The organism is Variovorax sp. DXTD-1 (assembly GCF_003984625.1).
Taxonomy (GTDB): Bacteria; Pseudomonadota; Gammaproteobacteria; order Burkholderiales; family Burkholderiaceae_C; genus Variovorax.
In genome coordinates this window covers 1-223,014 of record NZ_RWKH01000004.1, presented here as the reverse complement: position 1 = coordinate 223,014, position 223,014 = coordinate 1, and the positions used below count along the sequence as shown (strand labels likewise).

The window sequence follows — 223,014 nt, the reverse complement described above, 5'->3', positions numbered from 1 at the left end:
CGTGGGCGTGGCGGCCGGCGCGCTCACAGCGCTTCGCTCGGGCCAGATCGACGCCATCAGCAACACCGACCCGGTGATGACCATGCTCGAGCAGAAGGGCGACGTGAAGATCATCAGCGACACGCGCACGCTCAAGGGCACGCAGCAGGTGTTCGGCGGCCCGATGCCCGCGGCCTGCCTCTACGCGCCGATGGACTTCATCCAGAAGAACCCCAACACCTGCCAGGCGCTGGCCAATGCCATTGTGCACGGCCTCAAGTGGCTGCAGACGGCGGGGCCGGGCGACATCATCAAGACAGTGCCCGAAACCTATCTGCTCGGCGACCGTGCGCTGTACCTTGCGTCTTTCGACAAGGTGCGCGAATCGATCGCCACCGATGGCCTCGTGCCGGCCGAAGGGCCGAAGACGGCGCTCGCTGCCATCTCGAGCTTCGACACGGCAGTGAAGGCCGACAAGATCGACCTTGCCAAGACCTACACCAACGATTTTGCCCGGCGCGCGAAGGACAGGTTCAAAGCCTGACCTTCGGACGTCCTCGCGACCCGGCTTCGGCCGGGTTTTTTCTTGCAGCCAGACATGTCCGACTACGCACTCGAACTTCTCTCCATCAGTTGCACCTTTCACTCGAAGGACGATCCGGGCCAGCGCTACACAGCGGTGGCAGACACCACGCTGCGCGTCAGGGCAGGGGAGTTCGTGTCAGTGGTGGGGCCGACGGGGTGCGGCAAGTCGACGTTGCTGAACGTGGGCGCGGGCCTGCTCGAGCCCTCGTCGGGCACGGTGAAGGTGTTTGGCGAGACGCTTGCCGGGGTGAACGCGCGGGCTGGCTACATGTTCCAGACCGAGGCGCTGATGCCGTGGCGCAGCGCGGTTGCCAACGTGATGGTGGGGCTGCAGTACCGGGGCGTTTCGGATGCCGATGCGCGAGAGCAGGCCGAGGCCTGGCTTTCACGCGTGGGGCTTTCGGGTTTCGGCGACCGCTATCCGCATCAACTGTCGGGCGGCATGCGCAAGCGCGTCGCATTGGCGCAAACGCTGGTGCTCGACCCCGACATCATCCTCATGGACGAGCCCTTCAGCGCGCTCGACATCCAGACCCGGCAGCTGATGGAGAACGAAGTGCTTGAACTGTGGAGTGCCAAGAAGAAGGCAGTGCTCTTCATCACGCACGATCTCGACGAGGCCATTGCGATGAGCGACCGCGTGGTGGTGCTGTCGGCCGGGCCGGCCACGCACCCGATTGGCGAATTCGTCATCGACCTTGCCCGCCCGCGCGACGTGGCCGAGGTGCGCACGCAGCCGCGCTTTGTCGAACTGCACACGCAGATCTGGGAAGTGCTGCGCGACGAAGTGCTCAAGGGCTACGCGCAGCAATTGAGGAAGGCCGCATGATGCCGCGCCTGAACGAACGCAATGCGCGCTTCTGGCAGCTGGTGTTGCTCGTGGTCTTGCTGGTGGCCTGGCACGTGGCATCGCGCAACCAGCAGATCGCGTTCTTTCTGGGCGAGCCCATTCAGGTGGCCGGCCGCATCTGGAGCTGGTTTCTGCCGTTCGAAGTGCCGCCGAACCTGCTGTTCCCCGAGGGGCTGAAAGGCAATGCGGACATCTACCGCCACCTGGGCACCACGCTGCTTGAAACAGTGCTGGCCTTCGGTATCGGCACAGTGCTTGGCCTCGCATGCGGGCTCTGGCTGGCGCTGGCGCCCACGGCGAGCCTGATTCTCGATCCCTACATCAAGGCCGCCAATTCGATGCCGCGCGTGATCCTGGCGCCGATCTTCGCGCTGTGGTTCGGCCTGGGCATCTGGAGCAAGGTGGCGCTGGCCGTCACGCTGGTGTTCTTCATCGTGTTCTTCAACGTCTACCAGGGTGTGCGCGAGGTCAGCCCCGTGGTGCTGGCCAACGCCAAGATGCTGGGCGCCAATCAGCGGCAACTGCTGCGCACCGTGTATTTGCCCAGCGCCACCAGCTGGGTGTTCTCTAGCCTGCACACCTCGGTGGGCCTGGCCTTCGTGGGCGCGGTGGTGGGGGAGTACCTGGGCTCGGCGCGCGGCGTGGGCTACCTGATACTGCAGGCCGAAGGCACTTTCGACGTCAACACCGTGTTTGCAGGCATCGTGGTGCTCACTGCTTTTGCGCTGCTGCTCGACGGGCTGGTGGGGCTCATCGAGAAGCGCCTGATGAAGTGGCAGCCGCGCAGCGGCGAGACTGAAAAGCTCTAGCCGGGTTCAGCGCTTCTTCTTTGCGGGCGTGCCGCCGCGCTTTTCGCGCACGACCTGCTGCTTGCCGCTCGACTTCGCCACGTTGTTGCCGCGCGCGGCAGTCGCCTTCACCGCGCTGCCGCCGCGCTTGGCGCTTGCGGTGGCGCGGCCGCGAGCCGGTCCTGCCCCCGATCCGACGCGAGCCGCGGGTGCGGCACGAACCGGCAGGTACACGACCACGCTGTAGCCGCGCTTGAAAGCGTGGTTGGGCTTGACGTCGTTCCACTCGGCCACGTTGGAGGGCGCGAGCTTGTAGCGGCGCGCAATGCTGGCCACGCTGTCGTTGCGCCCGGCCTTGATGGTGGTGCGGCGGTTGACGATCTCGGGCTGGAAGCTCAGGTGCCCGCTGTCCGCGACCACGGCCGTCACGTCTTCTTTCACGCGGGCGCCGCGCGGCACGATGAGCGTGGAGCCGGCCTTGATGAGCATGCGCGGCGGAATGCTGTTGAGCGCACGCAAGTCGGCCTCGCTCATGCCCGAGCGCTGGGCGGCATCGGCCACCGTCATGGTGTTGGGAACCACCCATGCCGTCCAGCTGGCGTACTGGCCTTGCGAGTAGGCGTCGAAGTTGCGCTGGAACACGGCCGCGTTGTCCCAGGGTAGCAGGATCTGCTGCGTTCCGGCCGCAAGCAGCACCGGCTTGTGCGCGGCGGGGTTCAGTGCGCGAAAGTCTTCGAGCCGAACGTCGGCCAGCTTGGCCGCCAGCTCGACGTCGAGGTCGCGCGTGAGCGTCACGGTCTGGAAGTACGGGTGGTTGGCGATCAGCGGCAGTTCGGTGTTGAACGCCTGCGGGTTCGCAACGATGTTCTTCACGGCCTGCAGCTTGGGCACGTAGAGCCGCGTTTCGGCCGGCATGGAAAGATCGCTGTAGGTGGTGGGCAGGCCCAGGCGCTGGTTCTTGGCAATGGCGCGGCTCACGCTGCCTTCACCCCAGTTGTACGCGGCCAGCGCAAGCTGCCAGTCACCGAACATGCGGTAGAGCTTTTGCAGGTAGTCCAGCGCGGCGCGGGTCGATGCCACCACGTCGCGGCGGTCGTCGCGGAAGATGTTCTGCTTCAGGTCGAAGTCGGTGCCGGTGGCCGGCATGAACTGCCACATGCCCGCCGCGCGCGCGCTGGAAATGGCCTGCGGGTTGAATGCGCTTTCGATGTACGGCAGCAGCGCGAGTTCGGTGGGCATGTTGCGCCGCTCGAGTTCCTCGACGATGTGGAACATGTACTTGTTCGAGCGCTCGGTCATGCGCTGGATGTAGTCGGGTCGGCTGGCATACCACTGCTCTCGGTCGCGCACGAGGTCGCTCTCGAGGTTGGGCATCTTGAAGCCGCGGCGGATGCGGTCCCACATGTCGGCGGGCGGTGCCAGCGTGACAACGCTTTGCGAATGCGCTTCGCTGCTGGTGATGGGAGTGAGAGGGCCGCCCGGGTACACAGGCGCCGCGCTGCCGGCCACCTTGGAAGCGGTGCCGCCCGTGGTGGCGGTGGATGGGGCGGAAGTGCCGGACGAAGAGGGGGCCGTGGTGGTGCCCGCGCAGCCCGCGAGCAACAGTGAGCCTGCAAGGCAGGCGGCAGCGATAAATTTCATCGGAAGTCGTTTTTCCATTGGCGCAGTGCGGCAAACACATCGGCTTCGCCCGCATTGGCGGAAAGCTCGGCGTGCTCGCGCACCGCTCTAAGGACAGTGGCTTCGCGGCTGCGAAGAAAGGGGTTGATTCGGCGTTCGGTGGCCAGTTGCGAAGGCAGCGTGGGCTGCCCCTGCGCGCGCAGGCTTTCGCAATGCGCGGTGTACTGAGTCAGATCGGCATTGCCGGGTTCCACCGCTTGGGCAAAACGCAGGTTAGCAAGTGTGTATTCGTGCGCACAACACACGCGGGAGTCGCCGGGCAGCGCTGCAAGCGCATCGAGCGAGGCGAGCATTTGCGCCGGCGTGCCTTCGAACAGGCGGCCGCAGCCGCCCGAGAACAGCGTGTCGCCGCAAAACAGCAGCGGCGCCTGGCCCTGGTGTGCCGGCAAGAAGTAGGCGATGTGGCCGGCCGTGTGGCCCGGCACGTCGATGACCTGGAAGCGCAGCCCGAGCACTTCGGCGCTGTCGCCATGCGAAAGCGGGGTGAAGGGTTCCGGAATGCGCTCGCGCGCGGGGCCGAAGACCGGCGCGCCGGTTGCCGCATGGAGCGCGGCCACGCCGCCGGTGTGATCGGGGTGGTGGTGCGTGACTAGAATCGCGGCGAGCTGCAGCTTGTCGCGCGTCAATGCGTTGAATACCGGTTGAGCGTCGCCCGGGTCCACCACGATCGCGTTGGACCCGTCCTGCAGCATCCAGATGTAGTTGTCAGCGAAGGCGGGCAGCGGAACAAGGGTCATGAGCGGTCAAATTATAGGTTTGCAGGATTGGTTCGCGACCCCCCCCGGCCGCTACCTCCTGGCGTGGGAGCAGGCCCAGTTCGACGAAGCCGTGGCGGATGTCTTCGGCTATCACGCGCTGCAACTGGGCGCAGCCGAGATCGAGGGGCTGCGCGCCAACCGCATGCCGCACCGCTGGCTGGCCTTGAGCGACCCCTTGCAGCAACCCGGCAGGGCCGCGCTGTTCACCGACTTTGCGGCGCTGCCGTTCGCGGCCAACAGCCTGGACCTGGTGGTGCTGCCGCATGCACTGGAGCTGAGCCCCGACCCCCACGCCACCTTGCGTGAAGTGGAGCGGGTGCTGGTGCCCGAAGGCCGCGTGGTGATCTGCGGGCTGAACCCGGCCAGCCTGTGGGGCATGCGGCAGCGCCGCGCGCACCTGTACCGTAAGCTTGGCGTGGGCGAACTCTTCTTGCCCGAGGGCGGCGAGTTCATCGGCTACTGGCGCATTCGCGACTGGCTGCGGCTCTTGAGCTTCGAGGTGGAGTCCGGGCGTTTTGGCGTTTACCGGCCCGCGGTGCGCAGCGAGGCATGGCTGGAGCGCTGCCGCTGGATGGACACGGCCGGCGAGCGCTGGTGGCCCATTTTTGGCGCCGTGTACTTCCTGGTGGCCGTCAAGCGGGTGCGCGGCATGCGCCTGTTGGGGGCCGAATGGCGCCGCGCCGCCGCAGCCCGCGCCACAGCGCCGGTGCCCCTGGCAGGCAAGGTGCACAAGGCTGATCACGCCGAATGATTGAATCAATGATCGATTGAAAGAAGAAGGAAAAGAAAGTTTTGAACGAAGTCGTGATCTACACCGATGGTGCGTGCAAAGGCAACCCGGGCCCCGGTGGCTGGGGCGCATGGCTCAAGTCGGGCGCCACTGAAAAGGAACTGTTCGGCGGCGAACTCAACACCACCAACAACCGCATGGAACTCACGGCCGTGATCGAGGGCCTGGCCGCCCTCAAGCGGCCATGCAAGGTCATTCTCTATCTCGACAGCCAGTACGTGCGCATGGGCATCACCGAGTGGATCCGCGGCTGGAAAGCCAAGGGCTGGCGTACCTCCACCAAGCAGCCGGTAAAGAACGTGGAACTCTGGCAAAAGCTCGACAAGCTGGTGGCGGAGGGCGGCCACGTCATCGAATGGCGCTGGGTCAAGGGCCATTCGGGCGACCCCGGCAACGAGCGCGCCGACATGCTTGCCAACAAGGGCGTGGACAAGGCCCTCGGCCGGATCTAATCCTCGAGCATCATCACGTCGACTTCATCGCCCGCGCCAACGCTGCCCTGATCGTGGTGCAGCACCACGAGCCCGTTGGCCTCGACCATCGAACTCAGCACACCCGAACCCTGGTTGCCCGCAATGCGAACCTCGGGCAATGCGCCGGCCACGGCCGTGACGAAGCCGCGCTGGTATTCGGTGCGGCCGGGCTTCTTGCGGATGGCACCTGCGCTGCGTGCACGCAGCAGCGGCCGAGGCGCGGCGGCAATGTCGTGGCAGCCCATCATGCGCAGCAACGCAGGCCGCACGAACGCAAGAAAAGTGACCATCACGGCCACCGGATTGCCGGGCAGCCCGAACAGCACGGCGGCGCCCGGCTGCGATGAAATGGCCTGGTCGCGCGGAATCAGGCCGACGGCCATCGGCCGTCCGGGGCGCATGGCAACCCGCCAGAACGCCATGTCTCCAAGCTGTTGCATCACCGCGCGCGTGTGGTCGGCGGCACCGACGCTCACGCCACCGCTGGTGATGATGGCATCCGCCTCGCTGGCGGCGCGTTGCAGCGTGGCGGCGAGGGTGGCCGGGTCGTCGCGCACCAGGCCCAGGTCGATGACTTCGCAACCGAGTCGCGTGAGCAGGCCGAACACTGTGTAGCGGTTGCTGTCGTACACAGCGCCTTCGCGCGGCGGTTCGCCCAGGCTCAGGATTTCGTCGCCGGTCGAAAAGTAGGCCACGCGCAGGCGCCGCAGCACGGAAACCGAAGGCAGGCCGAGGCTCGCGATCATGCCCAGGGCTGCGGGCGAGAGGTGCTCGCCACGTTTCAGGGCAGGTTGGCCCTGCATCAGGTCTTCGCCCGCGAAGCGGCGGTTGTCGCCCCGGCGGAGCACCTTGGCAGGAAAGCTCACGCAGTCGCCGTCGACCTTGCAGAACTCCTGCGGGATCACGGTGTCGAGCCCTTCGGGCATGACCGCGCCCGTCATGATCCGGACCGCATCGCCTGCACCCACGGAGCCGCGCCACGCGGCGCCGGCCAGCGCGGTTCCCACCACGCGCAGCTCGATCGATGCATCGATGGGCGCATCGTCGCGCAGGACGGCGCCATCGAAGGCAAAGCCGTCCATCGCGGAGTTGTCGTGCGGCGGCACGCTCACCGGCGAGATGATGTCTTCGGCCAGCACGCGGCCGAGGGCCTCGCGCACGCCGACTTCTTCGCGTTCGGAGACCACGGCCGGGGCGACGAGTTGGGCCAGGAAGGCCTGCACTCCGTCGACGCTCAGCGCCTGGGGGTCATAGCCCGCAAGGGCAGCGGCAATGTCGGCGATGCGGCTCATCGGTTTTCGAGCGCGTGCAGTTCGGCCAGCGTGTTGGCGTTGAAGAAAGCATCGGGCGCATCGCCGGGCCGGTCGAAGGGCACGAGCACGGTCCGGTGCTGCGCGGTCCACGCGTCGATCTTGCGGCCGCCGGACTGGGTGAAGTTCACCAGGCTTTCGAGCAACGCCGTGTGAAGCAGGCAGAACACCGGCTGCGGCCGCAGCACCGGCGCCGCGCCGGGTTCGGGGGCGGCTTCGGGGGCGCTGACCATGGCAATTTCCGCGTTGTCGGCAACCAGCGCCTCGGCCATGCGGCTTGCCAGGTCGAGCGGGAACAGCGGCGTGTCGCAAGGCACGGTCAGGAGGTAAGGCGTTTCGCAGCGCTCAAGGCCGGTCAGAAAGCCCGCGAGCGGACCCGCGTAATCGGCCAGGCTGTCGGGCCACACCGGCACGCCGAAGGACTCATAGGCGGCCAGGTTGCGGTTGGCATTGATCATGACCTCGCCGACCTGCATGCCCAGCCGCAGCACGGCGTGCATTGCGAGCGGCGAGCCGTTGAAGTTCTGCAGGCCCTTGTCGATGCCACCCATGCGCGTGCCGCGGCCGCCGGCCAGCAGCAGGCCGGTGATCTCGCTGGGGGAAATGGGTTCTTGTGTCTGTGGGGTCATCCGCCGATGTAGCTCATTTCGACGCGTCGCGGCGCCTTGTCGTTGGTGTCGTGCTCGGCGCTTTCAGGGCCGCGAAGCGCGCGCAGTTCGGAATAGCGGTCGGCGCGGCCCTGCCAGATGTGGCCGATGGCGGAGGCGATCTCCTCGTCGGTGGCGGTGCCGCGCAGCAGCGGGCGCAAGTCGTGGCCCGCGCTGGCAAAAAGGCAGAGGTAGAGCTTGCCCTCGGTAGACAGGCGCGCGCGGCTGCAGTCGTGGCAGAAGGCCTGGGTCACGCTGCTGATCACGCCGACTTCGCCGCCGCCGTCGGCATAGGCCCAGCGCTGCGCGGTTTCACCGGGCGCGCTGGCCTCGAGAGGCACCAGCGGAAACTCGGCGCCGATGCGCGCGATGACCTCCGCCGAAGGCAGCACCTCGTCCATGCGCCAGCCGTTGGTGGCGCCCACGTCCATGTATTCGATGAAGCGCAGCACGACCTTGCCGCCGTGGTTGTCGCGAAAGTAACGCGCCATCGGCAGGATTTCCTGCTCGTTGGTGCCGCGCTTCACCACCATGTTGACCTTGATCGGGCCTAGCCCGGCGGCCAGCGCCGCCTCGATGCCGGCCAGCACGTCGGCCACCGGAAAATCGACATCGTTCATGTGGCGGAACACCGCGTCGTCGAGGCTGTCGAGGCTTACCGTCACGCGTTGCAGGCCGGCAGCCGCCAGCGCCGCCGCCTTGCGCCGCAGCAGCGAGCCGTTGGTGGTGAGCGTGAGCGCCAGTGGCTCGCCGGCCGGCGTACGGAGTTCGGAAAGCTGCTCGATCAGCCGCTCGATGTTCTTGCGCAGCAGCGGCTCGCCGCCGGTAAGCCTAATCTTGCGTACGCCATGGGCTGCGAAAAGCCGCGCGAGCCGCGTCATTTCCTCGAAGCTCAGCAGGGCGCTGTGCGGCAGGTATTGGTAGTCCTTGTCGAACACGTCTTTCGGCATGCAGTAGCTGCAGCGAAAGTTGCAGCGGTCCGTCACGCTGATGCGCAGGTCGGTCAGCGGCCGGCCGAGGCGGTCGAGCAGGTGGCCCGTGGCGGGCACGGCAATCTCCGGCACCGAAACCGCCGGGCGTGCGCGGCCGATTTCGGAGAGCGGAATGACGGTGGTGCTTTTGCTGTTCATGGGCCAGCGGCCAATTTACTCCATCAGGGATGGGCCGAGCCGGAAAGGGCTACTCGGCAGGGCCGCTAGACGCAGCGCGCGCCGTCCACTTCGATGCACACGCCGCTGATGAACGCCGCCTCGTCGCTTGCGAGGTACAGCGCGGCGTTGGCCACGTCAAGCGCCGTCGAGAAGCGGCCGAGCGGAATGGTGGCGCGGAACTTGGCCTTGCGCTCTTCGGTGAGCGGGCCGCCCGCGAATTCGGCGGCCAGGCCGGTGTCGGGGTTGAACACCGGGTTGAGGCAGTTCACGCGGATGTTGTCGGGGCCGAGCTCGGCGGCCAGCGACTTGCTCGTCGTGATCACGGCGCCCTTGGAGCCGTTGTACCAGGTCAGGCCCGGACGCGGACGCACGCCGGCGGTGGACGCAATGTTGATGAACGAGCCGCCGCCGTTGGCGCGGAATGCCGGCACTGCGTGCACCGTGGCCAGGTAGATGCTCTTCACGTTGACCGCGTAGCACTTGTCGAACTCGTCTTCGCCGACTTCGAGGGCAGGGCGGTTGCGGTGCGTCCAGCCGGCGTTGTTCACCATGGCGTCGAGCTTGCCGTGGCGTTCCACCGCGGCTTCGACCAGGGCCTTGACCTGGGCCGACTGCGTGACGTCCGCCGCGAAGAAAGAGGCCCTGCCGCCGTCGCGCAGGATGGCTTCGACCACCTGCTGGCCGGCTGCCGGGTTGATGTCGTTCACGAGCACCTGGGCGCCCTCGGCCGCGAGCCGCTTGGCGATGCCTTCGCCGATGCCGCCGCCGGCACCGGTCACGATGATGGATTTGTCCTTGACGCGCACGCTGTGTCTCCTCGAAAAAAAGTGCAGCGGGGCAGTGTATCGGGCCGTGCCGCCTGGCGCTCGGGCGCGCTACCTGTCAACCGTGCTTGATGGCGACCGTCTTGAGCGTGGTGAAGCCGTAGAGCGCCTCGAAGCCCTTTTCGCGTCCGTAGCCCGATGACTTGACCCCGCCGAACGGCAGTTCCACGCCGCCACCCGCGCCGTAGTTGTTGATGAACACCTGGCCGCTGCGCACACGCTTGGCCATGCGGAATTGGCGCGAGCCGTCGGCGGTCCACACGCCCGCAACCAGGCCGAACTGCGTCGCGTTGGCGAGCGCCACCGCTTCGTCTTCGTCGGCGAACTGCATCGCAGCGAGCACCGGGCCGAACACTTCTTCCTGTGCGAGGCGGTGGTTCACCGGCACGTCGCGCAGCAGGGTGGGGGCCTGGTAGAAGCCGGTTTCGGGCGCTTCGTCGACCACCACGCCGTGGGCCACCATCGGAATGCCGGCCACCTGGGCGTCGCTCAAAAAGTCCCACACGCGCTGCTGCTGGGTCTGGCGGATCAGGGGGCCGACGTCGAGGTCCATGGCCGCGGGGCCGACGCGCAGGTCCTCGAAGGCATGGCCGAGGCGCTCGAGCAGTGGCTCGTAGATGGCGCGCTGGATCAGCACGCGCGATCCGGCCGAGCAGGTCTGGCCGGCGTTCTGCACGATGGCGTTGATGATCACCGGAATGGCCGCGTCGAGATCGGCGTCGGCAAAGATGATCTGCGGACTCTTGCCGCCGAGTTCGAGCGTCACGGGGCAATGCCGTTCGGCTGCCACCTGTTGGATCAGCGTGCCGATCTTCGGACTGCCGGTAAAGCTGATGTGATCGATGCCTTCGTGCCGCGCCAGCGCGTCGCCCACTTCATGGCCGTAGCCGGTCACGATGTTGAGCGCGCCGGCCGGAAAACCGACTTCGGCCGCAAGCTGCGCCACGCGAATCAGCGAAAGGCAGGCGTCTTCGGCCGGCTTCACCACGCACACGTTGCCGGCCGCCAATGCCCCGCCCACGCTGCGCCCGAAGATCTGCATCGGGTAGTTCCAGGGAATGATGTGGCCCGTGACACCGTGCGGCTCGCGCCAGGTGAACACGCTGTAGCCGTCCTGGTAGGGAATGGTCTCGCCGTGCAGCTTGTCGCAGGCGCCGGCATAGAACTCGAAATAGCGCACCAGCGCCACTGCATCGGCGCGCGCCTGCTTCACCGGCTTGCCGCAATCGCGCTGCTCGAGCAGGGCGAGCTCGTCGACGTGCTCGGCAATCTTCTGCGAGAGCTTGTAGAGCAGGCGGCTGCGGTCGGCCGCGCTCACCTTGTGCCACACGCCCTCGAAGCAATCGCGCGCCGCGCGCACCGCGGAGTCGATGTCGGCGGCGTTGCTGCGCTGGATTTCGTCGAAGGGCTGGCCGTCGGACGGGTCGAGCACTTGCAGGGTGCGGCCGGAGGAAGACGGGACGTCGGCGTTGGCGATGAAGTTGAGTTGCATGGGACGGGATTTTGCGCGAAGCCGAGCAATCCCGCCGGGAGCCCCGGGCTACCTTGGCGCGCCTGGGCGCGGCAGCGCCCGCACCGCATTGAGCATGCGCTCCACGTGCTTGTCCGGATTCAGGTTCTGGTAGTAGTAAGCCACCGTGCCGTTCGGCGCAATCACATAGGAAAGTCGGTTGGCAAAGTCGGGCCGGGTCTGCATCAGGGCGTCGAACCCGTTGATCACCGTCTTCGATTCGTCCGAGGCCACGGGAAAGCGGCTTTGGCACGACTTGACCGAGAACTTCGAGAGCGTGTCGATGTCGTCCGCCGAAACGCCGATGACAGTGGCGCCGAGCGCCGTGAACTGGTCGATGGCTTCGGCGAAAGCATGGGCCTCGATCGAACAGTCGCTGGAGTCGGCCGCGGGAAAGAAGTACAACACCACCGGCCCCTTGGCCAAGGCTTCGGCCAGCGAATAGCGGAAGGTCTTGCCGCCCAGCGCGGCATTGGCGGTGAACTTGGGCACCGGGTCGCCGATGTCCAGGGCCGCCCAGGCGGGGAGTGCCAGCGCGGCTGCAACAGACCCGGCTGCAACCGACATCAGCGCGATGCGTGAGAGGATCGGTCTTGCCATGGTGTAACTCCGAGCAGGTGTGGAGCGAATTCTAGGACGGTGGGCAATTTTTCAATAACAGGGCTGCGAGCATCGATCCATCATGAACGCCTGGACTCAACTTCTGCGCATTTGTCTTGCCGGCGCCATGCTCGCGGCGCTGGCCGCCTGCGGTTCGCTGCCGCCGGCGCGCGAGCGGGCAGCGGTAACTGCGGACGTGGCCGACCCGTCCACCAGGCTCGCGAAGATCGTGGCGGCCTCGACGCCGCCCGGGGAGCATTCGGGCTTTCGGTTGATGCCGCTCGGCGTGTATTCGCTGGACGCGCGCATCCAGCTTGCGCAGCGCGCCCAGCGTTCGCTGGTGGTCCAGTATTACCAGCTCGAAAACGACGCCACCGGCCGGCTGCTGATGCGCTCGCTGCGCGAGGCAGCGGCGCGCGGGGTGCAGGTGCGCTTGCTGGTGGACGATCTCTACACGGCCAGGAGCCAGCAGCTGCTGCTTGCGCTTTCGCAGACGCCCAATGTGGACGTGCGGCTGTTCAACCCGTTCTGCTGCGGGCGCAACGGATTTCTGTCGCGCTTCGCGGCGTCGCCGCATGAGATCGGGCGGCTCAACCACCGCATGCACAACAAGCTCTTCATTGCCGACGGGGTGATGGCCGTGGTGGGCGGGCGCAACATTGCCGACGAGTATTTCGTGCTGAGCGAGGCGCAGAACTTCATCGACATGGACGCGCTGGTGGTGGGCAATGTGCTGCCGCAGCTGGAGTCGATCTTCGATGCCTACTGGAACAGCAAGCAGGTCTGGCCCGTGGCGGACATCGTGCGCGGCGAGGGCGGCCACATACCCACCACCGCGGACTTCGATGCCTGGATCGGCATGGCGGCGCCGCCGCCGAAGATCGTGCTGCCGCCTTCCGACATCCTGGGCTACGGGCCGATTGCCGAGGAGCTCGATGGCGGCCGCATGGGGCTTTTGTGGGGCGAGGCCCGGGCCATTGCCGACCCGCCCACCAAGCCGACCACCATGACGGCGGACGAAGCCATTGCAACCAGCGTGACGATGCAGGTCTGGGCGTTGTTGATGGACGCCAAGATCCAGGTCGACTTGACCTCGCCGTACCTGGTACCCGGCGAGCGCGGCATGGCGGCGTTCGAAGACCTGGCCAAGCGCAACGTCAAGCTCACGCTGCTCACCAATTCGCTGGCCGCCAACGACGAACCGCTGGTGCACACCGGCTACGCGCGCTACCGCGAGCGCTTGCTCAAGGGCGGGGCCGACCTGTACGAACTGAGCCCGCAGCGCACCACCGCGGGCGAGCGCTTCGGCCTGTTCGGCAAATCGCTCGGGCGGCTGCACTCCAAGACGGCCGCCATCGACAAGACGCGCATCTTCATCGGCTCGATGAACCTCGATCCGCGCTCGGCGAGCCAGAACACCGAGATGGGCCTGGTGGTCGACAGCCCGCAGCTGGCGCGCGAGATGCTGCGCGTCATCAACATCAGCAAGCTGCAGAACTCGTACCGCCTGCGCCTTGCCAAGGACACCGGCACGTTGCAGTGGCTCACGAGCGACGGGGAAAAGGAAGTCATCCTGACCTCGGAACCGGAGTCGACCTTCTTCCAGCGGCTGCACAACATGATCATTGCGCCTCTGGTTCCTGAAATGCTGCTGTAGCCTCGGGGGATGGCGCAAACCTTTACAAATTTGTCCGCCCTCCAGGTGATGTGCTGGGGGCTGGCGTTTTTCGGCTCGATCTACTTGGGGTTTGGCGCACTCAATTGGCTGTTGACCCGCCGGGTGTTGCCGGCACTCGGAATCGGGCGGGTGCTCGATCCGCGTCCTCTGCAGCCGGGGCAACTGCGCCGCGAACTGACGCCGTCGAGCGTTTCGGTGCTGGTTTTCGGGCTTGGCATGGTGTTTCCGTGGGGCTTGCTTCAGCTGGGCTGGGCGCGGCTCGACGCGGATGCGGGCTGGCGGCAGATCGCGCTTGAAATCGTGGTGCTGGCGGTCTGGAACGACGTGCACTTCTGGTTCAACCATCGCTTGCTGCACACGCGGTGGCTGCGGCGCTTTCACGGGCCACATCACCGTTCGGTGGTGACCACGCCCTGGGCCACCTACAGCTTTCACCCGATCGAGGCGGTGATGCTCGGCAACGTGATCTTGCTGCCGATGCTGCTGCACGACTTCAGCTTCTGGTCGCTTGCCTCGGTGCCGCTGTTCAGCCTGTTCTTCAACAGCATCGGTCATTCGAATTACGACTTCTTTCCCGGGGTGTCTTACAGCCACTGGTTTGCCGCGAGCCGTCGGCACCATTTGCACCACGCCTGCCACGGCGGCAACTACGGCTTCCAGTTCACTTTCATGGACCGGTTGTTCGGCACGCGCATCGCCGCCGATGCGGCCGAGCCGCAGTTCCAGGCTTTTCAAGACAAGCAGCAACGCCAACAGCAGCATGGCATCGCGGCCTGACGCATTGCGCCGGCCGGCACGCCTGCGCCATTGGCGCGACTGGCAGAGCCTTGCCTACCTGGTGGCGCTTCCGGCGCTGGCGGCATGGCAGTGGGTGCATGGCTTTGCCGTGCTGCTCTATGGGTTGATGCTCTTTCTGACGCTGGGCGTGGGCGTGATCCACCACAACCACGTGCATTTGCGCATGTGGCGAGGGCGGCGCATGAACCGGTTCACCGACTTCTGGATCACGCTGCTGCAGGGGCACCCGACCTTCGTTTTCTGGCCCGCGCATGTGGCCAACCACCATCGCCACCAGCATGGGCCACGGGACGTGGCGCGCACCTACCGCTTCGGCGGCGACACCAACCACTTGCGCGGCTACCTGCTGCATCCGTTCCAGGCGGTGTGGGTGCTGATGCCCGTGTGCCTGGGCTGGCTCGGGCGGCTTCGCAGGCACCGGCCGGGGCCTTGGCGCTATTGCATGGCGCAGTACGCGCTGTGGCTCGGCAGCTGGAGCGCGCTGCTGCTGCTCGACTGGCGCAAGGCGCTGCTGTTCGTCATCGTGCCGCAACTGCATGGCCTGCATTGGCTGCTGGCCACCAACTACCTGCAGCACGCGCATGCGGACGGACGCAGGCCCCTACCCCGTGCGGAAGCGAGTGCGGAGGCGCGGCGCGATACCGCGGGTACCCGGTTCAACTACGCACGCAATTTCGAAGGGTTGGTGAACCCGTTGCTGTTCAACATCGGCCTGCACACCGCACATCACGAGAACCCGCATGCCCACTGGTCCGAACTCACGCAATTGCACCGCACGCGCTACCGCGCGCAGGTCGATCCCGCACTCAATGAGCAAGGACTGGGGCCCTACATGGTTCGCGTGTTCGTGCTGGGAGCGCTGTGGCCGCGTTTTCGCAGCCGCTCGCTGATGCCACCCGTGCCTTTGGTGCCGCCCGAGTCTTCAACCCACTGAACCATGCCTGTTCCATTTCAACGCGTCTACATCGAGAGCGCCGGCTACTACATGCCCGGCGAGCCCATTCCCAACGAGCGCATGGACGCCTACATCGCGCCGCTCAACCGCATGTCGGAGCGCATCAAGCGGCGCATCCTGGCGGAGAACGGCATTCTCACGCGGCACTATGCAATCGACGAGGAGGGCGCGACGCATGAAACCAATGCGCAGCTCGCGGCGGGTGCGATCCGCGATTGCCTGCAGCGCGGCGGGGCCGAGCTTTCGCGCGTGTCGCTGCTGGCCAGCGGATCTTCGGGCGGCGACACGCTCATGCCGGGCTTTGCCAACATGATCCAGGGCGAACTGGCAGCGGCGCCGATGGAGACCTTGTCGGTGCACGGCATCTGCGCCGCGGGCGTGTCGGCCATCCAGTCGGCCGCGCAAGGCATCGAGTTGGGCGCGCACCGCAGCGCGCTTGCGGTGGCCAGCGAAATGCCCTCGCGGCTTTTCAAGCGCCCGCGCTTCGCGGCCCGCGGCTATGAAACCGACTTCGATTCGCACTTTCTGCGCTGGATGCTTTCCGACGGTGCGGGCGCGTTGCTGCTCTCCGACGGCGCGCCCGGGCTGGCCGGCAACCCCGGGCTGCGTTTGCGGCTGAAATGGGTGCACCAGCGCGCGTTCTCGGGTGACTACCCGGTGTGCATGCAACTGGGCCTGACCGAAGACCGTGCACGCGGCCATCTCGATTTCGGCTCCTGGGCCGAGGCGGAAGCGGCCGGTGCCTTGTCGCTGCGGCAGGACATTCGCCTGCTGCCGCACCTGTTCGACATCGGCATTCACGAATACGCGACCCTGGTGCGCGATGGCTGGGTCGATCCGAAGCGGGTCGACCATTTCCTGTGCCATTACTCGTCGGAAAAATTCATTCCTGTGGTTGAAGACCTGATGACGAAGGCCGACCTCGCCATTCCGCGCGACCGGTGGTGGAGCAACCTGGCCTGGCGCGGCAACACCGGCGCGGCGTCGATCCTGATCATGCTGTCGGAGTTCTTGCACACCAAGACGCTGAAGCCCGGTGAGCAGATCTTTTGCTACGTGCCGGAGTCGGGGCGCTTCATGGCCGCCTACATGCTGCTGGAGGTCGAGGCAGCCGACGCGCCCGCACAGGCAGTGGCCGGTCCACGCATGGCCGCTGAAACAGCGCCAGACGATGAGCCCGCGATTGCGCCGCCGCACGATCCGGCCGCCGCGCCCGAAGGCCTTGGCGCACTGCTGACCGAGCTGGCCGGCATCTGGCACGACTACCGCTCGAACGTCTGGCGCACGCCGCTGATCCGCCAGATCCGCGAACGGCGCTTCGCGCTGCCCGACTACCTGAACTGGATGGAGCAGTGGGTTCCGCAGGTGCGCGAAGGCAGCCGCTGGATGCGCGAAGGCGCCGCTTCGCTGACGGGGCCCTACAAGACGCTTGCCGCACTGATCGACGTGCATGCGGGCGAAGAGCAGGACGACTTCGACATTCTCTTCAGCGACTACCGCAAGGCCGGCGGCACCGTGGCCGAGATCGGCGAGTTGCGCCGCAACCCCGGTGGGGAGGCGCTCAACGCCTACCTGCACGGCCTGGCCGCCACGCGCGACCCCATCGGGCTGCTGGGCGCGATCTACATCATCGAAGGCACGGGCCAGCGCATCGTGCCGGCGCTGCTCCCGCTGGTCAAGGCCGGCCTGAAGCTGCCGCCCGATGCGTTCCGCTTTCTCGAGTACCACGGCCACAACGACGAGAACCACCTGAACCGATGGCTCGCCGCGGTCGAGATGGTGATGGCTGTGGAAGCGGACAAGGACAGCCTAGGTACCAAAGGGCAGGGCCGCGCAGCCCGGCAGATCATCGACACGGCGCGCCACACGGCCGCGCTGTACTTGATGCAGTTTCAGCACATCACGGAGCGAATGCCACATGAGCCGAACGCCTGATTTTCTCGAGCAGGGCCACGACGAGCGCGACCCCAGCCCATGGCTCGCCCTCTACCTCGACCAGAGCACGCCGTTGCCCGACGAGGTCAAGGCGGCGTGGCTGGCCGATTCGAGCTCAGGCTCGCGCCAGTACCTGCTGCCGTTTCTGCGGCCGGTGGCGCGGCTCACGATCATCCTGATTCAGGTGGTGAAGGTGTTCGTGCCGCGCAACTGGTCGCACTCGAAGATGCTGCACAACCTGCTGGCCTGGGGGCTCAAGCGCTTCGTTTCACCGGAAGCGAACTGGCTGATCCTGCGGCACTTCCATCTGGGTTCGCAGGTGCTGAGCTTCATCGGCCGCAATTCGCCCGCGCCCGTGGGTACCTCGCCGCTGGAGCCTGCCGACATCGACGCGCTCAGGGAAGAGATGTTCCTGAAGCACGACCTGAATCTGTTCAATTTCGTGATCCGCCTGAACCAGGCGCTGCGCGACAGAGGGTTGGCATTGGGCAAGGCGCCCAATGTCGACTTTTCGATGATCAAGGACCCTGGGTTGCGGCTTTCGGACATGCCGCACGGCAAGCTCAATTTTCTCGACCTGCAAAGCGCCATTGAGCTTTTCACGCCGCTTTATCAATTGATGTTGACGGATAACGACTTTTGGCGCGCCGCCAACTCCCTGCAGCTCGACGAAACCATCGGCATCTACGCCGCGACGGTGCTGGGCGCTCCGGAGCACCTGATTCTGGTCAACAACAAGCACCCGCTGGTGCCGCTTTCCACCTTGCGGGCGGGACATCGGCTGGTCATCCATGGGCTTTCGACCGAAATGCTGCACAGCCTGCTGCGGCGCATGCAGGCCGCGCATGAGGCGCCCCCCGAGCCAACACCCGCACGGGAGGAGGCACTTGCATAAAGCGTATGCTGCCCCCAGATGGACTCCATGAACACGACCCAAAATCCGTCTCCCAAGACCGATCTGGCAGTGACCCACGTGCTGGCTCAACTGCTGGAACGGCTCGAGCACAGCACCGTTCCCGTCGGGGCGGAGCAGTACCGCTCGGTGGTCGAACACCTCGTGCACGAATTCAGCGACGTTGAACCGGGCGCCGATCTGGGCCGCCTGCTCGACGCTTATCCGGCTGCCGCCGAGGTGTACGAAAATATCAACTATCAACACGCCGGCCTGTGCCGCTCGGCGCTGGACGCGGCGCTTGCAGCCGAAGTCCGCGCCAGAGAAGTCATAGCACGGGCGATGCGAAATACCGAACCTAAAAAGGACAAAGCCGATGGCCAAAGCTGAGGTGAAGACTGCCGTCGTGGCCGATGGCTTGCGTTACAAATCGAAAACACCAGGCTCGCCGTTCCGCGCGTCCGCGTCTTTCAGCGGGGCGACCATGTCCTGCTTCATGTGCGGCAAGCATCGCGTACGCTCGCAGCTGCGCACCCGCCAGGTACTCGGCAAGTCGCAAACCGTGTGCGCGCCTTCGTGCAAGGCGCTGGACGAGTCGCTCGAATAATCCGGCGGCGCTCGGCTAGCAGGGCTGAGCGTCTTTTTGGCGACATGCCCGAGCAGCGGCGTTGCAGATTTCCTTCTCTATTTGCGGTATTGGATATACAGTTGGACACAATTGATGCAAGTAATTGCAGTCAATAAAAAGTTCTAATTTGTAATCGACGGCAAATGATTTTGTATAGGTGCCCGGCGTCGGGCAATGTGCGGAAGGACCTGCAATGAATAAATCACGTCATGTCGTCATGCAGGTGGTCAGGCGCTCGTCCGGCAGCGCGACGCACCATGTCGAGTTCTTCATGGACAACATCTTTGCCGAACGCCTTCGGCAGCTGCGTTCGCTGGTGCCGCCGCTCGGCAGCCTGAACAAGCAGCGCGACCTGGTGATCGACAAGGTACGGGTGCGGCTTCCGAATGCCATCTGGCGCACGGGCAGCCATGTCGACAGCGGCGTCGAGGGCTCCTGCATCGTGATTGCAGCCGAAGGCTCGTTCAACTGCGGCGGCAAAGACCGCAACACCCGCGAGAAGCTGGTGACCTACAACTTCTCGATTGCGCGCCTGATCGAGTTGCACGCCGAACGCCCCGACAACGAAACCCTGTATATCCGCGACGGCACTTTTGCCAACGACGAGCCCACCGAGTCGGCCGCGGGCCAGTGGGTTGCGTCATTGAACGAGCTGGAAGCCGTGATGCGCGTTCCGGATGCGCCCTCGGACTTCGACACCTTGCACGACCTGACGATACGGCCCGAGCAGCGGCCGGCTGTCAGCCCTCCCACGCACCGGGCCAGCTTCTACTAAAGAGCCGCGCCGGCCGCTTCGGGTGCCGCGCCCACGGCGGTGTATTGCGTGCGGTTGTTCTCGAGCCAGCGCGCCGAAAGGCTGCTGTCTTGCTGCGCCGGATGAAAGTCGGCGCGGAAGTAGCTGCGCCAGGCGCTCCAATTTCCACGCAGCAAGCCGCCTCGGCTCAGCAGAATGCGCGCGGCGCTTTTCCAGGTCGCCCACTTCCACAGCTGCCCTTCGTGGCGCAGGCTGTCGACCGTCTGGCGCAGCAGGTCGCCCAGGAACATGATGGTCACGCGGCGAAACCAGCGCGTGCGCCACGCGTCCGAACCTTGCGCGGCCTTGTAGATGTCGAAGGCAACGGACTTGTGCTCCAGCTCTTCGGCGCAGTGCCAGAGCCACATCGTCCGCAGCCGAGGTTCGGCGCCGTCGAGCACTTCAGGGTGGGCCAGCAACCATTCGGCAAACATCGCGGTGAAGTGCTCGGTTGCCGCCGTCACGGCCAGCGCATGGCGGGGATCGGCGCCTTCCATCAACTCCATGCGCTTGGCCGCGCGGGTCGTCCAGCGGTCTTTCAGGCCCTGCGCTTCGAGGTGGCCGTTGAAGAGGGTGTGGATGCGGCGGTGCGTGGCCTCCTGCCCAATGAAGCCGCGCACCTCGGCACGGTATTTTTCTTGCGCTTCGGCCGGCAACGTGGCCACGGTGTCGCGCACGGCATGGATGAAGAACTGCTCGCCGAACGGAAAGCTCATCGACAACGCGTTGAAGAAGGCGGTGGAGAATGCATCGCCGCCGCACCAGTTGCGCCCGAACGGCGTTTGCAGGTCGATGAGAAGGCGGCGCACCACAAGCTCGGTCATGAAAGCAATCCTCTGGAGAGTGGGTTGGTACACGTCAGTACCGGTTGTCTGAATAGTGCGCACATCTGTTGGTACCGTCAAGTACCAAGGCGTAGGAAAATGTACCCTCATGAGCATCGCGATTGAAAAACCAGCCCTCGCCGGCCCTTCGGGAGAGCCGGTTCACGAGCATTACTCGCGTTTGCTGGAGGGCATGGCCCGCGCCGTGGCCGCCAAGGGCTACGCGGAGACGACCATTGCGGACATCGTGCGTGAAGCGGCGGTTTCGCGCCGGACCTTCTACGAGCACTTCGCGACCAAATCGGAATGCCTGATTGCCCTGTACGAGGCTGCCAGCAAGCTGGCGCTGCGGGCGGTGAGCGAGGCCTTCGATCCGGCGCACCCCTGGCACGCGCAGGTGGAGCGGGCCATGACCGCCTACTTCGACTATCTTGCACAGGACCCGGTGCTGCTGCGTACGCTGTTCATCGAGATACTCGGACTCGGAATGCCCGGGCTCGCGGCCCGGCGCCGAGTAAACGATGAGATTGCAAGCTTCATCCAGCTGGCCATCAATGGCAGCGGCGGCAACGCGCAGGGCGGCCCCGCGGCGCACCTCACCAGCGAAATGGCCATGACGGTGGTGGGCGGCATCAACGAACTGGTGCTCCAGGCCATCGAGCAGAACCGGGCGGGCGATCTGAGCCAGTTGGTTGCACCGGCCACGCGCCTGGTGCGCGCCGTGGCGGCCGAGAGCTCCAGGTAGCGGCCAGGCAGGGCCAGGTAGCGGCAGACCGGCCGATCAGGCCGGCTTGGCCTGCGCCGGGTCGTAGAAGAACTCTTCCTCGGCAATGCGGTCGCCCGCCCAGCGCTGCCAGGCGAGCTCTTCTATGCGCATCGCCTTGCCGCCCTTGAAGCGGAAGTCGAACACCCATCGGACCACGACGTGGTCGCCGTTCACGAGCACGGGGCGCACGCAGGTCGAAACGACCGACTCGGTTCGATCCAGCACCGCCTGCTCGTGCGCAACCAGCGTGGCGCGGCCACGCCGGGGCTCGGCCTGGTTCTCACGCATGGTCGCGTCTTCGGTGTAGTAGTCTTCGATGGCCTTGGCATGCGCGCCGCTTTCGACGGCGGCAATAAAGGCTTCGAGTGTTTCCGCGGAAGGCATCAGGTTTGGGCTTTCATTTCACTGCGCCTGAAGCAACCGCTGCCGGCGGCGTTGCGGAGGCGGCCGGGGCAGCCGGAGCCGAAGGCGCGGGTGCAGGAGCGGCGGGCGCAGTCGCTGCCACGGGCGCTTCGACCTTGTGCGGCACGGCTGCCGCCGCATCGCCGGCATGGAACTTGACCACCAGCGGCACGATCAGCAGCGCGACGATGTTGATGATCTTGATCAGCGGGTTGACCGCGGGGCCGGCCGTGTCCTTGTAGGGGTCGCCCACGGTGTCGCCGGTGACCGCGGCCTTGTGCGCCTCGGAGCCCTTGCCGCCGTGATGGCCGTCTTCGATGTACTTCTTGGCGTTGTCCCAGGCGCCACCGCCCGTGCACATCGAAATGGCCACGAACAGGCCGGTGACGATGGTGCCCATCAGCAGGCCGCCCAGCGCCTTGGGGCCGAGCAGCAGGCCGACCAGGATCGGCACCACCACCGGCAGCAGCGAGGGAATCATCATTTCCTTGATGGCCGCGCCGGTCAGCATGCTCACGGCCTTGCCGTATTCAGGCTTACCCGTGCCTTCCATGATGCCGGGGATGTCGCGGAACTGCCTGCGCACTTCTTCCACCACCGCGCCCGCAGCACGGCCCACGGCTTCCATGGCCATTGCGCCGAACAGGTAGGGGATCAGCCCGCCGATGAAGAGCCCGACGATCACCATCGGGTCGCTCAAGTTGAAGCTGATGTTGAGCCCGAAGCTCTCCAGCTTGTGGGTGTAGTCCGCAAACAGCACCAGCGAGGCCAAGCCGGCGGAGCCGATGGCGTAGCCCTTGGTCACCGCCTTGGTCGTGTTGCCGACCGCGTCGAGCGGGTCGGTGATGTCGCGCACGCTGGCGGGCATCTCGCTCATCTCGGCAATGCCGCCGGCGTTGTCGGTGATGGGCCCGTAGGCGTCGAGCGCCACCACGATCCCCGCCATGCTGAGCATGGCCGTCGCGGCCACCGCAATGCCGTACAGGCCGGCAAGGGTGTACGAGGCCATGATGGCAATGCAGACGAAGATCACCGGCCAGGCCGTCGACCGCATCGAGACGCCGAGGCCCGCGATGATGTTGGTGCCATGGCCCGTGGTGGAGGCCTGCGCGATGTGCTGCACCGGCTTGTACTGCGTGCCGGTGTAGTACTCGGTAACCCACACCAGCGCCGCGGTGAGCGCAAGGCCCACGAAACAGGCGCCGAACAGCTTGAGTTGGCTGCCGCTCGGGGCGATGGCGTTGTCCGGAATGATCCAGCTGGTGACAAACCAGAACGCGATCAGCGACAGGACGCCCGCCACCGCCAGCCCCTTGTAGAGCGCCGGCATCACGTTGACCATGCCAGGCGAGGCCTTCACGAAGAAGCAGCCGACGATCGACGCGATGATCGACACGCCGCCGAGCGCGAGCGGGTACAGCACCGCGTTGACTGGCGCCGCCGCCACCATGAGCGCGCCCAGCACCATGGTGGCGATGAGCGTGACCGCATAGGTCTCGAACAGGTCGGCCGCCATGCCTGCGCAGTCGCCGACGTTGTCGCCCACGTTGTCCGCAATCACGGCCGGGTTGCGTGGGTCGTCTTCCGGAATGCCGGCTTCGACCTTGCCCACCAGGTCGGCGCCCACGTCGGCGCCCTTGGTGAAGATGCCGCCGCCCAGCCGCGCGAAGATCGAGATCAGCGAGGAGCCGAAGGCGAAGCCGATCAGCGGATTGAGAATGGCCGAGAGGCTGCGGTCCGGCGTGAGGTTGCCGTTGCCCGCCAGGAACCAGTAGAAGACCGAGACGCCCAGGAGCCCCAGCCCCACCACCAGCATGCCCGTGATGGCGCCGCCGCGAAACGCGACGTCCAGCGCCGGGCCGATGCCTTGCGTGGCTGCCTGTGCGGTGCGCACGTTGGCGCGCACGGACACGTTCATGCCGATGAAGCCGCATGCGCCCGAAAGCACCGCGCCCACCACGAAGCCCACGGCCGTGGTCGCGTCCAGGAAGATGCCGATGAGAACGGCCAGCACGACGCCGACCACCGCGATGGTGGTGTACTGCTTGGCGAGGTAGGCCGATGCGCCGGCCTGGATGGCCGCGGCGATTTCCTGCATCCGGGCGTTGCCCGGGTCCTTGGCGAGAATCCAACTTCGGGCCCAGAAACCGTATCCGACGGCCACGAGGCCGCAGACGATGGCGAGTATCAGGGGGGTGTTGCCGATCATGCTTTGCTTCTCCATTCGTTCGTTGTGACTTGTGGAGACGGACAGCATGGGTCCTGCGCGCAACGCGTACGGGGCCCATGTTTTCCGTCGCGTTGCTTCCTCGAAGCTCACTGCACCGGAGTGCGGAGCCGATTGGCCAACAGGTGCAATTTACAGGCAAAAACAGGAACGTGTGCGACCTGCCCGTGACACGGAAAGTAAACTCCGGGTTTTTCCCCATCTCCTCTCATACTTTTCAACTACTCGAAAACGTCATGTCCTTCGACAAAGTCTCCCCCGGCAAGAATATTCCCGACGCCTTCAATGTGGTGATCGAAATCCCGATGAATGCCGACCCGATCAAGTACGAAGTCGACAAGGAATCGGGCGCGATCTTCGTGGACCGCTTCATGACGACCGCGATGTACTACCCGGCCAACTACGGCTACGTGCCCCAGACGCTGTCGGGCGACGGCGACCCGGTCGACGTGCTGGTGATAGCACCGTACCCCCTCTTGCCCGGCGTGGTGGTGCCGTGCCGTCCGCTCGGCATCCTGATGATGGAAGACGAAGCCGGCGTGGACGGCAAGGTGCTGGCGGTACCCACCGACAAGGTGCTGCCGATCTACAGCCACTGGAAGTCGGTGGACGACGTGAACCCGATGCGCCTGAAGGCCATCAGCCATTTCTTCGAGCACTACAAGGACCTGGAAGCCGGCAAGTGGGTCAAGGTGCTGGGCTGGGAAGGCATCGACGCCGCCAAGAAGGAAGTCGTCGACGGCATCGCTGCCTACAAGAAGTAATCGCTTCTGTTCGAGGGGCGGGCACCGTGCAGAGGTGCTTCAGCCCTGCGCCGCCTCGCCGGCCAGCCGCATCCATTCGCGATTGACGGAGCGTGCGTGCGAATTCCAGTGGCGCGCAGCCTGCTGGAGTTCGTTCCATTGGCGCTGCGCGGCAGCGGTATCGCCTTGCTCCGCCAGCCAGGCGATGTAGCGGGCACGGGCTTCGACCGTGTTGTACTGGCTCAGGGCCGATTCGAAGGCCCCGCGGGCCTCTGCATGGCGCCCGTCGGCTGCGAGTGCGCGGGCGGTGAGCACGGCGACTTCGTCCCTCCGGTAGTCGTCGCGTGAGGCGCGCAGGGCCTGGAGCGCCTGCAGCGCTTCGCGGCCCGAAGCCGCGCCGCCTGCGGCCAGCAGCGCGCTGGCCAGGCCAAATTGCAATTCAGGATCGGATGCGAGCGGACCCTTCAGGGCGTCGCGGTAGTGCCCGACTGCGTCTGCAGCCTGGCCCTTGTCGAGCGCAGCCTTGGCAAGGCGCAGCTTGTTCTGGGCGGTGGGGGCGAGGTCGTAGGCCTCGGTGGCTGCGCGGTACTCGCGCTCGGGGTCGATGAAGCCGATGGCCGCGCTCGCCACCTTGCCCGCGGTGCGCTGCATGCGGGAGGCAGGCAGGTACTCGACCACAAAGTACACGACGCTGCCCAGCAGGGGAAAGCTGAACAGAATGATGAGCCAGTACATCTGCTTGCCGTGTCGCATTGCGTGCACGGCGAAGAACAGCGCAATGAGGATGTGCAGCCCCAGTCCGACGAACGGCATCGGTTTCTTTCTGTTGTTGGATTGGGCGCGTTTATAGCAGCCCCGCATGGCGGCAGGCCGGCCGCGCCGCCGTGCTTCAGCCGGCCTTGAACGGGCTGCGTTCGCCCAGGTGGTCCATGTAGTTGCCGATGCCTTCGCCCTCGCGCTCGAGAAAGCGCTCGACCGCATCGGCGAACGCAGGGTGTGCCAGCCAATGGGCGCTGGTGGTCTTGACGGGCATGAGCGCGCGCGCCATCTTGTGCTCGCCCTGTGCGCCGCCCTCGAACCGCCTCACGCCGTGCGCAATGCACCAGGCCAGCGGCTGGTAGTAGCAAGCTTCGAAGTGAAGGCAGTCGACGCGTTCCATGGCGCCCCAATAGCGGCCATAGGCCACCAGCGCGCCGTCGTCATGCGTGGACAGCGCGATCAGGCTCGTGGCAATCGGTTTGCCGCCGCGTTCGGCAACGAACAACAGCCAGGCTTCGGGCATCGTGCCGGCCATGCGCTGGAAGAAATCGCGCGAAAGATACGGCGGATTGCCGTGCTCGCGATAGGTGCGCGCATAGCAGCGGTAGAAAAAATCCCAGTCCGCTGCCGCGATGTCGGCGCCGCGCGACCAGCGAAAGGTCACGCCTGCATCGGCCACCTTGCGGCGTTCCTGTCGAATCTTCTTGCGCTTGTCATGCGAGAGGCTGGCAAGGAAGGATTCGAAGTCCGAGTAGGGCTCGGCACCATCAGGCCCGGCCGGCGCCGCATTGGTCCAGTGAAACTGCACCGTGTTGCGCAGCATGAGGCCCGCTTCTGTGCAGGCGGCAATGTCGGCCGCGGCACCGAACAGCAGATGCAACGACGAAAGTTCTTGCGTCTTGCACCAAGCCACCAATGCCTGCACCAGCAGCGTGCGGGTTTGCGCATCGCGGGCCAGCAGACGTGCGCCGGGCACCGGCGTGAACGGCACCGCCACCACCGCCTTGGGGTAGTAGGCAAGGCCGTGCTGCTCATAGGCGTTGGCCCACGCCCAGTCGAAGACGTATTCGCCATAGGAGTGCGCCTTGATGTAGACCGGGCAGGCCGCCTGCAATTCGTCCTTGCACCAGAGCGTGACGAACTGCGGTGTCCATCCGCTCTCGGGCGAGGCGCTGCCGCTTTCGTGCAGCGCGGCAAGGTACTCGTAGCGCATGAAAGGCGACGGTTCCGCCTGGGCGCCGAGCAGCGCGTTCCATGCTTTCGGGTTCAGGTCCGACAGCGATGCCATCACCCGAATGACATAATCGTTCAAGCCTTTTTCTTCCTTCCGTATGACGCTCAAGCTCGCCATCGCGCAACTCAATTTTGTGGTGGGCGACCTCGCCGGCAATGCGAAAAAAATCGTCGATGCCGCGCATGAAGCCTACACAAAGGGCGCGCGTCTTCTGCTCACGCCCGAACTCTCGATCGCCGGTTATGCGGCAGAGGATCTTTTCCTGCGTCCCGCGTTTACCGAAGCTTGCGATGATGCCGTGAAAGGCGTTGCCGCCGCGCTGGCCGGTCTCAAAGACATGGTCGTGGTGGTGGGGCATCCGACGGGCGGGAGCCTCCGCAGCCGCTCGGTGGCGGTGCAGATGCGCTACAACGCCGCCAGCGTGATCAGAGAAGGGCGCATCCTCGAAACCTACGCCAGGCGCGAGTTGCCCAACTACCAGGTGTTCGACGAACGCCGCTATTTCACGCCGGGGCAGGGCACTTGCGTGTTCGAGGCCGGGGGTGTTTCGGTGGGGCTGCTCATCTGCGAGGACGCCTGGTTCGACGAACCGGCCGAGCTGGCGCGCGGGGCCGGCGCCGAAGTGCTGGCGGTCATCAACGCCTCCCCGTATCACGTCGGCAAGGAAGGCGAGCGCGTCGCGCGAATGGCCGACCGTGCCCGCGCCGTGGGCCTGCCGCTGGTCTACGCGCATCTGGTCGGCGGGCAGGACGAAGTGGTTTTCGACGGAGCGTCGTTCGCCCTGCAGGCCGACGGTGCGCTGGCCGCGCAGGCCGAGAGCTTCAAGGAACGCCTGGTTTACATGCAGCTGGAGCGACCCGCGCAAGGCGCCGAGGGCATCGGCTTCGTGGCCGAGCCCGAAACAATCGCGCCACGGCGCGATGCCGAAGCCCAGTTGTGGGATGCATTGGTACTGGGCGTGCGGGACTACATCGGCAAGAACGGCTTTCCAGGAGCCATCCTGGGGCTCTCGGGCGGTATCGATTCGGCGTTGGTGGTTGCCATTGCGGTCGATGCGCTCGGCAAGGACAAGGTGCGCGCGGTCATGATGCCTTCGCCCTACACGGCGGACATCAGCTGGATCGATGCGCGCGAGATGGCCGCACGCCTGGGCGTGCGCTATGACGAAATCTCGATCAAGCACACCTTCGAATCGTTCAAGGGCGCGCTGGCGGAGGAGTTCAAGGGCCTGCCCGAAGACACGGCCGAAGAAAACATACAGGCCCGCATCCGCGGCACGCTCCTGATGGCGCTGTCGAACAAGTTCGGCTCGATCGTTCTTACCACCGGCAACAAGAGCGAAATGGCCACAGGCTACTGCACGCTGTACGGCGACATGGCGGGCGGCTTCGCGGTCATCAAGGACCTGCTGAAGACCACGGTGTTTGCGCTGGCCCGCTGGCGCAATGCGCATGACCCGTACGGCACTGGCGCCTCGCCGATTCCCGAACGGATCATCACACGGCCGCCCAGCGCCGAACTGCGGCCCGACCAGACCGACCAGACCGACCAGGACAGCCTGCCGCCGTACGACATCCTCGACGGCATCCTGGCACGCTACATGCAGGACGACGAGGGCATCGACGAGATCATTGCAGCGGGCTACGAACGCGCGGTGGTCGAGCGGGTTGCGCGGCTCATCAAGATCAATGAATACAAACGGCGCCAGGCGCCTGTGGGCATCCGGGTCACCCATCGCAGCTTCGGCAAAGATTGGCGTTACCCTATCACCAGCAAATTCAACGAAACCGCCGGAGCGCAAAAACCATGAAGCAGATCACCGCCATCGTCAAACCCTTCAAGCTCGAGGACGTGCGCGAAGCGCTGGCCGAAGTGGGGGTAACCGGCCTCACGGTGACCGAAGTCAAGGGCTTCGGCCGCCAGAAGGGGCACACGGAACTCTATCGTGGTGCGGAATACGTGGTCGACTTCCTGCCGAAGATGAAAGTCGAAGTGGTCGTCAACGAGGGCGACGTGGAGCGCTGCATCGAGGCTATCGTCAACTCGGCCCGCACGGGCAAGATCGGCGACGGAAAGATCTTCGTCACGGAAGTCGAGCGCATCGTGCGCATCCGCACCGGCGAAGAGAACGAAAACGCCGTCTAAACGGCGCGCTCACAGCCTGTGGCTGGGCCTAGAGGTTTTCAGCCAGGCGGTCTCCGCGGGGGTGCAGCGGCACCTGGGCGCGCAGGGCTGCGAGCAGCTCGGTGGGGTTGGTGTCTGTACGGATGAGTTCCATCTGCCATTCGCCCATGAAGCCTTCGCGCACGCTGTGCGCAAGGAAGCCCAGCAGGCCGTCGTAGTAGCCGGCCGTGTTCAGGATGCCGGTCGGCTTGTCGTGGTAGCCGAGCTGGCGCCAAGTCCAGATCTCGAACAGTTCCTCGAAGGTGCCGATGCCGCCCGGAAGCGCGAGGAAGGCATCCGCGCGCTCGCCCATCATGGCCTTGCGCTCATGCATGGTGTCGACCACATGGAGCTCGTCGCAAAGCGTGTTGGCCAGCTCCCGGTCGACCAGCGCCTTGGGAATGATGCCGACCACGCGGCCTCCGGCTTGGCGTGTGGCCTCGGCCACCGTGCCCATCAGGCCGGTGCGCCCGCCGCCGTAGACCAGCTGGCCGCGATGCTGGCCGATCCACTGGCCGACCGTTTCGGCGGCCTTGGAGAATTCGGCCCGCTCGCCGGGGCGGGAGCCGCAATACACACAGATCGAAAATTCAGGATTCATCCCGCCATCATGCCTCTTGCGAGGGGCGCTTTCATGACGCGAAGCGCTGCCACAGCGCCGCCAGCCAGATGCCCCCGCACAGGGTGAGAGACAGCAGAACGGCAGCACTGCCCATGTCCTTGGCGCGCTTGGAAAGGTCGTGCCACTCGGGGCCAATGCGGTCGATGGCGGCTTCGACTGCCGTGTTGAGCAGCTCGACGATCATTACCAGAATGGCGCTCCCGGCGAGCAGGGCCACTTCGACCCAGCTGCGGCCGAGCCAGAAGGCAGCCGGAATCATCGCGATGGCCATGATGGCTTCCTGGCGGAAGGCCGGCTCGCTCCAGCCCGCGCGAAGGCCGTGCAGTGAAATCAGGGTGGCGTGCCATACGCGCTCGAAACCCTTGCGGGCCTTTTGCGGATTGACGGCGGGATCGGGAAGCTTGGGCAGGGCACTCATCGACGGCTCATCGGCTTGGAGGTTATGAGCCGCGTGCCGGCCCAGGCGTCATGCCAGAACTGGCGCTCGGGGTGAAAGCGGGCCAGCACGGCCCACACGGCAATCCAGCCGAACAGCAGGACCAGCGTCTCGACCACCGGAACGCCCAGCAATGGGTGCAATGCCAGCGGCGGCAGCAGCCAGACCCAACTCAGCACGTAGCGCAAGAAGGCCCGCGGCTGGGTGACGGGGCGGCCTTGCTTGTCCACAATTCGGATGTTCCAGGTTTTCATGCCCAGCGTCTGGCCCTTGGACCAGAACCAGACGAAGTAGACGCCGAACACCACGAAGAGATAAGCCAGCATCAGGGGACGGCGCGTGTCGTCCATGGCGTTGCGCATCTGGCTGAGCGCGCTGAAGAGCCAGGCCGACATCATGGCCACGGCAAACAGCAGCATGCCTTCATAGAGCCAGCATGCCATTCGCCTCCACAGGCCTGGCACTATCGAAAGAGGAGCGCTGGTCGAAGAGTCTGCGGCCGAGGAAGAGGAATTCGATTCCGAAACTTCAGAGGAAGGTGAAACCATCGAAATCTTGTTCAGGGGGGCGAGGGCTGCACGGCCGGTCGTCCCGCGGCAGCGGAGGGCGCGGCGGAAGAGGGGGCCGGCACCTGTGCTTCGGCAGGAATGGGAGCGGACGGCGAACCGGAAGCAGAAGAGGGAACCACGGATACGACGCCCGGCACCCGCTCCGGCGGCGACGCCACCGTGACGGCTGCGGGCGCGGCGGCCGGCGCTGCCGCTGCAGTCGCCGACGCGGGTGGCGCCAGCAAGATCCGCGGCGTGTGCTGTCCGGCGGGCGTTACTGCGGGAACCGCAACCAGCTTCTGGGCGGGAACGGGGCGCACCGGAACCGCGGCGCCGCGGGGCTTGACGGGCGCACGCTCGGCAAGACGGCGCTTCTCTTCTTCGCTCAGCGCCTGGTACTGCTCCCATTTGGCCTTGCGCTCGTCGGCGGGCACGCTCTTGACCTCGGCGAAGTTGAGGCGCGCCTGGGCGCGCTGCTGATTGCTCAAGGCGGCCCATTCGATCATTCGGCTGTGCAGGGTTGTTCGGTCATCGGCCGACATGTTCGCGTAGTTGCGTGACAGTGCCAGCCATTTGCGCTTGTGCCCCGTGCTCAAGGTGTGCCAATGCGACGCGAGCGGCTGCAGCGCCTGCTGCTGCTCGGCAGTCAGTTCGCTCCAGTGCGGCTTGGTTGCCGATGCCACTTTCGAGGTGGAAGGGTGGGAAGCCGACGCCGACGTGGACGCCTGCGCTGTGTCGGCGGCCGCCTTGAGCGATTCGGAGTGAGTTTGAGCGCTCGCGAGGTTCAGGCTGCTCACGCCGCCCAGGCCGAAGACCGCCATGGCGAGCGCACCCGCCCAAATGACTGCGCCCGACGTTTGCGGGCGCATCAGGCGGGGCGTGGAAGCGCGGGAAACGGGAAGAGGTCGCATTCGTTCGCTCGGCAGGACTCAGTCGGAAGCGCCGTCCGACTTCAGGAACTGGGCGAACCCGGGATCGGTATAGGCAGCCGGGGGCAGGTCGTCCGTGAGCAGTGCCGAGTCGACATCCGCCAGTTCGCTGGCGCGGTCTTCGTCCTGCATGACGCTGATGGTGATCAGCCCGGCCACGAGTGCGATCAGCGGGACCACCGAGCCGATGCGCGTCCACCAGCTGCCGCCCATCGTGGCCACATTGCCGGACTGGATGACCGTGGATGCCGCACGCAACTGGGGCGCCTGCTTGCGCATTGCAACGGCTTGCGCCCGCGCCACGCGCAGCCGCTCGCCGATGTCGTGCGGCAGCTCCTGGCTGCCGGCGGACAGCCGCGCAGCCACGCGCTGGCCGAATTGATCCTCGGCAGCAAAAGAAGAAGTTGGAACCTTAGTGTTCATAGCGAAATTCCCTTGGCTTTGAGCGCCTTGCTCAAGGCGTGCACGGCCCGCGAACAGTGGGTTTTGACGCTGCCTTCGGAGCAGCCCATTGCAGCGGCCGTCTCCGCCACATCCATTTCTTCCCAGTAACGCATCAGGAAAGCCTCTCGTTGACGACCCGGCAAAGCTGCTATCTGTTCTTCGATTTCGTGAAAGACCTGGGCGCGGCGGGTCGTGTCCTCGGCGCTCTCCGTTTCCCTGGAGTCGGTCGGAGAGACGAAGTTCTCCAGAAGATCGAAATCTCCGTCGTCGCCGGCGGCTTCGAAGTCGCCCAGGTTCGAGAACAGGGCGCGCCGGGTTTTCTGCCGGCGGAACCAGTCGAGCGTGCAGTTCGAAAGAATGCGCTGGAACAGCATGGGCAGCTCTTCCGGCGGCTTGTCTCCGTAGTGCTGTGCCAGCTTCATCATGCTGTCTTGCACGATGTCGAGAGCCGCTTCCTCGTCCCGCACGTGGTAGACCGAGCGCTTGAAAGCGCGCCGTTCGACGCTCTTCAGAAAGTCGGAAAGTTCTTGTTCAGTGGCCAAGCGAGAGGGGGCGCCGTGGGGCGCCGCGTGGGAATGGGGTGTCTGGAAGCGCGTATGTTTCCGCCGCGGATTATGCCTTCCTGCCTTTTCGTCGCGGTTTTCGCGCGAAGACCGGCGCATCGATGTCATAATTCGCATTGCAAGTCAAAAGGCAAACGGGTCACGGTCCGGCGGAACATCAGTCCGCTCATGGCTTTGGCCTCAAGTCCTGGCGCGACCCCACAAGGGTTGGCAAGGGGCACCCAAGGTTTTTCGTTCCCGAAAAAACTCCAAAGGTTGATCATGGAAATCTCGAAGGCGGAACTCGCTTCCGCAGCAGCCGCGTCCTCTGGCGCCGGCACTCAAACGCAAGAGCTCATGGGCGCTGAAGTGCTGGTCAAGGCACTGCAGGCCGAAGGCGTCCAGTACATCTGGGGCTATCCGGGCGGCGCGGTTCTGTACATCTACGACGCGTTCTACAAGCAGGACACCATCCAGCACGTGCTGGTACGCCACGAGCAGGCAGCCGTGCACGCGGCCGACGGCTATGCGCGCGCCACCGGCGAAGTGGGCGTGGCGCTGGTTACCTCCGGCCCGGGGCTGACCAACGCGGTCACCGGCATTGCCACCGCGTACATGGACTCCATCCCGATGGTGATCATCTCGGGCCAGGTACCCACCGCCGCCATCGGCCTGGACGCCTTCCAGGAGTGCGACACCGTCGGCATCACGCGCCCCATCGTGAAGCACAACTTCCTCGTCAAGGACCCGAAAGACCTGGCCCTGACGATGAAAAAGGCCTTCCACATCGCACGCAGCGGCCGTCCGGGCCCGGTGGTGGTGGACGTGCCCAAGGACGTCTCGTTCAAAAAGACCCCTTATTCAGGCTATCCCGACAAGGTCGAGATGCGCTCGTACAACCCGGTGCGCAAAGGCCACGGCGGCCAGATCCGCAAGGCGCTGCAGCTGCTGCTGACCGCCAAGCGCCCGTACATCTATACGGGCGGCGGCGTGCTGCTGGGCAACGCCACCAACGAACTGCGCACGCTGGTCGACATGCTCGGCTATCCGGTCACCCACACGCTGATGGGCCTGGGTGCCTATCCGGCGAGCGATCGCAAGTTCCTGGGCATGCTGGGCATGCACGGCACCATCGAAGCCAACAACGCGATGCAGAACTGCGACGTGCTGTTGGCCGTGGGGGCGCGCTTCGACGACCGCGTGATCGGCAACCCCAAGCACTTCGCGACGAATGAGCGCAAGATCATTCACATCGACATCGACCCGTCGAGCATTTCCAAGCGCGTGAAGGTCGACATTCCGATCGTCGGCGACGTGAAGGACGTGCTCACCGAATTGATCTCGATGATCCGCGAGAGCACCACCAAGCCCGACGCCGGCGCTCTGTCCGACTGGTGGAAGACCATCGAGGCCTGGCGCTCGCGCGACTGCCTCAAGTACGACCGCGACAACAAGGACATCATCAAGCCGCAGTACGTGGTCGAGACCCTCTGGAACATGACCAAGGACGCCGACACGTACATCACGTCGGACGTCGGCCAGCACCAGATGTGGGCCGCGCAGTACTACCGCTTCGACGAGCCGCGCCGCTGGATCAATTCGGGCGGCCTCGGAACCATGGGCGTCGGTATTCCATACGCCATGGGCATCAAGCTCGCAAAGCCCGACTCGGAAGTGTTCACCATCACCGGCGAAGGCTCGGTGCAGATGTGCATCCAGGAACTCTCCACCTGCCTGCAGTACAACACGCCGATCAAGATCTGCTCGCTCAACAACCGCTACCTGGGCATGGTGCGCCAGTGGCAGGAGATCGAATACTCCGGCCGCTACAGCCACAGCTACATGGACGCGCTCCCCAATTTCGTGAAGCTCGCCGAGGCCTACGGCCACGTCGGCATGCTGATCGAGCGTCCACAAGACGTGGAGCCGGCGCTGCGCGAAGCGCGCAAGCTCAAGGACCGTACCGTGTTCATGGATTTCCGCACCGACCCCACCGAGAACGTGTTCCCGATGGTCAAGGCCGGCATGGGCATCACCGAAATGCTGTTGGGTTCCGAAGATCTCTGATCGTCGGCGCATTCGCTTAACTTTTACTGACGACGAATCTATTGCCCGCCAAGCCCGCGCATTACCGTGCACGGGGGAGGGCGGCGAAAAGAGGAGTCGCGCAAACATGAAACACATCATTGCAGTGCTGCTGGAAAACGAGCCGGGTGCTCTTTCCCGCGTGGTGGGCCTTTTCTCGGCCCGCGGCTACAACATCGAATCGCTGACCGTCGCGCCGACCGAAGACGCCAGCCTGTCGCGCATGACCATCGTCACCGCCGGCTCCGACGACGTCATCGAGCAGATCACCAAGCACCTGAACCGCCTGATCGAAGTGGTCAAGGTCGTCGACCTGACCGAAGGCGCCTATACGGAGCGCGAGCTCATGATGGTGAAGGTGCGCGCCGTAGGCAAGGAGCGCGAGGAAATGATGCGCATGGCCGAGATCTTTCGCGGCCGCATCATCGACGTCACGGACAAGAGCTACACCATCGAACTCACCGGCGATCACGGCAAGAACGACGCTTTCTTGGAAGCGATCGACCGTAGCGCTATCCTCGAGACTGTCCGCACCGGTGCCAGCGGCATCGGGCGCGGCGAGCGCATCCTGCGCGTATAGGGGGTGATGATCCCCTCAGTTCCACTGTTCTAAACCAACACACGAGGAGAAGGTAATGCAAGATTTGCTGGGTTTCGAGAAGATGGTGACCCCGATCATCATTCGGATTCTGTACTTCCTCGGACTGCTGGGCGTGCTCGCGGCAACGGTCGTTTCGTTGTTCCAGGGGCGCTTCATCGCAGCCATCGCGATCCTCGTTTTCGGCGCGATCATGGTTCGCGTCTACAGCGAATTGCTGATCCTGCTGTTCCGCATTCACGACAACCTCGTGTCGATCAACCAGCAAATGAAGGACCGGAATCCCTCCGGCCAACTGTGAGTGAAAGCATCCCCGCTTCAGGGGGTGCCCGAGATTAAATAGGAAAGACGCATCATGAAGGTTTACTACGACAAGGACGCCGACCTCAGCCTCATCAAGGGCAAGACGGTCGCAATCATCGGTTACGGGTCGCAAGGTCATGCGCACGCGCAGAACCTGAACGACAGCGGCGTCAAGGTCGTGGTCGGCCTGCGCAAGGGCGGCGCTTCGTGGGACAAGGTCGGCAAGGCCGGCCTGCAGGTCGCCGAAGTGGCCGACGCGGTGAAGGCCGCCGACGTCGTCATGATCCTGCTGCCCGACGAGCAGATTGCCAACGTCTACAAGAACGACGTGGCCCCGCACATCAAGGAAGGCGCTTCGCTCGTTTTCGCGCACGGCTTCAACGTGCACTACGGTTTCGTGCAGCCGCGCGCCGACCTCGACGTGTGGATGGTGGCTCCCAAGGCCCCCGGCCACACCGTTCGCAGCACCTACACGCAGGGCGGCGGCGTGCCCCACCTCGTGGCCGTGCACCAGGACAAGACCGGCAAGGCGCGTGACCTCGCGTTGAGCTACGCCACCGCCAACGGCGGCGGCAAGGCCGGCATCATCGAGACCAACTTCCGCGAAGAAACCGAGACCGACCTGTTCGGCGAGCAAGCGGTTCTGTGCGGCGGTACGGTCGAGCTGATCAAGGCCGGTTTCGAAACGCTGGTGGAAGCCGGCTACGCGCCCGAAATGGCGTACTTCGAATGCCTGCACGAGCTCAAGCTCATCGTCGACCTGATCTATGAAGGCGGCATCGCCAACATGAACTACTCGATCTCCAACAACGCCGAATACGGCGAATACGTCACGGGCCCGCGCATCGTGACCGACGAGACGAAGAAGGTCATGAAGCAAGTGCTGCGCGACATCCAGACCGGCGAATACGCCAAGAGCTTCGTGCTCGAAGCCGCTGCCGGCCAGCCCGCGCTGATCAGCCGCCGCCGCCTGAACGCAGAGCACCAGATCGAAGTCGTCGGTGAAAAGCTGCGCGCGATGATGCCCTGGATCAAGAAGAACAAGCTGGTCGACCAGACCCGCAACTGATCCGCAACCGAAGCGGGCGCTGCGGCGCCCGTTTCCCGAGGGCCACCCGCCGGGGTGGCCTTTTTCATGTGGGGCGCACCATGCCCCTGAACTACACTGCGAACCCATGCGATTCACAGATCAAGATGCTATCGAATGGGTAGCTGCTCACGCAGTGCCCATGAGGGACGGAGGCAAACTCAATGCATGACGACACGGTTCCCGACGAAGTGCCGCCGCGCAAGCGCCGCAAGGGCATCTACATCCTGCCGAACCTGTTCACGCTCGCCGCGTTGTTCGGCGGCTTCTATTCGGTCGTGATGGCAATGAACGGGCGCTTCGATCTTGCGGCGCTCGGCGTATTTGCCGCCATGATTCTCGACAGCCTGGACGGCCGCGTGGCCCGCATGACCAACACGCAAAGCGCGTTCGGCGAGCAGATGGATTCGCTGTCCGACATGGTGTCTTTCGGTGCGGCGCCGGCGCTCATCGCGTACGAGTGGTCGCTCAAGGGCCTGGGCCGCTGGGGCTGGATTGCGGCTTTTGTGTATTGCGCCTGCGCGGCGCTGCGGCTCGCGCGCTTCAACGTCAACACCGGCGTGGTCGACAAGCGCTGGTTCCAGGGGCTTCCGTCGCCGGCCGCGGCCGCGCTGGTGGCCGGGTTTATCTGGCTCATGACCGAATGGGGCAAGCGGGGTGGCGAGGTGTTGTACCTCTCGTGGACGCAGATCACGTGGATCACCTTCGCGTTCACGCTCTATGCCGGCCTTTCGATGGTCACCAATGCGCCGTTCTACAGCTTCAAGGACGTACAGATGAAGAGGAGTGTGCCCTTCGTGGTGATCGTGCTGATCGCGCTCGGCATCGCGGTCATCAACATTCATCCGCCGACGGTGCTGTTCGGCCTGTTCGTGGCCTACGGCCTGAGCGGCTATGTGGTCTACGCGTGGCGCAAGGCCAAGGGACAGCAGGCGAGCGTGATCAGCACCTCGACCGAAGAGCCCGACGAGCGGGGCTTGCATAACTGACCGCGGCTTGTGCTACATTCGAAACCCTCATGACCAAGATTTCGCTGCTGGCCCTACTAGCCCTCCCTCACGGGCGGAGACGGTAGCGCACGCGCAAATCCCTCACCACGGCCCGTTCGCACCAGCAACGGGCCGTTTGTTTTTGGGGTTGCTGGTTGAATTCCAACCATCCAGAGAAATCGACATGCTCAAGCAACCTCAAGCCAAATACCGCGCATTCGCCCCGATCGGCCTCAAGGACCGCACCTGGCCCGATGCCGTGCTGACCAAGGCGCCCATCTGGCTGTCGACGGACCTGCGCGATGGCAACCAGGCGCTGGTGGAGCCGATGGACATTGCGCGCAAGATGCGCATGTTCGAGACGCTCGTGGCCATCGGCTTCAAGGAAATCGAAGTCGGCTTTCCTTCCGCCTCGCAAGTCGAGTTCGACTTCGTGCGCAAGCTGATCGAGGAAGACCGCATTCCCGACGATGTGACGATCCAGGTGCTGACGCAGGCGCGCGACCACCTCATTGCGCGCACCTTCGAGTCGCTGCAAGGCGCGCCGCGTGCCATCGTTCACCTCTACAACGCGGTAGCCCCCGTGATGCGCCGCGTGGTGCTCGGCATGGACGAAGACCAGATCGTCGAGCTGGCCAGCAGCCACGCGCGCATGTTCAACGAATTCGCCGCGAAGCAGCCCGCAACCAAGTGGACCTTTCAGTACTCGCCCGAAATGTTCTCGAGCACCGATGTCGTGTTTTCCAAGCGTGTGGTCGATGCGGTCACCGAAGTCTGGGCGCCCACGCCCGAGCACAAGTGCATCGTCAACCTGCCCACCACAGTGGAGCACTCCACGCCGAACATCTTCGCGGACATGATCGAGTGGATGCACCGCAATCTTGCGCGCCGCGACTCCATCGTGCTGTGCGTGCACCCGCACAACGACCGCGGCACCGGCACCGCAGCCGGCGAGCTGGCGCTGATGGCGGGCGCCGAGCGCATCGAAGGCTGCCTTTTCGGCAACGGCGAGCGCACCGGCAACCTCGACCTCGTGAACGTTGCGCTCAATCTCTACACGCAAGGCGTTTCGCCGGAGCTCGACTTCTCCAACATCGACGAGATCCGCGCGACGGTCGAGCACTGCAATCAGATCCCGGTGCATCCGCGCCACCCGTATGTGGGCGACCTGGTCTACACCTCGTTCTCGGGCTCGCACCAGGACGCAATCAAGAAGGCCTTTGCCGCGCGCAAGGAAGGCGACATCTGGGACATGCCGTACCTGCCCATCGATCCGAAGGACGTGGGCCGCAGCTATGAGGCCGTGATTCGCGTCAACAGCCAGTCGGGAAAGGGCGGCATGGCCTACCTGCTCGAAAGCGAGTACGGCATCGAGATGCCGCGCCGCCTGCAGATGGAGTTCATGCAGACCGTGCAGCGCGTGATGGACGTGGCCGGCAAGGAACTCACCGCGGCAGACCTCTGGCAGCTGTTCGTTCGCGAATACGGCATCGAGGCCGCGCATTCGCTGCAGCACCGCGTGCTCGAGGAAGAAGGCGAGGGCGCCAGTGCTTCGGTGGTGCTGCGCGGCAACCTGCCGTGGGACGGTGAAATCCGCGCCATCGAAGGCCGCGGCAACGGGCCGATCGACGCCTTCACGCAAGCCCTCTGCAAGGCCACTGGCCACACCGTGCGCGTGATGGACTACCACCAGCATGCGATTGGCGCGGGTGCCGATGCCAGGTCGGTGGCGTACCTCGAACTGCGCGTGGACGAGGTCCAGACGCTGTTCGGGGTGGGCATCGATGCGGACGTGATCTCGGCTTCGCTCAAGGCCATTGTTTCGGGCGTGCAGCGCGCGCGCACCCGGGGCGCGCACAGCGCACAATCGGTGGTTGAAGTCGCCTGAAGCTGTCCGCCGCCGTACGCGCAAGGTGCAAACGAACATAAGGAAATCCACGATGACCGACCAACTCATTGTTTTCGACACCACCTTGCGCGACGGCGAGCAATCGCCCGGCGCCTCGATGACGCGCGACGAGAAGATGCGCATCGCCAAGCAGCTCGAGCGGCTCAAGGTCGACGTCATCGAGGCCGGTTTTCCGGCCAGCTCGAACGGTGACTTCGAAGCGGTCAAGGCCATTGCCAACGCCATCAAGGATTCGACGATTTGCGGCCTCTCACGCGCCAACGATCGCGATATTTCGCGTGCGGCCGAAGCGCTCAAGGGCGCGGCGCGCGGGCGCATCCACACCTTCATCGCAACGTCGCCGCTTCACATGGAAAAGAAGCTGCGCATGTCGCCGGACGAAGTGCATGAGCAAGCCAGGCTTGCCGTGCGCTTTGCGCGCAACCTCGTGGGAGACGTGGAGTTCAGCCCCGAAGACGGCTATCGCAGCGACCCCGACTTTCTCTGCCGCGTGCTCGAAACCGTGATCAACGAGGGCGCCACCACCATCAACGTGCCCGACACCGTGGGCTACGCCATTCCCGAGCTCTATGGCAACTTCATCAAGATGCTGCGCGAGCGCGTGCCCAACAGCGACAAGGCCGTGTGGTCGGTGCATTGCCATAACGACCTCGGCATGGCTGTCGCCAACTCGCTGGCGGGCGTGAAGATCGGCGGCGCACGCCAGGTCGAGTGCACCATCAACGGCCTGGGCGAGCGCGCGGGCAACTGCTCGCTCGAAGAAATCGTCATGGCCGTGAAGACCCGCAAGGACTACTTCGGGCTCGAGCTGAATGTCGACACCCGGCACATCGTGGCGGCGAGCCGCATGGTGAGCCAGACCACGGGCTTCGTGGTGCAGCCCAACAAGGCCGTGGTGGGCGCCAATGCCTTTGCGCATGCCTCGGGCATTCACCAGGACGGTGTGCTCAAGGCGCGCGACACCTACGAGATCATGCGCGCCGAAGACGTGGGCTGGACGGCCAACAAGATCGTGCTGGGCAAGCTCAGCGGGCGCAACGCGTTCAAGCAGCGCCTGCAAGACCTGGGCGTGACGATGGGCAGCGAAGCCGACATCAATGCCGCCTTCCTGCGCTTCAAGGAACTGGCCGACCGCAAGTCGGAGATTTTTGACGAGGACATCCTCGCGCTCGTCAGCGCCGAGGAATTGGCGCACGTTGATGAACAGTTCGCTTTTGTGTCGCTTTCCCAGCACAGCGAAACCGGCGAGCGCCCCCAGGCCAAGGTCGTCTTTACCGTTCAGGGCAAGGAAGTCACGGGCAAATCCGACGGCAATGGCCCGGTTGATGCTTCTCTGAAGGCCATCGAATCGCTTGTCAAGAGCGGCGCCGAGATGGTGCTTTACTCGGTTAATGCGATTAGTGGCTCGACAGAAAGCCAAGGAGAAGTTACTGTTCGGTTACAAAATGCAGGGCGGGTAGTGAATGGAGTAGGCGCGGACCCCGACATCGTGGTCGCGTCGGCCAAAGCTTATTTGAGTGCTCTCAATAAGTTGCAGAGCCAAGCTGAGAAAGTGGCGGCACAAGGTTAGTTTTACGAGTGATCCTTGGATTCGAGTGAAGAAAAGGGCGCAAGTAACTGATATTGCGTGCCTTTTTTGATTTCGATACACTGCGGTTCTCATTTTGCCGCTGGAGATTTATTAATGCCCGAAACCCGCCCCCGCCGAGTTTCCAGCCAGCGGTTCTTGCCCGCAGTCAAATTCGTCGCCGTCGCGCTCTGCGCCACGGCGTTTTTGCTGTCCGGTGCACAGGCCGCCAAGAAGGAAAAAACAACTGTCGCCAAGACGTCCACGGCCAAAAAGGCCGCGGGACCCGTGCCAGTGGAAGTCAAGCGTTCGGCCAAGGCGCCGCGCGCTGCCGTCGTCGCCAAGCGCGGCGGCAAGGCCGATCGAAGCGAAAAGGTCGTTCGTGGTGGCCGCAATGTGGTGGCCTCCATTCGCCAAAAGAACGGCAAGACCGTGGTTGCCGTGCAACGCCGCTCGGTCGTTCGTGTCGAAACGCCGGCACGCCAGTCGTTCGGCCAACTGGCCGGCTTGCATGGCACCGAAGACGTGCTCGACCTGAAGTCGAGCGTTGCGCTGGTGATCGATCAAGACACGCATGAAGTGCTGTTCAGCAAGAACGATCATGCGGTGCTGCCGATTGCATCGCTCACCAAGCTGATGACCGGCTTGCTGATCAGCGAAGCCCGTCTCCCGACCGACGAACTGATCACCATTACCCAGGACGACGTCGACACCGAAAAGGGCAGCCGTTCGCGCCTGACGGTGGGCACCACGCTCACGCGCGGCGAGCTCTTGCACCTGGCCCTGATGTCGAGCGAAAACCGTGCAGCGCATGCGCTGGGCCGTACCTATCCGGGCGGTCTTGCAACCTTCGTGAGCATCATGAACGCGAAGGCAAAGATGCTCGGCATGAAGGACACGCGCTACGTGGAGCCCACGGGCCTGTCGAGCCGAAACCAGTCGAGCGCACAGGATCTGGCGCTGCTTGTGAATGCCGCTTATTCCGACGCCACTGTGCGGTCGCTGTCGACCTCGCCTGAATATCAGGTCGAAGTTGGCAACCGCGTGCTGCAGTTCAACACCACCAACCGCCTCGTGAAGAGCCCGGACTGGGAAATCGGCCTGCAGAAGACGGGCTACATCTCCGAAGCGGGCCAGTGCCTCGTGATGCAGGCCAAGGTGGCCGGGCGCAAGCTCATCATGGTGTTCCTGGATTCGGCCGGCAAGTACAGCCGCATTGCCGATGCGGAGCGTGTTCGCCGCTGGGTCGAGGCAGCGCATGCCTCCACCGGCTCGCCGGCAGCCTCGCGCAGCAACGCGGCCTACCAGGTCGCCGGCTGAACGACTCAGGCAGCGGCTGAAGAGCCGTTGCCGCTGGCGCCTGAAGCAGCAGGCGCCGAGGTGGCGTCCTTGTAGCCCAGCGCCCCCGAAATTTCATTGGCCGTGGCCTGCAGCTTGGGCAGCCAGCCCTCGTCCAGCCGGTCCGCCGGCGCGGAGATCGACAGGCCCGCCACCAGCTTGCCCTGGTCGTCGTAGATGCCGGCGGCCATGCATCGCACCCCCAGCTCCAGTTCTTCGTTGTCGCGCGCAATGCCGTATTGGCGCGCCTTCGAGAGCTCGCGCTCCAGCGCTGGCAATTGGGTAATGCTGTTGCGTGTGTGGCCCGCCAGGCCGGTTCGCGTGGCATAGCTGCGCACGCGCTGCGGATCGTCCGCTGCCAGGAACAGCTTGCCGGTCGAGGTCAGGTGCAGGGCGGCCCGGCCGCCGATGGCGCGCACCACCTGCATGCCCGAACGCTCGCTGTATGAGCGCTCGATATAAACGATTTCGTCGCCTTGCCGCATGCTCAAGTTCACCGGCTGCTGCGTGAGCTTGTGCAGCTCGCGCATCGGCCCCAGCGCGGCGTCACGCACGTTGAGCCGGCCCTTGACCAGGTTGCCAAGCTCCAGCAGCCGCATGCCGAGCCTGTAGCTGCCGGCCTCGGGCCGATCGACGAAGCGGCCGACCGCCAGGTCGTTGAGGATTCGGTGGGTGGTGGAGGGGTGCAGCCCGGTCTTCTCGCTGATTTCCTTCAGCGAAATCGCCTCCTCGCGGGAGGCGAGCACGTCAATGAGCGCGAACATGCGCTCGATCACCTGGATGACTGGAACGGCAGGAACGTCGGATTGGTTTTTTCTCATGGCGCGATGCGGTGTGGACCGGGCGCCATTTTACCTTGTGAAATCGTTTGACGCCTGCCAGTGTCCGTCGATCAGCAGTTCATGAGGGCTGAAGCGCGCCTTGTAGTTCATCTTGGCGCTGCCTTCGATCCAGTAGCCAAGGTAGACATGCGGCAGCCCGAGTTTTCGGGCCTGTTCGATCTGCCACAGCACGCTGTAGGTGCCGTAGCCCGCGCTGTCGCCCGGCTCGTAGAAGGTATAGACGGCCGAAATACCGTCGTTCAGCACGTCGAGTATCGACACCATCTTCAGCGCGCCCGCGCTGCCGTCGGGCAGCGTCTCGCGGAACTCGACCAGCCGCGAATTGACCCGGCTCTGAAGCAGGAACTGCGTGTACTGGTCGATGCTGTCGTGGTCCATGCCGCCGCCGGCGTGGCGGCCGTTCTGGTAGCGAAGATAGAGCTGGTAATGCTCGGGCACGAAGCACAGCTTGAGCACTCGGGCGTGCAGGTTCTTGTGCTGCTTTAACGCGCGGCGCTGGCTGCGGGTGGGATGAAAGCTGTTGACCAGCACGCGCAGGGGGATGCAGGCGCGGCAACCGTCGCAGTAGGGCCTGTAGGTGAACATTCCGCTGCGCCGGAAGCCGCTGAGCACCAGGTCTGAGTAGGCGTCGTTGTGAATCAGGTGGCTGGGCGTGGCCACCTGCGACCGGGCCTGGCGGTCGGGCAGATAGCTGCAGGGGTAGGGCGCCGTCGCGTAGAACTGCAGCGTGTGAAGCGGAAGATCCTTGAGGTGCGTCACGTCGATTGAGAAGGTCGCGTGGAAAGGAGTTCTGTCCAGTATACGGGCTCGAAATGCCACTGTGGCCCCTCTTGCAGGCGGGCATTGGCCACATGCGCCACGAACCTGTCGCGGGACATTTCGCGCGCTCCCAGGCTCGCCAGGTGAGCGGTGTTCTGCTGGCAGTCGATCATCTTCACCTGGAACCGGCGGCACAGGCACACCAGCGCCGCCAGCGCGATCTTCGAGGCGTCGGGGCGCCGGGTGAACATCGATTCGCCGAACACCGCGCGCCCGAGCGCCACGCAGTAGAGCCCACCCGCAAGCTCGCCGTCGATCCAGGTTTCCACGCTGTGCGCGTGGCCGGCCCGGTGCAGCGCCAGATAGGCCTTCACCATGTCCGGCACGATCCACGTGCCCGACTGCCCCACGCGCGGCGATTGCGAGCAGGCCTTGATGACCGATGCGAAATCGTGGTCGATGCGCACTTCGCAGCCCGGCGCCTCTGCAAACCGCGCCAGGGTCTTGCGCAGCGACCGGTGGAGCTTGAAGTCGGCCACCTGCAGCACCATGCGCGGGTCCGGGCTCCACCAGAGAATCGGCTGGTCTTCGCTGAACCATGGAAATACGCAGCGGCCGTAGGCCTGCGTCAGGGTGCCGACATCGAGCGCTCCGCCGGCTGCGAGCAGGCCGGGCACGGGATCGGTTTCGCCCCACGCGGATGCGGGGTCGGGCAGTGCGTCTCCGGGTTCGAGCCAGGGCAGTTGTTGCATGCCGTAGGTATACACGGCTTCGTGGCGAGCTTCATCCGGATGGGTGAAAATGGCCACTCTTCAGCGGCTCGCACAAACGATGCGGCCTGCGATACACAGGCTCCCGGTGCAACGGCGCACAGGAATATCACAACAGACCCATAGCGGACCGCCAGGCCGGCATCGCCTTGCGGAGGCCAGCCCAAGAGGACCACGTTGACCACTGACTCCAACCCCACGCGTTTCGGTAGCGGCCATGCGGTTCGCCGCCTCGAAGACGAGAGCCTGCTGGCCGGCGCAGGCCGCTACACCGACGACGTCACGCTGCCCGGACAGGCGCATCTTGTCTTTCTCCGCTCTCCCTATCCGCATGCGCGCATCGTGTCCATCGACACGGTCGCCGCTGCGGCCATGCCCGGCGTGTTGCGCGTGATCACGGGCGCCGAAATGGCTGAGGCGGGTGTGCAGCCCATGCCGGGCGCCGCAGGCTTCAAGCGCGCCGATGGTGGCGACTGCGCCAGCCCGCCGCGCCTTGCCATGGCACACGAGCGCGTGCGCTTCGTTGGCGAGGCGGTGGCGGCGGTGGTGGCCGAAACCGTGCAGCAGGCGCGCGATGCCGCCGAGGCGGTGATGGTCGACTACGACGAACTTCCCATGGTGGTCGATCTTGCGAGCGCCACCGCCGACGGCGCGCCGCAGTTGTGCGCCGAAGCTACCGGCAACATTGCCGCCGAAATGAAGCACGGCAGCAGCGAAGCCGCGACAGCTGCCTTTGCCAAGGCCAGCCATGTGGTCGCGCTCGACGTGGTGAACCAGCGCGTGGTCGCCTTGACCATCGAGCCGCGCTCGGTGCTTGCAGCCTACGACGGCGAATCCGACCGCCTCACCATTCGCATGAGCACGCAAATGCCCTCGGGCGTGCGCGACTCCGTGTGCGGCGCCATCGGCCTCGCGAAGGAGAAGGTGCGCGTGGTGGTGGGCGACGTGGGCGGCGGCTTCGGCATGAAGACCGGCGCTTATCCCGAAGACATCGCCGTCGCGTTTGCCGCGCTGCAGGTCAAGCGCCCCTTGAAGTGGGTGGCCGAGCGCAGCGAAGAATTTCTTTCCAGCGCGCACGGCCGAGACATCGAGGCCCGGGCCGAGCTCGCGCTAGATGCCGACGGAAAAATCCTCGCGCTGCGCATCAAGACGCTGGCCAACGTGGGCGCCTATGCCACCGGCACCGGCGTCGCCATCCAGCTGCTGATCGGCCCCTGGGTGCAAACCAGTGTCTACGACATCCAGACCATCGACTTTCACTTCAAGGCGGTGCTCACCAACACTGCGCCCACCGGTGCCTACCGCGGCGCGGGCCGCCCCGAGGCCATCTTTACCATCGAGCGCCTGATGGACGAGGCTTCGCGCCAGATCGGAATCGACCGCGTCGAACTGCGTCGCCGCAACTTCATCCGCCCCGAGCAGATGCCCTACAGGAACCCGATGGCGCAGACCTACGACACCGGCAAGTTCGAGTCGGTGATGGACCAGGCGCTGACGCTCGCCGACTGGCAGGGCTTTGAAACCCGCGCGGCCGAATCGGCGCGGCAGGGCAAGCACCGCGGGCTGGGCATTGCCACTTTCCTTGAATGGACGGGCGGCAACGTGTTCGAGGAGCGCGTCACGGTTTCGGTTCAGGCCGACGGCGTGATCGAGGTGTTCTCGGCCGTCAATGCCATGGGACAGGGCATTGCCACGTCTCTGGCGCAGCTGGCGGTCGATGCCTTCGGCGTGCCGATCGAGAAGGTGCGCGTCGTGCTTGGCGACACCGACCGCGGCGACGGCTTCGGGAGCGCCGGTTCGCGCTCGCTGTTTACCGGCGGCTCAGCCGTTCGCATTGGCGCCGAGCGCACCATCGACAAGGCGCGCGAGCTCGCGGCGCAGGAGTTCGAAGCCTCCGTCGACGACATCGTCTACAGCCGCGGCGTGTTCAACGTGGCCGGCACCGATCTCGAGCTCGACCTGTTCGCCCTGGCGGGCAAGCAGCCCGACGGCGAAATCTTCGTCGATTCCACCAGCACCGTGGCTGGCCCGACCTGGCCCAACGGCTGCCACATCTGCGAGATCGAAATCGACCCGCCCACCGGCGAGATCAGCGTGGTGGCCTACAGCTCGGTCAACGACGTCGGCCGCGTGATCAACCCGATGATCGTGCGCGGCCAGCTCGAAGGCGGGGCGGTGCAGGGCATCGGCCAGGCGCTGTACGAGCAGGTGGTGTACGACCACGAAACCGGACAGCCCGTGACCGGCAGCCTGATGGACTACGCCGCGCCGCGCGCCGACATCGTGCAGACCATGTTCCACATGGAAATGGACGAGTCGACGCCCTGCATCAACAACCCGCTGGGCGTGAAAGGCGTGGGCGAGCTGGGCACCATCGGCGCCACGCCGGCCATCGTCAACGCCGTGGCAGACGCCTTTGCGCGCAACGGCTTTGCGGCCAGCGCACCGCGCCTGCACATGCCGCTGAGCCCGGCGCGCGTGTGGCAGGCCATGCACACAGTGGATTGAAGAACCATGGCAACGATCTACAAGGAATTCATCGTCGAGGCCGATGCGGTAGGCAGCGCGCCCGCATCGTGAGGACCAGGGCGGCGCTGCGATGAAGCAGACGCTCGAAAAGTAGAGCCTGCTGCGGGCTTAGAAATCTTCGAGCGGCAGGCCCACGTAGTTCTCGGCCAGCGCGGTAGAGGCGGCGTGCGAGTGCACCAGGTAGTCGAGCTCGGCCTCCTGGATCTTCTGGCCGAAGGCGCCGGTCTCCGGAAAACGGTGCATCAGCGAGGTGAACCACCACGAAAAGCGCTCCGCCTTCCACACGCGGCGCAGGCAAAGGTCCGAATAGCGGTCGAGTGCGGAGGGCGTTTTCTCGCCGTAGAAGATCTCGAGCGCGCGCGAGAGATACCCCACGTCGGCCGTCGCAAGGTTGAGCCCCTTGGCGCCGGTGGGCGGCACGATGTGCGCGGCATCGCCGGCCAGGAACAACGAGCCGAAACGCATCGGCTCGGCCACGAAGCTGCGCAGCGGCGCAATGCTCTTTTCCAGCGAAGGCCCGGTCACCAGCCGCTCGCGGGCTTCGGGGTCGAGTCGTCCGCGCAGCTCGTCCCAGAAGGCCTCGTCGCTCCAGTTTTCAACGCGCTCTTCGGTCGGTACCTGCACGTAGTAGCGGCTGCGCGTGGCGCTGCGCATGCTGCATAAGGCAAAGCCGCGTTCGGTGTTGGCATAGATGAGTTCATGAGACACCGGCGGCACATCGGCCAGCACGCCGAGCCAGCCGAATGGATAGATCTTCTCGTAGGTCTGGATTGCCTCCGCGGGCACGCTGGCCCGGCTCACGCCGTGGTAGCCGTCGCAGCCGGCAATGAAGTCGCATTCGATCTCGTGCGTTTGGCCGTCTTTCTCGTAGCGCACGCGGGGGCGCTGCGAATCGAAGTCATGAAGGCTCACGTTGGCCGCGCTGTAGACGGTGGTCAGGCCTTCGGCCGAACGCGCTTCCATCAGGTCGCGCGTCACCTCCGTCTGGCCGTACACCGTGACCTGCTTTCCGCCCGTGAGGCCGTGCATGTCGATTCGGTGGCGCGCCCCCTTGAACAGCAGCTCGATGCCTTCGTGCGGCAGCCCTTCGGCCTTGGCGCGCACATCGACGCCGGCGCGCGCCAGAAGGTCCATGGTGACTTGCTCGAGCACGCCCGCGCGTATGCGCCCCAGCACGTAGCCGCCGCTCTGGCGCTCGACAATGATGTTGTCGATGCCGGCCTTGAAAAGCAGCTGCCCGAGAAGCAGGCCGGCTGGGCCCGCGCCGATGATCGCGACCTGTGTGCGCATGTGGATGTCTCCGATGGGGTTTTCCGGAGCGTAGGGCGTGCGCGGCATGCTGGCGCGGCGCTCTGCGAGGCTCTGTGCGATCATGCGAGCGGCTGCGCGATGATCGCGCAACACTTCTCACTTCGACCAGATGACCATCGCCAAAGCCGACTTCATCGAGGGTATTGCCAAGGGCATGGCCGTGCTCGAAAGCTTCGATACCGAGCGCCAGCGCCTCAACGCCACCCTGGCCGCCGAGCGCGCCGGCCTCACGCGGGCCGCCGCGCGCCGGCACCTGCTCACGCTGGCCCACCTGGGCTACCTGGAGACGGACGGCAGCTATTTCTGGATGGCGCCCAAGGTGTTGCGCTTTTCGGGCAGCTACCTTGCTTCGTCGCGCCTGCCGCGTGCGCTGCAGCCCACGCTCAACCGCCTTGCGGCACAAACCGGCGAATCGTTCTCGGCCGTGGTGCTCGATGGCGAGGAGGTGGTCATCATCGCGCGCAGCGGCAGCTACGGCACGCCGACCCGCGTGCTGGCGTACGGCTTGCACCTCGGCGCCCGCCTGCCGGCGCACGCCACCTCCACCGGGCGGGTGCTGCTCGCAGCCATGGCGCCCGCGCAGCTCACGCAGTGGCTGAAGGGTCGCCACCTCGCACGGCTCACGCCGCACACCACCACCCAGGCCCGCAGCCTGCGCCAGCTGATTTCGCGAACGCGCAAGAACGACTACTGCTTTGCCAGCGAAGAGCATGAGCTCGGCGTGCAGGCGCTCGCGGTGCCGCTGCGCGACATGCAGGGCCATACGGTGGCTGCGCTCAACGTGGTGCTCTCCGGCACGCGCTACCAGGAAGAGACGCTCCAGCGCGAGATGCTCCCGTTGCTCTTCGAGGCCGCGCGCGAGGTCAGGTCGCTGCTGTAGCCTGAACTTTCCGCGCCGCCGCTGCCTCGAACCCCGAAACGGATCACAACAACCATGCGACTGCTGCTTCTGGAAGACGACGTGATGATCGGCGAGGCCGTGCTCGACCTGCTTCGGGCCGAGCAATACGCGGTGGACTGGGTGAAAGACGGCGAGGCGGCCGAGTCCGCATTGCGCACCCAGCAATACGACCTGGTGTTGCTCGACCTGGGCGTGCCCCGCCGCGACGGGCTCGAGGTGCTGCGCAGCCTGCGCGCCCGCAAGCAGCGCATGCCCGTGCTGATTGCCACCGCGCGCGACTCTGTGCAGCAGCGCATCGAAGGGCTCGACGCGGGCGCCGACGACTACGTGCTCAAACCCTACGACCTGGACGAACTGCTGGCACGCATCCGGGCACTGCTGCGCCGCGCGGCCGGGCGTGCCGAGCCGGTGTACGAGCACATGGGCGTGAGCATCAATCCCGCCACGCGCGAGGTCTCGGTCGCAGGCCAGCCGGTGATACTTTCGGCCCGTGAATGGGCGGTGCTCGAACCGCTGATCGCGCGGCCCGGCATGGTGCTGTCGCGCGCCCAGCTCGAAGAAAAGCTCTACAGCTGGAAGGATGAGATCAGCAGCAACGCGGTCGAGGTGTACGTGCACGGCCTGCGCAAGAAGCTGGGCGCCGAACTGATCCGCAACGTGCGCGGCGTGGGCTACATGGTGCCCAAGGCATGATCCGCGCGCTGACGGGGTCGCTGCGCGCGCGCCTGCTGTGGTTTCTGCTTGTGGCCATTGTGCTGGCCGCCGGGGCGCAGGCGGTGGTGGCCTATCGCACGGTGCTGAAGGAGGCCGACGACATCTTCGACTACCACATGCAGCAGATGGCGCTTTCGCTGCGTGCCGGGCTGCCGCCGAGCGCGGCCGTCGGCGGCATCGGCAGCGGCGAGCAGAACTTCGAGTTCGTGGTGCAGGTGTGGACGGCCGACGGCGTGCGTATTTTCGAATCCGCCGAGCAGGCCGCATTGCCGCAACTGGCGGTGCTGGGTTTTGCCGACGTGCGTGCGCGCGGCACCACGTACCGCGTGTTCTCGATGCAGACGAGCGGGCTGGTCATCCAGGTGGCGCAAGACATGGCGGCGCGGCGCAACATGGCCGGCGCGCTGGCCTTGCGCACCATTGCGCCCGTGGCGCTCATGGCGCCGCTGCTCATGCTCATCGTGTGGTGGGTGGTGAGCCTTTCGCTCGCGCCCGTGGCACGCGTGCGCACGCAGGTTGCATCGCGGCAAGCCGACGATCTTTCCGCCGTGAGCGAGGAAGGCCTGCCCGACGAAGTACGCCCATTGGTGCAAGAACTCAACCTGCTGTTCGACCGGGTGCGCCACGCCTTCGATGCGCAAAAGCACTTTGTGGCCGATGCCGCGCATGAGCTTCGTTCGCCGCTTGCCGCACTGAAGCTGCAGGTGCAGGGCCTGCAGCGCGCGCCCGACGACGCCGCGCGCGATCTTGCCGTGAGCCGGCTGGTTGCGGGTATCGACCGCGCCACGCGGCTCGTCGAGCAGATGCTGGCGCTGGCCCGGCACGAGGCCAGCATGGCCGCAGGCGCAAAGCCCGAACCGGTCGACCTTGCCGAAACCGCGCGACTGGCCATTTCGGACACGGTCGCGGCGGCGCAGGCACGGTGTATCGACATCGGCATTTCGCATGCGGACGACGCCGCCGTGGTGAACGGCCAGCCGGAGGCGCTGCGCATGCTGCTGCGCAACCTGGTCGACAACGCCGTGAAGTACACACCCGAAGGCGGGCGCGTCGACGTGGGCATTGCGGTGCAAGGCGGGGGCGTGGAGCTCAGCGTGGACGACAGCGGACCCGGCCTGCCCGAGGAGGAGCGCGGGCGGGTGCTCGACCGCTTCTATCGTTCTGGCGAGCCGCAGGCGCCGGGCAGCGGCCTGGGGCTGGCCATCGTCAAGTCGATTGCCGACCTGCATGGCGCCACGGTAGCGCTCGCGGCCTCGCCGACGCTGGGCGGCTTGCGGGCGGTGGTGCGTTTTCCGGCCAAGGCCTGAGTTCTTCTCCAATTCGAGCCGCGCTTTAAGGCGCGCTTAAGTCAGCGGGCCGACATTCCTTTCATCGTGTTTGCGTGCAGACGCATTGAAAGGAAAGCTAGAAATGAACACCCGCCTGACTTCTCCCTCCGCCCTGGTTCTTGCCCTGGCGACCGCCGGGGTGATCGGCGCCGTTGGTGCCGGCGCCTACACCAGTGCCGTGAGCGCGCCGACCAACGCCACGCCCATCGCCGCAGCCCCCGCAATGGTCACGCTGCCCGACTTCTCCACCATCACCACGCGGGACGGCCCCGCGGTGGTCAACATCAGCGTGACCGGCACGGCAAAAGCCTCCGACACCGAGGCCGCCGCCGAGATGCAGGGCATCGACCCCGACGACCCGATGTTCCAGTTCTTCCGCCGCTTCCAGGGCCAGATGGGCCCGCGCGGCCAGCAGCGCGATGTGCCGGTGCGGTCGCAGGGCTCGGGTTTCATCGTGAGCCCCGACGGCCTCATCATGACCAACGCGCACGTCGTGAAGGGCGCCAAGGAAGTCACCGTCAAGCTGACCGACCGCCGCGAATACCGTGCGAAGGTGCTCGGCGCCGACGCCAAGACCGACATCGCGGTGCTCAAGATCGACGCGAAGAACCTGCCCACGCTCGCCCTGGGCAACACCAAGGACCTGAAGGTCGGTGAATGGGTGCTGGCCATCGGCTCGCCCTTCGGTTTCGAGAGCACCGTCACCGCCGGCGTCGTAAGCGCCAAGGGCCGTTCGCTGCCCGACGACAGCTACGTGCCGTTCATCCAGACCGACGTGGCGGTGAACCCCGGCAACTCGGGTGGGCCGCTGCTCAACACGCGCGGCGAGGTGGTCGGCATCAACTCGCAGATCTACAGCCGCAGCGGCGGCTACCAAGGCGTGTCGTTCGCCATTCCGATCGACGTGGCCGTGCAGGTGAAAGACCAGATCGTTGCCACCGGCAAGGCCACGCATGCGCGCCTGGGCGTGGCGGTGCAAGAGGTGAACCAGGCCTTTGCCGATTCGTTCAAGCTCGACAAGCCCGAGGGCGCGCTGGTCTCCAACATCGAGAAGGGCGGCCCTGGCGACAAGGCCGGCCTGAAGGCGGGCGACGTGATCCGCAAGGTGGACGGCCAGCCCATCGTCTCGTCGGGCGACCTGCCCGCCGTCATCGGGCAGCAGACGCCGGGCAAGAAGGTCACGCTCGAAGTGTGGCGCCAGGGCGAGCGCCAGGAGCTTTCCGCGAAGCTCGGTGATGCGAGCGACAAACCTACGCAGATCGCAAAGGCCGACAGCGCCGCGGGGCAGGGCAAGCTCGGCCTTGCGCTGCGGCCCCTGCAGCCGCAGGAAAAGCGCGAAGCCGCCATCGAGAACGGCCTGCTGGTCGAAGATGTCGCGGGGCCGTCGGCCATTGCGGGGGTGCAGGCGGGCGACGTGCTGCTGGCCATCAACGGCACGCCCGCCAAGAGCCTGGAGCAGGTGCGCGAAGTGGTGGCCAAGGCCGACAAGTCGGTCGCGCTTTTGATCCAGCGCGGTGAAGACAAGATCTTCGTGCCGGTTCGCATCGGCTGAGGTACGCCGCCACGCTTTTGCGCACAACATGAGCTCATCCATCGGCGGCCTTTCGGCCCACATCCTGCCCACGTCGGCCACCATGATCGGCGTGTGCATGACGGTGATGTCGATCGGCCACCTGGGCCCTCGCGACGACCTGCGGCTGGTCATCGACCGCATGCTGGCGATCGACGCGTTGGTCTTCCTGGCCAGCGCGCTGCTGTCGTTCATCTCGATGCGGTCGCGCAAATCGGGGGCTCGCCTGGAAGCCTGGGGCGAGGTGGTCTTCATTGCCGGACTCGCGATGCTGGCGCTGGGCGCCGTGACGCTGGCGTTTGCCTTGCGCTGACGCGGAAGCCGCTGGCGCCGCGCGGCGCGCGCGCTTCAGGACTCTTTGTTGCCCGCGTCTTTTGGGGGCACTTGCGCGTCGAGCTCGTCCTTGATGCCTTTGTCCCCGCGCATGGCCAGGTAGAGCGCGGCCCCCAAGCCGATCACCGCGACCGAGATCAGGGCGAAGAGGCCTCCGCCAAAGGCCCACCACCAGAACAAACCGCTTGCAACAAGAAGCAGCGCAACCAAGAGTAAAGAATTCACGTGCATGGACCGAGCCGATAGTACATTGGCGGTAATGTACGCGGCGTTACTGTTTAGCGGCTGACTCGCACTCTGGGAAATACCCTCTTTTTGCGAAATTTCGCGTGCGCGAAGGCTTTGGCCGGCTTCACTTACGGATTGCGTGGCGGTGCGATGTCATAGGCCTCGCGCAAGTTTTCAAGCTGCTCCTGCGCCACGCGAAAGCACTCCTGAAGCTGCTCCGCCGTCGGCTCCGGATAGCCCGGCGGTGGTTGCAGCGCATTGCCCAGACGTTCCCACGCCGCCTCCCAGGCGAGCTTCGAGAGGGCGCGCGCATCCGAAGACCTCGACATCATCTTCCTCCGGTTTTTTTGATGGGGTCAATGATGCGGGCTTACTCTCAAGATTCAAGAGGGGTGGGGTAGCCCTCCAGGCTTCGGCAACGGCCTCGGGCAGCAGCTGAAACTCAACTTGGCCAACGGCTATGGCCGCGCGCTCGCGCTGCACTGCAAGGTGCAGCAGCGCGAGCGTACAAATCACCGTCGCCATTGCGGCAATCACCCACCAAAGAGCCCTTGTCGCTTGCGAATCGGGGTCGTTTCTCTTGTCACGATCTTCCATCTCAACCTCCTAATCGAGAACGGAAGATCGAGTTGTTTCAAAATCACAGATGTCAGACAAAGCCGCGACTGTTTGTAACGCGGCTACCGAGCAAAGGCTTGCCCTTGAAGCGGGCCCGGCGAGTTACGCCGAGCCCGGTCGTTCAGCTTCCGCCGAAGACCTCGATCTCTACGCGGCGGTTGGGCGCCAGGCAGTCGATGAGCTCCGCGCGCCTGGTTTGCGCGCATTGCACCTTCGGTTCCGATTCGCCCTTGCCTTGCACCTGCACGGTCTGCGCCGGCACGCCGGACTGCGCCAGATAGTTGCGAACGGTGTTGGCACGCGCCAGCGAGAGGGCGTTGTTGTAGGTGCTGCTGCCCAGGCGATCAGTGTGGCCCGTCACCCGGACGGCATCCACCGACTTGACGCTGCTCTTGATCTCGCCAGCCAGGGCCTCCAGCTTGCGTCGGCCCTCGGGCAGCAGGTCGGCCAGCGAGCTGCCGTCGAAGCGGAAGAGGCCATCGGCGCCCAGCGTGACCTTGCGCGGCGCAGCCGGGGCCGCCCCGGCCGGCCGTTCGGCCACCGGGACCGCGCGCGGCGCCAGCACGTCGCCGCAACCGGCGGGCAGCCAATGGAATGTCTGCGCCTTGTAGTCCTTGTCGAAGATCGCCTTGTACTGGCAGGTGGTGACCCCGCCGCCCGGCTTGCGGAAGTGAAAGATGTAGTCCCACTCGCGCGGGCCCGCCATGCCTTCCCTGAAATGCGGGCGGCCGAGCAGGTCGTACAGCTGGTCCTTGGTGACGCCCGGTGCCACCGCGCGCAGGTTGTCCAGGTTGGGGAACGTGCCTTCCTTCAGCCAGGCGTCGTGCTCCACGCTGGGGAAGACCACCTCGGTGGCCTTGCCGTCGTCGGTGATGCCCTTGCTCACGTAAGAGCTGCAGCCCTGCAGAACCAGAATGGCGGCGGCTCCCAGTGCGACGGCCGAGAAGCGATGGATTTGCGTTTTGGTCATGATGATGTTGTTCCTCTTGTTTCGGGCCGTCGGCTTACCAATGGAAGCCCGCGCCGGCCGCCACGCCAACCTTGCCGCGCGAGTTGGCCGAGCCGCTGAACTTGACGACCCAGCGGCCGTTGTCCGAAAGCTTCGACACGCCAAGGGCAAGGGCGGCCTGGCCGTCGAAGCCCGCAACGCCCGCCGACACCATGCTCTTGCCCGGGATGTAGGCCTGCGGCATGTTGGCCATTGCCATCGCACCCGCGGCACCGGCGCTGGCGTCCTTGGCAATGCTGCGGATCTCGCCGCCCAGGGAGTTCACGCGCGCATCGGTGTAGGCGTTGGCGCCCGCAATGCCGGCGTTCAGCTGGTTCACGTTGACCGCGTCGGTGCCGGCCACACCGGGTGCCACGTTGTGCACCGTGACCGGGCCCGTCGCGCCGCTGCCGCCCATGCTCACGCTGTTGTAGTTGATCGAGCCGTCCGGGTTGGTGTCGTACTTGACCGTCGACTGGTCGATCACCGCCACCACGCCTTGCACCCCGCGCAGCTGCGACACATTGACCGCGTCGCTGTCGGCCGTGCCTGCTGCCACGCCGGTGATCTGGCGGAACTGCCCGTTGGCCGCATCGCCCACCGACACCGCCGCCAGTGTGCTGGTCGTTGCGCCGATGGCAATGCGCTGCGCATCGGTCGCCGTGGGCGGCACGAAGCCCGCCACGCCCGCCGCGGTGGAGGCCACGGAACCCGCGCCCAATGCCACGCCGCCGGCTTGCGTCACGCTGCTGCCTGCGCCCAGTGCCACGCCCTGAGCCCCGGCGGCCGACGCGTTGGTGCCCATTGCAATCGAGTCCGCCAGATGCGAAGTCGCACCTTGGCCAATGGCAATGCCACCCGGCGCGCTTTGCTGCACGATGGCGCCGTTGCCGATGCCCACGCCGTTGTTGCCGTTGACCACCGTCTGCGGCCCGACCGCCACCGACTCGGCGCCAATGGCCAGCGAATCCGCCGCCGTGGAGTTGGCGTGGAAGTACAGCGTGGGCGTGACGGCAAACGATTGCAGCGCACCGCTGAGCTGCCGCACCGTGACTGCGTCCTGCGACTGTGTGCCGTCGGCCACGTTGGTGATCTGGCGGTACGTGGTGGCGCTGCCGACCGAGAGCGCGCCGAGCAGCGTGCGGTCGGTGGTGTTGTATTCGATCAGGCTGCTGCCGGCCGGAATGCTGCCGGTCGAGGGCGCCACGAAGCGGTCGGAAACCGAGCCTGAGCCGAGTGCAATGGCCCCGTCGACCGTGGCCGCCGCATCCTTGCCCGACGCAATGGCGTCGGCGCCGGTTGCGCCCAGGTTGTCCTCGTTGCCGCCGCCGGTGGAGTTGACGCTGTAGTACTTGGTCTTGCTGCCGGCCACCGTGGAGTTCAACTGGGTCAGGTTGACAACGTCCGTGGCGGCCGTTCCGGCTGCCACGTTCGTGATCTGCGTGCCGCCGGCGTTGATGCCGGTGGTCGTGACGCTCGGTCCTCCCACGATGGTCAGGCCGTTGTTGTCGATCCTGGTATTGCCTGTGGTCACGGAGGTGAAGGTCGGATTTGCCACCACATCGACCCTGATCTGGTTGCCCGTGCGCGTGACGGTCGTATTGCTGCCGTTGGCGAAGTCTGCCGTTGCGCCTGGCGCAATGTTTTGCGGCGTCGCCTCGCCATTGGCACTCAGGTTCCATCCCTTGCCCGCTGTCGTTGCCGCCGCCTCGATCGCCTGGTTGGTCTGGTACAGCTGGCTGCCGTTGATCGCATCGGTGCTGGATGCAGAGAGCCGGCCCGCGGCCACGTTGGTGATCGTGCGTTCACCGCCCACTGTGCCGACGCTGACCGTGCCCACAGGCGTGATGCCCTGGAAGTTGTAGGTCGTGCCATTGATCACGGTACTGGGCGTGCCGACGGCTGTTGCCGTGGCCGAGCCCGCACCCAGCGCCACGCTGTTGGCCGTGCTGGCCGTGGCGCCCAGGCCCATGGCCACACTGGAGGCACCTGCGGCCGTTGCGCCCTTGCCCGACGCGATGGCGTCGGCGCCGGTTGCGCCCAGGTTGTCCTCGTTGCCGCCGCCGGTGGAGTTGACGCTGTAGTACTTGGTCTTGTTGCCGGCGACCGTGTTGTTCAGCTGGGTCAGGTTGACAGCATCCGTGGCGGCCGTTCCGGCTGCCACGTTCGTGATCTGCGTGCCACCGGCGTTGATGCCGGTGGTCGTTACGCTCGGTCCCCCCACGATGGTCAGGCCGTTGTTGTCGATCCTGGTATTGCCTGTGGTCACGGAGGTGAAGGTCGGATTTGCCACCACATCGACCCTGATCTGGTTGCCCGTGCGCGTGACGGTCGTATTGCTGCCGTTGGCGAAGTCTGCCGTTGCGCCTGGCGCAATGTTTTGCGGCGTCGCCTCGCCATTGGCACTCAGGTTCCATCCCTTGCCCGCTGTCGTTGCCACAGCCTCTACCGCCTGGTTGGTCTGGTACAGCTGGCTGCCGTTGATCGCATCGGTGCTGGTTGCAGAGAGCCGGCCCGCCGCCACGTTGGTGATCGTGCGTTCGCCGCCCACCACGCCCGTGCCGACGCTGACCGTGCTCGTCGGCGTGGTGCCCGCGAAGTTGTAGGTCGTGCCATTGATCACGGTGCTGGGCGTCGCCACCGGAGCGGCAGTCACCGAACCGGAGCCCAGCGCCACGTCGCGCGCATTGTTCGCAACCGCTGTGTCGCCGAACGCCACCGCGCCCGCGGCCAGTGCCTTGCTGGTGCTGCCGATCGCGACGCTCCCTTGGCCGATCACCGTGTTCTGGTAGCCAATGCCGACCGCGCCCTGTGCCGCCGTGCCGGCCACGCTGACCGCCTGGCCGCCGCCGCCCACCATGTTGGTGTTGCCCATTGCCACGGAGCCGTTGCCGGTGGCCGTGTTGTCCATGCCGTTCGCAACCGCGCCGTCGCCGGTCGCGGTGTTCGGATCGCCGATGGCAACCGCGCCGTTGCCGTTGGCAACGTTGCCGGAGCCGATGGAAACCGAGCGGCCGCCGGTGGCGGTGGCGTTGGTGCCGATTGCAACCGCTTCGGCCGAGTTGGCAATCGCGGAAGTACCGATGGCGATTGCGTTGCCCGCGCTCGCATTCGCGTTCAGGCCGATCGACGTCGTCGCGTTGCTCGCGACGCGGATGCCGGCGTTGGTGCCGATGGCGATGTTGTCGTTGCCACTTACCAGGCTGCCTGCCGCAGCGTCCAAAGTGGCATCGTAGGCCACCGAGCCGTCGCCTGTGCCGAAGGCGACGTTGCGCGTTCCAGTGACGCCTGAACCCGCGCCCCGCATCACGCTCGCAGTGCCGCCGCCGATGGCTGTGTTCAGCGCACCGGTAACCAGTGCCCCGGATGCGATACCCAATGCGACTGAACCGGTATTGCCAGCCGTCGAGCCCGCACCGGCACCCTGGCCGACCGCAACCGTACTGGTACCCATCGCGAGCGCTTGCGCCCCGAGCGCAAGCGAACTATTTCCTACCGCTCGAGCGGCATTGCCGACGGCGGTGGCCGCGTCGTCGGTTGCCTCTGCCTGATTGCCTAGCGCGACGGTGCGAAGCCCAAGCGCTTTGCTGCTCCATCCCCCGGCAAATGCAAAGTCGGCCCCGGCCGTGGCGCTGACGCCGACCGCAGTGGAGTTCGCTCCCGAGGCATTGGCGAAGGTGCCCAACGCGCTGGCGCCAGCGGCGGTGGCAGTGGCGGCAGCGCCCAACGCGACCGCATTGATGTTGCTGGCGACCGTGCTGGTACCTACCGCGACTGCAGATGTCGAGGTCGCATTCGCGTTCAGGCCGATCGACGTCGTCCCGCTGACCGTGACGCCGATGCCGGCGTTGGTGCCGATGGCGATATTGTCGTTGCCGCTGACCAGGCTGCCTGCCGAAGCCTTCAAGGTCCCGGCGTAGGTTACCGAGCCGTCGCCCGTGCCGAAGGCGACGTTGCGCGTGCCCGTGACGCCCGAACCCGCGCCCCGGGTCACGCTCTCAACGCCACCGCCAATGGCGGTGTTCTGCGCGCCGGAGACAAGTTGTCCCGCGGCAATACCCACGGCGACCGAACCCGTATTGGCGCTCGTCGAGGCCGCACCGGCCCCTTGGCCGACTGCAACTGTGCCGTCCCCGATCGCCCGGGCGGTCGCGCCGAGAGCCGTGGCTGAGTAGCCGCTGGCCCCGGCTTGGAAGCCAATTGCAGTGGCACGCTCCCCACTGGAGTTCACGTCTGTACCGATGGCAATTGCTGACTCCGCGGACGCTCCGGTTCCAGTGGTGCGCGAACCCAAGTAAATGGAGTTGGTGCCTGAGGCAAGGGCTGCGGCGCCAACAGACACACCATTGAATCCCGAACTGTTGGCACCGCTGCCGACTGCGACCACGCCCTCCGCCGTGCCACGGGCTTGCACGCCCAGGGCAATGCCGAATTTCCCGGTTACTAGCGACTGCACGCCGACGCCGATGGACCCCGAGCCGCTGGAGGTTACGTCTGTGCCGATGGCAATCGCGCTCTCGGCCAATGCACCTGTCGCGGGGCCGGTGCGCGCACCCAGGTAAAGGGCATTGGTCGCAGAGGCAAGGGCTTGGTAACCAAGAGTGGTGGCATTCAGGCCCGTACTGGCGGCATTGAAACCTATAGCCGTGGCTCCGCCGAGAGTCGCTTGCGACTGAAAACCCGCGCACGTCGCACTGCCGCTGTAAAAGTTGTACGGCGCCGCAGAGCAATTCACCTGCGCCTCAGCCCAAGAGCCCCACCCCAATCCGCTCATCGCCAGCAGCGCAGTCAGAACACCCCTGCGTAAACGTCGAGGCGGGAGTGAGGCCAGTGCGCTACCCCCAGCGGAACCTGACACGCAACTTCCACTGTGCTTACCTCGAGCACTGGTGGTCTCCGGCGCCGCAACCCAGGCCCCGAGGGATTCGTTCCAAAGTGATCGATAAGTATTGTTCATGTGCCCCATCCGTGCGTATAGAAGTGTTAATGAGCGGTCGTGGCCGCTCAAATTTGCAAAATCGCGAATAACGTTTTGCAAACAAATCTTAGAAGAGGCAGAGAACGTTACAACTGCTCAATGTCTCATTTTGGAGTCATCTTGTCGGTCGATAAAAAACTTCAATGGCAGCTTATTTGCCGGTAGTAATATGAAGTTACTCTTGGAATTAGTTTTTCGCCTGCGTCATTCGACACTCGCAGATCGGGCGGAGGTTCTAGAAGCGGAATTTCTTGGTGCGCGCGGGGCGGGCAGGTTAGACGCTCTCGGACGGGCTGTCTGCTGCATACAAGCTTTCCAGTGGCCCCGGACCGCAGCTCGACCGAAAGGAAGCTCAGCCGCAAGCCGCGACTGACTGATAGTTAAAAATAAATCGACGCATTGCAACTGCGCAATCGATGTTGTAGCCGCGCCGCCAGTTTTGACAATATTTGTATTTTTGGCGCCTGCCATTCTTCTAAAAACATGCTATAGATGAGTTGTGCGCACACATTGAGGGCAGGCTTGGCTTCGTATCATGTCGGCTGAGGTGCAAAGTTTTGAATTCAACTAGGTTCTGCCGACTGCGCAGCGCCAAATATTCGGCAATTGTTGAATTGGTAAAACGGGCTGCACGAGTGCCTGCATTGAATTTTTTGCCTGTAGTGCCAGAGTGCGTGAGCAGCCGACGCTAGTTCCGTTGCCTCCAAGAAGAGCTTCTTGAGCGGGGTCTAGACTGTATAAAAATACAGTATCATTGCCGGGCTGGTTTCCGGCCCATAAGTCGGCCAAGTCCGACAACCCGGCCGGCCCTCCAAACCTAATTTGCCGTTGCCCCGATCCTTGGTTTTTCCTCTCGGGGCCCTTGACGTGGCGACATCGTCAGGGCTTCCGCCCAGCCTTCGGGCTGGGTTTTTTTTGCTTGAGCACGGGATGAGATCTCCCACCTTTGCAAAGAACCCGACGAGGTCGCGCTTGAGCTTGGCGGCTTTGCCATCGCGGTCGATGCGGCCCCACGAGCCGAGCACCTGCGTCCAGCCCGCGCGCCTGGTTGTCTTCGGGCGCGCAAATGCCTACGGCCGGATCACGATCTGAGGCTGTATGACGACAGTGGGTGGCTCCACTGGCTGGGGCGACGCATAGTAGGGGCCGTCATATTGCCAAGGGCGTGCCGAGTGCTCCTTGCACTGGCGGCAAGGGCCAAGGGGCAGCGCTGGCATTTCATGGTGTGCTCCAATAAATGTGAATACTTCCCATATCCTACCCGCTCCAAGACTGCTGTCTGACAAGGTGGGCAGGGCAAGGCGATACCTTCGAGTCCTCCATGACGGAGCGATGCGGGCAGGTGTCGGCATCGAAGAAAAAAACGCATCCAACGAGGTTCAGCCATGCCGTTGTTCTACTTGCTAAGCCTGCAGACTGCCTTGCTGCCCAAGGTGGTGACGAGACCCGAAGATGTTCAATATGTGAGCGTGTTGAAAGCCACCGGGCTTGTCGAAGCGGACATCGCGCCGGCGTCCGATGCAGGTGGCAAGTACCACATTGCCCGGACAGCCACGGTGACGCGCATCACCGAAGACGGCTTGGCGGAAATCAACAAGATGCTGCATGAACCCCGGCGAATGGCGAGGACGCTGCAGATCGCCAGAAACAAGATGCGGCGTTCTTCGTTGGCTTGAACGCACTGCCTTTTGGCGATGCCAAATAGCCGCCTGAAAATGGAAATGCCCCGCTACCTTTTGGGTAGCGGGGCATCCAGAGGCCTTGCGGCTTGTAGTGGCTCCTCGACCTGGGCTCGAACCAGGGACCTACGGATTAACAGTCCGGCGCTCTACCAACTGAGCTATCGAGGAACAAGCCTCAGATTATAGCGTGGTTTTTTGAGCCTTTCGGGTGCGCGAATACGGCCGCGATAAATTTCTGCAGATTTTTTCGAGCGTCGCTCAGAGCGACACGCTCAAGCCCAGGCGCAGCGTGCGCGGCGCTCCGGGAAAGAGGTAGACATGGCCGAACTGGTAGGGCGATTCTTTCCAGTAGCGGCGATCGAACAGGTTGTCGACGGCGATGCTCCAGCTCGTCTGCACGCCGCGCAGCTTGATGTCGTAGCGCAGCACCGCATCGACACGCGTCCACGAGGGCAACGTGATCGAACCATCGGGCAATACGTTGCGACGGCCTTCGTGCGAAAGCTGTCCCAAGACCTCGAGGCCCGGCACCGACGCGACCCGGTAGGCCGCCTGCGCGCGCAGCACCTGCTTGGGCACATTGGTGGGCCATTGGCCGTTGATAGCTGGCTCAGCGGTGCTGCTGCGGCGCTTGGCATCCATCAGCGTGACGCTGCCGCCGAGACGCCAGGTCCCCGTGTTCCATTGCGCGCCCGCCTCGAGCCCGCGGTGCACCGCGCTGCCGTCGTAGCGGCCATCGCACGGCGTAATGAAGAGCCGGTTGCAGGCATCGAGATTGGTCATCGGCCGCTTGATGTCGAACCATGCGAGTTGCCAGTTGAAGACATCGCTGCCGCCCTTGAGCCCCAGTTCCCACTGGCGTGACGTCAACGCGGGCAACGCCTGGCCTGCGTTGCTGTACTGGTCACCCCTGTTCGGCACGACCTGTGATTCGACGCCTTTGCCCCAGCTTCCATAGGCGAGCAATCCGGGCTGGATGGCGTAGCTGACAGCAACCCACGGCGTGGTCACGCCTTGCTTGTAGCCTGTCGGGCTCGAGCCGTCGTTGCCAATGCTGCTGCGATCGAGCCGCGTATGGCGCGCGCCGAGCCAGGTGGTGAAGCGGTCGTTCCAGCGGATCGCATCCTGCACCGAGAGTTCGGTCGAACGCTCGTCGCGATGGGTCTGCGGTGTGAGCGCGTCGGGGCTCGGCGGCACCACGGCCGTGGCCCAGATGCTGCCGATGCCGGCGTAGTTGTAGGCCTGGTTCTGAAAGCGGTTGCGCACGCGGCTTGCGAGCAACCCGAAGCCCAGCTCGTGCCGCACGCTGCCGGTCATCACGTTGCCCTTGAGGTTCAGGCTGCCGGCGGTCTGCGTGCGCCGCTCGTTCTCGCTGCGAAAGTCGTAGAAGTCGAAAGTGCCGTCGGAGCAGTAGCGGTCGTAGTTGCCCTCGGCGCCGCAGCCGAACGCGTAGGCCAGGCGGTCATCGCTCTTGAGCCGCTGCTGTCCGATCTGCGCGCTCCAGCGCCAGTCGGCATTGCGCGCCTGGCTGAAGCGCACGCTGCCGGTGAGCGCATTGAATTCCGAAGGCTGCGACCACGGCTGGTTGTTCAGGTTGATTTTCGGATCGACCGGTGCGGGCAGCGTGTTGCCCAGCAGGCTGAATCCGTTCTGGCTGGGCTGCGTCTTGTGGCTGCGCTCGATTTCGAATTCGAGCACCGAGTCGCGCGTGATGCGCCAGTCGCCGGCCAGCGAAAACATGTTGCGGTTGCCGTCGAGGTTGTGCGTGAGCGGCTTGAGGTTTTCGTTCACCACGTTGAGCCGGTAACCAAATTTGCGATTTGCACCGAAGCGCCCGCCAAGATCGAGCGCGCCGAGCACGCTGCCGCGGCTGGTGGTTTCCAGGCGCAGCGTGCGCAGGTCTTGTTCGGTTGGCCGCTTGACCCCGTAGTTGATCAGCCCGCCGGGCGCGCTGGTGCCGGCCTGAATGCCGCTGGTGCCGCGCAAGATTTCAACGCGCTCCTTGTTGTCGAGTGGAATCGATGTCTCGGCGCTGATCGGCAAGCCCTCGCGCCGGTAGTTGAAGCGGTTGTCCAGCACAAAGCCGCGCACGGTCAGGTAGTCCCAGTAGCCGGCCGAGTTGTAGGCATCGGTCACCGAGGCGTCGAACTGCGTGAGGTCGGCAAGTCGGCGCGCGCCGCTCGCGCGAAGCTGCGTGCTGTCGATCACCGTGGCCGAAAGCGGCAACTCGCGCAACGGCACGTCGCCGAAGCCGCTCACATCGGCTTGCGGCGCCGCGTTGCTTTCGTTCACCGTGATGGCGGGTAACTCGGCTTGCTGCTGGGCATGCGCGCCGCAGGCGGCCAGAAGGAAGGCGGCGGCCATTGCGCGCGAAACGGGCGACAGCGGCCATGCGGGAAAAAGGAACTGCTTTGTTGTCATCTGGTTCTGTTCATGCGGAGGCTGCACTCATGGCCGCCATCCATTGCGCGGCCGTGGCCTCGGGGTCTTCTGCGGTGACAAGCGCGCGCACCACGGCAACGGAACCGACGCCGGTGGCAAGCACTTCGGGCAGGCGCACTGCATCGATGCCGCCGATGCCCACTTGCGGATAGCCGCGCAACAGGCGCGCATAGGCCGCAAGCCGTGCCACGCCCTGCGGGGCCGTCGCCATCTTCTTGAGGGTGGTTGGGTACACCGCACCCATGGCGATGTAGCTCGGGCTCACCGCATCGGCACGCACCATCTCGGCATAGCCGTGGGTGCTGACGCCGAGACGCAGGCCCGCATCGCGGATCTGCCGCACCTGTGCAGGCGAGAGCGCATCGAGGTCTTCCTGGCCAAGATGCACGCCGTACGCACCCGCGGCGATGGCCGTCTGCCAATGGTCGTTGATGAAAAGCAGCGCGCCGGTGCCGCGCACGGCGTCGACCGCAGCCTGCACTTCGCATTCGATGGTTGCCGCATCGTCCGACTTGAAGCGCAGCTGCACGGTGGGCACGCCCGCTCGCGCCATGCGGCCGACCCATTGCGCGTCTGGCAACACAGCGTAGAGGCCGAGCCGTTCGGGGCAGGGCGCAAACGCGTCGTTGCGCGCCGTGGGGGGGAACGCACGCATGCCGAAGTCGGCAGGCGTCTCGGGCCATTGGCTGGCATCGAATGCGCCGGTTCGCACCGTCTGTGCCCACCACGCTTGCGCGAGGCATTCGGCGTCGATGTCGATGAAGCCGAGCGCCGTGCAGGCCTGCTTCGCGCCGCGGTACACCGGGTCGTCCGAGGAAAAGCTGCCCGCCGAAATGGCCGCGGCCGTGATGGCACCGAAGCGCAGCCCATGGGCCGCGACGATGGCGTGGGCAACAGCCCGATGGTCGTTCAATGCGGTCATGCTGCGTGATGCCAGAAGGGTGTGCCGAGCACCGGCGTGCTCGGTTGCGCGGAGTCTTGCGCGGCCATGGCGCCGGAGCGGTAAGCGGCGCGGCCGGCCTGCACCGCGTCTGCGAAGGCGCCCGCCATCGACACCGGGTCTTGCGCGAGCGCAACCGCCGTGTTGAGCAGCACGCCGTCGTAGCCCCATTCCATGACCTGGCAGGCGTGCGAGGGCAGGCCCAGGCCCGCATCGACCAGCATCGGCACGCTCAGCCGCTCGCGCAGCAACTGCAGAGCGTAGGGGTTCACGGGGCCGCGTCCGGTTCCGATGGGCGCGGCCCACGGCATGACCGCCTGGCAACCCACGTCGACAAGGCGCTGGCACAGCACCAGGTCTTCGGTGCAATAGGGCAGCACCTGGAAGCCGTCGCGAATCAGCTGCGATGCGGCATCGACAAGGTTCAGCGTGTCCGGCTGCAGCGTGTAGTCGTCGCCGATGAGTTCGAGCTTGATCCACGGCGTGTCGAAAAGCTCGCGCGCCATCTGCGCCGTGGCAATCACTTCTTGCACGCTGTGGCAGCCGGCGGTGTTGGGCAGTACCGGCACCGCAAGGCGGCGCAGCAGTTCCCAGAAGCCATTGCCGCTGTCGCTTGCGCCGGGGCTCGCGGACTGGCGCCGCAGGGAGGCGGTCAGCATCGCGGGTTTGGCGCGCTTCACGGCGGCTTCGAGCAGGTCCGGCGAGGGATAGCGCGCGGTCCCCAGCAGCAGGCGGCTGTGGAAGGTCTGGCCATACAGAACCAGCGGATCGCCGTCTGGAATGGAAGAGATTGAAGAGGTGGTCATGGTGTGTGTTGTCTCCGTCGCTATGTCGTTTTTTCACCCGCCGGTCACAGGGCGGATCACTTCGATGCGGTCTTGGGGTTGCAGTGCGCGCGCCGCATAGGCTGAGCGCGGTACGAATTCGCGGTTCACGGCCACCGCAAAAGGCGGCACGGCGTTCAGCGCGGCGAGCGCATCCACCAGCGTGGCGCTTTCGGGTAGCGCAAAAGGCTTGTCGTTGATCAGCACGTCGATCGTCATGTGTCGAAAATCTCCAGGCCAAGGCTTTGCGCGAGCGCGGAGCGGCCATGCATCAGCAGCTCCATGGCGGCGTCGAGCACGGCGGGCGCGATCATGAAACCGTGGCGGTACAGCCCGTTGATCTGCAGCACGCGTGGGTGCGGCTGTCGGATGGCGGGCAGGTTGTCGGGCAGCGTGGGGCGGCACTGCGTTGCAATCTCCAGGATGCGGGCTTCGGCAAAACCGCTGTGCACCGCATAGGCGGCGCTCAGCAGCTCGAGCGTGGAGCGCACGCTGGCAGGCGACATGTCGTCCGATTCGATTTCGGTCGCGCCAATCACGAACACGCCGCCGGGCTTGGGCGCGATATAGAGCGGATAGCGGGGATGCACCAGCCGCGTCGGCCGCTGCAATGCCACCTCCGGTGCATGCACGCGAATGACTTCGCCGCGAACGCCGCGCAGTGCGCTCCATTGAGGCTTGGCGCCGAGGCCGCGGCAATCGATCACTCGCTCGGGCTGGCCGGGCGTGCCTGGAGAAAAATCTTCCGGTGCGCGTGGCGATTGCCAATGCAGTTTCACATCGGGGCTGGCTTGCAACGTAGCGAGCAGTGCGGCAAGCAATGCACGGTTGTCGAGCTGGCCTTCGCCCGGAAGGAACAACCCTTGTGCGAAGCGCTGGCCCAGCGAAGGTTCCAGCGCGGCAATGCCCAAGCCGTCGAGCGTCTGCATCGCGGCGAGTTCGGGCACCTGTGCGCCGGTTCGGGCCAGCACGCGCGCGAGCCGCGTTGCCTCGGCGGCATCCTGCCGATGCCACAGCACCAGCGTGCCTTCGCGCTGGAAGAACACAGGTTGTGCCAGCGGCGCCAGCAGTTCGGGCCAGCGGCTCAACGCGTACTGGCCCATGCGCACGACAGACACCGGGGTCACGGCCGACTCGGCCAGCGGCGCGAGCATTGCGGCCGCCACCCGCGCGGCCGCGCCTTCCGCCTCGGGGCTGCCTGCTTCGAACAGCTCGACCTTGCAACCCGCCCGCGCCAGCGTGACCGCGAGCAGCCGGCCCATCAGCCCCGCGCCGAGGATGGCGGCGGATTGAAATGGAAGGCTCATGGCTTTGCTCCTTCCCCCTCTGGGGGAAGGCCGGGATGGGGGCAGCCAGAGCGCCCGATGCATACGCCGCTTGCCCCCACCCCACCCCTCCCCCGGAAGGGGAGGGAGCAAGGCAGGGCCAGTCGCCGATAATTTTCGATATGACCCACGCACTTTCCGACGCCGCGCCGCAAGCGCCCCTGCGCTATGCGCGCGTGCTCTCGATCGCCGGCTCCGACAGCGGCGGCGGTGCCGGTATCCAGGCTGATCTGAAGACCTTCGCGGCGCTCGGCTGCTACGGCATGACGGCCATCACCGCGCTCACCGCGCAGAACACGCTCGGCGTGTCGGGCATTCACGGCGTGCCGCCGGCTTTTCTCAAGGCGCAGATCCAGGCGGTGGTCGAAGACATCGGCGTCGATGCGGTCAAGCTCGGCATGCTGCATGCGCCCGAGGTGGTCGACGTGGTGGCCTGGGCCATCGATCACTACCGGCTGCCCAACGTGGTGCTCGACCCGGTGATGGTCGCGACCAGCGGCGACCGCCTGATTGCTGCCGAGACGGTGCAGGTGCTGGTGCGCGAGCTGTTCCCGCGCGCCATGGTGATCACGCCCAATCTCGACGAGGCCGCCTTGCTCATCGGCCATGCCATCGACGGCATCGATGCGCTCGACGATGCGGCCGAAGAATTGCTGGCGCTCGGCGCGCAAGTCGTGCTGCTCAAGGGCGGCCACTTGCCCGGCGACGAAGTGGTCGACGTGCTGTTGGGGCGCGGTGGCGTCCGCAAGCGTTTGGCCTCGGCCCGCATCGCGAGCCGCAATCTGCATGGCACCGGCTGCACGCTGTCGTCCGCGATTGCCGCGCACCTGGCGCTGGGCTTGGCGTTGCCCGAGGCCGTGGAGCACGCACGCGCGTTCGTGCTCGGCGCCATGGCCGCGGGTGCGAATGTGCGCATCGGTGCGGGACACGGTCCGCTCAACCACGGCTTTGCGCCAGTACCGACGCACCGCCTGCCGTTGTAGACGTCGGCTTGGGCCGGCTGATCCACGCCAGCAGAAAGGTGGCTGCCAGCGTCGGAAGCGCCGAGCCGAACTGCGGCGCCCATTTGGCACAGGCGTGATAGACCGCGATGCCCGCAATCCAGATCAGCGCCGCGCCCAGGTCGACCCGGCGGTTGCCGGCCGATGAGACGGCCTGGCCTGTACCCAGCCGCCCCAGGATCACGCCGTAGAGCGGCACGAACACCGAGCTCAGCAGCAGCAGGAAGGGTTCGAGCGTGTGCATGGGCAGCACCAGCGCGAGCGCAATGCACAGCGCGGCCAGCAGCAGGCCCCATCGCTTCACGCTCCAGCGCGGCAGCAGGCTGTGCGTCGACACCGAGCCCGAATAGACATCGCCGTATGCGTTGTCGAGTTCGTCGATCAGGATCAGGCCCAGCGCCACCAGCCCGCCCTGTGCGAGCAGCAGTGCGGTGACCAGGCCCGTGCCCGGCTCGGCCACGCTCACCACCATCACGCCGAGGGCATAGCACCAGATGTTGGCGAGCGCGTAGCCCAGCCAGGTGCCGCTGAATGCACTGCCGAGACCACCCGCGCTGCGCTTGCCGTGGCGGGCATAGTCGGCCACCAGCGGCAACCATGACACCGGCATGGCGATCACGAGGTCCAACGCGCCGAACATGCCCATGCCGCCGGCACCCGGCCGCGCCCAGAAGGCGTCCAGCCCCTTGGCCTGGAGCCGCGTCGCGAACTGCCAGGTGAGCCAGAGCAGAGAGAGCACGACCAGCGGCAGGCCGAAGCGGCTCACGAAGCGACGCACCAGCTTGACCATCGAACCTGCGAGCAGCGCCAACAGCACCGCGCCCCAGAGCAGCGTGGTGAGGGCGCCGCCCAGCGGCCCGGTGAGCGTCAAACCGAATGCCTGCTGGCCGATGGCCTGCGTGCCCTCGCGCATGATCACGAGCTCGAAAGTGGTCCAGCCCACCAGCTGCACGATGTTGAGCAGCACCGGCAGCCGCGCGAAGGCGCTGCCGTAGGTGGCGTGCATCAGCCCGGCGCTCGCCAGGCCGGTTTCGCAGCCCAGCCGCGCGGTCCATGCCAGAAGGCCCGCGCCGAGCAGCGAGCCCAGCACGATGGCGATGGTCGCGTCGCGCGTGCCCACCGCCGGCACCAGGTAGGCGCCGATCTGCATTACCAGCAGCCCGACGCCCAGGCTGAACCAGAGCGATGCGTGGTCGTGCCAGCCGAACGCGCGCTGCGACGCGGGCAAGGGCGTCAGCGCCTCGTTGGCGGAAGAAAAGTCGTCGTGTGCCATCCAGTTGCTCCAATGCAAAAGGTTTGGCAGGTGGGCGAGGCTCCGGCGGCGGAGCCATCGCGCGAGACAACGCGACAGGCCGCCGGACCAGCTTCCCTGCGCGAGGATTACCTCAGTCAGGTTCAAAGGGACTCTCTCAGTCAGCCCCGGAACGGATTCCGGTTCGACACCCCTAGCGGTGGTGCTCCGCGCCGTGGCGCAAAGCGGAAACTATTGTACGAGCCTGCGCGCGAAAGCTTCCAAACCATCGACGACGATCTGGATATGGCGCTCGAAGCTGCTGTCCAGCGGCACGGTGCTGCCGTTGTCCCAGCGCACGATGAAGGCCTGGTTGGCCAGCAGCGGCAGGTTGCGCGTGAGCACCGGGTGATCGAGCGGGCGAATGGTGTGGACGCGCTCGCGCAGCTCTTCGGCCCAGGCCTGGGTGTTGTCCGAGGGCAGGGGGGAGAACTCCATCGTCACGAAGCCGAGCATGGCCGCGATCACGCAGTTGTAGGCCTCCAGCAGCGGCTGTCCCTCGAACCCGGCCTCGACCAGGGCCGCGAGCACGCCTTCCACCAGCTCGATGGGCAGGCTGCCGTTCGACACCAGCTGCGCACCCAGCAGCTGCGCCACGTTCGGGTGGCGGCGCACCGCGGCGCGGCAGCGGCGGAACAGCTGCGCGATCCATTCCTGCCAGGCCTGCTTGGCGGGCGGCGGCGTGACATCGGCCATCACCATGGCGGCCACTTCAGCGAGCAGCGCCTCGCGCGTGCTCACATGCCAGTGCACCGTGGCCGGATAGACGCCCAGCCGCGCCGCGATCTCGCGCATGCTGAAAGCGCCAAGGCCAAACTCGTCGATGTGCGCCAGCGCGGCCTCGGCAATGCGCCGCTTCGACAGCGCGCCGCCGCCGGCGGGCCGGCCGGCGGTCTTGGGTTTGGGCTCGGAGGCGGTTTTTTTCATGGATGCTGGCATTGTGCGGCGGTTAAATTGATTGTATAAATAATATTAATTGAGCACTGATCAATTAATCGGAGGCGAGAGCCTGCCATCCCACTTTCGAAGGACCAGCCATGACCGACGCCGCAATCGACCAAGCCCTTGCCGAGGCGCATCGACGCTTCACCGACGGCAACCCCGCGAGCCGGCGACAGTTCGAGGAGCAGGCGCGCTACATGCCCGGCGCCAACAGCCGCTCGGTGCTCTTCTACCCGCCGTTTCCGCTCACCATCGCCAAGGGCGAGGGCGCCGCGCTCTGGGATGCCGACGGTCACCGCTATGCGGACTTCATCGCCGAGTACACGGCCGGCGTCTACGGCCACTCGGCGCCCGAGATCCGCGATGCCGTCATAGAGGCGATGCAGGGCGGCATCAACCTCACGGGTCACAACCTGCTCGAAGGGCGGCTTGCAAAGACCATCTGCGAGCGCTTTCCGCAGATCGAGCAGTTGCGCTTCACCAACTCGGGCACCGAGGCGAACCTGATGGCACTCACGGCCGCACTGCACTTCACGGGAAGGCGAAAGATCGTGGTGTTTTCGGGCAGCTATCACGGTGGCGTGCTCGGTTTCGGTGCCAAGCCCTTGCCGACGACCGTGCCGTTCGACTTCCTGGTGCTGCCCTACAACGACGCGCAGGCAGCGAGCGAGCAGATCGCCAAGCATGGGCCGGAGATCGCCGCCATTCTGGTCGAGCCGATGCAGGGTGCGAGCGGCTGCATTCCGGGGCGCCTCGACTTCCTTCAGGCACTCCGCGATGGCGCGACGAAGGTCGGCGCGCTGCTGATCTTCGACGAGGTCATGACCTCGCGCCTTGCGCCGAACGGCCTCGCTAACAAGCTGGGCATCCGGTCTGATCTCACCACACTTGGCAAGTACATCGGCGGCGGCATGTCGTTCGGCGCTTTCGGCGGGCGTGCGGATGTGATGGCGCAGTTCGACCCGCGCACGGGCTCGCTCTCCCATTCGGGCACCTTCAACAACAACGTGATGACCATGGCGGCCGGGTATGCCGGCCTCACGAAACTCTTCACGCCCGAGGCGGCCGGCGCGCTGGCCGAGCGCGGTGAGGCGATGCGTGCGCGGCTCAATGCGCTGTGCGCGAAGGAGGGCGTGGCCATGCAATTCACCGGCGTGGGCTCGCTGATGAATGCGCATTTCCTCCGAGGGGAAGTGCGGCGTGTGGATGATCTGGCGGCGGTGGATGGACGAGTCCGCCAACTGCTGTTCTTCCACCTGCTGAGCCAGGGCATCTACGCCTCGCCGCGGGGTTTCGTGGTGCTGTCGCTGCCCTTGCCGGACGCGGACATCGACCACTTCGTCGCCGCCATCGGCAGCTTCATCGACGAATACCGGGCTTTGCTGCCTGGCTTTGCTGCCTAGGGGGAAGCAGTGCCAGCCACGCCCAGCAGCTCGTGCAGCCGCGTGCTGGTGGTCGTGTACTGCAGCGGCACGGCCTTGCCGGGGAACACGATGGCGGTGGCACCCCAGGCGGCCAGCGTGGCCTCGTGGAAGCCGCAGACGATGAGCTTCTTCTTGCCCGGATAGGTGTTGACGTCGCCCACCGCGAACACGCCGCGTTCGCGGGTTTCGTACTTCTCGGTGTCGACCGGCACCTGCTTGCGTTCGAGCTCCAGGCCCCAATCGGCAATGGGGCCGAGGCGGGGCGAAATGCCAAGGCAGGCGATCAGTGCGTCGAGCGGTAGATCGACCGTGGTCGCGTCAGGCGTGGTGATCTGGAGTTGCTTGCCGTCGAAGGCAATGGGCTGGCCCACCTTGAACGCCAGCTTGCCTTCGGCGACCAGCGCGCGCATCGAAGCGACGAGGCCTTCGTCGGCCTGGAAGCCGTCGCGCCGGTGCACCAGCGTGACCTGTTTGGCAATACCCGTGAGCGCAATGGCGGTTTCCAGCGCGACGTCGTCGCCGCCGTTCACCACCACCGTCTGTCCGGCAAAGCGGTCCAGCGAATCGGGGTGGTAGAAAAGCGAGCTGCCTTCGAACTGCGCAGTGCCTTCGATGGCAATTCGCTTGGGCACGAAGGCACCGACGCCAGCGGCGATGAACACGGTCTTGGCCAGGAAAGCCTTGCCCGCCGACGTTGTCAGCAGCAAGCGATCATCGGCCTGGCGGGCGAGGGTGGCGACCTGCTCGCCGAAGTGGAACTGCGGCTTGAACGGCGTAACCTGCTGCAGCAGCGATTGCGCAAGATCGCGCCCGCTGGTAGCCGGCGTACCCGGAATGTCGTAGATCGGCTTGTCGCCGTAGAGGGCCACGCACTGGCCGCCCGCGGCGGGCAGCGCATCGACGATGTGGCAGGAAATCTCGAGCAGGCCGAGCTGGAAGGCCTGGAACAGCCCGACCGGACCGGCGCCGATGATGAGCGCGTCGGTTTCGATGGGGGCTCGGCCTTCGGGGTTCAACGGACCAGTTCGCCGACCTTGTCGGTCTTGTCTTTCCACTCTTCGGCGTCGGGCAGGGCCGGCTTGCGCTTGGTGATGCTCTTCCAGCCGTCGGCCAGCGCGAGCTCGGCGTTGAGCTTGATGAAGGCGATCTGGTTGGCCGGGAGGTCTTCCTCGGCGTAGATCGCATTGACCGGGCATTCGGGGATGCAGACCGCGCAATCGATGCACTCGTCCGGGTCGATCACCAGCATGTTGGGACCTTCGCGGAAGCAATCCACGGGGCATACGTCCACGCAGTCGGTGTATTTGCAGCGGATGCAGGCTTCAGAGACGACGTGGGTCATTTGTCTTTTAGCGTCAGTGTGAGGTCGGGAAAACCCCAGATTTTAGGCCTTTGCGGCGGCAGGCTGCACGAGCACGGCAGCAGCGGTCTTGTGGGTGGCTGTATCGACCAGCACCAGCGAGCCCAATGCCCGCGATTGCGTGAAGGGCAGAACGGCCAGCGGCTGCTGCAGCGCAAGCACCACGTCGCCGATCGAATTGGCCTCCAGCTGCGTCGCGGGCTCGGATTCGAGCGTGGTGATGTTCACGCGATCGACGATGCGCGCCACCTTGGCTTTCACCCAGCGATGGCCCTGCAGCGCCCAATACACGCGGCCCGCAACCAGCGGCTCGTCGTCGAGCCAGGCCACGGTGGCGGTGATTTCGCGCACCGGCTCGAAGGCCCCGGGCGCCAGCAGCCAGTCGCCACGCGACACATCCACTTCACGGTCGAGCACGATGCCGGCGCTGTGGCCCGCATGAACCACCTTCGGCTGGCGCGTGTGGCTCAGCACCTGGGCGACGGTGGCGGTCTGGTTGCTCGGCAGCACGGTCACGCGCTGGCCGGGTTCCACATGGCCCGAGGCTACGCGGCCCCAGAACACGCGGCGGCCCTGCGAGGTGTCGGCCGAAGAAGGGAATTTTTCGACCCACTGCACCGGGAAGGCGAAGGGCACGGCCTCGTCCTGCACGGTAACCGGCAGTTCCTCGAGCAGCTCGAGCAGGCTGGGGCCTTCGTAACCCACCCAGTCGGCATGGCGCGTGGCCACGTTCCAGCCCTTGAGGGCCGAGATCGGCACGATGGCGGCCACCTGCACGCCGGCCGCTTCGGCAAAGGCGTTCAGCGCGGTCGAAATGCGTTCGAAGGCCAGGCCGGCATCATCGATGGCGTCGAGCTTGTTGACCGCGAACACGATCGACTGCACGCGCAGCAAGTGGGTCAGCAGCGTGTGGCGGCGGGTTTGCGGCAGCAGCTCGCGCTTGACCACGGTGCCGTCTTCCACCTCGGCGGCCCACGCCAGCTTGGTGGCATCGACCAGCACCACGGCGGCATCGGCGGCCGAGGCGGCGGTGACCATGTTGCGCGTGTACTGCTCATGGCCCGGCGCGTCGCCGATGATGAACTTGCGCTTGGCGGTCGAGAAGTAGCGGTAGGCCACGTCGATCGTGATGCCCTGTTCGCGCTCGGCCGAGAGGCCGTCGGTGAGCAGGGCCAGATCGGTTTCGCCGCCGCGCTGCACGCCCGCCAGCTGGTCTTGCAGCACGGTCTTGCTGTCGACCAGCAGGCGGCCGATGAGCGTGCTCTTGCCGTCGTCGACCGAACCGCAGGTGATGAAGCGCAGGGCGGTGCCGGTGTCGCCGTGGATTTCGGCGGTAGCGGGGTTTGCAGTGGTCGTCGCGCTCATCAGAAGTAACCGTCTTTCTTTCGTTTTTCCATGGATGCTTCGGAGGTCATGTCGTCCATGCGCGTGGCGCCGCGTTCGCTGACTTCGACCGACAGCGTTTCGAGCACCACGTCGCCCGCATCGGCTGCGAGGCTCTCGACCGGGCAGGTGGTCGTGATGTCGCCCACGGTGCGAAAGCGCACGTCGCGCACCCGCACCGTTTCGCCGTCGCGCGGCGGGGTGAGTTCGGTCACCGGCACCAGCAGGCCGCGGCGCTCGACCACTTCGCGCTTGTGCGTGTAGTAGATCGACGGCAAGCCGACGTGCTCGCGCTCGATGTATTGCCACACGTCGAGCTCGGTCCAGTTCGAAATCGGGAACACACGGAAGTGCTCGCCCGGTGCGAGGCGCGTGTTGAACAGCGTCCACAGTTCGGGGCGCTGGTCCTTGGGTTGCCATTGGCCGAAGGAATCGCGGTGCGAAAAGATGCGCTCCTTGGCGCGCGCCTTTTCCTCGTCGCGGCGGGCGCCGCCAATCAGCGCGTCGAAGCGGAATTCTTCAATGGCTTCGAGCAGCGTGACCGACTGGTGCGCATTGCGCGATTCGCCCGGATGCGCCAGGCGCACGGTGCCGCGCGCCATCGAGTCCTCGACGCTGCGCACGATGAGCTCGGCGCCCAGCTCTTTTGCGCGCTGGTCGCGATAGGCCGTGACTTCGGGGAAGTTGTGGCCCGTGTCGATCATCAGCAGCGGGTAAGGAATGCGGCCGACGCCGAAAGCCTTTTCGGCGCATTTCAGCAGCACCAGCGAATCCTTGCCGCCCGAGAACAGCAGGGTGGGGCGTTCGAAGGCGGCCGCGACTTCGCGCAGGATGAAGATGGTTTCTTCTTCCAGCGCGTCGAGGTGCGTGTTGGACAGGTTCGCGGGTGAATGCATGGGCGGCTGCAGCAGGTCGGCTTCGGTACGGGCGTTCATCGGATGGGGTCCTGGAGGCGGAGATCGATCGTTCAGTGCGACAGATGCAAGCCGCACTCGCGGTTGTCTTCGCCCTTGGTCGGGTCCACGTAGTCGAAGTTGTTGGGCAGGCCATGCGCTTCGCAGTACTCGTACAAATCCTTGGACGACCAGTGCAGCAGCGGCGCGACCTTGATCAGGCCATCGGGGTTGACGCTGACCGGGTCCATCTGCGCGCGCACGGCCGTGTCGGTGGCCCGAAGCGCGGTGAACCAGACCTTCGGCGCCGTCTCGCGCAACGCGCGGGCAAAGGGCTCCAGCTTCACCTCCTCGGTGAACGCGGCATGGCGTGGATCGTCGAGCGCCGGCGTCGGGCCCTCCACCGCTTCGCGATGCGCACGCGAGCGGCGCGGCAGGTAGATATGCAAGTCCAGGCCCAGCTGCTTGGTCACCTCGTCGGCAAAGCGGTAGGTGGCCTCGGTGTTGTAGCCGTTGTCCATCCAGACCACCGGAACATCCCGCTTTGCGCGCGTGACCATGTGCAGGATCACGGCTTCGAAAGGGCGGAAATTGGTGGTGACGATCGCGCTCTGGCCCAGGCCGATTGCCCAGTCCACCAGGCCCTCCGCGTTGCGGCCGAGCTCGGCGTTGATGCGTGCGAAGTCGATGTCCGTGGCAATGCTCATGTCGAAGTTTCCTGTGCGGACTCAGTTGCTGGCCGCAAAGTGCGGCGCCGGCTGCACCGCGTCGCCCTGGTAGAAGGCGGCAAAGCGGTCGAACTGGCGCTGCGCGTCGGAGGCGTCCACGCCTTCTTTCAGCACGGCGCTCGAAAAACCGGTGCGTTCCATCTGCACCAGCTGGTCGATCAGCACGTCGCCGGTGGCGCGGATGTCGCCCTTGAAACCCAGGCGGCGGCGCAGCAGAAAGGCCTGGCTGTAGGCGCGGCCGTCGGTGAACTTCGGAAAGTTCAGGTCGATGCGTTCGATGTCTTCCAGGCACACCTCGATGGCGAGCGGATCGGCGTCGTTCGGCAGCTGCAGGACCTTCGGGTCGCCGTCATCGATGTGTTCTTCGGCGGCCAGGATGTTCAGCTTGCGGTTCATGCTGCTTCCTCCACCTTGAACCGCGCACCGTTGGTCGCGGCCTTGAACGGGTCGTGGCCGACGCGGCGCAGGGTGTCGATGAAGGTCTCACCGCCTTCGCGGGTGTCGCGGTAGGTGGTAAGCACGGCCTCGATCACGCCAGGCACTTCGGCCGCCGAGAACGAGGGACCCACGGCCTTGCCGGCCTGCGGCGCACCGCTGAGCGCGGAGCCGTCGGAGCCGCCGAGGCTGACCTGGTACCACTCCTTGCCGTCCTTGTCGACGCCCAGGATGCCGATGTGGCCGCTGTGGTGGTGGCCGCACGAGTTGATGCAGCCGCTGATGTGCAGGTCGATCTCGCCCAGGTCGTCGAGCTCGTCGAGGTCCTGATAACGCTCGGTAATGGCTTCGGCAATGGGAATGGAGCGCGCATTGGCCAGCGCGCAGAAGTCGCCGCCGGGGCAGGCGATCATGTCGGTGAGCAGGTGCACGTTGGCGCTGGCAAAGCCGGCCGCGCGGGCGGCGAGCCACAGCGCATGCAGGTCTTCGGCATGCACCCAGGGCAGCACGATGTTCTGGTCGTGCGTCACGCGGGCTTCGCCGGCCGAGAAGCGGTCGGCCAGCACGGCGAGCGTATCGAGCTGGTCGGCCGAGGCATCGCCGGGCGCCTGCTTCAGGCGCTTGAACGACAAGGTGACGGCGCGCAGCGCGGGGTTCTTGTGCGGGGCCACATTGCGGGCCAGCCAGCGGGCGAACTGAACGTCGTCCGCGGCGTGGGCGCGCAGCTCGGCGTCGGTCTTCTCGGCGCTTTGCAGCACGCGGGTGGCGAGCGTCGGCGGCACGAAGGAGGCGGCCACGCGGTCGTACTCTTCCTGCGTGATGGTGTGCGGCGCGCCGTCGTGCTCGAGGATCTGCTTGTACTCGGCTTCCACGTCGTCGATGTAGCGCTGGCCTTCGGCCTTCACCAGGATCTTGATGCGCGCCTTGTAGATGTTGTCGCGGCGGCCGTAGCGGTTGTAGACACGAATCACCGCTTCGAGGTAATTCATGATCTGCTGCCAGGGCAGGAACTCGCGCAGCACAGTGCCGATGATGGGCGTGCGACCCATGCCACCGCCCACCTGCACGCGAAAGCCGATTTCCCCCGCCTCGTTCTTCACCACGTGCAGACCCACGTCATGCCAGCCTGTGGCGGCGCGGTCTTCGGTGGCGCCGGTAATGGCAATCTTGAACTTGCGCGGCAGGAACGCGAACTCGGGGTGCAGCGTGCTCCACTGGCGCATGATTTCCGCGAACGGGCGCGGGTCGGCAATTTCGTCGACCGCAATGCCGGCGCGCTCGTCGCTCGTGATGTTGCGAATGCAATTGCCGCTGGTCTGAATGCCGTGCATGTCGACCGAAGCCAGCAGGTCCATCACGTCGGCCGACTTGGCCAGCGGAATCCAGTTGTACTGGACGTTCTGCCGCGTCGAGAAGTGGGCGTAGTGCGTGGGCAGCTTCTTGGTGCCGAGCAGGCCCTGGGTTTCCAGCGCCTTCTTGTAGACCTCGGCCTCGGGCTCGTCGTACTCGCGGGCAATGCGGGCCAGCACGCGCAGCTGGCGGCTCGAAAGCTCGCCGTAGGGCACGGCCACGCGCAGCATCGGCGCGTAGCGCTGCACGTACCAGCCGTTTTGCAGGCGCAGGGGGCGGAACTCGTCTTCGTGGAGACGGCCCTTTTGCCAGCGCTCGAGCTGGTCTCTGAATTGGGCTGCCCGTTGATGGACGAACTGGCGATCGAAGTCTGTGTATTGGTACATCGTGAGTCTTGAAGAAGTGCGGTGCCGCACGTCCAACGGGGCGCCCCAGCAAGAAGCCGAGATTCTGAAAGCACGCCTTATGGAAGCAAACTATTTTTTGGTTCGCGCCTTATGCGGATAAGCTTATTCTCCAATGCCCATGCGGGTTTGCGGGCGGTTGAATGCTTATTCCGGATAAGGCCGGGCACCGAAAATGAGGCTCCGGACCGTTGATTCTAGGAAGCGCGCGATACAGCGGTTACGGCGCAAGCGTAAACCGGCGCGGCAGGATGGTTTCCAATCGGCCGATGAATTCGAGACAAAAAATGGCCTGCGCGCCGCGCATCGGGCTTGTCGCCGTCCTGTCCCTGATTTGCTCCGCAAGCGCGTTCGCTGCCGGCGGTGCCGCCCCCCGCGCGCTGTCCGAGGTGGTCGGCGAGGTGGTCGACGAGGTGATCCGGCCGTTGATGGAAGAGCAGAAGATTCCCGGCATGGCCGTAGCCGTTACCGTGCACGGGCAGCGCCATGTCTTCAACTACGGCGTGGCGTCCAAGGAGAGCGGGCAACGCGTGGGTGACCGCACCCTCTTCGAACTGGGCTCGGTCAGCAAGACCTTCACCGCAACGCTCGGCGCCTGGGCGCAGGCGCGCGGCACGCTGATTTTTTCCGAGCCCGCCAGCAAATACTTTCCCGAGCTGGCCGGCAGCCAGTTCGACCGCGTTCACGTGCTCGACCTCGCCACCTACACAGCCGGCGGCCTGCCGCTGCAGTTCCCCGACGGTGTGAACGATGCACGGCAGATGACCGCGTACTACAAGAACTGGCGCTCCACTGCAGAACCCGGCGCGCAGCGCCTCTATTCGAACCCCAGCATCGGCTTGTTCGGCGAGCTGGCCGCTCGCAGCATGCGCGAGCCCTTTGTCAGCCTCATGCAGAAGCGCTTGTTCCCGGCACTCGGCCTCTCGCACACTTACATCAAGGTGCCGACACACGAGATGCCCAACTACGCGTGGGGCTATTCGAAGGCCGACAAGGCGGTGCGCGTCACACCGGGCATGTTCGACGCACAGGCCTATGGCGTGAAGAGCACCGCTGCCGACATGTTGCATTTCGTCGAGGTGAACATCGCGTACGGCTCACGCCCGGTCGGTCCGCTGCACCGCGCGATTGCAGCCACGCACACGGGCTACTACAAGGTCGGCGACATGACGCAGGGGCTGGGCTGGGAAATGTATGCATGGCCCACGCCGCTGGACCACTTGCTGGCCGGTAACTCGGAAGAGATTTCGCTCAAGCCCAATGAGGTGAAGCGCATCGAGCGGCCCGTGCAAATGCGCGACGGGCGCGACGGGCGCGACGAGCGCGACGACGTGCTCGTCAACAAGACCGGCTCGACGAATGGGTTCGGGGCCTACGTGGCCTATGTGCCATCGAAACGCATCGGCATCGTGATGCTTGCGAACCGCAACTACCCCAACGCCGAGCGCGTGAAGGCGGCGCACCGCGTGCTGAGTGCGCTGGCTGCCATGCCCTGAAACGCAGGCTCCTTTCAGCGCAGCATCGACGACATCGCGGAGCAGCAGTTCAGCATTCGCACCGCCGCCTCAACCGTGCCGGCCGTAAAGCGCAGCGTGACGCCATCGACGCGCTCGAAGGTCGGCCATTGGCAGAACAGGTCGGCCATTGCGGGGGATTGCGTGCGCAGCGTGACCGACTGTGTTCCGGCGAACACCAAGGGCTTGCAAGCTGCGCGCGCGGCCAGCCCTTCGGCGACACCCTTGCGAATTGCGGCACGCGCTTGTTCGGGGGACAGCGACACACCGCTCGTGAATCCCGTCGCGCGCTTGGTCTGCACGAACGCGGCATTCGGGAAGAGGGCGCGGTTCTCCTCGATGAACGCATCGTCGCCGCTGCCCATTACCACCGGCACGCCGTATTCACCGGCCAACGCACCGTAGAGTCCGGCCTCGCCGTACTCCACGCCGTTCAGCGCAATGCCCGCGAACGCAAAGCTGTTGATCGTGTGCGCGAGGATGCCGCGGCCCTGCGCGCGCGAGTGATAGCCGATCATGCACAGGGCGTCGACGCCTTCATCCACACCCGCAACCATGCTGAGATACCGCGGCTTGCCCTGGATCACGCGCGCGCGCGCATCGAGCAGGTCGGGCGGCATGTTGCGAAAGCCGCCGTGCGAATCGTTCACCCACACCTCGGTTGCACCTGCGTCGAACGCACCGGCCACGGCCGCGCTGGCCTCGTGCGCCATCAAGAGCCGGGCGCGTTCGAATTCGCCGTTGCCAGCGCGCGTCTGCTCGGGGTGGTAGACGCCGGCCACGCCTTCGATGTCGGTGGAGATCAGGACTTTCATCTTTTGCTTTTGCAGTTCAGAGGGCCGAAGGCGGCAGCAGGGCGTGCAGCGCGGGCCGGTGGTTGCCCTCGCGACCCGTGACCGGCGTGGCGCGCCACAGCGCATGGAGAATGGCTTGCTCGGTGCTGTCGGCCGCCGCTTGAAAGAGACCATCGAGCAGCCCGTCGTGCACCATTGCCACCGCGGGCATGGGCCGCTCGACGCCATCGGGGACGGTGTAGGCGGTGGAGAAGGCCAGCACGATGTCGCCGCTGCCGTGGCCGAAGACCGAGCCTGTGCGTGCGAGGCCCGCGCCGGCGCGCAAGGCCAGGCGCTTGAGCTGGCGCGCATCGAGCGGAGCATCGGTGGCGATCACGATGATGATCGAGCCTTTCTCCGCATCGTTCGCGATGTTCCCGGCGCCGCGCGTGCCCGGCAGTCTGCCGAGCCGCTCGCCGACCGAATGGCCTGCCAGCACGAGTTGAGGTTGCCGCCCGTAGTTGGCCAGCACCAGCGCCCCCACGGTGTGCACACCAGAGTGCGCCGAAACGCACCGCGACGCGCTGCCAACGCCGCCTTTGAGTTGGAAGCTCGACATGCCGCGTCCGGCGCCAACAGATCCCTGCGCGAACTCTTCGCCGGCGCGGTCGTAGGCCCAGAGGTAATCGGCCTCGCTCACCGCCATTCGCTGGATGTCGTTCAGAAACCCGTCGTTGCACTCGAAGACCAGCGGATTGACCGTTGGCAGCGAACGGCCGCACTCGGGATTGGCGGCCACGCAATGGCGGATCTGCGCCGTGGCCACCGTGCCGACCGAGAAGGTGTTGGTCAGCGCAATCGGTGTTTCGAGCACGCCGAGCTCGGCGAGCTGCACCAGCCCCACGCTCTTGCCGAAGCCGTTCAGCACCACGGCCGCGGCCGGCACCTTGTCGCGGAACGGATCGCCGGCGTGCGGACGAATCACCGTCACGCCGGTCTGCACGGCACCGTCGTCCAGCGTCTGGTGGCCGACCGTGACGCCTTCGACATCGGTGATGGCGTTGCGTGCGCCCTGGAGCAAATTGCCGATGTAAGGCAGGGTGGTTGACGACATGAAAGAGGGAATTTATTCGCGGTCGATCTTCGGGTCGAGCGCGTCGCGCAGCGCATCGCCCAGCAGATTGAACGCCAGCACGGTGAAGAAGATGGCCAGGCTCGGGAACAGCGCCACGTGCGGCGAGGTCACCATGTCGGCGCGCGCTTCGCTGAGCATCGCGCCCCATTCGGGCGTCGGCGGCTGCGCGCCCATGCCGAGGAACGAAAGGCTGGCCGCCGTGATGATCGAGGTGCCCACGCGCATCGAGAAATACACGACGATCGACGAAATGGTGCCCGGCAGGATGTGCCGCACGATGATGGTCCAGTCCGATGCGCCGATGCTGCGCTCGGCCTCGATGTAGGTCTGCTGCTTGAGCACCAGCGTGTTGCCGCGCACCAGCCGCGCGAACGCCGGCACGCTGAACACCGACACCGCCACCACCACGTTGGTCATGCTGCTGCCGAGGATGGCGACCACGCCCAGCGCCAGCAGGATGCCGGGGAAGGCAAACAGCACATCGGAGATGCGCATCACGATGCGGTCCCACCAGCCTTCGTAGTAGCCCGCGAGCAGGCCGAAGGCCGTGCCGACGAATCCGCCCACCAGCACCGACAGAAAGCCGGCCATGAGCGAAATGCGCGCACCCATCAGGATGCGGCTGAAGATGTCGCGGCCCAGCGGATCGACGCCGAACCAGTGCGTGGCCGAGGGCCCCGTGTTCAGCATGTCGTAGTCGAAGAAATTCTCCGCGTCGAAGGGCACGATCCACGGCGCGAACACCGCAACGAACACCAGCAGCAGCACGAACACTGCCGCCACGATGCCCACCGGCTGCTTCTTGAAGCGGCGCCAGCATTCGCCCCAGGGCGTGCGGACCTTGCCCGCGGTTTGAACCGCCACCACGGGCGGAACGGTGATTTCGGCAGACACGCCGGAAGCTTGCGTCATGTCGGCTGCCTCACTTGTAGCGGATGGTGGGGTTGATGTAGCCGTACAGCACGTCCACCACCAGGTTGATCAGGATGAATTCGAGCGAGAACAGCAGCACCAGCGTCTGGATGACGGGGTAGTCGCGCATCTGCACCGCGTCGACTAGCAGGCGGCCGAGGCCGGGCCAGTTGAACACCGCCTCGACAAGAATCGAGCCGCCCAGCAGAAAACCGAACTGCAGGCCCATCATGGTCACCACCGGGATGAGCGCATTGCGCAGGCAGTGCTTGATGATGACCGTGCGCTCGCGCACGCCCTTGGCGCGCGCCGTGCGAACAAAGTCTTCCTGGATCACTTCGACGAAGGATGCGCGGGTGAAGCGCGCCATCACGGCGGCCACCGCCGCGCCCAGCGTGATCGAAGGCAGGATGTAGTGCTTCCAGCTGCTGGCGCCCACGGTGGGCAGCCAGCCGAGCTGAACCGAAAAGATCTGCATCAGCAGCATGCCCAATGCAAATGCGGGAAAGGAGATGCCCGATACGGCCAGCGTCATGCCGAGCCGGTCGGGCCATTGGTTGCGGAACACCGCGGAAACGATGCCGATGCCCATGCCGAAAATCACCGCCCACACCATGCTGGTGATGGTGAGCATCACCGTCGGGAAAAAGCGCTCGCCGATCTCCGTCGACACCGGCCGCCGCGTGCGGATCGAGGTGCCGAAGTCGCCTTGCAGCATGTGGGTGAAGAAGCTCACGAACTGCTGCGGCAGCGGCTTGTCCAGGCCCAGCTCCGCGCGCACCATGGCCACGGTCTGCTCGTCGGCTTCCTGGCCGGCGGCAAGGCGCGCCGGATCGCCCGGCAGCATGTGGACGAACAGGAACACCAGCACTGCCACGATGAGCAGCGTCGGGATCAGCCCCAACAGTCGTTTGAGAAAGTAATTCAGCATGGCATACAGGCGATCAGGCCTCGTCGGGGCTTCGGGGGTGGGTCAATTAATCGAGATCGCGTCGATGTTGATGTTGCCGTCAGGCATCACGTGCACGCCCGACAGGCGCTTGGAATGCGCCGACAGGTTCTGCTCGGTCACCAGCGGCACGCGCGGCAGGTCCTTGCGGATTTCTTCCTGCGCGGTCTTGTAGAGCGCGGCCTTTTCCTTGTCGTCCACGGTGATCAGCGCCTTGGCCAGTGCGTTGTCCACCACCTCGCTCTTGTAGAACGACATGTTGTTCAGCTTGGGCGCCCAGGCTTCGGAGGCGAACAGCGGGCGCAGGCCCCAGTCGGCTTCGCCGGTCGACGACGACCAGCCCGTGTAGTACATGCGCACCTTGGCCGTCTTGGCGTCGGGCCATGCATCGACCATCTCGGTGCGCTGGCCCACTTCGAGCGCCTGCACCTGCAGCTTGATGCCCACTTGCGCGAGCTGCTGCTGCACGAACTGGATGGTCTTCTGGCTGGTCGTGTTGTTGTAGGCGCTCCACAGCACCGACTCGAAGCCGTTCGGGTAGCCGGCTTCGGCCAGCAGTTCCTTGGCCTTCTTCACGTCGTAGGGAATGGGTGCCATCTTCTCGGCAAACTTCACGCCCTGCGGCAACACGCCCTGTGCGGGGAAGGCATAGCCGCCGAATGCAACCTTGGCCAGCGCTTCCTTGTTGATGGCATAGCCGATGGCTTCGCGCACCTTCGGGTTGTCATAGGGCTTTTGCAGCATGTTGAAAGCCAGGAAGCGCGTGATGATCGAAGGAATAGCTACCACTTCGAGCTTGTCGCTCTTCTTCAGCAGCTCGGCTTGCTCGTAGGGAATCGGGAATGCGAAATCGGCTTCGCCGGTCTGCAGCATGGCGGCGCGCGTGTTGTTCTCCAGCACGGGCTTCCACTGCACCGTGTCGACCTTGGGATAGCCCTTCTTCCAGTAGCCGTCGAACTTCTTGGCCTTGACCGCTTCGGTCTGCTTCCACTCGACGAATTCGAACGGGCCGGTGCCCACGGGGTGGAAGGCGATGTCCTTGTTGCCCCACTTCTTCAGCGCGGTGGGCGAAATCATCGCGGCCGAGGCATGGGCCAGCGAGTTGATGAAGGGGCCGAAGGGCTCCTTGAGCGTGATGCGCACGGTGGTGGGGTTGAGCGCCTCGACCTTGCTCACGCGGTTGAACTGGTTGTAGCGCAGCAGCTTGTTGTCCTGGTTCAGCACGCGGTCGAGCGTGAATTTGACGGCTTCAGCGTTGAAATCGGTGCCGTCGTGGAACTTGACGCCCTGGCGCAGCTTGATGGTGTAGACCAGGCCGTCCTTCGACACCTCGTAGCCTTCGGCCAGAACGTTCTGGACCTTCAGGTCCTTGTCGAACTGGAACAAGCCTTCATAGAAGGTCTTGGTCACGGCTGTGGTGATGGTCGTGTTGGTGTTGTAGGGGTCGAGCGTTTCGGGCTGGTAGCCGATCGACAGCACCGCGTCTTTCGCGGCCATTGCCGTGCCGGTCATTGTCAGAGCGGCCAGGCCCAGCAGTGCCGATGCCCATCGCAGGGAGGAAGAAGATTGCTTCATGGAAAGAGCTCCAGTCGGTTCGAGAAAAAAAAAGCAGGAGAGGGCCTGCGGGTTGAAAAATCAGAAGGCTCCGCCGATGGCGTGCCGTGCCACGAAGTGGCCGGGCGCAACCTGTACCAGCGGCGGCACGTCGGGCTCGTCGCCCACGGCGCGAATAGGGCTGGGAATCTCGCCTTCGAGCAGCGCGCGCGGCTTGTGGCGGCGCGACGGGTCGGCCACCGGCACCGCGGCCATCAGCTTGCGGGTGTAGGCGTGCTGCGGTGCTTCGAACACGGCGCGGCGCGGGCCGATCTCGACAATCTGCCCGAGGTACATCACGGCCACGCGGTGGCTGATGCGCTCGACCACCGCCATGTCGTGCGAGATGAAGAGAAATGCCACGCCCAGCTCGCGCTGCAGGTCGAGCATGAGGTTGACGATCTGCGCCTGAATGGACACGTCGAGCGCCGACACCGATTCATCGGCCACCACCACCTTGGGGTTAAGCGCCAATGCACGCGCAATCGCGATGCGCTGTCGCTGGCCGCCCGAGAATTCATGCGGATAGCGCTGCGCCACCTCGGGCGGCAGGCCGACCTTCTGCAATAGCCAGTCGACGCGCCGCTGCGCCTCGGCGCCCTTGGCGATGCCGTGAATCAACAGCGGCTCCATGATCGAGAAACCCACCGTGACGCGCGGATCGAGCGAGGCGAACGGGTCCTGAAAGATGAACTGGATATTGCGGCGCAGCGCCTGCAGTTCGCGCGTGGGCAGCTCGCGGATGTTCTGGCCGCCGAACTCGATCGCGCCGCTCTGGCTCTCGACCAGGCGCAGCAGCGAGCGGCCGGTGGTCGACTTGCCGCAGCCCGACTCTCCCACCAGCGCCAGGGTTTCGCCGGGGTAGAGGTCGAAGCTGATCTTCTCGACCGCATGTACGCGGCGCTTCACGCGGCCGAAGAAGCCGCTGCGCACGTCGAAGCGCGTCACGAGGTCGCGCACGCGCAGGATCGGGCCGGCTTCTTCGCGCACCGTGGTTTGCGGTGTGGTGTCGGTGACCGGCACGGCGTCGGGGCTGCCTTCGGTGCGCAGCAGTTCGAATTTGGCGGGCAGGTCGGTGCCTTGCATGGCGCCGAGCTTGGGCACGGCCGACAGCAGCGCCTTCGTGTACGGATGCTGGGGGGAGGCGAAGACCGTGTCGGAACTGCCTGCCTCCACCTTGTCGCCGAGGTACATCACGAGCACGCGGTCGGCAATGTCGGCCACCACGCCCATGTCGTGCGTGATGAAGAGCACGCCCATGCGCATCTCCTTCTGCAGCTCGCGAATGAGCTGGAGGATCTGCGCCTGAATCGTCACGTCGAGGGCAGTGGTGGGCTCGTCGGCAATCAGCAGCTGCGGCTTGCACGAGAGCGCCATCGCGATCATCACGCGCTGGCGCATGCCGCCCGAGAGCTGGTGCGGAAAGCGGTCGAGCACGTTGCGCGCTTCGGGAATGCGCACCAGCTCCAGCATGCGCAAGGCCTCGGCGCGCGCGGCCGCGTTGCTCTTGCCCTGGTGGATGCGAATGGCCTCGGCAATCTGCTCGCCGGCGGTGAACACCGGGTTCAGCGAAGTCATCGGCTCCTGGAAGATCATCGCGATGTCCGCGCCCCGGATGTTGCGCATCTCGGCGTCGCGCGCCTGCGCCAGGTCGAGCACTTCGCCGTTGCGGCGGCGAAACGCCATGCGCCCGCCGAGGATGCGGCCGCCGCCGTGCTCCACCAGCCGCATCAGCGCCAGCGAGGTCACCGACTTGCCCGAGCCTGATTCGCCCACCACCGCGAGCGTTTCACCGTGGTCGACGTGGAAGGAGAGGTTCTTGACGGCATCGACCGTGCGCTCGGAAGTCGAGAAGCGAACAGTGAGGTCGTCGACGGCGAGAACGCGGCCGTCTGGCAGGGCGAGGGCAGGGGAGGACATGGGATGCAAGAAAGAGAGAGTGCGCGTCAGGCGAAGATGGCCGTCACGGGGGCTTCGTCGCCGCGGGCATGGCCGCGGTACATGCCTTCGCTGTTGAAAGCGAGGCTCAGGTTGCCGTGGCGGTCGATGGCGATCAGTCCGCCAGTGCCGCCGATGGCGGGTAGCGACTGGTGCACCACGGCACGGGCGGCGTCTTCGAGCGTGGCGCCGCCGTAGGCCATGCGCGCACAAATGTCGTAGGCGGCCGCAACGCGGATGAACATTTCGCCGCTGCCGGTGCACGAGACGGCGGCGGTGCGGTCGTCCGCATAGGTGCCGGCGCCGATGAGCGGGGTGTCGCCGATGCGGCCGACGCGCTTGTTGGTCATCCCGCCGGTCGAGGTGGCCGCGGCCAGGTGGCCGTGCATGTCGAGCGCCACGGCGCCCACGGTGCCGAACTTCTTGTCTTCGTCGAGCGGCGGCGTCATGGCGGCACCTTCGTGGTCGGTCACCACGCGGCCGGTGTCGCGCACGCGGTAGAGCTGCTGGCGGCGCGCCTCGGTCGAAAAGAAAAAGGGCCCGACCATTTCGAGCCCGCGCTCGCGCGCAAAGGCTTCGGCGCCCGCGCCGGCCAGCAGCACATGGGCGCCGTCTTCGAGCACGGCGCGCGCGGCGCGCACCGGGCGGCGAATGTGGCAGACCCCGGCAATCGCGCCCGCGGCCAGGGTTGCGCCGTCCATCACGGCGGCATCGAGCTCGTGGGTTTCGTCGTGCGTGAAAACCGCACCGTGGCCCGCGTTGAAGAGCGGGCACTCTTCGAGCAGTTCGACCGCGAGGCAGGTGGCGTCGAGCGCGGATGCGCCCTTGAGCAGCGCTGCCTGTGCGGCACGCATGATGTTCTGCAGCGCGTCGTGGTAAGCCTGCGCCTGGGCGGCGCTGGTCGTTGCGGCGCTGATGGTTCCGGCTCCGCCGTGAATGGCGATGACCGGGATGTTGCTGCTGTTCTTCATGAGGAGGATTTCTTCTTTTTCTTTCGGGCGCCGGCCGAGGCGGCACTGGCTGGTTGCGCGGCAAATTCCGCCCGCGCCAGGCCTTGCGCGCCATGCAGCCAGGGGCGCACCGCTTGCAGGATGCGGCTCGCGGACTGCACCGCACGGGGCGCACGCAGCGCCACCGCGCTGGTCAGCGCCTCGATCAATGCCAGCACGCTGGTTTCGCAGTTCGGCCGGTAGCTGGTTTCGGTCTGGCAATAAAGCGCCACGTCAGCCAGCGGCGCCAGCGGCGAGCTCGGCCTGTCGGTCAACGCCAGCACGGCGCAGCCCTGGCCGCGCGCAATCTGCGCCAGCGCCACCGTGTCGGTGAGGTAGCGCGGAAAGGTGAGGCCGATGAACAGGTCCTGCGGCCCCGCATGCATGAGCGTGCGCGCCGCATGCGTCACGCCGCTCACGCTGGAGAGCATTCGCACGTCGTTGCAGCTGCCGTCGAGGCCGTGCTGCAGCAGCCCCGCCAGCCATGCGCTGGCGCCAAAGCCGCCGATGTACACCGACCGCGCCTTCAGGATGCGCTGCACCGCGGCCTCGCAGGCGGCATAGTCCAGCGATTGGCGCGTGGCTTCGATGTTGCGGCGGCTCTCGTCCAGCGCGGTGGCAAACACCTCGGCGACCGTGGTCGGATGCTCGAGGTTCCCGCGCAAGCGCTCCACCGGCGCCACCAGCGATTCGAAGCCGCGCACGAGCTCAGCCCGAAAGGTGGCGTAGCCGTCGAAGTCCAACGCGCGGGCAAAGCGGTTGGCCGTGGCAACCGACACGCCCACCACCGCTGCCAGCTCATCGATCGGCAGCGTGGCGACCTGCAGAGGGTGTTCCAGCACGTAGTCGGCCACTTGGCGGTGCGAACGCGTCAGCCGCGGCAGGGCCTGCGCGATGCGCTGGGCCACGGTGGTGCCGGTGGTGTCTACGTTGGTGCTCATTCGTGGGGCCGTGCACTCCAAAGGAGAGCGTTTGATGAAAATGAGTTTACAAATATAAGACAAAAAAGAAAATTTTCTGTCATTTTTGATCGAATGAGCAAATTTCGGGCCCGTGAGAGGCCGATGCGAGAGGGCGCGAAGATGGCCGGCCGGAGGCTAGGCGACGCCTTTTTCCATGAACACGCTGTATGGATCGTCGGGGTAGGCCCCGAACGGCCCGCGCCTCAAGTAGCCCGCGCTGGCGTAGAAAGCCAGCGCTTCCGGCTGGCTGATGCCGGTCTCGAGCGCGAATCGCGTGCATCCCTTGCCGATTGCCTCGGCTTCGAGAAAGGCCAGCACCCTCGCGGCAACGCCTTGCCCGCGGTTTTCCGGCCGCACGAACATCCGCTTGAGCTCGCCGTAGGCGGGCTCCAGCACCATGGCGCCGCAGCCCACGGCCGCTCCGCGCTCGTCGCGCGCAACCGCAAACAGCACGTGCGCCGCCGACAGCGCGGCAATGTCGATGCCGTAGTGGCACTCGGGCGGATAGAGCGGCTTCTGGTAGGCGTCGAGTGCTTCGATGAGCTGGACGACATCGGGCTGGTCGGGGTGTTCGAGGGCAATGTTCATGTGGAGGCTTCTTTGCAACCGGCGAATCTTATGAGCCCTGCTCGGGGCCTTTCAACCGGGCGTAAGGCTGAGCACCCAGCCCTTGAAGTTCTCGAGCGCCCCTGAAGCCGGCGGGCCTTCGGGGTAGGCGAAGTAATACCCTTGGCTGACCTCCAGGTGCCGGTCGATCGGTACCACGAGTTCGCCAGTTCGCAGTTCGCGCTCGATCAAAAGGCGCGGGGCCAGGCCGACACCCATGCCGGCCGCCGCTGCGGCGGTCACCATGGTGAAGAGCTCGTAGCGCGGGCCACGCGAGGCGTGCAGCGTGTAGTCCCAGCCCTGCTGCGCATACCAGTCGCGCCAGGCGTGCGCGCGGGTGCTCAGGTGCACATGGCGGCAACGCCCGAAGGCCGCTTCGTTCCATGGCCCGTTGGCATCGCGGAACGCCGGGCTGCACACGGGGACCATCTCGCCTTCGGAAAAGATCAGCCCGCCCTGCGTGCTCGGCCAGAACTGGTCGCCGAAATAGATGGCGGCGTCATAGGCGTTTTCCTGGAACGAGAAGGGCTGCGTGCGTACCGAGAGATTGACCGTGATGTTGGGGTGCTGCCGGCTGAAATCGGGCAGCCGCGGAATCAGCCATTGGGTGGCGAAGGTGGGCACCACGGCCACTTCGAGCACAAAACCCATGTCGTGGCCGGCACTGATTTCCAGCGTGTCGCGCCGGATCTGGTCCAGATGCCGGCGAATGCGCGCCGCGTATTCGCGCCCGGTGTCGGTAAGCGTAAGCCGCCGGCGCACGCGCGAAAACAGCGGCACGCCCAGCCGTTGCTCGAGCGTGGCCACCTGCCGCCCGACGGCGCTTTGCGTCAGCGCCAGCTCGGCCGCGGCCCGGGTGAAGCTCCCCAGGCGCGCCGAGGCCTCGAAGGCTTGCAGTGCACCCAGATTGGGAATGTCTTTTCTCATCGTTGCTATTCTGCGGTTCGGTCTCGCGATTTTTCGCGGCGCTTGTAAGAATGGACCTGTCGGCGAGCAGCAAGCAGCAAGAAAGGTATTTCATGCGTCGTGTGGTGATCATCGGCGGCGGGGCCATCGGTTCCGCCATTGCCTATTTTCTGAACCAGGATCCGTCGGAGGAGCCGTTCGACGTGACCGTGGTCGAGCGCGATTTCTCGTACACGCAGGCGTCGTCTGCCTTGTCGGCGAGTTCGATCCGGCAGCAGTTCTCCACCGCCATCAACATCGAGATGTCGCTCTACGGCATCGACTTTTTTCGCAGGCTTGGCCAAACCCTGCGCGTGGGCGACAACGTGCCCGACATCGGCCTGGTCGAGCCCGGATACCTGTACCTGGCCCCTCCGGAGGGCGTCGAGGTGCTGCGGGAGAACCATGCAACGCAGAAGGCGCATCGTGTCGACGTGGTCCTGATGACGCCCGAACAGCTGAAAGCCCGGTTTCCGTGGATTTCGACCGAAGGCATCGCGCTGGCTTCGCTGGGCCTTTCGGGCGAGGGCTGGTACGACGGCTACAGTCTGCTGCAGGCGTTTCGAAAGAAGGCCATTTCACAGGGCGCGCGCTATGTGCAGGCAAAGGCGACCGGGCTGCAGCGCAGCGGCCGCGCGCTCACGGGCGTGGAGCTGGACATCGGGGACCCGATCGAGGCCGACGTGGTGGTCAACGCAGCGGGCGCATGGGCCGCCAAGGTGGCCGGCTGGGCCGGCATCGACTTGCCGGTGCGCGGGCGCCGCCGCATGGTGTTCAGCTTTTCGTGCCCCGAGACCTTGCCGGGCTGCCCGCTGATCATCGACACATCGGGCATCTGGCTGCGCCCTGAAGGCCGCCGTTTCATCTGCGGCTTTGCGCCGCCGCAGGACAGGGACCGCGACGATGCGCCGCTCGAGGTCGACTACCGCGTTTTCGAAGACTTCATCTGGCCGGCGCTGGCCGCGCGCGTGCCGGTGTTCGAGGCCATTCGCATGACGAGCGCGTGGGCCGGCTACTACGAGATGAACGTTTTCGACCACAACGCGATCCTCGGGCTGCACCCGGATTGCGACAACCTCTACTTTGCCAACGGCTTTTCGGGCCATGGGCTGCAGCAATGCCCTGCGGCGGGGCGTGGCGTGGCGGAGCTCATCCGCTACGGCGAATACCGCAGCCTCGACCTGTCGCCGGTGTCGTTCGCGCGCATTCTCGAAAACAGGCCGCTGGTCGAGAAGAACGTGATCTAGCCGGAGGCCGGGCAGAGGCGTACGATCATTCGCAAGCGAGGGCCACAGCATCATGACTGCACAGGCATTGATCGATACCGCACAGGCGCTGGTTGCCGGCGACAAGGGCTTGCTTGCCATGGACGAGAGCAACGCCACCTGCCACAAGCGCTTTGCGAAGCTCAACATTCCCCAGACCGAAGACGCACGCCGCAGCTGGCGCGAGCTGATCGTGACCGCGCCCGGCCTCGGCGCAAGCATCAGCGGCGCGATTCTTTTCGACGAAACCATCCGGCAGCGCACGAGCGGGGGCGCGACCTTTGTCTCGGCACTCGAGGCGGCGGGCATCATTCCGGGCATCAAGGTCGACACGGGCGCGAAGCCTCTGGCGGGCCACCCGGGAGAGACGGTGACCGAGGGCCTGGACGGCCTTCGCGAGCGGCTCGCCGAGTACGCCGGCATGGGGGCACGCTTTGCCAAATGGCGCGGCGTCATCACCCCCGGTGCCGGCTTGCCGAGCCGTGCGTGCATCGAGGTCAATGCCCATGCGCTGGCCCGCTACGCGGCCCTGTGCCAGGAGGCCGGGCTGGTTCCCATCGTCGAACCCGAAGTGCTGATGGACGGGGACCATTTCCTCGCACGCTGCGCGGAAATCACCGAAGAAACGCTGCATGCGGTCTTCGTTCAATTGCGTTTGCAGGGCGTGCTGCTGGAGGGCATGCTCTTGAAGCCCAACATGGTCTTGCCCGGCCAGGCCTGCCCGATCCAGGAGAGCGTGGACGAGGTGGCCGACGCCACAGTGACCTGCCTGCTGCGCACCGTGCCCGCGGCCGTGCCGGGCATCGCGTTCCTTTCGGGCGGCCAGTCGGCAGAGCTTGCTTCGGCACGGTTGAACGCCATGAACGCGCGGTTCGCTTCGCGGCTGCCCTGGGCGCTGGCGTTCTCATACTCGCGCGCCGTTCAGCAGCCGGCGCTGGATGCATGGAAGGGTGACGCCGCCAATGTCGCTGTGGCGCAGAAGGCGCTCGTGCACCGCGCCCGTTGCAATCAGGCCGCGCGTCGCGGCGAATACGACGCCTTGGCGGATGGGCTTGAATCGAGCTGAAGGTACCCCGCCGGCGGGAGCGCCGCCCTGAAACCGACAGCGCAAGCAGCGCAGCCGCTTGCGTGCTGATCAGAGATCGCTCAATTGCCGCTCAGGGCGGGCAGGGCCGCGCCGCCGCCGCACCCGGCCGCGTTGCCTGACTGGTGGGGCTTTCGTCCACCGCGCCGAGTGGGCGAGTGAAGGTGCAGCCGTAGGCCGGGTTTGCCACCGTGGCAGCCGTGACCACATCGTCACCCGCCGGCTTCACGCCGTCGCGCTCCCACTTGATCATGGCGTCGAAGGCTTCGACCTGCTCGGCGATCGTGAAGTCGCAATGGGAGATGCCGCGCACGGCGCGCTGCACCAGCCAGTCGCCGTTGCCCTTGGCCGCAACGCGCTGGCGGTAGATCTGCTGCATGCTGAAGGGCACGTACAGGTCGCCCAGCGTGTGCAGCGATACCACCGGGATCTTGAATTCGCCGTTCGCCTTGGGAATCCAGCGCAGGCCGTCGGTGCGCAGCCGGTTGGCGTCGGGCGCCGCGGTGAGCTTGAGCACCGATGCGTTCAGCGCCGTCGTTCCCGCCACGTCGCCGTCGATGGTGTAGGTGAAGCGGTTGGTGTCGAGCGTGCTCTTGTTCAGGATGCCATTGACGGTGCCGTCGCTGCCGAACACGCCCCAGACCGCAGCGAACGAGCCGCCCTGCGTGAAGCCCAGGTCGAACATCGGCCGCTCGCCGCCCGTGAGGTTCTTCACCACCGAGCCGAACTTCAGGCCGGTGGCCGTGGGGGTGCCCGGAAAGGCCGTGTAGAGCGTGGCCGTGACCTGCGTCCTGATGTCCAGCCAGTTGACGGTCGGGTACTTGGGCAGACCTGCCAGTGCCTGTGCGGCGATCTGTGCGCCTGCAAAGTAGTCGAACAGCTCGGTATCGCCGAGCACGCCGCACATCGGCACTGCGCCGTTGTATTTGACCTTGTGGTTGGCCGTGGCGAAAGCCTCGTCCTCGATGGCCGCCGCGGTGATGTGGCCGCCCATCGAATGGCCCGTGATGTAGATTTTTGAAGGCGCAGCGAGTTCGCGGCCGTTGGCCTTGGCAATGGCGTTGAACTGCAGGGCCAGCGCGTTGGTGTCTTCCACGCCGGCGCGCACGTCATAGAAGTTCTTGCTGTAGCTCGATGCGGCCCAGGCGTAGCCGTTCTGGATGAGGTAGCGGCGGATCGAGGGATTGCTCACCACCAGCAGATTGCCGTCACCGGCATATCCATGCGCGTACATCACGAGCTTGCCGTTCCAGTTGGCGGGCACCTCGACGCGGTACTGCGCGCCGCCGAGCATGCCGGCCCAGCGGCTGGTGGTGGCGTTGTCGACGGTGTCGCTGGCGTCCGAGGCGAGCGCCGCAAAGGTGGTGGCTGAAGCATCTGCGGGCGCAAACGAGTTACGGCTGTCTTGCAGGCGCGTCTCTTCGGGCGGCGGCGGGGGCGGTGGAGGAGGAGGGGGCGGCGCTGGGGCCGGGGCCGGGGCCGGGGCCGGGGCCGGCGGCAGCGGGGTGAACGCAAAGCCGCCCCCGCCGCCACCACCGCCGCAGGATGCGACGGCAAGGCTGGCTGCAAGGGCAAGTAATGTCAGGCGCGCGGAATGCATGGGATGTCTCTCTCCGTTCTTGTGGTATTGGGAAGAAGAAGCCCGGCGCAGCGGTGCATCGCCAGGCCGTAGAGAACGACCGTGCTATTTCGCTGGACCGGCGGCGCAGCGTAGGGGCGTTGCCGGGCGCATCGGCCCGGGCTTTCCCGTAGCTGCTATCTCGTACGCGACACCAGCGCCATGCCAGTGCGTGGAGGCGTCACTCCTTGCGGCGCGTGACCACCACTGTGGCCTCCAACCCGTCGTAGGCTTCGGCGTCGCCATACCAGCTGCCGGAGATCGGCGCCGCCTGCGCCGGGTCGCGCGTGACGCCGACGCGGATCAGCTGGCCACTGCCCATAAGGTTGTTGGTGGGGTCGAACGCCAGCCAGCCGACGCCCGGCAGGTAGGCCTGCAGCCAGGCGTGCGTGGTGCCGGCACCGGTCATCGATTCACCGGGCGACTGGGCCGCGCGGTCGAGCGCGGCGTCGTAGAGGTAGCCCGAGACAAAACGGGTGGCAATGCCCAGCCGCCGGGCGGCCTCCATCATCAGCAGCGCGTAGTCGCGGCAGCTGCCGCTGCCGAGGGCCAGCGTCTGGAGCGGCGTTTGCGTGCCTTCCTCGTCGCGCGCCTTGTATTCGAGGCTCTGGCCGATGTGCGCGTTCATGCGCGTGAGCACTTCGCGCGTGCTGTTGGGCTTGTCGGTATGCAGGAACTGGTGGGCCCAGCGGATCAGCGTGCCGTTGGCGTCATCGTCATGATGCGGACGCAGGTAGTGCTCGAGGTCGAGGCGTTCCTGCACTGAATAGGCAAACGGCAGGAACTCGGCGGCCGGGTCGAGCGCAAGCTGGTCTTGCTGCGCCGGCACGTGCTCGATGGTGAAGGAGCAAACGATGCGCAGCTCGGTGGCCTCGCCCATGGGTTGCACCAGCGCGACCGAGTTGGAGTGCGGGTCCTGGATCAGCCGCGTGAACGACTGCGGGCTCACCTGCAGGTCGGTGGCCAGCACCCGCAGGTCATGGCTGTCGCGGGGCCGGAACATGACGCGGTGCAGCCCGAAGGTCACCGGTTTCTTGTAGCGGTAGACGGTGGTGTGCGTGATGTCGTACTGAATGGCCATGCGGTGCATTCTCACGTGTCGGCGGGGCGAGCGGTGGCTTTCCGTTGGCTTGCCGCGGGCCTATGCCGCAGAATCGGCGCCCGAACGGCCTTCACCACCGCATCGACGCCACATGTACTCCGCCACTTTCATTTTTGCCAAGAAGCAGTTCGACGACGAATTCCACCGTCTCGACCAGACCATCGCGGCGGCCGCAAAGTCGCTGCCCGGCTATCTGGGCGAAGAGACCTGGGAGAACGCGAGCAATGGGCTGGTGTCGAACGTCTACTACTGGGATTCACTTGATGCGCTGCAGGCGCTCATCCAGCATCCCGTGCACCAGCAAGCCAAGGCGGCGCAGGCGAATTGGCTCGACGGCTACAAGGTCGTCATCTCCGAGGTGGTGCGCATCTACGGCGACAGCAAGATCGACCACATGCTGGCGCCAGCCGGCCAGATTGGCGCCTAGGGGCCGACTCTTTGCGTGCCGAGGGCTTTCGCCAGCGTGGCGGGCAGCGGCAGGGGCTCGCCATGCCATTGCGCGGCCAGCAGCTCGGCGCACAGCGCCGCAAAGCTGAGGCCGCGCGAGCCCAGCGCGGTGCAGGCCCAGAGGCCAGCCTCGTCCAGCGGGCCGACTAGCGGGCGGCGGTCGCCCGAGGCGCAACGAACGCCTACCCACGTCTCGGCCTCGCCATGCTCGAAAGCCGGTGCCAGCGATGCCGCGACGCCGGGGTGCAGGCGTTCCAGGCGCTCCCGGTTTGCCTCGGCATCGGTCGCCCGAGGGGCCAGGTTGGTGCTGTCCCGGTCGAAGGTGGCGCCGGCGAGCCAGAGCAGGGCGCCTTCATCTTCGGGCACATGGGCAATCAGATGGCCGTCGCCGTTGAGCGGCGTGGTTGGCAATGCAAGGTCGTCCGCCATGCGGCCCCACGCGACTTGCCCGCGCACCGGCTGCAGCGGAAGGCCCGGTGCGAAGCGGCCCGATTCGTAGCCCGCTGCAACGACCACACGGTCAGCTTCGGCCAGCAACCGATCGGCGGCGTCCCAGAGTTGCCAGCCGATCGCGCTGCGTGACAGGCGTGCGACCGCCGCGTTGCCGCGAAACTCGATGCCCGGCTCACGCAGCCACGCTTCGATCAAACTGGAGGGGCGCACCCAGCCCGCGCGTGCATGCCAGAGCGCGGGCGCGTCGGCCGGCAAGCCGGCACTCGCCAGTTGCGCGGCGCTGGCGGGCGACGACTCGTTCGGGCCGCTGTCGCTCCACCCGGCGGGCACGCGCGTGTCGCCTTCAGGCCGGCGCTCCAGCACGCCGCTGGCGCGCCAGTCGCGGCCTTCTTCCAGCAGGCGCTCCAGTTCCAGCCAGGTGGCACGGATGCCGGCGCGCGTAAGCCGCGAGAGCAGGGCATCGTCGGGCGAAACATGCGGCGCCAGCACGCCGACCGGCAGGCCGGAAGCGCCGGCGGCAGGGCGGTCGGCCGCATCGAGCACCATGACCCGCCACCCGCGCCGCGCGAGGCTGGCGGCAACGGCCGCGCCGGCCAGCCCGGCACCGATGACGGCGCAGCGGCCAGACGTTTCGACATGCTCAGGCATGGGGCCGCGGCGGCGCACCGTCCAGGCAGGCGCGAACACGCCGCCCAGGCAGTCGCGCTTGGGCGGCAGGCCCGGGCGCCTTTCGAGCTGGAAACCGTTCTGCGAAAGCGCATCGCGTACCGCCCGGGCATAGGTCCAGGTGGCAATGCCGGTGCCCTGGCGGGCAAAGCGCGACACAGCCTTGAGCGTGTCGGGCGACCACATGGCAGGGTTCTGCTCGGGGCTGAAACCGTCGAGAAAGATGCTGTCGGCCTCGAAACGCTGCGCGCGCAGCATCGGTTGCACGTCGCCGATGCACAGCGTGAGCAGCATGCGGCCCGCTTCGAAGGCCAGCCGGTGAAAGCCCGGCAGCAGTCCGTGCCACTGCGCAGCCAGCTCCTCGGCCAGCGGCATCAGTTCGGGGTAAGCCCCGGCGGCGCGCAACAGGTCTTCAGGCCCGGCCGGGTGCGCATCGACCGAGACGAAGTGCAGCATGCGCGGCCGGTTCGCGTCCGCGCGCCACGCTTGCCAGGTTGTCAGGAAATTGAGGCCCAGTCCGAATCCGGTTTCGAGAATCAGCCATTTCGGCCGTCCAGACCATGCCTCGGGCAGGCCGCAGCCGCCCAGAAACACGTGGCGAGCCTGCGCCGGCGCCCCGGTTTCGGTGTGATAGATGTCGCCCCAGCGCTCGCTGCGCGGCACCTCATCGGCACGCCAGGCGACGGGCTCGGCGGCCAAGGCGGGCTTAGTTCGAGGGTGGGACGTAGCCCTGGGCGACGTCGGCGCCTTCGCCGAAGAAGTGCTTTTCCATCTGACGGGCAAGGTATTGGCGAGCGCGCAGATCGGCCAGATTCAGCCGGTTTTCATTGACCAGCATCGTCTGCTGCTTGAGCCAGGCGGCCCAGGCTTCCTTGCTGACGTTCTCCCACAGGCGCTTGCCCAGTTCTCCGGGATAGGGCGGAAAGTCGAGCCCTTCGGCTTCTTTGCCGAGCTTGATGCACTGAACCATGCGTGCCATTTTTGATTGCCTCTGGTGGGGAAAGCGGTTGCTTAGTTGATTTTGCTATTTAGAACTGAGAACTCGGTCGTTCCAGTTTCTATATGTCGTATTCAGAATACGCAGCTTCATCGATATGCCTTTTTGAATAAGACACCATGAGCTTTCGCCGCGACTTTATCAAGCTTTCCCTGGGTGCCGGCGTGGCCGGTGCCATGGCCCTGACGGCATTGCCGTCGTTTGCGCAGGGCGCGGGCCCGGTGACGCTGCTCAACGTGTCGTACGACCCGACGCGCGAGCTGTATGTCGACTACAACCGCGCCTTCGCGAAATACTGGAAGGCAAAGACCGGCCAGGACGTGAGCATCAAGCAGTCGCACGGCGGTTCGGGCAAGCAGGCCCGCTCGATCATCGACGGCATCGACGCCGACGTGGCCACGCTAGCACTGGGTGGCGATATCGACGCGCTGGTCAAGCACGGCGGGGTCGTCAAGGAGGGCTGGCAGAAGCGCCTGCCGCAGAACTCGGCGCCCTACACCTCGACCATCGTGTTCCTGGTGAAAAAGGGCAACCCCAAGGGCCTGAAGGACTGGAGCGACCTGGTGAAGCCGGGCGTTCAGGTGATCACGCCCAACCCCAAGACCTCCGGCGGTGCCCGCTGGAACTACCTGGCCGCATGGGAATTCGCCAAGCGCAAGTACGGCAGCGACGCCAAGGCCAAGGAATTCATCGGCAGCCTGTTCAAGAACGTGCCCGTGCTCGACACCGGCGCGCGCGGCTCCACCATCACCTTCGTGCAGCGCGGCGTGGGCGACGTGCTGCTGGCCTGGGAGAACGAAGCCTTCCTGGCGCTGAAGGAATTCGGCGCCGAGAAGTTCGAGATCGTGGTGCCTTCCATTTCCATCCTGGCCGAGCCGACCGTGGCGGTGGTCGACAAGGTGGTCGACAAGAAGGGCACGCGTGCCGTGGCCGAGGAATACCTCAAGTATCTGTATTCGGACGAAGGCCAGGACATTGCGGGCCGCAACTTCTACCGCCCGACCTCGGAGAAGGCGAAGGCCAAGTACGACAAGCAGTTTCCCAAGCTCACGCTGGTCTCCATCGACGAAGCCTTCGGCGGCTGGGCCAAGGCCGACAAGGCGCACTTCGCCGACGGCGGCTCGTTCGACCAGATCTACAAGTAAAACAAAGAAAGCTCCTAGTGTCCGTTCTCCTGATTGCTGGCAGCCCTTCGGCACCGTCGCGTTCAACCGCCTTGCTCGAGGCCGTGGGCGAGCGGCTGGCCGGTCGCAATGCGCAAATCGAGCGGCTCGCCATCCGCGATCTGCCGGCACAGGCGCTGCTGCTGGCCGACTGGGACCACCCGGCCATCGAGCGTGCCATTGCGCAGGTGGCGCATGCGCGGGTGGTCGTGGTGGCAACGCCGGTCTACAAGGCGGCCTACAGCGGTGTGCTCAAGGTTTTTCTCGATCTGCTGGCGCAGAACGCGCTCAAGGGCAAGACGGTGCTGCCGCTGGCCACCGGCGGCAGCCCGCACCACATGCTCGCGCTCGACTATGCGCTGCGGCCCGTGCTGCATGCGCTCTCGGCTCGCCACATCCTGCCGGGCGTCTACGCGACCGATTCGCAGATCACACTGACACCCGAGAACGCCTACCAGGTGCATGCCGACCTGGCCGAGCGGCTCAACGAAGCCGTCGAAGTGCTGGCGACCGAAGGGCTGAAGCTGCCGGTAACCCACGGCTTCGAACCGGTGCCGTTTTCCCGCGTGCGATGTAGCGTCTGACGGGTTCTCCGTCGAACCCGCCTCCAGCCAGCCCCATTTCCGTTCCCGTTTTTTTGTCGCCCGTACGCGGCGAGGGGACAGCTTTGCCCAAAGGAACCCACACGTGAATCCCGTTGCCACCGAAGACTTCGCGCTCGACACGCCGCCTCGCTCCATCTGGCACGCCCTGCGGGACCTTGCCATCAGCACGGTCGTGGTGACCGCCATTGCGCTCATCGTCGGCTTCATCTCGGCCTGAGCGCGGTTTGCTTGCTCCTCCGCATTCGAAAGGACATCTCATGACTTCCATCTCCATTCCGCGCCGCCGCCTGCTGCAGGGTGCCGCCGCCGCGGTGGCGCTGCCTTCGCTCGGCGCACTGGCCCAGGCGCCGGCGCGTCAGTTCCGCATCGGCAAACAGAAGGGGCTGCTCAGCATCCTCAAGGGCCGCGGCACGCTCGAGAAGCGTCTTGCGCCGCTCGGCGTGTCGCTCAAGTGGACCGAGTTCACGGCCGGCCCGGTGCAGCTCGAAGCGCTGAATGTCGGCTCCATCGACTTCGGCGACGTGGGCGAAGCGCCGCCCATCTTTGCCCAGGCTGCGGGCGCGCCGCTGGCCTACGTGGCCGCAACGCTGCCGCGCCCGCAATCGGAAGCGGTGCTGGTGCCCAAGGGCTCGGGCATCAAGACCGTGGCCGAGTTGAAGGGAAAGAAGATTGCGCTCAACAAGGGCTCGAACGTTCACTACTTCATCGTCAAGCTGGCCGAGAAGCACGGCCTTGCGTACAGCGACCTGAACCTCGTCTACCTGCCGCCGGCCGATGCGCGCGCCGCCTTCGAGAAGGGCTCGGTCGATGCATGGGTGATCTGGGACCCGTTTCTTGCCGCCGCCGAAAAGTCGCTCAAGGCCCGCCTCCTGGCCGACGCGACCGGCGTGGTGGGCAACCGCTCGTACTACTTCTCGTCGCTCGACTATGCGGCGAAGAATGCCGACGTGCTGGCGATTGCGATCGAGGAGATCAACAAGGTAGACGCCTGGGGCATCGCCAACAAGAACGATCTTGCCGCCGAGCTGGCGGCCCTCTGGGGGCTGCCGAAACCGGTGGCTGAATTGACGGTGGGGCGCGCGGTCTACGGCACCGGCCCCATCACCAAGGCCATCCTCGCCGAACAGCAAAAGATTGCCGACACCTTCTTCGACCTGAAGCTGATCCCCCGAAAGATCAGCGTGCTCGAGGCCGCTCCGGCGGGAATCGCGTGACGCGGGAAGCCTTGCACCTTCATGCCGCCGGCGTGCTTGCCACGACCACGCGTGCCTGGGGCATTTCGCAGCAGCCGCGGGCCGGCCGTGCCCGTGCTGCGTTGCCGCGCCTGCGCTTCGCGCTGCCCCGCGTGCGCGGCTTTTTCTTTGCCATCTGACGCCGGGCCAACCGACGGAAAGAAGACATGCAGATATTCTGGTTTCTCCCCACCCACGGCGACAGCCGCTATCTCGGCACGACCGAAGGCGCGCGCCAGGTCGACCTGGCCCACCTGCAGCAGATTGCCGGCGCTGCCGACAACCTTGGCTATGAGGGGGTGCTGATTCCCACCGGCCGCTCGTGCGAAGACCCCTGGGTGATTGCATCGAGCCTGATCGGCGCGACGAAGAAGCTCAAGTTCCTGGTCGCGGTGCGGCCCGGCCTGCACCAGCCCAGCCTGGCGGCACGCATGGCCGCGACCTTCGACCGGCTCTCGGGCGGCCGCCTGCTGGTGAACCTGGTCACCGGCGGCGATCAGGCCGAGCTCGAAGGCGATGGCGTCTACCTCGACCATGCGGCCCGCTACGAGCAGTCGGCCGAGTTCATCCGCATCTGGCGCGAGATTCTTGCGCGCAGCCACGATGGCCAGTCTTTCGACTACGAAGGGCAGCACCTGAGCGTGAAGGGTGCGAAGCTGCTGTTTCCGCCGGTTCAGGCGCCTTATCCGCCGGTGTGGTTTGGCGGCTCGTCGGCTGCCGCGCACGAGCTCGCGGCCGAGCAGGTCGATGCCTATCTCACATGGGGCGAGCCGCCCGCGGAGGTGGCTCGCAAGATTGCCGACGTGCGCAACCGCGCCGCGCGCAAGGGCCGCAAGGTCGAGTTCGGCATCCGGCTGCACGTGATCGTGCGCGAGACCGAAGACGCCGCGTGGAAAGCCGCCGAAGAGCTGATCAGCCGTGTCGATGACGAAACCGTGATCCGCGCCCAGGCCGCCTTTGCGCGCATGGACTCCGAAGGCCAGCGCCGCATGGCCGCGCTGCACGCGGGCGGGGCCATGCGCTCGCGTGCCGAACTTGAAATCTCACCCAACCTCTGGGCCGGCGTGGGCCTGGTGCGCGGTGGCGCGGGCACCGCGCTCGTGGGCGACCCGAAGACCGTGGCAGCGCGCATCGAGGAATACGCGGCGCTCGGACTCGACAAGTTCATTCTCTCGGGCTACCCGCATCTCGAAGAAGCCTACCGATTCGCAGAGCTGGTGTTCCCGCTGCTCTCGCGCCGGGCGCAGACGCGGCTCGCGGGTGGCTCGCTGAGCGGGCCCTTCGGCGAAGTCGTCGCCAATCTCGATGCGCCTTCGCGCTTCGCATCCCAAAGCTAAGGACCATCATGACCGAACAAGTGCAGGAACTGCCGGCGCTCGCGCCTTCGCGAGAGAGCGCCCCCGGAGCGCTCAAGGCCTTCGGCACCAACGTTGCGGGCCGGCTGGTGCCGTGGCTCGTGCCGGTGGGGCTCATCGTGTTCTGGCAGATTGCTTCATCGCTGGGCTGGCTCTCCACCCGGGTGCTGCCGGCGCCGGTGGACGTGCTCAAGGCGGCCTGGGGGCTGGCGGTTTCGGGCGAGCTCTGGACGCACGTCAAGGTCAGCGCCGGCCGCGCACTCTCCGGGCTTGCCATTGGGGGCGGAGCGGGGCTGGTGCTGGGCCTCTTGACGGGCTCGGTGAAATTCTTCGAGACGCTGCTCGATTCGACCATTCAGATGGTGCGCAACATCCCCGCGCTGGCGCTCATTCCGCTCGTGATCCTGTGGTTTGGCATCGACGAGTCGGCCAAGCTGTTCCTCATTTCGGTGTCGGTGTTCTTTCCGATCTACCTCAACACCTTTCACGGCATTCGCAACGTCGATCCGCAGCTGATCGAGATGGGCCGCACCTACGGTCTCTCTCGCTGGCAGCTGTACCGCGAGGTCATCTTGCCGGGCGCGCTGTCGTCCATTCTGGTGGGCTTGCGCTTTTCGCTCGGGTTGATGTGGGTGATTCTGATCGTGGCCGAAACCATCTCGGCGCAGGCCGGCATCGGCTACCTCACGATGAACGCCCGCGAGTTCCTGCAGACCGATATCGTGCTGGTGGGCATCCTCTTGTATGCACTGCTCGGCAAGCTGGCCGACCTGTTCGCGCGCGGGCTCGAGCAATGGTGGCTGCGTTGGCACCCCGGCTACCAGAAGAAGCCGAAGTGAGGGCAGGGCAGATGACTACGCACTCCACGATTTCTCGCCGCACGGTGGTTGCCGGGCTGGCCGGCCTGGGCGCACTCGGAGCGGGTGCCGCGCTGGCCCAGGGCACGGCCGCAAGGCCCGTGACGGTGCGGCTCGGCTACCAGAAGTCTTCGACGCTGATTGCCGTGCTCAAGGTGCAGGGCTCACTCGAAAAGCAGCTTGCTCCGCTCAATACCACGCTGAGCTGGCATGAGTTCACCAGCGGCCTGCCGCTGCTCGAGGCGCTGAACCTCGACAACCTGGACATCAGCGCAGACGTCGCCGACACCGTGCCGGTGTTCGCGCAGGCGGCAGGCGCCGAGCTGACCTTCGTCGCGCAAGAGGCGCCTTCGCCCGCGGCGCAGGCCATTCTGGTGCGCGAAGATTCACCGCTCAAATCGGTGGCCGACCTGAAGGGAAAGAAGGTCGGTTTTGCCAAGGCGGCCGGCGCGCACTACCTCCTGATTGCTGCGCTGGAGAAGGCCGGCTTGTCTTTCAGGGACATCGATCCCGCCTACCTGACACCGGCCGACGGACGGGCCGCTTTCGAGCGCGGTGCCATCGACGCCTGGGTGGTGTGGGATCCATTCCTTGCGGCGGCGCAGCGCCAGGCCAAGGTGCGGATTCTGGCCGACGGCACGGGCATTGCCTCGTACCAGCGCTACTACCTTGCAAGCACCAAGTTCGCGAAGGCACGCCCCGATGTGCTGCGCGTGGTGTATGCCGAACTGGAAAAAACCGGCAAGTGGGTCAAGCAGAACCCGAAGGAAGCGGCGGCCCTGTTGTCGCCCGTGTGGGGGCTGGATGCCGCAACGATCGAGCAGGCCAACGCACGCCGCAGCTACGCGGTACGCCCGGTGCTGGCCGAAGCACTCACCGAACAGCAGCGCATCGCCGATGCCTTCTTCGCGGAAAAGCTGTTGCCCAGAAAGATCAACGCGCTCGACGTGGCGCTGTTCCAACCGAGCCTGAAATCATCATGAGTGCCGTTCTGAAAGACATCCAGCAAACAGCCATCGCCGGCGGCGTGCGCCTCGAGGCGCGCGGGCTGCACAAGCGCTACGGCGAACGCGAGGTGCTGCGCAACGCGCAGCTCACCATCGAGCCGGGGCAGTTCATCGCCATCGTGGGGCGCAGCGGTTGCGGCAAGAGCACGCTGCTGCGGCTCATCGCCGGACTCGAGGAGGCCACATCGGGCGGGCTCTATACGGACGGCAAGGCCATCGACGGCTTGCACGACGACACCCGGTTCATGTTTCAGGAGGCGCGCCTCTTGCCCTGGCGCCGCGTGCTCGACAACGTGACGCTGGGCTTGCCGAGCGAGGCGAAGGCGCGCGGCAAGGAAGTGCTCGCGCATGTGGGCCTGGCCGACCGTGAGAACGAATGGCCGGCGCGCCTCTCAGGCGGCCAGCGGCAGCGCGTGTCGCTGGCACGGGCGCTGGTGCATCACCCGCGGCTGCTGCTGCTCGACGAGCCGCTGGGCGCGCTCGACGCGCTGACGCGCATCGAGATGCACCGGCTCATCGAGAACCTCTGGCAGCGCCATCGCTTCACCGCGCTGCTGGTCACGCACGACGTGCAGGAAGCCGTGGCGCTTGCGGACCGGGTGATCCTGATCGAGGACGGCCGCATTGCGCTCGACGAGAACATCGCACTCGCACGGCCGCGCTCGCAGGGCGACCCGGCCTTTGCCGCCATCGAGAAACGCATTCTCGACCGCGTGCTGCAGAAGGCCGGAGAACCAGAGCCCGCGGAAACGGACGCCAGCTGGCTGCAGCCCTCGGCGCACACGCTGCGCTGGGCCATCTGAGTTCAAGAAGCCGTTTTATTCCCGCGAATCCTTCCTTCAATCTGAAAGAGAAATACCATGTCCATTCAAGCCATCAACGTGCGCAACCAGTTCAAGGGCAAGGTCCGCGAGATCATCCGCGGCGACGTCGTTTCCGAAGTCGATGTCGAAACCGCCTGGGGCATCGTCACCTCGGTCATCACCACCCGTTCGGTCGACGAGCTTCAGCTGAAGGTGGGCTCCGACGTGGTCGCGCTCGTGAAGTCCACGGAGGTTTCGATCGCAAAGCTCTGACGGACCCTCGGGCTTGCGACACCCGGCGCCGCCTTGGCGCCGGGCTTTTTTCAGTTGCCGCGTCACCGGGTTTTCAGTTCTTGGCACAAGCGTCGGGGGCTTCTACAGTGTGTCTACACATGTCCCCGGAGAAAGCAACATGGTCAATTTTGAAGTGAGCGACGTCGTTCGCGCACTGCACGACGCGCGCGACGAATGGCGCGACTCGCAGCGCCGTTCGCGCGAGCCCGGTGCGCGCGAATTTCCGTCGCGCGATGCACTTGCGCAGATCGTGGAGTCGCTCAAGGGGGCGCTCTTTCCCATGCGGCTTGGGCCGCCGGAGTTGCGCCACGAGAGCGAGGACTTCTACGTTGGCCACACGCTGAACACCGCCTTGCACGCGCTGCTGGTGCAGGCGCGCCTGGAGCTGAATTTCAACGCCCGCCACGATCCGCGCCCCGCGAGCGAGATCGACCAGATCGCCACCAATGCCGTTCGGCAGTTTGCGAACGCGCTGCCGGGGTTGCGCCGCCTGCTCGACAGCGACGTGCTCGCCGCCTACCAGGGCGACCCGGCGGCGCGCAGCGTGGACGAAGTGCTGCTGTGCTACCCGGGCGTGCTGGCAATGATTCACCACCGGCTCGCGCACCGGCTGTACGAGCTCGACCTGCCGCTCCTGGCGCGCATCGTGGCCGAGCTGGCGCATGCGCAAACGGGCATCGACATTCACCCCGGTGCGCAGATCGACGCGGGTTTTTTCATGGACCACGGCACGGGCGTCGTGATCGGCGAAACGGCTGTCATCGGCAAGCGCGTGCGGCTTTACCAGGCCGTGACGCTGGGCGCCAAGCGATTTCCGACCGATGCCGAGGGCAACCTGCAGAAGGGCCTGCCGCGGCATCCGGTGGTGGAGGACGACGTGGTGATCTATGCCGGCGCCACCATCCTCGGGCGGGTGACGCTGGGGAAGGGCGCCGTGATCGGCGGCAATGTGTGGATTACTGACAACGTGCCCGCCGGCGCGAGCGTGACCCAGGCCAGCCTGCAGAACGCACCGAAGACCGGCGCGCCATAGCAATGGCATGAGGATCCGGCCGCGACCGACCGCGCTATGCTTCGCGGTTGTCAACATTGGTGCTTGCCCCCGCATGTCCTCGCCTCAAGCTACTTCTTCCGCTTCTTCCATGCCGCGGACGGCCGACGAATCCTGCGATGTACTCGTGATCGGCGGCGGACCCGCGGGTTCGACGATTTCGGCGCTGCTCGCGCAACAGGGCCGCAAGGTGGTGCTGCTCGAAAAGGCGCATCACCCGCGCTTTCACATCGGCGAATCGCTGTTGCCGGCCAACGTGGAGCTTTTCGAGAAGCTCGGCGTGCGCGACCAGGTCGAGAAGATCGGCATGCCCAAGTTCGGCATCGAGTTTGTCTCGCCGGACCATGAGCATCGCAGCTACGTGGACTTTGCCGAAGGCTGGGACAAGTCGCTCGATTCCGCCTGGCAGGTGCGCCGCTCGGAGCTCGACGAACTGCTGTTCCGCAATGCCGCCACGCGCGGTGCTGAGACGCTCGAGGGCTGCAAGGTGCGCGACGTGGCGTTCGACGCCGACGGCGCCAGGGTGCAGGCCGAAATGGACGATGGTGCCAAGCGCAGCTGGCGCGCGCGCTTCGTGGTCGATGCCACGGGCCGCGACACGCTGCTGGCCAATAAATTCCGCTGCAAGGAAAAGAACCCCGACCACAACAGCACCGCGCTGTTCGGCCACTTCACCAACGCCGAAAGGCTGGAGGGCAGGAAGGAAGGCAACATCAGCATCTGCTGGTTTCCGCACGGCTGGTTCTGGTTCATTCCGCTGGCCGACGGCACCACCAGCGTGGGCGCGGTCTGCTGGCCGTACTACCTGAAGACGCGCGACAAGCCGTTGAAGGACTTTTTCTACGACACCATCGCGCTGTGCCCGGTGCTGGTGGACCGGCTGAAGAACGCCACGCTGGTGGACGATGCGGTGCACGCCACCGGCAACTTCTCGTACTCGAGCACCCATGCCACGGGCGACCGCTACCTGATGCTGGGCGATGCGTTCACCTTCATCGACCCGATGTTCTCGTCCGGCGTGTACCTGGCCATGCACAGCGCCTTCGATGGCGCCGAACTGGTGGCCACGGCGCTCGACAAACCGGCCGAGCTGGCGCCCGCGCGGAAGGACTTCGAGGCCATGATGCGCAAGGGGCCGCGCGAGTATTCGTGGTTCATCTACCGCGTGACCAATCCGACCATCCGCGACATGTTCATGCACCCGGGCAATCCGTTCCGCGTGAAAGAAGGGCTGATGTCGCTGCTGGCTGGCGACATCTATCGCGGCACGCCGATCTGGCGGGCGCTCGGCATGTTCAAATTTCTCTACTACTTCATCTCGATCACCCACATGCGCCGCACGTGGGAGGGATGGAAGCGGCACCGCTTCAACATCCGCGACATGGGCGCGCTGAAGGGCGAGACGATTCTCAAATCGGAGTAGCGCGGGCTGCAGGGCTCGCAAAGGCAGAGGCCTGCGCCGCCCATGCCGTGCGCGATGCGCGCAGCGTTGCCACCGCATGCGCAACGCCCGTGGCGGGACTCGCGAGCACTTCGATCCCAAGGTCCGCGAGCTCATGCGCAACGGGCGCCATGGAGGCTTGCGCCAGAACCACTGCGTCGGCGGCGACAGCGGCGGTGCGAATGGCCTTGGCCAGCGTCTCGATGTAGCGGGCGGTGTCGCCGGCCTCGAAGTACGGCCAGGCTTCTTCGACCCAGAGCACGCTCGGTTTGACACCGGCGCCGGCCTGCGCCGCGGTTGAAAGAATCAGCGCGGTGGTGGGCTCCAGGGTGCTTTCGAGCGCTGCCGCAATCAGCACGCGCGGACCGGCGCGCACCGCACGCTCGGCCATGGCGCGGTCGATGCGCTGGGCGGTGAAGGCGCCGCCCGTCGCGGTTTTTTCCGCAATGCCTCCGATGGTGGAGCAGGTACATGCAACCACGGCGGCGCCGTCGGATGCAGCCTCGCGCATGGCGTCGTGCACGCGCCCGGCCAACTTCGGGTTGTCGATGCCGGAGGCGCGGGCTTCGTGCAGCAGTTCTTCCCTTACCAGGTGGCGCACCTCCAGCTCGGGCGCAATCTCGCGGGTGAGGCGCTCGAAGGTTGGCACATGAACCTGTGCAGTGTGGAGAAAAGCGATGGCGTCGGTCATCGGGGAACCCTCGTCAGGTGGCTTGGCGGGCGCGCTGCGCCTCGTAGGCTTTCAGGTGAATGTAGGCGATGCGCAGCACCGAAGGAATCGGCGAACGGCCTGCCGGTGCGCGGCCGAGCAGGTCTCCCACGATGTGGTCCGCCTCGACCGGCGCGCCGCGCACGATGTCCTTGTACATCGATGCGGTCATCGGCGAGCCCGGCGCCGTCATGATGGCGCGGCCGCGCTCGATGGCTGCGGGGCGCGGCGCGAAGCCGTTGTGCGCGGCAATGGCGCAGCATTCATCGAAGATCGCAAGCGCCACGTCCTGGCCGCCCGCGCTCGCGATGTCGCCAATGGAAGCTCGCATCAGGCTCGTGAGGCCGGCTGCCGAGGCGATGAAGACCCACTTTTCCCACATGTCCTGCGAGATGGTCTCGCTTGCGGTGGCATCGAACTTCGCGCCGGCGAACTGGGCTGCAATGGCATCGACGCGGGCCGAACGGCCGCCCGCGCGCTCGCCGTAGCTCAGGCCGTGCATGTCGTTGAGATGCAGCACGCGGCCTTCGTCGTCCAGCGTGGCGGAGATCATGCAAAGGCCGCCCAGCACGCGCTCGTCGCCAAAGCGGGCGACCAGGCGCTCGATGTGATTCATGCCGTTGAGCAGGGGAAGAATGACCGTGTTCGGCCCGACCGCCGGTGCGAACGACTCCATGGTCGAGTCGAGGTCGTAGGCCTTGCTGCCGACCACGATCACGTCGAACGGCGCCTTGATGTCTTCAGCCAGCACCTGCGGCGGCGAGGGCAATTGCAGGTTGCCGAACGGGCTCTGGACCACCAGCCCTGTCTTCTCGATTTGCGCCGCGCGCCGGGGGCGCAGCAGAAAGGTCACATCGCGTCCCGCCTCCAGCAAACGGCCGCCAAAATAACCGCCGAGTGCGCCGGCACCCACCATCAAGAATCTCATCGTGCTTTGCTCCTGGGGTCGAAAGGACCGGGACGATGATGCCTTCGATTCAAAGCGCCTGCTTGGGGAGCCGAAAAGGCGGGCGCGATGGAAGAGCTTTTCTGGAAAAGGTCTTGGGCGCTTCGCATAATGATTTTCGCCATCTGGATTCCCTTCACTCATCAAGGAGCTTCATTCATGAGCCAGACCCGAATTGCCGTGATCGTCGGCAGCCTTCGCAAGGATTCGTACAACCACAAGTTGGCCCTTGCGCTGGCGCACCTTGCACCGTCGGACTTCACCTTCGAGCATTTGCGCATCGACGATCTGCCCCTGTACAACCAGGACGACGACGGCAACCCGGCGGCTTCGGTGAAGCGGCTGAAAACCGAGATTGCGGCAGCGCAAGGCTTGTTGTTCGTAACGCCCGAATACAACCGCTCGTTCCCCGGCGTGCTGAAGAACGCGATCGACCATGCGTCGCGGCCGTATGGGCAGAGTGCCTGGGGCGGCAAGCCTGCCGCCGTGGTGGGCATCTCCGTGGGCGCGACCGGCACCGCGCTGGCGCAGCAGCATTTGCGCAACGTGCTGGCTTACCTGGACGTTCCGACGATGGGCTCGCCGGAGATATTCCTGCAGTTCAAGGACGGCCTGTTCGACGACAAGGGCCACATCGGCAACGAGGGAACGAAGAAGTTCCTGCAGGGGTGGATGGACAAGTACGTCGCCTGGATCAAGACCCACTCGGCCGTCTGATGCACCGATCAGTCATCGGGCACGCATGAAAAAAACCGCTCCTGGGAGCGGCTTTTTTTGACGCGAGCGAGGCTCAGGCAGCTTGTGCCACGTCCTTCTGGTTCGCGGCTTCGGCCGTCGCCGTGAGGATGTCGGCGCGCGCAGAAGCCAGCGCGGCGGCCTTGGGTGCGTCACCCATGGCCAGGCCTTCGGCGCGCACGAAGCGCACGTCGGTAACGCCGAAGAAGCCGAAGATCGCCGTCAGGTAGCTCTCTTGATGCTCCAGTGCCCGGCCGCCTTCGGTGGTCGAGTAGACGCCGCCGCGGCTGGACGCCACGATCACGGTCTTGCCGCCGGCCAGGCCCACGGGGCCCTTGTCGGTGTACTTGAAGGTGCGGCCGATCTGGGCGAGGCGGTCGATCCAGGCCTTGAGCTGGGTCGGAATCGAAAAGTTGTACAGCGGCGCGCCGACCACGATCACGTCGGAGGCGAGGAATTGGCTCACGAGCTTTTCGGAGAGTTCGTTTTCGCGCTGCTGGGCTTCGGTCGGCTGGGCCTGCACGCCCGTCTTGATGCCCAGCGCATCGGCGCTGAAATGCGGCGGAGTGTTCACGGCGAGGTCGAGATATTCGACCGTGGTGTCCGGATGCGCGGCTTTCCAAGCGGCCACGATCTCGGCCGTGAGGAGGCGGGAGGTCGAGTTGGTACTCAGGATGCTGGAATCGACGTGGAGCAGTTTCATGGTGAATCGCTTTCGTGTGGTGGTCGACGCTCAAAAGTGGCCGACGATGTGAGAATTCTATTTTTGATGCGATTCTTTGATAAGTGGGTGAAATTTGCCTACATCGTTCTATTTGCAGGACAATGAAGGCATGCAAGACCTGAACGATATGGTTTTTTTCGCTGAAGTGGCGGAGCGGGGCGGCTTTGCCGCGGCAAGCCGCGCGCTCGGCATTCCCAAGTCACGGCTGTCGCGCCGCGTGGCTGATCTCGAGGAGCGGCTGGGTGTGCAGCTCATGCAGCGCAGCACGCGGCGGCTTTCGCTCACGCCGGCGGGCGAGATCTACCTGAGGCATTCGGCGGCCATGCGCGACGCAGCGCAGGCGGCGGCGGAGGCCGTGGCGCAGGTGCAGACGGAGCCGAGCGGCACGGTGCGGCTGAGCTGCCCCATTTCAATCGCGCACAGCGGGTTGGGCCGGTTGCTGCCGCAGTTCATGGAGCGCTACCCCGGCGTGCGCATCGATCTGCGGGTGATGAACAGGCCGGTCGACCTGATCGAGGAGGGCATCGACATCGCCTTGCGCGTGCGTCCGGCCATCGAGGACAGCACCACGCTCGTGGCCAAGGTCTTGGGAACGAGCCGCGCGGTGCTGGTGATGAGGCCGGACTTGCTGAAACGCCAGGGGCCGGTGAAAACGCCCGCCGACCTGGTGCGGCTCCAGACCGCGGCCATGTCGGCCAACGCCGAGGGACGCAGCGAATGGCGGCTCGAAGGCCCGAATGGCGAGATTTATACGCACGTTCATACACCGCGCTATGTGGCGGACGATCTCGCGACGCTGCAACTGGCCGTGCTCGAGGGTGCGGGCGCAACCCTGCTGCCCGGCTACATGTGCCGTGACGACGTGGAAGCGGGCCGGCTGGCGAGAGTGCTGCCCGAGTGGGGGCCTCCGGCCGTCATTGCACACATGGTTTTTCCAGCGCGGCGGGCGCTGGTGCCGGCGGTGCGGCGGTTGATCGACTTCCTGGCCGAGCACCTGCACGGCAGTGAAACCGGCATGTACTAGCGTCCGCCAAATGACCGCGCCGGGCGGTCGTTATGCGAAAAACGCCATAACCAAACAAGTAGATATTCGTTTGGCATTGAAGCAGGCGTTCGCACAATCCCAGGTCCCATCCCATCCAAGGAGCGACCATGGCGACCCTGCGACTCGGCGACACAGCACCCAATTTCACCCAGGATTCCAGCGAAGGCCCCCTCGATTTCTATCAATGGGCCGGCGATTCATGGGTGGTGTTCTTCTCGCACCCGGCCGATTTCACGCCCGTTTGCACCACCGAGCTCGGCAAGACCGCGGCGCTGTCGGGCGAATTTGCCAAGCGCGGCGTGAAGCCCATTGCATTGAGCGTCGACCCGGCCACCAAGCACAAGGAATGGATCGGCGACATCAACGAGACGCAGAACACCACGGTGAACTTTCCGATCGTGGCCGACCACGACCGCAAGGTGGCCGACCTGTACGACCTGATTCACCCCAACGCATCGGCCACGGCCACGGTGCGCAGCGTGTTCATCATCGATCCGAAGAAGGTGATTCGCGCGACCATCACGTACCCGGCCTCCACCGGCCGCAATTTCGACGAAATCTTGCGCGTGATCGATTCGCTGCAGCTCACCGACAGCCACAAGGTGGCCACGCCCGTGAACTGGAAGGACGGCGACGACGTGGTCATCATCCCGAGCATCCAGGACCCGGCCGAACTGGCGGAGCGCTTTCCCAAGGGCTTCAAGGCAGTGAAGCCTTACCTGCGCATCACGCCGCAGCCCAACAGGTAAGCGGGCAGGGCTGCGCCGCCATGCAGACTTCCGTGATCATCGTGCCCGGCTGGCGCGACTCCGGGCCCGGCCATTGGCAGAGCCTGTGGGAGCAGCGCATTCCGGGCGCGGCACGGGTGGTGCAGGACGACTGGGCTTCGCCCAAGCGCGAAGCCTGGGTGGCCACGCTGGCCAGGCTGGTGCTCGAAAGCCCCGGGCCGGTGGTGATTGCCGCCCACAGCCTGGGCTGCATTGCCACGGCGCACCTGCCGGCCGAGGCGGCCGCGCGCATCCGCGGGGCGCTGCTGGTGGCGCCGGCCGACCCCGAGCGCCGGGCTGTGCTGTCTGACTTTGCGCCGGTGCCGTACGCGGCCCTGCCGTACCGCAGCATCGTGGTGGCAAGCAGCAACGATCCGTATTGCCCGATCCGTCTGGCCGGCGCATATTCCCGCGCCTGGGGCAGTGAGTTTGTCCGCATGCAGAATGCGGGGCATATCAACATCGATTCGGGGCATGGAGACTGGCCGCTCGGCCTGGCCTTGCTCCAGTCGTTGACCGACGAGCCCGCCGCCTGGCCGGCGGGCCGTGAATTTTCAGAAAACTTGGCAACCACATGACTTCCAGACTCAAGACCTTCGCCGCCGTGCTCGCGTTGGCGTCCTCCGCATTCGCAGGCAGCAGCGCCTTTGCACAGGGCACCACGCTGCTGAACGCCTCGTACGACGTCGCGCGCGAGTTCTACAAGGACTACAACGCGGCGTTCGTGGCCCACTACAAGAAGGCCACGGGCAAGGACGTGAAGATCGACCAGTCGCATGGCGGCTCCAGTGCGCAGGCGCGCGCCGTGGCCGACGGCCTCGATGCCGATGTGGTGACCATGAACACCTCCACCGACATCGACTTCCTGGCCAACACGGGCGTGGTCGCGAAGGACTGGAACAAGCAGTTCCCCGAAAACGCATCGCCGACCACCTCGACCATGCTGTTCCTGGTGCGCAACGGCAACCCCAAGGGCATCAAGGACTGGGAAGACCTGGTCAAGCCGGGCGTGCAGGTCGTCATCGTCAACCCCAAGACCGGCGGCAACGGGCGCTATGCCTACCTTGCGGCCTGGGGCTACGTGAAGAAGAAGGGCGGTACCGACGCCCAGGCAGCCGAGTTCGTCGGCAAGCTGTTCAAGAACGTGCCGGTGCTGGCACGCGGCGGCCGCGACGCGACCACCGCTTTCCTGCAGCGCAACATCGGCGATGCGCTCATCACCTTCGAATCCGAAGTGGTGTCGATCGACCGCGAGTTCGGCACGGGCAAGGTCGACTCGGTCTACCCGTCGATCAGCATCGTGGCCGAGAACCCGGTGGCGCTGGTCGAGCGCACGACCAAGAAGAAGGGCACCGGCGAGCTCGCCAAGGCGTATCTCGACTGGCTCTATTCCGAAGAGGCGCAGGAAATTGCAGCAAAGCATGCGCTGCGTCCCCGTTCGCAGGCTGTGCTGAAGAAGCACGCCGCCACGTTCAAGCCGCTGCAGTTGTTCACGGTGCAAGAGCTTTTTGGCAGCCTTGGCGATGCACAGAAGGTGCACTTCAACGACGGCGGCCAGTTCGACAAGCTCTACACGCCCGGCGCAAAGTAAATGAGCGGCGCTGTTTCTTCGGCGCTCCCGTCCGCGGGAGCGCCGCTTTCGCATGTGAACCGTGCAGGGGGCTCCAGGCGGGTGCTGCCGGGCTTTCACATCACGCTCGGCTTTTCGATTTTCTATCTCTGCCTGATCGTGCTGATCCCGCTGTCGGCGCTGGTCTTCAAGACCTTCGCGCTGAGTTGGGAGCAGTTCTGGGTGGCCGTGACCGCGCCGCGCGTCATGGCGTCTTACCGGCTCACGTTCGGCGCATCACTGCTCGCGGCCATGGTGAACGCGGTGTTCGGCCTGCTGGTGGCCTGGGTGCTGGTGCGCTACAAGTTTCCGGGCAAGCGCATCGTCGACGCGCTGGTCGACCTGCCGTTTGCCTTGCCCACGGCGGTGGCCGGCATCTCGCTCACGGCGCTGCTCGCGGGCAACGGCTGGATCGGGCAATTGCTCGAGCCGCACGGCATCAAGCTGGCGTTCACGCCGGCGGGCATCGTCATTGCGCTGATCTTCATCGGGCTGCCATTTGTGGTGCGCACCGTGCAGCCGGTGCTCGAAGACGCCGAAAAAGAGCTTGAAGAAGCCGCTACGTCGCTCGGCGCGACGCGCCTGCAGACCTTCACCAAGGTGATCTTCCCGTCGATTGCGCCTGCGTTGCTTACCGGCTTTGCAATGGCTTTTGCGCGCGCCATCGGCGAATACGGCTCGGTGATTTTCATCGCCGGCAACATGCCGATGATTTCGGAAATCACGCCGCTCATCATCATCGGCAAGCTGGAGCAATACGACTTTGCCGGCGCAACCGCGGTCGCACTCGTGATGCTGGTGATTTCGTTCATCCTGCTGCTCGTCATCAACGGCTTGCAAGCCTGGCAGCGCCGCCGCGCAGGAGCGTGAGATGAGCGCCCCTTCCAAAATCATTCGCCGCGCACAGGCCGGCACCACTGAATCGCCCTGGGTGCGCTGGCTGCTGATCGGCCTGGCGCTCGCGTTCATGTTCCTGTTCCTGGTGCTGCCGCTGGCAGCCGTGGCAACGGAGGCCTTGCGCAAGGGCGTGGGCGCCTATGTCGAGGCTTTGAAAGAGCCCGACGCCTGGAGCGCGATTCGCCTCACGCTCATCACGGCCGCCATTTCGGTGCCGCTGAACCTGGTGTTCGGCGTTGCCGCGGCATGGGCCATCGCCAAGTTCGAATTCCGCGGCAAGGCCTTCCTGACCACGCTGGTGGATCTGCCGTTCGCGGTGTCGCCAGTGGTGGCGGGCCTGATCTACGTGCTGGTGTTCGGCGCGCAGGGCTGGTTCGGTCCTTGGCTCGCCGAGCACGACATCAAGATCATCTTCGCCGTGCCCGGCATCGTGCTGGCCACCGTGTTCGTGACCTTCCCGTTCATCGCGCGTGAACTCATTCCGCTGATGCAGGCGCAGGGCACCGACGAAGAGCAGGCCGCCATCGTGCTGGGCGCGACCGGCTGGCAGACCTTCTGGCGTGTGACCTTGCCCAACATCAAGTGGGGCCTGCTGTATGGCGTGATTCTTTGCAACGCTCGCGCCATGGGCGAGTTCGGGGCGGTGTCGGTGGTGTCGGGCCACATCCGCGGGCAGACCAACACCATGCCGCTGCATGTGGAAGTGCTCTACAACGAGTACCAGTCGGTGGCGGCCTTTGCCGTTGCATCGCTGCTGGCCATCCTGGCGCTGGTCACGCTGGTGATCAAGTCGGTCATCGAATGGCGCCACGAACGTGAAATGAAAGCCATTGCCGAGCTGCCGCCGGAACGTCCGCCCGAGCCCACGGCGGCCTGAGAGAGAAAGAACAAGATCATGAGCATCGAAATCCGCAACATCAGCAAGCAGTTCGGCGACTTCCGCGCGTTGAACAACGTCAACCTCGATGTCGAATCGGGCGAACTCGTCGCACTGCTCGGCCCCTCGGGCTGCGGCAAGACCACGCTGCTGCGCATCATTGCGGGGCTGGAAACGGCCGACACCGGCAGCATTCTCTTTTCGGGCGAAGACACCACCGACGTGCATGTGCGCGAGCGGCAGGTGGGCTTCGTGTTTCAGCACTACGCGCTGTTCCGCCACATGACGGTGTTCGAGAACGTGGCCTTCGGCCTGCGCGTGAAGCCGCGCAAGGAGCGCCCGAGCGACGCGCAGATCAAGCAGAAGGTGACCGATCTGCTCAAGCTGGTTCAGCTCGACTGGCTGGCCGACCGCTATCCGTCGCAGCTCTCGGGCGGCCAGCGGCAGCGCATTGCGCTGGCCCGGGCGCTCGCGGTCGAACCCAAGGTGCTGCTGCTCGACGAACCCTTCGGCGCGCTCGACGCCAAGGTGCGCAAGGAGCTGCGCCGCTGGCTGCGCCGGCTGCACGACGAGCTGCACGTCACGTCGATCTTCGTCACGCACGACCAGGAAGAAGCGCTCGAAGTGGCTGACCGCGTGGTGGTCATCAACAAGGGCCGCATCGAGCAGGTCGGTTCGCCGCAAGAGGTGTGGGACCAGCCCGCAAGTCCCTTCGTCTACGGCTTTTTGGGCGACGTGAATCTGTTCCATGGCCGGGCCGACAACGGCGCGGTGCAGCTGGACGGCATGCGCCTGGACTCCCCCGAGCACAGCGGCGCGCGCGACGCCAAGGCCATGGCCTACGTGCGCCCGCATGACCTGACCGTGGAGCGCTACACCGCCGGTGCCACCGGCATCGTGGCCACCTTGTCGCGCGCCATCGTGGTCGGCCCCATCGCACGGCTGGAACTTGAGCCCACCGAAACGAATCCAGATAATCCGGGCTCCGGAACCATCATCGAAGCGCAAATCCCTGCGCAACAGTTCCGTGAACTGGGCTTGAACGAGGGCGACACGGTAGTCGCCACGCCGCGCAAGGCCCGGGTGTTCGTAGAAGAAGATTGGGTTTCCCCTTGATCGATTGGTACTTCGGCGCGCCGCGCCGTGCGTATGGGCTGATTTGCCTGGCCTGTGTTCTCATGCTGGCCTTCGGGCTCTATCTGCAGCACGTGGTGGGCCTGGAGCCGTGCCCGATGTGCATCGTGCAGCGGTATGCCCTGGTTCTGGTGGCGCTCTTCACCGGGCTGGCCGCCGTGTTCCGCAGCCGCGGCCTGCAGGTGACGGGCGGGGTCCTGGCGCTGGTGTCGGCCATTGGTGGCGCCTACACGGCCGCCGCTCAGAGCTGGCTGCAGTGGTACCCGCCCGAGGTTGTATCGTGCGGGCGCGACCTGTACGGAATGATCGAGACCTTCCCGCTCAAGCGGGCGCTGCCGATGATCTTCCGCGGCGGCGGCGATTGCTCGAAGATCGACTGGTCGCTGTTCGGCCTGACGCTGGCGAACTGGTCGTTCGTCGCCTTCTTCATTCTTGCAGTTCTGCTGCTTGTGCTGATTTTCCGCAAGCGCCCAGTGGCGCGCTGAACTGCCGCCTAGAGCGGCAAAGTGTCGAAAGCCGCGTAGGCAGTGGCAAGCCACGACTTCACGCGCTGGCGCTCCAGCAAGCCGAGCGCGTGCGGCCCTTCGCGGTCATTCACCGCCTTCCAGAAGCTGGTGTTCTGCGCATCGATCTTGCGCATGCTGGCCTCGTGCAGGCGCGGCAGCGTGATCACGCGGGCGCCGTTCGCGGTCGCCTTCGAGAGCGACTGCGACGCGAGCAGCATGCCGAAGTCGCTGCCACGGCCGTAGTTCTGCACCACGATGTAGTTGGGCCGGTTGCCGAAGGTGTCGATCAGCGTGCCGAGCAGGTCGGTGGAATCCTTGCCGTCGTCCAGCACGTGCCAGAAGTTGACGGCCACGCCCAGTTCGACGAACACATCGAACAAGTCGGATTCCTTGATCCAGCGCGACAGCGGCGCCAGTGTCTGGGCCGCGAGGTCGACGATGACGCTCTGCTGCGGATTGGTTTCGAAACCGTTCACCACGGTATCGAGCCCCTCGAAGCTGTCGACCACGATGGGCGACGCAAAGCCTTCGTAGAAGCGCGTGAACGAGCTGTGCGAGCGGTCGGTGTCAAAGCCCGTGAAAGGCCGGCTGTGGTCGATGAAGTACTGCGCCAGCACGCGCGCGGTCACCGACTTGCCGACACCGCCTTTTTCGCCGCCGATGAAATTGATGGAGCTCATGAATTGCTGCTGCCTCGAATGGGTTGAGGGGTGAAGGGCTGAATCATTCTAGGGGCGCGTTTTCTTTTCTTTTTCTCATTTGCCGCGCCTGGCCATGCCTTGCAGCAAGGGATGTGCCTGCAAGCGTTGCTGCAGCCGTTTTTTCCACGGTGCGGGCAGCGTCGATGCATCGATCATTGCGGGCCACTGGCTGCGCGCGAGCCGCGCGGTGTCTGCAATGACGCGCCGGACCAGCGGCTCGTGCAGCCCGGTCGAGAAGCAGAAGGCGCGTATGTTGGCGGGTGTGAACAACGCCGTACGTTTGGGCGCGGCACCTCCGCCCGCTGCGGGCAGAAGGGGCAAGGCATGGCCGTCGACACCCTGGAGCGCGGCATACGCGACGATGTCGTAGGCGGGCGCCAGCCGCGGCGCGATGCCGTCGGGGTAGAGCACGCCGAAATTCTTCAGGTGTGCATCGGGGTTGCCGAGCAGGTCGTTCACCGCCAGGCGCCGAACGAGTTCGAGCACGGCCTCTTCGCCCATCGAAGGAAAGGCGCGCATCGCAAGCGCCATGTCGAGGTAGCTGGCGCTGTACTTGTGCATCGGGTCGACGGCGAGCACCTGCGCAAAATCTTCGAAATGGATGCGGCGCGCGCCCTCGCGGTCGAACCGGGTGACGGCAAGAAAATCAGGCTCGTCGGGCAGCGCGTAGCTGTGCTCGGCCGCAATGGCGGAGAGCGGCGCCAATTCGGCATGGCAGACCTCGACACCGGCTGCGCCCGCCATTTGGAGCGAAAGCATTTCGAGCTGCGGCATGTGCGGCCGGCCGGCCATGGGCAACTTCGCGATCACGCGCGTGCTGGCACCGGCACGCGTGCGGGCCACATAGCGGCCGCCCTGGCGGCGCAGGCCGAGCTTGGGCTGCACGCCCGATACCGAAATGCCCTGCGGCATGGGCAGTTCGACCACCGACATCTCGAGCGCGTCCTGGTCTTGGGTGATGAGCCGCTGCAACGTGCCGCGGTCGACTGAAACCGGGCGCGCGCTCACAGCGCCGGGGAGGTCGCCTCCGCAAGCCGCGAGTAGTTCGAAATGGTCGTTTTCTCGGCAGCCGCGCAACTGCGCGATATGGCTGCGCAGAACGCCTTCGGGCAAAAGGTTCTGAAAGAAGCGCGGAAGCTGGCCACCTTGTGCATTGAAGAGAGGGTTCTTCACGTCGCTCCACAGTGCTGCCTGGGTGGCCGGATCGCTTGCCACCATGGAAAGCGACAGCACTTCAGCCGGCGGGGCGGCCACCAGTTCGGGCTCCGCCACAAAGCGGCACAGGTCGGCGTACTGAAAGAGCTTGCCGAAGCGTCGCGAGCCCAGCGAGATTTCGAGGATCTTGACGTTCATGGCGAACGGCGCCGCTTGCTGGTGTACGGCGGCGGGGAGGGCGCTTGCGCGACCGCATGGCCCACGCGGGTGGCAACGGGGCGGTAATCAGGATCGGCGGCCACGCTTTCGCCGAAGCCCTTGGGCGCAAGCTGCAGCTCGAGGCCGATGGCATCGACCAGCGCCAGCAGCGACGAAAGCTGCGGGTTGCCCTTCAGGCTCAGCGCGTTGCGCACCGAGCGCTCGGTCAGGCCGGAGCGCTGTGCAATTTCCGCATTGGAAAGACCGGCGGCATCGCGCCGGGCCGTGAGGGCGGTGATGAGTTCCTGCTTGGTCACGGAAACATATTACCGCAAAGCGCTATTTAGGAAATATGTTTCCTTGAGGCGGCCATTGCCTTATCTGGGTATCAGGGTGTAGAAGGGCATGACGACGCCCATGATCCAGTTCTGCCCGAAGTCGAGCGCGGCGCGCCGGTATTTCTCGTCGGCCTGGGCGGCCAGCAGGTCGAGCCGCGCCACCACCTTCGACAACTCGCGGTCGGCCACGAGGTTGCGGCCGCGCTCGCTGATTTCGGTGGCCAGCAGCAGCGGCTGGCCGTCCGCGCCGGTTTTCGAGGAAATCAGCCACAGCGATATTTCGAAATTGCGCGCGGCGCGGTAGCTGTTCTCGGCGTTGATGCCGTCCAGCATCGTCTGGTCCCAGGTGTCGCCATTGGCTTGCTTGAGCATGGATGCCCAGCCGACGACCAGTGCCGCAACCCGGTCGCCTTGATACCCCTGGGGGCTGGTGTCGAAGGCCAGGCGGATGGCGTCGATGCCGGTGGCGCCGCGCAGCTCGGGCAGGGCGGGGCCCGTCAACACCGCGTCCCAGGCGCGCTGGGTGGCCGCTTCGATGCTTGCCGCCGATTTGCGCCATTCGCGCGGATTGCGCCGGTACAGCGTGGTTTGCACGCGCCGGACCGATTGCAGGTTGTCGCGCAAGGAAAGATTGGCAATGCGGTTGGCGCTCGATTGCAACCATTCCTGGTTGGCATAAGGTTCGGCGCGCTCGGTGGAACGGGTGGCCGCGCAACCGCCAAGGCCCAGCAGTGCAGCTGTGCCGGCCAGCAGGTAGCCGCGGCGCGCGGTGAAGGGTGAAACCAGGGAATCGCTCATGCCCTGACGTTATCATCCACAGCTGGGGCGGCGGCCTGCTTCAAGCGGCGGGCCCGTGCAATTTTCCTTACAAATCAATACCTTGGCGCTATGCCAAGGCAGGCCGACAAGTCGTGCGTCTCAATTCCATCAAGCTTTCAGGCTTCAAGTCGTTCGCCGAACCGACCAACTTCCTGCTGCCAGGCCAGCTGGTCGGCGTGGTCGGGCCCAACGGTTGCGGCAAGTCGAACATCATGGATGCGGTGCGCTGGGTGCTGGGCGAGTCGCGCGCATCGGAGCTGCGTGGCGAGTCGATGCAGGACGTGATCTTCAACGGCACGACCACGCGCAAGCAGGCCAGCCGCTCCAGCGTGGAACTGGTGTTCGACAACGCCGACCATCGCGCCGGCGGCCAGTGGAACCAGTTCGGCGAAATTGCCGTGCGGCGCGTGCTCACGCGCGACGGCACCAGCAGCTACTACATCAACAACCAGCCGGTGCGCCGGCGCGACGTGCAGGACGTGTTCCTGGGCACGGGCCTCGGCCCGCGCGCCTACGCCATCATCGGGCAGGGCACGATCAGCCGGATCATCGAATCCAAGCCCGAAGAACTGCGCCTGTTCCTGGAAGAAGCGGCGGGTGTTTCCAAATACAAGGAACGCCGGCGCGAAACCGAGAACCGTCTGGGCGACACGCGCGAGAACCTCACGCGCGTCGAAGACATTCTTCGCGAACTGAACGCGAATCTCGAAAAGCTGGAGAAGCAGGCCGAGGTGGCCGCGCGCTACAACACGCTGCAGGGCGAAGCCACCAAGAAACAGCACCAGCTGTGGTTCCTGAAGCGCAGCGAAAGCGACGCCGACCAGGCCAAGATCAAGGCCGACTCCGAAAAGGCGATCAACGACCTGGAATCGCGTACCGCCGACCTGCGCCGCATCGAGGCCGAACTCGAAACCGTGCGCCAGGCCCACTACGCGGCCGGCGACCAGGTCAACCAGGCGCAGGGCAAGCTCTACGAAGCCAGCGCCGAAGTCGGCCGCCTCGAAGGCGAGATCCGGTTCGTGGTCGAAGGCCGCCAGCGCGTGGAGCAGCGGCTCGTTCAGCTGCGCGAGCAAATGGGCCAGTGGGGCCGCCGCCGCGAAGAAGCCGAGGCGGAGATCGAAACGCTGGCCGGCCAGGGCGTCGACGCCGAGGAGCAAGCCGTCATGCTGGCCGCGCAGCTCGAAGAGCACGACGCTCGCATGCCCGAGCTGGAGGAAGCGCAGCAGCGCGCGCAGGACGAAGCCAATGCGCAGCGCGGCGCCGTGGTGCAGATTCAGCAGCAGATCCAGGTGCTGGCCGCCGATCAGCGCAACATCGAGGACCAGAGCCGGCAGCTCACGCAGCGCGGCGAACGCCTGCGTGCCGACCAGAACGCGCTGGCCGCGCCAGACGAAGCCCGCCTGCAGACTATGCAGGAGGAACACGCGGCCGCACAGGAGGTCGCCAGCGAGGCCGATGCCCGCCTGCATGAACTGCAGGAATCTGTGCCACAGCTCGATGACGACCGCCGCGCGAAGCAGCAGGCCGTCAACACCGAGGGCGCGCGCCACGCCGAACTTTCGGCGCGGCTCGAAGCACTGCGTGCCCTGCAGGAAAAGGTCAAGACGGACGGTAAGCTCGCCCCTTGGCTTGCCAAGCACGGGCTCGAAGGCATGCAGGGGCTGTGGAGCCGCATTCACATAGAGCAGGGCTGGGAAAACGCGCTCGAAGCTGCGCTGCGCGAGCGCCTGGGTGCGCTCGAAGTCAGCCGGCTCGACATGGTGCGCGCCTTCGGCAGCGATGCGCCGCCCGCCAAGCTGGCGTTCTACAGCCCGCCCGAGGCCGGGGTGCCGGAAGGTGCCGGCACGCTGCCTCGGCTGTCGAGCCTGCTGCGCCTGAACGATGCGGGCCTGCAAGCCTTGCTGACCGACTGGCTCCACGGCTGCTACACGGCGCAGAGTTTCGAAGAGGCCCTTGCGCAGCGCGGCACGCTGCAGCCGGGCGAAGTCATCTACGTGCAGAGCGGCCACGCCGTCTTCTCGCACAGCGTGAACTTCTACGCCCCAGATTCCGAGCAGGCCGGCCTGCTGGCACGCCAGCAGGAAATGGAAAACCTGGAGCGCCAGCTGCGCGCCCAGACGCTCGTCAGCGAAGAGGCGCGCACCGCGCTGGTCCGCGCCGAAGCCGCCTACGTCGATGCCGCGCAACGCCTTGTGACGGCGCGCCGTGAAGCGGCCGAGACGCAATCGCGTGCGCACGAACTGCAGGTCGAAACCCTGCGCATGACCCAGCTTGCCGAGCAGACGCGGGCACGCAGCGAGCAACTTGCCGCCGACCTTGCCGAAGTCGATGCGCAGCTCGAGGAGCTGCAGGAAAAGCGCATGGCCGCCGAAGGCCGGTTCGAAGAGCTGGACATGCAGCTGGCCGACAGCCAGGAGCGCCATGCGCAGCTCGACGAGCGCGTGATCGAAGCCGGCCGTGCATTGGCCGCGAGCCGCGAGCAGCATCGCAGCCTGGAGCGCCAGGCGCAGGAAGCCACTTTTTCGCAGCGCACGCTCGAAGCCCGCCGCGGCGAGCTGAGCCGGGCCATCGAAACTGCATCGCAGCAGGTGGTGGCCCTTACCGACGAAGACGAGCGCGCCAGAACCGAACTCGGCCGCCTGTCCGATGCGGCAGCCCAAGCCGGGCTGCAGGATGCGCTGGCGCTCAAGCTCGAGCGCGAAGGCGCCCTGGGGGCCGCGCGCAGCCAGTACGACGACCTCACGCTGAAGCTGCGCGCCAGCGACGAGCGCCGGCTGCAGCTAGAACGCGAGCTTGATCCGCTGCGCCAGCGCATCACCGAATTCCAGCTCAAGGAACAGGCCGCGCGCCTGGGTGTCGAGCAGTACCAGCAGTTGCTCGACGACGCGGGCGCCGATCTCGAAGCCGTTGCCCAGTCGATCGAAACCGACAAGGTGCGCCTCACGGGCCTGCAAAGCGAAATCGACCGCCTGAACCGCGAAGTGGTCGCGCTGGGCGCCGTCAATCTGGCGGCGCTGGACGAACTCGCCATTGCCAGCGAGCGCAAGACCTTCCTCGATGCGCAATCGGCTGACCTGAACGAAGCCATCGGCACGCTCGAAGACGCCATCCGCAAGATCGACGGCGAAACGCGCGAGCTTCTCGGCGGCACCTTCAAGATCGTCAACGAGCACTTCAGCCGCATGTTCCCCGAGCTGTTCGGCGGCGGCAATGCGCGGCTGGTGATGACGGGCGATGAAATCCTCGATGCCGGCGTGCAGGTGCTGGCGCAGCCTCCAGGCAAGAAGAACCAGACCATCCACCTGCTCTCGGGCGGCGAGAAGGCGCTCACGGCCATTGCGCTGGTGTTCGCGATCTTCCAGCTCAACCCGGCGCCTTTCTGTCTGCTCGACGAAGTGGACGCGCCGCTGGACGACGCCAACACCGAACGCTATGCCAAACTCGTGACCGCCATGAGCCGCGAAACCCAGTTCCTCTTCATCAGCCACAACAAGATCGCCATGGAGATGGCCGAGCAGCTGATCGGCGTGACCATGCAGGAGCAGGGCGTGTCGCGCATCGTTGCGGTCGACATGGAGTCGGCCGCCTCGATGGTCGAAGCTGCTTGAGCGAGCAGCGCGCATGAGCAATCTCACTCTCGCCCTGGCCATCCTGGGCGGCCTCGTTCTCGCGGCCGTCGTGGCCTACAACACCGTCACATCGCGCCGCAATGCGCCGCGGCAGCCCGACGCCGCCGGCGGTGAGCTGTTCGATGACGATCATTCGCCGTCTTCACCAGATGGCGTTGAGCCGATGCTGCGCGTCGATCCGCACCAGATGCCGCCGGGCCAGGAGCGCCACGAACCCTTGTTCGACCCCGATTTGCCGGCGCCCGGCGCCAGCCCGCTGCCGACCGCCGAGCGGCGCGGCGGGCTCGATCCGCTCATCGACGTGATCGCTCCGGTGTCGCTGGACGGCCTTGCATCGGGCGATGCAGCCATTGCGGCCATGCCGCCCACCCGCCGAGCAGGCAGCAAGCCAGTTGCCATCGAAGGCCTGAACGAGCACACCGGCCAATGGGAGCCGCCGGTGGCGGGCCAGCGCTACAGTGCCTTCCAGGTCGGCGTGCAGTTGGCCAACCGCACCGGCGCGCTCAACGAGATCGAGTATTCCGAATTCGTGGTGAAGGCGCAGGCCTTTGCGGATGCGGTCAACGGCGCGCTCGAATTTCCTGAAATGCTCGATGAAGTGGCGCGTGCCCGCGAGCTCGACCAATTCGCCAGCGCGCACGATGCGCAGCTGGGCTTTGTGCTGCGCGCGCTGCACGCGGCCTGGAGCCCCGGCTATGTGCAGCAGAACGCGGCGCGGCTGGGCTTTGTGGCGGGCATCATTCCCGGCCGCATGGTGCTGCCGACCAGCGAAGTCGGGCTGCCGCCGATCCTCGGGCTGTCGTTCGACACCCAAGCCGCGCTGGCCGACGATCCGGCGCAGTCGGCCATCCGCGAGCTCAGCCTGAGCCTGGACGTGCCCCAGGTCGACCGCGCCGAGCAGCCGTTCCGCCGCATGCGCGAAGCCGCCGCCACGCTGGCGCGCGAGATGGACGGCGTGGTGACCGACAGCGACGGACAGTTGCTGCGCGAGGAAACCATGGACGTGATCGGCGCCGACCTCGAACAGCTCTACGACACGCTGGAGTCGCGCGACCTGGCCGCGGGTTCGCCTTTGGCGCGACGCCTCTTCAGCTGATCCGATTTCTTCGGGAGACACCCATGACAACGCGCGACGAAGCGGCACGCGAAGCCGCCGCACTGAGCGAACAGCTTCACAAGCACGCCCATCTTTATTACGTGCTCGACGCGCCCGAACTGCCCGACGCCGAGTACGACAAGCTGTTCCAGCGGCTGCAGGCCATCGAGGCCGAGTTTCCCGACCTGCGCACGCCCGATTCGCCCACGCAGCGCGTCGGCGGCAAGGTGCTCGAAGGTTTTGTGAAGGTGCGCCACAAGGTGCCGATGCTGTCGATTCGCACCGAAACGGACATTTCGCCCGGCGGCGCCAGCGCGTTTGATGCGCGGGTGCGCAGGGAGCTGGGCCTGGCTGAAGACGGGCCTCAGGTCGAATACGTCTGCGAGCTCAAGTTCGATGGCTTGGCCATGAACCTGCGCTACGAGAACGGCGTGCTGGTGCAGGCCGCAACGCGCGGCGACGGCGAGGTGGGCGAAGAGGTCACGCAGAACATCCGCACGGTACGCGACATTCCATTGCGGCTCAACGGCAAGGCGCCGCCCGTGGTCGAAGTGCGCGGCGAGGTCTACATGAAGCGCGCCGACTTCGACGCGCTCAATGAGCGCCAGCGAGAAAAGATCGCGGCCGGCCAAAAGAACGAGAAGGTGTTCGTCAACCCGCGCAACGCGGCGGCAGGTGCAGTGCGCCAGCTCGATCCGGCCATTGCCGCAGCGCGCCCGCTGAGCTTTTTTGCCTACGGCCTTGGCGAGGTCACTCCGGCCAGCGAGGGCGGACCGGATTTTCCGACCCAGTTCGACTGGCTGCAGCAGTTCGACGCATGGGGTTTTCCGGTGGCCAAGCAGACGGCACGCGCAAGGGGCGCGATCGAGTTGATCGCGTTCCACGAGAACATCGGCCGCCAGCGCGACGCCTTGCCCTACGACATCGACGGCGTGGTCTACAAGGTCGACAGCCTGGAGTTGCAGCGGCAGCTCGGCTTCGTCTCGCGCGAGCCGCGATGGGCCGTGGCGCATAAATACCCGGCGCAGGAACAACTCACCGAGGTGCTCGGCATCGAAGTGCAGGTGGGCCGCACCGGCAAGCTCACGCCGGTGGCCAAGCTTGCACCCGTGTTCGTCGGCGGCGTGACCGTGACCAACGCCACGCTGCACAACGAGGACGAGGCACGCCGCAAGGACGTGCGCGTGGGCGACCAGGTCATCGTGCGCCGCGCTGGCGACGTGATTCCCGAAGTGGTCGGTGTGGTGCCCGAGAGCCTGGCCAAGCCCGAGGGCGAGCGCGGCCCGCTTTTCACCATGCCGCGCCAGTGCCCGGTGTGCGGATCGGAAGCGCTGCGCGAAGAGGGCGAAGTCGACTACCGCTGCACAGGCGGCCTGTTCTGCGGCGCCCAGCGCAAGGAAGCCATCCTGCACTTTGCGGCACGCCGCGCGGTCGATGTCGACGGGCTCGGCGACAAGCTGGTCGAGCAACTGGTCGATGCCAACCTGATCCGCACCTTGCCCGATCTGTACAGGCTTGGCTTCACCACCCTGGCGGGCCTGGACCGCATGGCGGAGAAGTCGGCCAAGAACCTTGTCGACGCGCTGGAAGCCTCGAAGAAAACCACGCTGCCGCGCTTCCTGTTCGGGCTGGGGATCCGGCATGTGGGCGAAAGCACCGCGAAAGACCTGGCCAAACATTTCGGCAAGCTCGACGCGATCATGGACGCGAGCGAAGAACAGTTGCTCGAGGTCAACGACGTCGGCCCGGTGGTGGCGCAAAGCCTGCGCACCTTCTTCGACCAGCCGCACAACCGCGAGGTGGTAGAACAACTGCGCGCCTGCGGCCTCACATGGGAAGAAGGCGAACCCGCCGCCCGCGCGCCCAAGCCGCTGGCGGGACTGACCTTCGTCATCACCGGCACCCTTCCTACGCTCAGCAGGGACGTAGCAAAGGACAAACTGGAATCAGCCGGTGCCAAAGTGGCTGGCTCCGTCAGCAAGAAAACCAACTACCTGGTTGCGGGCGAGGAGGCCGGCAGCAAGCTGGACAAGGCCCGCGAGCTCGGCGTGAGCGTGATCGACGAGGCGGGTATGCTGGAGATACTCGCCAACGGCGTGCCGAGCTGAAAGGTTTGGAGGTTCGATGTCCTTACGGCTGGTTACGTGACTTCACACCAGCGCAGTCAACAGGGACTACAAGCTGGCGTTGAAGACAAAAGGCTGACAAGGAGTCCCTTATGCAGAAAATTCGTGTTCTCGGTACCTGCGTCGCCATTGGCGGCATCGCGCTCCTCGGCGGCTGCGTTGCGGTGCCCGGCGATCCATACTACGACGGGGGCTATTCGCAGCCGTATTACGACAATCCGGTGGTCGTTCAGCCGGCGCCTGTCTACATCGAGGGCGGCGCCTACTATGAAGGTCGACGGCCTTACTACGGCGGGCGGCCTTATTACGGCAATCGTCCGTACTACGGACGGCCAGGTTATCCAGCCGTGCGGCCGGGATACCCGGGGGGACGCCCGGGCTGGAGCGGCGGCGGACGGCCTCCGGGTGGTGGTGCCATCGTGCCGCCGACGGGGAATACCGGCGTGTCGCCATTGCCGCAGTACCGCTCGCCACCACCAAACGCCCGTCAACGGCTGTACACGTCGCCCGACTCCAAGACTCAAACGCCTCCCTGATCGGAGCGTGGCGGGCCACTGAGCCTTGGCGCTCGGCTGTCGCGATAATCCCGCCATGGCCATTCGCGAAATCCTGAAAATGGGCGATCCCCGGCTGCTGCGCGTTGCGCAGCCGGTGACTGCTTTCGACACCGACGAACTGCACCTTCTGGTGCGCGACATGTTCGAGACGATGATTGCGGTCAACGGTGCCGGGCTGGCCGCACCGCAGATCGGCGTCGACCAGCAGCTGGTCATTTTCGGCACAGACGTCGTCAACCCACGCTACCCCGATGCGCCGCCGGTGCCCCGCACCGTGCTGCTGAATCCCGTCATCACGCCGATTGGCGACGAGGAAGAAGAGGGCTGGGAAGGGTGCCTTTCGGTGCCTGGCCTGCGCGGCGTGGTGCCGCGCTTCTCGAACATCCGCTATACCGGCTTCGATCCGTATGGCGATCCGATCGACCGGACCGTGAGCGGTTTTCATGCGCGCGTGGTGCAGCACGAGGTCGATCACCTGCTTGGCAAGCTCTACCCGATGCGTGTGCGTGACTTTTCGCGCTTCGGCTACACCGACGTTTTATTTCCCGGGCTCGATGCCAACGACGACGACTGAAAAAAAGCGGCCGGTTCATCACCGGCCGCATGCGTTCAGTTGTACTTGCCGCCCAGGCCGAAGCGGCCGCTGCCAAAGAGTGCGATGGCAATTGCCGAGAACAGGAACATGCCCTGCAGTTCCAGCGCCCAGCCGCCTTGGCCATTGAGTGCGCCCAGGTCCTTCTGATGCACCAGCCAGATCGCCGCCACCATGTTGATGGCAACGATCAGCGCTGCCGGGCGGGTGAACAGGCCCACGATCAGCAGCACGGGCGCGAGGATCTCACCGACGTAGACCAGGTATGCCATGGCCGCCGGCAACCCGTGGGATGCCAGCATGCCGCCGATGCCGTCGACGCCCTTGCCGACCTTCGCAATGCCGTGCAACAGGATGAGGATGCCGAGTGCAACGCGTAGAACGAGCTTGCCGGTGTCATCGGATTTGGTCATGAGCAGATTCCTGGTGAGAGTGATTGAAAGGCCATATGTTAGTGAATGCGCCGCGGGCAGGAAAAGCCCGGAACGGCGCGCGACGCTGCATATGCATTCAACCGTCCGTTCTTTGGCAGAGTAGCGCGCCGCCCCGTACACTGCCTTTTGCTTGTTTGTTGAGGAGAACACACCAATGAAGAGTCGATTCCGTCCCGTGCTGGCTGTTGCCGCATCCGCCTTTGCTTTTGTGGCCGCGGCGCCGGCCTTCGCCGGTAAAACGCTCGATGCCGTCAAGCAGCGCGGCACTGTGAAATGCGGCGTGACAAACGGCGTGGCCGGTTTTTCCGCGCCCGATACACAGGGCAACTGGTCGGGTCTGGATGTCGATACCTGCCGCGCCATTGCCGCAGCCGTGCTGGGTGACGCGAAAAAAGTCGACTTTGTGCCGCTCAACTCCCAGCAGCGCTTCTCGGCCCTGCAGGCCGGTGAAATCGACATTCTTGCGCGCAACACCACGTGGACGCTGACGCGCGATGCTTCGCTGGGCTTCAACTTCACCACCATCACCTACTACGACGGCCAGGGCTTCCTGGTGCCGAAGAAGCTCAAGGTGACCAGCGCCAAACAGCTCAAGAACGCGACCATCTGCACGCAGTCGGGCACCACCAACGAGAAGAACGTGTCCGACTACTTCCGCGCCCAGAACATTCCGGTCAAGACGGTGGTGTTCGAAAGCTTCGAGGCTTCGTTCAAAGCCTTTTTCTCGGGCCGCTGCCAGGCTTTCACCACCGACGCTTCGGCGCTCGCGGGCCTGCGCAACAAGGAGGCGCCCAACCCTGACGACTACATCATCCTGCCCGAGCTCATTTCCAAGGAACCGCTCGCGCCGCTGGTGCGCCGCGGCGACGACGAATGGTTTGCCATTGCCAAGTGGGTGCCCAACGCGCTCATCGAGGCCGAGGAATTCGGCGTCACCCAAGCCAATGCAGACGACCTGAAGGCCAACAGCAAGGATCCGGCACAGCAGCGCCTGGTCGGCACCGGCGAAGACCTGGGCAAGCTGCTGGGCCTCGACAAGGACTGGTCGTTCCGCGCCATCAAGGCCGTGGGCAACTACGGCGAGATGTTCGAGCGCAACGTCGGGCCGAAATCGGTGCTCAAGCTGCCGCGCGGCTCGAACAACCTCTGGAACAAGGGCGGCCTGATCTACGCACCACCCGTTCGATGAGCCGCGAAGCCTCGCGCCGCGGCGCCTGGCTGGCCTGGGTCGCCCAGGCGCTGCTGGTACTGGCCGTCGTGGCCGGCGCCGTCTGGGTGGTGAACCATGCGCTCGAAGTGCTGCGCTCGCGCGGGGTTCGTTCAGGCTTCGACTTTCTCACCGAGCCCGCGGGCTTTTCCATCAGCGAAGGCTGGCTCGACTTCGATGCCAGCCAGCCGTTCTGGCGCGCCTTCCTGGCGGGGTTGATCAACACCGTGCGAGCGGCGGTGCCCGCGGCTGTGTTCGCGGTCGTGCTCGGCACGCTGATCGGCATCGGCCGGCTCGCGCCGCATGTGCTGCTGCGCGGTATCTGCACCTCGTATGTTGAAGTGCTGCGCAATGTGCCTTTGCTGGTGCAATTGCTGATGCTGGCCTTTGCCATGGCTAACCTGTTGCCAGACCCGACCGAGCCCGTGCGCTTGCTGCCGGGGGTATGGCTCAGCAAGGGCGGCTTGAGCGTGCCCTGGCCTGTGTCGGACGAAGGCGGCTGGTGGCCGACGCACTTCGAATGGCCCGAGAAGGGCGACTTCGGCGTGAGTGGCGGTGCGGCGCTGAGCCCGGAGTACGTGACCATCGTCGCGGGGCTGTCGTTTTACTCGGCGGCCTTCGTGGCGGAAATCGTGCGCGCCGGCATCCTGTCGGTGTCTCAGGGACAGGTGCTGGCCGGGCAGGCGTTGGGGCTGACGTCGGTGCAGCAATTGCGCATCGTGATCCTGCCGCAGGCGCTGCGGGTGATCGTGCCTTCGCTCACCAACCAACTCCTCAGCCTGACGAAGAATTCATCGCTTGCGGTGGCCGTGGGCTATCCGGAACTGGTGTCGGTGGCCAACACCACCATCGGCTCGAACGGCCGCGCCTTCGAGTGCATCGCGATCATCATGGCGGTGTACCTGCTGCTGTCGCTCGTGATCTCCTTCGGCATGAACCGCTACAACGCGCGCGTCGCATTGCGAGGCTGGCGATGAGAAACATCGCGCAAGGGCCCATCGCGTGGCGCAGCGAACTTTGGGGTTCGCCGCTGCGGGCGCTGGCCACGGTGTTGCTTCTTGCGCTGCTCGCGTGGGGCGGTTTCCAGGCCGTCGAATGGGGCGTGGTGCACGCGGTATTCCGGCCCGACGCCGAAGCCTGCCGCGCGGTGCAGCACGGCGCCTGCTGGGGCGTGGTAGCCGAGAAGTGGCGGCCAATGCTGTTCGGCCGCTTTCCCTATGAAGAGCAGTGGCGTCCTGCCATTGCCGTGGTCGTGTTGTCGGCCGTCACGGTGCTCAGCGCCTGGCCGCGCAGCTGGCGCTGGTGGCTGGTGCCGCTCTGGATCGTGGCGCTGCTTCTGTTCGTGCTGCTGATGCGCGGCGGCGTGGCTGGCCTGGTCCATGTGCCGACCAGCCGCTGGGGCGGCTTGCCGCTCACCATCGGCCTTGCGGTGGTGGGCCTGGCGCTGGCCTTTCCGCTCGCGCTGCTGCTTGCCCTGGGGCGACGCTCGGGCTGGCCCGTGGTTCGCACGCTGAGTGCGAGCTACATCGAGCTGGTTCGCGGCGTGCCGCTGATCTCGGTGCTGTTCATGGCTTCTTTCCTGCTGCCGCTGCTGTGGCCTGCCGGGTGGCAGCCTGATGTGCTGGTGCGCGTGCTGGCCGGCCTGACACTTTTCGTCGCGGCCTATCTGGCCGAAATCATCCGCGGCGGCCTGCAGGCCGTGCCGCGCGGGCAGACCGAAGTCGCAATGGCACTCGGCTTTGGCCGCTGGCCGGTGCAGCGGGACATCGTGCTGCCGCAGGCCTTGCGGCTCGTGGTGCCGGCGCTGACCAACAACGTGGTGGGCACGCTGAAGGACACATCGCTGGTCACGGTGGTCGGGCTGTTCGAGCTGACCGGCGCGCTGGGCCTGGCCCTGGGCGGCGACCCGACCTGGCGGCCGTTCTACCTGGAGGGCTACCTCTTCATCGCGGCGGTGTACTGGGTGCTGTGCTTCGGGCTTTCGCGCTACAGCGTGTGGCTGGAGCGAAGGCTGGCTGGCGCGCCGACCTGAACCCAGCGGACGGCCAGTGCTGCCGGGTTCAGTTCTCCTCGGGCCTCGGCATCAGTTCGGCGTAACCGGTTGCCGGATCGTGCTCCCGAGCGAAGCGCCATTCGGGTAGCCAGGCGACCAGGATCTCGGCCGTGGTGCGCACCGTGCAGCCCGGCGCAACATGGCCGCCGCGGACCTGACCCGCACCATCCGACACGCTGATGTGAAGATGGGCGCCGTCCGGCGAGAGCGTGCCGGACAGCGTGAGGATTTCAAGGTCGCCTTCGAGTACCGCAGCGGTTTCTGCACCGGCGTACCGGATGTGCGCTCCGTCCAGGCTGCCGATGCCGGAGACCACGAAGGCCGCCTCGGCGCCGCGATGCTTCAGTGCCGCGTCGAGCGCGGCGCGCAGGTCTTCGCCCGGGTTCAAGCGCAGCGTGTGTGCTTCCATGGCTGGCAGTTTGTTGCCTCAGCTGGCCGACAGCGCCTTGTCCACCACCTTCTGCGCCTCTTCGAGGATGCGCCCCAGGTGCTCCGCACCCTTGAAGCTTTCGCCGTAGATCTTGTAGATGTTCTCCGTGCCCGACGGCCGGGCGGCGAACCAGCCGTTGGCCGTGACGACCTTTACGCCGCCGATGGCCGCGCCGTTGCCCGGCGCATGGCTCAGCACGGCTTCGATCTTGTCGCCGGCCAGTTCGGTCGAACTGATCTGCTGCGGCGACAGGCTCGACAGCTTTTTCTTCTGCTCGACCGTGGCGGCCGCATCGACGCGGTCGGACACCGGCTGGCCCAGTGCCTGTGTCAGTTCCGCATAGCGTTCGCCCGGGTCGCGTCCGGTGCGCGCGGCAATCTCGGCCGAGAGCAGGGCAGGCACGATGCCGTCTTTGTCGGTGGTCCACGCAGAGCCATCGAAGCGCAGGAAGGTCGCGCCCGCGCTCTCTTCGCCGCCGAAGCCCAGCGACCCGTCCACCAGGCCGCCGACGAACCACTTGAAGCCCACCGGCACCTCATAGAGCTTGCGGCCGAGCCGGGCCGTGACGCGGTCGATCATCTGGCTGCTCACCACCGTCTTGCCCACGGCCGCCTGCGCCGGCCATTGCGGTCGGTGCGTGTAGAGGTAGTCGATCATCACTGCGAGGTAGCTGTTCGGCTGCATCAGGCCCGTGCTGCGCGCGACCACGCCATGGCGGTCGTGGTCGGTGTCGCAGGCAAAGGCGATGCCGAAGCGGTCTTTCAGCGCGATCAGCTTGTGCATCGCGTCGGGCGACGACGGGTCCATGCGAATGCGGCCGTCCCAGTCCAGCGACATGAAGCGAAAGGTCGGGTCGACCTCTTGGTTCAGCACGGTGAGGCGCTTGAGCTTGTAGCGATCGGCGATGGCCGGCCAGTAGTGCACGCCGGCACCACCCAACGGGTCGACACCGAGGTCGATCTCCACGCTGCGGATGGCATCCATGTCGAGCACCTGGGCCAGGTCTTCGATGTAGGTGTTGAGGTAGTCGTGCCGGTGTGTGGTCGAAGCGCGCAGCGCCTGCGCGAGCGGCATGCGCTTCACGCCTTCGAGCCCGTTCGCCAGCATTTTGTTGGCCGCGGCCTCGACGGCGGAGGTGATGTCGGTGCCCGCCGGACCGCCGTTGGGCGGGTTGTACTTGAAGCCGCCGCTTTCGGGCGGGTTGTGCGAAGGCGTGATCACGATGCCGTCGGCCAGCCCGGTCGTGCGCCCTCGGTTGTAGACGAGGATGGCGTGCGAGACGGCGGGCGTCGGCGTGTATTCGTCGTCCTTCGACAGCATCAGCTCCACGCCGTTGGCCGCCAGCACTTCCACCGCGCTGTTGAATGCGGGCGTGGAGAGCGCATGCGTGTCGATGCCCAAAAACAGCGGGCCGTCGATGCCTTTCTGCTTGCGGTAATCGGCAATCGCCTGGCTGATGGCCAGCACATGCCACTCGTTGAAGGCGTCGTCGAAAGAAGAGCCGCGGTGCCCCGATGTGCCAAAGGCCACGCGCTGGGCGGGCACCGAAGGATCGGGCCGGCCGGTGTAATAGGCCGATATGAGGCGCGGGACATTGACGAGCAGGTCCAGCGATGCGGGCTGGCCCGCGAGGGGATTGGTCTTCTGGCTCATGTCGATTGTTGCCGTTCGAGTTGAATCAAGTCGACAACATCATGCCGCAGGATGCGCCTGCGAACGAAACAAGCGGAAAGCAGGCGCCTCAGGAGGCCAGCGCTTCCATCAGCTCCGTCTCGATGGCCAACTGCGTCTTCTGTCCCTGCAGCTCGGGGCCGCTGATAAGGAACGTGTCTTCCACGCGCTCGCCGAGCGTCGTGACCTTGGCGAGCTGCAGGTTGAGGTGGTGCCGTGCAAGCACCCGCGCCACCGAATACAGCAGCCCCGCGCGGTCGCTGGCCGAGATGTTGAGCAGCCAGCGCTGCGCCTTGTCGTCGGGCAGCAGGCTGATGCGCGGCTTGATCGGAAAGCTGCGGACACGGCGCGACACCCGTCCCATGCTGGGCGCGGGCAGGGGACCAGCTTCGGTCAGCGTTTGCGCGAGGCCCGACTCGACCATGCTGATGAGATCGCGGTAGTGGTCGGGCAGGAAGGTAGTTACAACCTGGAAGGTGTCGAGGCCGTAGCCGTTGCTTGTCGTGTGTACTTTCGCGTCAAGAATGCTGAACGACGATTGGTCGAAGTAGCCGCAGATGCGCGCGAACAGATCTGGCTGGTCGGGCGTGTACACCACCACCTGCAGCCCTTCGCCCACCGGCGAAAGACGCGCCCGCACGATGGGCGGCGCTTTGGGATCGATGGGCACATTGGGCGGCGGCACGAAGCGCGAAAGCTGCTTGGCATGCCAAGCGATCTCGGCCGCGTCGTGGCGCATGAAGTAGCCAACGTCGAGCGTGTCCCACAGCGCCTTGTGCGCTTCGAAGCGCTGCGCATGCAACGCAAGCTGCACCAGCGCTTCGCGCTTGCGCGACTCCACCTCTGCATCCGGGTCGGGCATGCGGCCGCCCAGGGCGCGCAGGGTGTAGCGGTAAAGGTCTTCGAGCAGCTTGCCCTTCCAGGCATTCCACACGCGCGGCGACGTGCCGCGAATATCGGCAATGGTGAGCAGATACAGGGCCGTGAGATAGCGCTCGTTGCCCACGCGCTTGGCAAAGGCGCCGATCACTTCCGGGTCGCTCAGGTCCTGCTTTTGCGCCACCTGGCTCATCACCAGGTGTTCGGCCACCAGGAATTCGATGAGCTTGGCGTCTTCGCGCGCAATGCCATGCTGCCTGCAGAAGCGTTGCACGTCGCGCGCGCCGAGCGTCGAGTGGTCGCCGCCGCGGCCCTTGGCAATGTCGTGGAACAGTGCGGCCACGTAAAGAATCCACGGCTTGTCCCAGCCGGCCGCAAGCTGCGAGCAGAACGGATATTCGTGCGCGTGCTCGGCAATGAAGAAGCGCCGCACGTTGCGCAGCACCATCAGGATGTGCTGGTCCACCGTGTACACGTGGAACAGATCGTGCTGCATCTGCCCCACGATGCTGCGAAACACCCGCAGATAGCGCCCCAGCACCGAGGTCTGGTTCATCAGCCTGAACGCATGCGTGATGCCGTACGGCTGCAGCAGGATGCGCATGAAGGTCTCATGATTGGCCGGGTCGTTCCGGAACTTGCTGTCCATGACATGGCGCGCGTTGTAGAGCGCGCGCAGCGTGCGTGCCGACAGGCCCTTCACGCCGATGGTCTTCTGGTAGAGCAGGAAGGTCTCGAGAATGGCTCGCGGTTCGCGCTCGTACAGGTCGTCGCTTGCAATCTCGATCAGGCCGGCGCGTTCGTAGAAGCGCTCGTTGATGGGCGTGTGCTGTTCGTCGCTGGGCTGCAGCCGCTCCGAAATGTTGAGCAGCAGGATCTGGTTGAGCTGCGTGACCGCCTTGGCCGCCCAGTAGTAGCGCCGCATCAGCGCTTCGCTCGACTTGCGCTGCGACTCACTTTCGTAGCCGAAGCTCGCGGCCACGGCCGTCTGCAGGTCGAACACCAGCCGGTCTTCGCGTCGGTTGGCAATCACGTGCAGCCGCGCGCGAATCAGCGAAAGCAACGCTTCGTTGCGCTTGATCTGCTGCGCCTCGAACGGCGTTGCAAGCCCGTTCTTTGCCAGGTCGTCCCAGCGGCTGCCGTAGCCGGCGGCCTTGGTCATCCAGAGAATGGTCTGCAGGTCGCGCAAGCCGCCCGGCGATTCCTTGCAGTTGGGTTCGAGCGCGTACGGCGTGTTGTCGAACTTCTGGTGGCGATGCCGCATTTCCTGCGACTTGGCCACGAAGAAGGCTTGCGGATCGATGGCGCGGGTAAAGCGGCGGCGAAAGGCGACAAAGAGCTTCTTGTTGCCCGCAATCAGCCGTGCCTCGAGCAGCGAGGTCTGCACGGTGACGTCTTTCTCGGCCTCGGCCAGGCACTCTTCGACGGTGCGCACGCTCGAGCCGATTTCAAGCCCCGCGTCCCAGCAATGCCCGATGAAGGCTTCGATGCGTGCCGGATCGATTTCGCTGGCGTGGCCCTCGGGCGGCAGCAGCAGGAGCACGTCGACATCGGAATACGGGAACAACTCGCCGCGGCCAAAGCCGCCCACGGCCGCCAGGGTGAGCGAGTCGCCGAAATCGGCCTCCCGCCAAAGCGCACACAAGGTCTGGTCGGCCAGTGCCGACAACTGCCGCAGCACCGTGTGCACGCTGCGCGTGGGCGCGCGTGCAAAACGCAGGGTTTCGAAGAGTGCGAGCTTCTTTGCGCGATAGGCTTCGCGCAGCGTTGCCACGTCGATCTTGGCTGGTTCGATCACGGCTTTGTCCGGGGCCGTGCGCCGCTCGCGCGGCTCACGTTTTCGTGGAGGTGACGAAGGAGGGCAGGGGCGGGCTGCCCTCGGACAGCGTGAGCACCTCGTAGCCCGTTTCGGTGACCAGCACCGTGTGCTCCCATTGCGCCGAGAGCGAATGGTCGCGCGTGACGATGGTCCAGCCGTCGTATTGGCCGCCCTTGAAGTCTTCCTTCACGTCGCGCTTGCCGGCGTTGATCATCGGCTCGATGGTGAAGATCATGCCGGGCTTGAGTTCTTCGAGCGTGCCCGGTCGGCCGTAGTGCAGCACCTGCGGTTCTTCGTGGAAGCGCTGGCCCACGCCGTGGCCGCAGAACTCGCGCACGACGGAAAAACCATGGCCTTCGGCAAACTTCTGGATCGCGTGGCCGATGTCGCCCAGGTGGGCGCCCGGGCGCACTTGCAGAATGCCGTGCCACATGGCTTCGAAGGTGATGCTGCACAGGCGCTTGGCCGCAATGGAAGCGTCGCCGATGATGTACATGCGGCTGTTGTCGCCGAACCAGCCGTCCTTCACCACCGTGACGTCGACGTTCATGATGTCGCCCTTCTTCAAGGGCTTGTCATTGGGAATGCCGTGGCAGACCACGTGGTTGACCGAGGTGCAGAGCGACTTGGGAAAGGGCACGCTGCTGGCGCCCATGTAGCCCACCGTGGCCGAGGTGGTGCCCTGCTTGACCATGTATTCGGCGGCGAGCCGGTCGATTTCGTTCGTGGTGATGCCCGGCTTGATGAACGGCGTGAGGTAGTCCAGCACCTCGGAAGCCAGGCGGCAGGCGACGCGCATGGCTGCGATGCCCGCTGCGTCTTTGTAGGTAATGCTCATCCCGGAATTATCCCATTCAGCAAGCTAAAATTCCGGGTTAACGCGGATGACCCCAGTCAGCGGTCTTCCGCCTCGATTCTTTGATTCCCAACGCGGCCCCAAGGCCCCATCGACCGTGACGCAGCCCGCATCCCAAGCCCTTCCTGTCGTAACCATGTTCGAGGGCGGCAGCGCACTCAGCGACTTTCGCGCGCGGCAGCTGCTGCCGAAGCTGCAGGCCATCGAGCCGCGCATCGAGGGTATCTCGGCCCGCTTCGTGCACCTGGTAGTCACCGACGCCGCGCTGAACCCCGATGAGCATGAGCGCTTTGCCGCGCTGCTGACCTACGGCGAGCCCTTCGAGGCACCGGCCAAGGCCGCCACGTCGGTGGTCGTCACGCCGCGCCTGGGCACCGTGTCGCCCTGGGCTTCCAAGGCCACCGACATCGCCCACAACTGCGGCCTTGCGCTGCGCCGGGTCGAGCGCGTCACCCAGTACCACCTGAAGCTCAAGGCGCCGCTGATCGGCAAGGCGCCCGTGCTCGAGGGCGACACGCTCGCCGCCGTGGCAGGCCCGCTGCATGACCGCATGACCGAGTCGGTGCTTGCCACCGTCGATCAGGCCGCGAGCCTCTTCAACGAACTGCCGGCCCAGCCGATGGCGCTGGTCGACGTGCAGGGCGGCGGCCGTGCCGCGCTGGTGGCGGCCAACACGGGTTTTGGCCTGGCGCTGGCCGAGGACGAGATCGACTACCTGGTCGACGCCTTCACGCGCCTAGGCCGCAACCCCAGCGACGTCGAGCTGATGATGTTCGCGCAGGCCAACAGCGAGCACTGCCGCCACAAGATCTTCAATGCCCAGTTCACCATCGACGGCAAGGCGCAGCCCCAAAGCCTGTTCTCGATGATTCGCCATACCGAAAAGCAGAACCCGCAGCACACGGTGATTGCCTATGCGGACAACGCTTCGGTGATGGAGGGCACGACGGTCGAGCGCTTCATCCCCACTTCGGGCTCGCAGAGCTATCAAAAAGATAGCGCACTGAGCCATGTGCTGATGAAGGTCGAGACGCACAACCATCCGACCGCCATCTCGCCGTTCCCCGGCGCTTCCACCGGTGCCGGCGGCGAGATCCGCGACGAAGGCGCCACCGGCCGCGGCTCCAAGCCCAAGGCTGGCCTGACCGGCTTCACCGTGTCGAAGCTCTGGCCGGAAGAGGGCCACTACGGCAAGCCCGAGCACATTGCGAGTCCGCTGCAGATCATGACCGAGGGCCCGCTGGGCGGCGCCGCATTCAACAACGAATTCGGCCGGCCCAACCTGCTGGGCTACTTCCGCGAGTACGAACAGGCGGTGACGAGCGACATCGACACGGTGCAGCGCGGCTACCACAAGCCCATCATGATCGCGGGCGGCTTGGGCAGCATCGACGCCACGCAGACCAAGAAGATCCAGTTTCCGGCGGGCTCGCTGCTCATTCAGCTCGGCGGCCCCGGCATGCGCATCGGCATGGGCGGCAGCGCCGCGAGTTCGATGGCCACCGGCGCGAACGCGGCCGAACTCGACTTCGACTCGGTGCAGCGCGGCAACCCTGAAATCGAACGCCGCGCGCAGGAGGTCATCAACCACTGCTGGCAGCAGGGCGCGGCCAACCCGATCCTGGCGATCCACGACGTGGGCGCGGGCGGCCTGAGCAACGCTTTTCCCGAACTGACCAACGACGCCGGCCGCGGCGCACGCTTCGACCTGCGCGCCGTGCCGCTCGAAGAGTCGGGCATGGCGCCGAAGGAAATCTGGTGCAACGAAAGCCAGGAGCGCTACGTACTGGCCATCGCGCCGGAATCGCTCGAACAGTTCAAGGCCTTCTGCGAGCGCGAGCGCTGCCCGTTCTCGGTGGTGGGCGTCGCGACCGAAGAACGGCAGTTGCTGGTGGTCGATGGAGGCGCCGCGCGCAGCGACGGGCCGCCCCGAGCGAGCGCAGCCCCCTCGGGGGGCAGCGAGGACACGCCAGTGCCGAGCGTGGGGGCCACGCCTCAGCCTGTCGACATGCCGATGGACGTGCTGCTCGGCAAGCCGCCAAAGATGCACCGCGACGTGAAGACCGTTGCGCGCAGCTTCAAGCCGCTCGACCTGACCGGCGTCGATCTGCAGAAGGCTGCCATCGACGTGCTCTCGCACCCGACCGTGGCCTCCAAGCGTTTCCTGATCACCATCGGCGACCGCACCGTGGGCGGCCTGAGCCACCGCGACCAGATGGTCGGCCCGTGGCAGGTGCCCGTGGCCGATTGCGCCGTGACGCTGGCGGACTACAAGGGCTTTGCAGGCGAAGCCATGAGCATGGGCGAGCGCACGCCGCTGGCCGCGCTCGACGCGCCGGCCTCGGGCCGCATGGCTGTGGCTGAGGCCATTACCAACCTGCTGGCCGCGCCCATCGAGCTCTCGCGCGTGAAGCTCTCGGCCAACTGGATGGCCGCTTGCGGCGAGCCCGGCGAAGACGCCGCGCTGTACGAAACCGTCAAGGCCGTGGGCCTGGAGCTGTGCCCGGCGCTGGGTGTGTCCATTCCCGTCGGCAAGGATTCGCTGTCGATGCGCACGCAATGGAAAGGCGACGGCGAAGCCAAGAAGGTCACGTCGCCCGTCAGCCTGATCGTGACCGCCTTCGCAACGCTGGCCGACGTGCGCGGCACGCTCACGCCGCAGCTCGATGCGCAAGAGGCCGACACCACGCTCGTGCTCGTCGACCTGGGCCAGGGCAAGCACCGCATGGCCGGCAGCATCCTTGCGCAAACGCTCGGCCAGAGCGGCGACACGGTGCCCGATCTCGACGACCCGGCCCAGCTCGTGGCGCTCGTCAATGCAGTGAACGCGCTGCGTGCCGACGGCAAGATCCTGGCGATGCACGACCGCAGCGACGGCGGGCTGTTCGCCACCGCCTGCGAAATGGCCTTTGCCGGCCATGTGGGCGTGGCGCTCAACGTCGACATGCTGGTCACCGAAGGCGACGGCATTTCCGACAGTCGCATGGAGACCGGCGACGCCAAGAACTGGGCGCAGCAAGTCAGCGCGCGGCGTGAGGAGCTCACGCTCAAGGCGCTGTTCAATGAAGAACTCGGCATGCTGCTGCAGGTGCGCACGGCCGAGCGCAACGACGTGATGCAGGTGCTGCGCGCCCACGGCCTCAGCGCCCATAGCCACTTCGTCGGCAAGACGCGTCCGGCCAGCTCGACCATGGACGCCGGCAAGGGCAAGCTCGAAGTCTGGCGGGACGCCAAGTCGGTGTTCAGCGCCACGCTGCACGACCTGCACCAGGTGTGGGACTCCGTCAGCTGGAGGATCGCCCGCGAGCGCGACAACCCGGCCTGCGCCGATGCCGAACATGCCGCTGCGGGTGAGCCTTCGGACCCCGGCATGCACATCTTCCTCCCTCTCCCTCTGGAAGAGGGCAGGGGTCAGGGCAACGGCCTCAACGCCCCGGCCATCCTTCAAAACAGACCCAAGGTCGCCATCCTGCGCGAGCAAGGCGTCAACTCGCACGTCGAAATGGCCTACGCCTTCACCGAAGCGGGTTTCGAGGCCTACGACGTCCACATGACCGACCTGCAGGCGGGCAGGTCGGACCTCGCCAACTTCAAGGGCGTGGTCGCCTGCGGCGGCTTCAGCTACGGCGACACCCTGGGCGCCGGCATTGGCTGGGCGCGCAGCATCACCTTCAACCCGAAGCTCGCCGAACAGTTCAAGGCTTTCTTCGGCCGCGAAGACACCTTCGGCCTGGGCGTGTGCAACGGCTGCCAGATGTTTGCCGAGCTCGCCGACATCATCCCGGGCGCCGAAGCCTGGCCGCGCTTCACCACCAACCAGAGCGAACGCTTCGAAGCGCGCCTGTCGATGGTCGAGGTGCTCGAGTCTCCCAGCATCTTCTTCTCGGGCATGGCCGGCAGCCGCTTGCCGATTGCCGTGGCGCACGGCGAGGGCTATGCCAACTTCAAGCATCGCGGCGACGCGGCCAAGGCCGTTGCGGCGATGCGCTTCGTGGACAACCACGGCCAGCCCACCGAGCAGTACCCGTTCAATCCGAACGGCAGCGCGGGCGGTCTCACGTCGGTAACCACGCCGGACGGCCGCTTCACCGCCGTGATGCCGCACCCGGAACGCGTGTTCCGCAACATCCAGATGAGCTGGACGCCGGGCGACCGGAGCGAGCTCAGCCCCTGGATGCAGATCTGGCGCAACGCGCGCCGTTGGATCGGTTGAGGAAAAGCATCCCAAACAAAAAAGCGGCCTGAAGGCCGCTTTTTTTGGAAGGCAAGAGCAGCCAAGGCTGCTCGGCCCTTACTCGATCTTGGCCTTCGCGCGCAGCTCTTCCTGGTACTTCTGCAGGCGTTGCTGTTGCAACTGCTGCGTGATCTGCGGCTGCACTTCTTCCATCTTCGGCAGTTGTGCCTGGCGGATGTCGTCCACGCGAATGATGTGATAGCCGAACTGCGTCTTGACGGGCGTTGCGGTGGTTTCCCCCTTCTTGAGCTTGATCATCGCTTCGGAGAACTCGGGCACGAAGCTGGAGGGGTTGGCCCAGTCGAGGTCGCCGCCGTTGGCGCCCGAGCCCGGGTCCTTGCTCTGCTTCTTGGCGATGTCTTCGAACTTGGCGCCCTTCTTCAGGTCGGCCATGATCTTCTTGGCCTGGTCTTCGGTCTCGACCAGGATGTGGCGAGCCTTGAATTCCTTGCCGCCATTGGCCGCCACGAACTTGTCGTACTCGGCCTTGACGTCGGCTTCGGACACCGCGTTGGTCTTGCGGTAGTTTTCGAACAGCGCACGGATCAGGATCGCCTGGCGGGCGAGCTCAAGCTGGTTCTTGTAGTCGTCGGTGGCGTCGAGACCTTGCTTCTGCGCTTCCTGCATGAACACTTCGCGGGCAACGACTTCTTCGCGCAGCTGGCCCTGCATTTCCGGCGTGACCGGGCGGCCGGCTGCCGTCAGTTGCTGCGCCAGCACGTCCATGCGCGCCTTGGGCACGGGCTTGCCGTTGACGATGGCTGCGTTCTGCGCCATTGCCGCCAGGGGAATCGCACCGAGCAGCGCTGCGGCCGCAACGGCCGTCAAGAGTTGTTTTTTCATGGAATGAATATCAGGCTGGATGGGAAATGCGCGTGTAGAAAAAAGCGCGTGGAAAAAGCGGAAAAGACGAAAGAACGAAAAGGGAAATGAGGAGGGCGGAGCCGCCGCGGCGAAAGCTGCGTGGCACTTGATCGACCCGTTGATCGATCGAACGACTCAGAGCACCTCGATGGCGATGGCGTGCAGACCCTGCGCGATAAAAACTTGGAGGGCATCATACACAAGGCGATGGCGCGCCACGCGGGGCTTCCCTTCGAACAGTGGGGAGGCAATGCGAACCCGGAAATGGGTGCCGTAGCCCTCTGCGTGGGCGCCTGCATGGCCCGCGTGGGCGCTGCTCTCGTCGATCACCTCGAGCACGGTGGGCTGCAGCTTCTGGCGCAGCACCGCCTCCAGGGCATTTGCCGTCGGCAGCGGGTGGGTCGCGGCGGTGCTCATGCCGTGGGCTCGTCGCTCTTGAGGTGCGGCGAGATGTACAGGCCCTGCGCCACCAGGAAGACGATGGGGAACACATAGCCCCAGAGCTTGAAGTTGACCCAAGCCTCGGTGGTGAAGTAGGCCGCCACGTAGGCATTGATGAGTGCCATGAAAAGGCAGTAGCCAATCCACGCCACATTCAGGCGGCTCCAGATGCGGTCTGGCAGCTGCAGCTGAGAACCCAGCAGCATTTTCAGGAAGTTCTTCTTCAGCGCCCAGAGCGCCACCGCCAGCGCCACGGCCATAGCGCCGTAGAGCACTGTGGGCTTCCACTTGATGAACCGGTCGTCATGCAGCACCAGGGTGAGCGTGCCGAACAGCAGGATCAGCACCAGGGTGGCCTTCTGCATGGCCTGCAGCTTGCGCTCGGTGGCATAGATGATGCCCATCTGCACCACGGTGGCGCCCATCAGTACGGCCGTGGCGGTATAGATGTCGCCCAGCTTGTAGGCGCCGAAGAACAGCAGGATCGGAAAGAAGTCGAGGAGCAGTTTCATGCGCTGAGCGGGAGCCTGAGGTGGTTTGTTTGGTTATTTCTTCTGGAAATCGAGCGAAGCCGAGTTCATGCAGTAGCGCAAGCCGGTTTCGGTAGGGCCGTCGGGGAACACGTGGCCCAGGTGGGCGCCGCAGTTCGCGCAGACGTTTTCAGTGCGCACCATGCCGTGCGAACGGTCGACGATGTTCTTGATGGCGCCCGGCACAGCCTCTTCCGAGAAACTGGGCCAGCCGCAACCCGCGTCGAACTTGGTCGACGCCTCGAACAGCTTGGCGCCGCAGCAGATGCAGTGATAGGTGCCGTCTTCCCAGTGCGCCTCGTACTTGCCGGTGAAGGGGCGCTCGGTGGCCGCGTGGCGCGTCACTTCGAAGGCCGCGGGCTCGGCGCCTTTTTCAGCGAGCAGGGCTTTCCATTCGGCATCGGTTTTCTGGATGGGTGCGGTCATGATGAGCAGCTGATTTCGATCGTGGAGGCCCAGTCGGGCGGGAAGCCGGCGTAAGCGTCGGCACCGGGATGTTCTTCAAATGGGGTTTCGAGCAGGTTCAGCAAGGTTGCCACGCCCGAGAAGTCCTTCTGCGCAGCAGCTTCGATGGCTTGCTGGCCCAGGTGGTTCCGCAGCACGAATCTGGGGTTGGATTTGAACATCAAATCGGCAGCCTCCGAGCGTTGGCCCGGCGAGCGGGCCTGTGCATGCCGCTCTGAAAAAGATAGCAGCCACGCATCGAAGCCGGCGCGGTCCAGGAAGAGGTCGCGCACGGGTTCGGCATTGCCGTCCGCCATGTGCTGCGAAAGGCGCCGCCAGAAGATCGTGTAGTCGACCTTTTCGGCCGCCAGCAGCTTCAGCACGCCCTCGATGAGGGCACGGTCGCCCTCGGCCGAATCGGTGAGCCCGAGCTTGGCGCGCATGCGGCCTTCGAATTCGCGCGGAAACACCGCCTTGTAAGACTCCAGCGCGGCCACGGCAACTTCCTGGTCGACGATCAGCGGCAGCAGCGCCTGCGCCAGGCAAAACAGGTTCCAGTAGGCCACGTTGGGCTGCTGGTTGAAGGCGTAGCGCCCGCTGGTGTCGCTGTGGTTGCAGATGTGGCGCGGATCGAAGCCGTCCAGAAACTGGAACGGGCCGTAGTCGATGGTGAGCCCCAGGATGCTCATGTTGTCGGTGTTCATCACGCCATGGCAAAAGCCCACGGCCTGCCATTGCGCCAGCAACGCGGCGGTGCGCTCGCTCACGGCTTCCAGGAAAGCCGCGTAGGCGTTGCCGCCGAAGCGGTCGGTCGTGCGGCAGGCCGGGTAGTAGCGGTCGATGACGTAGTCGGCCAGCGCGCGCAGTTCAGCATCGCGCTGGTTGGCGGCAAAGTGCTCGAAATGGCCGAAGCGGATGAAGCTGGGCGCCACGCGGGTCACGACGGCCGCGGTTTCCGGTTCCTCGCGGTAAACGCGCGCGTCGGAGCCCGTGATGCACAAGGCCCGCGTGGTCGGAATGCCAAGGCCGTGCATGGCCTCGCTGCAAAGGAATTCGCGGATGCTGGAGCGCAGCACGGCGCGGCCATCGCCGCCGCGCGAGTAGGGCGTGCGGCCCGCGCCCTTGAGCTGCACCTCGAGGCCGCCCTCGGTTTCGCCAAGCATGATCGCGCGGCCGTCGCCAAGTTGCCCGGCCCACACGCCGAACTGGTGGCCGCTGTACACCGTGGCGAAGGGCTGGGTGCCGGCGACGGGCACGCTGCCGGTCAGGGCCGCCAGCGTGCTGTCCGATTGCCGCCAATCGGCAGACAAACCCAGCAAGCCAGCCACCGCGTCGCTGTGGCCTACCCAATAGGGATCGGGCAGCGGCGTCGGCCGCAGTTCGGTAAGAAAGGCGGGGCCCAGTACCCGGAACCCGGGTTTCCAGCGCACCCCCAGGTCGGCGGCGGCCGTGTCTTCAGCAAGCAAGCTCATGCCCGGATTGTCCGGCAGAGCATGAGACCCCTTGCGGCGCGGGCCATCGGAGAAGCCGCATCCTCCCAACCCTGTTCAGTGGGCAAGCGCCGGCGTGTCCCAGATGCGCGCCCGGTACTGGGCAGGCGGCAACCCGAACCAGCGTTTGCAGGCGCGAAAGAAGTTGCTGCTGTCGACAAAGCCGAGCATGTCCGCCACGTCGGTGAGCGTGTGGCGGTCTTCGGCCAGGTACTGCTGCGCCAGCTCGCGGCGGGTGCGGTCGAGCAGCGACTGGAAAGACACCGACTCTTCCTGCAGCCGCCGCTGCAGCGTGCGCTCAGCCAGCCCAAGGCCCGCGGCCACGTCCTGCCGGCGCGGCTCGCCATGCGGCAGGCGTCGCGCGATCTCGGCGCATACCAGGGTGCTGGTGGTGGTCTGGCCCAGCAGGTTCAATTGCTCATCGAGCAGGTGCTCCTGCATCTCGCCCAGGGTGGGGTGGTAGGTGGGCAGCGGCATGGACAAGTCGGCCGTTGACAGCAGCAGGCGGTTGGCGGGCGCGTTGTAGCGGATCGGGCAGCCGAAGGCTTCGCGGTGCAGGCGGTCGTCTGCAGGCGGCGGGTAGACGAACTCCAGTGCCAGCGGCTGCAGCTCGCGCCGGGTGAGCCACTGGCACTGCATGAAAACGGTGAGCAGTGCGTACTCGACGCGCTGGCGCGGAATCGGCAGGCTGCCGCCGGTGTGCTCCATCACCATCCATGAGCCACGTGCCTCGGGCTGCATCGAGAAGGCGGTTGCATCCGAAATCACGGCCATGTAGCGCGTGAGCCGGTTGAGCGCCTCGTTCAAATCGGCGCTGCACGACATGGCGTGGCCGACCGTGCCGAGCTTGCTGTGCGTGGCGGCCAGGTCGCGGTGCAGGCCCAGCGTCGGCTTGCCGGCACGCGCCACGGCCAGTTGCCACAGCACGGAGACTTCGTCGACCGGGATGCGCGCGTTCTGCCGGTGCAGCGAATCGGGGTCGAAGCCGGCCTCGCGCAGCAGCGAGACCACGTCCAGGCCCTCGGCCGCAAACATCGAGAGCACGCCTTCGAGCCACGCGGCCGAGCTGGTTCGGAGTTCCGGCTGCGCTGCGCAGCCCGGCCGGCGTTGCGGGCGGCGCTGGGCATGCGGCATGGAGGCTCCTGAAGTCATTGAATTGGCTCGCTTGCGATAGCGGGGAAAAGGCGGCCGGTTCCTAGAATTTTCTGGCGGATCCAGCCCGGCGAAGTATGGCGGGCGGACACCGATGGAGTCATTCCGATTAACCCGGTGTGGAGACAAACAATGAACACAGCAGAGACAACGGAAGTCCGCGGCGCAACCCTGCAGACGGCGGCAAGAACCGCGGCGCAAGCGGTCGCGTCAACGGTCGCGGTCGCAGCCTGCATCGCGCTTTCCGCCTGCGGCGGGGGCTCTGGCGGTGGTTTCTCGTTCACCCCGAGCGCTCCCGCAGCGCCCCCGCCGCCCCCGCCGCCACCGCCCGCCGACGGGCCCATGGTGCGCACGACCACCGCCGGCAAGATCGAGGGCGTGGACGACAGCGCCAGGACGGGCACCTGGTTCTGGAAGGGCATTCCGTTCGCCCAACCGCCGGTCGGCGCGCTGCGCTGGCGCGCCCCGGTCGAGCCCGAAGCCTGGAGCGGCATCCGCCCGGCCACGCAGTTCGGCAATTCGTGCCTGCAGATCGGCCGGCTCTTCAGCCCAGGCACCAACAACACCTTCGACGCGACCGTCGGCGCCAACCTGGGCAAGCCGGTCGGCAGCGAGGACTGCCTGTTCGTCAACATCTGGCGCCCCGCCACCGAGGAGAAGAACCTGCCCGTGCTGCTGTTCGTGCACGGCGGCAGCAATATCTCGGGCTACACGGCCGATCCGCTGTATGACGGCGCGGCGCTGGCGAAGGCTGCCAACGCGGTGGTCATCACCAGCAGCTACCGCCTGGGCATCCTCGGCTTCATCAACATGCCGCAGTTGCGCCCGGGCGGAGCGGCAGGCGACGATTCGGGCAACTTTGCGCTGCTCGACATCATGGCCGCGCTGCGCTTCATCCGCGGCAATGCCGCGAGCTTTGGCGGCGACGCGGGGAACGTCACGCTCTCGGGCGAGTCGGCCGGCGCCACCAACCTGCTGGCGGTCATGACCTCGCCCATGGCCAAGGGGCTGTTCCACAAGGCCTTCGAGATGAGCGGGGGCATTTCGCTCGCGAGCAACCTGCCGCCCGGCACGCTCCCCACGCTGGCTCCGGTGTCGGCTTCACTCGCGCAGGGCCAGGCGATCCTGGAGAGACTGCTCGTCGCCGACGGCACTGTGGCGGATGCCGCCGCGGCCAAGGCGTACATCGCCACCCGCACGCCGGCGCAAATTGCCGACTACATGCGGGCGCAGGAGGGCGGGGCGCTGCTCACCAAGGTGGTTGCCGCCGGCCTGGGCTCCGTCGCGCCCATTCCCGACGGCACGGTGCTGCCGGTAGACCCCATCGGCGCCATTGCGGCCGACCAGTACAACAAGGTGCCCATGCTCGCGGGCAACACGCGCGACGAGGGCAAGCTCTTCGCCTCGCTGCTGGGCACCATCGGCTTCCCGAAGCCGGGCTGGATCGTGACCGATGCGCAGCGCTTTTCGATGATGTTCAGTTTCGACCCCGACGCGCCGTCCGCGCTCACCGTGGCCGACATCATCGATGCGTCCTACCTTCCGGTAGACAAGCCGGGCACGGGCTACAACGCGGCGACCGACGTCATCACGCAAGGGCTTTTCGGTGCGAGCCGAGACAACCTGCTCAATACGATGAAGACGCGCCAGCCGAACATCTGGCACTACCGCCTCGACTGGGCGCAGGAGGCGCCGCCGTGGAACGACGTGTACGGCGCGGCGCACGCGTTCGACCTGCCGTTCGTCTTCGGCAACTTCAGCGGCTCGCTGCTCAGCAGCGTGATGGGCGGCAAGGCCAACCAGCCCGGCCGGCTCGCGCTTTCCAGCGCCGTGATGGCGAGCGTGGGCGCCTTCATGCGCAAGGGCGATCCGAACACGCCCGAACTCGGCGTCACCTGGGGGACATGGCCTTCGCAGCTGTTGCTCGACGCGACGCCCACGGCCGCCAGAATCACGCCGGTGAACGCACCTTGATGAGGCGCTTCGTTCCATCCAGCAGTGCGGGTTTGTGTCATTGTGGAAGCGGCCGAAGCTTGCGTGAATCTGTGCTTTGCAAGCTTTCATGAAGTCATTTCCTTTAGGAGTCCGTAGATGCTGGGTTTGATGCAAGACCAACCGCTTTTGATCTCGTCGCTGATCGAGTTCGTCGAGCGCCACAACGGCGATGGCGAGATCGTTTCGCGCCGGGTGGAGGGCGACATCCACCGCACCACGTGGAGCGGCATCGCATCGCGTGCCCGGCAAGTGGCCAATGCGCTGGACGGCGAGCAGCTGCTGTTCAGCGACCGCATCGCCACGCTGGCGTGGAACGGCTACCGCCACCTGGAGCTGTACTACGGCGTGAGCGGCAGCGGACGCGTGCTGCACACCATCAACCCGCGCCTGCACCCCGACCAGATCGCATGGATCGCCAACCACGCCGAAGATCAGATCCTGTGCTTCGACCTGAGCTTTCTGCCGCTGGTGCAAGCGGTGCATGCCAAGTGCACCACCATCCGGAAATGGATTGCACTTTGTGATGCCGACAAGCTGCCCGCCGACAGCGGCATTCCCAACCTCGTGAGCTACGAAGGCTGGATGGGCGCGCAGCCGACCGCGTACGACTGGCCCACCTTCGACGAGAACTCGGCCTCGAGCATGTGCTACACGAGCGGCACCACGGGCAACCCCAAGGCCGCGCTCTACAGCCACCGCTCGACCATGCTGCATGCCTATGCCGCGGCCTTGCCCGACGTGATGCGCCTTTCGGCGCGAGACTCGGTGCTCCCGGTGGTGCCGATGTTCCACGTCAATGCCTGGGGCATTCCGTATTCGGCCGCGCTGGTGGGCTGCAAGGTGGTGTTTCCCGGCCCGGCACTGGACGGCAAGTCGGTGTTCGAGCTGATCGAATCCGAAGGCGTCACCTTCGCGGCCGGCGTGCCCACCGTGTGGCAGATGATGCTCGGCCACATGCAGGCCAACAGCCTCAAGTTCAGCAAGCTCAACCGCACCGTCATCGGCGGCTCGGCCTGCCCGCCGGCCATGATCACGGCGTTCCAGGAGAAGTACAACGTCGAGGTGCTGCATGCCTGGGGCATGACCGAGATGAGCCCGCTGGGCACGCTGTGCACGCTCAAGAACAAGCACTTGTCGCTGCCGCCCGATGCGCAGCTGCAAATCCGCATGAAGCAGGGCCGCGCGATCTTCGGCGTCGACATGAAGATCGTCGACGGCAACGGCAAGGAGCTGCCCTGGGACGGCAAGGCCTTCGGCGACCTGCTGGTCAAGGGACCGTGGATCGTGAAGGAGTACTTCAAGGGCGAAGGCGGCGACCCGCTCATCCGCGACGAGCAGGGCCGCGGCTGGTTCCCCACGGGAGACGTCGCCACCATCGACGCCGAGGGCTACCTGCAGATCACCGACCGCAGCAAGGACGTGATCAAGTCCGGCGGCGAGTGGATCAGCTCCATCGAGATCGAGAACATCGCCGTTGCGCATCCGGCCGTGGCCATGGCGGCCTGCATCGGCGTGTACCACCCCAAGTGGGACGAGCGGCCGATCATCGCGGTGGTCAAGAAGCCCAACGCGGAGGTCGCGCGCGAAGAGCTGCTGAAGTTCTACGAAGGCAAGACCGCCAAGTGGCAGGTGCCGGACGACGTGGTGTTCGTCGACGCCATTCCGCTCGGCGCCACCGGAAAGATCCTCAAGACCCGTCTGCGCGAAATGCTGAAGGACTACAAGCTGCCGACCGCCTGACGCACCGCCCCGGACCCACCGCACTGTCGCGCACGCGATAGCAAGGCCGCTTCGGCGGCCTTCCTTCCGGGCAATCCCTGTGCGGCGAAGAAAAGGGCGCTTGTACGCTGGCATCCCGCCTCATACCTGCCATTCATCCAGGAGACTCTTCATGCAATTTGCCATCAAGTCCGTAGCTGCTTGCGCCATGCTGGTGAGCGCCGTGGCCGCATTCGCCCAAAAGGGCGAGACGGTCAAGATCGCCTGGCTGGACCCGCTCTCGGGGCTGATGGCCGCGGTTGGCACCAACCAGCTCAAGACCACGCAGTTTTTGGCTGAAGAGTTCAACAAGAAGAATGCCTCGGGCGTGAAGTTCGAGATCATTGCCATCGACAACAAACTGAGCCCGCAGGAGACCACCGCCGCGCTGCGCTCCGCGCAGGACCAGGGTGCGCGCTACATCACCCAGGGCAATGGCTCGGGGCCGGCGCTGGCAATCATCGACGCCATCGAGAAGAACAACGCGCGCAACCCGGGCAAGGAACTGCTTTACCTGAACTATGCGGCGGTCGACCCCGACCTCACCAACAGCAAGTGCAGTTATTGGCACTTTCGCCTGGACGCCGACACCTCCATGAAGATGGAGGCGCTGACCACCTGGATGAAGGACCAGACCGACATCAAGAAGGTCTACATCCTCGGCCAGAACTATGCACACGGCGTGCAGGTGTCCAAGTTCGCCAAGGAGAACCTCAAGACCAAGCGCCCCGACATCCAGATCGTGGGCGACGATCTGCACCCGCTCGCGCAGGTGCGCGACTTCTCACCGTACATCGCAAAGATCAAGGCGTCGGGCGCGGACACCGTCATTACCGGCAATTGGGGCTCCGACCTGTCGCTGCTCATCAAGGCCGCCAACGATTCCGGCCTGGACGTCAAGTTCCTCACCTACTACGCACCCGGCGCCGGCACGCCCACGGCCATGGGTGCCACCTCGGCCGGCAAGGTCTATACCGTGGCCTATGCCCACTACAACATGGGTGGCGAAATCCAGAAACTGCTCGTCGGCTACAAGAAGAAGATGAACGACGACCTGACGCAATCGTCGATCTATCACACGTTCGCGTTGCTCGATGCCGCCTTCGTGCAGACCAAGTCGACCGACCCGGTCAAGGTGGCGGCCGCGCTCGAGGGCATGAAGATCAAGAGCTTCAACGGCGAGGTCGAGATGCGCAAGGCCGACCACCAGCTGCAGCAGGGCCTCTACATCTCGCGCTGGGAGAAAGCCAGCGCCAAGTTCCCCTATGACGCCGAGAACACCGGCTACACCAATGTTCCGGTGAAGTACTACGAGTCGTATGTGGCCAGCACGCCGACGACCTGCCAGATGAAGCGCCCTTGAGCGTCTTTGTGAACGCATTTCCTACTCGTGGGTAGAAGACATCTACCCGCGGGTAGCAATTGGAGAAATGCGCTGTCGCCTGTGCGATAGAAACGGGCCTTTGCGGCCACCCCCTCCGGGCATTCCCTGAGGGGAGGGGCAGTGAACGCTTGTACGCTCGTGCAAGGCTTTTTGATTCGGTTTGACCAGGAGATATAGATCGTGAAGTTCGCTCTGAAAATCGCTACCGCAGCCATCCTTGCCGCAAGCGCCACCGGCGCCCTGGCCCAGAAGGGTGAAACCGTCAAAATCGCGTGGCTCGACCCGCTCTCGGGCCTGATGGCCGCGGTCGGCACCAACCAGCTCAAGACCTTCCAGTTCCTGGCCGAAGAATTCAACAAGAAGAACGCGGCCGGCGTGAAGTTCGAGATCATCGGCATCGACAACAAGCTCAGCCCGCAAGAAACCACCGCCGCGCTGCGCTCCGCCATGGACCAGGGCGCGCGCTACGTGGTGCAGGGCAACGGCTCGGGCCCCGCGCTCGCCATCATCGACGCGCTCGAAAAGCACAACGCCCGCAACCCGGGCAAGGAAGTGCTCTACATCAACTATGCGGCAGTCGACCCCGACCTCACCAACAGCAAGTGCAGCTACTGGCACTTCCGCCTCGATGCAGACACCTCCATGAAGATGGAAGCGCTGACCACCTTCATGAAGGACCAGCCGGACATCAAGAAGGTCTACCTCATCAACCAGAACTACTCGCACGGCCAGCAGGTCTCCAAGTTCGCGAAGGACAACCTCAAGGCCAAGCGCCCCGACGTCGAAGTGGTCGGCGACGACCTGCACCCGCTGGCCCAGGTGCGCGACTTCTCGCCCTACATCGCCAAGATCAAGGCTTCGGGTGCGGACACCGTCATTACCGGCAACTGGGGCTCCGACCTGGCGCTGCTCATCAAGTCGGCCAACGACTCGGGCCTGAACGTCAAGTTCTACACCTACTACGCCGTGACCAACGGCACGCCGACCGCCATGGGCGCGGCCTCCGACGGCAAGGTCTACCAGGTGGGCTACAGCCACTACAACGCGCCGGGCCCGGTGCAGCCGCTCATGAACGAGTTCAAGAAGCGCTTCAACGACGACATGTACACCACCGACATCTACACGGTGTACGCCATGCTGAGCGAAGCCTTCGTGCGCACCAAGTCGACCGAGCCAGTCAAGGTTGCGGCCGCAATGGAAGGCATGAAGTTCAAGAGCTTCAACGGCGACGTCGAGATGCGCAAGGCAGACCACCAGCTGCAGCAGGGCCTGTGGATCACGCGCTGGCAGAAGGCCGACGCCAAGAACCCGTACAGCCCCGAAAACACCGGCTACACGCTGGCACCGGTGAAGTACTACGAGGCCTATGTCTCGAGCACGCCCACGTCGTGCCAGATGAAGCGGCCCGGCGGCGCCTCGTGACCGCTTCGGTCGCCTGACCGGTCGAGGCCCGACTTCAACACTCGGGCCTCTTTCTTTTTTCACGCATCCGAAAGACCGATGAACGTCGAATTCTTCGTCATCTCGCTGCTCAACGGCGTCAGCTACGGCCTGCTGTTGTTCATGCTGAGCTCTGGCCTTACGCTGATCTTCAGCATGATGGGCGTGCTCAACTTTGCGCACGCCAGCTTCTACATGCTCGGCGCCTACATCGCCTACACGCTGTCGGGCATCATCGGCTTCTGGCCGGCGCTGTTCGTTGCGCCGCTGCTCGTGGGCCTCCTGGGCGCCGCGTTCGAGCGCTACAGCCTTCGCCGGGTCCACAAGTTCGGCCACGTGCCCGAGCTCCTGGTGACCTTCGGCCTCTCGTACCTCATCCTCGAAGTGGTGCAGCTCGCCTGGGGCCGCTCCACCGTGCCCTACGGCCTGCCGCCCCAACTGCAGGGGCCGCTCTTCTCGCTGTACGGCACCCAGTTTCCGAAGTCCCGCTCCTTCATCATGCTGGTGGCGGTGCTCATGCTCATCTCGGTGTGGCTGCTGCTCACGCGCACCCGCATCGGCCTGGTCATCCAGGCGGCGCTCAAGCACCCCGACATGGTCGAGGCGCTGGGCCACAACGTGCCGCGCGTGTTCATGCTGGTGTTCGGCGGCGGCGCCGCGCTCGCGGGCTTGGCGGGCGTGGTGGGCGGCAATACCTACGTGACCGAGCCGGCAATGGCGGCTTCGGTCGGCTCCATCATCTTCGTGGTGGTGGTGGTCGGCGGCATGGGGTCGCTGGCGGGGGCTTTCCTCGCGTCGCTTCTCATCGGCATCATCCAGACCTTCGCGGTGGCCATGGACCAGTCGCTGGCCACGGGCCTGCGCGCCATCGGCGTTGCCGTGACGGACCAGACCTTCGGCTACGAGCTGCTCAAGCTCACGATCTCGCAGGTTGCGCCGATCCTGCCGTACCTCTTCCTGGTGCTGATCCTCATCTTCAGGCCCAAGGGTCTTCTTGGAACCCGGGAGGACTGACGCCATGACCGCAGCAACCACATCCACTACCCAGAACGAGCAGGGCGTGCAAAGCCCGCAGGGTACGCAAAAAGTGCAGTACTACCGCTTCAAGCCCTGGAACATCGGCCGCTACCTGGTCTGGACGCTCTTCGCCATCGTGCTGATCGTCTCGCCGCTGCTGTTCAAGAGCAGCCTGGCACTCACGATGCTCTCGCAGATGGGCTATCTCATCATCATCTGCCTGAGCTACAACATCCTGCTGGGGCAGGGCGGCATGCTGAGCTTCGGCCACGCGGTCTATGTCGGCCTGGGCTCGTTCCTTGCCATCCACGCAATGAACATGGGCGCCAAGGGCGGCCTGCAGATTCCGCTGGTGCTCATTCCTCTGGTGGGCGGCCTGGCCGGCATGTTCTTCGCCGTGATCTTCGGCTTTGTGACCACCAAGAAGTCGGGCACCACCTTCGCGATGATCACCATGGGCATCGGCGAGCTCGTGGCCTCCATGGCGCTGATGTTCCCGAGCTTCTTCGGCGGCGAGGGCGGCATCACCACCGACCGCGTGTACGGCCCGACCTTCTTCGGCTTCAACTTCGGCCCGCAAATCCAGGTGTACTACCTGATTGCCGCGTACTGCTTCGTTTGCACCGGGCTGATGTATGCCTTTACCGGCACGCCGCTCGGCCGCATGCTGAACGCCGTGCGCGACAACCCGGAGCGCGTGGAGTTCATCGGCTACAACACGCAGCGCGTGCGCTACTTCGCATTCATCATCGCGGGGTTCTTCGCCGGCATCGGCGGCGGCCTGGCTTCGATCAACTTCGAGATCGTGAACGCGGCCGACAGCCTCAACGCCATCCGCTCGGGCGGCTACCTGCTGTTCACCTTCCTTGGCGGTGCGGTGTTCTTCTTCGGGCCGATCATTGGTGCGGTGCTGCTGGTGTTCGCGTCGATCCTTTTGTCCGAACTGTCGAAGGCCTGGCAGCTGTACTTCGGCCTGGTGTTCGTGTTCATGGTCATGTTCGCGCCCGGCGGCATCGCGAGCCTGGTGATGATGAACCTGCGCGTTGCCAAGTTCGGCAAGTTCGACCGCTTCTGGCTGCTGTACCTTGCGCTTGCCGTGGCGCTGGTGCCGGTGGTCATCGGCGCGGCTGCGCTCATCGAAATGATCTATCACATCCAGCTGAACGCAGCGATGGGGCCGACGCTGAACTTCTTCGGCGTGGCGCTCGACACCTCGGGCGTGGGCAGCTGGCTCGGTGCCCTGGCGATCCTGGCCGTGGGCTTGGGTGCGCTCGAGGTGGCGCGGCGCCGCTTCGTGCGCGTCTGGGGGCGTGCGCAGGAAGAAATCGAAGCAGAAATCAAGCGTCGGGAGGCGGCGTAATGAGCGCGCAACATGCACTGGAACTGAAGTCGCTGCGCAAGAATTTCGGCAAGACCGAGATCATTCGCGGCGTGGACCTGGCGGTGAACGCCGGCGAGCGCGTGGCCATCATCGGCCCGAACGGAGCGGGCAAGTCGACGCTCTTCAACCTCATCAGCGGCCGCCTTGCGCCCACCAGCGGCGAGGTGCTGCTGAACGGCGAGCGGATCGACGGCAAGAAGCCGTACGAGATCAACCGGCTGGGCCTTTCGCGCAGCTTCCAGATCACCAACATCTTTCCCAAGCTGAGCGTGTTCGAGAACCTGCGCTGCGGCGTGCTGTGGAGCCTGGGCTACAAGTACACCTTCCTGCGCTTTCTCTCCAACCTGGACGATGCCAATGCGCGCACCGAGGAACTCATCAAGCAGATCGGCCTGCAGCGCAAGCGCGACGTGCAGGCGGTGAACCTCACCTATGCCGAACAGCGCGCACTTGAAATCGGCGTAACCATTGCCGGCGGCGCCAACGTCATTCTGCTGGACGAGCCCACGGCGGGCATGAGCAAGACCGAGACCTCGCATTTCATCTCGCTCATCAAGCACGTCACCGTCGGCAAGACGCTGCTGACGGTCGAGCACGACATGGGCGTGGTCTTCGGCCTTGCCGACAAGATTGCGGTGGTGGTGTACGGCGAAGTCATCGCCTTCGACACGCCCGCTGCCGTTCGCGCCAATGCGCGCGTGCAAGAGGCTTACCTTGGCTCGGCCGTGGCCGATGCACAAAGCCAGGGCCAGGGACACTGACACATGCTGAAGCTTCACGACATTCACGCCTACTACGGCAAGAGCCATGTGCTGCATGGCGTTTCATTCGAGGTTGGCGCCGGCGAAATCGTTGCGCTGCTGGGCCGCAACGGCTCCGGCCGCTCGACCACCGCCAAGGCCATCATGGGCCTGGTGCATGCCGAAGGCACGCTGCGCTGGAAGGACCAGGACGTCCTTCGCAAGAAGGCCTACGAAGTTGCGCACCTGGGCATCGGCTACGTGCCCGAGAATCGCGACATCTTTCCCAAGCTCACGGTGCACCAGAACCTGCTGCTCGGCCAAAAGGGCTCGGGCAAAGGCAGCCGCTGGTCTTTCGACGACATGTACGGTATGTTCCCCCGGCTGAAGGAACGCCAGCATACCGAAGCCGGCGTGCTCTCGGGCGGCGAGCAGCAGATGCTCACGCTGTGCCGCACGCTCATGGGCGACCCCGACCTCATCATCATCGACGAGCCGACCGAAGGCCTTGCGCCGAAGATCGTCGAGCTGGTGGGGCAGTACCTGAAGACGCTCAAGGAGAAGGGCATTTCGGTGCTGCTGATCGAGCAGAAGCTGACCATTGCAATGCAGATCTCCGACCGTGCGCTGGTCATGGGCCACGGCAGCATCGTGTTCGATGGAACGCCCGACAGCCTGCGCGCGGACGCTACCACTCGCAAAGAGTGGCTCGAGGTCTGAAGAAGCCCTCCGAGGATCCGGGCCGCGCCCCGGATCCCCCTTGTCCCAACAGCGACTGCGTGCCATTGTTAGGCCACGCGAAACGCCTAGAATCCCTCGAAAAAGAACACTCGTGCTTTTTCTTCTTTTTCTTCACACACCAAGGAACGCAGCATGACGGCTGAATACAAAGTGCTCGGCGATGTCGCCGTGATCACACTGACCAACCCGCCGGTCAACGGTCTCGGTTTTTCGACCCGCATCGGCATCACCGATGGGTTGTCGAAGGCCAATGCCGACGACGCCGTCAAGGCCATCGTCATCACCGGCGCCGGCAAGGCGTTCTCGGGCGGTGCGGACATCAAGGAGTTCGGCACGCCCAAGGCGCTGCAGGAGCCCAATCTGCTGAGCGTGATCCTGTCGCTCGAGGCTTCGCCCAAGCCCATCGTCGCGGCCATTCACTCGGTGTGCATGGGCGGCGGCCTCGAGCTGGCGCTGGGTTGCCATTACCGCGTGGCAGTTCCCGGTACCAACATTGCGTTGCCCGAAGTCAAGCTCGGCTTGCTTCCCGGCGCCGGCGGCACGCAACGCCTGCCGCGCGTGCTGGGCGTGGAAACCGCGCTCAACATGATCGTGAGCGGCGAATCGGTAAAAAGCGAACTGCTCGCCAGCCTGCCGGGCCAGAAGTTGTTCGACAAGCTCGCGGCTTCGCCCGAATCGGTGTTCGAAGAAGCCGTGGCGTTCGCCAAGAGCGTCGCGGGCAAGACCGGTGAAGCACTGCCGCTGGTACGCAATCTGCCTTGCAAGCATCCGCAGGGCGACGCCTACTTCCAGTTCGCCAAGAACATGGTCGGCGGCATGTCGAAGAACTACCCGGCGCCGCTGAAATGCGTCGATGCCGTGCAGGCCGCAACCAAGATGAAGTTCGACGAGGGCATGGCCGAAGAGCGCCGTCTTTTCACCGCACTCATGTTCACGCCCGAATCGCTGGCCCTGCGCCACCTGTTCATGGCCGAGCGCGCGGCATCCAAGATTCCCGACGTGGCCGACGACACGCCCAAGCGCGAAGTCAAGTCGGTCGGCGTGATCGGCGCCGGCACCATGGGCGGCGGCATTTCGATGAACTTCCTGAACGCGGGCATCCCCGTGAAGATTCTCGAGATGAAGCAAGAGGCGCTTGACCGCGGCGTTGCCACCATCAAGAAGAACTACGAAGCCCAGGTCAAGAAGGGCAAGCTCAAGCAGGACAAGTACGAGCAGCGCATGGCGCTTTTGAGCACCACGCTGAGCTACGACGACCTGAAGGACGCCGACCTGATCATCGAAGCCGTGTTCGAGGAACTCGGCGTGAAGGAGAAGGTGTTCAAGGAGCTCGACCGCGTGGCCAAGAAGGGCGCCATCCTGGCTTCCAACACATCGACGCTCGACGTCGACAAGATCGCATCGTTCACCGAGCGTCCGCAGGACGTGGTCGGCATGCACTTCTTCAGCCCCGCCAACGTGATGAAGCTGCTCGAAGTGGTGCGCGGCAAGCAAACGGCCAAGGATGTTCTCGCCACCGTCATGGACATTGGCAAGAAGATCAAGAAGACGGCGGTGGTCTCGGGCGTGTGCGACGGCTTCATCGGCAACCGCATGATCGAGCAGTACTCGCGCCAGGCCGGCTTCCTGCTGGACGAAGGCGCCACGCCGCAGCAGGTCGACAAGGCCGTCGAGAAGTTCGGTTTTGCCATGGGCCCGTTTCGCATGGGCGACCTGGCCGGCAACGACATCGGCTGGGCCATTCGCAAGCGCCGCGCCGTGGAGCATCCGAACATGAAGTACAGCCGCACCGCCGACAAGCTGTGCGAGCTGGGCCGCTTCGGCCAGAAGACCGGGGCGGGGTGGTACGACTACCAGGCCGGCAAGCGCGATGCAATTCCGTCGGATCTCGTCAACAGGATGATCGAGGACCATCGCAAGGAACTGGGCATCACGCCGCGCAAGATCTCCGACGAAGAAATCGTGCAACGCCTGGTGTATGCCCTCGTGAACGAAGGCGCGCACATCCTGGAAGACGGCATCGCTTCCAAGTCGGGCGACATCGACATGGTGTACCTCACCGGCTATGGCTTCCCGATCTGGCGCGGCGGCCCGATGCACTACGCATCGCAGGTCGGCCTCTACAACGTGGCCGAAACCATGAAGCGCTTTGCCAGGAACCCGCGCGACGACGCCGAGTTCTGGCAGCCCGCGCCGCTGATCCAGAAACTGGTCGCCGAAGGCAAGCAGTTCAGTTGACAGCAGGCCCGGAACCCTGACCGCCTATGTTGAAACGCATCTTTCTCGGGCTGCTGCTGGTGCTTGTGGCACTGGTGGCGGCCGTGGCGGTCAAGACCTGGACCACGCCATCGCAGCAGCTGGCGGTGGCGCCCGCACCCAAACTCGAGATGGACCTGCAGGCCGCAGCCAAGCGGCTGGCCGGCGCGATTCCGATCCGCACGGTGTCCAGCCTCGACGATCCGGCCGCCAACCTGGCCGAGTTCGACAAGCTGCACGCCTACCTCGAACAGCAGTTCCCCAAGGTCCACGCCACCCTCAAGAAGGAAGTGGTGGGGCAGCGGGCGCTGCTCTACACATGGACTGGCACCGACGCCTCGGCCAAGCCCATCGCGCTGATGGCGCACCAGGACATGGTGCCCATTGCGCCCGGCACCGAGAAGGCCTGGACGGTCGACCCCTTCGCCGGCGAGATCAAGGACGGCTTCGTCTGGGGCCGCGGCACGCTCGACAACAAGAGCAACCTGTTCGCGCAGATGGAAGCCATCGAGCTGCTGATCGGCAGCGGCTACAAGCCCAAGCAGACCGTGTATCTCGTGATGGGCGATGACGAAGAGGTGAGCGGCCTGCGCGGTGCGCGGCCGATTGCCGAGCTGCTGAAGTCGCGCAACGTGCGCCTCGATTGGGTGCTCGATGAAGGCCTGCTGATTCTCGACGGCGTGCTGCCCGGCCTTTCGAAACCGGCTGCGCTCATCGGCCTGGCCGAGAAGGGCTATGGCACCTTCTTTCTTTCGCTCGACACCGCCCCCGGCCACTCGTCGATGCCACCGCAGCGCAGTGCCATCGGCAGCATGAGCGCCGCGCTTGCACGGCTTGAAGCCAACCCGATGCCCGGCGGCATCAAAGGCGTGGCAGCCCAGATGTTCGGTGCCCTCGCGCCGGAGATGAGCAGCATGAACCGCGTGATGCTCTGCAACCTGTGGCTCACCGAACCACTGGTGCGCAGCCAACTCCAGAAGAGCCCGAGCAGCAACGCCATGCTTCGCACGACCACCGCATTGACCATCGTGCGCGCCGGCAACAAGGACAACGTGCTGCCCGGCCGTGCCGAGGCTGCCGTCAACTTCCGCATCCTGCCGGGCGACAGCATCGACAGCGTAGAGGCGCATCTGCGCAAGGCACTCGGCAACGACGAGATCCAGATCAAGCGCTACCCCGGCAACTCCGAGCCGTCTCCGGTCTCGCCGACCGACAGCACGGGCTACCGCGCCATCCAGCAGGCGGTGCGCCAGTCGTTCCCCGATGTGGTAGTGGCCCCCGGCCTCATGACCGCCGCCACCGATTCGCGCCACTTCAGCCTGGTGAGCGACGCCGTCTACCGCTTTTCGCCGTTCCGCATGAAGAGCGAAGACCTCGCGCGCTTCCACGGCAACAACGAACGCCTCGCCATCTCCAACTACGGCGAGATGATCGGCTTCTATCACCAGCTCCTGCGCAACACCAACGCTGCGCCGGCGCAATGACGACAACAACTCTTTTTCCCTTCCATCTTCAAAGGACCTCACCATGACCAGCGCCGTCATTGTTTCCACTGCCCGCACGCCGCTCGCGAAGAGCTGGAAGGGTGCCTTCAACATGACGCACGGCGCCACGCTCGGCGGCCATGCGGTGCAGCACGCCATCTCGCGCGCCGGCATCGAAGCCGCCGAAGTCGATGACGTGATCATGGGCTGCGCAACGCCCGAAGGCGCCACCGGCTCCAACATCGCACGCCAGATCGCGCTGCGCGCCGGTTGTCCGGTCACCACCTCGGGCATGACGATCAACCGCTTCTGCTCCTCGGGCCTGCAGACCATTGCCACCGCCGCGCAGCGCATCATCGCGGGCGAAGGCGAGGTGTACGTGGCCGGCGGCGTCGAGAGCATTTCGTGCGTGCAGAACGAAGCCAACAAGCACATGCTGGCCGACCCCTGGCTCGTGAAGCACAAGCCCGAGATCTACTGGAACATGCTGCAAACGGCCGAGCAGGTCGCCAAGCGCTACAACATCGGCCGCGACGCCATGGACGAGTACGGCGCCGCCAGCCAGCAGAAGGCCACCGCTGCGCTCGAAGCCGGCCGCTTCAAGGACGAGATCGCCCCCATTACCGTGCTGGCCGGCGTGGCCGACCCCGTGATGGGCCTTGCTACCCGCGAAGTCACCGTCGAGAACGACGAAGGCATTCGCGCCGGCACCACCAAGGAAGGCATCAGCGGCATTCGCCCGGCACTGCCCGGCGGCCTCATCTCGGCCGGCAATGCCAGCCAGTTCTCCGACGGCGGAGGCGCCTGCGTGGTGGTCGACGAGAAGTACGCCCAGCAAAAGGGCCTGAAGCCGATCGGCCGCTTCCTCGGCTTTGCCGTGGCCGGCTGCGAGCCCGACGAAATGGGCATCGGCCCGGTCTTCGCGATTCCGAAGGTGCTCAAGCGCCTGGGCCTCACGGTCAACGACATCGACCTGTGGGAACTGAACGAAGCCTTCGCCGTGCAGGTGATCTACTGCCGCGACAAGCTCGGCATTCCGGGCGACCGCCTGAACGTGGACGGCGGCGCCATCGCCGTGGGCCACCCGTACGGCGTGAGCGGACAGCGCCTGACGGGCCACGCGCTCATCGAAGGCAAGCGCCGCGGCGCGAAGAAAGTGCTGGTCACGATGTGCATTGGCGGCGGCATGGGTGCAGCGGGCGTCTTCGAAATCATTTGACTCTCCCCCAGTCTGCGGCGCACTGCGTGTCGCCTCCGCCAACCCCCTTCCGGGGGCAACACCGGCGGCCCGGCAAAGCCGGTTCCGCGGTGTTTCACGAACGGGCCTGGCTCCGCCGGCCGACGAGCGCTACCGGTCAAAGCCGGTAGCCTCAACATCGAGATCCGATCATGAGCCTGCGTCCCACCCTCGACTTCCTGCTCTACGACTGGCTCGACGCGGAATCGCTGAGCCAGCGCGAGCGTTTTGCCGACCATTCGCGCGAAACCTTCGACGCGGTGCTCGACACCTGCGAACGCATCGCACGTGAAAAGTACGCGCCGGCCAATCGCATCGTCGATACGCAGGAGCCGCACTTCGACGGCGAGAAGGTCGTCTTGCCGCAAGCCACGCACGATGCGCACAAGGCCTTCGTCGAGTCGGGAATGATGAGCGCGGCGCAGGACTACGACATCGGCGGCATGCAGCTGCCTTACACGCTGCAGGCCGCGGCCAACAGCTTCTTCGCCATGGCGTCGGTGAGCATCGGCTCGAACATGCTGACGAGCGGCAATGCCAACCTGCTGATGGTGCACGGCACCGAGATGCAGAAAGAGGTGTTTGCGAAGAACGAATTTTCGGGCCGCTGGGCGGGCACCATGTGCCTCTCCGAGCCGCAGGCCGGCTCGTCGCTGAGCGACGTGGCCACGCGTGCGGTGCCCGATGGTGACGACTATCAGAATGATCCGCTCGGGCCGCGCTATCGGCTCACGGGCAACAAGATGTGGATCTCGGCCGGCGACCACGAACTGACCGAGAACATCGTGCACATCGTGCTCGCCAAGATCCCGGATGCCAACGGCAAGCTGGTGCCGGGCACGCGCGGCATCTCGCTGTTCATCGTGCCCAAGCGCATGGTGAACACGAACGGCGAGCTGACCGGCGAGCGCAACGACGTGGCGCTCGCGGGCCTCAACCACAAGCTCGGCTGGCGCGGCACCACCAACACGCTGCTGAACTTCGGCGAGGGCAAGTACCCGGTCGGCGGCAAGGCGGGTGCGGTGGGTTACCTGGTCGGCGAGCCCGGTAAGGGCCTGCACTGCATGTTCCACATGATGAACGAGGCGCGCATCGGCGTCGGCACGGCCGCCACCATGCTGGGCATGGCCGGCTACTACGCGTCGCTCGAGTATGCGAAGACCCGGCCGCAAGGCCGGCTCGTCAAGAAGGCGGAACAGCCCGGCACCGCAGTCGCAAAAGACTCGGCCAGCCCGCAGGTTCGCATCATCGAGCACGCCGACGTGCGCCGCATGCTGCTCGCGCAGAAGGCGTACTGCGAAGGCGCCCTGGCGCTGGAACTGTATTGCGCCCGCCTGGTCGACGAGCAGAAAACAGGCAACGCGCAGGCCGCGGACGACGCGCGCCTGTTGCTCGAGGTGCTCACGCCCATTGCCAAGAGCTGGCCCAGCGAATGGTGCCTTGACGCCAACTCGCTGGCCATCCAGGTGCACGGCGGCTACGGCTACACGCGCGACTTTCCGGTGGAGCAATACTGGCGCGACAACCGCCTGAACATGATCCACGAGGGCACCCACGGCATCCAGGCGGCCGACCTGCTGGGCCGCAAGGTGCTGATGGAAAAAGGGCGGGGCCTGCAGCTGCTGGCTGGCCGCATCACCGACACCATTGGCCGCGCGGCCGAGGTGCCGGCGCTCGCGGCGCATGCCAAGACCCTGAAGGTGGCCTTGCAGCGCATCGGCAGCGCGACCGAGGCTGCCTGGTCCACCGGCGACCCGGCCGATGCGCTCGCCAACGCAGTGCCGTACATGCAGGCGTTCGGCCACACCGTGCTGGCCTGGATCTGGCTGGACGTGGCGCAGCGGGCGCTCGAGATCGACGCGCAAAAGGCGAGGGCGGTAACAGCTGGCAAGATTGGAGCCACGGACTATTTCTTCCACTACGAGCTGCCGAAAATCGGCGCCTGGCTCAACGTGGTCGAAAGCCGGGATCCCACCTGTACAGCATTGCCAGAGGAAGCTTTTTGAAGATGGCCAACGCCGCCCCCAACAACAACACCCCCAACCCCGCCAAGCCACCCAAGCCACCCAAGCCGCACGCGCGGCTCGAGAAGTGGATCTGGATCCTGATCTACGGCGGCCTGTTTGTCGTGATCCTGGGCATTGCCACGGGCCGCACAGAGCCCGCGCTCGGCTGGTCGATGGCCGTGCCCGGCGCGGTGGTTGCGCTCGTGGGCGTGGTGCTCATTTATGTGCGGTCGCGGCTGGGTGACAAGTAGCAGCCATCACAACTGAATATCTGAAAACCGGAGACACCCAATGACCCCTCGCACCACCAAGCAGCTGTTCGACCTTACCGGCAAGACCGCCCTCATCACCGGCGGCTCGCGTGGCCTTGGCCTGCAGATGGCGCATGCGCTGGGCGAGGCGGGCGCGAAGATCATGCTGAGTTCGCGCAAGGCCGAAGACCTGGAGCAGGCCGCGGCCGAGCTGCAATCGGCCGGCATCGATGCGCGCTGGATCGCCGCCGATTGCTCGAAGGAAGAAGACACGCGCCGCCTGGCCGATGAAACGCTGCAGCGCATGGGCGCCATCGACATCCTCGTGAACAACGCGGGTGCCAGCTGGGGCGCGCCGGCCGAGAGCCACCCCGTCGAGGCGTGGGACAAGGTGATGAACCTCAACGTGCGCGGCTATTTCATCCTGTCGCAGCATGTCGCCAACAGCTACATGATTCCCAAGAAGACGGGCCGCATCATCAACATCGCGTCCATCGCGGGCCTGAACGGCAACCCGCCCGAGATGCAGACGCTGGCCTACAACACCTCGAAGACGGCGGTGATCGGCTTCACGCGCACGCTGGCCGCCGAATGGGGCAAGTACAACATCAACGTGAACGCGATCTGCCCCGGCTTCTTCATGACGAAGATGGCCGCCGGCCTGATCAAGTCGCTGGGCGAGGAAAAGATGGCCTCGCATGCGCCGCTCGGCCGCCTTGGCGACGAAGAAGACCTGAAAGGCTTGACGCTGCTGTACGCAAGCGATGCCGGCAAGCACATCACGGGGCAGTGGCTCGCAGTGGACGGCGGTGTGAGCGTGGTGCTTGGTGCGTAAGCTTGGTGCGTAATGACTGAAGACTCCACCGACATCAACATCCGCTCGTACACGAGCCAGATTCCGTTCGCGCGCCACCTGGGCTTCGAGCTCACCAGGTTCGAGGGCGGCGAGTCCGAGATCGTCTACACCGCCAAGCCCGAGCATCTGAACACCTTCGACGTGACCCACGGCGGCGCCTGCATGACGCTGCTCGACATCACCATGGCGGCTGCAGCGCGCAGCGTGGCGCCCGAAACCGGCGTGGTCACCATCGAGATGAAGACCAGCTTCATGCAGCCTTCGGTCGGCCCCTTGCACGCGCGCGGCACGCTCATTCATCGCACCGCGACGCTGGCTTTTACAGAAGCCAAGATCTACGACGAGCAGGAACGCGTGTGCGCCCATGCCACCGGCACCTTCAAGTACGTGAAGCGCCGGCTGCCTACAGGGCCCGCCAGCGCGAACGCGATGCGCCCGCCTTCGACCGACTGACCGACCACCGAACGAATCTCCAGGAGCCCATACATGCCCACCAACAAGCAGATCCACCTCGACAACCGCCCCGATGGCGAAGCCGTTGCCAGCAACTTCAAGCTCGTGACCGCCGAAACGCCGGCGCTGGCCGAGAACCAGGTGCTGGTGCGCCACCACTACATGAGCCTGGACCCGTACATGCGCGGCCGCATGAACGACTCCAAGAGCTATGCGCAGCCCCAGCCGCTCGGCCAGGTGATGCAGGGCGGCACCGCCGGTGAAGTGGTGGAAAGCAGGCATCCCAAGTTCACTCCCGGCGACAAGGTCGTGGGCTTTGGCGGCTGGCAGGAATACAGCGTGGTCGATGCATCGCAGCCCGGCGCGCTGAAGAAGGTCGACACCACCCGCGTGCCGCTGTCGCACTACCTCGGCGCGGTCGGCATGCCGGGCGTCACGGCCTGGTATGGGCTGGTAAAGATCATTGCCCCGAAGGCCGGCGAGACGATGGTGGTTACCGCCGCCAGCGGCGCAGTGGGCAGCGCGTTCGGCGCGCTGGCCAAGGCGCGCGGCTGCCGGGTCGTCGGCATAGCGGGCGGCCCCGACAAGTGCAAGTACGTGACCGACGAACTGGGCTTCGACGCCTGCATCGACTACCGCCAGCACCCCGATGTGAAGAGCATGAGCGCCGCGCTCAAGGAAGCCTGCCCGAACGGCATCGACGGCTACTTCGAGAACGTGGGCGGCTATATCTTCGACGCCGTGCTGCTGCGCGCCAATGCCTTTGCGCGCGTGGCACTGTGCGGAATGATCGCGGGCTACGACGGCCAGCCGCTGCCGCTCGCGAACCCGGCGCTGATCCTCATCAACCGCATGAAGATCGAAGGCTTCATCGTCAGCGAGCACATGGAAGTGTGGCCCGAGGCCTTGGCCGAGCTCGGCGCGCTGGTGGCCGCCGGCAAGCTCAAGCCGCGTGAGTCGATTGCGCAGGGCATCGAGTCCGCCCCTGACGCCTTCCTGGGTTTGCTCAAAGGCAAGAATTTCGGCAAGCAACTGGTCAAGCTGATCTGATGATGAACTGAACGCACGGCAAGGAGGCCGGTTATGGAAACGACGCACGAGGTATTCAACCAGCCCGCACCGCTGGTGGACTACAACCTCTTCGAAACCAACAGGCCCCTGCGCGATGCGTTGAAGTTCAATGCGCCATCGCTTCAGCTGGCACCACTGAATGAACTGGGTGCCACCCTCGGCTCGGCCGGCATGCAGACGCATGCGCGGCTCGCCAACACCCGCCCGCCCGAGTTGCATACGCACGACCGCTTCGGCCGGCGCATCGACGAGGTGGAGTTCCATCCGAGCTACCACGCGCTGATGAAGGCCGCGGTCGGCGCGGGCCTGCATGGCACGCCCTGGAACGGCACTTCGGCTTCGCCGCACGTGCAGCGCGCCACCGGTTTCATGCTCTTCACCGAGCTGGAGCCATCGGTCCTTTGCCCAATCTCGATGACGTACGCGGCCACGCCCGCGCTGCGCGGCAATGCGGCCGTGTATGCCGACTGGGGCCCGAAGCTCGGCAGTCTCTGGTACGACCCGGTGCTCAAGTCCTTCAAGGACAAACCCGGCGTGACCATGGGCATGGGCATGACCGAGAAGCAGGGCGGCTCCGACGTGCGGGCCAACACCACCCGCGCCGTGCGCGAAGGCGGCGACGCCTGGGGCGAACGCTACGCCATTACAGGGCACAAATGGTTCTTCTCGGCGCCGATGTGCGACGCCTTCCTGGTGCTGGCGCAGGCGCCTGCCGGGCTGAGCTGCTTCTTCCTGCCGCGCGTGCTGCCGGAGTGGATGGGCGAAGGCACGCGCAACGCCATCCACATCCAGCGGCTGAAGGACAAGCTCGGCAACAAGGCCAACGCAAGCTCGGAGGTCGAGTTCCATGGCGCCAGCGCCTGGCTCGTGGGCGAAGAGGGCCGAGGCATTCCGCAGATTCTCGAGATGGGCACGATGACGCGGCTCGACTGCGCGCTTGGCACCAGTGGGCTGATGCGCCAGGCGCTGAGCCTGGCCATCCATCACACCGTGCAGCGCACCGCCTTCGGCAAGCCGCTGGTCGAGCAGCCGCTCATGAAGAACGTGCTGGCCGACCTCGCGCTCGAAAGCGAAGCCTCGACCGCGCTGGCGATTCGCCTGGCCCGCGCCTTCGACCACCAGGGCGACCAACATGAGCGCCTGATGGCGCGCCTGCTCACACCGGTCGCCAAGTTCTGGATCTGCAAGCGCGGCAGCCACTTTGCGCAAGAGACCATGGAATGCCTGGGCGGCAACGGCTATGTGGAGGAGGGCGGCGAAGGCACCATGGCCCGCATCTACCGCGAGATGCCGCTCAACTCGATCTGGGAAGGCGCGGGCAACATCATGGCGCTCGACATGCTGCGCGGCCTGCGCAAGGGCGATGCGGTAGCGGCCCTCGCCCAAGAGCTGGCGCCTGCACGCGGCCAGCACGCCGCGCTCGACCGGCTGGCCGAAGCGCTGCCTGCACGCATCGAGGCGATGGCCTCCGAAACCGAGGCGCGCCGTCTGGCACAGGACGTGGCCCTGGCGGTGCAAGCTGCGTTGCTTGCGCAGACCGCGCCGCCCGCGGTTGTAGGCGCGTTTTGCGCATCGCGCCTGGGCGGCGATTGGGGCAACGCATTCGGCACGCTGGGCGCGGGCACCGATTTCGATTCGATCATCGAGCGCGCCAGCCCTCGTTGATCGCAGCTTCCGCAAACAATTCAAAGAAAGAATACAAGGACGCCGATGGCCGAACTCATCCTCCACCACTACAACACTTCGCCGTTTTCCGAGAAGGTGCGGCTCATCCTCGGCGCCAAGAAGCTGCCGTGGAAGTCCGTCCTCATCCCGGCCATCATGCCCAAGCCCGAGGTGGGAATACTCACCGGCGGTTATCGCAAGACGCCGTTCCTGCAGATCGGCGCCGACATCTACTGCGACAGCGCACTCATCGCCGATGTGCTGGAGCATCTCCAGCCCGAAGCCACGCTCTACCCGGAGCCCGAAAAGGGCATGTCGCGCATCCTCTCGCAGTGGGCCGACACCACGCTGTTCTGGGCCGCGATGGCCTGGAACCTGCAGCCACGCGGCGTGGCCGAGGTGTTTGCCAAGGCGCCGCCCGAGGCGGTCAAGGCTTTCGGCGAAGACCGCGCGAAGATGAGTACCGGCAACATGACGCGGCTGCGCCCGGCCGACGCGACCAGTGCGTACAAGTCTTACCTGCGCCGCCTGTCCGACATGCTCGACGACAAGCCGTACCTGCTGGGCGGCGTGCCGTGCATTGCCGATTTTTCGGCGTACCACCCGCTCTGGTACACGCGCCGCATCGACTCGGTGCGGGGCATTCTCGACCTTACGCCCGCCGTGGTCGACTGGATGGACCGCATGGCCGCCATCGGCCACGGCGCGCCTGAAAAATCGAACCCCGACGAGGCCATTGCCATTGCCAAGGCCGCAACGCCGCACACGCTGCTGACGGACAGCACCTTCCAGGACGACCACGGCATTCCGCTGGGAAGCGCCGTCACGGTTCGCGCCGAGAGCTTCGGCCTCGAGGAAACACCCGGCACGCTGGTCGCCGCCACGCGCACGCACTACACGCTGGAGCGCAGCCACGAGCGCGTGGGCACGGTGCACGTGCATTTTCCGCGCATCGGCTACGTGCTGAAGCAAGCCGAAGCCTGAAAGCTTGTTGCGCGGGGCACCTTCGTGACTGCGCCGCAGCGCTTTTCGTATTTCAATTGCCGCATCAACGTCAGTCAGAGACAAACTTTCAACGCAAGAAGGACACCGGCAAATGATTCAGGACTTCAAGGGCAAGACGGCCGTACTCACCGGCGCAGGCTCGGGCTTTGGGCTGGAGTGCGCACGCATCGGAGCCGCGCGCGGCATGAACCTGGTGCTGGTCGATGTGCAGCAAGACGCGCTCGACAAGGCCCAGGCCGAGATGGAAGCCGCCGGCGCGCAGGTGCTGGCCCGCAAGGTCGACGTGTCCGACGCGGCGCAGATGGAGGCGCTGGCCCTTGCGGTGAAAGAACGCTTCGGCGCGCCGCACTTCGTGTTCAACAACGCGGGCGTGGGCGCGGGCGGCCTGGTGTGGGAAAACACCGTGGCCGATTGGGAATGGGTGCTGGGCGTCGACTTGTGGGGCGTGATTCACGGCGTGCGCCTGTTCACGCCGATGATGCTCGAAGCCGCCGCCAAGGACCCGGGCTACCGCGGCCACATCACCAACACGGCCAGCATGGCGGGCCTGCTCACGCCGCCCAACATGGGCATCTACAACGCGGCCAAGGCCGCGGTGGTGAGCCTGACCGAAACGCTTTACCAGGACCTGAACCTGGTCACCGACCAGATCGGCGCGAGCCTGCTGTGCCCCTACTTCGTGCCCACGGGCATCACGAGCAGCGAGCGCAATCGCCCGAATGCGCCGAAGGAGACCGAGCTCACCAAGAGCCAGCTGATCGGCCAGGCCATGAGCAACAAGGCGGTGAGCAGCGGCAAGATCACGGCGGCAGAGGTGGCGTCGAAGGTGTTCGAGGCCATCAGCGACAACCAGTTCTATGTGTTCAGCCATCCGAAGGCACTGGGCAATGTGCGCAGCCGCATGGAGAACATCGTGGCGGTCAAGAATCCCGCGGACCCGTTTCTCGAGCGGCCCGAGATCGGGCAGAAGTTGCGGGAGCAGTTGCGGGCGGCTTGATCGTTTGCGGCTACAACCGGGGCATGAATCCTTCCACTTCTCCCTCGATCCTTCAACTTCAGGACCTGGGCTTCGCATATCCGGACCAGCCCGCGCTGGCGTCCGGTTGGTCCGTGGCCATTGGGGAGGGCGTCACGCTGCTGTATGGCGACACCGGCACCGGAAAGTCCACCTTGCTTCGCGTGATGGCCGGCGCGCTGGCTGCGACCGGGCGGCTGACGGCAGTGGGCGCGCGGCTCGACCTCGCACCCGATGCCTATCGCCGGAACGTCTTCTTCTGCGACCCAACGACGGAAGCCTTCGACCAGGTCACCGCCCACGCATGCACGGCAACGCTCAGCGAAGGTGATGCGGGTTTCGATGAGGCTTCATGGCAAGCCCTCGTCGAAGGCTTTGCACTGACCCCGCATCTCGAGAAACCGATGTACATGCTCTCGACCGGCTCGAAGCGCAAGGTGTGGCTGGCGGCAGCACTGGCATCGGGACGTCCGCTGGTGCTGCTCGACGAGCCTACGGGTGCGCTCGATGCCCGATCGATTCATCACCTGTGGAATGCGCTGGCCCGCCGCGCCGCGCAGCCCGGCCGCGCCGTCGTCGTTGCGAGCAGCGAACGCGTCACCGCGGTGCCGCTTGCAGGCTGCATCGAGCTGCCGCTGCGCTGAAGCTTTCAGGCCGCCGGCTGGGTGCCTTTCAGGTATGTGAGGCTGCATCAAGCAGGGGCCGCGGCCTGCGACGCGATCCAGTCCCAGACGCCGCGAATCGCCGGTTCATTTTCGCGTCCGTGCGCCGTCGCGAGAAAGTAGCTTCCGGTATCGAGCGCGGGCCCGAAGGGTTGCACCAGCGCGCCGCTGCGAAGCTCTTCGGCCGCGAGTGTGAGGCTGAGCAGCGCCACACCATGGCCCGCGAGGGCGGCGAGGATGGCGTGGGTTTCGTCGGAGAACGACAGGCCCGTGGCCTTCATCGATTGGCCCCGCGGCGGTGCAATGCCGGCCTCGCGAAACCAACGCGGCCAGGTTGCGGGCGCCGCCGCGCCGGGTTGCCAGTCGGCGTGAATCAGCTGGTGCTTCGGCAGCTCGCTCGCGCGCTTCAGGCCGAGCATCGGGCTGCACAGCGGCGCGTACTGCTCGGCCATCAGCTCGCTCACCGCGAGCCCGGGCCAATTGCCGCTGCCGGAGCGCACCGCAATATCGGCATCGCCGCGCGCCAGGTCGACCAGGGTGTCGCTGGCATGCAGCCGCAGCTCGATGCCGGGGCACGCCTTGCGAAAGCCGGCCATGCGCGGCAGCACCCAACGGGCGGCGAAGGCGGTGTTGGTGGTGAGCGTGACGGCCTGCAGTGCGGCAGGCTGGCGCAACCTTTCGATTCCGGCTTCAAGCGCGTCGAAGCCCGCGCGCAGGTCGTCGAAAAGCCGCTGGCCCGCGGGTGTCAAAGCCAGCTGCCGCGTGAGCCGGCGAAACAGCGGCCGGCCGAGCGTTTCTTCGAGCGCGCGCACCTGGTGGCTGATGGCCGATGGCGTCACGGAAAGCTCGTGTGCCGCACGCTGGAAGCTCAGGTGCGCGGCCGCCGCTTCGAATGCCCGCAGCGAGAGCAGGGGTGGCAAGCTGCGCGGTCGGCGAACGGGTGAGCTGATTTCATTCATTGATGGAGAAATGATCGTTTGTAGAAGTCTGTCGTCGTATCTAGATTAAAGGCCTGTGCAGTCATTTTGAACGCATCAGACAGAGCAGATCAACTCACTCATTGACGACCATGAACCTTCTCCATATCGACACCAGCGCCCGCCCCGGGCTTTCAGGCATCGACCCTCACGGCTCGCACACGCGCCGGCTTTCCGCGCGCTTTGTCGAGCGTTGGCGCCAGGCCCGCCCGAACGATCGCATCGACTACCTCGACGTGGGCCAGCACCCGCCGGCACACGTCAACGGCCGCTGGATTCATGCGGCTTTCACTCCGCCTGCCGAGCGTGAGCCCTGGATGGCCGAGGCACTGGCCGAGAGCGAACGGCTCGTCGACCAGTTGGTTGCCGCCGACGTGATCGTGGTGGGCTTGCCGATGTACAACTTCAGCGTGCCCGCGCAGTTCAAGGCCTACATCGACAACATCGTGCGCGTGGGCCGCACCTTTGGCTTCGACCGGGCGCGCGGCGCCGTACCGTACTGGCCGATGCTTGCGGATGCGGGCAAGCGCATGGTGCTGCTCGGTGCGCGCGGCGACCACGGCTATGGTCCGGGCGGACGCATCGCGCACCTGAACCACACTGAACGCTCGGTGCGTTCCGTGTTCGGCTACATCGGCATTACCGATGTGTACGAAGCCGCGGTGGAGTCCGACGAATTCGGCGGCGAGGAGCTCGCGCAATCGCTTCGCATGGCCGAGCAGGAAGTCGACCGGCTGGTGGACCAGCTCAGTGGCACGGTGGCGAATGAGCGCTCTGTCGACGCTGCACTCGCCTAGGCGTTCATCTACCTCGGCCGGCTCACACCGCCACAGGGCTGCGCTCGGCGAACTGCCCGTTCCAGTACGGGTAGTAAGGGTAGGGCGGCGTCACGGCGCTGGCCGCATCGAGCCGCTTGATCTGCTCCGCGCTGAGCTGCCAGCCGAGCGCGCCAAGGTTCTGCTTGAACTGCTCTTCGTTGCGCGCACCGATCAGCACGCTCGACACGGTGGGCCGCTGCAGCAGCCAGTTGAGCGCAATCTGCGGCAGCGTCTTGCCGGTTTCCTCGGCGACTTGGTCCATGGCATCGACCACGCGGTACAGGCGCTCGTCGTCCACGGGCGGTGCGAAGCCGGCGGTTTCATGCAGGCGGCTGCCCGCGGGCAGCGGCTGGCCGCGCCGCACCTTGCCGGTGAGGCGGCCCCAGCCGAGTGGGCTCCAGACGATGGCACCCAGGCCCTGGTCCATGCCGAGCGGCATCAGTTCGAACTCGTAGTCGCGGCCGATGAGGGAGTAGTAGGTCTGGTTGGCCACGAAGCGCTGCAGCCCGAGCCGGTCGGAAGCGGCAAGCGACTTCATCAGCTGCCAGCCCGAGAAGTTGGACGCGCCGATGAGCCGTACCTTGCCCGCGCGCACCAGGTCGTCGAGCGTGTCGAGCACCATCTCGACCGGCGTCATCGCATCGAAGGCGTGCAGCTGCAGGATGTCGATGTAGTCGGTGTCCAGGCGCTTGAGCGCGGCCTCCGTTGCGGCGATGAGATGATGGCGCGAGGCACCGACGTCGTTCGGCCCGTCGCCCGCGCGCAGCGAGAGCTTGGTCGAGATGATGGCCTTGTCGCGCCGGCCCTTGAGCGCGGCGCCGAGTATCGATTCCGATGCGCCGCTCGAATACACGTCGGCCGTGTCGAACAGCGTCACACCGGCATCGAGCGCCAGGTCGACGATGCCGCGCGCGCCCTCGACGTCGGTGTTGCCCCAGGCACTGAAGAGTGGGCCTTGCCCGCCGAAAGTGCCGGCGCCGAAGCCGAGTGCGGGGACCTTGAAGCCGGAGCGGCCGAGAAAGCGTTGTTCCATGATGGTGTCCTTGCCTTGTTGTTGTCGTTGAGTTGGGGTTCAGGCTTGCGCCGAAGAGGCGCAGTCGGCCGGAGCGCCGTTGTTGCTCTCGCGCCGGTCGAGCGAGCGGCTCCAGAGTGCGATCACCAAGCCCACGAGCGTGAGCAGCGCAGCCACCCAGCCGAGAGAGCGCAGGCCAGGTCCGTGGTCGATGACCGCGCCGCCGGCCCATGCGCCGAGTGCGTTGCCGAGGTTGAAGGCCGCAATGTTGAGGCTCGAGGCCAGGTTCTGCCCGGCACCCGAGGCCTTCTCGAGCACGCGCAGCTGCATCGGCGCCACCGTCGCGAAGGAAGCGATGCCGAGCAGGCCGACGAACACCACGGCGGTGAACGGCGTGCCGATGGTGAACTGCATCGCGCCGAGCACGGCGGCCAATGCCACCAGCGTGCCGAGCACGGCGGGCATCGTTGCGCGGTCGGCCAGCTTGCCGCCCAGGATGTTGCCCACCGCAAGGCCGCCGCCGAACACCAGCAAGATCGGCGACACCGCCGATTCAGGCAGGCCGGTGACTTGCGTCAGCAAGGGCTGGATGTAGGTGAACACCACGAACACGCCCGCAAAGCCGAGCACAGTCATTGCCAGGCCCAGCAGCACCTGGGGCCGTGCGAGCACCGCAAGCTCGTCGCGCAGCGGCGCCGGCTTGGTCTCGCCCTCGACGCGAGGCACGAACAGCGCAAGCACCGCAAAGGCCAGCACGCCGATCAACGTCACGGCCCAGAAGGTGGCGCGCCAGCCATACTGCAGCCCCAGCCAGGCACCGGCCGGCACGCCGAGCAGCGTGGCGGCAGTCAGCCCGGTGAACATGATGGCGATGGCCGAGGCGCGGCGTTCCGGCGCCACGAGGCCCGTGGCCACGACCGAGCCCACGCCGAAGAAGGTGCCATGCGCGAGCGATGTGATCACGCGCGCGGCCATCAGCAGCTCGTAGTTGGGCGCGAGCGCGCAGGCCAGGTTGCCGAGCGTGAAGATCGCCATCAGCGCGAGCAGCACGGTCTTGCGCGGCAGCTTGCGGGTGGCAATGGTGAGCATGGGCGCGCCGACCGCAACGCCGAGCGCATAGCCCGAGATCAGTAAGCCGGCGGCGGTGATGGAGACATGAAGATCCGCCGAAACCTGCATCAGCAGGCCCATGATGACGAATTCGGTAGTGCCTATTCCGAAGGCACCGGCGGTAAGGGCGAGTAGAGCAATTGGCATGATGGCTCTACTGTGCGGGTTATCCCCATGGATGACTAGAATGCCGCCTGTACATAGACTTGTGAATTGAAGTCACAGCTGAGAGCCGAGGAACCGCCATGCCGCGTATCGATGTGAACCGCTCCGGTGAAATGGAAGCCTTCGTACAGGTGGTCGAATCCGGCGGCTTTTCCGCCGCGGCGCGCCTGCTCGACATGACGCCTTCCGCGGTGAGCAAGCTCGTCGCGCGGCTCGAATTGCGCCTGGGCATTCAGCTGGTGCATCGCTCCACGCGCAAGCTGCAGCTCACGCCCGAAGGCCTGCATTTCTACGAGCGCAGCACGCGCGTGCTGGCCGACATGGACGAGGCCGAGCGCTGCGCCGCCGCGGGCGCCGCGCCGCGCGGGCGGGTGAGCATCAACGCCAGCGTGTCTTTCGGGCACCACAAGCTGGTACCGCTGGTTCCGCGCCTGCTCGAGCTGCATCCGCAGATCACGCTGGACATTGCGCTGACCGACCGCATCGTCGACCTGATGGACGAGCGCGCGGACATCGCAATCCGCTGGGGCCAACTGCCGTCGTCAGACCTGGTGGCACGGCGCTTGGGCGAAACCAGCCAGGCCATCGTGGCCTCGCCCGATTACCTTGCCAAGTACGGCACGCCGCGCACGCAGCAGGAACTGGAAGCGCACAACAGGCTGGGCTGGAGCTACCGGCGCAATACGCCTGATTGGCCGTTGCGGGTCGATGGGCGAATGATCTCGTTGCCCGTGGCCGGGCCGGTGCGCGCGGGCGATGGCGAAACCCTGCGGCAACTGGCCATTGCCGGCGCGGGCGTGGCTCGGCTGTCGCTGTATCACATCCAGCACGACATCGATGCGGGCCGACTGGTGCCGCTGCTGCAGGAATTCAACCCCGCCGAGGTGGAGCCGATCCACGCGGTGTACATCGGCAAGGCCGGCACCTTGCCAGCGCGCGTGCGCGCGGTGCTCGACTTTCTGGTGGCGTGCTCGGGCGTGGGAGGAGGGCGCTACACGATCAAGCGGACCGAGCCGATGCCCGCAAATTCCGCGGTTACCTGATCGCCCCGCCGGCAAGGCACGATGCCGACCCAAGAGCCCGTGGTGACGACAGTGCCGGCCGGCGCGGTTTGCCCGTGTCGCGTGATGTGGCGCAGCCATATGGGCAGCAGCCACGCCGGGTCGGCCAGCGGATGAGTGCCTTCGCGCACCACCGTTTCCGAATTGCCGACTTTGGTTTCGCAGTGTTGCGAAGCCCAGTCGACCACCGCATAGGGTTGCCATTCGCCGAGCACCAGTGCGCCGTGCACTTGCGAATCGGCAAGGCGCAGAAGGGCGGGCGTGGCGGCCAGGTCTTGCCAGCGTGAATCGACAATCTCCACCGAGACCGCCATGGCATCGATCAGCGAAGCCGCATCGCCGTGGTCGAGCTTCGCGGCCATGGCAGGCGTTACGTCCTGCCCGAGCCGCAATGCGATTTCGGCCTCTATGCCGGGTGCGTGAAAGACGAGGTCACCGAAGTCCGCCGGACTCGTGCGCACGCCGTGTGGAGGCAGCGGCGCATGCGTGAGCGTTGCGCTGCGCGAGCCGCCGCCGGATTTCCAGCAGCCCGGCACCTCGCCGGATTTGAACCAACCAAGTGCGGAAGCGACTGCGTCCTGCACTTCGTAGGCTTGCGCTGCATCTTGGAGCGCGTCGGCCAAGGGCGCAGCGTCGAGTGTGCGGTTGGATTGGCGCGCGGCAACGAGCGCATCAGCGAGGGCTGTCATTGGTGAATTCATTTGGCGATTTTGTCAGTTGCGTTCGGGGCTTGTGCAAAGGCCACCGGGTACTCTCCTCCGCGAATGTCCCCCGCCTTCGGCTCCTCCTTTATTTCGCTGCGGGGAGCACCCGATGCCCTGTGCACTGGGGCACGCTGCTGGTGCGCCGCCCCGAATCCCTAAGCCCGGGAACCCCGAAGAGGCACCACGTCAAGTGTCCACATGCACCTTGCCATCCTTCACCACCTTGGCCCACTTGGCAATTTCAGTGGCGATGAACTGCTTGAACTTGTCTTGCGAGCCGCCACCGTCTTCCGCGCCATAGGTGTCGAGCTTTTCCTGCACGTCGGGCATCGCGAGCACCGTGTTGACATCGCGATTCACCTTCTCGGCCACACTCGCCGGCAGCTTGCCGGGGCCTGCCAGGCCGTACCAGGTGGTGGCCTCGAAACCGGCGAAGCCCTGCTCCTGCATGGTGGGAACGTTGGGGTGGCCCTTGGCTCGTTTGGCTCGGGTCTGCGCCACGGCAAGGACGCGGCCGCTTTTTACGTGCGGCGTGGCTGCGGTCATGGTCTCGAAGCTGTATTGGATCTGGCCGCCCATCAGGTCGGCCAAGAGCGGGCCGCTGCCTTTGTACGGCACATGCAGCGCATCCACCTTGGCCTGCAGCTTGAACATTTCAAGCGCCAGGTGCTGCGCCGAGCCGGCGCCCGCGGAGCCGAAGCTCACCGTGCCCGGCGATGCCTTGCAGGCGGCCACGATGTCGTTCACCGTGAGCGCCTTTTGCGCCGGGCTGGCAATCAGCAGGTTGGGCGTGACACCCACGAGCACGATCGGCACGAAGTCGCGCTCCACGCTGTAGCGCAGCTTGGGCTGCAGGCTGGGCGCGAGCGCGTGGCTGTTGATGTGCGCCATGAGCAGCGTGCTGCCGTCGCTGGGCTGCTGCGAGACGTATTCGGCCGCCAGCACGCCCGCTACGCCGCCCTTGTTCTCGACGATGACCTGCTGGTTCCACATCGTCGTGAGCTTTTGCGCCACCACGCGCGCAAGCGCATCGGTGCCCCCTCCCGGCGGAAACCCCACCACGATGCGCACCGGCCCGCTGGGCCACTCCTGCGCAAAGAGCCGGGGCACACCCAGCGTGGCGGCCGCGGCACCCGCGGCTTGAATCAGCGAACGTCTCTGCATCATCTTTGTCTCCAGTGTGTGGTGGGTCCGATGCGTGCCTGACTGGACGTCAGGCAAGGGTGTCGGCCGCCGCGCCGTTCGAGCGACGCGTTGCGGCCGGGTGTGAACAGGTTCGTGCGCTACGCGGCGTTTTGCAGTGCCGGGGATGCGGCGTGGCTCGCGAAGTGGTCCATGGCCGCGTGCACGCCGCTGCCTGCCAGCTTGATGCCCGCGAGCTTCATGCCCATTTCGACGCCCGCCACCATGGCGACCAGCGTCAGGTCGTTGCTGTCGCCCAGATGGCCCATGCGGAACATGCGGCCCTTGAGCTTGCCGAGGCCGGTGCCCAGCGAAAGATCGAAGCGCTGGTGAATCAGGCGGCGCAGCGCGTCGGCATCGACGCCTTCAGGCGTGATCACGCCGGTGAGCACGGGCGAGTACACCGCCGGGTCGGCGCATTGGATCGGCAGGCCCCAGGCGTTGACCGCCGCGCGCACGCCGGCAGCCCAGCGCTGGTGGCGCGCAAACACGTTGTCCAGTCCTTCGCCGAGCAGCATGTCGAGCGATTCCGAGAGGCCGTAGAGCAGGTTGGTGTTGGGCGTGTAGGGCCAGTAGCCGTCCTTGTTCATCTCCACGATCTCGTCCCAGGCCCAGAAGGCGCGCGGCAGCCTGGCGGTTTTCGAGGCTTCGAGCGCACGCGGCGAGAGCGCGTTGAAGCTGATGCCGGGCGGCAGCATCAAACCCTTTTGCGAGCCGCTGATGGTGACGTCCACACCCCACTCGTCGTGCCGGAAATCGGCACTCGCCAAGCCCGAGATGCTGTCGACCATCAGCAGCGCCGGGTGCCCCGCCGCATCGATCGCCTTGCGCACCGAAGCGATGTCGGAGGTCACGCCGGTGGAGGTTTCGTTGTGCACCACGCACACGGCCTTGATCTTCCTTTCGGTGTCCTTGCGCAGACGGGCCTCGATCAGGTCGGCCTGCACGCCGCGTCGCCAGCCGGGCGCGGCGGGCAGGTGCTCGTCCTTGCCCGTCCAGGCGAGGAATTCGGTGGAAAGGCCAAGCCGCGCGGCCATCTTCTGCCACAGCGATGCGAAGTGGCCGGTTTCGAACATCAGCACATGGTCGCCCGGACTCAGCGTGTTGGCGAGCGCGGCCTCCCATGCACCCGTGCCGGAAGCGGGGTAGATCGCGACCGGGTGCTTTGTCTTGAAGATCTGCCTGATGCCGCCGAGCACCTTGAGACCCAGCGCGCCGAACTCGGGCCCGCGGTGGTCGATGGTCGGCAGGCTCATGGCCCGCAGGATGCGGTCGGGCACCGGGCTCGGGCCGGGAATCTGGAGGAAGTGGCGGCCGGTGGGATGGATGTCGAGTTGCAGCATGGCGGTCCTTTCGCGTTCAGTTTTGCATTCAAAATTGAATATGGCATGAAGGTTTACCCTTAAATGTCAGGATTGCAGGTGTAGGTTTTTGCATTCAAAATGCATTCAAGGGAAACAGACATGACCGCAGACATCATTGAAATCTCGCGCCTCGCGCTGCACGACCAGGTGGCTTCGCGCCTGCGCACGATGCTGGTCGAAGGGCACATCGCACCGGGCGCCAAGCTCAACGAACGCGAGCTCTGCCTCCAGCTGCGCGTGTCGCGCACACCGTTGCGCGAGGCCATCAAGCTGCTCGGGGCCGAAGGGCTGGTGGACCTGTTGCCCAACCGCGGCGCCGTGGCGGTGAAGCTCACCGAAGCCGACGTGCTCGACACCTTCGAGGTGCTGGCCATGCTCGAAGGCATGTCGGGCGAGCTGGCGGCCAAGCGCATCACCGACGAGCAACTGGCCGAGGTGCGCGCACTGCATTACGAAATGATGGCCTGCTTCGCGCGGCGCGACCTCTCGGGCTACTACCGCCTCAACGCGCGCATCCACACAGCCATCAACGAGGCCGCGGGCAACCCGGTGCTGGCCAGCACCTACCGCTCGATCAACGCCCGCGTGCAGTCGCTGCGCTTTCGAACCAACCAGAACGAGGCCAAGTGGAAGCATGCGGTCGAAGAGCACGAGCAGATGGTCGGCGCGCTGGCCGCACGCGACGCACCAGCGATGCGCAAGGTGATGGTCGCGCACCTGATGCGCAAGCGCGACACGGTGCTGGAGCTGATGCGCGCCGGCGAAATCTATCCCCAGGTCCACAAAGCGAGCTGAGCCACACCATGCGCGTCGATCCCGCCAGCCACATCCAGCCCGCCGGAACCGTTCTTCCACCCAACGAGACTTGCGATGCGCTTGCACGACGGCTGCGTGCCGAAACGCAGGGCGAGGTGCTGTTCGACGACGGGTCGCGCGGGCGCTACGCCACCGATGCGTCGATCTACCAGATCACGCCTGTCGGCGCGTTCGTGCCGACCAATGAGCAAGACATTGCCACTGCCATCGACATTGCGCGCGACCTGAAGGTGCCTGTGCTCGCCCGCGGCGGCGGCACCAGCCAGTGCGGCCAGACCACCGGCGCCGCGCTGGTGATCGACAACAGCAAGCATTTCCGCCGCGTGCTCGACGTGAACGTGGAGGAGGGCACCGCCACCGTCGAACCCGGCCTGGTGCTGGACCACCTGAACGCGCAGCTCAAGCCGCATGGCCTCTGGTATCCGGTCGATGTGTCGACCAGCGCGCAGGCCACGCTGGGCGGCATGGCGGGCAACAACTCCTGCGGTTCGCGCTCCATCGCCTACGGCAACATGGTGCACAACGTGCTGGGGGTGAGCGCGTGGCTTTCGAGCGGCGAACTGGTGGAGTTCGGGCCGCAGGCGAGGCTGGGCGCGCGCGCGGCCGGCATCGCGCAATTCGTGCACGGGCTGGCGGTGGAGCATCGCGAGCAGATCCACGCCCACTGGCCCAAGGTGCTGCGCCGGGTGGCCGGCTACAACCTCGACATCTTCGACAACCAGAACGAGCGCCCCTACACCGCCGACGGCAGCGTGAACCTTGCGCACCTCTTGATCGGCGCCGAAGGTACGCTGGCCTACACCAGGAGCCTCACGCTCAAGCTGGCGCCGCTGCCGCGCGCCAAGGTGCTGGGCATCGTGAACTTTCCGACCTTTCATTCGGCCATGGACGCGGCGCAGCACATCGTGAAGCTGGGCCCCACGGCGGTGGAGCTGGTCGACCGCACGATGATCGAGCTCAGCCTTGCCAACCCGGCCTTCAAGCCGACCGTGGAGACCGCACTCATCGGCAAGCCGGCGGCCATTTTGCTGGTCGAGTTTGCCGGCGCCGAAAAGGCCGGGCTGCTGCCGCGGCTTAAGCAGCTGGTCGAGCTGATGGGCGACCTCGGCCTGCCCGGCAGCGTGGTCGAAATGCCCGACGACGCGCGACAGAAAAACCTGTGGGAAGTGCGCAAGGCCGGCCTCAACATCATGATGAGCCTGAAGGGCGACGGCAAGCCTGTGAGCTTCATCGAGGACTGTGCCGTGCCGCTCGAGCACCTGGCCGAATACACCGATGCATTGACCGAGGTGTTCGCCAGGCATGGCAGCCGCGGCACCTGGTATGCGCATGCCTCGGTCGGCACGCTGCACGTGCGGCCGATTCTGGACATGCGCGCAGACGGCGGCACTAAGATGCGCGCCATTGCCGAAGAGGCCGCGGCGCTGGTGCGCAAGTACAAGGGCGCCTTCAGCGGCGAGCACGGCGACGGCCTGTGCCGCGGCGAATGGATCGAGTGGCAGTTCGGCCCGGCCATCAACGAGGCGTTTCGCGCCATCAAGCAGAAGCTCGACCCGGCCAACCTGTTCAACCCCGGCAAGATCGTCGACACGCCGCGCATGGACGACGGCGCACTGTTCCGCTTTGCGCCACCCACTGCGCCCAAGCCCTACAAGCGCATCGAGCTCAAGCCCGTGCTCGACTGGTCGGCCTGGAACGTCAATGCCGACCCGGTCACCGAGCAAACCAGCGCCCCCGGTACCGGCGGCGACAGCACCGGCGGCCTCGCCAAGGCCGCAGAGATGTGCAACAACAACGGCCACTGCAGAAAGTTCGACGCCGGCACCATGTGCCCGAGCTACCGCGTGACGCGCGACGAGCAGCACCTCACGCGCGGCCGCGCCAACACGCTGCGGCTTGCGCTCTCGGGCCAGCTCGGCCCGGACGCCTTCACCAGCGAAGAGATGCACGAGACCATGGACCTGTGCGTCGGCTGCAAGGGCTGCAAGCGCGACTGCCCGACCGGCGTGGACATGGCGAAGATGAAGATCGAGTTTCTCGATCACTACAAGAAGCGCCACGGCCACACGCTGAAGGACAAGATCGTGGCCTACATGCCCGACTACGCCCGTACGGCCAGCCGCATGCCCTGGCTCATGAACCTGCGCAACACCATGCCCGGGGCGGCCTGGCTCGGCGAAAAACTGCTGGGCTTTTCCGCTCGCCGCTCGCTGCCGGAATGGCGTTCCGACACCTTCTGGCGCGCCAAGGCCGAGCTGCACGGCATGTTCGCCGGCCGCGAGGCGGTGCTGTCGGTACAGGCGAACGGCGGCAAGGCCGCGGTGCTTTTCGTGGATACCTTCAACGGCACTTTCGAAAGCGAGAACGCGTTGGCCGCGGCACGCGTGCTCAAGGCCGCGGGCTACACGCTGCACACGGTCGAAAAAAGCGGCGGACACCACTGCTGCGGCCGCACCTTCCTGGCCAGCGGCATGGTGGCCGAAGCCAAGCGCCGTGCCGAGGCACTGATCGACGCGCTCAAGCCGCTGGCGGAGGCGGGCATTCCCATCGTCGGGCTCGAGCCCTCATGCCTGCTTACGCTGCGCGACGAAACCCTGGTGATGGGCTTCGGCAAGAAGGCCGGAACAGTCGCCAGGCAGGCGCTGCTGTTCGAAGAGTTCATTGCGCGCGAGATGAAGGCCGGCCGCTTCGCGCTTGCGCTCACCCCCGCGACGGCGCCGATCCTGCTGCACGGCCATTGCCACCAGAAGGCCTTCGGCGCAGTGAGCCCGGTGCTCGAGGTGCTGCGGCTCATTCCCGGCGCTGAGCCCGAGCTGATCGAAAGCTCGTGCTGCGGCATGGCCGGCAGCTTCGGCTATGAGGCGCGACATATCGACGTATCGATGCAGATGGCCGAGGCCAGCCTGCTGCCGGCGATCCGCGCGAAGCCGAACGCAATAGTGGTGGCCGACGGCACCAGCTGCCGCCACCAGATCGGCGACGGCGCGCAGCGCGAAGCGGTGCATGTGGCCGTACTGCTCGAGCGGCACCTGGCGCCGGCAGCCCTGGTCGATTGAACGGCTATCGCGGGTGGCACAAAATGGCGCAATGAACGATAAAGCAGCAGTGACAACAGCAGCAGTTGCGGCGGAACCCGGCTTTGCGCTGTTCGACACTGCCATAGGCACCTGCGCGCTGGCCTGGAGCCCGCGCGGGCTCATCGGTGTGCAACTGCCTGAAGAAAGCGGGGCGGCCGCCACCCGGGCGCGCATGCGGCGCCGCTTTCCGGATCTTCCAGAGGCGGCGCCACCGGAGAGCGCGCAGAAGGCGGTCGCGGCCATCCAGGCCCTGCTGCAAGGTGCCCCCGACGACCTGGGCAACATCGAGCTCGACATGAGCCACGTGTCGGAATTCCATCAGCGCATCTATGCCATTGCGCGCCGCATTCCGCCCGGCCAGACGCGCACCTACGGCGAAATCGCGGCCGAGCTGGGCGACAAGGGCCTTTCGCGCGCGGTAGGGCAGGCCATGGGCCACAACCCCTTCGCGCCGGTGGTGCCGTGCCATCGCGTGCTGGCCGCGGGCAACAAGCCCGGCGGCTTTTCCGCGGGCGGCGGCGCGCTGACGAAACTGCGCATGCTCGACATCGAGGGCGCGCGGCCGAACGGCATGGCGTCGTTGTTCTAGAAGCCCTGGCCGAACTCTTCTTCAGATACTTGCCGGCTGGCGCAGGCGCGCTACCAGCTGGTACACCGTGGCCGACAACAGGAGCGCCGCGGCGACCACTTCCGCGAGGATGGTGACATTGGCCATGCGCGTATGCCACTCGAACGGTGCGAGTGCATAGTGGCCGAGGCCGTCGAATCCGAGCACGGCGTATGCAGCAACCAGGACGAGACCCGTGGCGATCCACTTCTTGCCAATGAGCAAGAAGAAGCCGAGCACGCCCACCGATGTAATTGCCGCCCAGGCCGCGTAGATCCTTGCGCTGGTGAACGAGGCCGGCAGGTTCGGGTACTCGCAGATGAACTCCGCGTTGTGGGTGAAGTGCCCGAGGCTGGTCAGGAAGTACGCCACGGCCAGAACGACGAGCAGCGCGGGAAGCTTGCCGGATTTCATGCGGGTACTTCCTCTTCGGCCCGAGTCGACGCCGCCTGCTCGGCCCTCATGATTTGGTGCCGCTGCCAGTAGCGGCCGACGGCACCCTTGAAGTTGTCCTTCTGCTTGCCGAGGCCACCCACCTTCACCTTGGTGGTGCGCGCACCCAGCATGCCCTTGTCGTGGTGGGTGACGATCAGCATGTCGGCGAAGGCGTTGTCCTGGAAGGTCAGGTTCTTGACCTCGTCCCATCCGATCGTCGAGCCGCCGTCGAGGCGGGTGTCGGCCGCGATGCGCGCTTCGATCGCCTGCAAGAACTCGGCGTCTTGCGAGCGCAGCGCGTATTCGGTGAAAACCAGTGTCGCCGCCGGAATGGCGAAGAGCGACACCAGGGTCAGCAAGAACACGCGAAAAAGGTCTTTATGGATCGTGCGCGCGACGGCCATGGCTAACTCCCTCCAGGAGACTGTTGTTGTGAATCGTTCTGAATATTCCGGGAAGCCGATAGCGTAGCCGCCGTTTGCGTCGTCGCGAATATCCAGGATGGCGCCGGCGGGAACCAGCTGAATACCAAGTTCGTACTCTTTCGCCAGAATTGGCAACGGCCGGGCGCCGACCCCACGCCTGCACCAACCGCCGCGCTTGGCGACAATCGGTCGATGCGTTCTTCTCCCTTCTTCAAGATGGCCCTGTTGCTGGGCCTGCTCTCCGCCATCGGACCCTTCGCCATCGACATGTACCTGCCGGCGCTGCCTGCCATCGGCCAGAGCTTGCGCGCGGACATCGGCGCGGTGCAGATGAGCCTCACGGCGTTCTTTCTTTCGCTGGGCGCCGGCCAGCTGCTGTACGGACCGATCTCCGACATGGTCGGGCGCAAGCCGCCGCTCTATGCCGGGCTGGTGCTGTTTGCGCTTGCGAGCATCGGCTGCGCGCTGGCCACCGACATCCATACGCTGATCGTGCTGCGCTTCGTGCAAGGCCTGGGGGCGGCGGCGGGCATGGCGATTCCGCGCGCGGTGGTGCGCGACCTGCACACCGGCACCGATGCGGCGCGGCTCATGTCGCTGCTGATGCTGGTGTTCAGCGTGTCGCCCATCCTCGCGCCGCTGGCGGGCAGCGCCGTGATTGCGGTCACGGGCTGGCGCGGCGTGTTCTGGGCCGTGACCATTGCCGCGGCGGCAGGCCTGGCGATGATGGTCACGCAGTTGCAGGAAACGCGGCCTCCATCGCAGCGCGTGGAAAGCAGCCTCGGCAGCGCCTTGTCGGCCTACTGGCTGCTGCTGCGCGACTGGCACTACCTTGGGCTGGTGTTCATCGGCAGCTTTGCGATGGCGGGCTTTTTCACCTACCTGGCGAATTCGTCGTTCGTGATGATCGACCACTACGGCCTGTCGCCCGCGATGTACAGCGTGGCCTTTGGCGTGAACGCGGCGGCCTTCATCGGCGCCTCGCAGCTCACGGGTTCGCTCGGCGAGCGCTTCGGGCTGGTGGGCCTCGTCAAGTTCGGCGTGGTGGCCTCGTGCGCGGCCATGGTCGCCATGTTCACTTACTTTGCGACGGGCGGCGACAGCCTCTGGGTGCTGATCGTTCTCTACTTCATCGCCTCGGGCTTCATGGGCCTGGTGATCCCGACCACCGGCGTGCTGGCGCTCGAAATGCACGGCGCCATTGCCGGCACGGCCTCGGCATTGCTCGGCACGCTGCAGATGCTGACCGGCGCGCTGGCCATGGCAGTGGTGGGCCTCTTTACCGACGGGCGCCCGCTGCCGATGGTGACCGGCATGGCCGGCGGCGCGCTCATTGCGCTGGTGCTCACCTGGCTCACGCTGGGGCGCGTGCCCTCGCAACCCACCCGTAGCGCACAGGGAGCGCAAGAGGCTTGAACACCACGCGTGCAGGCACCGAGGCCGCGGTGCCCAAGACCAGCCAGGCCACGCAGCAAGTCGACGGGCTCGAGCAACCCGCGCGCCGCCGCGCGATGCTGGTCATCATCCTGGGCATCATGGTGGCCGTGCTCGACGGCACCATCGTCAACCTGGCGCTGCCGGGCATCGCGCGCGAGCTCCAGGCCAGCCCCTCGCATGCGATCTGGGTGGTCAACGCGTACCAGATCGCCACGCTGGTCATGCTGCTGCCGCTGGCGTCGCTGGGCGACCTGGTGGGCTACCGGCGCGTCTACCTGGTGGGCATGGCGGTGTTCACGGTGGCATCCATCGGCGCCACTTTCGCCGATTCGCTCGGTACCTTGATTGCCGCCCGCACCTTCCAGGGCCTGGGGGCGGCGGGCATCATGAGCGTGAATGCGGCGCTGGTGCGGCTGACCTTTCCCTCGGCGCTGCTGGGGCGCGGCATGGCCATCAATTCGATGGTGGTGGCCACGTCTTCGGTGGCGGGGCCCTCGGTGGCGGCGGCCATTCTGTCTGTGGCTTCGTGGCCGTGGCTCTTTGCCATCAATGTGCCGCTCGGGCTGCTCGTGTTCGCGCTGGGCATGAAGGCGCTGCCGTTCAACCGCGTGGCGCCGGCAGCGGGCCTGCGCTTCTCGCCGGTCGACGTGGCGCTGAACGTGCTGATGTTCTCGCTGGTGTTCCTGGGGGTCGACCGCCTTGGCGTGCGCGAGGGCGGCGCGGCGGCCGGTGGGTCGCATGCCTCCGCCTGGCTCATCCTGCTGGCCGGCGTGGCGGTAGGCTACTTCTATCTGCGGCGGCAGCGAACGCTGGCGGTGCCGCTTTTTCCCATCGACCTGCTGCGCATTCCGGTGTTCGCGCTTTCCATGGGCACCTCGGTCGCCGCTTTCTGCGCGCAGATGCTGGCCTATATCGCGCTGCCGTTCCTGCTGCTCGACGTGTACGGCCGCAGCCATATCGAGGCCGGGTTGCTCATTACCGCCTGGCCACTGGCCATCGTCGCCATGGCCCCGCTGGCGGGAAGACTGATCGGGCGCTACCCGGACGGGCTGCTCGGCGGCATCGGGCTGGGCCTGCTCGCCATCGGGCTGGCGTTGCTGGCCGCGCTGCCGGCGCACCCGGGCAATGCCGACATCGCGTGGCGCATGGCGCTGTGCGGCCTCGGGTTCGGCTTGTTCCAGTCGCCGAACAACCACACCATCGTGACCTCGCCGCCGGCGCACCGTAGCGGCGCGGCCAGCGGCATGCTGGGCACGGCGCGGCTCACGGGCCAGACGCTGGGGGCGGTGGTGCTGGCGGGCGTGTTCAGCGTATGGAGCCCGCACGGCGGCCACGGGCCGGTGGTGGCACTGGTGCTGGCGGCCTGTTGCGCCGGCGTTGCGGCAATTTTCAGCAGCCTGCGGCTCAAGACGACAGGGCACCATGGCTGAATAGGGTAGGGTACGGCCCCATGACGGAAGTACCTGAAACCGTGGTTTGCCCGGGCTGCGATGCGGTCTTCAGCCGCACGCCCCTGAAGCCGCGCGAGGTTTCGCGCTGCGCCCGCTGCGGCACCGAGCTTTATCGCCACGCCGGCGACCAGCAGCGCCGCATCCTGCCGCTGACGGTGGCCTCGCTCATCATGTTTGCCATTGCCAACCTGTTTCCGATCGTCGAGATCGAACTGCAGGGCCTGCGCAGCCAGACCACGCTGGCTGGCGCCGTGCTGGTGCTGAGCACCGAGGGCATGTCGCTGGTGGCGCTGCTGGTGCTGGCGACGACGCTTTTGTTTCCGCTGCTGCAGCTTTGCATCCTGGCTTACCTGCTCATTCCGCTCCAGCGCGAGCACCGGCCGGCCGGCTTTGCCATTCTGGTGCGCGCCATGCAGATGCTCCGGCCCTGGGGCATGGTCGAGGTGTTCCTGCTCGGCGTGCTGGTGGCCATCGTCAAACTGTCGAGCATGGCCACCGTGGTGGCCGGGCCGGCGCTGTGGGCCTTCATGGCGCTCACGGTCCTGCTCACCGCCGTGCTCTCGTTCAACCCCAATGCTTTTTGGGAAATGACCTTTCGCCCGCCCGGCGAACCGAAGGAGGGCGCTGCGTGATCGGCCCCTTTCTCCATGCGCATGACGACGGCGACGAAACCCCGGCGGCCACGGCCGCCTCGCTCGGCCTTGTGGCCTGCCCGCATTGCGACGCCGTCTGGCGCGACGCGGCCGAGGGCGAGCCCTGCGGCCGCTGCGGCACCCGCCTGTACACGCGCAAGCCCTACAGCCTCAAACGCACCTGGGCCTTCCTGATTGCGGCCTGCATCATGTACATACCGGCCAACCTGCTGCCGGTGATGATCACGCGCACGCTGTTCGGCGCGCAGTACGACACCATCCTGAGCGGCGTGATCTATTTCTGGGTGTCGGGTGCCTACGGGCTCGCGGCGATCATCTTCATCGCAAGCTTCCTGGTGCCGCTTTTCAAACTCACGGTACTGATCTTGCTCGCCTTGCTGGCGCAGCGCGCGAGCGATTGGCGAAGGCCCGAGCGGGCCAAGCTCTATCACATCGTCGAGATCATCGGCCGCTGGTCGATGCTCGATGTGTTCGTGGTGTCGCTGCTCACCGGGCTGGTGCAGATCCAGGGCTTTGCGGTCATCAATGCGGGCGTGGGCATTGCGGCCTTCGGCTCGGTAGTGGTGCTGACCATGCTCGCCTCGCTGAGCTTCGACCCCAGGCTCACATGGGACAGCAAAGAGCAACAGCAAGCCGAACGGCAGCGAAATGAACCGGCAAGTGACAACAGGGAAGAAAAGCCAGCATGAGTGAAGAAGACGTCAAACCGAACGACAACCAGGCCCCGCCCGGCTTGCCTCCGCCGCGCGTGGTGCGCCGGCGCCAGTGGCTGCCTTCGCTGATCTGGCTGATTCCCATCGTGGCCGCGCTGGTCGGCGTGATGCTGATCGCCAAGATACTGATGGAGCGCGGGCCCGAGATCGTGCTCACCTTCAATACCGCCGAAGGCCTGGAAGCCGGCAAGACCGCCGTCAAGTACAAGGACGTGCAGATCGGCACCGTGCAGAGCCTGCGGCTTGCGCGTGACCGCTCGCACGTGCGCGTGATTGTGCAGCTGAACAACGAGGCCAAGAGCTTCACCGCCGAAGACTCGCGCTTCTGGGTGGTGCGGCCGCGGCTCGACACCTCCGGCATTTCGGGCCTGAGCACCTTGCTCTCGGGCGCATACATCGGCGCCGATGCGGGCGTATCGACCGAAACCGCGAGCGAGTTCAAGGGCCTCGAAGTGCCGCCCATCGTCACGCGCGATGCGTCGGGCCAGCAGTTCTTGCTGCGCGCCACGGACATCGGTTCGCTCGACGTGGGCTCGCCGGTGTACTTCAGGCGCATCAAGGTGGGCCAGGTGGCCGCCTATGAACTCGATGGCGACGGCCGCGGCGTGACGCTGCGCATCTTCGTCAATGCACCTTACGACAAGTTCGTGGGCGTGAACACGCGCTTCTGGCAGGCAAGCGGCATCGATGCGCAGCTGAGCGCGAGCGGCTTCACCTTGCGCACGCAATCGCTTGCCACCATCTTGCTGGGCGGCATTGCCTTCAAGGCGCCGGAAGACGCCATGGGGCCGCTGGCCAAGGAGAACACGGCCTTTACGCTCGCCGAAGACGAAACCACGGCCATGAAGGAGCCTGACGGTCCGCCGCAAACGCTGCTGATGTACTTCAACCAGTCGCTGCGCGGCCTCACGCCGGGCGCACCGGTCGACTTCCGCGGCGTGGTGATCGGTGAGGTCAAGTCCATCGGCGTGGAGTTCGATCGCGCCGAGCGGGAGTTCCGCATGCCGGTGCTGGTGCAGGTCTACCCCGACCGCCTGCGCCGCCGCGCCGGCGAAAGCGGCGCGGAATCGCGCGCCACGCAGCAGGAGCGCCTGCGCTTTCTGGCCGAAAAGGGCCTGCGCGCACAGCTGCGCAACGGCAATCTGCTGACAGGGCAGGTGTACGTGGCGCTCGACTTTTTCCCGAAGGCGCCGCCGGCGAAGATCGACGTGACGAAGAACCCGATCGAGCTGCCCACCATGGCCAACAGCCTCGACGAGATCCAGTCCCAGGTGCAGGAGATTGCGAGCAAGCTCAACAAGGTGCCGTACGAGCAGATTGCCGCCGACCTGCGCACCACGCTCACCACGCTGAACAAGACGCTCACCAGCACCGAGCAGGCGGTAACGCGCATCAACACCGACGTAACGCCCGAGCTTGCCGCCGCCATGAAGGACGTGCGCAAGACCGTCAACAACGCTGAACGCACGCTGGCCGACGATTCGCCGCTGCAGCAGGACATGCGCCAGACGCTGCGCGAGCTGACCCGCGCCGCCGGCTCCGTGCGCGTGCTGACCGATTACCTCGAGCGGCATCCCGAGTCGCTGCTGCGCGGCAAACCGGACGACAAGAAATGAAGAAAAAGACAACACCGCCCCTTCTCGGTGCCGCTGCGGCCGCGCTGATCGTCCTTGCGGGCTGCGCGAGCAAGCCCGACAACTACTACACGCTGGCCAGCACGGTGCCCGCCGCCGAAGCCGCGCCTTCGACCATCGGCACCGCCGCGCCGATCTACATAGAGCTGGCACCGGTGGCGGTGCCCGAACGGCTTGCAAGGCCGCAGATGGTGGTGGGGCGCTCCAACGGCAGCGTGCAGGTCGACGTGCTCGAGCAGCACCGCTGGGCCGCGTCGTTCGAAAGCGAACTGCAGGATGCACTCGCCAGCGGCATCGCGGCCAGGCTCGGCGCGCTCGACGTCACCAAGGGCGGCCGGCAAACATCGCAGCCCGTGTGGCGCATCGCGGTGCAGGTGCGCCAGTTCGACGCAGTCGATGGCGGCCGCGTGGACGCCGGCTTCAGCTGGACGCTGCGGCGCACCGACGAGACCCGCACCATGGTCTGCCAGCTGAACGTGGGCGAGGGCGTCGCAAGCGGCATCGACGCGGTGGCGCAGGCCGCGCAGCGCATCACGGCGGCAGCCGCGGCGGCCATTGCACGCAGCGTGAGCGCGGGAAGGGCGAACCCGGCGGCGACGACCTGCCCGGCCTGAACTACCCTAGCCAGGAGCGAACGCCATGGCACAGATCGGCAAGGCACCCTGCGAGAACGCGCTGATCCTGCATGGCGCCAAGGCACAAGAGACCACGTGTCCCGATGCCTCCAAGCCCTGGGTGCTGGCGGCCGCGGTCATCGGCTCCAGCATGGCCTTCATCGACGGCACGGTCGTCAACGTGGCACTGCCGGCCATCCAGGCCGACCTGCGGGCGACCGCATTCCAGGCGCAGTGGGTGGTCGAGTCGTATGCCTTGCTGCTGGCCGCGCTGCTGCTGGTGGGCGGCGCGCTCGGCGACCATTTTGGGCGGCGCCGCATCTTCGCGGTCGGCGTCGGCATCTTCGCCGTTGCATCGGTGGCTTGCGGCCTTGCGGCCAACGTGCAGCAGCTGATTGCCGCCCGCGCCGTGCAGGGCATCGGCGGGGCCTTGCTGGTGCCCGGCAGCCTGGCGCTCATCAGCGCGGCGTTTCCTGAAAAAGAACGCGGCAAGGCCATCGGCGTCTGGTCGGGCTTCAGCGGCATTACCGCGGCCGCGGGCCCGGTGCTCGGCGGCTTTCTGGTCGACCATTTCTCGTGGGCCTGGGCCTTTCTCATCAACGTGCCGATGGCGCTTCTGGTGCTGTGGATCGTGTGGCGGCATGTGCCTGAAAGCCGTGGTTCGTCGGCCAGCGGTGGGCTCGACTTTTTCGGCGCACTGCTGGCAACCGCCGGACTGGGCGGCATCGTCTATGCGTTCATCGAGGCACCCACGCAGCACTGGAATTCACCCGCGGTGGTGGCCGCCATGGCCATCGGCATCGCGGCCAGCGCGGGCTTCATTGCCGTGGAGCGCAAGGCGCAAACCCCCATGCTGCCGCTGGCGCTGCTGCGCATCGGCAACTTCAGCGGCGCCAACCTGCTGACCTTGCTGCTGTACGCCGCGCTCGGCGGCGGCCTGTATTTCTTTCCGCTCAACCTGATCCAGGTGCAGGGCTACTCCGCCACCGTGGCGGGCGCGGCGCTGCTGCCGTTCATCTTCATCATGTTCGCGCTTTCGGGCTGGGCAGGCCAACTGGTGGACCGCTTCGGCCCGCGGCTGCCGCTGGTCATCGGCCCCGCGATTGCCGCTGTCGGCTTTGCGTTGTTCGCCGTGCCCGGGGTGGGCGCGAGCTATTGGAGCGGCTTCTTTCCGGCGGTGGTGGTGCTGGGTTTCGGCATGACCGTGACCGTGGCGCCGCTCACCACCACGGTGATGAACGCGGTCGGTCCCGAGCAGGCCGGCGTTGCTTCAGGCGTCAACAACGCTGTGTCTCGCGCTGCTGCGGTGCTGGCCATTGCGGTGTTCGGCCTGGTCATGGCCTGGGCTTTCGACAGCGCACTGGCCGAGAGCCTGCGCGGCATGGGGGCCTCAGCGGAGGTGTCGGCATTCCTGGAAGGCGAGCGCGACAAGCTGGCCGGCGCCGCGCTGCCGCCGGGTGTCGATGCGGCAACCGCCGCGGCCTTGAAGCGTGCCGTGGCCGAATCGTTCGTTGCCGGTTTTCGGTGGGTGATGCTGCTGAGCGCCGGGCTGGCGGTGCTCAGCGCCTTGAGCGCGTGGCTGATGATTCGCGGCGGAGCTGCACCGGCAGAGGCCTCCCCGGCCTCCCGAGGGCCGGCCGGGTGATTCATGGCGCCGCGCCGGCTACACCAGACGCCGGATCGCCTTCTTGCGCCACACCAGCCGGTAGTAGGCCGTCTGCAGCAGCAGCATCGCCCCGAACGTGACGGGGTAGGCATACCAGATGCCGTTGAGTCCGATGCGGTGGCTCATGAACCAGGCCACCGGCACCTCGATGCCGATGAGGCAGAGGATCGAGATGGCCGTGGGCACCAGCACCGAGCCGCTGGCCCGCATGATCCCCGAGATGGCTGCGGCCATGCCGAAGATCACCAGGCTCCACAGCATGATGTGCAGCAGCGTCTGCGCAATTTCGATCACCGGTGCGCTGGTGATGAAAAAACCCATGAGGTGGCGTGAGAACAGGTAGCCCAGCAGCACCAACCCGCCCGTGAGCGCCAGGTTCATCAGCAGCGCGGTCTTGGCAATGGCGCCAAGCCGGTCCGCGCGGCCCGCACCGATGGCCTGGGCGCCGAGGATCGAGGCCGTGATGGCGATCGAGATGGCCGGGAACTGCACATACGCCACCACCTGGTTCACCGCGCCATACGCCGCGGTGGCGCTGGAGCCGTAGCCGTTCACCAGTGAGAGCAGGGCAATTTCAGCGAGCGCCACAACGATCATCTGCACGCCCGTGGGCACCCCGACCTTGAGCACCGCCTTCAGCAGCTTGGGGTCGATGCGCAGGTGGCGAATCAGCTCTGCATCGGGCGCCAGCGGACTGCCGCGGCTGCGCAGGCGCCACGCCATCCACAGCGTGGCAACCACGAAGGCCACCACGGTAGCCCAGGCGCCGCTCGCAACGCCGAGCTGCGGCAGTCCGCCCCAGCCGCGAATGAGCGCCGGGGTGACGATGAGACCCACAACCGTGGAAATGATCAGCGTGAGCAGCGGCGTGACCGTGTCGCCCACACCGCGCAGCATGGCGGTGGACAGCAGAAAGACGAACAGGCCCGGCATGGCGATCAGCATGATGCGGGCGTAGCTGGTGGAGTCGGCCAGCACGTCCGGCGGCGTGCCGAGCAATGCCAGCAGCGGCGTGGTGAAGGCGCCGCCGAACACCGCCACGGCGAGTCCCAGCAGGATGCCGACCGCCAGCGTGGTGCCCGCCACGGCCTTGGCCTTGGCGACGTCGCGCGCGCCCCAGGCCTGGCCGATGAGCACCGAGGCTCCGGCGCCCAGGCCGATGACGAAAGCGATGAAGAAGAACATCACCGGGAAGAAGCTCGAAACGGCCGCCAGCGCGCTGACGCCGATCATCTGCCCGATGTAGATGTTGTTGATGGTGCCCGACAGCGACTGCAGGATGTTGCTGAGCAGCATCGGCGCCAGGAAGAGCAGGAAGGTCTTCCATAGTGCACGTGGCGCTCCGACGGGTGCGGTTGGCGTACCGCGCAGCCCGCTGTGGGCAGCGGCTGCGTTCTCGGAGGTTGCTCTCATTCGGTGGTGCTCCAGGCGGCGGCAGACAGTTTATGAAGGTGGATGCGCAAGTCCGGGGGCCAGGAGTCGATCAGCGCCTCGAAGCGGTTTTGGTCGCCGGCGAACAGCGCGCGGGTGGCTTCCTCGAAGCCGGGCAGGGCACCAGCGATGGCGGTCATGAAGCGGTAGGCGGCTTCGCGCGATGCGCGCACGGCGTCGCGGTCGGCATTGACGCGGCTCGCTTCCTGGACCAGCCGCCGCAATGCAACCGAAGCGCCCCCGGGCTGGCGGTTGAGCCATTCCCAATGGCGCGGCAGCAGGGTGACTTCGCGTGCGACCACTCCGAGCTTCGGGCGGCCCACGCCGCGCGGGGTTTCCTCGTGAGTCTCGGCGTTGGCGGCAGGCGCACCGGCACCGCCCCGGTTGTGAACATCGAGGTCGAGCTGTTCACCGGTGTGTTCGTTGAACACGAGATAGGGTGAGTCGTCCTTGCGCTCGCGCAAATGCGCAAGCACGTCGGCGGCGCTTCCGTGGGCGATGCGCTTGAAGCCGGCGAAAACAACCAGGTTGATGGGGGGCGTGTCGGATGGCATGTTGGATTTCATTATTCTTTCGGGACCGCTCGCATCGGGGTGCGTAATCTACCCGTTGAAAGGCTCAGGCGAAGGGCGCGTCGTCGTGGCAAAGCGCAAGGAGCGCAACGTTGATTTGCGACAGGCTTTCCGGAGCCACGCCGAGATCGACAACCCCAGGGATCGCGCAAGGTCGGCCGCCGACACGCAGCCGTCTTCGGCGCTCAGGAGCCGATGAAGCAGCGTGACGTCTTCGTAGTCCAGGCCATGGAAAGCACCCAGTTCCTCCTGGAGCTTCAGGTTCAGGCTGGCGTGGGCACGGCCGATGTTGAGGAACAAGTCCAGTGGAGCGATGCTCATGGCGTGTCGTAGCTCCGGTCGCCGTGGCATTGAAGCTCCTCACGCCAGAGCGCAAGAAGTTTTTCGAGCTCCGCGGCGCGGTCGAAGGCCGGGTCGTCGCGCTCCTTGATGCGGTCGACCACCTCGAAGCTGAAGTTCGCCGCGCCGTGCGCGGCCCAGTCGCGCACCAGCGCCTTGTTGCGGTGCGAGCGCAGGCCGAGTTCGAAGCGGGCGCGGTTCATCGCTCCCTCCACGTCGAGACTGCCGGCCATGTAGAGGCGGCCGCTGAGCGTATTGCGGATGACGAAGACGCCCGCGGGGCGGACCGTTTCCTTGTATTTCCTGGCGAGGGCGCGCCTCGTCTCCTGGGGCATGTTCATGTGCCATATATTATCCGGGTAAAACTAAAAACACAATATACCCGGGTAAAAATAAGGGCTCACCCCTCGCGCAATCGCCGCCATCCCCGTGCGAGCCGGCGGTTGAGGGCCCGCACCACGCGCCAGGGGCGGCTCTCGCGAACGAGCGCCAGCACGTGGTTTTTCCAGCCTTTCCAGCGCGGATACCAGTGTGCGAACAGCGGGATGCGCATGAGCGCGGGTTCGACCAGCTGGAAGATGCGCGCGACGAAGGCCGTGCCGATCAGCTTGGCGGCGACCAGCACCGTCACGCCGCTTGCGGCATGGCCGCGGCCGAACAGGAAGAGCGCGAGCACCTTGACCGGCAGCAACAGGAGCACCGGCAGCAGGAAGGCCAGCAGCGCGCCCCACGGCGGCAGTTCGCGCAGCCGGTTTTCGAGCCGCGCCCACAGCGGCAGCCGCGCCAAGCGGCGCGCCAGCGCGGCGAGCGGCTCCCAGCCCCATTCCTCGAACAGCAGGATGGGCACGAGCAGCGCCGCGGCAAGGGCGCGCAGGAAGCGGGTGAAGAAGCGCATGGCCACGGCATTGTGACCGCGGGCCGTGGCCCGCCCCGTTATGCCTGCGCGGCCAGCGTCTTGTGCACGCCCAGCTCGCGCAGCGCACGGAGCTGCGTGGCCACGGCCGAGACGAAGCGCGGGCTGCTTGCCAGGTCGTTGCCGAACACCGGCGCGAAAGCCGCGAATACGGCCACGCGCGCTTCGTCGGCTTGTGCCGGTTCGACCACGGCTGCAGCGCGCTCGGCCGCCGCGCAGCGTTCGGCCAGTGCATCGGCCAACGGGTCCTGGATCTCGTGGCGGCGGCCCAGTTCGTCGATGCCGCGCAGATAGTGCAGCCAGGCCGCGACGGCCAGTGCAAGGCGGTCGATCGAAGCGCCCGCGGCCAGGCGCTCGCGCACCGTGCCCAGCAGGCGCTGCGGCAGCTTCTGCGAACCGTCCATCGCGATCTGCGCAGTGCGGTGCGCGAGCGCCGGGTTGGCGAAGCGCTCGAGCAGGCGCCGGCGGTAGGCATCGAGGTCGAGCCCGGGCAGCGCCGGCAGCGTGGATGCGATCTCCTCGCGCATCAGGCGATCGAGGTAGCGGTGCAGGGCGGGCGTGGCGACGGCGCGGTCGACCGTGTCGAGGCCTGCCATGGCGCCCAGGTACGCAAGCGCCGAATGAGCGCCGTTGACCATGCGCAGCTTGAGTGTCTCGAAGGGGCGTGCGTCGGGCACGAAGCGTGCGCCGCCCGCATCCCAGGCGGGGCGGCCGGCGGCGAAGTCATCTTCCACCACCCATTCGAGAAAGCGCTCGCAGACCACCGGCCAGGCGTCCTCCAGCCCGAGCGCGGCTTTGACCTGCGCGCGGTCGGCGTCGGTGGTGCGCGGCACGATGCGGTCCACCATCGAGCAGGGAAAGCTGCAGTGCTCTGCAATCCAGCGTGCCAGCTGCGGATCGACGCGCTGCGCGAAGTCCAATACGAGGCCGCGCAGCAGGTGGCCGTTGGACGGCAGGTTGTCGAGCGACAGCAAGGTCACCGGCGCCAGCCCGCGCAGCTGCCGCAGGCGCAGGCCCGAGACCAGGAAGCCGAGCGTGCCGCGCGGCGCATCGGGGCGCGCGAGGTCGTGCAGCACGTCGGCATGGTCGGCGCGCAGCGCACCGGTGGCCGGGTCGTGGCAATAGCCCTTTTCCGTGACGGTGAGGCTCACGATGCGGGTCGCGGGATGGGCGATGCGCGCGAGCACCGCCGCCGGGTCCTCGGGGGCGACCTGCACGCCGAGCAGGCAGCCGATGACCTGCAGCGACGCGCGCGGCCTGCCGGCCTCGTCCACGTCGCGCAGCGCGAGCGTGTAGAGGCTGTCCTGCGGCGCGAGCGCATCGCGTGTCTCGGCGCTGCGCAGCGATACGCCCGCAATGCCCCAGCGCAGGTCGCCACTCGCATGCAGCGCGGCTTCGTTGACGGCGGCCAGGTGACCGCGCTGGAATGCGCCGACACCCAGGTGGACGATGCCGGCCTCGAGCGCGGCGCGGTCGTAGGCGGGGCGCGCCACCGCGGGCGGCAGCGCGGCCAGCGTCTCGGCATTCAGCCTGGTCATGGCGCTCACCAGTTCCACAGCGTGCCGTCGTGCTGCAGGCGGTTCACCGGCAGGTAGGCGCGCTTGTAGGGGTACTTCGCGGCCAGCGCCTCGTCGATCTCCACGCCATGGCCGGGCACGTCACCCGGGTAGAGCATGCCTTGGTCGAAGGTGTAGGCGTGCGGGAACACGGCGTCGGTTTCTTCGGTGTGGCGCATGTATTCCTGGATGCCGAAGTTCGGCACCCACAGGTCGAAGTGCAGCGCCGCGCCCATGCACACCGGCGACAGATCGGTGGCGCCGTGGCAGCCGGTGCGCACCTGGTAGAGCGAGGCCAGGTCGGCAATGCGGCGCAGGTGCGTGATGCCGCCGGCATGGACCACGGTGGCGCGCACGTAGTCGATCAGCTGGTTCTCGATGAGCTCCTTGCAGTCCCAGATGGAGTTGAAGATCTCGCCCACCGCCAGCGGCGTGGTGGTGTGCTGGCGGATCAGGCGGAAGGCGTCCTGGTTCTCGGCCGGCGTCGCGTCCTCCATCCAGAAAAGGTTGAAGGGCTCCAGCGACTTGCCCAGGCGCCCCGCCTCGATGGGCGTGAGGCGGTGGTGCACGTCGTGCAGCAGATGGTGCTCGAAGCCGAGCTTCTCGCGGATGCGCTCGAACAGCTTGGGCGTGTGGCGCAGGTACTTCTCGGTGGACCAGTCGTGCTCGGAGGGCAGGTCGGCGTCGGCCGGTTCGTAGAAGAGCGTGCCCTTGCCGACGCCGTACACCTTCTCCAGCCCCGGCACGCCGCTTTGCGCGCGGATGGCCTTGTAGCCGGCGTCCGCATAGCGCAGCACCTCGTCCACCGTGTGCTCGATGTCGCTGCCGTTGGCGTGGCCGTAGACCATCACGCCGGTGCGGCTCTTGCCGCCCAGCAGTTGGTACAGCGGCAGGCCGGCGGCCTTGGCCTTGATGTCCCACAGGGCCGTGTCGACCGCGGCGATGGCGGTCATGGTGACCGGGCCGCGGCGCCAGTAGGCGCCCTTGTAGAGGTACTGCCAGATGTCCTCGATCTGGTGCGCGTCGCGTCCGATCAGGCAGGGAATGACGTGCTCGGTGAGGTAGGCGGCCACGGAGAGTTCGCGCCCATTGAGCGTGGCGTCGCCGATGCCGGTCAGGCCCTCGTCGGTTTCGATCTTGAGGGTGACGAAGTTGCGGCCGGGGCTGCAGACGATAACGCGGGCGTTGGTGATTTTCATGGTTGAAGCAAGAGAGATGGCGGATGCGGCGGCAGCGTTCGTTCGTCAGCCGTTCCAGCCGAGGTGGCCGAGGAAGTCGCGCGTGCGTTCCACAATGGGGCGTTCGAAGATCTGCGCCGGTGGGCCCTGTTCGATGATGGCGCCGGACTCGAACACCACCACCCAGTCGGCCACGCGCCGCGCAAAACCCATTTCATGCGTGACCACGATCATGGTCATGCCCTCCTGCGCGAGCTTCTGCATCACGCTGAGCACTTCGCCCACGGTTTCGGGGTCGAGCGCGGAGGTGGGCTCGTCGAACAGCATCACTTCGGGTTCCATGGCCAGGGCGCGGGCGATTGCCACGCGCTGCTGCTGGCCGCCCGAGAGGTTGGCCGGGAAGCTGCCCGCCTTGGCCGACAGGCCGACCTTCTCGAGCAGCGCCATGGCACGTGCCTTGGCCTCGGACTCGCGCATGCCCAGCACGGTGATGGGGCCCATGGCCACGTTGTCGAGCGCCGACTTGTGCGGAAACAGCTCGAAGCTCTGGAACACCATGCCCATGCGCTGTCGCACCTTGCGCACCGCCGACTCCTGCACGGGCAGCGGCACGCCGTCGATCAGCACGCGCCCGCCGTTGATGGTTTCCAGCGCGTTGGTACAGCGCAGCAGGGTCGACTTGCCCGAGCCGGAAGGGCCGATCAGGCACATCACCTCGCCCTTGTGAACCTGCAGCGAGACGCCATTGAGCGCCACGAAGTCGCCATAGAGCTTGCGCACCTCTTCGTAGACCAGCACCGGCGGCTGGTCGGCGTTCTTGCGCGCAGGGGCGCGGGCGATGTCGTTGTTCATTCCTTGACTCCATATGTGCGGTGGATCCAGTCCACCAGCTTGGCTTGCGGGTAGCCCATCAGCCAGTAGAGGACGGCCATGGCGGTGAGCATTTCCAGCACGCGGAAGGTCTGCGCGCGGATCTGCATTGCCGAATAGGCCAGCTCACTCACCGCGATGACCGACACCAGCGAGGTGTCCTTGAAGAGCGAGACCCAGGTGCTCGCGATCACCGGCAGGATGCGGCGGCCCGCCTGCGGGATGACCACCTTGAACATGGCCTGGCGGCGCGACATGCCCATGGCGAGCGCCGCCTCCAGCTGCCCCTTGCGGATGGAGTTGATGCCGGCGCGGAAGGTCTCGGCGTTGTAGGCCGAGATGTTGAGCACCAGCGCCACCAGCGCGGTGACGAGCGGCGAGAGCTGGAACTCCACCGCCATCGGCATCACGTAGAAGACCCAGTAGATCACCAGGATCAGCGGCAGGTTGCGGAAGAACTCCACGAAGGCGAGCGAGGCGGACTGCAGCAGCTTGTTGGACGACAGCCGCATCAGCGCCAGCACGATGCCGCCCGGCACGGCCAGCAGCATGGTCAGCACCGTGAGTCCCACGGTGAGCGCCGCGCCTTCGAGCAAGGCGTGGCGGTGCGTCCAGATCACGGACCAGTCGAAAGTCATGGGATGGCCCTCTTCATCATGAACGTCCCAGGTGCGCGACCCGGTGGTACAGCCTGTCGATGCCGCGCGTGACCGGGAACAGGATCACGAAGTACGCCACCATCACCGCGGTGAACACTTCCACCGGCCGGTAGCTCTGGCCTGCGACGGTTTCGGCGCGGTGCATCAGCTCGGGCACGGCAATCACGGTGGCAATGGCGGTGTCCTTGATGGCGATGGTGAGGATCGAGCCGAAGGCCGGCAGCATGCGGATGGTGGCCTGCGGCAGCAGCACCTTGCGCAGCAGCTGCGCGCGCGACATGCCCAGCGCCAATGCGGCACGCGTCTGGCCCGGCCGGATCGATTCGATGCCCGCGCGGATCACCTCGGCCGCATAGGCTGCGATGTGCAGCGTCAGCGCGATCACCGCGGCCCAGAACGGCGCGAAGGTGAAGCCCACGAGCAGCGGGAACGCGAAGTACATCCACACCAGCACCACCAGCACCGGAATGGCACGCATCGAGTCGATGTAGAACACGAGCAGCGGGCGCAGCCAGCCGGGGCCGTACAGCCGCAGCAGCGCGATCGCCAGCCCCGCGAGGATGCTGGTGACCGCGCTGATGAGGCTGAGCGCGACCGTGACGCCCAGGCCGCTGGCGAAGAATCGCCAGTTGTCGGCAATCGGGGAAAAGTCGAATTCCATGAAAGCTCCGCGAGAGAGGGAAGGGCGGCGGGATCGGGCGACCCCTGCCGTCAGAACGTGACGAGCACCTTCATCGCGCGGTGCCGGTCCGCCGCCAGCGCGAAGGCCTCGTGCACGCGTGCCACCGGCACCGCCTCGGTCAGCAGGGGCGACACATCCAGCACGCCGCGGCTCAGGTAGTCCACCGCCCAGGCGTATTCGTCGACGAAGCGGAAGCTGCCGACGAGGTGCAGGCTCTTGACCATGATCTGGTTGAACGGGCAGCCTTCGCTATTGCCGCCGAGCGTGCCGACCTGCACGATGGTGCCGCGCGGGCGCGTCGACCGGATGCAGTTGGCCAGGCCGTCATAGTGGCCCGAGACCTCGAAGCTCGCATCGACCTGCCCCTTGTCCGCGGCCAGCGCCTGCAGCGCATCGGGCTGCGTGGCCGCGTTGATGGTGCGCGTCGCGCCGACACGGGTGCAGGCCGCGAGCGTTTCGTCCACGATGTCCACTGCAATCAACTGGCTTGCGCCCGCGAGCTTCGCGGCCATGAGTATCAGCGCGCCGATTGGCCCCGCGCCCACCACCATCACCGTCTTGCCGAGCAGTGAGCCGGCCTCCTGCACCGCATGCAGCGCCACGGCCAGCGGCTCGCCGAAGGCGGCCAGCTCGAACGACAGCGTGTCGGGCACGGCCAGGCACTGCGTGGCTTCGACCACCACCCGCTCGCGCATCGCGCCCTGCATGTGGGGCCAGCGGCTGGCGCTGCCGAAGAAGTGCACGTTCTCGCAGTGGTTGGAAGCGCCCGCGCGGCAGAAGCGGCAGACGCCGCAGGTGCGCGAGGGATTGAGGGCCACGCGGTCGCCCGGCTTCACCGAGCTCACCTGCGCGCCCACTTCGATGACCTGGCCCGAGGCCTCGTGCCCCGGCGTCAGCGGCGCGCGGATCACGAAGTCGCCGACGCGGCCGTGGCGGTAGTAGTGCAGGTCGGAGCCGCAGATGCCCACCGCCTTGACGGCCACGCGCACCTGGGTGGGCGCCAATGGTTCGGCCGGGCGTTCGGCAAGGCGCAGGTCGAGCGCGCCGTGGATTTCGCAGTTCAGCATGGCGTTACTTCAGGTTCTGCGTCATGCGGCGCTCTTCTTCGCTCAGCGCGGGCTGCATGCGCTGGGCCACGGCGCGCAGCCAGTCGAGGTACACCTGCTGGTCCTTCGCCACGCCCATGCCGGTCTGGATCTGGAAGATCTTGCTGTCCTGGCAGTCGTTCTCCTTGGGGAACACGGCCAGGCCCTTGACCTTCTTGCTGATGTTGGGCCACAGCATGCGGTTGAGCGGCGCCACGTCGGAGCGGCCGGCCATCACCTCTTCGATGGGCGCGACCGAACCGGAGTTGGCCACGCCGCGCAGCTTGGCCTTGGAGAACTGCTGGCGCACCAGCGGCTCCTCGCCCGCGCCTGAGAAATACGCCATGGTGATCTCGGGCTTGTTGAAGTCTTCCAGCGTGCGCGCGCTGGTGAACTTCGGGTTGTCGGCGCGGCCGAACATGCACACGCCGGTGCTCGAGAAGGTGACGAAGTCGATGATCTTGGCGCGCTCCGCGGTCTCGTTCAGCGGTCCGATCATGATGTCCATCTGGTTGGCCGTGAGCGCCGGCACCTTGGTCTCGTGGCTCACCGGCACGGGCTCCACCTTCACGCCCAGCAGCTTGGCAAACTCCTTGCCCAGCGTCCACGACGGGCCGGACCACGGCTCGCCGTCGCCCGCGGTGTTCTGCGCGAGCCAGGGCGGGTTGTTGACCACGCCCACACGCAGCACGCCGGCCTTGCGGATGGCGTCGAGGCGCGGGCTCGCGCCGGGCGGCGGCGGCGTCTGGGCCAGGGCGCCGAGGCAGGTGCCGGCCCAGGCGGCCGCGAGCGCTGCGCGGGCCAGCTTGCGGCCGAGGAAAGTGCGGAGGATGTGTGGCATGAAGGTCTCCGGTTTTTCTGTTGACTTGATGTGTGACTTGTTTATTTCAGTGCGCCGATGACGCGGGCCTCGTCGGCATCGAGCTGGGCCTTGCGGGCCTTGGCGACCTGCCGCAGCCATTCGAGGTAGGCGGGCTGGTTCTTGTCGACGGCCAGGCCGACCGGCGAGGCTTTCTCGGTGCTGCCCTGGCAGTTGTTTTCCTTCGGCAGCACCGCGAGGCCCTTCACCTTCTGCTGCAGCCCGACCCACGGCACGCTGTTGATCGGTGCCGCATCGGCGCGGCGCGCCATGATTTCTTCCACCGGGGCCGTGGCACCGGAACTGGCGACGGCACGCAGCTTGGCCTTGGGGAAGCGCTCCTTGACCCAGCCTTCCTCGGCGCCGCCGGTGAAGTAGGCGATCGTCACGTCGGGCCTGTTGAGGTCGTCGACCGAGGCTGCCTTTGCCAGCTTGGCGTTGTCGGCGCGGCCGAACATGCACACGCTGGTGGCGGAGTAGATGACGAAGTCGACCACCTTCAGCCGCTCGGGCGTTTCGCCCAGCGGGCTGATGGTCATGTCGACCTGGTTCGATGCCAGCACGGGCACCTTGGTCTCGTGCGACACGGGGACCGTGCTGAGCTTGACGCCGAGCACGCGGGCGTACTCCTTGGCCAGCAGCCAGGCCGGGCCGCTCCACGGTTCGCCGTTGCCGGTCGTGTTCTCGATCAGCCAGGGCGCGTTCTGCAGCACGCCGACGCGCAGTTCGCCGGCCTTGCGAATGGCATCGATGCGCGGGCTCGTGCCGGGCGCGGGCGGCTCTTGCGCGTGGGCAGCGCCGAAGCTGCCGGCAAGCAGCAATGCACCAAGGCAATGGGCGAGGTTGGGCTTCATGGTTGGTGTCTCCGTTTTTTTGAAAGGGTGAAGCGCGCCGGGACCACCGCGCGCGGGGCAGGGCGCCTAGCGCCAGCTCTGTGCGAATTCGCCGATGACGCGTTCCAGGTGCGCCCGCATGGCCAGCCGTGCGGCATCGGCGTCGCCCGTGACGATCGCCGCGAAGATGCGCTGATGGTCGTTCTGCGACTTCAGGCGCAGATCGGGCGAATGAAAGTGCTGCTCGATCTGGGTCCAGATCGGGCCCTTGGCTTGATCCCAGAGATTCGTCACCGTCTGCAGCAGCACGCTGTTGCCGGTGGATTCGGCAACGTGCAGGTGGTACATGCGGTCGGCCGCCTCGTTGGCTTCCTTGTCGTGCATCTGCTCGCGCATGGTGGCGAGCGCGCCGAACATTTTGTCCAGGTCGGCGTCCTTGCGCGTGGTGGCCGCAAGCGATGCGATTTCGGACTCGATCAGGCAGCGCGCGCGCAGCAACTCGAAGGGGCCTGCGCCGGTCTCCTGGGCCATGGGCAGCCGCGTCAGCGCGTCCTGCGCCTGGCAGATGTAAATGCCGGAGCCGCCGCGCACCTCAACCACGCCCTGAAGCTCCAGCGCAATGATGGCCTCGCGCACCGAAGTGCGGCTGACGTCGAAGCGCTCCGCCAGTGCTCTTTCGGATGGCAGCCTCTGGCCAACCAGAATTTCACCCTGTTTGACCAATTCATGGATATTGGCGGCCAGTCGCTGATACGGCTTTTCCATCGGAGGTCGGCCGATTTTCGACATCGTCGTGGAAGAAGGGTGAATGAGCTTGAGTGCCATGATGGTCAAAGTGGTTCGACCACATTTTGCATGGCATACCAATTCAACCCATAGTGGTTTTCCACTAGGGCAGGCGTTGTCGCAAGGTGCCAGGTGTCCAAGGAACGGCGCGCACCCTATGGCAAACTTCCCGGCTTTATTCGCAAGGCGTCCGAGCGGCGTCGCCAGTTCCAGGGATCCTCTCCGACATGCAAAAAATAATTCGCCAACTCGCCGCCGAGATCAAGGTAGGCGAGCACCAGGTGAAGGCGGCCATCGAACTGCTCGATGGCGGTGCCACGGTTCCGTTCATTGCCCGTTACCGCAAGGAGGTCACCGACGGCCTCGACGACATTCAGCTGCGCGAGCTCGAAGCGCGCCTGGCTTACCTGCGTGAGCTCGAAGACCGCCGCGCCGCGGTCATCAAGAGCATCGACGAGCAGGGCAAGCTCACGCCCGAGCTGCGCGCCGCCATCGAATTTGCGCCGACCAAGCAGGAGCTCGAAGACCTGTACCTGCCGTTCAAGCAGAAGCGCCGCACCAAGGGCCAGATTGCGCGCGAATTCGGCATCGAACCGCTGGCGGACAAGCTGCTGGCCGATCCGACCCTTGACCCCGCGGTAGAGGCCAAGGCCTTCCTGCAGCCCGCCACCACGCTGGACGACGGCAAGCCGGGCCCCGATTTTTCGACTGTGCCGGCCGTGCTCGACGGTGTGCGCGACATTCTTTCGGAGCGCTGGGCCGAAGATGCGGCGCTGGTGCAGGGCCTGCGCGAATGGCTGTGGGCCGAGGGCCTGCTCAAGTCCACCCTCATGGCAGGCAAGGACGAGAACAACGCCGACGTCGCCAAGTTTCGCGACTACTTCGACTACGACGAGCCGATCGGCCGCGTGCCTTCGCACCGCGCGCTGGCCGTGTTTCGCGGCCGCGCGCTCGACATCCTCGACGCCAAGCTGGTGCTGCCGGTGGAGCCCGAGCCGGGCAAGCCCAGCATCGCCGAAGGCCGGATCGCGCTGCACCTGGGCTGGAGCCACGCAGGCCGCCCGGCTGACGACCTGATCCGCAAGTGCGTGGCCTGGACCTGGCGCGTGAAGCTCGCGCTTTCGACCGAGCGCGACCTGTTCACCCGCTTGCGCGAAGACGCCGAGAAGGTCGCCATCAAGGTGTTTGCCGACAACCTGCGCGACCTGCTGCTGGCCGCTCCCGCCGGCCCGCGCGTGGTGATGGGCCTGGACCCGGGCATTCGCACCGGCGTGAAGGTGGCCGTGGTCGACGCCACCGGCAAGCTGGTTGAAACCGCCACCGTGTTTCCGCACGAGCCGCGCAAGGACTGGGAGGGCTCGCTGCACACGCTCGGCAAGCTCTGCGCCAAGCACGGCGTGAACCTGATCGCCATCGGCAACGGCACCGCGAGCCGCGAGACCGACAAGCTGGCCGCCGACCTCATCAAGCTGCTTGCCAAGATGGCCGCACAGGCCGGCGCACCCGAGATGAAGGTCGACAAGGTGGTGGTGAGCGAAGCCGGCGCGTCGGTGTATTCGGCCAGCGAATTCGCCTCGCAGGAAATGCCCGACGTGGACGTGAGCCTGCGCGGCGCCGCCAGCATTGCGCGCCGCCTGCAAGACCCGCTGGCCGAGCTCGTGAAGATCGACCCCAAGAGCATCGGCGTGGGCCAGTACCAGCACGACGTGAACCAGAGCGAACTGGCGCGCACGCTGCAGGCGGTGGTCGAAGACTGCGTGAACTCGGTGGGCGTGGACCTCAACACCGCGAGCGTGCCGCTGCTCAGCCGCGTGTCGGGCCTGTCGGCCAGTGTGGCCAAGGCGGTGGTGCGCTGGCGCGAATCGAATGGTGCGTTCTCCACGCGAAAGCAGCTGCTCGACGTGACCGGCTTCGGTCCCAAGGCGTTCGAGCAGAGCGCGGGCTTTCTGCGGATTCGCGACGGCGCCGACCCGCTGGACATTACCGGTGTGCACCCCGAGACCTACCCGGTGGTTGAACAGATCATCGTGAAGACCGGCAAGCCGATCGCCGAACTGATGGGCCGCGCCGAGATGCTCAAGACGCTCAAGCCCGAGCTGTTCGCCAACGAGAAGTTCGGCGTCATCACGGTGAAGGACATCCTCGGCGAACTCGAAAAGCCGGGCCGCGACCCGCGCCCCGACTTCAAGGTGGCGCGCTTCAACGACGGCGTGGATGACATTGCCGACCTGAAGGAAGGCATGATCCTCGAAGGCACCGTGAGCAACGTGGCCCAGTTCGGCGCCTTCATCGACCTGGGCGTGCACCAGGACGGCCTGGTGCACGTGAGCCAACTGAGCCACAAGTTCGTGAACGATGCGCGCGAAGTGGTGAAGACCGGCGACATCGTCAAGGTCAAAGTGATGGAGGTGGACGTGGCGCGCAAGCGCATCGGCCTCTCGATGAAGCTCGACGCGGCCCCCGCCCGCCGTGACGGCCCGCGCGACAACCGCTTCGAAGGCGCGGGACGCGGCCAGCAGCAGGGCTCGCGCCGCGACAGCGCGCCGCAGCCCGCGGGCCAGATGGCCAGCGCGTTTGCCAAGCTGCAGGGGCTGCGCAAGTAAACCGTGCCGCACGGTTCTTGCTGATGCCGCCGGCATGACGATGAAGGCACTGCGCATCTATGCCGGCCCCGCGGCCCGCAAGCACATCGAGGCGAACGGCCTGCGCCCGCAGGACGTGCGCACCATTCCCGGCGCCGCGGGCGGCCCCAAGGGGCTGATCCTCGGCCCGCTCGACCGCTTCATCTTCGGGCGCTGGCTTACGCAATCGAGCCAGCAGGTGCACCTGGTGGGCGCATCGATTGGGGCATGGCGGCTTTCGACGGCCTGCCTGTCCGATCCGCAGAAGGCCTTCGAGCGCTTTGAGCACGACTACGTGCGCCAGCAGTTCGAAGTGCCGCCGGGACAGAAGCGCCTCCGCCCCGACCAGCTGAGCGCGCGCTTTGCCGAGAGCCTGCACGACTTCTACGGCGGGCGCATCGGCGAGGTGCTCAACCACTCGCGCTACAAGCTCCATGTGGTGACCTCTCGCGGCCGCCACATCCTCGGGCGCGAGGGCAGGGCGCGCACGCCTTTCGGCTACCTGGGCGCCTTTGCCACAAACAGCCTGCACCGCAAGAGCCTGGGCGCATGGCTGGAGCGCTGCGTGTTTTCCACGCCCGGCGCGGCCCTGCCTTTCGGCACCAACGACTTTCGAACGCGGCAGCACGCGCTCAGCGAAGAGAACTTCAACATGGTGCTGCAGGCATCGTGCTCGATTCCGTTCCTGCTTGCCGCCGTGCACGACATTCCGGGCGCGCCGCGCGGCGCCTATTGGGACGGCGGCATCACCGACTATCACCTGCACCTGGACTACCAGCCGGCCGACGAAGGCATCGTGCTGTACCCGCATTTCCAGCAGGCCGTGGTGCCGGGCTGGCTCGACAAGGGCCTGCGCTGGCGGCACAAGTCCACGGGCTTCCTCGACCGCATGGTGGTGCTTGCGCCGGACGCCGACTGGGTGCGGTCGCTCCCCAACGGCAAGCTGCCCGACCGCAAGGATTTCATCCGTTTTGCGAACGACGCGCAGGCGCGTATCGGCGCCTGGAGCAGGGCCACGCGCGAGGCCCAGCGGCTGTCGGATGAGTTCGAGGCGTGGCTTTCAACCGGCCGCACGCAGGACCTGCTGCCGCTCTGAAAACGTATCGCCGGGGCAAACCCTGAGGCTGTGGGCGCGCAGCGCCTTCGAGAATGGGCCGTTCACTCTTTTCAGAGAAAGCCGCCCCCATGCAGCAGGCTCCGATTTCACGCCGCCGATTCACCCTTGCCGCCGCAGCAGCGGCAACCATCCCGATGCCGACGCTGGCCCAAGGCGCCTGGCCCAACAAACCGATCCGCATCATCGTGCCGTACACGCCGGGCGGCTTTACCGACCAGATGGCACGGCTGGTGCAGGTGGGCCTGCAGTTGCGGCTCGGCCAGCCGGTGCTCGTCGACAACAAGCCCGGTGCCAACAGCCTGATTGGCGTCGATGCCATTGCCAAGGCCGCGCCCGACGGCACCACCTTCGGCGTTGTCATTGCGGCCTACGCGGCCAACACTACGCTGTACCCCAAGCTGCCGTACGACCCGAAAAAGGACTTGAGCGGCGTTTCGTTGATGGGCGTGTCGCCGCTGCTGGCGGCGGTCAACGTCGATGCGCCGTTCAAGACCGCGCGCGAACTCATCGACTACGCGCGTGCCAACCCGGGCAAGGTGAGCTTCGGTTCTTCGGGCAACGGATCGGCCGCGCACCTGACTACCGAGCTGTGGAAGTCGCTCACGCAGACCTACATGATCCACATCCCATACCGCGGTGCGGTGCCCGCGCTCACGGATTTGATGGGCGGCCAGATCCAGCTGTTCTTCGATGCGCCCACGGGCCTTATCAACCAGGCCAAGGCGGGGAAGGTGCGGCTCATCGGCGTGGCCGGAGACAAGCGCCTGGCCGCCGCGCCCGATGTGCCCACCTTCATCGAACAAGGCTTTGCCGGCTTCACCGGCAGCACCTGGGCCGGCATGCTGGCGCCGGCCGGCACGCCGCGCGACATCATCAAGCGCATGTCGGAAGAGGTGGCGCGCGTCATCAAGAGCGACGAGACGCGCGCCAAGCTCGACGCCATGGGCACCATTCCGGCGGGCAGCACGCCGGAGGAGTTCGATGCTTTCATCACCGCCGAGACCGCCAAGTGGGCGAAAGTGATTCGCACCGCGGGCGTGAAGGCGGAATAAAAAGCCTCAGGCCGCCAGCACCAGCACCTTGAACTGGCTCGGCACGATCCGCATGCCCACGATGTTGCAGCGGTTCTGCACCGACAGGCTGGTCATGCGCGTGCAGGGCGTGCCCTTGAGCAGCACGGTGAACGCACCCGTGATGTGGCGCGAAGGCCCCATCACGGTCTGCGACACCACGCCCATCAGCACGCCCGCGTTGTCGCCGTTGGTGATGGGCGTGGTGGTGGCCAGGTTGTGGGCCGGCGTGCCGCCGTACAGGATGTTCCAGGCATTGGGAATGGCCGTAGGCCCGAGCGCGAAGTTCGGGTAAGGGATGGGCAGCGCCGGCGGCGTCTTGCAGACATCTGGAAATGCGAGGTCCATTCCCATCATCTGTGCGTTGGCAAACATGCGTAAGGCTCCTTCAATCAACCCATGTGGATCTGCTCGGCATCGACCTTGACCAGCCCCTTGCTGGTCAGCAGCGTGTTCTTCGAATGCAGGCGCAAGGTCTGCTCGGCCTGAATGTCGATCTGGCCGGCACGCACCTGTTCCATCTCCTCGGTCAGGCGGAAGCTCGAGCGGGTGAGCAGGTTGAGGCGATCCAGCACCACCTCGCAGGTGCGCCCGACGAAGCGCGACACCAGCACGCTGAAGCGGATGCGCGCGCCCTGGTAGTCCATCTCCCCGATCTCGCAATGGGCCCGCCGGGCCTGTGTGCGCCACTCGGGCGACTGCATGGCGATCGAGGTGTCCGACTCCAGCGCCATCGGGCCGGCGCTGTGCGCGCGGATGCCACCCGAGCGCGACACCAGCGTCAGGTCGCCGTCCACGGCCAGCGTCGCCTGCCGCGGGTCGGCCTGGACGACCACCGCGATGACGAAGCTGTCGCCCTGGCGGGTCGAGGTGATCAGCACCGTATCCCCCGGCGCGGGCAGCAGCAGGCAGCTGGCGACGCGCCGGCAGCGCAGCGACCCCTGGCCGTCGTCGAAGTCGACCTCGAACCAGGCATCGCCATCGCTGGCGATCACCGTGGCGGTTCGGGTGCCGGAGTCCGCGCGGGCCGCATGCGAAGGGCGCTGCATCAGCGGATCCAGCACGCCTTGCGTTGCATGGCGTGCAGTGGCAATCGTGTCGCCGGCGGTGGTCCGGGTGGTGTTCCGGGTGGTGTTCCGGGTGGAGGTCATGGGCTTTCTTTCTTGGGGCGGCGGCCATGGATGTCGCGGTCCCGGCGGGATGGGCGCTCGGGTTGCTGCAGCGCCACCTTCTCGGCTTCGTGCAGCGCAGGGTCCCGCTCCAGCGTACCCAGGCGGGTACTGAACCTGGCGCCGTCCAGGTCGGCGCGATGAAACACGGTGCGCAGGAAAGCGGCATCGCGGAAGTCGGCCTGGACCAGCGAGGCGTAGGAAAAATCGGCGTAGTCCAAGCGGCTGCCGGCGAATGCGGTCTGCCCGCAGTGCGCGCGATGGAAGACGCCTTGCTCGAGCTGCGCCTGCGAGAAGTCTGCGCCGTCGAGATGGGCGTCGACCCAGATGCTCTGCTGGAAGTGGCCGCCCCGCGCATCGACGCCGCGCAGGTCCGCCTCGGGAAACAGGCACTGCATGGCCTGCGCCCCTGCCAGCACCGCATTGCGCAGGTCGGCCCCCTTGAAGTTGCACTGCGTGAGGCGCGCATCGCGGAATCGGCACGCCGCCAGCACCGCGTCGATGAACTGGCAGAGGTGGAACTGCTGCCCGGAGAAGTCTTGCCCCGCAAGATCCGCCTCGCTGAAAATCGCGTTCGTGAAGCTGGCTCCGGCGTAGCGCGTGCCCGTCAGCGCTGCGCGAAAGAAGATGGTTGACGAGAAGGCCACCCCATTGAAGGACGCGCCCGTCAAGTCGCACTCGGAGAACACGGCTTTGTCGAGGCTGGCACGGTCCAGGCAGGCGTTGCGCAGCTCGCTTTGATGGAAGTTCGCCTGGTCCATGAAGGCTTCTTCCAGCCGAATGCCCCACAGCTTGCAGCCGCTGAACACCGAATGCGGCATGGAGGCCGCATCCAGCACCGCATCCTGCAGGCTGCACTCGTGGAAGGCGGCGCGCGTCAGCTCCGCCGCCGGCAACTGCGCCTGGCCGAAGCGGCATTTCTCGAAGAGGGATTCGCCCAGGCGCGCGGCATCGGCCTGAACGCCCCGGAAGCTGCAGCCGCTGAACACGCCGCCGCGCAGGTCGATGCCTCTCAGGTCCATGTTGCTGAAATCCTTCTCGCGGATCGGCTCGCCGTTGCGGACCTGGGCTGCCAGCGTCTCGGCGTTCACGCGCTGCCCGCCTCGGGGCGCCGCGGCAGTGTCTTCATCTGGTCGATGTGGGCGCCAAGGGTGATCGTGCCGGGGCTGATGAGAACCTGGGAGACATCGGCACGGAACAGGTTGGCCTCGCCCAGGTCGGCATCGACCAGGCAGGCCTTCTGAAGGTTGGCATTCATGAGATTGGCGAGCCGCAGGGAGGCGCGCGTGAAATCGGCGCGGATGAAGAGGCTGTCGGGCGCCGCCGCCGCGCGCAGGTCCGCGCCCTTGAGCGACGCGGAGGAGAAATCGCAGGTATCGAGCGTAGCCCGCCTGAAGTTCGCGCCATCGAGAGGCAGCTCGCGCAGGGTGCAATGCACCAGCGTGGCATCCTCGAAGTCGGCCTCGCGAAGATCCGTGGTGCCGACGAAGCTGGTGGTCTTGAGCAGGGCACGCCGGAACCGGATGCCCTTGTGCAGCGGAGTGTGGGCCCAGCTGCAGGCTTCGACGGTGGCGCCGGAAAAATCCACCGACTCGAATTCGGCCTGCACGAACAGCACCTTTTCCAGGCGTGCCTCGCCGAAGTCGCAGCGCGCCAGCCGGCAGTGTTCGGCCATGCTCACGTAGCGGAGGTCGGCGCGCCGCAGGCTGCAATCCGCAAGTTCGATCCCCTGCAGCAACAGATGGCTCCATCTCGCTTCGTCGAGACAGCAGCCGTCGAGGCGCAGCTTTTCCATTTGCGTGCGCTCGAAGCGGGCCTGCGCGAAGTTGGTGTTTTCGCAGCGTGCGAGGCTGAGGTTGGCACGCTCCAGGTTGCAGCCCGTCAACGAGGCCTGGCGCAGGTCGGCGCGCACCAGCACCGATTGGCTCAGGTCGGCGCCATCCAGGCGGGTGCCCTGGAGGCGGGCGCCTTCGAGCAAGGTCTGGTGCATGCGGGCGCCCCGCAGATCGAGGCCCGACAGGTCGCAGCCCGTCAGATCCATGGCGGACAGATCGCGGTCCGCGGCCATGGCGGCGAGCACGCGTTCGCGCGTCTGCGCATTCTGTTCGGCAGCCATCGGATCTGCAGCGGCCTGGTGGTGGGCCGCCATGCGGTACAGCGTCAGCATGTCCTGCCGCCCCCGCTGCCCGAGGGCCTGCAGCTCGGCGTGCTCGGCGGCGCTCATGGCCGGAGTGCCCGCGGCCGCGGCGATACCGGCCAGGCCCTTGACGATCGTCTCGGCCTCGAATTTCGGCGGGCCCTTGAGCTGCGCGTTCCGGCTTTCCTCGTCGGTGATCCGGCTGCTGTCGAAGCCCGCCTTGCGCGATTCGGTTGCGTTGTCTTGGGCCGCCTTCGCGACCTCCTGCCTGGCTTCCTCCAGCTTGCGTTGCTGTTCGCGCTGGTAGGCGCGTGTCTCGTCGATGAACTCGGGCAGTTCGGCCAGCGTGGGCATCTTGTCGAAAGGCTTCGGCAGGGGCCGTTCCCGGAAATGGCGCGCCTTGTGGCCGGCCTCCAGGCCGCGCGCCGTCAATTCGGCGCGCAGGCGCTCGCCCTTGTCCTTGATGTTCCTTGCGAGGATCGATTCGCGCGCGTCGATCTGGTCCAACCAGGGGCCGATGGCCGAGGCCGGCAGCAGTTCCTCGTCGAGCAGCGCATGGATGGCGCCTTTCTCCAGGTTGCAGCGGTTCTCGAAGACCTTCTCGTAGTGGGAGAGGGGGCGCAGCGGGCTGTCTGCCTCCTCCATCGCCGGCATGACATGCGTGATATCCGCGGCATCGTCCTCGGCGATGAGCGTCTCGCCGTGAAAGATCAGCATGACCTGCGCCATGTGCGGGAAGAACCACGCGGTGGTCAGCCGCAGCGGCACCTCTTCCAGCGCAAGGGGCCGCGCAGACTTTCTCGCCACGAAGCCGCGTGCGCGCAAGTCCGGAAGCCGTCCGCGCAGCACCGCATGCTCCGGGTGCATGTTCCAGATCTCGTAGGGCGCGGCTGCGGGAATGGACAGTTCGTCGTTCCAGCGTTGTTCCGGAGCCGCGGCGTTGAAGAACTGCCAGTCCATGTCGCGCGCAAAGCCGGGGTAAAGCGTCTCGCGCCACTGGTCGCCGTAGTCCGTTCCCAGCAGCTTCAGGCGTTCGGGCAGATCGACGTCCATCGCAGCCGGGCAGGCCGGGGCCGGCCTGCGGTCGGGGCGGTCCACGCCGTCGCCCGGGCGTTCGACGTTGGGAAGCCGCTGCACCAGCAGGCCATTGACCATCTCGGGTGCGTACCCGATGCCCGCGGGGTTGGCGGCAAAGCCGGGGCCACCGAACGCGTGTCGCCAGTCCAGGCGCATGGTGTCGAAAGACTGCGGCTCGGTGGCGCGGCCATCCAGCCAGTAGCGGTCGCCCGAAACGAGGAACTGGCGCCGCAAGGTGCCGACGCGCAGGTCGACCGCGCAGCGCGTCTTGTCCTGCTGGTGGCAGGTGTAGGCCTGGCCGCTCACCAGGAATTCGGGCCGCAGCTTGGGAATGCCGAGATCGATTGCGGACTGGTTTCCCAGTTCGGCAGAGACGGTCTTCCAGAGCTCCGTCTCCGGCAGCAGCACGCCCCCTTCGCCGAGGGTGTGCATGCCGATCACGGTGAGTGCGAGACGCTGGCTTTGCGCGCGCAGGAAGGGTCGAGTCAGGACGCTCAGGCGCAGGGGCTTGATGGTTTTCACGGCGGGATCAGCGCCTTGCGCCGCGGATCTCCAGCGGGGTGTGCCTGCGGTCGATGGCCAGCCGCGACGGGTCTTGCGGGTCCTGCAGCAGATGAATGGCGGGCCGGCCCGCGGAAAAATGGGCCAGCAGGTCCTTGTCGATGAGCGTGCGCAAGGTGGCTTGCTGCTCGATGCCGGCGGCATCGACGTAGGCGACGCCCAGCTGCACGGCCGTCATGCGCTGCCCGATGGGGCCGCGCCGGGAGTAGCCGCTGGGCGAGCGCACCAGGGAAACCGCGACGCCCTGCAGCGGACGCCCACTGGCCTGCAGCTGCTGCCACAGCCGGCCTTCCTCGGCATAGGCGCGATGGCTCATCAGCGCCACCGCGAGCACGATGGCGGCGAGCACGATCACGCCCAGGCTGACGATGCCGAACACTCCCCACAGCACGATCTCGAGCACGTTTTCCACGCTTCAGAGCAGGATTTTGAGCGCCTGGATGCCGGCGCGCAGACCGCCCGTCTTGATCTCCGTGCCCACGAGCTGGATGAGCGCACCGGCATCCCCCAGCGACATGGCCTTGTTCTTCCACTCCACGCCCACAGCCTCCAGCTTCACGCCGATGGCCTGCGCCTGCACGCCGATGGCCATCGAACGCACGGCCACCACGCCCAGCGAAATGCCCGACACGTCCATGTTCAAGCCGGTGCCGCCCAGGCGGAACCACCTCCAGTCGCTGCTCTTGGAGTAGTTGTTGGTGTAGGAGACGGAGTTGTTGGTGTAGTTGACCGTCAGGTTGTTGTAGGTGTTCGACGTCGTGTTGTAGACGCTGGTGTTGATGACGTGCTGCGTCGTGTTGTGGATGTGGTTCGTCGTGTTGAAGGTCACATCCGGCGAGGTGTGCACCGTCGGGCCGGTCACCGTGGTGTTCGAAGGGCCGTTGACCAGCACGGTGTTCGAGGTGTCGATGGTGTCGTTGCGCCCGCCGCTCACGAAGCGGATCTCCTGCCCATCGATGGTGCCGTGGAAGCCACCGGTGATCGCAAGGTTGACGCCGCCCGAGATCGTGTCGTTCAGCCCGCCGCTGAGCGTGCGCTTCTTGCCGCCCGAAATCGTTTGGGTAACGCCGCCGCTGACCGTTTCGCTGAAGCCGCCAGTCACGTCGCGCATGTCGCCGCCGGTAATGGTTTCTTTCGCGCCCGCGGTAATGTCGCGCGTTTCGCCGCTCTTGTAGGTGGCCGATTCATGGCCCTTGATGAGCGTGGTGCGCGTGCCGTCTGTGGTGTGCGTTTCGTCGGCTTCCACCTCCACGTCGAGGTTGCGCTCGGCGTGCAGCAGGATCTGCTCGGCGCCGCTGCGGTCTTCGAAGCGAAGCATGTTGGCCTGGTTGGCCGCACCGCCCGTGCTCGAGCGCGTGAGAATGCCGCTGGCCGTGGCGTTTGCGGGCAACTCCCACGGCGGCATCTGGTCGTTGTTGTAGACGCGGCCGGTGATGATGGGGCGGTCGGGCTCGCCGCCGATGAAATCTACGATCACTTCCTGGCCCACGCGCGGCATGTGCATGGTGCCGTAGTTGGCGCCGGCCCAGTTGCTCGACACCCGCACCCAGCAGGAGCTGTTTTCGTCCGACTGGCCGTAGCGGTCCCAGCGGAACTGCAGCTTCACGCGGCCGAAGCGGTCGGTCCAGATTTCTTCCGGGCCGACCACCGTGGCGGTTTGCGGGCCGTTGGTGCGTGGCTTGGGTGTCTTGCGCGCGGGACGGTAGGGCACGTTCGAGGGCAGCACCGTGAAGTCGAACTGGCACACCGACTCTGTGTTGGTGCCAGTGGAGTATTCGGGCTCTTGCAGGTCGTAGCGGGTTTCGGTGACCAGGTATTCGCGGTTGTCCGACTCGCGCGGGCAGTGCGTCATCTCGAACAGGTAACCCGGCGCCATGCCGACCACGTTGGTGTGGCCCGCAGCAAGCTCGTGTGCGCACTGCAGTTCCTGCAACCGAATCTTCGCGTAGGTGTCGCCTTGCTGGTGCTCGCTGTAGCCGCCCAACCATTCATAGACTTCATAGGTCGAATGGTCGTGGCCCTTGGGATCTTGACGCACGCTTTGCAGCGAGGCGCGCGATTTCTTGAAGTCGAAGTCGTCGAGCATCACGCGGCCGGAGGTAATTTGCTCGGCCACGCGCCACTGGTCGATGCAGGGCTCCATCGCATGAAGCACACGGTCGCGCGGGCGGTATGGAATGGTGGCGTAGCCCGGAAGCTTGCGGTAGCCGCCGGTGTCGTCGGCCAGCACCAGCAGGTGCGAACTGCTGGTGTGCTCGAAATGGTAGGCAATGCCTTCGTGCTCCATGAGGCGGCTCACGAAAGCGAAATCGCTCTCCTGGTATTGCACGCAGTATTCCCAGGGACGATAGCTGCCCGTCAGGCGCTTTTCGAATTCGAAGCCGTACTTTCCCAGCACTTCGTCGAGCACCTCGGGCACGCTCTTGTTCTGGAAAATGCGGCAGTCGGTGGTGCGCGTGAGGTACCAGAGCCAGGGCTGCACCAGCGCACGGTACACATAGTGGCGGCCGGTTTCGTTGGCGCGGCCCACGAGTTCGAAACGCACCACGGTGCCGTTGAGAAAGCGCGGTGCGCCGCCGTCGGTCACCTCGATGGTCAAGGAGGTACCGAGCAGCTTCTTCAGGTCGAGGTTGAAGCTTGGGCTGACCATGTCGACCTCGAACTCGAACAACTGCGACAGTGCTTCCCGGCCCCGCATCGCGCGAAACTTGAGCTGCTCGGCGTTCAGTACGGTGTGAACCTGGACGGTGCGCGTCATTCGGAATTTCCCTGACCCTTGGGGCTTCTGCGGATGCAAGCCTTCGGGTTCCAGTCTAGAAATTCCTTATGTCATATACATGACGTGCAAGGGGAAGCCTTTGATTCGGGGCGAGTGCAAAGGCCACCGGGTGCTCCCCTCCGCGAATGTCCCCCGCCTTCGGCTCCTCCTTTATTTCGCTGCGGGGAGCACCCGATGCCCTGTGCACTGGGACACGCTGCTGGTGTATCGCTGATCAACGACTGTTCTTTGCAAGGCACCCGCTGGCGGGGTGCCTTGCGCAGCGAAATAAAGGAGGAGGCCGCAGGCCGGGGGACATTCGCGGAGCAAGGTACCCCGTCGGCGGGTGCGCGCCCTGAACAACAACGCCCCCGAAACACCCCCCAACGTGCCCCGAAAAAAGACAGCCCTACATCGAAGTTTCGAGCATCGCCTTGTAGTCGCCCCGCGTAGCCAGCCGCGGATTCGTCTTGTGGCAATGGTCGGCCATGGCGCCGTCGATGATCTTTTCGAACAGGTCGGGCGTCACGCCCACTTCAGCCAGGCCCTTGGGCATGCCGAGGCGCGCATTCATGTCGCGGATCGCGTCGCCGAGATCACCGGCCGAATCGAGGTGCATGGCCTGCGCCATGCGCTGCAGTCGCTGCTCTTTCTGCACCGACTCGGCACCTGCATTGAAGTGAATTACCGCGGGCAGGAAGAGGGCGTTGAGCGTGCCGTGGTGCAGGCGCGGATCGACACCGCCCAGGCTGTGGCTCAGCGAATGCACGCAACCCAGGCCTTTCTGGAAAGCCATCGCGCCTTGCATCGATGCGCTCATCAGGTTCAGGCGCGCTTCGCGGTCGCTGCCGTCTTTTGTGGCGCGCTCTATGTGCAGCCACGCGCGCTCCAGTCCGTCCAGCCCGATGCCGTCGGCGGGCGGATTGAAGGCCGCCGACATGAACGTTTCCATGCAGTGCGCAATGGCATCCATGCCCGTAGCGGCCGTGAGCCGGGGTGGCAGGCCGAGCGTGAGCTCGGGGTCGCAAATGGCCGCTTTCGGCATGAGGAACCAGCTGTGAAAGCCCAGCTTGCGGTGGTCGTCCACGATGACGATGGCGCCGCGCGCCACCTCGCTGCCGGTGCCGCTGGTGGTGGGCACCGCAATGATCGGCACCACGCGCTCGGTGATCTTCGGTGAGCCGCCTTCGATGGTGGCGTAGGTCTTGAGCGGGCCTTCGTGCGTGGCCGCAATGGCGACGCCCTTGGCGCAGTCGATGGCGGAGCCGCCGCCCACTGCAATGAGTCCGTCGCACCGTGCGCTGCGATACAGCTCGACCGCCGCGCGAACGGCCGCCTCGGTCGGGTTGGAAGGCGTCTGGTCGAACACTGCCACCTCTAGATCGTCCACGGCGTCGAGCGCCTTCTGCAGCACGCCGGCGGCGCGCACGCCCGCATCGGTCACGATCAGCGGGCGGGTGATGCCTATGCGCGCGCATTCGCTGGACAGCAGCTTGATGGCGCCGAACTCGAACTGGATCTGGGTGAGGTATTGGATGAGGGCCATGGGCGTTGATGCTTGGGGCGGTACGATTGACGACCATTCGAATCTAACAAGAGCAAACAGTCTTGCACATGAACAAAACCCTTGCCGCTGTCGCGTCGGGCACATTGCTGACGGCCAAGATGGCGAGCGTGGTCGAGCGCATGGCCCGGGCGGGCCATCCGAGCCTGGACCAGCTCACGCCCGACGAGGCCAAGGCTTCCTACGAGAAGGGCGCCGGCGTGCTCGAGGTGCCCAAGCCGGACCTCACGCGCATCGAAGACTTCAGCATTACCGCCCGCGACGGCTTCGAGATTCCGGCCCGGCTCTACGCGCCGTCGTCGGCCAGGCTGCCGGTGCTGGTGTACTTTCATGGCGGCGGCTTCACCGTCGGCAACATCCGCACGCACGACACGCTCTGCCGCGTGCTCAGCCTGAAGAGCGGCTGCGCGGTGGTGTCGGTCGACTACCGGCTAGCGCCCGCGCACAAGTTTCCGACCGCCTCCGATGACGCCTGGGACGCATTCGCCTTTGTTGCGAAAGAAGGCGCGCGCCTCGGCCTCGACACCAACCGTCTTGCGGTGGGCGGCGACAGCGCCGGCGGCACGCTGGCCGCGGTGTGCGCCATTCTTGCGCGCGACGCGGGCCTGCCGCTCGCGCTGCAGATGCTGATCTACCCCGGCACCACCGGCCACCAGGACACCCCTTCGCACCAGCTGTACGCCAACGGGCCGCTGCTGACCAAGGCGCTGATCGACTACTTCTTCGGCCAGTACGTGCGCACGCCGGCCGACCGCGACGACTGGCGCTTTGCGCCGCTGCTGGCGGACGATGTCGAAGGCGTGGCGCCGGCTTGGATCGGGCTGGCCGAATGCGACCCGGTGGTGGACGAAGGCATTGCCTATGCCGACAAGCTGCGTGCCGCGGGCGTGGCGGTCGATCTCGAAATCTATCGCGGCGTGATCCACGAATTTCTGAAAATGGGCCGCGCCATTCCTGAAGCGCTGCAGGCGCAAAACGATGCGGCGCGCGCACTCAAAGAAGCACTGAAGCCATGAGCCAAGAAACCGAACCCCAGAGAAAAGACTTCCGTTTCTTCCACCGCCTGCGCGTGCGCTGGGCCGAGGTCGACATGCAGAAGATCGTGTTCAACGCGCACTACCTGATGTATTTCGACACCGCCATTGCCGACTACTGGCGCGCGCTTGCTCTGCCTTATGAAGAGGCGATGCATGCGCTGGGCGGCGATCTGTATGTGCGCAAGGCGACGGTCGATTTTCAGGCCTCCGCCCGCATGGACGACGTGATCGATGTGGGCATGAAATGCGCGCGCATCGGCAATTCGTCCATGGTGTTCCAAGGCGCGCTGTTCCGGCAAGACCAGTACCTGGTGGGCTGCGAACTGGTCTATGTGTTTGCAGACCCGGCCACGCAGACCTCCAAGCCGGTGCCGGCCCTATTGCGCGAAATTCTCACGGGCTTCGAGGCCGGCGAGCCGATGCGCACCGTGGAAACGGGCGACTGGAAAACCCTTGGCGAAGGGGCAAGTGCGTTGCGGCGCGCAGTCTTCATCGAGGAGCAGAACATTCCCAAGGAACTGGAGTGGGACGAGCACGATGCGGTGGTGCTGCATGCGGTGGCGCGCAACCGGCTCGGCCAGGTGATAGCGACCGGCCGGCTGCTCGATGCCGTCGACGGCACGGCGATGCTCGGGCGCATGGCCGTGCACCGCGCGCTGCGCAGCGGCGGACACGGCGCCGCGGTGATGCAGGCGCTCGAGGAGGCCGCCAGGGCGCGCGGCGATCGCGAGATCGGCCTGCACGCCCAGCGCAGCGCGGAGCGCTTCTATGCGCGGCTGGGCTACACCGTGCATGGCGAGCCCTTCGAGGAAGCCGGCATCCCGCACATCGAGATGCGGCGCACGCTCAATCAATAGCGGGCCGGCGGGTCGGGCACATAGCCCATCTCCGAATCCAGGAAGGCGGACGGGCCTTCATGACGGGGCCAGCGCGGCGGAGCCGGCGGCACCGGAATCACGCCCGAGGCGATGAGGTTCTCGCGGCTGTCGTAGCGGATGCGAACCATCTCGTCGGGCGTGGACTGCGCGCGCTCGAAGGTGGTGTGGCCCACATGCGATGTCTCTCGCCGGCCGTGGCCGGTGCCCAGGCTTGGGCTGGGCGGCGATTGCCGGGCCAGCCCGCCCTTGGCCGATGCGGCAGATTCCGCGCCCAAGGCGCTGTCGGCGGAGCGGGACTGTGCCGCAGGCGCGGGTGGCGCGGCCTCCGCAACGGCGGCTGGCGCCTCGCTGCGGCGCTCCATCTCGCGGTTGCTGCCGAAGCCGTCACGTTGCGGCAGCACGATGGGCGGCGCAGACTGTGCAGGCGGGGTAGGCACCCGCTCGCGGAACAGCGCGACGCCGATCACCCCCACGTCGGCCGGCCGGCCGGTGCGGCTCGCGTACGAATTGCCGATCGACGTGAATTCGAAGGCCGCAATCTGCGAATCGCTCTTGCGCCAGCCGGTGATGTCGCTGCGCTCGCCGCCTGAAAAAACGTAGCCGTTCTGCAGCACGCCCGCGGTTTCGCCGGTGACGACGTTCACGCCATCCACCGACATCACCGCCATGACGCGTTCACCCATCGCATTGCGTGCACGAATCGCGTAACGCGCGCCGGGTCGGCCAGCCACCCAGTATTCACCGCGGTAGCGGTAGATGGGCAACTCGCGGCCCGTGGCGCGATCGACCACGCTCACCTGCATGAGCGAGCCGAGGCGGTCGTACGTCAAAGGCGGCGAGGGCGGCCGTATCGGGCTTTCGGCGCAGGCCGAGAGGGCGGCCAATGCGAGGGCTGTCGAGAAGATGAGTCTGCGCGTCATGGTGGTCTTCCTTGCCGGGAGTGGATCGGTAGGGCTTCTACGGGGCAGCACCGAAGGCAGGGTTAAACGCGCGCAAAAAAATAGCGCCGCCTCTTTCGGGGCAGCGCCGGGCGTCCGTTTTCAGGACGCTGGGGTTGGCGGCAAGGCCTAGA

Annotated in this window: 208 protein-coding genes, 1 tRNA gene, 1 pseudogene and 1 riboswitch (1 of these 211 only partly in view); of the genes and pseudogenes, 105 read left to right on the top strand and 105 right to left on the bottom strand. The window is 65.8% G+C overall.

The features are described from left to right. The 3 genes in view from EJI00_RS05755 to EJI00_RS05745 are tightly spaced (at most 54 nt apart) and all read left to right on the top strand, a layout consistent with a single transcriptional unit that may run on beyond the window. Positions 1-523, top strand: partial view of an ABC transporter substrate-binding protein gene (locus EJI00_RS05755; protein WP_126746506.1) — the 3' portion only. The gene continues 512 nt to the left of window position 1, outside the view; only the last 523 of its 1,035 coding nucleotides appear in the window; its start codon lies off the left edge, out of view; its stop codon occupies positions 521-523. A gap of 54 nt (positions 524-577) precedes the next feature. Continuing rightward, positions 578-1,393, top strand: coding sequence for an ABC transporter ATP-binding protein (locus tag EJI00_RS05750; protein WP_126746505.1), 816 nt, complete (start codon positions 578-580; stop codon positions 1,391-1,393). Next, complete coding sequence (locus EJI00_RS05745; RefSeq protein ID WP_126746504.1) at positions 1,390-2,223, top strand: ABC transporter permease; 834 nt, start codon at positions 1,390-1,392, stop codon at positions 2,221-2,223. Before EJI00_RS05750 ends, EJI00_RS05745 begins: the two co-directional genes overlap by 4 nt. 6 nt (positions 2,224-2,229) lie before the next feature. Here the strand turns inward: EJI00_RS05745 and EJI00_RS05740 are convergent, their stop codons facing one another. Beyond that, positions 2,230-3,843, bottom strand: a complete 1,614-nt coding sequence (locus EJI00_RS05740) for a transglycosylase SLT domain-containing protein (protein ID WP_126746503.1) — start codon at positions 3,841-3,843, stop codon at positions 2,230-2,232. Continuing rightward, the gene (gloB, locus tag EJI00_RS05735; protein WP_126746502.1) at positions 3,840-4,619 is read right to left on the bottom strand and encodes a hydroxyacylglutathione hydrolase; all 780 of its coding nucleotides are present in this window, start codon (positions 4,617-4,619) and stop codon (positions 3,840-3,842) included. The genes EJI00_RS05740 and gloB overlap by 4 nt, the downstream gene beginning before the upstream one ends. On the opposite strand from gloB, the gene EJI00_RS05730 reads away from it, so the two are divergent. Then, positions 4,618-5,391: a class I SAM-dependent methyltransferase gene (locus EJI00_RS05730; RefSeq protein ID WP_260590465.1), complete on the top strand. Its 774-nt coding sequence runs from the start codon at positions 4,618-4,620 to the stop codon at positions 5,389-5,391. The two genes, gloB and EJI00_RS05730, sit on opposite strands and share 2 nt — an antisense overlap. Before the next feature lie 41 nt (positions 5,392-5,432). Beyond that, positions 5,433-5,882: a ribonuclease HI gene (gene rnhA, locus EJI00_RS05725; protein ID WP_126746501.1), complete on the top strand. Its 450-nt coding sequence runs from the start codon at positions 5,433-5,435 to the stop codon at positions 5,880-5,882. On the opposite strand, the gene glp is transcribed toward rnhA, so the two are convergent. The 6 genes from glp to EJI00_RS05695 form a co-directional block, all read right to left on the bottom strand. Then, entirely contained in the window at positions 5,879-7,195 is a 1,317-nt protein-coding gene (glp, locus tag EJI00_RS05720) for a gephyrin-like molybdotransferase Glp (protein WP_126746500.1), read from the bottom strand. The two genes, rnhA and glp, sit on opposite strands and share 4 nt — an antisense overlap. Further along, positions 7,192-7,842 carry a molybdenum cofactor guanylyltransferase MobA gene (mobA, locus tag EJI00_RS05715; protein ID WP_126746499.1) on the bottom strand — a complete coding sequence of 217 codons (651 nt, stop codon included), beginning with the start codon at positions 7,840-7,842 and terminating at the stop codon, positions 7,192-7,194. Before mobA ends, glp begins: the two co-directional genes overlap by 4 nt. After that, positions 7,839-8,990 carry a GTP 3',8-cyclase MoaA gene (gene moaA / locus EJI00_RS05710; RefSeq protein ID WP_126746498.1) on the bottom strand — a complete coding sequence of 384 codons (1,152 nt, stop codon included), beginning with the start codon at positions 8,988-8,990 and terminating at the stop codon, positions 7,839-7,841. Before moaA ends, mobA begins: the two co-directional genes overlap by 4 nt. Positions 8,991-9,055: 65 nt before the next feature. Beyond that, positions 9,056-9,817: an SDR family oxidoreductase gene (locus tag EJI00_RS05705; RefSeq protein WP_126746497.1), complete on the bottom strand. Its 762-nt coding sequence runs from the start codon at positions 9,815-9,817 to the stop codon at positions 9,056-9,058. A gap of 76 nt (positions 9,818-9,893) precedes the next feature. Then, positions 9,894-11,327: an aldehyde dehydrogenase family protein gene (locus tag EJI00_RS05700; RefSeq protein WP_126746496.1), complete on the bottom strand. Its 1,434-nt coding sequence runs from the start codon at positions 11,325-11,327 to the stop codon at positions 9,894-9,896. A 48-nt stretch (positions 11,328-11,375) separates the two neighbouring features. After that, positions 11,376-11,945, bottom strand: coding sequence for a peroxiredoxin (locus tag EJI00_RS05695; RefSeq protein WP_126746495.1), 570 nt, complete (start codon positions 11,943-11,945; stop codon positions 11,376-11,378). An 82-nt stretch (positions 11,946-12,027) separates the two neighbouring features. On the opposite strand from EJI00_RS05695, the gene EJI00_RS05690 reads away from it, so the two are divergent. The 8 genes from EJI00_RS05690 to EJI00_RS05655 all read left to right on the top strand — a co-directional run bounded on the left by EJI00_RS05690 (position 12,028) and on the right by EJI00_RS05655 (position 19,606). Beyond that, on the top strand, positions 12,028-13,602 hold the full coding sequence (locus EJI00_RS05690; RefSeq protein WP_126746494.1) for a phospholipase D family protein: 1,575 nt from the start codon (positions 12,028-12,030) through the stop codon (positions 13,600-13,602). A gap of 9 nt (positions 13,603-13,611) precedes the next feature. After that, positions 13,612-14,400 (top strand): sterol desaturase family protein, encoded by a 789-nt coding sequence (locus tag EJI00_RS05685; RefSeq protein WP_126746493.1) that lies wholly within the window; start codon positions 13,612-13,614, stop codon positions 14,398-14,400. Further along, entirely contained in the window at positions 14,384-15,355 is a 972-nt protein-coding gene (locus EJI00_RS05680; RefSeq protein ID WP_126746492.1) for a fatty acid desaturase, read from the top strand. Before EJI00_RS05685 ends, EJI00_RS05680 begins: the two co-directional genes overlap by 17 nt. Before the next feature lie 3 nt (positions 15,356-15,358). Continuing rightward, positions 15,359-17,311 carry a beta-ketoacyl-ACP synthase III gene (locus EJI00_RS05675; RefSeq protein ID WP_126746491.1) on the top strand — a complete coding sequence of 651 codons (1,953 nt, stop codon included), beginning with the start codon at positions 15,359-15,361 and terminating at the stop codon, positions 17,309-17,311. Continuing rightward, positions 17,295-18,206 (top strand): DUF6999 family protein, encoded by a 912-nt coding sequence (locus EJI00_RS05670; RefSeq protein ID WP_126746490.1) that lies wholly within the window; start codon positions 17,295-17,297, stop codon positions 18,204-18,206. The genes EJI00_RS05675 and EJI00_RS05670 overlap by 17 nt, the downstream gene beginning before the upstream one ends. Before the next feature lie 18 nt (positions 18,207-18,224). Then, complete coding sequence (locus EJI00_RS05665; protein ID WP_126746489.1) at positions 18,225-18,593, top strand: hypothetical protein; 369 nt, start codon at positions 18,225-18,227, stop codon at positions 18,591-18,593. After that, positions 18,580-18,810, top strand: coding sequence for a hypothetical protein (locus tag EJI00_RS05660; protein ID WP_055800144.1), 231 nt, complete (start codon positions 18,580-18,582; stop codon positions 18,808-18,810). Before EJI00_RS05665 ends, EJI00_RS05660 begins: the two co-directional genes overlap by 14 nt. 214 nt (positions 18,811-19,024) lie before the next feature. Continuing rightward, positions 19,025-19,606: a hypothetical protein gene (locus EJI00_RS05655; protein ID WP_126746488.1), complete on the top strand. Its 582-nt coding sequence runs from the start codon at positions 19,025-19,027 to the stop codon at positions 19,604-19,606. On the opposite strand, the gene EJI00_RS05650 is transcribed toward EJI00_RS05655, so the two are convergent. Beyond that, positions 19,603-20,448: a metal-dependent hydrolase gene (locus EJI00_RS05650; protein ID WP_126746487.1), complete on the bottom strand. Its 846-nt coding sequence runs from the start codon at positions 20,446-20,448 to the stop codon at positions 19,603-19,605. The two genes, EJI00_RS05655 and EJI00_RS05650, sit on opposite strands and share 4 nt — an antisense overlap. A 109-nt stretch (positions 20,449-20,557) precedes the next feature. Between EJI00_RS05650 and EJI00_RS05645 the strand changes: the two genes are divergently transcribed. Then, positions 20,558-21,193, top strand: coding sequence for a TetR/AcrR family transcriptional regulator (locus tag EJI00_RS05645; RefSeq protein WP_126746486.1), 636 nt, complete (start codon positions 20,558-20,560; stop codon positions 21,191-21,193). 36 nt (positions 21,194-21,229) lie between these two features. On the opposite strand, the gene EJI00_RS05640 is transcribed toward EJI00_RS05645, so the two are convergent. Together EJI00_RS05640 and EJI00_RS05635 are read right to left on the bottom strand one after the other, a co-directional pair. Continuing rightward, positions 21,230-21,598 (bottom strand): nuclear transport factor 2 family protein, encoded by a 369-nt coding sequence (locus EJI00_RS05640; protein WP_126746485.1) that lies wholly within the window; start codon positions 21,596-21,598, stop codon positions 21,230-21,232. Between the two features lie 13 nt (positions 21,599-21,611). Further along, positions 21,612-23,825 (bottom strand): sodium-translocating pyrophosphatase, encoded by a 2,214-nt coding sequence (locus tag EJI00_RS05635; RefSeq protein WP_126746484.1) that lies wholly within the window; start codon positions 23,823-23,825, stop codon positions 21,612-21,614. Between the two features lie 254 nt (positions 23,826-24,079). Between EJI00_RS05635 and ppa the strand changes: the two genes are divergently transcribed. After that, positions 24,080-24,607 (top strand): inorganic diphosphatase, encoded by a 528-nt coding sequence (ppa, locus tag EJI00_RS05630; protein ID WP_021007095.1) that lies wholly within the window; start codon positions 24,080-24,082, stop codon positions 24,605-24,607. A 39-nt stretch (positions 24,608-24,646) separates the two neighbouring features. On the opposite strand, the gene EJI00_RS05625 is transcribed toward ppa, so the two are convergent. After that, entirely contained in the window at positions 24,647-25,399 is a 753-nt protein-coding gene (locus EJI00_RS05625) for a hypothetical protein (RefSeq protein ID WP_126746483.1), read from the bottom strand. Between the two features lie 76 nt (positions 25,400-25,475). Beyond that, positions 25,476-26,657: a GNAT family N-acetyltransferase gene (locus EJI00_RS05620; RefSeq protein WP_126746482.1), complete on the bottom strand. Its 1,182-nt coding sequence runs from the start codon at positions 26,655-26,657 to the stop codon at positions 25,476-25,478. Positions 26,658-26,676: 19 nt separating this feature from the next. On the opposite strand from EJI00_RS05620, the gene EJI00_RS05615 reads away from it, so the two are divergent. Continuing rightward, positions 26,677-28,389, top strand: coding sequence for an NAD+ synthase (locus tag EJI00_RS05615; protein WP_126746481.1), 1,713 nt, complete (start codon positions 26,677-26,679; stop codon positions 28,387-28,389). Next, entirely contained in the window at positions 28,386-28,724 is a 339-nt protein-coding gene (locus EJI00_RS05610; RefSeq protein ID WP_126746480.1) for a P-II family nitrogen regulator, read from the top strand. The genes EJI00_RS05615 and EJI00_RS05610 overlap by 4 nt, the downstream gene beginning before the upstream one ends. A 28-nt stretch (positions 28,725-28,752) precedes the next feature. On the opposite strand, the gene EJI00_RS05605 is transcribed toward EJI00_RS05610, so the two are convergent. The 6 genes from EJI00_RS05605 to EJI00_RS05580 are packed head-to-tail and all read right to left on the bottom strand — an operon-like array spanning position 28,753 to position 32,263. After that, positions 28,753-29,343, bottom strand: a complete 591-nt coding sequence (locus tag EJI00_RS05605) for a TIGR00730 family Rossman fold protein (protein ID WP_126746479.1) — start codon at positions 29,341-29,343, stop codon at positions 28,753-28,755. A 31-nt stretch (positions 29,344-29,374) separates the two neighbouring features. After that, complete coding sequence (locus EJI00_RS05600) at positions 29,375-29,782, bottom strand: diacylglycerol kinase (protein ID WP_126746478.1); 408 nt, start codon at positions 29,780-29,782, stop codon at positions 29,375-29,377. After that, positions 29,779-30,348 (bottom strand): RDD family protein, encoded by a 570-nt coding sequence (locus EJI00_RS05595; protein ID WP_126746477.1) that lies wholly within the window; start codon positions 30,346-30,348, stop codon positions 29,779-29,781. The genes EJI00_RS05600 and EJI00_RS05595 overlap by 4 nt, the downstream gene beginning before the upstream one ends. Positions 30,349-30,359: 11 nt before the next feature. Further along, positions 30,360-31,217, bottom strand: a complete 858-nt coding sequence (locus EJI00_RS05590) for a DUF3106 domain-containing protein (RefSeq protein WP_260590464.1) — start codon at positions 31,215-31,217, stop codon at positions 30,360-30,362. 60 nt (positions 31,218-31,277) lie between these two features. Beyond that, complete coding sequence (locus tag EJI00_RS05585; RefSeq protein WP_126746475.1) at positions 31,278-31,700, bottom strand: DUF3619 family protein; 423 nt, start codon at positions 31,698-31,700, stop codon at positions 31,278-31,280. Continuing rightward, positions 31,697-32,263 carry an RNA polymerase sigma factor gene (locus EJI00_RS05580; RefSeq protein ID WP_093019119.1) on the bottom strand — a complete coding sequence of 189 codons (567 nt, stop codon included), beginning with the start codon at positions 32,261-32,263 and terminating at the stop codon, positions 31,697-31,699. The genes EJI00_RS05585 and EJI00_RS05580 overlap by 4 nt, the downstream gene beginning before the upstream one ends. A 282-nt stretch (positions 32,264-32,545) precedes the next feature. On the opposite strand from EJI00_RS05580, the gene EJI00_RS05575 reads away from it, so the two are divergent. The 8 genes from EJI00_RS05575 to EJI00_RS05540 all read left to right on the top strand — a co-directional run bounded on the left by EJI00_RS05575 (position 32,546) and on the right by EJI00_RS05540 (position 42,121). Next, on the top strand, positions 32,546-34,330 hold the full coding sequence (locus EJI00_RS05575; protein ID WP_126746474.1) for an acetolactate synthase 3 catalytic subunit: 1,785 nt from the start codon (positions 32,546-32,548) through the stop codon (positions 34,328-34,330). A 106-nt stretch (positions 34,331-34,436) separates the two neighbouring features. Further along, positions 34,437-34,928, top strand: a complete 492-nt coding sequence (gene ilvN, locus EJI00_RS05570) for an acetolactate synthase small subunit (protein ID WP_012747479.1) — start codon at positions 34,437-34,439, stop codon at positions 34,926-34,928. A gap of 55 nt (positions 34,929-34,983) precedes the next feature. Next, a complete protein-coding gene (locus EJI00_RS05565; RefSeq protein ID WP_126746473.1) occupies positions 34,984-35,247 on the top strand; it encodes a DUF4282 domain-containing protein in 264 nt (87 codons plus the stop codon). A 54-nt stretch (positions 35,248-35,301) separates the two neighbouring features. Beyond that, a complete protein-coding gene (ilvC, locus tag EJI00_RS05560; RefSeq protein WP_007834233.1) occupies positions 35,302-36,318 on the top strand; it encodes a ketol-acid reductoisomerase in 1,017 nt (338 codons plus the stop codon). Positions 36,319-36,500: 182 nt separating this feature from the next. Continuing rightward, complete coding sequence (pssA, locus tag EJI00_RS05555) at positions 36,501-37,325, top strand: CDP-diacylglycerol--serine O-phosphatidyltransferase (RefSeq protein WP_126746472.1); 825 nt, start codon at positions 36,501-36,503, stop codon at positions 37,323-37,325. A 184-nt stretch (positions 37,326-37,509) separates the two neighbouring features. Continuing rightward, positions 37,510-39,213 carry a 2-isopropylmalate synthase gene (gene leuA / locus EJI00_RS05550; protein ID WP_126746471.1) on the top strand — a complete coding sequence of 568 codons (1,704 nt, stop codon included), beginning with the start codon at positions 37,510-37,512 and terminating at the stop codon, positions 39,211-39,213. A gap of 52 nt (positions 39,214-39,265) precedes the next feature. Further along, entirely contained in the window at positions 39,266-40,804 is a 1,539-nt protein-coding gene (locus tag EJI00_RS05545; protein ID WP_126746470.1) for a 2-isopropylmalate synthase, read from the top strand. Between the two features lie 114 nt (positions 40,805-40,918). Next, positions 40,919-42,121, top strand: coding sequence for a serine hydrolase (locus EJI00_RS05540; protein WP_126746469.1), 1,203 nt, complete (start codon positions 40,919-40,921; stop codon positions 42,119-42,121). A gap of 5 nt (positions 42,122-42,126) precedes the next feature. Here the strand turns inward: EJI00_RS05540 and EJI00_RS05535 are convergent, their stop codons facing one another. From EJI00_RS05535 to aat, 3 genes are read right to left on the bottom strand one after another with little or no spacing between them, the layout of a single operon-like run. Then, positions 42,127-42,960: an IclR family transcriptional regulator gene (locus EJI00_RS05535; RefSeq protein WP_126746468.1), complete on the bottom strand. Its 834-nt coding sequence runs from the start codon at positions 42,958-42,960 to the stop codon at positions 42,127-42,129. A gap of 30 nt (positions 42,961-42,990) precedes the next feature. Next, positions 42,991-43,740, bottom strand: a complete 750-nt coding sequence (locus tag EJI00_RS05530) for an arginyltransferase (protein WP_126746467.1) — start codon at positions 43,738-43,740, stop codon at positions 42,991-42,993. Next, positions 43,737-44,492, bottom strand: a complete 756-nt coding sequence (gene aat / locus EJI00_RS05525; protein ID WP_126746466.1) for a leucyl/phenylalanyl-tRNA--protein transferase — start codon at positions 44,490-44,492, stop codon at positions 43,737-43,739. Before aat ends, EJI00_RS05530 begins: the two co-directional genes overlap by 4 nt. 195 nt (positions 44,493-44,687) lie before the next feature. On the opposite strand from aat, the gene EJI00_RS05520 reads away from it, so the two are divergent. Further along, entirely contained in the window at positions 44,688-47,018 is a 2,331-nt protein-coding gene (locus EJI00_RS05520; RefSeq protein WP_126746465.1) for a xanthine dehydrogenase family protein molybdopterin-binding subunit, read from the top strand. 129 nt (positions 47,019-47,147) lie between these two features. Here the strand turns inward: EJI00_RS05520 and pobA are convergent, their stop codons facing one another. After that, positions 47,148-48,329 carry a 4-hydroxybenzoate 3-monooxygenase gene (gene pobA / locus EJI00_RS05515; RefSeq protein WP_126746537.1) on the bottom strand — a complete coding sequence of 394 codons (1,182 nt, stop codon included), beginning with the start codon at positions 48,327-48,329 and terminating at the stop codon, positions 47,148-47,150. 130 nt (positions 48,330-48,459) lie between these two features. Here pobA and EJI00_RS05510 point away from each other — a divergent pair, with 130 nt between their 5' ends. The 5 genes from EJI00_RS05510 (at position 48,460) to EJI00_RS05490 (ending at position 53,176) form a co-directional block, all read left to right on the top strand. Continuing rightward, on the top strand, positions 48,460-49,230 hold the full coding sequence (locus EJI00_RS05510) for an IclR family transcriptional regulator C-terminal domain-containing protein (protein ID WP_126746464.1): 771 nt from the start codon (positions 48,460-48,462) through the stop codon (positions 49,228-49,230). 54 nt (positions 49,231-49,284) lie between these two features. Beyond that, a complete protein-coding gene (locus tag EJI00_RS05505) occupies positions 49,285-49,944 on the top strand; it encodes a response regulator (RefSeq protein WP_126746463.1) in 660 nt (219 codons plus the stop codon). After that, a complete protein-coding gene (locus EJI00_RS05500; protein ID WP_126746462.1) occupies positions 49,941-51,272 on the top strand; it encodes an ATP-binding protein in 1,332 nt (443 codons plus the stop codon). The genes EJI00_RS05505 and EJI00_RS05500 overlap by 4 nt, the downstream gene beginning before the upstream one ends. Before the next feature lie 103 nt (positions 51,273-51,375). Continuing rightward, on the top strand, positions 51,376-52,845 hold the full coding sequence (locus tag EJI00_RS05495) for a DegQ family serine endoprotease (protein ID WP_126746461.1): 1,470 nt from the start codon (positions 51,376-51,378) through the stop codon (positions 52,843-52,845). Positions 52,846-52,873: 28 nt separating this feature from the next. Next, entirely contained in the window at positions 52,874-53,176 is a 303-nt protein-coding gene (locus EJI00_RS05490; protein ID WP_126746460.1) for a hypothetical protein, read from the top strand. Between the two features lie 35 nt (positions 53,177-53,211). Here EJI00_RS05490 and EJI00_RS05485 read toward each other — a convergent pair whose 3' ends face one another. From EJI00_RS05485 to EJI00_RS25560, 5 genes and pseudogenes are all read right to left on the bottom strand, one after another. Then, a complete protein-coding gene (locus EJI00_RS05485; RefSeq protein ID WP_126746459.1) occupies positions 53,212-53,427 on the bottom strand; it encodes a hypothetical protein in 216 nt (71 codons plus the stop codon). A gap of 125 nt (positions 53,428-53,552) precedes the next feature. Next, positions 53,553-53,756, bottom strand: a complete 204-nt coding sequence (locus tag EJI00_RS05480; protein WP_126746458.1) for a hypothetical protein — start codon at positions 53,754-53,756, stop codon at positions 53,553-53,555. A gap of 407 nt (positions 53,757-54,163) precedes the next feature. Beyond that, positions 54,164-55,012, bottom strand: coding sequence for an OmpA family protein (locus EJI00_RS05475; RefSeq protein ID WP_126746457.1), 849 nt, complete (start codon positions 55,010-55,012; stop codon positions 54,164-54,166). A gap of 34 nt (positions 55,013-55,046) precedes the next feature. After that, positions 55,047-59,093, bottom strand: a complete 4,047-nt coding sequence (locus EJI00_RS05470; RefSeq protein WP_409514005.1) for a beta strand repeat-containing protein — start codon at positions 59,091-59,093, stop codon at positions 55,047-55,049. 51 nt (positions 59,094-59,144) lie between these two features. Next, a pseudogene (locus EJI00_RS25560) lies at positions 59,145-59,987 on the bottom strand (ESPR-type extended signal peptide-containing protein); the annotation flags it as partial. Positions 59,988-61,393: 1,406 nt separating this feature from the next. Between EJI00_RS25560 and EJI00_RS05465 the strand changes: the two are divergent. Further along, positions 61,394-61,684: a hypothetical protein gene (locus tag EJI00_RS05465; RefSeq protein ID WP_126746455.1), complete on the top strand. Its 291-nt coding sequence runs from the start codon at positions 61,394-61,396 to the stop codon at positions 61,682-61,684. 98 nt (positions 61,685-61,782) lie between these two features. Here the strand turns inward: EJI00_RS05465 and EJI00_RS05460 are convergent. From EJI00_RS05460 to EJI00_RS05435, 6 genes are all read right to left on the bottom strand, one after another. Continuing rightward, positions 61,783-61,858, bottom strand: a tRNA-Asn gene (locus tag EJI00_RS05460). Positions 61,859-61,948: 90 nt separating this feature from the next. Further along, a complete protein-coding gene (locus EJI00_RS05455) occupies positions 61,949-64,111 on the bottom strand; it encodes a TonB-dependent siderophore receptor (RefSeq protein WP_126746454.1) in 2,163 nt (720 codons plus the stop codon). Positions 64,112-64,121: 10 nt separating this feature from the next. Further along, the gene (thiE, locus tag EJI00_RS05450; RefSeq protein WP_126746453.1) at positions 64,122-65,054 is read right to left on the bottom strand and encodes a thiamine phosphate synthase; all 933 of its coding nucleotides are present in this window, start codon (positions 65,052-65,054) and stop codon (positions 64,122-64,124) included. Then, entirely contained in the window at positions 65,051-65,878 is an 828-nt protein-coding gene (locus EJI00_RS05445) for a thiazole synthase (RefSeq protein WP_126746452.1), read from the bottom strand. The genes thiE and EJI00_RS05445 overlap by 4 nt, the downstream gene beginning before the upstream one ends. A 33-nt stretch (positions 65,879-65,911) precedes the next feature. Then, complete coding sequence (gene thiS, locus EJI00_RS05440; RefSeq protein WP_126746451.1) at positions 65,912-66,115, bottom strand: sulfur carrier protein ThiS; 204 nt, start codon at positions 66,113-66,115, stop codon at positions 65,912-65,914. After that, a complete protein-coding gene (locus EJI00_RS05435; RefSeq protein ID WP_126746450.1) occupies positions 66,112-67,203 on the bottom strand; it encodes an FAD-dependent oxidoreductase in 1,092 nt (363 codons plus the stop codon). The genes thiS and EJI00_RS05435 overlap by 4 nt, the downstream gene beginning before the upstream one ends. Before the next feature lie 140 nt (positions 67,204-67,343). Between EJI00_RS05435 and thiD the strand changes: the two genes are divergently transcribed. Beyond that, the gene (thiD, locus tag EJI00_RS05430; protein ID WP_126746449.1) at positions 67,344-68,204 is read left to right on the top strand and encodes a bifunctional hydroxymethylpyrimidine kinase/phosphomethylpyrimidine kinase; all 861 of its coding nucleotides are present in this window, start codon (positions 67,344-67,346) and stop codon (positions 68,202-68,204) included. On the opposite strand, the gene EJI00_RS05425 is transcribed toward thiD, so the two are convergent. Both EJI00_RS05425 and EJI00_RS05420 read right to left on the bottom strand, forming a co-directional pair. After that, positions 68,158-69,495: a purine-cytosine permease family protein gene (locus tag EJI00_RS05425; RefSeq protein WP_126746448.1), complete on the bottom strand. Its 1,338-nt coding sequence runs from the start codon at positions 69,493-69,495 to the stop codon at positions 68,158-68,160. The two genes, thiD and EJI00_RS05425, sit on opposite strands and share 47 nt — an antisense overlap. A 76-nt stretch (positions 69,496-69,571) precedes the next feature. Further along, a riboswitch (TPP riboswitch) is annotated at positions 69,572-69,679 on the bottom strand. A gap of 26 nt (positions 69,680-69,705) precedes the next feature. Next, complete coding sequence (locus tag EJI00_RS05420) at positions 69,706-70,440, bottom strand: TetR/AcrR family transcriptional regulator (RefSeq protein ID WP_126746447.1); 735 nt, start codon at positions 70,438-70,440, stop codon at positions 69,706-69,708. A gap of 110 nt (positions 70,441-70,550) precedes the next feature. On the opposite strand from EJI00_RS05420, the gene EJI00_RS05415 reads away from it, so the two are divergent. Beyond that, positions 70,551-71,858 carry an aspartate aminotransferase family protein gene (locus EJI00_RS05415; RefSeq protein ID WP_126746446.1) on the top strand — a complete coding sequence of 436 codons (1,308 nt, stop codon included), beginning with the start codon at positions 70,551-70,553 and terminating at the stop codon, positions 71,856-71,858. On the opposite strand, the gene EJI00_RS05410 is transcribed toward EJI00_RS05415, so the two are convergent. Genes EJI00_RS05410 through EJI00_RS05380 form a run of 7 tightly spaced genes read right to left on the bottom strand, consistent with a single transcriptional unit; the run spans position 71,855 to position 78,414 of the window. Continuing rightward, the gene (locus tag EJI00_RS05410; protein ID WP_126746445.1) at positions 71,855-72,895 is read right to left on the bottom strand and encodes an NAD(P)/FAD-dependent oxidoreductase; all 1,041 of its coding nucleotides are present in this window, start codon (positions 72,893-72,895) and stop codon (positions 71,855-71,857) included. The two genes, EJI00_RS05415 and EJI00_RS05410, sit on opposite strands and share 4 nt — an antisense overlap. Continuing rightward, positions 72,892-73,221, bottom strand: coding sequence for a ferredoxin FdxA (gene fdxA, locus EJI00_RS05405; protein WP_126746444.1), 330 nt, complete (start codon positions 73,219-73,221; stop codon positions 72,892-72,894). The genes EJI00_RS05410 and fdxA overlap by 4 nt, the downstream gene beginning before the upstream one ends. Positions 73,222-73,263: 42 nt before the next feature. Further along, positions 73,264-74,604 (bottom strand): sulfate adenylyltransferase subunit 1, encoded by a 1,341-nt coding sequence (locus tag EJI00_RS05400; RefSeq protein WP_126746443.1) that lies wholly within the window; start codon positions 74,602-74,604, stop codon positions 73,264-73,266. Next, a complete protein-coding gene (cysD, locus tag EJI00_RS05395) occupies positions 74,604-75,557 on the bottom strand; it encodes a sulfate adenylyltransferase subunit CysD (protein WP_126746442.1) in 954 nt (317 codons plus the stop codon). The genes EJI00_RS05400 and cysD overlap by 1 nt, the downstream gene beginning before the upstream one ends. 32 nt (positions 75,558-75,589) lie before the next feature. Continuing rightward, complete coding sequence (locus tag EJI00_RS05390) at positions 75,590-76,222, bottom strand: phosphoadenosine phosphosulfate reductase family protein (RefSeq protein ID WP_126746441.1); 633 nt, start codon at positions 76,220-76,222, stop codon at positions 75,590-75,592. A 21-nt stretch (positions 76,223-76,243) separates the two neighbouring features. Further along, positions 76,244-76,639 (bottom strand): DUF934 domain-containing protein, encoded by a 396-nt coding sequence (locus EJI00_RS05385; protein WP_126746440.1) that lies wholly within the window; start codon positions 76,637-76,639, stop codon positions 76,244-76,246. Continuing rightward, positions 76,636-78,414, bottom strand: a complete 1,779-nt coding sequence (locus tag EJI00_RS05380) for a nitrite/sulfite reductase (protein ID WP_126746439.1) — start codon at positions 78,412-78,414, stop codon at positions 76,636-76,638. The genes EJI00_RS05385 and EJI00_RS05380 overlap by 4 nt, the downstream gene beginning before the upstream one ends. 305 nt (positions 78,415-78,719) lie before the next feature. Between EJI00_RS05380 and ampC the strand changes: the two genes are divergently transcribed. Then, entirely contained in the window at positions 78,720-79,928 is a 1,209-nt protein-coding gene (ampC, locus tag EJI00_RS05375) for a class C beta-lactamase (RefSeq protein ID WP_126746536.1), read from the top strand. 14 nt (positions 79,929-79,942) lie between these two features. Here the strand turns inward: ampC and EJI00_RS05370 are convergent, their stop codons facing one another. From EJI00_RS05370 to EJI00_RS05325, 10 genes are all read right to left on the bottom strand, one after another. Further along, positions 79,943-80,761, bottom strand: a complete 819-nt coding sequence (locus EJI00_RS05370) for a M55 family metallopeptidase (RefSeq protein ID WP_126746438.1) — start codon at positions 80,759-80,761, stop codon at positions 79,943-79,945. A 16-nt stretch (positions 80,762-80,777) separates the two neighbouring features. Further along, on the bottom strand, positions 80,778-81,833 hold the full coding sequence (locus tag EJI00_RS05365; protein WP_126746437.1) for a P1 family peptidase: 1,056 nt from the start codon (positions 81,831-81,833) through the stop codon (positions 80,778-80,780). 12 nt (positions 81,834-81,845) lie between these two features. Then, positions 81,846-82,766: a glutathione ABC transporter permease GsiD gene (gene gsiD / locus EJI00_RS05360; protein WP_126746436.1), complete on the bottom strand. Its 921-nt coding sequence runs from the start codon at positions 82,764-82,766 to the stop codon at positions 81,846-81,848. A gap of 10 nt (positions 82,767-82,776) precedes the next feature. Further along, on the bottom strand, positions 82,777-83,697 hold the full coding sequence (gene gsiC / locus EJI00_RS05355; protein ID WP_126746435.1) for a glutathione ABC transporter permease GsiC: 921 nt from the start codon (positions 83,695-83,697) through the stop codon (positions 82,777-82,779). Positions 83,698-83,739: 42 nt separating this feature from the next. Beyond that, positions 83,740-85,290, bottom strand: coding sequence for a glutathione ABC transporter substrate-binding protein GsiB (gene gsiB, locus EJI00_RS05350; protein ID WP_126746434.1), 1,551 nt, complete (start codon positions 85,288-85,290; stop codon positions 83,740-83,742). 60 nt (positions 85,291-85,350) lie between these two features. Continuing rightward, positions 85,351-87,228: a dipeptide ABC transporter ATP-binding protein gene (locus EJI00_RS05345; protein WP_126746433.1), complete on the bottom strand. Its 1,878-nt coding sequence runs from the start codon at positions 87,226-87,228 to the stop codon at positions 85,351-85,353. 26 nt (positions 87,229-87,254) lie between these two features. Then, positions 87,255-88,217 (bottom strand): isoaspartyl peptidase/L-asparaginase family protein, encoded by a 963-nt coding sequence (locus EJI00_RS05340; protein WP_126746432.1) that lies wholly within the window; start codon positions 88,215-88,217, stop codon positions 87,255-87,257. Continuing rightward, positions 88,214-89,176 carry a MurR/RpiR family transcriptional regulator gene (locus EJI00_RS05335; RefSeq protein WP_126746431.1) on the bottom strand — a complete coding sequence of 321 codons (963 nt, stop codon included), beginning with the start codon at positions 89,174-89,176 and terminating at the stop codon, positions 88,214-88,216. Before EJI00_RS05335 ends, EJI00_RS05340 begins: the two co-directional genes overlap by 4 nt. A gap of 156 nt (positions 89,177-89,332) precedes the next feature. Continuing rightward, positions 89,333-89,785: a GNAT family N-acetyltransferase gene (locus EJI00_RS05330; protein ID WP_126746430.1), complete on the bottom strand. Its 453-nt coding sequence runs from the start codon at positions 89,783-89,785 to the stop codon at positions 89,333-89,335. 51 nt (positions 89,786-89,836) lie between these two features. Continuing rightward, the gene (locus EJI00_RS05325; protein WP_126746429.1) at positions 89,837-90,730 is read right to left on the bottom strand and encodes a LysR substrate-binding domain-containing protein; all 894 of its coding nucleotides are present in this window, start codon (positions 90,728-90,730) and stop codon (positions 89,837-89,839) included. A 92-nt stretch (positions 90,731-90,822) separates the two neighbouring features. Here EJI00_RS05325 and EJI00_RS05320 point away from each other — a divergent pair, with 92 nt between their 5' ends. Continuing rightward, on the top strand, positions 90,823-91,995 hold the full coding sequence (locus EJI00_RS05320; protein WP_126746428.1) for an NAD(P)/FAD-dependent oxidoreductase: 1,173 nt from the start codon (positions 90,823-90,825) through the stop codon (positions 91,993-91,995). Between the two features lie 52 nt (positions 91,996-92,047). Beyond that, entirely contained in the window at positions 92,048-93,079 is a 1,032-nt protein-coding gene (locus EJI00_RS05315; RefSeq protein WP_126746427.1) for a class I fructose-bisphosphate aldolase, read from the top strand. A gap of 91 nt (positions 93,080-93,170) precedes the next feature. Here the strand turns inward: EJI00_RS05315 and EJI00_RS05310 are convergent, their stop codons facing one another. After that, entirely contained in the window at positions 93,171-94,697 is a 1,527-nt protein-coding gene (locus EJI00_RS05310) for an alpha/beta hydrolase family protein (RefSeq protein ID WP_126746426.1), read from the bottom strand. A 199-nt stretch (positions 94,698-94,896) separates the two neighbouring features. Further along, entirely contained in the window at positions 94,897-95,796 is a 900-nt protein-coding gene (locus EJI00_RS05305; protein ID WP_260590462.1) for a transglutaminase-like domain-containing protein, read from the bottom strand. 112 nt (positions 95,797-95,908) lie between these two features. Here EJI00_RS05305 and EJI00_RS05300 point away from each other — a divergent pair, with 112 nt between their 5' ends. Continuing rightward, on the top strand, positions 95,909-96,244 hold the full coding sequence (locus tag EJI00_RS05300) for an antibiotic biosynthesis monooxygenase family protein (protein WP_126746425.1): 336 nt from the start codon (positions 95,909-95,911) through the stop codon (positions 96,242-96,244). On the opposite strand, the gene mnmC is transcribed toward EJI00_RS05300, so the two are convergent. Then, a complete protein-coding gene (mnmC, locus tag EJI00_RS05295; protein ID WP_126746424.1) occupies positions 96,241-98,082 on the bottom strand; it encodes an FAD-dependent 5-carboxymethylaminomethyl-2-thiouridine(34) oxidoreductase MnmC in 1,842 nt (613 codons plus the stop codon). The genes EJI00_RS05300 and mnmC overlap by 4 nt on opposite strands. Before the next feature lie 7 nt (positions 98,083-98,089). Further along, positions 98,090-98,362, bottom strand: a complete 273-nt coding sequence (locus EJI00_RS05290) for an oxidative damage protection protein (protein ID WP_012748083.1) — start codon at positions 98,360-98,362, stop codon at positions 98,090-98,092. A 137-nt stretch (positions 98,363-98,499) separates the two neighbouring features. Between EJI00_RS05290 and EJI00_RS05285 the strand changes: the two genes are divergently transcribed. The 12 genes from EJI00_RS05285 to EJI00_RS05240 all read left to right on the top strand — a co-directional run bounded on the left by EJI00_RS05285 (position 98,500) and on the right by EJI00_RS05240 (position 108,170). Continuing rightward, positions 98,500-99,525: a sulfate ABC transporter substrate-binding protein gene (locus EJI00_RS05285; protein ID WP_126746423.1), complete on the top strand. Its 1,026-nt coding sequence runs from the start codon at positions 98,500-98,502 to the stop codon at positions 99,523-99,525. 17 nt (positions 99,526-99,542) lie between these two features. Beyond that, positions 99,543-100,127, top strand: coding sequence for an NADPH-dependent FMN reductase (ssuE, locus tag EJI00_RS05280; RefSeq protein ID WP_126746422.1), 585 nt, complete (start codon positions 99,543-99,545; stop codon positions 100,125-100,127). A gap of 103 nt (positions 100,128-100,230) precedes the next feature. Further along, the gene (locus tag EJI00_RS25335) at positions 100,231-100,365 is read left to right on the top strand and encodes a hypothetical protein (protein WP_260590461.1); all 135 of its coding nucleotides are present in this window, start codon (positions 100,231-100,233) and stop codon (positions 100,363-100,365) included. 40 nt (positions 100,366-100,405) lie between these two features. Then, positions 100,406-101,362 (top strand): sulfonate ABC transporter substrate-binding protein, encoded by a 957-nt coding sequence (locus EJI00_RS05275; RefSeq protein ID WP_126746421.1) that lies wholly within the window; start codon positions 100,406-100,408, stop codon positions 101,360-101,362. Next, the gene (locus tag EJI00_RS25020; protein ID WP_221885025.1) at positions 101,359-101,520 is read left to right on the top strand and encodes a hypothetical protein; all 162 of its coding nucleotides are present in this window, start codon (positions 101,359-101,361) and stop codon (positions 101,518-101,520) included. Before EJI00_RS05275 ends, EJI00_RS25020 begins: the two co-directional genes overlap by 4 nt. Positions 101,521-101,547: 27 nt before the next feature. Continuing rightward, positions 101,548-102,717: an FMNH2-dependent alkanesulfonate monooxygenase gene (ssuD, locus tag EJI00_RS05270; RefSeq protein WP_126746420.1), complete on the top strand. Its 1,170-nt coding sequence runs from the start codon at positions 101,548-101,550 to the stop codon at positions 102,715-102,717. Positions 102,718-102,725: 8 nt separating this feature from the next. Further along, positions 102,726-103,574 carry an aliphatic sulfonate ABC transporter permease SsuC gene (gene ssuC / locus EJI00_RS05265; RefSeq protein WP_126746419.1) on the top strand — a complete coding sequence of 283 codons (849 nt, stop codon included), beginning with the start codon at positions 102,726-102,728 and terminating at the stop codon, positions 103,572-103,574. Positions 103,575-103,585: 11 nt separating this feature from the next. Then, the gene (locus tag EJI00_RS05260) at positions 103,586-104,575 is read left to right on the top strand and encodes an aliphatic sulfonate ABC transporter substrate-binding protein (protein ID WP_126746418.1); all 990 of its coding nucleotides are present in this window, start codon (positions 103,586-103,588) and stop codon (positions 104,573-104,575) included. Continuing rightward, entirely contained in the window at positions 104,572-105,402 is an 831-nt protein-coding gene (locus EJI00_RS05255; protein WP_126746417.1) for an ATP-binding cassette domain-containing protein, read from the top strand. Before EJI00_RS05260 ends, EJI00_RS05255 begins: the two co-directional genes overlap by 4 nt. 57 nt (positions 105,403-105,459) lie before the next feature. Then, positions 105,460-105,675, top strand: a complete 216-nt coding sequence (locus tag EJI00_RS05250) for a molybdopterin-binding protein (protein ID WP_007829250.1) — start codon at positions 105,460-105,462, stop codon at positions 105,673-105,675. A 139-nt stretch (positions 105,676-105,814) separates the two neighbouring features. Beyond that, on the top strand, positions 105,815-106,729 hold the full coding sequence (gene epsC / locus EJI00_RS05245) for a serine O-acetyltransferase EpsC (protein WP_126746416.1): 915 nt from the start codon (positions 105,815-105,817) through the stop codon (positions 106,727-106,729). Positions 106,730-106,802: 73 nt separating this feature from the next. Next, the gene (locus EJI00_RS05240; RefSeq protein WP_126746415.1) at positions 106,803-108,170 is read left to right on the top strand and encodes an NAD(P)/FAD-dependent oxidoreductase; all 1,368 of its coding nucleotides are present in this window, start codon (positions 106,803-106,805) and stop codon (positions 108,168-108,170) included. On the opposite strand, the gene EJI00_RS05235 is transcribed toward EJI00_RS05240, so the two are convergent. Continuing rightward, the gene (locus tag EJI00_RS05235) at positions 108,157-108,879 is read right to left on the bottom strand and encodes an Asp/Glu/hydantoin racemase (protein ID WP_126746414.1); all 723 of its coding nucleotides are present in this window, start codon (positions 108,877-108,879) and stop codon (positions 108,157-108,159) included. The genes EJI00_RS05240 and EJI00_RS05235 overlap by 14 nt on opposite strands. A gap of 13 nt (positions 108,880-108,892) precedes the next feature. Continuing rightward, positions 108,893-109,825 carry a 2-dehydropantoate 2-reductase gene (panE, locus tag EJI00_RS05230; protein WP_126746413.1) on the bottom strand — a complete coding sequence of 311 codons (933 nt, stop codon included), beginning with the start codon at positions 109,823-109,825 and terminating at the stop codon, positions 108,893-108,895. A gap of 177 nt (positions 109,826-110,002) precedes the next feature. On the opposite strand from panE, the gene EJI00_RS05225 reads away from it, so the two are divergent. Continuing rightward, positions 110,003-110,560 (top strand): NADPH-dependent FMN reductase, encoded by a 558-nt coding sequence (locus EJI00_RS05225; protein WP_126746412.1) that lies wholly within the window; start codon positions 110,003-110,005, stop codon positions 110,558-110,560. Positions 110,561-110,633: 73 nt separating this feature from the next. Here the strand turns inward: EJI00_RS05225 and EJI00_RS05220 are convergent, their stop codons facing one another. Next, positions 110,634-111,281: an FMN-dependent NADH-azoreductase gene (locus tag EJI00_RS05220; protein ID WP_126746411.1), complete on the bottom strand. Its 648-nt coding sequence runs from the start codon at positions 111,279-111,281 to the stop codon at positions 110,634-110,636. A 130-nt stretch (positions 111,282-111,411) separates the two neighbouring features. Here EJI00_RS05220 and EJI00_RS05215 point away from each other — a divergent pair, with 130 nt between their 5' ends. The 8 genes from EJI00_RS05215 (at position 111,412) to EJI00_RS05180 (ending at position 118,116) form a co-directional block, all read left to right on the top strand. Next, the gene (locus EJI00_RS05215; protein ID WP_126746410.1) at positions 111,412-112,326 is read left to right on the top strand and encodes a LysR family transcriptional regulator; all 915 of its coding nucleotides are present in this window, start codon (positions 111,412-111,414) and stop codon (positions 112,324-112,326) included. A gap of 128 nt (positions 112,327-112,454) precedes the next feature. Continuing rightward, positions 112,455-113,096 carry a peroxiredoxin gene (locus EJI00_RS05210; protein WP_126746409.1) on the top strand — a complete coding sequence of 214 codons (642 nt, stop codon included), beginning with the start codon at positions 112,455-112,457 and terminating at the stop codon, positions 113,094-113,096. A 20-nt stretch (positions 113,097-113,116) separates the two neighbouring features. Continuing rightward, positions 113,117-113,692 (top strand): RBBP9/YdeN family alpha/beta hydrolase, encoded by a 576-nt coding sequence (locus EJI00_RS05205; RefSeq protein WP_126746408.1) that lies wholly within the window; start codon positions 113,117-113,119, stop codon positions 113,690-113,692. Beyond that, positions 113,689-114,705: a sulfate ABC transporter substrate-binding protein gene (locus EJI00_RS05200; RefSeq protein ID WP_126746407.1), complete on the top strand. Its 1,017-nt coding sequence runs from the start codon at positions 113,689-113,691 to the stop codon at positions 114,703-114,705. Before EJI00_RS05205 ends, EJI00_RS05200 begins: the two co-directional genes overlap by 4 nt. After that, the gene (cysT, locus tag EJI00_RS05195) at positions 114,706-115,593 is read left to right on the top strand and encodes a sulfate ABC transporter permease subunit CysT (protein ID WP_126746406.1); all 888 of its coding nucleotides are present in this window, start codon (positions 114,706-114,708) and stop codon (positions 115,591-115,593) included. Position 115,594: 1 nt separating this feature from the next. Then, positions 115,595-116,497, top strand: a complete 903-nt coding sequence (gene cysW / locus EJI00_RS05190; protein ID WP_126746405.1) for a sulfate ABC transporter permease subunit CysW — start codon at positions 115,595-115,597, stop codon at positions 116,495-116,497. A gap of 18 nt (positions 116,498-116,515) precedes the next feature. Beyond that, positions 116,516-117,613 (top strand): sulfate/molybdate ABC transporter ATP-binding protein, encoded by a 1,098-nt coding sequence (locus tag EJI00_RS05185; protein WP_126746404.1) that lies wholly within the window; start codon positions 116,516-116,518, stop codon positions 117,611-117,613. Beyond that, on the top strand, positions 117,610-118,116 hold the full coding sequence (locus EJI00_RS05180; RefSeq protein WP_126746534.1) for a disulfide bond formation protein B: 507 nt from the start codon (positions 117,610-117,612) through the stop codon (positions 118,114-118,116). The genes EJI00_RS05185 and EJI00_RS05180 overlap by 4 nt, the downstream gene beginning before the upstream one ends. 8 nt (positions 118,117-118,124) lie before the next feature. Here the strand turns inward: EJI00_RS05180 and EJI00_RS05175 are convergent, their stop codons facing one another. The 4 genes from EJI00_RS05175 to EJI00_RS05160 all read right to left on the bottom strand — a co-directional run bounded on the left by EJI00_RS05175 (position 118,125) and on the right by EJI00_RS05160 (position 121,327). Then, entirely contained in the window at positions 118,125-118,817 is a 693-nt protein-coding gene (locus EJI00_RS05175; protein WP_126746403.1) for a mobilization protein, read from the bottom strand. Positions 118,818-118,892: 75 nt separating this feature from the next. Then, positions 118,893-120,191 carry a type II toxin-antitoxin system HipA family toxin gene (locus EJI00_RS05170; RefSeq protein WP_126746402.1) on the bottom strand — a complete coding sequence of 433 codons (1,299 nt, stop codon included), beginning with the start codon at positions 120,189-120,191 and terminating at the stop codon, positions 118,893-118,895. Next, the gene (locus EJI00_RS05165) at positions 120,188-120,508 is read right to left on the bottom strand and encodes a helix-turn-helix domain-containing protein (protein ID WP_126746401.1); all 321 of its coding nucleotides are present in this window, start codon (positions 120,506-120,508) and stop codon (positions 120,188-120,190) included. The genes EJI00_RS05170 and EJI00_RS05165 overlap by 4 nt, the downstream gene beginning before the upstream one ends. Before the next feature lie 60 nt (positions 120,509-120,568). Next, positions 120,569-121,327 carry a hypothetical protein gene (locus EJI00_RS05160; protein ID WP_126746400.1) on the bottom strand — a complete coding sequence of 253 codons (759 nt, stop codon included), beginning with the start codon at positions 121,325-121,327 and terminating at the stop codon, positions 120,569-120,571. A 113-nt stretch (positions 121,328-121,440) separates the two neighbouring features. Here EJI00_RS05160 and smc point away from each other — a divergent pair, with 113 nt between their 5' ends. From smc to def, 5 genes are all read left to right on the top strand, one after another. After that, a complete protein-coding gene (smc, locus tag EJI00_RS05155) occupies positions 121,441-124,956 on the top strand; it encodes a chromosome segregation protein SMC (RefSeq protein WP_126746399.1) in 3,516 nt (1,171 codons plus the stop codon). Between the two features lie 13 nt (positions 124,957-124,969). Further along, positions 124,970-126,073, top strand: coding sequence for a cell division protein ZipA C-terminal FtsZ-binding domain-containing protein (locus EJI00_RS05150; protein WP_126746398.1), 1,104 nt, complete (start codon positions 124,970-124,972; stop codon positions 126,071-126,073). 23 nt (positions 126,074-126,096) lie between these two features. Beyond that, entirely contained in the window at positions 126,097-128,181 is a 2,085-nt protein-coding gene (ligA, locus tag EJI00_RS05145) for an NAD-dependent DNA ligase LigA (RefSeq protein ID WP_126746397.1), read from the top strand. Positions 128,182-128,291: 110 nt separating this feature from the next. Continuing rightward, entirely contained in the window at positions 128,292-128,735 is a 444-nt protein-coding gene (locus tag EJI00_RS05140) for a hypothetical protein (RefSeq protein WP_126746396.1), read from the top strand. A 55-nt stretch (positions 128,736-128,790) separates the two neighbouring features. Further along, positions 128,791-129,330, top strand: a complete 540-nt coding sequence (gene def, locus EJI00_RS05135; protein ID WP_126746395.1) for a peptide deformylase — start codon at positions 128,791-128,793, stop codon at positions 129,328-129,330. 35 nt (positions 129,331-129,365) lie between these two features. Here the strand turns inward: def and EJI00_RS05130 are convergent, their stop codons facing one another. Continuing rightward, positions 129,366-129,761 (bottom strand): DoxX family protein, encoded by a 396-nt coding sequence (locus EJI00_RS05130; RefSeq protein WP_126746394.1) that lies wholly within the window; start codon positions 129,759-129,761, stop codon positions 129,366-129,368. Between the two features lie 175 nt (positions 129,762-129,936). On the opposite strand from EJI00_RS05130, the gene EJI00_RS05125 reads away from it, so the two are divergent. The 3 genes from EJI00_RS05125 to EJI00_RS05115 are packed head-to-tail and all read left to right on the top strand — an operon-like array spanning position 129,937 to position 133,021. Then, positions 129,937-130,971: an amino acid ABC transporter substrate-binding protein gene (locus EJI00_RS05125; RefSeq protein ID WP_126746393.1), complete on the top strand. Its 1,035-nt coding sequence runs from the start codon at positions 129,937-129,939 to the stop codon at positions 130,969-130,971. Beyond that, entirely contained in the window at positions 130,968-131,966 is a 999-nt protein-coding gene (locus EJI00_RS05120; protein ID WP_126746392.1) for an ABC transporter permease subunit, read from the top strand. Before EJI00_RS05125 ends, EJI00_RS05120 begins: the two co-directional genes overlap by 4 nt. Beyond that, positions 131,963-133,021: an amino acid ABC transporter permease gene (locus EJI00_RS05115; protein WP_126746391.1), complete on the top strand. Its 1,059-nt coding sequence runs from the start codon at positions 131,963-131,965 to the stop codon at positions 133,019-133,021. Before EJI00_RS05120 ends, EJI00_RS05115 begins: the two co-directional genes overlap by 4 nt. A gap of 28 nt (positions 133,022-133,049) precedes the next feature. Here the strand turns inward: EJI00_RS05115 and EJI00_RS05110 are convergent, their stop codons facing one another. The 4 genes from EJI00_RS05110 to map all read right to left on the bottom strand — a co-directional run bounded on the left by EJI00_RS05110 (position 133,050) and on the right by map (position 138,679). Next, positions 133,050-133,451 carry a PPC domain-containing DNA-binding protein gene (locus EJI00_RS05110; protein WP_126746390.1) on the bottom strand — a complete coding sequence of 134 codons (402 nt, stop codon included), beginning with the start codon at positions 133,449-133,451 and terminating at the stop codon, positions 133,050-133,052. Positions 133,452-133,469: 18 nt separating this feature from the next. Then, complete coding sequence (pgm, locus tag EJI00_RS05105) at positions 133,470-135,125, bottom strand: phosphoglucomutase (alpha-D-glucose-1,6-bisphosphate-dependent) (RefSeq protein WP_126746389.1); 1,656 nt, start codon at positions 135,123-135,125, stop codon at positions 133,470-133,472. An 88-nt stretch (positions 135,126-135,213) separates the two neighbouring features. Further along, positions 135,214-137,820, bottom strand: coding sequence for a [protein-PII] uridylyltransferase (locus EJI00_RS05100; protein ID WP_126746388.1), 2,607 nt, complete (start codon positions 137,818-137,820; stop codon positions 135,214-135,216). Positions 137,821-137,854: 34 nt separating this feature from the next. Continuing rightward, entirely contained in the window at positions 137,855-138,679 is an 825-nt protein-coding gene (map, locus tag EJI00_RS05095; protein WP_126746387.1) for a type I methionyl aminopeptidase, read from the bottom strand. A 154-nt stretch (positions 138,680-138,833) separates the two neighbouring features. Here map and purL point away from each other — a divergent pair, with 154 nt between their 5' ends. Beyond that, the gene (gene purL / locus EJI00_RS05090; protein WP_126746533.1) at positions 138,834-142,910 is read left to right on the top strand and encodes a phosphoribosylformylglycinamidine synthase; all 4,077 of its coding nucleotides are present in this window, start codon (positions 138,834-138,836) and stop codon (positions 142,908-142,910) included. A 78-nt stretch (positions 142,911-142,988) separates the two neighbouring features. On the opposite strand, the gene EJI00_RS05085 is transcribed toward purL, so the two are convergent. From EJI00_RS05085 to EJI00_RS05060, 6 genes are all read right to left on the bottom strand, one after another. Continuing rightward, on the bottom strand, positions 142,989-143,774 hold the full coding sequence (locus tag EJI00_RS05085) for a peptidylprolyl isomerase (RefSeq protein WP_126746386.1): 786 nt from the start codon (positions 143,772-143,774) through the stop codon (positions 142,989-142,991). Between the two features lie 156 nt (positions 143,775-143,930). Then, complete coding sequence (locus EJI00_RS05080) at positions 143,931-144,212, bottom strand: BolA family protein (RefSeq protein WP_126746385.1); 282 nt, start codon at positions 144,210-144,212, stop codon at positions 143,931-143,933. After that, positions 144,209-144,748 (bottom strand): septation protein A, encoded by a 540-nt coding sequence (locus EJI00_RS05075; RefSeq protein WP_126746384.1) that lies wholly within the window; start codon positions 144,746-144,748, stop codon positions 144,209-144,211. The genes EJI00_RS05080 and EJI00_RS05075 overlap by 4 nt, the downstream gene beginning before the upstream one ends. Positions 144,749-144,781: 33 nt before the next feature. Then, entirely contained in the window at positions 144,782-145,192 is a 411-nt protein-coding gene (msrB, locus tag EJI00_RS05070) for a peptide-methionine (R)-S-oxide reductase MsrB (RefSeq protein ID WP_126746383.1), read from the bottom strand. Further along, on the bottom strand, positions 145,189-146,682 hold the full coding sequence (locus EJI00_RS05065; RefSeq protein WP_126746382.1) for a protein adenylyltransferase SelO: 1,494 nt from the start codon (positions 146,680-146,682) through the stop codon (positions 145,189-145,191). The genes msrB and EJI00_RS05065 overlap by 4 nt, the downstream gene beginning before the upstream one ends. A 75-nt stretch (positions 146,683-146,757) precedes the next feature. Next, complete coding sequence (locus tag EJI00_RS05060) at positions 146,758-147,834, bottom strand: AraC family transcriptional regulator (protein WP_126746381.1); 1,077 nt, start codon at positions 147,832-147,834, stop codon at positions 146,758-146,760. A gap of 150 nt (positions 147,835-147,984) precedes the next feature. Here EJI00_RS05060 and EJI00_RS05055 point away from each other — a divergent pair, with 150 nt between their 5' ends. The 20 genes from EJI00_RS05055 to EJI00_RS04960 all read left to right on the top strand — a co-directional run bounded on the left by EJI00_RS05055 (position 147,985) and on the right by EJI00_RS04960 (position 172,251). Continuing rightward, positions 147,985-149,826 carry a carboxylesterase/lipase family protein gene (locus tag EJI00_RS05055; RefSeq protein ID WP_126746380.1) on the top strand — a complete coding sequence of 614 codons (1,842 nt, stop codon included), beginning with the start codon at positions 147,985-147,987 and terminating at the stop codon, positions 149,824-149,826. A gap of 117 nt (positions 149,827-149,943) precedes the next feature. Then, positions 149,944-151,587 carry a 3-(methylthio)propionyl-CoA ligase gene (locus EJI00_RS05050; RefSeq protein WP_126746379.1) on the top strand — a complete coding sequence of 548 codons (1,644 nt, stop codon included), beginning with the start codon at positions 149,944-149,946 and terminating at the stop codon, positions 151,585-151,587. Between the two features lie 151 nt (positions 151,588-151,738). After that, on the top strand, positions 151,739-152,968 hold the full coding sequence (locus EJI00_RS05045; RefSeq protein WP_126746378.1) for a branched-chain amino acid ABC transporter substrate-binding protein: 1,230 nt from the start codon (positions 151,739-151,741) through the stop codon (positions 152,966-152,968). A gap of 201 nt (positions 152,969-153,169) precedes the next feature. After that, the gene (locus EJI00_RS05040; protein WP_126746377.1) at positions 153,170-154,411 is read left to right on the top strand and encodes a branched-chain amino acid ABC transporter substrate-binding protein; all 1,242 of its coding nucleotides are present in this window, start codon (positions 153,170-153,172) and stop codon (positions 154,409-154,411) included. 78 nt (positions 154,412-154,489) lie between these two features. Further along, positions 154,490-155,443: a branched-chain amino acid ABC transporter permease gene (locus EJI00_RS05035; protein WP_126746376.1), complete on the top strand. Its 954-nt coding sequence runs from the start codon at positions 154,490-154,492 to the stop codon at positions 155,441-155,443. 4 nt (positions 155,444-155,447) lie between these two features. After that, positions 155,448-156,806: a branched-chain amino acid ABC transporter permease gene (locus EJI00_RS05030; protein WP_260590460.1), complete on the top strand. Its 1,359-nt coding sequence runs from the start codon at positions 155,448-155,450 to the stop codon at positions 156,804-156,806. Next, a complete protein-coding gene (locus tag EJI00_RS05025) occupies positions 156,806-157,588 on the top strand; it encodes an ABC transporter ATP-binding protein (RefSeq protein ID WP_126746375.1) in 783 nt (260 codons plus the stop codon). Before EJI00_RS05030 ends, EJI00_RS05025 begins: the two co-directional genes overlap by 1 nt. A gap of 3 nt (positions 157,589-157,591) precedes the next feature. Beyond that, positions 157,592-158,287: an ABC transporter ATP-binding protein gene (locus EJI00_RS05020; protein ID WP_126746374.1), complete on the top strand. Its 696-nt coding sequence runs from the start codon at positions 157,592-157,594 to the stop codon at positions 158,285-158,287. A 153-nt stretch (positions 158,288-158,440) separates the two neighbouring features. After that, positions 158,441-160,546 (top strand): 3-hydroxyacyl-CoA dehydrogenase NAD-binding domain-containing protein, encoded by a 2,106-nt coding sequence (locus EJI00_RS05015; RefSeq protein ID WP_126746373.1) that lies wholly within the window; start codon positions 158,441-158,443, stop codon positions 160,544-160,546. A 26-nt stretch (positions 160,547-160,572) separates the two neighbouring features. Continuing rightward, positions 160,573-162,048 carry a M20 family peptidase gene (locus EJI00_RS05010; RefSeq protein WP_126746372.1) on the top strand — a complete coding sequence of 492 codons (1,476 nt, stop codon included), beginning with the start codon at positions 160,573-160,575 and terminating at the stop codon, positions 162,046-162,048. Between the two features lie 43 nt (positions 162,049-162,091). After that, on the top strand, positions 162,092-163,267 hold the full coding sequence (locus tag EJI00_RS05005; protein ID WP_126746371.1) for an acetyl-CoA C-acyltransferase: 1,176 nt from the start codon (positions 162,092-162,094) through the stop codon (positions 163,265-163,267). A 170-nt stretch (positions 163,268-163,437) separates the two neighbouring features. Beyond that, complete coding sequence (locus EJI00_RS05000; RefSeq protein ID WP_126746370.1) at positions 163,438-165,291, top strand: acyl-CoA dehydrogenase; 1,854 nt, start codon at positions 163,438-163,440, stop codon at positions 165,289-165,291. Positions 165,292-165,293: 2 nt separating this feature from the next. Further along, positions 165,294-165,542 carry a hypothetical protein gene (locus EJI00_RS04995; RefSeq protein WP_126746369.1) on the top strand — a complete coding sequence of 83 codons (249 nt, stop codon included), beginning with the start codon at positions 165,294-165,296 and terminating at the stop codon, positions 165,540-165,542. A 40-nt stretch (positions 165,543-165,582) separates the two neighbouring features. Beyond that, positions 165,583-166,377: an SDR family oxidoreductase gene (locus EJI00_RS04990; protein WP_126746368.1), complete on the top strand. Its 795-nt coding sequence runs from the start codon at positions 165,583-165,585 to the stop codon at positions 166,375-166,377. 12 nt (positions 166,378-166,389) lie between these two features. Continuing rightward, entirely contained in the window at positions 166,390-166,851 is a 462-nt protein-coding gene (locus tag EJI00_RS04985; RefSeq protein WP_126746367.1) for a PaaI family thioesterase, read from the top strand. Between the two features lie 33 nt (positions 166,852-166,884). Beyond that, positions 166,885-167,901, top strand: coding sequence for an NADP-dependent oxidoreductase (locus EJI00_RS04980; protein WP_126746366.1), 1,017 nt, complete (start codon positions 166,885-166,887; stop codon positions 167,899-167,901). A gap of 33 nt (positions 167,902-167,934) precedes the next feature. Then, positions 167,935-169,587, top strand: coding sequence for an isovaleryl-CoA dehydrogenase (locus EJI00_RS04975; RefSeq protein WP_126746365.1), 1,653 nt, complete (start codon positions 167,935-167,937; stop codon positions 169,585-169,587). Between the two features lie 45 nt (positions 169,588-169,632). Next, positions 169,633-170,571: a glutathione S-transferase family protein gene (locus tag EJI00_RS04970; RefSeq protein ID WP_126746364.1), complete on the top strand. Its 939-nt coding sequence runs from the start codon at positions 169,633-169,635 to the stop codon at positions 170,569-170,571. A gap of 112 nt (positions 170,572-170,683) precedes the next feature. Further along, complete coding sequence (locus tag EJI00_RS04965; protein WP_126746363.1) at positions 170,684-171,589, top strand: SDR family oxidoreductase; 906 nt, start codon at positions 170,684-170,686, stop codon at positions 171,587-171,589. Positions 171,590-171,612: 23 nt separating this feature from the next. Next, positions 171,613-172,251, top strand: a complete 639-nt coding sequence (locus EJI00_RS04960) for an ATP-binding cassette domain-containing protein (protein ID WP_126746362.1) — start codon at positions 171,613-171,615, stop codon at positions 172,249-172,251. A gap of 47 nt (positions 172,252-172,298) precedes the next feature. Here EJI00_RS04960 and EJI00_RS04955 read toward each other — a convergent pair whose 3' ends face one another. Then, a complete protein-coding gene (locus tag EJI00_RS04955; RefSeq protein WP_126746361.1) occupies positions 172,299-173,228 on the bottom strand; it encodes a LysR substrate-binding domain-containing protein in 930 nt (309 codons plus the stop codon). A 110-nt stretch (positions 173,229-173,338) separates the two neighbouring features. Between EJI00_RS04955 and EJI00_RS04950 the strand changes: the two genes are divergently transcribed. Continuing rightward, the gene (locus EJI00_RS04950; protein WP_185868066.1) at positions 173,339-174,043 is read left to right on the top strand and encodes an NAD(P)H-dependent oxidoreductase; all 705 of its coding nucleotides are present in this window, start codon (positions 173,339-173,341) and stop codon (positions 174,041-174,043) included. A gap of 22 nt (positions 174,044-174,065) precedes the next feature. Here the strand turns inward: EJI00_RS04950 and EJI00_RS04945 are convergent, their stop codons facing one another. Both EJI00_RS04945 and EJI00_RS04940 read right to left on the bottom strand, forming a co-directional pair. Beyond that, positions 174,066-175,097, bottom strand: a complete 1,032-nt coding sequence (locus EJI00_RS04945) for an aldo/keto reductase (RefSeq protein WP_126746359.1) — start codon at positions 175,095-175,097, stop codon at positions 174,066-174,068. A gap of 39 nt (positions 175,098-175,136) precedes the next feature. Then, on the bottom strand, positions 175,137-176,333 hold the full coding sequence (locus EJI00_RS04940; RefSeq protein WP_126746358.1) for an MFS transporter: 1,197 nt from the start codon (positions 176,331-176,333) through the stop codon (positions 175,137-175,139). Between the two features lie 98 nt (positions 176,334-176,431). Between EJI00_RS04940 and EJI00_RS04935 the strand changes: the two genes are divergently transcribed. After that, positions 176,432-177,394, top strand: a complete 963-nt coding sequence (locus tag EJI00_RS04935; RefSeq protein WP_126746357.1) for a LysR substrate-binding domain-containing protein — start codon at positions 176,432-176,434, stop codon at positions 177,392-177,394. On the opposite strand, the gene EJI00_RS04930 is transcribed toward EJI00_RS04935, so the two are convergent. The 3 genes from EJI00_RS04930 to EJI00_RS04920 form a co-directional block, all read right to left on the bottom strand. Further along, positions 177,343-178,101 carry a fumarylacetoacetate hydrolase family protein gene (locus tag EJI00_RS04930; RefSeq protein WP_126746356.1) on the bottom strand — a complete coding sequence of 253 codons (759 nt, stop codon included), beginning with the start codon at positions 178,099-178,101 and terminating at the stop codon, positions 177,343-177,345. The genes EJI00_RS04935 and EJI00_RS04930 overlap by 52 nt on opposite strands. Positions 178,102-178,302: 201 nt before the next feature. Then, positions 178,303-179,280 (bottom strand): tripartite tricarboxylate transporter substrate binding protein, encoded by a 978-nt coding sequence (locus EJI00_RS04925; RefSeq protein WP_185868069.1) that lies wholly within the window; start codon positions 179,278-179,280, stop codon positions 178,303-178,305. Positions 179,281-179,399: 119 nt separating this feature from the next. Next, positions 179,400-180,641: a pyridoxal-phosphate-dependent aminotransferase family protein gene (locus EJI00_RS04920; protein WP_126746354.1), complete on the bottom strand. Its 1,242-nt coding sequence runs from the start codon at positions 180,639-180,641 to the stop codon at positions 179,400-179,402. Between the two features lie 120 nt (positions 180,642-180,761). Here EJI00_RS04920 and EJI00_RS04915 point away from each other — a divergent pair, with 120 nt between their 5' ends. From EJI00_RS04915 to EJI00_RS04905, 3 genes are read left to right on the top strand one after another with little or no spacing between them, the layout of a single operon-like run. Beyond that, positions 180,762-181,457, top strand: coding sequence for a GntR family transcriptional regulator (locus EJI00_RS04915; RefSeq protein ID WP_126746353.1), 696 nt, complete (start codon positions 180,762-180,764; stop codon positions 181,455-181,457). Between the two features lie 8 nt (positions 181,458-181,465). Beyond that, entirely contained in the window at positions 181,466-184,534 is a 3,069-nt protein-coding gene (locus EJI00_RS04910) for an FAD-binding and (Fe-S)-binding domain-containing protein (RefSeq protein WP_126746352.1), read from the top strand. Positions 184,535-184,565: 31 nt separating this feature from the next. Then, a complete protein-coding gene (locus EJI00_RS04905; RefSeq protein ID WP_126746351.1) occupies positions 184,566-185,144 on the top strand; it encodes a methylated-DNA--[protein]-cysteine S-methyltransferase in 579 nt (192 codons plus the stop codon). A 21-nt stretch (positions 185,145-185,165) separates the two neighbouring features. Here EJI00_RS04905 and EJI00_RS04900 read toward each other — a convergent pair whose 3' ends face one another. Further along, on the bottom strand, positions 185,166-185,576 hold the full coding sequence (locus EJI00_RS04900; RefSeq protein ID WP_126746350.1) for a hypothetical protein: 411 nt from the start codon (positions 185,574-185,576) through the stop codon (positions 185,166-185,168). After that, positions 185,573-186,157 carry a hypothetical protein gene (locus EJI00_RS25330; protein ID WP_260590459.1) on the bottom strand — a complete coding sequence of 195 codons (585 nt, stop codon included), beginning with the start codon at positions 186,155-186,157 and terminating at the stop codon, positions 185,573-185,575. Before EJI00_RS25330 ends, EJI00_RS04900 begins: the two co-directional genes overlap by 4 nt. A gap of 57 nt (positions 186,158-186,214) precedes the next feature. Between EJI00_RS25330 and EJI00_RS04890 the strand changes: the two genes are divergently transcribed. The 7 genes from EJI00_RS04890 (at position 186,215) to EJI00_RS04860 (ending at position 194,169) form a co-directional block, all read left to right on the top strand. Then, a complete protein-coding gene (locus EJI00_RS04890; RefSeq protein WP_185868065.1) occupies positions 186,215-187,438 on the top strand; it encodes a multidrug effflux MFS transporter in 1,224 nt (407 codons plus the stop codon). Positions 187,439-187,533: 95 nt separating this feature from the next. Beyond that, entirely contained in the window at positions 187,534-188,889 is a 1,356-nt protein-coding gene (locus tag EJI00_RS04885; RefSeq protein ID WP_260590467.1) for an MFS transporter, read from the top strand. A gap of 20 nt (positions 188,890-188,909) precedes the next feature. Continuing rightward, entirely contained in the window at positions 188,910-189,542 is a 633-nt protein-coding gene (locus tag EJI00_RS04880; RefSeq protein ID WP_126746349.1) for a paraquat-inducible protein A, read from the top strand. Then, positions 189,542-190,252: a paraquat-inducible protein A gene (locus EJI00_RS04875; RefSeq protein WP_126746529.1), complete on the top strand. Its 711-nt coding sequence runs from the start codon at positions 189,542-189,544 to the stop codon at positions 190,250-190,252. Before EJI00_RS04880 ends, EJI00_RS04875 begins: the two co-directional genes overlap by 1 nt. Continuing rightward, positions 190,249-191,892, top strand: a complete 1,644-nt coding sequence (locus tag EJI00_RS04870; protein ID WP_126746348.1) for an intermembrane transport protein PqiB — start codon at positions 190,249-190,251, stop codon at positions 191,890-191,892. The genes EJI00_RS04875 and EJI00_RS04870 overlap by 4 nt, the downstream gene beginning before the upstream one ends. Beyond that, positions 191,889-192,524 carry a membrane integrity-associated transporter subunit PqiC gene (locus EJI00_RS04865; RefSeq protein ID WP_126746347.1) on the top strand — a complete coding sequence of 212 codons (636 nt, stop codon included), beginning with the start codon at positions 191,889-191,891 and terminating at the stop codon, positions 192,522-192,524. Before EJI00_RS04870 ends, EJI00_RS04865 begins: the two co-directional genes overlap by 4 nt. Positions 192,525-192,549: 25 nt before the next feature. Next, positions 192,550-194,169, top strand: coding sequence for an MFS transporter (locus tag EJI00_RS04860; protein WP_126746346.1), 1,620 nt, complete (start codon positions 192,550-192,552; stop codon positions 194,167-194,169). 18 nt (positions 194,170-194,187) lie between these two features. On the opposite strand, the gene EJI00_RS04855 is transcribed toward EJI00_RS04860, so the two are convergent. The 14 genes from EJI00_RS04855 to EJI00_RS04790 form a co-directional block, all read right to left on the bottom strand. After that, entirely contained in the window at positions 194,188-195,603 is a 1,416-nt protein-coding gene (locus EJI00_RS04855; RefSeq protein ID WP_126746345.1) for an MATE family efflux transporter, read from the bottom strand. Next, the gene (locus tag EJI00_RS04850) at positions 195,600-196,175 is read right to left on the bottom strand and encodes a DUF2239 family protein (RefSeq protein ID WP_126746344.1); all 576 of its coding nucleotides are present in this window, start codon (positions 196,173-196,175) and stop codon (positions 195,600-195,602) included. The genes EJI00_RS04855 and EJI00_RS04850 overlap by 4 nt, the downstream gene beginning before the upstream one ends. 48 nt (positions 196,176-196,223) lie before the next feature. Then, the gene (locus EJI00_RS04845; RefSeq protein ID WP_260590458.1) at positions 196,224-196,514 is read right to left on the bottom strand and encodes a hypothetical protein; all 291 of its coding nucleotides are present in this window, start codon (positions 196,512-196,514) and stop codon (positions 196,224-196,226) included. Beyond that, the gene (locus EJI00_RS04840) at positions 196,511-196,873 is read right to left on the bottom strand and encodes a GIY-YIG nuclease family protein (protein WP_126746343.1); all 363 of its coding nucleotides are present in this window, start codon (positions 196,871-196,873) and stop codon (positions 196,511-196,513) included. Before EJI00_RS04840 ends, EJI00_RS04845 begins: the two co-directional genes overlap by 4 nt. Before the next feature lie 59 nt (positions 196,874-196,932). Beyond that, entirely contained in the window at positions 196,933-197,427 is a 495-nt protein-coding gene (locus EJI00_RS04835; protein WP_126746342.1) for a hypothetical protein, read from the bottom strand. A 38-nt stretch (positions 197,428-197,465) separates the two neighbouring features. Then, a complete protein-coding gene (locus EJI00_RS04830) occupies positions 197,466-198,983 on the bottom strand; it encodes a mannitol dehydrogenase family protein (protein WP_126746341.1) in 1,518 nt (505 codons plus the stop codon). Between the two features lie 5 nt (positions 198,984-198,988). Beyond that, entirely contained in the window at positions 198,989-200,200 is a 1,212-nt protein-coding gene (gene manD, locus EJI00_RS04825; protein ID WP_126746340.1) for a D-mannonate dehydratase ManD, read from the bottom strand. Between the two features lie 45 nt (positions 200,201-200,245). Beyond that, positions 200,246-201,031, bottom strand: coding sequence for an amino acid ABC transporter ATP-binding protein (locus EJI00_RS04820; protein ID WP_126746339.1), 786 nt, complete (start codon positions 201,029-201,031; stop codon positions 200,246-200,248). Further along, a complete protein-coding gene (locus tag EJI00_RS04815; protein ID WP_126746338.1) occupies positions 201,028-201,687 on the bottom strand; it encodes an amino acid ABC transporter permease in 660 nt (219 codons plus the stop codon). The genes EJI00_RS04820 and EJI00_RS04815 overlap by 4 nt, the downstream gene beginning before the upstream one ends. A 16-nt stretch (positions 201,688-201,703) precedes the next feature. Next, positions 201,704-202,369 carry an amino acid ABC transporter permease gene (locus EJI00_RS04810; RefSeq protein ID WP_126746337.1) on the bottom strand — a complete coding sequence of 222 codons (666 nt, stop codon included), beginning with the start codon at positions 202,367-202,369 and terminating at the stop codon, positions 201,704-201,706. Between the two features lie 50 nt (positions 202,370-202,419). Next, a complete protein-coding gene (locus EJI00_RS04805; protein WP_126746336.1) occupies positions 202,420-203,457 on the bottom strand; it encodes an L-idonate 5-dehydrogenase in 1,038 nt (345 codons plus the stop codon). A gap of 4 nt (positions 203,458-203,461) precedes the next feature. Further along, complete coding sequence (locus EJI00_RS04800) at positions 203,462-204,316, bottom strand: substrate-binding periplasmic protein (RefSeq protein ID WP_126746335.1); 855 nt, start codon at positions 204,314-204,316, stop codon at positions 203,462-203,464. 41 nt (positions 204,317-204,357) lie between these two features. Then, complete coding sequence (locus tag EJI00_RS04795) at positions 204,358-205,188, bottom strand: substrate-binding periplasmic protein (RefSeq protein ID WP_126746334.1); 831 nt, start codon at positions 205,186-205,188, stop codon at positions 204,358-204,360. Between the two features lie 66 nt (positions 205,189-205,254). Continuing rightward, entirely contained in the window at positions 205,255-205,992 is a 738-nt protein-coding gene (locus tag EJI00_RS04790) for a FadR/GntR family transcriptional regulator (RefSeq protein ID WP_126746333.1), read from the bottom strand. 188 nt (positions 205,993-206,180) lie between these two features. On the opposite strand from EJI00_RS04790, the gene EJI00_RS04785 reads away from it, so the two are divergent. The 3 genes from EJI00_RS04785 (at position 206,181) to EJI00_RS04775 (ending at position 210,743) form a co-directional block, all read left to right on the top strand. After that, the gene (locus tag EJI00_RS04785; RefSeq protein WP_126746332.1) at positions 206,181-208,556 is read left to right on the top strand and encodes a Tex family protein; all 2,376 of its coding nucleotides are present in this window, start codon (positions 206,181-206,183) and stop codon (positions 208,554-208,556) included. Positions 208,557-208,596: 40 nt separating this feature from the next. Beyond that, positions 208,597-209,670 (top strand): phospholipase, encoded by a 1,074-nt coding sequence (locus EJI00_RS04780; protein ID WP_126746528.1) that lies wholly within the window; start codon positions 208,597-208,599, stop codon positions 209,668-209,670. 89 nt (positions 209,671-209,759) lie between these two features. Further along, positions 209,760-210,743, top strand: a complete 984-nt coding sequence (locus EJI00_RS04775; RefSeq protein WP_126746331.1) for a tripartite tricarboxylate transporter substrate binding protein — start codon at positions 209,760-209,762, stop codon at positions 210,741-210,743. Between the two features lie 6 nt (positions 210,744-210,749). On the opposite strand, the gene EJI00_RS04770 is transcribed toward EJI00_RS04775, so the two are convergent. From EJI00_RS04770 to EJI00_RS04740, 7 genes are all read right to left on the bottom strand, one after another. After that, positions 210,750-211,136, bottom strand: coding sequence for a DUF4150 domain-containing protein (locus EJI00_RS04770; protein ID WP_018904446.1), 387 nt, complete (start codon positions 211,134-211,136; stop codon positions 210,750-210,752). Between the two features lie 17 nt (positions 211,137-211,153). Further along, on the bottom strand, positions 211,154-211,912 hold the full coding sequence (locus EJI00_RS04765) for a DUF3540 domain-containing protein (RefSeq protein WP_126746330.1): 759 nt from the start codon (positions 211,910-211,912) through the stop codon (positions 211,154-211,156). Then, on the bottom strand, positions 211,909-213,021 hold the full coding sequence (locus EJI00_RS04760) for a pentapeptide repeat-containing protein (RefSeq protein ID WP_126746329.1): 1,113 nt from the start codon (positions 213,019-213,021) through the stop codon (positions 211,909-211,911). Before EJI00_RS04760 ends, EJI00_RS04765 begins: the two co-directional genes overlap by 4 nt. Next, on the bottom strand, positions 213,018-215,666 hold the full coding sequence (locus tag EJI00_RS04755; protein ID WP_126746328.1) for a DUF2169 domain-containing protein: 2,649 nt from the start codon (positions 215,664-215,666) through the stop codon (positions 213,018-213,020). Before EJI00_RS04755 ends, EJI00_RS04760 begins: the two co-directional genes overlap by 4 nt. 7 nt (positions 215,667-215,673) lie before the next feature. After that, a complete protein-coding gene (locus EJI00_RS04750; RefSeq protein WP_126746327.1) occupies positions 215,674-216,117 on the bottom strand; it encodes a hypothetical protein in 444 nt (147 codons plus the stop codon). Between the two features lie 3 nt (positions 216,118-216,120). Beyond that, positions 216,121-218,463: a type VI secretion system Vgr family protein gene (locus tag EJI00_RS04745; protein WP_126746326.1), complete on the bottom strand. Its 2,343-nt coding sequence runs from the start codon at positions 218,461-218,463 to the stop codon at positions 216,121-216,123. Between the two features lie 409 nt (positions 218,464-218,872). Next, complete coding sequence (locus EJI00_RS04740; RefSeq protein ID WP_126746325.1) at positions 218,873-220,009, bottom strand: iron-containing alcohol dehydrogenase; 1,137 nt, start codon at positions 220,007-220,009, stop codon at positions 218,873-218,875. 68 nt (positions 220,010-220,077) lie between these two features. On the opposite strand from EJI00_RS04740, the gene EJI00_RS04735 reads away from it, so the two are divergent. Both EJI00_RS04735 and EJI00_RS04730 read left to right on the top strand, forming a co-directional pair. Beyond that, positions 220,078-221,043, top strand: coding sequence for an alpha/beta hydrolase (locus tag EJI00_RS04735; RefSeq protein WP_126746324.1), 966 nt, complete (start codon positions 220,078-220,080; stop codon positions 221,041-221,043). Then, positions 221,040-221,921: a YbgC/FadM family acyl-CoA thioesterase gene (locus EJI00_RS04730; protein ID WP_126746323.1), complete on the top strand. Its 882-nt coding sequence runs from the start codon at positions 221,040-221,042 to the stop codon at positions 221,919-221,921. The genes EJI00_RS04735 and EJI00_RS04730 overlap by 4 nt, the downstream gene beginning before the upstream one ends. On the opposite strand, the gene EJI00_RS04725 is transcribed toward EJI00_RS04730, so the two are convergent. Then, positions 221,915-222,862 (bottom strand): hypothetical protein, encoded by a 948-nt coding sequence (locus tag EJI00_RS04725; protein ID WP_126746322.1) that lies wholly within the window; start codon positions 222,860-222,862, stop codon positions 221,915-221,917. The genes EJI00_RS04730 and EJI00_RS04725 overlap by 7 nt on opposite strands. Between the last annotated feature and the right edge of the window lie 152 nt (positions 222,863-223,014).

What these genes read in the sequence shown, in the direction of transcription:
- EJI00_RS04735 (WP_126746324.1), top strand. Translation starts at nt 220,078, where the DNA reads ATGAACAAAACCCTTGCCGCTGTCGCGTCGGGCACATTGCTGACGGCC.
- EJI00_RS05025 (WP_126746375.1), top strand. Translation starts at nt 156,806, where the DNA reads ATGAGCGCGCAACATGCACTGGAACTGAAGTCGCTGCGCAAGAATTTC.
- EJI00_RS05730 (WP_260590465.1), top strand. Translation starts at nt 4,618, where the DNA reads ATGAGCGGTCAAATTATAGGTTTGCAGGATTGGTTCGCGACCCCCCCC.
- EJI00_RS05745 (WP_126746504.1), top strand. Translation starts at nt 1,390, where the DNA reads ATGATGCCGCGCCTGAACGAACGCAATGCGCGCTTCTGGCAGCTGGTG.
- EJI00_RS04950 (WP_185868066.1), top strand. Translation starts at nt 173,339, where the DNA reads ATGAACCTTCTCCATATCGACACCAGCGCCCGCCCCGGGCTTTCAGGC.
- EJI00_RS04795 (WP_126746334.1), bottom strand. Translation starts at nt 205,188, where the DNA reads ATGAAGCCCAACCTCGCCCATTGCCTTGGTGCATTGCTGCTTGCCGGC.
- gsiC (WP_126746435.1), bottom strand. Translation starts at nt 83,697, where the DNA reads ATGCTGAATTACTTTCTCAAACGACTGTTGGGGCTGATCCCGACGCTG.
- EJI00_RS05315 (WP_126746427.1), top strand. Translation starts at nt 92,048, where the DNA reads ATGACTGCACAGGCATTGATCGATACCGCACAGGCGCTGGTTGCCGGC.
- gloB (WP_126746502.1), bottom strand. Translation starts at nt 4,619, where the DNA reads ATGACCCTTGTTCCGCTGCCCGCCTTCGCTGACAACTACATCTGGATG.
- ampC (WP_126746536.1), top strand. Translation starts at nt 78,720, where the DNA reads ATGGCCTGCGCGCCGCGCATCGGGCTTGTCGCCGTCCTGTCCCTGATT.
- ssuC (WP_126746419.1), top strand. Translation starts at nt 102,726, where the DNA reads ATGACCGAACAAGTGCAGGAACTGCCGGCGCTCGCGCCTTCGCGAGAG.
- EJI00_RS05485 (WP_126746459.1), bottom strand. Translation starts at nt 53,427, where the DNA reads ATGCACGTGAATTCTTTACTCTTGGTTGCGCTGCTTCTTGTTGCAAGC.
- EJI00_RS05175 (WP_126746403.1), bottom strand. Translation starts at nt 118,817, where the DNA reads ATGAGCTCCATCAATTTCATCGGCGGCGAAAAAGGCGGTGTCGGCAAG.
- EJI00_RS04995 (WP_126746369.1), top strand. Translation starts at nt 165,294, where the DNA reads ATGGCCAACGCCGCCCCCAACAACAACACCCCCAACCCCGCCAAGCCA.
- pssA (WP_126746472.1), top strand. Translation starts at nt 36,501, where the DNA reads ATGCATGACGACACGGTTCCCGACGAAGTGCCGCCGCGCAAGCGCCGC.
- EJI00_RS05415 (WP_126746446.1), top strand. Translation starts at nt 70,551, where the DNA reads ATGACCGACGCCGCAATCGACCAAGCCCTTGCCGAGGCGCATCGACGC.
- EJI00_RS05605 (WP_126746479.1), bottom strand. Translation starts at nt 29,343, where the DNA reads ATGAATCCTGAATTTTCGATCTGTGTGTATTGCGGCTCCCGCCCCGGC.
- pobA (WP_126746537.1), bottom strand. Translation starts at nt 48,329, where the DNA reads ATGCGCACACAGGTCGCGATCATCGGCGCGGGCCCAGCCGGCCTGCTT.
- ssuD (WP_126746420.1), top strand. Translation starts at nt 101,548, where the DNA reads ATGCAGATATTCTGGTTTCTCCCCACCCACGGCGACAGCCGCTATCTC.
- msrB (WP_126746383.1), bottom strand. Translation starts at nt 145,192, where the DNA reads ATGACCGCACCCATCCAGAAAACCGATGCCGAATGGAAAGCCCTGCTC.
- thiD (WP_126746449.1), top strand. Translation starts at nt 67,344, where the DNA reads ATGACCCACGCACTTTCCGACGCCGCGCCGCAAGCGCCCCTGCGCTAT.
- cysD (WP_126746442.1), bottom strand. Translation starts at nt 75,557, where the DNA reads ATGAACGCCCGTACCGAAGCCGACCTGCTGCAGCCGCCCATGCATTCA.
- EJI00_RS05290 (WP_012748083.1), bottom strand. Translation starts at nt 98,362, where the DNA reads ATGGCACGCATGGTTCAGTGCATCAAGCTCGGCAAAGAAGCCGAAGGG.
- epsC (WP_126746416.1), top strand. Translation starts at nt 105,815, where the DNA reads ATGGTCAATTTTGAAGTGAGCGACGTCGTTCGCGCACTGCACGACGCG.
- EJI00_RS04790 (WP_126746333.1), bottom strand. Translation starts at nt 205,992, where the DNA reads ATGGCACTCAAGCTCATTCACCCTTCTTCCACGACGATGTCGAAAATC.
- EJI00_RS05510 (WP_126746464.1), top strand. Translation starts at nt 48,460, where the DNA reads ATGACCATCGCCAAAGCCGACTTCATCGAGGGTATTGCCAAGGGCATG.
- EJI00_RS04935 (WP_126746357.1), top strand. Translation starts at nt 176,432, where the DNA reads ATGCCGCGTATCGATGTGAACCGCTCCGGTGAAATGGAAGCCTTCGTA.
- EJI00_RS04835 (WP_126746342.1), bottom strand. Translation starts at nt 197,427, where the DNA reads ATGCGCTTCTTCACCCGCTTCCTGCGCGCCCTTGCCGCGGCGCTGCTC.
- EJI00_RS05275 (WP_126746421.1), top strand. Translation starts at nt 100,406, where the DNA reads ATGACTTCCATCTCCATTCCGCGCCGCCGCCTGCTGCAGGGTGCCGCC.
- EJI00_RS04975 (WP_126746365.1), top strand. Translation starts at nt 167,935, where the DNA reads ATGGAAACGACGCACGAGGTATTCAACCAGCCCGCACCGCTGGTGGAC.
- EJI00_RS05475 (WP_126746457.1), bottom strand. Translation starts at nt 55,012, where the DNA reads ATGACCAAAACGCAAATCCATCGCTTCTCGGCCGTCGCACTGGGAGCC.
- EJI00_RS05080 (WP_126746385.1), bottom strand. Translation starts at nt 144,212, where the DNA reads ATGAGCACCGCCGCGACCCACCCGCTGCCGACGGCAAATGCCCTGGAG.
- EJI00_RS04745 (WP_126746326.1), bottom strand. Translation starts at nt 218,463, where the DNA reads ATGACGCGCACCGTCCAGGTTCACACCGTACTGAACGCCGAGCAGCTC.
- EJI00_RS05425 (WP_126746448.1), bottom strand. Translation starts at nt 69,495, where the DNA reads ATGGCACACGACGACTTTTCTTCCGCCAACGAGGCGCTGACGCCCTTG.
- EJI00_RS05535 (WP_126746468.1), bottom strand. Translation starts at nt 42,960, where the DNA reads ATGAGAAAAAACCAATCCGACGTTCCTGCCGTTCCAGTCATCCAGGTG.
- EJI00_RS05225 (WP_126746412.1), top strand. Translation starts at nt 110,003, where the DNA reads ATGAGCCAGACCCGAATTGCCGTGATCGTCGGCAGCCTTCGCAAGGAT.
- EJI00_RS05665 (WP_126746489.1), top strand. Translation starts at nt 18,225, where the DNA reads ATGGACTCCATGAACACGACCCAAAATCCGTCTCCCAAGACCGATCTG.
- EJI00_RS05465 (WP_126746455.1), top strand. Translation starts at nt 61,394, where the DNA reads ATGCCGTTGTTCTACTTGCTAAGCCTGCAGACTGCCTTGCTGCCCAAG.
- EJI00_RS05690 (WP_126746494.1), top strand. Translation starts at nt 12,028, where the DNA reads ATGAACGCCTGGACTCAACTTCTGCGCATTTGTCTTGCCGGCGCCATG.
- EJI00_RS05125 (WP_126746393.1), top strand. Translation starts at nt 129,937, where the DNA reads ATGAAGAGTCGATTCCGTCCCGTGCTGGCTGTTGCCGCATCCGCCTTT.
- EJI00_RS04945 (WP_126746359.1), bottom strand. Translation starts at nt 175,097, where the DNA reads ATGGAACAACGCTTTCTCGGCCGCTCCGGCTTCAAGGTCCCCGCACTC.
- EJI00_RS04845 (WP_260590458.1), bottom strand. Translation starts at nt 196,514, where the DNA reads ATGAGCATCGCTCCACTGGACTTGTTCCTCAACATCGGCCGTGCCCAC.
- EJI00_RS04865 (WP_126746347.1), top strand. Translation starts at nt 191,889, where the DNA reads ATGAAGAAAAAGACAACACCGCCCCTTCTCGGTGCCGCTGCGGCCGCG.
- EJI00_RS04970 (WP_126746364.1), top strand. Translation starts at nt 169,633, where the DNA reads ATGGCCGAACTCATCCTCCACCACTACAACACTTCGCCGTTTTCCGAG.
- EJI00_RS05595 (WP_126746477.1), bottom strand. Translation starts at nt 30,348, where the DNA reads ATGGTTTCACCTTCCTCTGAAGTTTCGGAATCGAATTCCTCTTCCTCG.
- EJI00_RS05085 (WP_126746386.1), bottom strand. Translation starts at nt 143,774, where the DNA reads ATGAAAAAACAACTCTTGACGGCCGTTGCGGCCGCAGCGCTGCTCGGT.
- EJI00_RS05695 (WP_126746495.1), bottom strand. Translation starts at nt 11,945, where the DNA reads ATGGCAAGACCGATCCTCTCACGCATCGCGCTGATGTCGGTTGCAGCC.
- def (WP_126746395.1), top strand. Translation starts at nt 128,791, where the DNA reads ATGGCCATTCGCGAAATCCTGAAAATGGGCGATCCCCGGCTGCTGCGC.
- EJI00_RS05635 (WP_126746484.1), bottom strand. Translation starts at nt 23,825, where the DNA reads ATGATCGGCAACACCCCCCTGATACTCGCCATCGTCTGCGGCCTCGTG.
- EJI00_RS04885 (WP_260590467.1), top strand. Translation starts at nt 187,534, where the DNA reads ATGCTGGTCATCATCCTGGGCATCATGGTGGCCGTGCTCGACGGCACC.
- EJI00_RS05390 (WP_126746441.1), bottom strand. Translation starts at nt 76,222, where the DNA reads ATGAGCATTGCCACGGACATCGACTTCGCACGCATCAACGCCGAGCTC.
- EJI00_RS05250 (WP_007829250.1), top strand. Translation starts at nt 105,460, where the DNA reads ATGTCCATTCAAGCCATCAACGTGCGCAACCAGTTCAAGGGCAAGGTC.
- EJI00_RS05575 (WP_126746474.1), top strand. Translation starts at nt 32,546, where the DNA reads ATGGAAATCTCGAAGGCGGAACTCGCTTCCGCAGCAGCCGCGTCCTCT.
- EJI00_RS04810 (WP_126746337.1), bottom strand. Translation starts at nt 202,369, where the DNA reads ATGGAATTCGACTTTTCCCCGATTGCCGACAACTGGCGATTCTTCGCC.
- EJI00_RS05285 (WP_126746423.1), top strand. Translation starts at nt 98,500, where the DNA reads ATGAGCTTTCGCCGCGACTTTATCAAGCTTTCCCTGGGTGCCGGCGTG.
- EJI00_RS05700 (WP_126746496.1), bottom strand. Translation starts at nt 11,327, where the DNA reads ATGCAACTCAACTTCATCGCCAACGCCGACGTCCCGTCTTCCTCCGGC.
- cysT (WP_126746406.1), top strand. Translation starts at nt 114,706, where the DNA reads ATGAGCGGCGCTGTTTCTTCGGCGCTCCCGTCCGCGGGAGCGCCGCTT.
- EJI00_RS04990 (WP_126746368.1), top strand. Translation starts at nt 165,583, where the DNA reads ATGACCCCTCGCACCACCAAGCAGCTGTTCGACCTTACCGGCAAGACC.
- EJI00_RS05220 (WP_126746411.1), bottom strand. Translation starts at nt 111,281, where the DNA reads ATGAAACTGCTCCACGTCGATTCCAGCATCCTGAGTACCAACTCGACC.
- EJI00_RS05505 (WP_126746463.1), top strand. Translation starts at nt 49,285, where the DNA reads ATGCGACTGCTGCTTCTGGAAGACGACGTGATGATCGGCGAGGCCGTG.
- EJI00_RS05565 (WP_126746473.1), top strand. Translation starts at nt 34,984, where the DNA reads ATGCAAGATTTGCTGGGTTTCGAGAAGATGGTGACCCCGATCATCATT.
- EJI00_RS05540 (WP_126746469.1), top strand. Translation starts at nt 40,919, where the DNA reads ATGCCCGAAACCCGCCCCCGCCGAGTTTCCAGCCAGCGGTTCTTGCCC.
- EJI00_RS05010 (WP_126746372.1), top strand. Translation starts at nt 160,573, where the DNA reads ATGTTGAAACGCATCTTTCTCGGGCTGCTGCTGGTGCTTGTGGCACTG.
- EJI00_RS04780 (WP_126746528.1), top strand. Translation starts at nt 208,597, where the DNA reads ATGAAGGCACTGCGCATCTATGCCGGCCCCGCGGCCCGCAAGCACATC.
- EJI00_RS04920 (WP_126746354.1), bottom strand. Translation starts at nt 180,641, where the DNA reads ATGCTGCAACTCGACATCCATCCCACCGGCCGCCACTTCCTCCAGATT.
- EJI00_RS04805 (WP_126746336.1), bottom strand. Translation starts at nt 203,457, where the DNA reads ATGCTGAACTGCGAAATCCACGGCGCGCTCGACCTGCGCCTTGCCGAA.
- EJI00_RS05050 (WP_126746379.1), top strand. Translation starts at nt 149,944, where the DNA reads ATGCTGGGTTTGATGCAAGACCAACCGCTTTTGATCTCGTCGCTGATC.
- ilvN (WP_012747479.1), top strand. Translation starts at nt 34,437, where the DNA reads ATGAAACACATCATTGCAGTGCTGCTGGAAAACGAGCCGGGTGCTCTT.
- EJI00_RS04855 (WP_126746345.1), bottom strand. Translation starts at nt 195,603, where the DNA reads ATGAGAGCAACCTCCGAGAACGCAGCCGCTGCCCACAGCGGGCTGCGC.
- EJI00_RS05660 (WP_055800144.1), top strand. Translation starts at nt 18,580, where the DNA reads ATGGCCAAAGCTGAGGTGAAGACTGCCGTCGTGGCCGATGGCTTGCGT.
- moaA (WP_126746498.1), bottom strand. Translation starts at nt 8,990, where the DNA reads ATGAACAGCAAAAGCACCACCGTCATTCCGCTCTCCGAAATCGGCCGC.
- EJI00_RS05185 (WP_126746404.1), top strand. Translation starts at nt 116,516, where the DNA reads ATGAGCATCGAAATCCGCAACATCAGCAAGCAGTTCGGCGACTTCCGC.
- EJI00_RS05060 (WP_126746381.1), bottom strand. Translation starts at nt 147,834, where the DNA reads ATGCCGCATGCCCAGCGCCGCCCGCAACGCCGGCCGGGCTGCGCAGCG.
- EJI00_RS05400 (WP_126746443.1), bottom strand. Translation starts at nt 74,604, where the DNA reads ATGAGCGCGACGACCACTGCAAACCCCGCTACCGCCGAAATCCACGGC.
- pgm (WP_126746389.1), bottom strand. Translation starts at nt 135,125, where the DNA reads ATGAGCCAGAAGACCAATCCCCTCGCGGGCCAGCCCGCATCGCTGGAC.
- EJI00_RS05380 (WP_126746439.1), bottom strand. Translation starts at nt 78,414, where the DNA reads ATGTACCAATACACAGACTTCGATCGCCAGTTCGTCCATCAACGGGCA.
- thiS (WP_126746451.1), bottom strand. Translation starts at nt 66,115, where the DNA reads ATGACGATCGACGTGCTGATCAACGACAAGCCTTTTGCGCTACCCGAA.
- EJI00_RS05015 (WP_126746373.1), top strand. Translation starts at nt 158,441, where the DNA reads ATGACGGCTGAATACAAAGTGCTCGGCGATGTCGCCGTGATCACACTG.
- EJI00_RS05205 (WP_126746408.1), top strand. Translation starts at nt 113,117, where the DNA reads ATGCAGACTTCCGTGATCATCGTGCCCGGCTGGCGCGACTCCGGGCCC.
- EJI00_RS05750 (WP_126746505.1), top strand. Translation starts at nt 578, where the DNA reads ATGTCCGACTACGCACTCGAACTTCTCTCCATCAGTTGCACCTTTCAC.
- EJI00_RS05030 (WP_260590460.1), top strand. Translation starts at nt 155,448, where the DNA reads ATGACCGCAGCAACCACATCCACTACCCAGAACGAGCAGGGCGTGCAA.
- ligA (WP_126746397.1), top strand. Translation starts at nt 126,097, where the DNA reads ATGACAACGCGCGACGAAGCGGCACGCGAAGCCGCCGCACTGAGCGAA.
- EJI00_RS05300 (WP_126746425.1), top strand. Translation starts at nt 95,909, where the DNA reads ATGTACTCCGCCACTTTCATTTTTGCCAAGAAGCAGTTCGACGACGAA.
- EJI00_RS05120 (WP_126746392.1), top strand. Translation starts at nt 130,968, where the DNA reads ATGAGCCGCGAAGCCTCGCGCCGCGGCGCCTGGCTGGCCTGGGTCGCC.
- EJI00_RS04840 (WP_126746343.1), bottom strand. Translation starts at nt 196,873, where the DNA reads ATGAACATGCCCCAGGAGACGAGGCGCGCCCTCGCCAGGAAATACAAG.
- panE (WP_126746413.1), bottom strand. Translation starts at nt 109,825, where the DNA reads ATGAGATTCTTGATGGTGGGTGCCGGCGCACTCGGCGGTTATTTTGGC.
- EJI00_RS05740 (WP_126746503.1), bottom strand. Translation starts at nt 3,843, where the DNA reads ATGAAATTTATCGCTGCCGCCTGCCTTGCAGGCTCACTGTTGCTCGCG.
- EJI00_RS05675 (WP_126746491.1), top strand. Translation starts at nt 15,359, where the DNA reads ATGCCTGTTCCATTTCAACGCGTCTACATCGAGAGCGCCGGCTACTAC.
- EJI00_RS05645 (WP_126746486.1), top strand. Translation starts at nt 20,558, where the DNA reads ATGAGCATCGCGATTGAAAAACCAGCCCTCGCCGGCCCTTCGGGAGAG.
- EJI00_RS04870 (WP_126746348.1), top strand. Translation starts at nt 190,249, where the DNA reads ATGAGTGAAGAAGACGTCAAACCGAACGACAACCAGGCCCCGCCCGGC.
- EJI00_RS04965 (WP_126746363.1), top strand. Translation starts at nt 170,684, where the DNA reads ATGATTCAGGACTTCAAGGGCAAGACGGCCGTACTCACCGGCGCAGGC.
- EJI00_RS05325 (WP_126746429.1), bottom strand. Translation starts at nt 90,730, where the DNA reads ATGAGAAAAGACATTCCCAATCTGGGTGCACTGCAAGCCTTCGAGGCC.
- EJI00_RS04815 (WP_126746338.1), bottom strand. Translation starts at nt 201,687, where the DNA reads ATGACTTTCGACTGGTCCGTGATCTGGACGCACCGCCACGCCTTGCTC.
- EJI00_RS05345 (WP_126746433.1), bottom strand. Translation starts at nt 87,228, where the DNA reads ATGTCCTCCCCTGCCCTCGCCCTGCCAGACGGCCGCGTTCTCGCCGTC.
- manD (WP_126746340.1), bottom strand. Translation starts at nt 200,200, where the DNA reads ATGAAAATCACCAACGCCCGCGTTATCGTCTGCAGCCCCGGCCGCAAC.
- EJI00_RS04850 (WP_126746344.1), bottom strand. Translation starts at nt 196,175, where the DNA reads ATGCCATCCGACACGCCCCCCATCAACCTGGTTGTTTTCGCCGGCTTC.
- EJI00_RS05455 (WP_126746454.1), bottom strand. Translation starts at nt 64,111, where the DNA reads ATGACAACAAAGCAGTTCCTTTTTCCCGCATGGCCGCTGTCGCCCGTT.
- EJI00_RS05310 (WP_126746426.1), bottom strand. Translation starts at nt 94,697, where the DNA reads ATGCATTCCGCGCGCCTGACATTACTTGCCCTTGCAGCCAGCCTTGCC.
- EJI00_RS05420 (WP_126746447.1), bottom strand. Translation starts at nt 70,440, where the DNA reads ATGAAAAAAACCGCCTCCGAGCCCAAACCCAAGACCGCCGGCCGGCCC.
- EJI00_RS05140 (WP_126746396.1), top strand. Translation starts at nt 128,292, where the DNA reads ATGCAGAAAATTCGTGTTCTCGGTACCTGCGTCGCCATTGGCGGCATC.
- EJI00_RS05545 (WP_126746470.1), top strand. Translation starts at nt 39,266, where the DNA reads ATGACCGACCAACTCATTGTTTTCGACACCACCTTGCGCGACGGCGAG.
- EJI00_RS05685 (WP_126746493.1), top strand. Translation starts at nt 13,612, where the DNA reads ATGGCGCAAACCTTTACAAATTTGTCCGCCCTCCAGGTGATGTGCTGG.
- EJI00_RS05110 (WP_126746390.1), bottom strand. Translation starts at nt 133,451, where the DNA reads ATGGAAGCACACACGCTGCGCTTGAACCCGGGCGAAGACCTGCGCGCC.
- EJI00_RS04905 (WP_126746351.1), top strand. Translation starts at nt 184,566, where the DNA reads ATGAACGATAAAGCAGCAGTGACAACAGCAGCAGTTGCGGCGGAACCC.
- aat (WP_126746466.1), bottom strand. Translation starts at nt 44,492, where the DNA reads ATGCAACAACTGCCCTGGCTCGAACCCGGAGACGCACTGCCCGACCCC.
- EJI00_RS05150 (WP_126746398.1), top strand. Translation starts at nt 124,970, where the DNA reads ATGAGCAATCTCACTCTCGCCCTGGCCATCCTGGGCGGCCTCGTTCTC.
- cysW (WP_126746405.1), top strand. Translation starts at nt 115,595, where the DNA reads ATGAGCGCCCCTTCCAAAATCATTCGCCGCGCACAGGCCGGCACCACT.
- EJI00_RS04785 (WP_126746332.1), top strand. Translation starts at nt 206,181, where the DNA reads ATGCAAAAAATAATTCGCCAACTCGCCGCCGAGATCAAGGTAGGCGAG.
- EJI00_RS05615 (WP_126746481.1), top strand. Translation starts at nt 26,677, where the DNA reads ATGACGCTCAAGCTCGCCATCGCGCAACTCAATTTTGTGGTGGGCGAC.
- EJI00_RS04960 (WP_126746362.1), top strand. Translation starts at nt 171,613, where the DNA reads ATGAATCCTTCCACTTCTCCCTCGATCCTTCAACTTCAGGACCTGGGC.
- glp (WP_126746500.1), bottom strand. Translation starts at nt 7,195, where the DNA reads ATGAGCCGCATCGCCGACATTGCCGCTGCCCTTGCGGGCTATGACCCC.
- EJI00_RS05235 (WP_126746414.1), bottom strand. Translation starts at nt 108,879, where the DNA reads ATGACCGACGCCATCGCTTTTCTCCACACTGCACAGGTTCATGTGCCA.
- EJI00_RS05650 (WP_126746487.1), bottom strand. Translation starts at nt 20,448, where the DNA reads ATGACCGAGCTTGTGGTGCGCCGCCTTCTCATCGACCTGCAAACGCCG.
- EJI00_RS05590 (WP_260590464.1), bottom strand. Translation starts at nt 31,217, where the DNA reads ATGCGCCCGCAAACGTCGGGCGCAGTCATTTGGGCGGGTGCGCTCGCC.
- EJI00_RS04880 (WP_126746349.1), top strand. Translation starts at nt 188,910, where the DNA reads ATGACGGAAGTACCTGAAACCGTGGTTTGCCCGGGCTGCGATGCGGTC.
- EJI00_RS04765 (WP_126746330.1), bottom strand. Translation starts at nt 211,912, where the DNA reads ATGACCTCCACCCGGAACACCACCCGGAACACCACCCGGACCACCGCC.
- map (WP_126746387.1), bottom strand. Translation starts at nt 138,679, where the DNA reads ATGAGCATTACCTACAAAGACGCAGCGGGCATCGCAGCCATGCGCGTC.
- EJI00_RS04890 (WP_185868065.1), top strand. Translation starts at nt 186,215, where the DNA reads ATGCGTTCTTCTCCCTTCTTCAAGATGGCCCTGTTGCTGGGCCTGCTC.
- EJI00_RS05000 (WP_126746370.1), top strand. Translation starts at nt 163,438, where the DNA reads ATGAGCCTGCGTCCCACCCTCGACTTCCTGCTCTACGACTGGCTCGAC.
- EJI00_RS05260 (WP_126746418.1), top strand. Translation starts at nt 103,586, where the DNA reads ATGACTACGCACTCCACGATTTCTCGCCGCACGGTGGTTGCCGGGCTG.
- EJI00_RS04820 (WP_126746339.1), bottom strand. Translation starts at nt 201,031, where the DNA reads ATGAACAACGACATCGCCCGCGCCCCTGCGCGCAAGAACGCCGACCAG.
- EJI00_RS05600 (WP_126746478.1), bottom strand. Translation starts at nt 29,782, where the DNA reads ATGAGTGCCCTGCCCAAGCTTCCCGATCCCGCCGTCAATCCGCAAAAG.
- EJI00_RS04910 (WP_126746352.1), top strand. Translation starts at nt 181,466, where the DNA reads ATGCGCGTCGATCCCGCCAGCCACATCCAGCCCGCCGGAACCGTTCTT.
- EJI00_RS05490 (WP_126746460.1), top strand. Translation starts at nt 52,874, where the DNA reads ATGAGCTCATCCATCGGCGGCCTTTCGGCCCACATCCTGCCCACGTCG.
- EJI00_RS04955 (WP_126746361.1), bottom strand. Translation starts at nt 173,228, where the DNA reads ATGAATGAAATCAGCTCACCCGTTCGCCGACCGCGCAGCTTGCCACCC.
- ppa (WP_021007095.1), top strand. Translation starts at nt 24,080, where the DNA reads ATGTCCTTCGACAAAGTCTCCCCCGGCAAGAATATTCCCGACGCCTTC.
- EJI00_RS05445 (WP_126746452.1), bottom strand. Translation starts at nt 65,878, where the DNA reads ATGACCACCTCTTCAATCTCTTCCATTCCAGACGGCGATCCGCTGGTT.
- EJI00_RS04725 (WP_126746322.1), bottom strand. Translation starts at nt 222,862, where the DNA reads ATGACGCGCAGACTCATCTTCTCGACAGCCCTCGCATTGGCCGCCCTC.
- EJI00_RS05340 (WP_126746432.1), bottom strand. Translation starts at nt 88,217, where the DNA reads ATGAAGAACAGCAGCAACATCCCGGTCATCGCCATTCACGGCGGAGCC.
- thiE (WP_126746453.1), bottom strand. Translation starts at nt 65,054, where the DNA reads ATGACCGCATTGAACGACCATCGGGCTGTTGCCCACGCCATCGTCGCG.
- EJI00_RS05670 (WP_126746490.1), top strand. Translation starts at nt 17,295, where the DNA reads ATGAGCCGAACGCCTGATTTTCTCGAGCAGGGCCACGACGAGCGCGAC.
- EJI00_RS05680 (WP_126746492.1), top strand. Translation starts at nt 14,384, where the DNA reads ATGGCATCGCGGCCTGACGCATTGCGCCGGCCGGCACGCCTGCGCCAT.
- EJI00_RS05435 (WP_126746450.1), bottom strand. Translation starts at nt 67,203, where the DNA reads ATGAGCCTTCCATTTCAATCCGCCGCCATCCTCGGCGCGGGGCTGATG.
- EJI00_RS05170 (WP_126746402.1), bottom strand. Translation starts at nt 120,191, where the DNA reads ATGAACGTCAAGATCCTCGAAATCTCGCTGGGCTCGCGACGCTTCGGC.
- EJI00_RS04830 (WP_126746341.1), bottom strand. Translation starts at nt 198,983, where the DNA reads ATGACCAGGCTGAATGCCGAGACGCTGGCCGCGCTGCCGCCCGCGGTG.
- EJI00_RS05370 (WP_126746438.1), bottom strand. Translation starts at nt 80,761, where the DNA reads ATGAAAGTCCTGATCTCCACCGACATCGAAGGCGTGGCCGGCGTCTAC.
- EJI00_RS04930 (WP_126746356.1), bottom strand. Translation starts at nt 178,101, where the DNA reads ATGACAGCCCTCGCTGATGCGCTCGTTGCCGCGCGCCAATCCAACCGC.
- EJI00_RS05335 (WP_126746431.1), bottom strand. Translation starts at nt 89,176, where the DNA reads ATGAGCACCAACGTAGACACCACCGGCACCACCGTGGCCCAGCGCATC.
- EJI00_RS05115 (WP_126746391.1), top strand. Translation starts at nt 131,963, where the DNA reads ATGAGAAACATCGCGCAAGGGCCCATCGCGTGGCGCAGCGAACTTTGG.
- ilvC (WP_007834233.1), top strand. Translation starts at nt 35,302, where the DNA reads ATGAAGGTTTACTACGACAAGGACGCCGACCTCAGCCTCATCAAGGGC.
- EJI00_RS04985 (WP_126746367.1), top strand. Translation starts at nt 166,390, where the DNA reads ATGACTGAAGACTCCACCGACATCAACATCCGCTCGTACACGAGCCAG.
- EJI00_RS04730 (WP_126746323.1), top strand. Translation starts at nt 221,040, where the DNA reads ATGAGCCAAGAAACCGAACCCCAGAGAAAAGACTTCCGTTTCTTCCAC.
- EJI00_RS05045 (WP_126746378.1), top strand. Translation starts at nt 151,739, where the DNA reads ATGCAATTTGCCATCAAGTCCGTAGCTGCTTGCGCCATGCTGGTGAGC.
- EJI00_RS04800 (WP_126746335.1), bottom strand. Translation starts at nt 204,316, where the DNA reads ATGCCACACATCCTCCGCACTTTCCTCGGCCGCAAGCTGGCCCGCGCA.
- EJI00_RS05160 (WP_126746400.1), bottom strand. Translation starts at nt 121,327, where the DNA reads ATGAGCGATTCCCTGGTTTCACCCTTCACCGCGCGCCGCGGCTACCTG.
- mobA (WP_126746499.1), bottom strand. Translation starts at nt 7,842, where the DNA reads ATGACCCCACAGACACAAGAACCCATTTCCCCCAGCGAGATCACCGGC.
- EJI00_RS05610 (WP_126746480.1), top strand. Translation starts at nt 28,386, where the DNA reads ATGAAGCAGATCACCGCCATCGTCAAACCCTTCAAGCTCGAGGACGTG.
- EJI00_RS05385 (WP_126746440.1), bottom strand. Translation starts at nt 76,639, where the DNA reads ATGAACCGCAAGCTGAACATCCTGGCCGCCGAAGAACACATCGATGAC.
- EJI00_RS04900 (WP_126746350.1), bottom strand. Translation starts at nt 185,576, where the DNA reads ATGAAATCCGGCAAGCTTCCCGCGCTGCTCGTCGTTCTGGCCGTGGCG.
- EJI00_RS05500 (WP_126746462.1), top strand. Translation starts at nt 49,941, where the DNA reads ATGATCCGCGCGCTGACGGGGTCGCTGCGCGCGCGCCTGCTGTGGTTT.
- EJI00_RS05255 (WP_126746417.1), top strand. Translation starts at nt 104,572, where the DNA reads ATGAGTGCCGTTCTGAAAGACATCCAGCAAACAGCCATCGCCGGCGGC.
- EJI00_RS05480 (WP_126746458.1), bottom strand. Translation starts at nt 53,756, where the DNA reads ATGATGTCGAGGTCTTCGGATGCGCGCGCCCTCTCGAAGCTCGCCTGG.
- EJI00_RS05020 (WP_126746374.1), top strand. Translation starts at nt 157,592, where the DNA reads ATGCTGAAGCTTCACGACATTCACGCCTACTACGGCAAGAGCCATGTG.
- EJI00_RS05365 (WP_126746437.1), bottom strand. Translation starts at nt 81,833, where the DNA reads ATGTCGTCAACCACCCTGCCTTACATCGGCAATTTGCTCCAGGGCGCA.
- purL (WP_126746533.1), top strand. Translation starts at nt 138,834, where the DNA reads ATGTTCGAGGGCGGCAGCGCACTCAGCGACTTTCGCGCGCGGCAGCTG.
- gsiB (WP_126746434.1), bottom strand. Translation starts at nt 85,290, where the DNA reads ATGAAGCAATCTTCTTCCTCCCTGCGATGGGCATCGGCACTGCTGGGC.
- EJI00_RS04915 (WP_126746353.1), top strand. Translation starts at nt 180,762, where the DNA reads ATGACCGCAGACATCATTGAAATCTCGCGCCTCGCGCTGCACGACCAG.
- EJI00_RS04740 (WP_126746325.1), bottom strand. Translation starts at nt 220,009, where the DNA reads ATGGCCCTCATCCAATACCTCACCCAGATCCAGTTCGAGTTCGGCGCC.
- EJI00_RS05305 (WP_260590462.1), bottom strand. Translation starts at nt 95,796, where the DNA reads ATGGCCATTCAGTACGACATCACGCACACCACCGTCTACCGCTACAAG.
- EJI00_RS05585 (WP_126746475.1), bottom strand. Translation starts at nt 31,700, where the DNA reads ATGAACACTAAGGTTCCAACTTCTTCTTTTGCTGCCGAGGATCAATTC.
- EJI00_RS05655 (WP_126746488.1), top strand. Translation starts at nt 19,025, where the DNA reads ATGAATAAATCACGTCATGTCGTCATGCAGGTGGTCAGGCGCTCGTCC.
- EJI00_RS05320 (WP_126746428.1), top strand. Translation starts at nt 90,823, where the DNA reads ATGCGTCGTGTGGTGATCATCGGCGGCGGGGCCATCGGTTCCGCCATT.
- EJI00_RS05065 (WP_126746382.1), bottom strand. Translation starts at nt 146,682, where the DNA reads ATGAGCTTGCTTGCTGAAGACACGGCCGCCGCCGACCTGGGGGTGCGC.
- EJI00_RS04980 (WP_126746366.1), top strand. Translation starts at nt 166,885, where the DNA reads ATGCCCACCAACAAGCAGATCCACCTCGACAACCGCCCCGATGGCGAA.
- EJI00_RS05200 (WP_126746407.1), top strand. Translation starts at nt 113,689, where the DNA reads ATGACTTCCAGACTCAAGACCTTCGCCGCCGTGCTCGCGTTGGCGTCC.
- EJI00_RS05215 (WP_126746410.1), top strand. Translation starts at nt 111,412, where the DNA reads ATGCAAGACCTGAACGATATGGTTTTTTTCGCTGAAGTGGCGGAGCGG.
- gsiD (WP_126746436.1), bottom strand. Translation starts at nt 82,766, where the DNA reads ATGACGCAAGCTTCCGGCGTGTCTGCCGAAATCACCGTTCCGCCCGTG.
- fdxA (WP_126746444.1), bottom strand. Translation starts at nt 73,221, where the DNA reads ATGACCCACGTCGTCTCTGAAGCCTGCATCCGCTGCAAATACACCGAC.
- EJI00_RS05330 (WP_126746430.1), bottom strand. Translation starts at nt 89,785, where the DNA reads ATGAACATTGCCCTCGAACACCCCGACCAGCCCGATGTCGTCCAGCTC.
- EJI00_RS04860 (WP_126746346.1), top strand. Translation starts at nt 192,550, where the DNA reads ATGGCACAGATCGGCAAGGCACCCTGCGAGAACGCGCTGATCCTGCAT.
- leuA (WP_126746471.1), top strand. Translation starts at nt 37,510, where the DNA reads ATGCTCAAGCAACCTCAAGCCAAATACCGCGCATTCGCCCCGATCGGC.
- EJI00_RS04775 (WP_126746331.1), top strand. Translation starts at nt 209,760, where the DNA reads ATGCAGCAGGCTCCGATTTCACGCCGCCGATTCACCCTTGCCGCCGCA.
- EJI00_RS04925 (WP_185868069.1), bottom strand. Translation starts at nt 179,280, where the DNA reads ATGCAGAGACGTTCGCTGATTCAAGCCGCGGGTGCCGCGGCCGCCACG.
- EJI00_RS05495 (WP_126746461.1), top strand. Translation starts at nt 51,376, where the DNA reads ATGAACACCCGCCTGACTTCTCCCTCCGCCCTGGTTCTTGCCCTGGCG.
- EJI00_RS05075 (WP_126746384.1), bottom strand. Translation starts at nt 144,748, where the DNA reads ATGAAACTGCTCCTCGACTTCTTTCCGATCCTGCTGTTCTTCGGCGCC.
- EJI00_RS04770 (WP_018904446.1), bottom strand. Translation starts at nt 211,136, where the DNA reads ATGTTTGCCAACGCACAGATGATGGGAATGGACCTCGCATTTCCAGAT.
- EJI00_RS05210 (WP_126746409.1), top strand. Translation starts at nt 112,455, where the DNA reads ATGGCGACCCTGCGACTCGGCGACACAGCACCCAATTTCACCCAGGAT.
- EJI00_RS05005 (WP_126746371.1), top strand. Translation starts at nt 162,092, where the DNA reads ATGACCAGCGCCGTCATTGTTTCCACTGCCCGCACGCCGCTCGCGAAG.
- EJI00_RS05035 (WP_126746376.1), top strand. Translation starts at nt 154,490, where the DNA reads ATGAACGTCGAATTCTTCGTCATCTCGCTGCTCAACGGCGTCAGCTAC.
- EJI00_RS05240 (WP_126746415.1), top strand. Translation starts at nt 106,803, where the DNA reads ATGTCCTCGCCTCAAGCTACTTCTTCCGCTTCTTCCATGCCGCGGACG.
- EJI00_RS05130 (WP_126746394.1), bottom strand. Translation starts at nt 129,761, where the DNA reads ATGACCAAATCCGATGACACCGGCAAGCTCGTTCTACGCGTTGCACTC.
- EJI00_RS05640 (WP_126746485.1), bottom strand. Translation starts at nt 21,598, where the DNA reads ATGCCTTCCGCGGAAACACTCGAAGCCTTTATTGCCGCCGTCGAAAGC.
- EJI00_RS04940 (WP_126746358.1), bottom strand. Translation starts at nt 176,333, where the DNA reads ATGCCAATTGCTCTACTCGCCCTTACCGCCGGTGCCTTCGGAATAGGC.
- EJI00_RS05055 (WP_126746380.1), top strand. Translation starts at nt 147,985, where the DNA reads ATGAACACAGCAGAGACAACGGAAGTCCGCGGCGCAACCCTGCAGACG.
- EJI00_RS05625 (WP_126746483.1), bottom strand. Translation starts at nt 25,399, where the DNA reads ATGCCGTTCGTCGGACTGGGGCTGCACATCCTCATTGCGCTGTTCTTC.